This is a genomic window from Pseudoclavibacter sp. RFBI5 (assembly GCF_002931395.1).
GTDB lineage: Bacteria > Actinomycetota > Actinomycetes > Actinomycetales > Microbacteriaceae > Pseudoclavibacter.
Genome location: NZ_PSYA01000010.1, coordinates 1,247,377 through 1,473,060 on the forward strand (window position 1 = coordinate 1,247,377; position 225,684 = coordinate 1,473,060).

Annotated in this window: 212 protein-coding genes, 2 tRNA genes, 1 pseudogene and 1 riboswitch (2 of these 216 cut by a window edge); of the genes and pseudogenes, 77 read left to right on the plus strand and 138 right to left on the minus strand. The window is 67.8% G+C overall.

Annotated elements, in window-relative coordinates:
• A protein-coding gene (locus C5E06_RS12705; RefSeq protein ID WP_104307065.1) for an MFS transporter crosses the window boundary here: on the plus strand, positions 1–1,058 show its 3' portion. It extends 175 nt beyond the left edge of the window; the window shows 1,058 of its 1,233 coding nt (coding positions 176–1,233); its start codon lies off the left edge, out of view; the stop codon is at positions 1,056–1,058.
• Here the strand turns inward: C5E06_RS12705 and C5E06_RS12710 are convergent.
• The 9 genes from C5E06_RS12710 to C5E06_RS12750 form a co-directional block, all read right to left on the minus strand.
• A complete protein-coding gene (locus C5E06_RS12710; RefSeq protein ID WP_104307066.1) occupies positions 1,049–2,962 on the minus strand; it encodes an FAD/NAD(P)-binding protein in 1,914 nt (637 codons plus the stop codon). The genes C5E06_RS12705 and C5E06_RS12710 overlap by 10 nt on opposite strands.
• Entirely contained in the window at positions 2,962–3,747 is a 786-nt protein-coding gene (locus C5E06_RS12715) for an ABC transporter ATP-binding protein (RefSeq protein WP_104241856.1), read from the minus strand. The genes C5E06_RS12710 and C5E06_RS12715 overlap by 1 nt, the downstream gene beginning before the upstream one ends.
• Positions 3,744–4,844: an iron ABC transporter permease gene (locus C5E06_RS12720; RefSeq protein WP_104307067.1), complete on the minus strand. Its 1,101-nt coding sequence runs from the start codon at positions 4,842–4,844 to the stop codon at positions 3,744–3,746. Before C5E06_RS12720 ends, C5E06_RS12715 begins: the two co-directional genes overlap by 4 nt.
• Positions 4,844–5,917, minus strand: coding sequence for an ABC transporter substrate-binding protein (locus C5E06_RS12725; protein WP_104241860.1), 1,074 nt, complete (start codon positions 5,915–5,917; stop codon positions 4,844–4,846). Before C5E06_RS12725 ends, C5E06_RS12720 begins: the two co-directional genes overlap by 1 nt.
• Before the next feature lie 62 nt (positions 5,918–5,979).
• Positions 5,980–7,125 (minus strand): peroxidase-related enzyme, encoded by a 1,146-nt coding sequence (locus tag C5E06_RS19635; RefSeq protein ID WP_258067601.1) that lies wholly within the window; start codon positions 7,123–7,125, stop codon positions 5,980–5,982.
• A 150-nt stretch (positions 7,126–7,275) separates the two neighbouring features.
• On the minus strand, positions 7,276–7,866 hold the full coding sequence (locus C5E06_RS12735; RefSeq protein WP_104241864.1) for a GNAT family N-acetyltransferase: 591 nt from the start codon (positions 7,864–7,866) through the stop codon (positions 7,276–7,278).
• A 395-nt stretch (positions 7,867–8,261) separates the two neighbouring features.
• Entirely contained in the window at positions 8,262–8,717 is a 456-nt protein-coding gene (locus tag C5E06_RS12740; protein ID WP_104307069.1) for a hypothetical protein, read from the minus strand.
• A 6-nt stretch (positions 8,718–8,723) separates the two neighbouring features.
• Positions 8,724–9,308, minus strand: coding sequence for an HdeD family acid-resistance protein (locus C5E06_RS12745; protein WP_104307070.1), 585 nt, complete (start codon positions 9,306–9,308; stop codon positions 8,724–8,726).
• A gap of 72 nt (positions 9,309–9,380) precedes the next feature.
• The gene (locus tag C5E06_RS12750) at positions 9,381–10,100 is read right to left on the minus strand and encodes a metal ABC transporter ATP-binding protein (RefSeq protein WP_181062972.1); all 720 of its coding nucleotides are present in this window, start codon (positions 10,098–10,100) and stop codon (positions 9,381–9,383) included.
• 37 nt (positions 10,101–10,137) lie between these two features.
• On the opposite strand from C5E06_RS12750, the gene aztB reads away from it, so the two are divergent.
• From aztB to C5E06_RS12775, 5 genes are all read left to right on the plus strand, one after another.
• Complete coding sequence (aztB, locus tag C5E06_RS12755) at positions 10,138–11,031, plus strand: zinc ABC transporter permease AztB (RefSeq protein ID WP_104307072.1); 894 nt, start codon at positions 10,138–10,140, stop codon at positions 11,029–11,031.
• A complete protein-coding gene (locus C5E06_RS12760) occupies positions 11,013–12,326 on the plus strand; it encodes a hypothetical protein (protein ID WP_104307073.1) in 1,314 nt (437 codons plus the stop codon). The genes aztB and C5E06_RS12760 overlap by 19 nt, the downstream gene beginning before the upstream one ends.
• A gap of 2 nt (positions 12,327–12,328) precedes the next feature.
• A complete protein-coding gene (gene aztC / locus C5E06_RS12765) occupies positions 12,329–13,270 on the plus strand; it encodes a zinc ABC transporter substrate-binding protein AztC (RefSeq protein ID WP_104307074.1) in 942 nt (313 codons plus the stop codon).
• Positions 13,271–13,330: 60 nt separating this feature from the next.
• Positions 13,331–14,512 (plus strand): zinc metallochaperone AztD, encoded by a 1,182-nt coding sequence (gene aztD, locus C5E06_RS12770; protein WP_104307075.1) that lies wholly within the window; start codon positions 13,331–13,333, stop codon positions 14,510–14,512.
• Positions 14,513–14,697: 185 nt separating this feature from the next.
• Positions 14,698–15,366 carry an AIM24 family protein gene (locus C5E06_RS12775; protein WP_104241881.1) on the plus strand — a complete coding sequence of 223 codons (669 nt, stop codon included), beginning with the start codon at positions 14,698–14,700 and terminating at the stop codon, positions 15,364–15,366.
• A gap of 163 nt (positions 15,367–15,529) precedes the next feature.
• Here the strand turns inward: C5E06_RS12775 and C5E06_RS12780 are convergent, their stop codons facing one another.
• On the minus strand, positions 15,530–17,356 hold the full coding sequence (locus tag C5E06_RS12780) for a helicase HerA-like domain-containing protein (RefSeq protein WP_104307076.1): 1,827 nt from the start codon (positions 17,354–17,356) through the stop codon (positions 15,530–15,532).
• Positions 17,357–17,389: 33 nt separating this feature from the next.
• Between C5E06_RS12780 and C5E06_RS12785 the strand changes: the two genes are divergently transcribed.
• Complete coding sequence (locus C5E06_RS12785) at positions 17,390–17,866, plus strand: type II toxin-antitoxin system RatA family toxin (protein WP_104241885.1); 477 nt, start codon at positions 17,390–17,392, stop codon at positions 17,864–17,866.
• Here the strand turns inward: C5E06_RS12785 and C5E06_RS12790 are convergent.
• The 5 genes from C5E06_RS12790 to C5E06_RS12810 form a co-directional block, all read right to left on the minus strand.
• On the minus strand, positions 17,863–18,357 hold the full coding sequence (locus C5E06_RS12790; RefSeq protein WP_104241887.1) for an HNH endonuclease: 495 nt from the start codon (positions 18,355–18,357) through the stop codon (positions 17,863–17,865). The genes C5E06_RS12785 and C5E06_RS12790 overlap by 4 nt on opposite strands.
• Positions 18,358–18,692: 335 nt before the next feature.
• Positions 18,693–19,730, minus strand: a complete 1,038-nt coding sequence (locus tag C5E06_RS12795) for a C40 family peptidase (RefSeq protein WP_104241889.1) — start codon at positions 19,728–19,730, stop codon at positions 18,693–18,695.
• A 196-nt stretch (positions 19,731–19,926) separates the two neighbouring features.
• Positions 19,927–21,093, minus strand: coding sequence for an NlpC/P60 family protein (locus C5E06_RS12800; RefSeq protein WP_104241891.1), 1,167 nt, complete (start codon positions 21,091–21,093; stop codon positions 19,927–19,929).
• A 180-nt stretch (positions 21,094–21,273) separates the two neighbouring features.
• On the minus strand, positions 21,274–22,386 hold the full coding sequence (locus C5E06_RS19640; RefSeq protein ID WP_258063157.1) for a C40 family peptidase: 1,113 nt from the start codon (positions 22,384–22,386) through the stop codon (positions 21,274–21,276).
• A 276-nt stretch (positions 22,387–22,662) separates the two neighbouring features.
• Complete coding sequence (locus C5E06_RS12810; RefSeq protein WP_104241893.1) at positions 22,663–23,400, minus strand: metal-dependent transcriptional regulator; 738 nt, start codon at positions 23,398–23,400, stop codon at positions 22,663–22,665.
• 76 nt (positions 23,401–23,476) lie between these two features.
• Between C5E06_RS12810 and serC the strand changes: the two genes are divergently transcribed.
• Positions 23,477–24,592, plus strand: coding sequence for a phosphoserine transaminase (gene serC, locus C5E06_RS12815; RefSeq protein ID WP_104307077.1), 1,116 nt, complete (start codon positions 23,477–23,479; stop codon positions 24,590–24,592).
• Positions 24,593–24,815: 223 nt separating this feature from the next.
• Here serC and C5E06_RS12820 read toward each other — a convergent pair whose 3' ends face one another.
• Entirely contained in the window at positions 24,816–26,066 is a 1,251-nt protein-coding gene (locus C5E06_RS12820) for a DUF3027 domain-containing protein (RefSeq protein WP_104307078.1), read from the minus strand.
• Positions 26,066–26,449 carry a cold-shock protein gene (locus C5E06_RS12825; RefSeq protein WP_104241897.1) on the minus strand — a complete coding sequence of 128 codons (384 nt, stop codon included), beginning with the start codon at positions 26,447–26,449 and terminating at the stop codon, positions 26,066–26,068. Before C5E06_RS12825 ends, C5E06_RS12820 begins: the two co-directional genes overlap by 1 nt.
• Positions 26,450–26,591: 142 nt before the next feature.
• On the opposite strand from C5E06_RS12825, the gene C5E06_RS12830 reads away from it, so the two are divergent.
• From C5E06_RS12830 to C5E06_RS12850, 5 genes are all read left to right on the plus strand, one after another.
• The gene (locus tag C5E06_RS12830; protein WP_104241898.1) at positions 26,592–26,861 is read left to right on the plus strand and encodes a hypothetical protein; all 270 of its coding nucleotides are present in this window, start codon (positions 26,592–26,594) and stop codon (positions 26,859–26,861) included.
• A gap of 95 nt (positions 26,862–26,956) precedes the next feature.
• On the plus strand, positions 26,957–28,546 hold the full coding sequence (locus C5E06_RS12835; protein WP_104307079.1) for a helicase-associated domain-containing protein: 1,590 nt from the start codon (positions 26,957–26,959) through the stop codon (positions 28,544–28,546).
• 60 nt (positions 28,547–28,606) lie between these two features.
• On the plus strand, positions 28,607–30,253 hold the full coding sequence (locus C5E06_RS12840) for a DNA repair helicase XPB (RefSeq protein WP_104241902.1): 1,647 nt from the start codon (positions 28,607–28,609) through the stop codon (positions 30,251–30,253).
• A 61-nt stretch (positions 30,254–30,314) separates the two neighbouring features.
• The gene (locus C5E06_RS12845; RefSeq protein WP_181062973.1) at positions 30,315–30,791 is read left to right on the plus strand and encodes a hypothetical protein; all 477 of its coding nucleotides are present in this window, start codon (positions 30,315–30,317) and stop codon (positions 30,789–30,791) included.
• On the plus strand, positions 30,778–31,221 hold the full coding sequence (locus C5E06_RS12850; RefSeq protein ID WP_104241904.1) for a MerR family transcriptional regulator: 444 nt from the start codon (positions 30,778–30,780) through the stop codon (positions 31,219–31,221). The genes C5E06_RS12845 and C5E06_RS12850 overlap by 14 nt, the downstream gene beginning before the upstream one ends.
• On the opposite strand, the gene C5E06_RS12855 is transcribed toward C5E06_RS12850, so the two are convergent.
• The gene (locus C5E06_RS12855) at positions 31,187–32,002 is read right to left on the minus strand and encodes a methyltransferase domain-containing protein (RefSeq protein WP_104241906.1); all 816 of its coding nucleotides are present in this window, start codon (positions 32,000–32,002) and stop codon (positions 31,187–31,189) included. The genes C5E06_RS12850 and C5E06_RS12855 overlap by 35 nt on opposite strands.
• A gap of 126 nt (positions 32,003–32,128) precedes the next feature.
• Here C5E06_RS12855 and C5E06_RS12860 point away from each other — a divergent pair, with 126 nt between their 5' ends.
• From C5E06_RS12860 to C5E06_RS12870, 3 genes are all read left to right on the plus strand, one after another.
• The gene (locus C5E06_RS12860) at positions 32,129–32,827 is read left to right on the plus strand and encodes a response regulator transcription factor (RefSeq protein ID WP_068479813.1); all 699 of its coding nucleotides are present in this window, start codon (positions 32,129–32,131) and stop codon (positions 32,825–32,827) included.
• A gap of 38 nt (positions 32,828–32,865) precedes the next feature.
• Entirely contained in the window at positions 32,866–34,602 is a 1,737-nt protein-coding gene (locus C5E06_RS12865; RefSeq protein WP_104307080.1) for a cell wall metabolism sensor histidine kinase WalK, read from the plus strand.
• Positions 34,603–34,686: 84 nt separating this feature from the next.
• Positions 34,687–34,977, plus strand: a complete 291-nt coding sequence (locus C5E06_RS12870; RefSeq protein WP_104307081.1) for a WXG100 family type VII secretion target — start codon at positions 34,687–34,689, stop codon at positions 34,975–34,977.
• A gap of 125 nt (positions 34,978–35,102) precedes the next feature.
• On the opposite strand, the gene groL is transcribed toward C5E06_RS12870, so the two are convergent.
• The 4 genes from groL to C5E06_RS12890 all read right to left on the minus strand — a co-directional run bounded on the left by groL (position 35,103) and on the right by C5E06_RS12890 (position 38,234).
• Entirely contained in the window at positions 35,103–36,722 is a 1,620-nt protein-coding gene (groL, locus tag C5E06_RS12875) for a chaperonin GroEL (protein WP_068479821.1), read from the minus strand.
• A 213-nt stretch (positions 36,723–36,935) separates the two neighbouring features.
• Positions 36,936–37,151, minus strand: a complete 216-nt coding sequence (locus tag C5E06_RS12880) for a cold-shock protein (RefSeq protein ID WP_068479823.1) — start codon at positions 37,149–37,151, stop codon at positions 36,936–36,938.
• 233 nt (positions 37,152–37,384) lie between these two features.
• The gene (locus C5E06_RS12885; RefSeq protein WP_104307082.1) at positions 37,385–37,936 is read right to left on the minus strand and encodes a LytR C-terminal domain-containing protein; all 552 of its coding nucleotides are present in this window, start codon (positions 37,934–37,936) and stop codon (positions 37,385–37,387) included.
• A 4-nt stretch (positions 37,937–37,940) separates the two neighbouring features.
• Positions 37,941–38,234 carry a DUF3263 domain-containing protein gene (locus tag C5E06_RS12890; RefSeq protein WP_104241914.1) on the minus strand — a complete coding sequence of 98 codons (294 nt, stop codon included), beginning with the start codon at positions 38,232–38,234 and terminating at the stop codon, positions 37,941–37,943.
• Between the two features lie 105 nt (positions 38,235–38,339).
• Between C5E06_RS12890 and msrB the strand changes: the two genes are divergently transcribed.
• From msrB to C5E06_RS12915, 5 genes are all read left to right on the plus strand, one after another.
• On the plus strand, positions 38,340–38,756 hold the full coding sequence (msrB, locus tag C5E06_RS12895) for a peptide-methionine (R)-S-oxide reductase MsrB (RefSeq protein WP_104241916.1): 417 nt from the start codon (positions 38,340–38,342) through the stop codon (positions 38,754–38,756).
• A gap of 80 nt (positions 38,757–38,836) precedes the next feature.
• Positions 38,837–38,912, plus strand: a tRNA-Thr gene (locus tag C5E06_RS12900).
• A 73-nt stretch (positions 38,913–38,985) separates the two neighbouring features.
• Positions 38,986–40,038 carry a permease gene (locus tag C5E06_RS12905; protein WP_104241918.1) on the plus strand — a complete coding sequence of 351 codons (1,053 nt, stop codon included), beginning with the start codon at positions 38,986–38,988 and terminating at the stop codon, positions 40,036–40,038.
• Positions 40,031–40,864 carry a TIGR03943 family putative permease subunit gene (locus C5E06_RS12910; RefSeq protein WP_104299346.1) on the plus strand — a complete coding sequence of 278 codons (834 nt, stop codon included), beginning with the start codon at positions 40,031–40,033 and terminating at the stop codon, positions 40,862–40,864. Before C5E06_RS12905 ends, C5E06_RS12910 begins: the two co-directional genes overlap by 8 nt.
• The gene (locus C5E06_RS12915; protein ID WP_104307083.1) at positions 40,854–42,260 is read left to right on the plus strand and encodes a hypothetical protein; all 1,407 of its coding nucleotides are present in this window, start codon (positions 40,854–40,856) and stop codon (positions 42,258–42,260) included. The genes C5E06_RS12910 and C5E06_RS12915 overlap by 11 nt, the downstream gene beginning before the upstream one ends.
• A 79-nt stretch (positions 42,261–42,339) precedes the next feature.
• Here C5E06_RS12915 and rlmB read toward each other — a convergent pair whose 3' ends face one another.
• The 3 genes from rlmB to C5E06_RS12930 form a co-directional block, all read right to left on the minus strand.
• Positions 42,340–43,335, minus strand: a complete 996-nt coding sequence (rlmB, locus tag C5E06_RS12920) for a 23S rRNA (guanosine(2251)-2'-O)-methyltransferase RlmB (protein WP_104241924.1) — start codon at positions 43,333–43,335, stop codon at positions 42,340–42,342.
• Positions 43,332–44,756, minus strand: coding sequence for a cysteine--tRNA ligase (cysS, locus tag C5E06_RS12925; RefSeq protein WP_104307084.1), 1,425 nt, complete (start codon positions 44,754–44,756; stop codon positions 43,332–43,334). Before cysS ends, rlmB begins: the two co-directional genes overlap by 4 nt.
• Positions 44,757–44,875: 119 nt before the next feature.
• A complete protein-coding gene (locus tag C5E06_RS12930; protein WP_104241928.1) occupies positions 44,876–45,358 on the minus strand; it encodes a CarD family transcriptional regulator in 483 nt (160 codons plus the stop codon).
• A gap of 177 nt (positions 45,359–45,535) precedes the next feature.
• On the opposite strand from C5E06_RS12930, the gene C5E06_RS12935 reads away from it, so the two are divergent.
• Entirely contained in the window at positions 45,536–46,135 is a 600-nt protein-coding gene (locus tag C5E06_RS12935; RefSeq protein ID WP_104241930.1) for a DNA modification methylase, read from the plus strand.
• 80 nt (positions 46,136–46,215) lie between these two features.
• Here the strand turns inward: C5E06_RS12935 and C5E06_RS12940 are convergent, their stop codons facing one another.
• Together C5E06_RS12940 and C5E06_RS12945 are read right to left on the minus strand one after the other, a co-directional pair.
• Positions 46,216–46,899: a response regulator transcription factor gene (locus C5E06_RS12940; protein ID WP_068479999.1), complete on the minus strand. Its 684-nt coding sequence runs from the start codon at positions 46,897–46,899 to the stop codon at positions 46,216–46,218.
• A gap of 97 nt (positions 46,900–46,996) precedes the next feature.
• Positions 46,997–48,169 carry a cell wall metabolism sensor histidine kinase WalK gene (locus C5E06_RS12945; RefSeq protein WP_104241932.1) on the minus strand — a complete coding sequence of 391 codons (1,173 nt, stop codon included), beginning with the start codon at positions 48,167–48,169 and terminating at the stop codon, positions 46,997–46,999.
• Positions 48,170–48,342: 173 nt separating this feature from the next.
• Here C5E06_RS12945 and phoU point away from each other — a divergent pair, with 173 nt between their 5' ends.
• A complete protein-coding gene (phoU, locus tag C5E06_RS12950) occupies positions 48,343–49,044 on the plus strand; it encodes a phosphate signaling complex protein PhoU (protein WP_104241934.1) in 702 nt (233 codons plus the stop codon).
• A gap of 137 nt (positions 49,045–49,181) precedes the next feature.
• Here phoU and C5E06_RS12955 read toward each other — a convergent pair whose 3' ends face one another.
• The gene (locus C5E06_RS12955; protein ID WP_104307085.1) at positions 49,182–49,931 is read right to left on the minus strand and encodes a phosphoglyceromutase; all 750 of its coding nucleotides are present in this window, start codon (positions 49,929–49,931) and stop codon (positions 49,182–49,184) included.
• A 72-nt stretch (positions 49,932–50,003) separates the two neighbouring features.
• Here C5E06_RS12955 and C5E06_RS12960 point away from each other — a divergent pair, with 72 nt between their 5' ends.
• Positions 50,004–50,816 (plus strand): bifunctional 2-polyprenyl-6-hydroxyphenol methylase/3-demethylubiquinol 3-O-methyltransferase UbiG, encoded by an 813-nt coding sequence (locus C5E06_RS12960; protein WP_104307086.1) that lies wholly within the window; start codon positions 50,004–50,006, stop codon positions 50,814–50,816.
• Positions 50,817–50,845: 29 nt separating this feature from the next.
• Here C5E06_RS12960 and C5E06_RS12965 read toward each other — a convergent pair whose 3' ends face one another.
• From C5E06_RS12965 to C5E06_RS19645, 4 genes are all read right to left on the minus strand, one after another.
• On the minus strand, positions 50,846–51,916 hold the full coding sequence (locus tag C5E06_RS12965; protein ID WP_104241939.1) for an FUSC family protein: 1,071 nt from the start codon (positions 51,914–51,916) through the stop codon (positions 50,846–50,848).
• 2 nt (positions 51,917–51,918) lie between these two features.
• Positions 51,919–53,124, minus strand: coding sequence for a folate-binding protein YgfZ (locus C5E06_RS12970; protein ID WP_104307087.1), 1,206 nt, complete (start codon positions 53,122–53,124; stop codon positions 51,919–51,921).
• Entirely contained in the window at positions 53,117–53,728 is a 612-nt protein-coding gene (locus C5E06_RS12975; RefSeq protein WP_104307299.1) for an FABP family protein, read from the minus strand. Before C5E06_RS12975 ends, C5E06_RS12970 begins: the two co-directional genes overlap by 8 nt.
• Positions 53,729–53,942: 214 nt before the next feature.
• Positions 53,943–54,233, minus strand: coding sequence for a hypothetical protein (locus tag C5E06_RS19645; RefSeq protein WP_228496617.1), 291 nt, complete (start codon positions 54,231–54,233; stop codon positions 53,943–53,945).
• 81 nt (positions 54,234–54,314) lie between these two features.
• On the opposite strand from C5E06_RS19645, the gene C5E06_RS19650 reads away from it, so the two are divergent.
• The 9 genes from C5E06_RS19650 to pstB all read left to right on the plus strand — a co-directional run bounded on the left by C5E06_RS19650 (position 54,315) and on the right by pstB (position 64,662).
• On the plus strand, positions 54,315–55,034 hold the full coding sequence (locus tag C5E06_RS19650; RefSeq protein WP_228496618.1) for a winged helix family transcriptional regulator: 720 nt from the start codon (positions 54,315–54,317) through the stop codon (positions 55,032–55,034).
• Positions 55,035–55,042: 8 nt separating this feature from the next.
• Positions 55,043–55,912 (plus strand): mycothiol synthase, encoded by an 870-nt coding sequence (mshD, locus tag C5E06_RS12985; RefSeq protein ID WP_104307088.1) that lies wholly within the window; start codon positions 55,043–55,045, stop codon positions 55,910–55,912.
• A gap of 127 nt (positions 55,913–56,039) precedes the next feature.
• The gene (locus C5E06_RS12990; RefSeq protein ID WP_228496619.1) at positions 56,040–58,169 is read left to right on the plus strand and encodes an RNA degradosome polyphosphate kinase; all 2,130 of its coding nucleotides are present in this window, start codon (positions 56,040–56,042) and stop codon (positions 58,167–58,169) included.
• 4 nt (positions 58,170–58,173) lie between these two features.
• Complete coding sequence (locus C5E06_RS12995; protein WP_104241947.1) at positions 58,174–59,133, plus strand: NUDIX hydrolase; 960 nt, start codon at positions 58,174–58,176, stop codon at positions 59,131–59,133.
• 146 nt (positions 59,134–59,279) lie between these two features.
• A complete protein-coding gene (locus C5E06_RS13000; RefSeq protein WP_104307089.1) occupies positions 59,280–60,362 on the plus strand; it encodes a phosphate ABC transporter substrate-binding protein PstS in 1,083 nt (360 codons plus the stop codon).
• A gap of 149 nt (positions 60,363–60,511) precedes the next feature.
• On the plus strand, positions 60,512–61,609 hold the full coding sequence (locus tag C5E06_RS13005; RefSeq protein ID WP_104241951.1) for a phosphate ABC transporter substrate-binding protein PstS: 1,098 nt from the start codon (positions 60,512–60,514) through the stop codon (positions 61,607–61,609).
• 124 nt (positions 61,610–61,733) lie between these two features.
• Positions 61,734–62,723, plus strand: a complete 990-nt coding sequence (gene pstC / locus C5E06_RS13010) for a phosphate ABC transporter permease subunit PstC (RefSeq protein ID WP_104241953.1) — start codon at positions 61,734–61,736, stop codon at positions 62,721–62,723.
• A complete protein-coding gene (gene pstA, locus C5E06_RS13015) occupies positions 62,723–63,835 on the plus strand; it encodes a phosphate ABC transporter permease PstA (RefSeq protein WP_104241955.1) in 1,113 nt (370 codons plus the stop codon). Before pstC ends, pstA begins: the two co-directional genes overlap by 1 nt.
• Before the next feature lie 47 nt (positions 63,836–63,882).
• Positions 63,883–64,662 (plus strand): phosphate ABC transporter ATP-binding protein PstB, encoded by a 780-nt coding sequence (pstB, locus tag C5E06_RS13020; protein ID WP_104241957.1) that lies wholly within the window; start codon positions 63,883–63,885, stop codon positions 64,660–64,662.
• Here pstB and C5E06_RS19355 read toward each other — a convergent pair.
• The 4 genes from C5E06_RS19355 to C5E06_RS13035 form a co-directional block, all read right to left on the minus strand.
• Positions 64,659–64,829, minus strand: a complete 171-nt coding sequence (locus C5E06_RS19355) for a hypothetical protein (protein WP_181062974.1) — start codon at positions 64,827–64,829, stop codon at positions 64,659–64,661. The genes pstB and C5E06_RS19355 overlap by 4 nt on opposite strands.
• Before the next feature lie 1,052 nt (positions 64,830–65,881).
• Positions 65,882–66,898 carry a zinc-binding dehydrogenase gene (locus C5E06_RS13025; RefSeq protein WP_104307090.1) on the minus strand — a complete coding sequence of 339 codons (1,017 nt, stop codon included), beginning with the start codon at positions 66,896–66,898 and terminating at the stop codon, positions 65,882–65,884.
• A gap of 46 nt (positions 66,899–66,944) precedes the next feature.
• Entirely contained in the window at positions 66,945–67,709 is a 765-nt protein-coding gene (locus tag C5E06_RS13030; RefSeq protein WP_104307091.1) for an SDR family oxidoreductase, read from the minus strand.
• A gap of 54 nt (positions 67,710–67,763) precedes the next feature.
• On the minus strand, positions 67,764–69,155 hold the full coding sequence (locus C5E06_RS13035) for a GntP family permease (protein ID WP_104307092.1): 1,392 nt from the start codon (positions 69,153–69,155) through the stop codon (positions 67,764–67,766).
• 199 nt (positions 69,156–69,354) lie between these two features.
• Between C5E06_RS13035 and C5E06_RS13040 the strand changes: the two genes are divergently transcribed.
• Positions 69,355–70,104: a FadR/GntR family transcriptional regulator gene (locus C5E06_RS13040; RefSeq protein ID WP_104307093.1), complete on the plus strand. Its 750-nt coding sequence runs from the start codon at positions 69,355–69,357 to the stop codon at positions 70,102–70,104.
• Here C5E06_RS13040 and C5E06_RS13045 read toward each other — a convergent pair.
• Both C5E06_RS13045 and C5E06_RS13050 read right to left on the minus strand, forming a co-directional pair.
• Entirely contained in the window at positions 70,101–71,048 is a 948-nt protein-coding gene (locus C5E06_RS13045) for a phosphoglycerate dehydrogenase (protein WP_104307094.1), read from the minus strand. The genes C5E06_RS13040 and C5E06_RS13045 overlap by 4 nt on opposite strands.
• Positions 71,048–72,511 carry a gluconokinase gene (locus tag C5E06_RS13050; protein WP_104307095.1) on the minus strand — a complete coding sequence of 488 codons (1,464 nt, stop codon included), beginning with the start codon at positions 72,509–72,511 and terminating at the stop codon, positions 71,048–71,050. The genes C5E06_RS13045 and C5E06_RS13050 overlap by 1 nt, the downstream gene beginning before the upstream one ends.
• A 127-nt stretch (positions 72,512–72,638) precedes the next feature.
• Here C5E06_RS13050 and eda point away from each other — a divergent pair, with 127 nt between their 5' ends.
• A complete protein-coding gene (gene eda / locus C5E06_RS13055) occupies positions 72,639–73,319 on the plus strand; it encodes a bifunctional 4-hydroxy-2-oxoglutarate aldolase/2-dehydro-3-deoxy-phosphogluconate aldolase (RefSeq protein ID WP_104242330.1) in 681 nt (226 codons plus the stop codon).
• 27 nt (positions 73,320–73,346) lie between these two features.
• On the opposite strand, the gene C5E06_RS13060 is transcribed toward eda, so the two are convergent.
• Entirely contained in the window at positions 73,347–73,976 is a 630-nt protein-coding gene (locus C5E06_RS13060; protein ID WP_068495464.1) for a DNA-directed RNA polymerase subunit beta, read from the minus strand.
• A gap of 100 nt (positions 73,977–74,076) precedes the next feature.
• Between C5E06_RS13060 and C5E06_RS13065 the strand changes: the two genes are divergently transcribed.
• From C5E06_RS13065 to C5E06_RS13085, 5 genes are all read left to right on the plus strand, one after another.
• Entirely contained in the window at positions 74,077–74,793 is a 717-nt protein-coding gene (locus C5E06_RS13065; RefSeq protein WP_104242332.1) for a hypothetical protein, read from the plus strand.
• A complete protein-coding gene (locus tag C5E06_RS13070; protein ID WP_181059389.1) occupies positions 74,790–75,191 on the plus strand; it encodes a GntR family transcriptional regulator in 402 nt (133 codons plus the stop codon). Before C5E06_RS13065 ends, C5E06_RS13070 begins: the two co-directional genes overlap by 4 nt.
• A 50-nt stretch (positions 75,192–75,241) precedes the next feature.
• A complete protein-coding gene (locus tag C5E06_RS13075) occupies positions 75,242–75,445 on the plus strand; it encodes a CsbD family protein (RefSeq protein ID WP_104242336.1) in 204 nt (67 codons plus the stop codon).
• A 204-nt stretch (positions 75,446–75,649) separates the two neighbouring features.
• Entirely contained in the window at positions 75,650–77,341 is a 1,692-nt protein-coding gene (locus C5E06_RS13080) for an MDR family MFS transporter (protein ID WP_104242782.1), read from the plus strand.
• 10 nt (positions 77,342–77,351) lie between these two features.
• Entirely contained in the window at positions 77,352–77,825 is a 474-nt protein-coding gene (locus C5E06_RS13085; RefSeq protein ID WP_181057920.1) for a MarR family winged helix-turn-helix transcriptional regulator, read from the plus strand.
• A gap of 80 nt (positions 77,826–77,905) precedes the next feature.
• Here C5E06_RS13085 and C5E06_RS13090 read toward each other — a convergent pair whose 3' ends face one another.
• A complete protein-coding gene (locus tag C5E06_RS13090) occupies positions 77,906–78,352 on the minus strand; it encodes a DUF805 domain-containing protein (RefSeq protein WP_104242340.1) in 447 nt (148 codons plus the stop codon).
• Between the two features lie 197 nt (positions 78,353–78,549).
• On the opposite strand from C5E06_RS13090, the gene C5E06_RS13095 reads away from it, so the two are divergent.
• The 8 genes from C5E06_RS13095 to C5E06_RS13130 all read left to right on the plus strand — a co-directional run bounded on the left by C5E06_RS13095 (position 78,550) and on the right by C5E06_RS13130 (position 83,996).
• A complete protein-coding gene (locus C5E06_RS13095) occupies positions 78,550–78,909 on the plus strand; it encodes a hypothetical protein (protein WP_104242342.1) in 360 nt (119 codons plus the stop codon).
• Positions 78,910–78,996: 87 nt separating this feature from the next.
• Positions 78,997–79,305 (plus strand): ATP-dependent DNA ligase, encoded by a 309-nt coding sequence (locus C5E06_RS13100; protein ID WP_104242344.1) that lies wholly within the window; start codon positions 78,997–78,999, stop codon positions 79,303–79,305.
• Positions 79,306–79,307: 2 nt separating this feature from the next.
• Complete coding sequence (locus tag C5E06_RS13105; protein WP_104242346.1) at positions 79,308–79,529, plus strand: hypothetical protein; 222 nt, start codon at positions 79,308–79,310, stop codon at positions 79,527–79,529.
• Between the two features lie 93 nt (positions 79,530–79,622).
• The gene (locus C5E06_RS13110) at positions 79,623–80,765 is read left to right on the plus strand and encodes a glycosyltransferase (RefSeq protein WP_104307096.1); all 1,143 of its coding nucleotides are present in this window, start codon (positions 79,623–79,625) and stop codon (positions 80,763–80,765) included.
• Positions 80,762–81,832, plus strand: a complete 1,071-nt coding sequence (locus tag C5E06_RS13115; protein WP_104307097.1) for a glycosyltransferase — start codon at positions 80,762–80,764, stop codon at positions 81,830–81,832. The genes C5E06_RS13110 and C5E06_RS13115 overlap by 4 nt, the downstream gene beginning before the upstream one ends.
• Complete coding sequence (locus C5E06_RS13120) at positions 81,829–82,848, plus strand: glycosyltransferase (RefSeq protein WP_104307098.1); 1,020 nt, start codon at positions 81,829–81,831, stop codon at positions 82,846–82,848. The genes C5E06_RS13115 and C5E06_RS13120 overlap by 4 nt, the downstream gene beginning before the upstream one ends.
• Positions 82,845–83,681 (plus strand): glycosyltransferase family 2 protein, encoded by an 837-nt coding sequence (locus C5E06_RS13125; RefSeq protein ID WP_104242354.1) that lies wholly within the window; start codon positions 82,845–82,847, stop codon positions 83,679–83,681. Before C5E06_RS13120 ends, C5E06_RS13125 begins: the two co-directional genes overlap by 4 nt.
• Before the next feature lie 42 nt (positions 83,682–83,723).
• Positions 83,724–83,996 carry a GlsB/YeaQ/YmgE family stress response membrane protein gene (locus C5E06_RS13130; protein ID WP_104242356.1) on the plus strand — a complete coding sequence of 91 codons (273 nt, stop codon included), beginning with the start codon at positions 83,724–83,726 and terminating at the stop codon, positions 83,994–83,996.
• A gap of 78 nt (positions 83,997–84,074) precedes the next feature.
• On the opposite strand, the gene C5E06_RS13135 is transcribed toward C5E06_RS13130, so the two are convergent.
• Together C5E06_RS13135 and C5E06_RS13140 are read right to left on the minus strand one after the other, a co-directional pair.
• Entirely contained in the window at positions 84,075–85,271 is a 1,197-nt protein-coding gene (locus tag C5E06_RS13135; RefSeq protein ID WP_104307099.1) for a benzoate/H(+) symporter BenE family transporter, read from the minus strand.
• Between the two features lie 95 nt (positions 85,272–85,366).
• Complete coding sequence (locus C5E06_RS13140) at positions 85,367–86,404, minus strand: DNA polymerase IV (protein ID WP_104307100.1); 1,038 nt, start codon at positions 86,402–86,404, stop codon at positions 85,367–85,369.
• Between the two features lie 130 nt (positions 86,405–86,534).
• Between C5E06_RS13140 and C5E06_RS13145 the strand changes: the two genes are divergently transcribed.
• The 7 genes from C5E06_RS13145 to C5E06_RS13175 all read left to right on the plus strand — a co-directional run bounded on the left by C5E06_RS13145 (position 86,535) and on the right by C5E06_RS13175 (position 93,159).
• Positions 86,535–87,548, plus strand: coding sequence for a proline racemase family protein (locus C5E06_RS13145; RefSeq protein WP_104307101.1), 1,014 nt, complete (start codon positions 86,535–86,537; stop codon positions 87,546–87,548).
• Positions 87,545–88,495, plus strand: a complete 951-nt coding sequence (locus C5E06_RS13150) for an ornithine cyclodeaminase family protein (protein ID WP_104307102.1) — start codon at positions 87,545–87,547, stop codon at positions 88,493–88,495. The genes C5E06_RS13145 and C5E06_RS13150 overlap by 4 nt, the downstream gene beginning before the upstream one ends.
• Positions 88,492–89,166, plus strand: a complete 675-nt coding sequence (locus tag C5E06_RS13155; RefSeq protein ID WP_104307103.1) for a GntR family transcriptional regulator — start codon at positions 88,492–88,494, stop codon at positions 89,164–89,166. The genes C5E06_RS13150 and C5E06_RS13155 overlap by 4 nt, the downstream gene beginning before the upstream one ends.
• A gap of 138 nt (positions 89,167–89,304) precedes the next feature.
• Positions 89,305–90,117, plus strand: coding sequence for an alpha/beta fold hydrolase (locus C5E06_RS13160; protein ID WP_104307104.1), 813 nt, complete (start codon positions 89,305–89,307; stop codon positions 90,115–90,117).
• Positions 90,114–90,641 (plus strand): CGNR zinc finger domain-containing protein, encoded by a 528-nt coding sequence (locus C5E06_RS13165; protein WP_104307105.1) that lies wholly within the window; start codon positions 90,114–90,116, stop codon positions 90,639–90,641. The genes C5E06_RS13160 and C5E06_RS13165 overlap by 4 nt, the downstream gene beginning before the upstream one ends.
• An 83-nt stretch (positions 90,642–90,724) precedes the next feature.
• Complete coding sequence (locus C5E06_RS13170; RefSeq protein WP_104242373.1) at positions 90,725–91,087, plus strand: helix-turn-helix transcriptional regulator; 363 nt, start codon at positions 90,725–90,727, stop codon at positions 91,085–91,087.
• A gap of 281 nt (positions 91,088–91,368) precedes the next feature.
• Complete coding sequence (locus C5E06_RS13175; protein WP_374953237.1) at positions 91,369–93,159, plus strand: heavy metal translocating P-type ATPase; 1,791 nt, start codon at positions 91,369–91,371, stop codon at positions 93,157–93,159.
• 26 nt (positions 93,160–93,185) lie between these two features.
• Here C5E06_RS13175 and C5E06_RS13180 read toward each other — a convergent pair whose 3' ends face one another.
• The 5 genes from C5E06_RS13180 to acnA are packed head-to-tail and all read right to left on the minus strand — an operon-like array spanning position 93,186 to position 99,543.
• The gene (locus C5E06_RS13180; protein ID WP_104242375.1) at positions 93,186–94,748 is read right to left on the minus strand and encodes a tripartite tricarboxylate transporter permease; all 1,563 of its coding nucleotides are present in this window, start codon (positions 94,746–94,748) and stop codon (positions 93,186–93,188) included.
• Between the two features lies 1 nt (position 94,749).
• A complete protein-coding gene (locus C5E06_RS13185; RefSeq protein ID WP_104307106.1) occupies positions 94,750–95,328 on the minus strand; it encodes a tripartite tricarboxylate transporter TctB family protein in 579 nt (192 codons plus the stop codon).
• Positions 95,325–96,329 (minus strand): tripartite tricarboxylate transporter substrate binding protein, encoded by a 1,005-nt coding sequence (locus tag C5E06_RS13190; protein WP_104307107.1) that lies wholly within the window; start codon positions 96,327–96,329, stop codon positions 95,325–95,327. Before C5E06_RS13190 ends, C5E06_RS13185 begins: the two co-directional genes overlap by 4 nt.
• A 41-nt stretch (positions 96,330–96,370) precedes the next feature.
• Entirely contained in the window at positions 96,371–96,862 is a 492-nt protein-coding gene (rraA, locus tag C5E06_RS13195) for a ribonuclease E activity regulator RraA (RefSeq protein WP_104242381.1), read from the minus strand.
• A 2-nt stretch (positions 96,863–96,864) separates the two neighbouring features.
• Positions 96,865–99,543 carry an aconitate hydratase AcnA gene (gene acnA / locus C5E06_RS13200; RefSeq protein ID WP_104307108.1) on the minus strand — a complete coding sequence of 893 codons (2,679 nt, stop codon included), beginning with the start codon at positions 99,541–99,543 and terminating at the stop codon, positions 96,865–96,867.
• A 78-nt stretch (positions 99,544–99,621) separates the two neighbouring features.
• Between acnA and C5E06_RS13205 the strand changes: the two genes are divergently transcribed.
• Together C5E06_RS13205 and C5E06_RS13210 are read left to right on the plus strand one after the other, a co-directional pair.
• On the plus strand, positions 99,622–100,332 hold the full coding sequence (locus C5E06_RS13205) for a GntR family transcriptional regulator (RefSeq protein WP_104307109.1): 711 nt from the start codon (positions 99,622–99,624) through the stop codon (positions 100,330–100,332).
• Between the two features lie 23 nt (positions 100,333–100,355).
• Positions 100,356–101,525 (plus strand): MFS transporter, encoded by a 1,170-nt coding sequence (locus tag C5E06_RS13210; protein ID WP_104307110.1) that lies wholly within the window; start codon positions 100,356–100,358, stop codon positions 101,523–101,525.
• Positions 101,526–101,694: 169 nt separating this feature from the next.
• Here C5E06_RS13210 and C5E06_RS13215 read toward each other — a convergent pair whose 3' ends face one another.
• The 11 genes from C5E06_RS13215 to C5E06_RS13260 form a co-directional block, all read right to left on the minus strand.
• Positions 101,695–102,885, minus strand: coding sequence for an ABC transporter ATP-binding protein (locus tag C5E06_RS13215; protein WP_258064774.1), 1,191 nt, complete (start codon positions 102,883–102,885; stop codon positions 101,695–101,697).
• Positions 102,863–104,632 carry an iron ABC transporter permease gene (locus C5E06_RS13220; protein WP_104242389.1) on the minus strand — a complete coding sequence of 590 codons (1,770 nt, stop codon included), beginning with the start codon at positions 104,630–104,632 and terminating at the stop codon, positions 102,863–102,865. Before C5E06_RS13220 ends, C5E06_RS13215 begins: the two co-directional genes overlap by 23 nt.
• Positions 104,633–104,647: 15 nt before the next feature.
• Positions 104,648–105,697 carry an ABC transporter substrate-binding protein gene (locus C5E06_RS13225; RefSeq protein WP_104242391.1) on the minus strand — a complete coding sequence of 350 codons (1,050 nt, stop codon included), beginning with the start codon at positions 105,695–105,697 and terminating at the stop codon, positions 104,648–104,650.
• A 166-nt stretch (positions 105,698–105,863) separates the two neighbouring features.
• Entirely contained in the window at positions 105,864–106,562 is a 699-nt protein-coding gene (locus C5E06_RS13230; protein WP_104242393.1) for a response regulator transcription factor, read from the minus strand.
• Positions 106,559–107,458, minus strand: coding sequence for a sensor histidine kinase KdpD (locus C5E06_RS13235; protein ID WP_104307111.1), 900 nt, complete (start codon positions 107,456–107,458; stop codon positions 106,559–106,561). The genes C5E06_RS13230 and C5E06_RS13235 overlap by 4 nt, the downstream gene beginning before the upstream one ends.
• Positions 107,459–107,555: 97 nt before the next feature.
• The gene (kduI, locus tag C5E06_RS13240; protein WP_104242397.1) at positions 107,556–108,389 is read right to left on the minus strand and encodes a 5-dehydro-4-deoxy-D-glucuronate isomerase; all 834 of its coding nucleotides are present in this window, start codon (positions 108,387–108,389) and stop codon (positions 107,556–107,558) included.
• The gene (locus tag C5E06_RS13245; RefSeq protein WP_181062975.1) at positions 108,386–109,504 is read right to left on the minus strand and encodes a glycoside hydrolase family 88 protein; all 1,119 of its coding nucleotides are present in this window, start codon (positions 109,502–109,504) and stop codon (positions 108,386–108,388) included. Before C5E06_RS13245 ends, kduI begins: the two co-directional genes overlap by 4 nt.
• Positions 109,494–112,235 (minus strand): hypothetical protein, encoded by a 2,742-nt coding sequence (locus C5E06_RS19360; protein WP_181062976.1) that lies wholly within the window; start codon positions 112,233–112,235, stop codon positions 109,494–109,496. Before C5E06_RS19360 ends, C5E06_RS13245 begins: the two co-directional genes overlap by 11 nt.
• A gap of 43 nt (positions 112,236–112,278) precedes the next feature.
• On the minus strand, positions 112,279–113,169 hold the full coding sequence (locus tag C5E06_RS13250) for a carbohydrate ABC transporter permease (protein WP_104242401.1): 891 nt from the start codon (positions 113,167–113,169) through the stop codon (positions 112,279–112,281).
• Positions 113,166–114,089 carry a carbohydrate ABC transporter permease gene (locus tag C5E06_RS13255; protein WP_104242403.1) on the minus strand — a complete coding sequence of 308 codons (924 nt, stop codon included), beginning with the start codon at positions 114,087–114,089 and terminating at the stop codon, positions 113,166–113,168. Before C5E06_RS13255 ends, C5E06_RS13250 begins: the two co-directional genes overlap by 4 nt.
• Entirely contained in the window at positions 114,086–115,414 is a 1,329-nt protein-coding gene (locus tag C5E06_RS13260; RefSeq protein WP_104242405.1) for an ABC transporter substrate-binding protein, read from the minus strand. Before C5E06_RS13260 ends, C5E06_RS13255 begins: the two co-directional genes overlap by 4 nt.
• A gap of 235 nt (positions 115,415–115,649) precedes the next feature.
• On the opposite strand from C5E06_RS13260, the gene C5E06_RS13265 reads away from it, so the two are divergent.
• Complete coding sequence (locus C5E06_RS13265; protein ID WP_104307113.1) at positions 115,650–116,408, plus strand: IclR family transcriptional regulator; 759 nt, start codon at positions 115,650–115,652, stop codon at positions 116,406–116,408.
• 44 nt (positions 116,409–116,452) lie between these two features.
• On the opposite strand, the gene C5E06_RS13270 is transcribed toward C5E06_RS13265, so the two are convergent.
• Positions 116,453–117,358 (minus strand): helix-turn-helix domain-containing protein, encoded by a 906-nt coding sequence (locus C5E06_RS13270; RefSeq protein ID WP_219820203.1) that lies wholly within the window; start codon positions 117,356–117,358, stop codon positions 116,453–116,455.
• A 925-nt stretch (positions 117,359–118,283) separates the two neighbouring features.
• Here C5E06_RS13270 and C5E06_RS19765 point away from each other — a divergent pair.
• Positions 118,284–119,270, plus strand: coding sequence for a hypothetical protein (locus tag C5E06_RS19765; protein WP_104307115.1), 987 nt, complete (start codon positions 118,284–118,286; stop codon positions 119,268–119,270).
• A 70-nt stretch (positions 119,271–119,340) separates the two neighbouring features.
• Here C5E06_RS19765 and C5E06_RS13280 read toward each other — a convergent pair whose 3' ends face one another.
• Both C5E06_RS13280 and C5E06_RS19040 read right to left on the minus strand, forming a co-directional pair.
• The gene (locus C5E06_RS13280; protein WP_104242412.1) at positions 119,341–120,342 is read right to left on the minus strand and encodes a helix-turn-helix domain-containing protein; all 1,002 of its coding nucleotides are present in this window, start codon (positions 120,340–120,342) and stop codon (positions 119,341–119,343) included.
• Between the two features lie 1,009 nt (positions 120,343–121,351).
• Positions 121,352–122,104 (minus strand): hypothetical protein, encoded by a 753-nt coding sequence (locus C5E06_RS19040; protein WP_104242414.1) that lies wholly within the window; start codon positions 122,102–122,104, stop codon positions 121,352–121,354.
• 685 nt (positions 122,105–122,789) lie between these two features.
• On the opposite strand from C5E06_RS19040, the gene C5E06_RS13290 reads away from it, so the two are divergent.
• Positions 122,790–124,487, plus strand: a complete 1,698-nt coding sequence (locus C5E06_RS13290; protein ID WP_104307117.1) for a ribonuclease J — start codon at positions 122,790–122,792, stop codon at positions 124,485–124,487.
• Positions 124,488–124,645: 158 nt separating this feature from the next.
• Positions 124,646–125,329 carry a HEAT repeat domain-containing protein gene (locus C5E06_RS19820; RefSeq protein ID WP_104307118.1) on the plus strand — a complete coding sequence of 228 codons (684 nt, stop codon included), beginning with the start codon at positions 124,646–124,648 and terminating at the stop codon, positions 125,327–125,329.
• Positions 125,330–125,379: 50 nt separating this feature from the next.
• Here C5E06_RS19820 and C5E06_RS13300 read toward each other — a convergent pair whose 3' ends face one another.
• The 9 genes and pseudogenes from C5E06_RS13300 to C5E06_RS13330 form a co-directional block, all read right to left on the minus strand.
• Entirely contained in the window at positions 125,380–126,273 is an 894-nt protein-coding gene (locus C5E06_RS13300; protein WP_104307119.1) for an AraC family transcriptional regulator, read from the minus strand.
• A 233-nt stretch (positions 126,274–126,506) separates the two neighbouring features.
• Positions 126,507–126,680, minus strand: coding sequence for a hypothetical protein (locus C5E06_RS19365; RefSeq protein ID WP_181059396.1), 174 nt, complete (start codon positions 126,678–126,680; stop codon positions 126,507–126,509).
• A gap of 203 nt (positions 126,681–126,883) precedes the next feature.
• Positions 126,884–127,459 carry a hypothetical protein gene (locus tag C5E06_RS13305; RefSeq protein ID WP_104307120.1) on the minus strand — a complete coding sequence of 192 codons (576 nt, stop codon included), beginning with the start codon at positions 127,457–127,459 and terminating at the stop codon, positions 126,884–126,886.
• 296 nt (positions 127,460–127,755) lie between these two features.
• The gene (locus tag C5E06_RS13310) at positions 127,756–128,466 is read right to left on the minus strand and encodes a hypothetical protein (protein WP_104307121.1); all 711 of its coding nucleotides are present in this window, start codon (positions 128,464–128,466) and stop codon (positions 127,756–127,758) included.
• Positions 128,467–128,863: 397 nt separating this feature from the next.
• Positions 128,864–129,847: a PIN domain-containing protein gene (locus C5E06_RS13315; RefSeq protein ID WP_258067637.1), complete on the minus strand. Its 984-nt coding sequence runs from the start codon at positions 129,845–129,847 to the stop codon at positions 128,864–128,866.
• 179 nt (positions 129,848–130,026) lie between these two features.
• Positions 130,027–130,650 (minus strand): hypothetical protein, encoded by a 624-nt coding sequence (locus C5E06_RS19665; protein ID WP_258067606.1) that lies wholly within the window; start codon positions 130,648–130,650, stop codon positions 130,027–130,029.
• 93 nt (positions 130,651–130,743) lie between these two features.
• Positions 130,744–131,715: pseudogene (locus C5E06_RS19825) on the minus strand (Eco57I restriction-modification methylase domain-containing protein); the annotation flags it as partial.
• A 178-nt stretch (positions 131,716–131,893) separates the two neighbouring features.
• Complete coding sequence (locus C5E06_RS13325; RefSeq protein ID WP_104307124.1) at positions 131,894–132,886, minus strand: hypothetical protein; 993 nt, start codon at positions 132,884–132,886, stop codon at positions 131,894–131,896.
• Positions 132,883–133,938 carry a DUF262 domain-containing protein gene (locus tag C5E06_RS13330; protein WP_104307125.1) on the minus strand — a complete coding sequence of 352 codons (1,056 nt, stop codon included), beginning with the start codon at positions 133,936–133,938 and terminating at the stop codon, positions 132,883–132,885. The genes C5E06_RS13325 and C5E06_RS13330 overlap by 4 nt, the downstream gene beginning before the upstream one ends.
• A 1,124-nt stretch (positions 133,939–135,062) precedes the next feature.
• Between C5E06_RS13330 and C5E06_RS13335 the strand changes: the two genes are divergently transcribed.
• Positions 135,063–138,236 carry an AAA family ATPase gene (locus C5E06_RS13335; RefSeq protein WP_104307126.1) on the plus strand — a complete coding sequence of 1,058 codons (3,174 nt, stop codon included), beginning with the start codon at positions 135,063–135,065 and terminating at the stop codon, positions 138,234–138,236.
• 404 nt (positions 138,237–138,640) lie between these two features.
• Here the strand turns inward: C5E06_RS13335 and C5E06_RS19045 are convergent, their stop codons facing one another.
• The 9 genes from C5E06_RS19045 to C5E06_RS13365 form a co-directional block, all read right to left on the minus strand.
• Positions 138,641–139,381 carry a hypothetical protein gene (locus C5E06_RS19045; RefSeq protein WP_146081384.1) on the minus strand — a complete coding sequence of 247 codons (741 nt, stop codon included), beginning with the start codon at positions 139,379–139,381 and terminating at the stop codon, positions 138,641–138,643.
• 310 nt (positions 139,382–139,691) lie between these two features.
• Positions 139,692–140,279 carry a GNAT family N-acetyltransferase gene (locus C5E06_RS13340; RefSeq protein WP_104307127.1) on the minus strand — a complete coding sequence of 196 codons (588 nt, stop codon included), beginning with the start codon at positions 140,277–140,279 and terminating at the stop codon, positions 139,692–139,694.
• Positions 140,280–140,474: 195 nt separating this feature from the next.
• Positions 140,475–141,116, minus strand: a complete 642-nt coding sequence (locus C5E06_RS13345; RefSeq protein WP_104307128.1) for a nucleotidyl transferase AbiEii/AbiGii toxin family protein — start codon at positions 141,114–141,116, stop codon at positions 140,475–140,477.
• 743 nt (positions 141,117–141,859) lie between these two features.
• Positions 141,860–144,256, minus strand: a complete 2,397-nt coding sequence (locus tag C5E06_RS19050; protein WP_146081385.1) for a hypothetical protein — start codon at positions 144,254–144,256, stop codon at positions 141,860–141,862.
• Positions 144,253–144,780, minus strand: a complete 528-nt coding sequence (locus C5E06_RS19055) for a hypothetical protein (protein ID WP_146081386.1) — start codon at positions 144,778–144,780, stop codon at positions 144,253–144,255. The genes C5E06_RS19050 and C5E06_RS19055 overlap by 4 nt, the downstream gene beginning before the upstream one ends.
• A gap of 2 nt (positions 144,781–144,782) precedes the next feature.
• Positions 144,783–145,487 (minus strand): hypothetical protein, encoded by a 705-nt coding sequence (locus C5E06_RS19060; RefSeq protein ID WP_146081387.1) that lies wholly within the window; start codon positions 145,485–145,487, stop codon positions 144,783–144,785.
• Between the two features lie 93 nt (positions 145,488–145,580).
• Complete coding sequence (locus C5E06_RS13355) at positions 145,581–146,132, minus strand: hypothetical protein (RefSeq protein WP_104307130.1); 552 nt, start codon at positions 146,130–146,132, stop codon at positions 145,581–145,583.
• On the minus strand, positions 146,129–146,521 hold the full coding sequence (locus C5E06_RS13360; protein WP_104307131.1) for a hypothetical protein: 393 nt from the start codon (positions 146,519–146,521) through the stop codon (positions 146,129–146,131). The genes C5E06_RS13355 and C5E06_RS13360 overlap by 4 nt, the downstream gene beginning before the upstream one ends.
• Positions 146,522–146,523: 2 nt before the next feature.
• The gene (locus C5E06_RS13365) at positions 146,524–147,027 is read right to left on the minus strand and encodes a TraM recognition domain-containing protein (RefSeq protein WP_104307132.1); all 504 of its coding nucleotides are present in this window, start codon (positions 147,025–147,027) and stop codon (positions 146,524–146,526) included.
• A 208-nt stretch (positions 147,028–147,235) separates the two neighbouring features.
• Here C5E06_RS13365 and C5E06_RS19830 point away from each other — a divergent pair, with 208 nt between their 5' ends.
• Positions 147,236–147,487 (plus strand): helix-turn-helix domain-containing protein, encoded by a 252-nt coding sequence (locus C5E06_RS19830; protein WP_374953242.1) that lies wholly within the window; start codon positions 147,236–147,238, stop codon positions 147,485–147,487.
• Here the strand turns inward: C5E06_RS19830 and C5E06_RS13370 are convergent.
• Positions 147,449–147,521 (minus strand) — tRNA-Lys (locus tag C5E06_RS13370). The two genes, C5E06_RS19830 and C5E06_RS13370, sit on opposite strands and share 39 nt — an antisense overlap.
• Positions 147,522–147,628: 107 nt before the next feature.
• On the opposite strand from C5E06_RS13370, the gene C5E06_RS13375 reads away from it, so the two are divergent.
• The gene (locus C5E06_RS13375) at positions 147,629–148,060 is read left to right on the plus strand and encodes a DUF1801 domain-containing protein (protein WP_104307133.1); all 432 of its coding nucleotides are present in this window, start codon (positions 147,629–147,631) and stop codon (positions 148,058–148,060) included.
• On the opposite strand, the gene C5E06_RS13380 is transcribed toward C5E06_RS13375, so the two are convergent.
• On the minus strand, positions 147,975–149,117 hold the full coding sequence (locus C5E06_RS13380; protein WP_104307134.1) for an acyltransferase family protein: 1,143 nt from the start codon (positions 149,115–149,117) through the stop codon (positions 147,975–147,977). The two genes, C5E06_RS13375 and C5E06_RS13380, sit on opposite strands and share 86 nt — an antisense overlap.
• A 77-nt stretch (positions 149,118–149,194) precedes the next feature.
• Here C5E06_RS13380 and C5E06_RS13385 point away from each other — a divergent pair, with 77 nt between their 5' ends.
• Positions 149,195–150,244, plus strand: a complete 1,050-nt coding sequence (locus C5E06_RS13385; protein ID WP_104307135.1) for a MauE/DoxX family redox-associated membrane protein — start codon at positions 149,195–149,197, stop codon at positions 150,242–150,244.
• Between the two features lie 151 nt (positions 150,245–150,395).
• On the opposite strand, the gene C5E06_RS13390 is transcribed toward C5E06_RS13385, so the two are convergent.
• The 5 genes from C5E06_RS13390 to C5E06_RS13410 form a co-directional block, all read right to left on the minus strand.
• On the minus strand, positions 150,396–151,283 hold the full coding sequence (locus tag C5E06_RS13390; RefSeq protein WP_104242554.1) for a bifunctional methylenetetrahydrofolate dehydrogenase/methenyltetrahydrofolate cyclohydrolase: 888 nt from the start codon (positions 151,281–151,283) through the stop codon (positions 150,396–150,398).
• Positions 151,280–152,575 (minus strand): serine hydroxymethyltransferase, encoded by a 1,296-nt coding sequence (gene glyA / locus C5E06_RS13395; RefSeq protein WP_104307136.1) that lies wholly within the window; start codon positions 152,573–152,575, stop codon positions 151,280–151,282. The genes C5E06_RS13390 and glyA overlap by 4 nt, the downstream gene beginning before the upstream one ends.
• A gap of 49 nt (positions 152,576–152,624) precedes the next feature.
• Positions 152,625–152,709, minus strand: a riboswitch (ZMP/ZTP riboswitch).
• A gap of 3 nt (positions 152,710–152,712) precedes the next feature.
• Entirely contained in the window at positions 152,713–153,342 is a 630-nt protein-coding gene (locus C5E06_RS13400) for a Pr6Pr family membrane protein (protein ID WP_104307137.1), read from the minus strand.
• A gap of 102 nt (positions 153,343–153,444) precedes the next feature.
• Complete coding sequence (locus C5E06_RS13405) at positions 153,445–154,239, minus strand: AraC family transcriptional regulator (RefSeq protein WP_146081055.1); 795 nt, start codon at positions 154,237–154,239, stop codon at positions 153,445–153,447.
• Between the two features lie 314 nt (positions 154,240–154,553).
• On the minus strand, positions 154,554–158,027 hold the full coding sequence (locus C5E06_RS13410; protein ID WP_104307139.1) for a proline dehydrogenase family protein: 3,474 nt from the start codon (positions 158,025–158,027) through the stop codon (positions 154,554–154,556).
• Between the two features lie 83 nt (positions 158,028–158,110).
• On the opposite strand from C5E06_RS13410, the gene C5E06_RS13415 reads away from it, so the two are divergent.
• Positions 158,111–159,091, plus strand: a complete 981-nt coding sequence (locus C5E06_RS13415; protein ID WP_104307303.1) for a LysR family transcriptional regulator — start codon at positions 158,111–158,113, stop codon at positions 159,089–159,091.
• On the opposite strand, the gene C5E06_RS13420 is transcribed toward C5E06_RS13415, so the two are convergent.
• Positions 159,006–160,265, minus strand: a complete 1,260-nt coding sequence (locus C5E06_RS13420) for an MFS transporter (protein ID WP_104307140.1) — start codon at positions 160,263–160,265, stop codon at positions 159,006–159,008. The genes C5E06_RS13415 and C5E06_RS13420 overlap by 86 nt on opposite strands.
• Before the next feature lie 146 nt (positions 160,266–160,411).
• Between C5E06_RS13420 and purU the strand changes: the two genes are divergently transcribed.
• A complete protein-coding gene (gene purU / locus C5E06_RS13425; RefSeq protein WP_374953203.1) occupies positions 160,412–161,269 on the plus strand; it encodes a formyltetrahydrofolate deformylase in 858 nt (285 codons plus the stop codon).
• Positions 161,270–161,674: 405 nt separating this feature from the next.
• Complete coding sequence (locus tag C5E06_RS13430) at positions 161,675–162,421, plus strand: endonuclease domain-containing protein (RefSeq protein ID WP_181062978.1); 747 nt, start codon at positions 161,675–161,677, stop codon at positions 162,419–162,421.
• Positions 162,422–162,480: 59 nt separating this feature from the next.
• Here the strand turns inward: C5E06_RS13430 and C5E06_RS13435 are convergent, their stop codons facing one another.
• Positions 162,481–163,083 (minus strand): TetR/AcrR family transcriptional regulator, encoded by a 603-nt coding sequence (locus tag C5E06_RS13435; protein WP_181062979.1) that lies wholly within the window; start codon positions 163,081–163,083, stop codon positions 162,481–162,483.
• Between the two features lie 87 nt (positions 163,084–163,170).
• On the opposite strand from C5E06_RS13435, the gene C5E06_RS13440 reads away from it, so the two are divergent.
• Positions 163,171–163,437 carry a hypothetical protein gene (locus C5E06_RS13440; RefSeq protein WP_104307143.1) on the plus strand — a complete coding sequence of 89 codons (267 nt, stop codon included), beginning with the start codon at positions 163,171–163,173 and terminating at the stop codon, positions 163,435–163,437.
• Positions 163,434–164,360 (plus strand): NAD-dependent epimerase/dehydratase family protein, encoded by a 927-nt coding sequence (locus C5E06_RS13445; RefSeq protein ID WP_104307144.1) that lies wholly within the window; start codon positions 163,434–163,436, stop codon positions 164,358–164,360. The genes C5E06_RS13440 and C5E06_RS13445 overlap by 4 nt, the downstream gene beginning before the upstream one ends.
• Positions 164,361–164,809: 449 nt before the next feature.
• On the opposite strand, the gene C5E06_RS13450 is transcribed toward C5E06_RS13445, so the two are convergent.
• From C5E06_RS13450 to C5E06_RS13465, 4 genes are all read right to left on the minus strand, one after another.
• Positions 164,810–166,960 (minus strand): anthranilate synthase component I, encoded by a 2,151-nt coding sequence (locus tag C5E06_RS13450; protein WP_258067610.1) that lies wholly within the window; start codon positions 166,958–166,960, stop codon positions 164,810–164,812.
• A 24-nt stretch (positions 166,961–166,984) separates the two neighbouring features.
• Positions 166,985–168,763 (minus strand): chromosome partitioning protein, encoded by a 1,779-nt coding sequence (locus tag C5E06_RS13455; RefSeq protein WP_104307145.1) that lies wholly within the window; start codon positions 168,761–168,763, stop codon positions 166,985–166,987.
• A 16-nt stretch (positions 168,764–168,779) separates the two neighbouring features.
• On the minus strand, positions 168,780–169,778 hold the full coding sequence (locus C5E06_RS13460) for a malate dehydrogenase (protein WP_104307146.1): 999 nt from the start codon (positions 169,776–169,778) through the stop codon (positions 168,780–168,782).
• Positions 169,779–169,875: 97 nt separating this feature from the next.
• The gene (locus tag C5E06_RS13465) at positions 169,876–171,093 is read right to left on the minus strand and encodes an NADP-dependent isocitrate dehydrogenase (RefSeq protein WP_104242572.1); all 1,218 of its coding nucleotides are present in this window, start codon (positions 171,091–171,093) and stop codon (positions 169,876–169,878) included.
• Positions 171,094–171,179: 86 nt separating this feature from the next.
• On the opposite strand from C5E06_RS13465, the gene C5E06_RS13470 reads away from it, so the two are divergent.
• Positions 171,180–171,656: a GNAT family N-acetyltransferase gene (locus C5E06_RS13470; RefSeq protein WP_104242574.1), complete on the plus strand. Its 477-nt coding sequence runs from the start codon at positions 171,180–171,182 to the stop codon at positions 171,654–171,656.
• A gap of 118 nt (positions 171,657–171,774) precedes the next feature.
• Here the strand turns inward: C5E06_RS13470 and C5E06_RS19670 are convergent, their stop codons facing one another.
• The 4 genes from C5E06_RS19670 to C5E06_RS13490 form a co-directional block, all read right to left on the minus strand.
• On the minus strand, positions 171,775–173,076 hold the full coding sequence (locus C5E06_RS19670; RefSeq protein ID WP_258067613.1) for a dimethylarginine dimethylaminohydrolase family protein: 1,302 nt from the start codon (positions 173,074–173,076) through the stop codon (positions 171,775–171,777).
• 67 nt (positions 173,077–173,143) lie between these two features.
• Entirely contained in the window at positions 173,144–174,790 is a 1,647-nt protein-coding gene (gene purH, locus C5E06_RS13480) for a bifunctional phosphoribosylaminoimidazolecarboxamide formyltransferase/IMP cyclohydrolase (protein ID WP_104307147.1), read from the minus strand.
• Positions 174,787–175,395: a phosphoribosylglycinamide formyltransferase gene (gene purN / locus C5E06_RS13485; RefSeq protein ID WP_104299407.1), complete on the minus strand. Its 609-nt coding sequence runs from the start codon at positions 175,393–175,395 to the stop codon at positions 174,787–174,789. Before purN ends, purH begins: the two co-directional genes overlap by 4 nt.
• A 50-nt stretch (positions 175,396–175,445) precedes the next feature.
• Positions 175,446–177,062 carry a DUF6350 family protein gene (locus C5E06_RS13490; protein WP_104307148.1) on the minus strand — a complete coding sequence of 539 codons (1,617 nt, stop codon included), beginning with the start codon at positions 177,060–177,062 and terminating at the stop codon, positions 175,446–175,448.
• 32 nt (positions 177,063–177,094) lie between these two features.
• Here C5E06_RS13490 and C5E06_RS13495 point away from each other — a divergent pair, with 32 nt between their 5' ends.
• Positions 177,095–177,427, plus strand: a complete 333-nt coding sequence (locus C5E06_RS13495) for a chorismate mutase (protein ID WP_104307149.1) — start codon at positions 177,095–177,097, stop codon at positions 177,425–177,427.
• 79 nt (positions 177,428–177,506) lie between these two features.
• On the opposite strand, the gene C5E06_RS13500 is transcribed toward C5E06_RS13495, so the two are convergent.
• From C5E06_RS13500 to C5E06_RS13520, 5 genes are all read right to left on the minus strand, one after another.
• The gene (locus C5E06_RS13500; RefSeq protein WP_104307150.1) at positions 177,507–179,327 is read right to left on the minus strand and encodes an ABC transporter ATP-binding protein; all 1,821 of its coding nucleotides are present in this window, start codon (positions 179,325–179,327) and stop codon (positions 177,507–177,509) included.
• Complete coding sequence (locus tag C5E06_RS13505) at positions 179,324–181,177, minus strand: ABC transporter ATP-binding protein (RefSeq protein ID WP_181062980.1); 1,854 nt, start codon at positions 181,175–181,177, stop codon at positions 179,324–179,326. Before C5E06_RS13505 ends, C5E06_RS13500 begins: the two co-directional genes overlap by 4 nt.
• Positions 181,178–181,347: 170 nt before the next feature.
• Positions 181,348–182,232, minus strand: a complete 885-nt coding sequence (gene sucD / locus C5E06_RS13510; protein WP_068479974.1) for a succinate--CoA ligase subunit alpha — start codon at positions 182,230–182,232, stop codon at positions 181,348–181,350.
• 32 nt (positions 182,233–182,264) lie between these two features.
• Entirely contained in the window at positions 182,265–183,434 is a 1,170-nt protein-coding gene (gene sucC, locus C5E06_RS13515) for an ADP-forming succinate--CoA ligase subunit beta (RefSeq protein WP_104242588.1), read from the minus strand.
• Between the two features lie 165 nt (positions 183,435–183,599).
• The gene (locus C5E06_RS13520) at positions 183,600–186,059 is read right to left on the minus strand and encodes an ATP-dependent helicase (protein WP_104242799.1); all 2,460 of its coding nucleotides are present in this window, start codon (positions 186,057–186,059) and stop codon (positions 183,600–183,602) included.
• 58 nt (positions 186,060–186,117) lie between these two features.
• Between C5E06_RS13520 and C5E06_RS13525 the strand changes: the two genes are divergently transcribed.
• Entirely contained in the window at positions 186,118–187,074 is a 957-nt protein-coding gene (locus tag C5E06_RS13525; protein WP_104299413.1) for an aldo/keto reductase, read from the plus strand.
• A 138-nt stretch (positions 187,075–187,212) separates the two neighbouring features.
• Here C5E06_RS13525 and C5E06_RS13530 read toward each other — a convergent pair whose 3' ends face one another.
• Positions 187,213–188,238 carry a glycerophosphodiester phosphodiesterase family protein gene (locus C5E06_RS13530; RefSeq protein WP_104307152.1) on the minus strand — a complete coding sequence of 342 codons (1,026 nt, stop codon included), beginning with the start codon at positions 188,236–188,238 and terminating at the stop codon, positions 187,213–187,215.
• 38 nt (positions 188,239–188,276) lie between these two features.
• On the opposite strand from C5E06_RS13530, the gene C5E06_RS13535 reads away from it, so the two are divergent.
• Together C5E06_RS13535 and C5E06_RS13540 are read left to right on the plus strand one after the other, a co-directional pair.
• Entirely contained in the window at positions 188,277–188,696 is a 420-nt protein-coding gene (locus C5E06_RS13535; protein WP_104307153.1) for a DUF3054 domain-containing protein, read from the plus strand.
• A gap of 108 nt (positions 188,697–188,804) precedes the next feature.
• Positions 188,805–189,683, plus strand: coding sequence for a Bax inhibitor-1/YccA family protein (locus C5E06_RS13540; protein WP_104307154.1), 879 nt, complete (start codon positions 188,805–188,807; stop codon positions 189,681–189,683).
• Positions 189,684–189,757: 74 nt separating this feature from the next.
• On the opposite strand, the gene C5E06_RS13545 is transcribed toward C5E06_RS13540, so the two are convergent.
• The 9 genes from C5E06_RS13545 to groES form a co-directional block, all read right to left on the minus strand.
• On the minus strand, positions 189,758–190,648 hold the full coding sequence (locus tag C5E06_RS13545) for a hypothetical protein (protein ID WP_258067614.1): 891 nt from the start codon (positions 190,646–190,648) through the stop codon (positions 189,758–189,760).
• A gap of 394 nt (positions 190,649–191,042) precedes the next feature.
• Complete coding sequence (gene guaA, locus C5E06_RS13550) at positions 191,043–192,632, minus strand: glutamine-hydrolyzing GMP synthase (RefSeq protein WP_104242598.1); 1,590 nt, start codon at positions 192,630–192,632, stop codon at positions 191,043–191,045.
• A 55-nt stretch (positions 192,633–192,687) separates the two neighbouring features.
• The gene (locus C5E06_RS13555) at positions 192,688–193,227 is read right to left on the minus strand and encodes a DUF3817 domain-containing protein (protein ID WP_104307155.1); all 540 of its coding nucleotides are present in this window, start codon (positions 193,225–193,227) and stop codon (positions 192,688–192,690) included.
• Between the two features lie 5 nt (positions 193,228–193,232).
• Positions 193,233–194,183, minus strand: a complete 951-nt coding sequence (locus C5E06_RS13560) for an SURF1 family protein (protein WP_104307156.1) — start codon at positions 194,181–194,183, stop codon at positions 193,233–193,235.
• Complete coding sequence (locus tag C5E06_RS13565; RefSeq protein ID WP_104242604.1) at positions 194,183–196,027, minus strand: glycerol-3-phosphate dehydrogenase/oxidase; 1,845 nt, start codon at positions 196,025–196,027, stop codon at positions 194,183–194,185. Before C5E06_RS13565 ends, C5E06_RS13560 begins: the two co-directional genes overlap by 1 nt.
• An 89-nt stretch (positions 196,028–196,116) precedes the next feature.
• On the minus strand, positions 196,117–197,241 hold the full coding sequence (locus tag C5E06_RS13570; protein ID WP_104299419.1) for a GuaB3 family IMP dehydrogenase-related protein: 1,125 nt from the start codon (positions 197,239–197,241) through the stop codon (positions 196,117–196,119).
• A gap of 81 nt (positions 197,242–197,322) precedes the next feature.
• Positions 197,323–198,828, minus strand: a complete 1,506-nt coding sequence (gene guaB, locus C5E06_RS13575) for an IMP dehydrogenase (RefSeq protein ID WP_104242608.1) — start codon at positions 198,826–198,828, stop codon at positions 197,323–197,325.
• A gap of 117 nt (positions 198,829–198,945) precedes the next feature.
• Positions 198,946–199,884 carry an EamA family transporter RarD gene (rarD, locus tag C5E06_RS13580; RefSeq protein WP_258063883.1) on the minus strand — a complete coding sequence of 313 codons (939 nt, stop codon included), beginning with the start codon at positions 199,882–199,884 and terminating at the stop codon, positions 198,946–198,948.
• 133 nt (positions 199,885–200,017) lie between these two features.
• Positions 200,018–200,311 carry a co-chaperone GroES gene (gene groES, locus C5E06_RS13585; protein WP_068479200.1) on the minus strand — a complete coding sequence of 98 codons (294 nt, stop codon included), beginning with the start codon at positions 200,309–200,311 and terminating at the stop codon, positions 200,018–200,020.
• A 138-nt stretch (positions 200,312–200,449) separates the two neighbouring features.
• Here groES and C5E06_RS13590 point away from each other — a divergent pair, with 138 nt between their 5' ends.
• Positions 200,450–201,640: a class I SAM-dependent methyltransferase gene (locus C5E06_RS13590; RefSeq protein WP_104307306.1), complete on the plus strand. Its 1,191-nt coding sequence runs from the start codon at positions 200,450–200,452 to the stop codon at positions 201,638–201,640.
• 30 nt (positions 201,641–201,670) lie between these two features.
• Here C5E06_RS13590 and C5E06_RS13595 read toward each other — a convergent pair whose 3' ends face one another.
• The 10 genes from C5E06_RS13595 to glmS all read right to left on the minus strand — a co-directional run bounded on the left by C5E06_RS13595 (position 201,671) and on the right by glmS (position 211,668).
• Positions 201,671–202,402 (minus strand): hypothetical protein, encoded by a 732-nt coding sequence (locus C5E06_RS13595; RefSeq protein WP_104307157.1) that lies wholly within the window; start codon positions 202,400–202,402, stop codon positions 201,671–201,673.
• 101 nt (positions 202,403–202,503) lie between these two features.
• A complete protein-coding gene (locus tag C5E06_RS13600; RefSeq protein WP_104307159.1) occupies positions 202,504–203,322 on the minus strand; it encodes a DUF4190 domain-containing protein in 819 nt (272 codons plus the stop codon).
• Between the two features lie 156 nt (positions 203,323–203,478).
• On the minus strand, positions 203,479–204,102 hold the full coding sequence (locus C5E06_RS19370) for a DUF4190 domain-containing protein (protein ID WP_104242614.1): 624 nt from the start codon (positions 204,100–204,102) through the stop codon (positions 203,479–203,481).
• Between the two features lie 142 nt (positions 204,103–204,244).
• On the minus strand, positions 204,245–204,781 hold the full coding sequence (locus C5E06_RS13610; RefSeq protein WP_104307160.1) for a hypothetical protein: 537 nt from the start codon (positions 204,779–204,781) through the stop codon (positions 204,245–204,247).
• Positions 204,778–206,358 carry a tRNA (adenosine(37)-N6)-threonylcarbamoyltransferase complex transferase subunit TsaD gene (gene tsaD, locus C5E06_RS13615; RefSeq protein WP_181062981.1) on the minus strand — a complete coding sequence of 527 codons (1,581 nt, stop codon included), beginning with the start codon at positions 206,356–206,358 and terminating at the stop codon, positions 204,778–204,780. Before tsaD ends, C5E06_RS13610 begins: the two co-directional genes overlap by 4 nt.
• Positions 206,358–206,966 carry a tRNA (adenosine(37)-N6)-threonylcarbamoyltransferase complex dimerization subunit type 1 TsaB gene (tsaB, locus tag C5E06_RS13620; RefSeq protein WP_104307162.1) on the minus strand — a complete coding sequence of 203 codons (609 nt, stop codon included), beginning with the start codon at positions 206,964–206,966 and terminating at the stop codon, positions 206,358–206,360. The genes tsaD and tsaB overlap by 1 nt, the downstream gene beginning before the upstream one ends.
• A 10-nt stretch (positions 206,967–206,976) precedes the next feature.
• Positions 206,977–207,561 (minus strand): tRNA (adenosine(37)-N6)-threonylcarbamoyltransferase complex ATPase subunit type 1 TsaE, encoded by a 585-nt coding sequence (gene tsaE, locus C5E06_RS13625; RefSeq protein WP_104307164.1) that lies wholly within the window; start codon positions 207,559–207,561, stop codon positions 206,977–206,979.
• A complete protein-coding gene (locus C5E06_RS13630; protein WP_104307166.1) occupies positions 207,545–209,440 on the minus strand; it encodes an alanine racemase in 1,896 nt (631 codons plus the stop codon). The genes tsaE and C5E06_RS13630 overlap by 17 nt, the downstream gene beginning before the upstream one ends.
• Entirely contained in the window at positions 209,437–209,811 is a 375-nt protein-coding gene (locus C5E06_RS13635; RefSeq protein WP_104307168.1) for a holo-ACP synthase, read from the minus strand. Before C5E06_RS13635 ends, C5E06_RS13630 begins: the two co-directional genes overlap by 4 nt.
• 6 nt (positions 209,812–209,817) lie before the next feature.
• A complete protein-coding gene (gene glmS, locus C5E06_RS13640) occupies positions 209,818–211,668 on the minus strand; it encodes a glutamine--fructose-6-phosphate transaminase (isomerizing) (RefSeq protein WP_104242626.1) in 1,851 nt (616 codons plus the stop codon).
• A gap of 60 nt (positions 211,669–211,728) precedes the next feature.
• Here glmS and coaA point away from each other — a divergent pair, with 60 nt between their 5' ends.
• Positions 211,729–212,679 carry a type I pantothenate kinase gene (gene coaA, locus C5E06_RS13645; protein ID WP_104242628.1) on the plus strand — a complete coding sequence of 317 codons (951 nt, stop codon included), beginning with the start codon at positions 211,729–211,731 and terminating at the stop codon, positions 212,677–212,679.
• 159 nt (positions 212,680–212,838) lie between these two features.
• On the opposite strand, the gene C5E06_RS13650 is transcribed toward coaA, so the two are convergent.
• From C5E06_RS13650 to C5E06_RS13725, 17 genes are all read right to left on the minus strand, one after another.
• Positions 212,839–213,978 carry a mannitol-1-phosphate 5-dehydrogenase gene (locus C5E06_RS13650; RefSeq protein WP_104307170.1) on the minus strand — a complete coding sequence of 380 codons (1,140 nt, stop codon included), beginning with the start codon at positions 213,976–213,978 and terminating at the stop codon, positions 212,839–212,841.
• Positions 213,975–214,412, minus strand: coding sequence for a PTS sugar transporter subunit IIA (locus tag C5E06_RS19375; protein WP_181057937.1), 438 nt, complete (start codon positions 214,410–214,412; stop codon positions 213,975–213,977). The genes C5E06_RS13650 and C5E06_RS19375 overlap by 4 nt, the downstream gene beginning before the upstream one ends.
• A gap of 75 nt (positions 214,413–214,487) precedes the next feature.
• Positions 214,488–216,035 carry a PTS mannitol transporter subunit IICB gene (locus tag C5E06_RS13655; protein WP_181062982.1) on the minus strand — a complete coding sequence of 516 codons (1,548 nt, stop codon included), beginning with the start codon at positions 216,033–216,035 and terminating at the stop codon, positions 214,488–214,490.
• Between the two features lie 106 nt (positions 216,036–216,141).
• Positions 216,142–216,399 (minus strand): HPr family phosphocarrier protein, encoded by a 258-nt coding sequence (locus C5E06_RS13660; RefSeq protein ID WP_104242633.1) that lies wholly within the window; start codon positions 216,397–216,399, stop codon positions 216,142–216,144.
• 293 nt (positions 216,400–216,692) lie between these two features.
• The gene (gene glmM, locus C5E06_RS13665) at positions 216,693–218,057 is read right to left on the minus strand and encodes a phosphoglucosamine mutase (RefSeq protein ID WP_104242635.1); all 1,365 of its coding nucleotides are present in this window, start codon (positions 218,055–218,057) and stop codon (positions 216,693–216,695) included.
• A gap of 15 nt (positions 218,058–218,072) precedes the next feature.
• The gene (rpsI, locus tag C5E06_RS13670; protein WP_104242637.1) at positions 218,073–218,558 is read right to left on the minus strand and encodes a 30S ribosomal protein S9; all 486 of its coding nucleotides are present in this window, start codon (positions 218,556–218,558) and stop codon (positions 218,073–218,075) included.
• A gap of 26 nt (positions 218,559–218,584) precedes the next feature.
• Positions 218,585–219,028 (minus strand): 50S ribosomal protein L13, encoded by a 444-nt coding sequence (rplM, locus tag C5E06_RS13675; RefSeq protein WP_104242639.1) that lies wholly within the window; start codon positions 219,026–219,028, stop codon positions 218,585–218,587.
• A gap of 193 nt (positions 219,029–219,221) precedes the next feature.
• A complete protein-coding gene (locus C5E06_RS13680; RefSeq protein WP_104242641.1) occupies positions 219,222–219,551 on the minus strand; it encodes a hypothetical protein in 330 nt (109 codons plus the stop codon).
• A gap of 35 nt (positions 219,552–219,586) precedes the next feature.
• Positions 219,587–220,510, minus strand: a complete 924-nt coding sequence (locus C5E06_RS13685) for a tRNA pseudouridine(38-40) synthase TruA (RefSeq protein WP_104307172.1) — start codon at positions 220,508–220,510, stop codon at positions 219,587–219,589.
• 98 nt (positions 220,511–220,608) lie between these two features.
• Positions 220,609–221,172, minus strand: a complete 564-nt coding sequence (rplQ, locus tag C5E06_RS13690) for a 50S ribosomal protein L17 (protein WP_104307174.1) — start codon at positions 221,170–221,172, stop codon at positions 220,609–220,611.
• A 45-nt stretch (positions 221,173–221,217) separates the two neighbouring features.
• Positions 221,218–222,213: a DNA-directed RNA polymerase subunit alpha gene (locus C5E06_RS13695; protein ID WP_104242647.1), complete on the minus strand. Its 996-nt coding sequence runs from the start codon at positions 222,211–222,213 to the stop codon at positions 221,218–221,220.
• Between the two features lie 149 nt (positions 222,214–222,362).
• Complete coding sequence (gene rpsK / locus C5E06_RS13700) at positions 222,363–222,761, minus strand: 30S ribosomal protein S11 (protein WP_068479244.1); 399 nt, start codon at positions 222,759–222,761, stop codon at positions 222,363–222,365.
• A 42-nt stretch (positions 222,762–222,803) separates the two neighbouring features.
• Entirely contained in the window at positions 222,804–223,178 is a 375-nt protein-coding gene (gene rpsM, locus C5E06_RS13705; RefSeq protein ID WP_068479246.1) for a 30S ribosomal protein S13, read from the minus strand.
• 191 nt (positions 223,179–223,369) lie between these two features.
• Positions 223,370–223,483, minus strand: a complete 114-nt coding sequence (rpmJ, locus tag C5E06_RS13710) for a 50S ribosomal protein L36 (RefSeq protein WP_008361054.1) — start codon at positions 223,481–223,483, stop codon at positions 223,370–223,372.
• A 69-nt stretch (positions 223,484–223,552) separates the two neighbouring features.
• A complete protein-coding gene (gene infA, locus C5E06_RS13715) occupies positions 223,553–223,774 on the minus strand; it encodes a translation initiation factor IF-1 (RefSeq protein WP_066056559.1) in 222 nt (73 codons plus the stop codon).
• Between the two features lie 150 nt (positions 223,775–223,924).
• Complete coding sequence (gene map, locus C5E06_RS13720) at positions 223,925–224,764, minus strand: type I methionyl aminopeptidase (protein ID WP_104307176.1); 840 nt, start codon at positions 224,762–224,764, stop codon at positions 223,925–223,927.
• Between the two features lie 44 nt (positions 224,765–224,808).
• Positions 224,809–225,684: the 3' portion of a hypothetical protein gene (locus C5E06_RS13725; protein WP_146081388.1), read on the minus strand. It continues 27 nt past the right edge of the window; only the last 876 of its 903 coding nucleotides appear in the window; its start codon lies beyond the right edge, outside the window — the gene reads right to left on this strand; its stop codon occupies positions 224,809–224,811.

The window sequence follows — 225,684 nt, forward strand, 5'->3', positions numbered from 1 at the left end:
TCGTGGTGTCGCCCGTCATGGCGGCGGTCACGAGCCGGTGGTCACGACGCCGTGTCCTCATCTCTGCTGACCTCATCCGCGCCCTCATCGCACTCGGCCTCCCCTTCGTCGGCGAGGTCTGGCAGGTCTACGTGCTCGTCTTCGTCCTGCAGGCAGCGTCCGCGACCTTCACGCCCACCTTCCAGGCCGTCATCCCCGACGTGCTCCCGGATGAGCGCCTCTACACGCGGGCGCTCTCGCTCTCGCGCCTCGCCTACGACCTCGAGGCACTCGTGAGCCCGCTGCTCGCAGCCCTGCTGCTCACCGTCGTCAGCTCCAACTCGCTGTTCGTCGGGACCGTCCTCGGCTTCGTCATCTCGGCGACGCTCGTCGGCACGACGACGTTCCCCACCCGCACGCTCGCAGCCCCGAGCCCCTTCATTTCCCGGCTGACCTCCGGGCTGCGGGTCTTCTTGCGCACCCGCGACCTCAGGGCCCTCCTGGCGCTGAACCTGGCGGTCGCGGCGGGCACAGCCATGGTGATCGTGAACTCGGTCGTCTTCGTGCAGGCGCAGCTCGGGCGGGCGCAGTCGGACCTCGCGATCCTGCTCGCCTCCTACGGAGCCGGCTCCCTGCTCGTGGCGCTCGCGCTGCCGCGGGTGCTCGATCGCGTCTCCGACCGCCGGGTCATGCTGGCCGGCGCTGCCCTCATCCCGATCGGCCTCCTCGCGATGGCGGGCGTGCTCTCGACCGATGCAGCGTGGGCCTGGCCACTCGCCCTCCCCGTGTGGGGATTACTCGGCGCCGCGACCTCGCTGATCCTGACGCCTTCCTCGCGGCTCCTCCGGAGGGCGGCATCTGGCGAGCAGCGACCCGCGGTCTTCGCGGCCCAGTTCTCGCTCTCACACGCCTGCTTCATGCTCTGCTACCCGATCGCGGGCCTCGCGGGCGCACAGCTCGGTCTCGCGCCGGCGGGCCTGATCCTCGGCGTCGTGGCCCTCCTCGCCGTCCTCGCGGCAGGCCTCACGTGGGTGCCTCGGGGCGCTCGCGAGCCAGCCCCGCACCGCGTTCAGCTCTGACGCTGCTGGCTCGCGAGCCGGACGATCTGCCTCGCGGCGACGTCGGCACCGGCGAGCAGCGGTGAGGGCTTGCGCGGCGTCGCCCCGATCGCGCTGCCCGGCTGCGTGCTGAGGGCCGGGATGCCGAGCACAACGACTCGATCGTCGACGGAGCCGTCGCGCCGCACGAGATTGAGGCCGGGCTCCCCCTCCTCCAGGCTCGCGCCCGTCGCCTCCATGCTGTCCGTCTCGACGGCCGCTCCGTCTCGCGCTCGTCGCGCGTGCACTCGAGCGCGTCCAGAGTCCAGGAGCGCGCGCAGCAGCGGGTCGTCGGTCGCCGGCACCTTCCCCTTCGACATGCGGGGTTCGATGAGCGCGCGGGCGCGCACCTCGATGCCCGTGATCGCGGAGCGGGCGACGAACTCGCCAGCCTCGACATCGAGCGATACCGAGGTCTCGGGGCCGGTCAGCCGGAGCAAGCCGGCGTCGATGAGCGCGAGCACCTCACGAGTCCGCCCGGACGGTGGGCCGGATGCGAGGAACAGCCCGTCCGCGTTGAACCAGCCTTCGAAGTCGGTGACAGCCGAGCGGCCCTCGAGCACGCCGCTCACGGCGAGCCGTGCCGCCTGGCCCCGCAGAGCCCCCATCGCGCGGTTGACCGCGGCGCGAGGATGCTCGTCTGGCGAGGACATCGACCCGAGCTCGCTCTCGACGAGCTGCTCGACCTGACGCCGCCACCGCTCGGGGCTCACCTGCTGACCCCGCGTCGGGCGTCGCAGCGAGTCGATCGTGAACGCGTGGGCACCGTCGTCGGCACGCTGGTCGATGGACGCCGTGAGGACGTCGTCGATGGCGCTGACGCTCTCGGCATCGTCGAGGGCGGCGAGGGCCTCCGGGAGCGAGACAGTGAGGGCGTGAGGCGCCCAGCCCGAGAGCGCGGCGAGGTACGCAACAGCGAACTCGCGCGCGATGGATGGCCAGACGTCGCCTCGGAAGTCCAACGACTCCGGCTCTGCCGCGGCGAGCGCCCTGAACCACTCCGGGTTCGCGGTGCGCGCCACGAACGGCGACGCCTCCGCCCAGCCGTCCGCCTTCGCGCGGTACGGCACGCCCCGGCGCGAACCTGCGTGGAGGATGGGCTCGTCTCCCGACGGCAGGTAGCGAAGTCGCCCTCGTACATCGCCGGCGACGGGCTCGAACCGTCCGCCGCGCCCCGCCGTGAGCACGGCGACGACGTCGAAGAAGTTCGCGCCGAGGCCGCGGACGATGACGTCCTCGCCCGCTGGCACCTTGCCCCAGTCCTGCTCGGCCGGCATTCCAGGGGCGATGTAGACGAGGCCGAGCTCTCGCGCTGCCCGCTCGAAGCGCTGCGTCTCCTCGCTCGGCAGCGTCTGCACCATGCCCTGGGCGAGCACGACGATCGGCGCCCGCAGCTCGGTGCCGTCGGCGAGCACGACGGTGCGTGCGTCGGGGCCGTCGTCGCGCACGTCCACTGCGGTTCCCCGGATTCGGGCGAGCTCCACGTGCCCGCTCGCTTCGGCCGCTGCGAGCTGCTCGCGGAAGTAGACCCCCTGCAGCCGCCGGGAGGGGAAGCTGCCGGGGCGCACCGCGCGCGCCTCCTCGAGCACCCACGGCGTGGGGTGCTCGCCGCGGTCGACGATCGCGGCCGCCCAGTCGACGAGGTCCGGGCCCGGCACGATCGGCCCGGTCATCCTGGTCGACTCGTCGGCGTGGATGGTCGTCGAGCCGGAGGTCGTGTTGTTGAGGAACTCGGCTGGCTGGTCGATGCGCCAGGTCGCTCCGGCCCCCACGTCGATCGCGTCGACGATGGCTACGCGGATGCACGCGTCTGGTCGGCGCGCCACCACCCTGAGGACCGTGGCGACGGCGCGCGGACCGCCCCCGACGATGACGGCGTCGAACATCAGATGCGGTACTCCAGGTCGTCCTCGACGACTGGCCGAACCTCGACGAAGCCTTCGCGCTCCTCGACGGTCACGCGCAGCCCGTAGACCTGCTTGAGGGTGTCCTCCTGCAGCGCCTCAGCCGGTGTTCCGCTCTTGATGATCGTGCCCTGGTCGAGCATGACGATCTGGTCGCAGAAGCGGCCGGCGTGGTTGAGGTCGTGGATCGCGATGAGGGCCGTGATGCCCTTCGTGCGGGTGATGCGACGCACGATCTGCAGCGTCTCGATCTGGTAGCGCAGGTCGAGCGCGCTCGTCGGCTCGTCGAGCAGGAGCACCTTCGGGTCCTGCGCGAGGGCCCTGGCCACGAGCACACGCTGCGCCTGGCCCCCGGAGAGCTCGGACATGTTCCTGTCCACGAGAGAGTCGAGGTTCAGGAGCGTGATCGCGTCCTGGACGTGCCGCCAGTCCTCGGCGCCTGGCGCCATCCCATAGTGGGGCGTGCGACCGAGCAGCACCGCCTCGCGCACCGTGAGGTCGAAGGGAGCCTCTCCGGACTGCGGCACGTAGGCCACCGTTCGCGCGTGCTCGCGCCTGCCGAGGCCGAGCACGTCGGTGCCGTCGAACGTGACGGTCCCCACGCTCGGCTTGTGCACGCGGGCGATGATCTTCGTGAGCGTCGACTTGCCGGAGCCGTTCGGTCCGAGCAGCGCGCAGAAGGTGCCGTCCTGCACTTCGAGGCTCACGCCCTTCAGCACCTTGTGCTTGCCGTAGGCGAACTCGATGCCGTCGATCGTCAGGCTCATTTGAGGGCCGTCTTCCTCGTGAGGATGAGCTGGATGAAGATGGGCGCGCCGATGAAGGCGACCACGATGCCGACGGGGATGACGGCGGGTGCCAGGATCGTGCGCCCGACGGTGTCCGCGACGAGCAGCAGCAGCCCTCCCGTGAGCACCGAGAACGGGATGAGGTAGCGGTGGTCTGCGCCGATGATGAGGCGCGCGATGTGCGGGCCGACGAGTCCTACGAAGCCGATCACGCCGCAGAAGCTGACGATGACGGCGGCGAGTACAACCGCGACGACGATGAGCCCGACGCGGAGCGCCTGCACGTTGACGCCGAGGCTCTTGGCCGCGTCGTCGCCCGCGAAGGCGACGGCGTTGAGGTCCTTGGCGAACCACAGCACGAACGGGATCGTCGCGAGGACGAGGATGCCGACCGTCTGCACGTCGCCCCACGTCGCGTCGTTCACGGAGCCGAAGGTCCAGCGCACGATGGCCTGCAGCGTGTTCTCGTTGGCCGTGAACTGGAGTGCGGCGGTGAGCGCCTCGAACAGCTGCGTGATGGCGATGCCGAGGAGCAGGAGCGTGGCGATTGCCATGCCCTTGGCGGAGGCGAGCCCGAGTACGAGCGCCGAGACGGCGAGCGAGACGACCAGCGCGCTCGCGATGATCGCCCACGAGGGCAGCGTCGTGCCACCCGCGATGGTGATCGCGAGGGCAGCGCCGAACGCTGCCGCCGGCGAGACGCCGAGCGTGAAGGGGCTCACGAGCGGGTTCCTGAGGAGCCCCTGCATGAGGACACCCGACAGCGAGAGTCCTGCGCCGGCGGCGAAGGCCAGCAGCACGCGTGGGAGGCGCAGCTCGGTGACGATGGAGAACTTCTGCGCGAAGTCGTTCTCGAGCGTCCCGCCGAAGATCGACAGGGTGACGGCCTTCCAGACGTCGCCGAAGGTCACTCCGGCCGTGCCGATGGTGACGGCGGCGACGACGGCGAGGGTGCTCACGACCACGCCGCCGATGATGGCGAGCCGCTTGACGTTCGCGCGCTTGCGCTCGCTCGAGGCGACCGCGTTCTGCTCGCCCGGGGTATCCGTGCCGGTCTTCGGCGTCGTGATGGCCACTACGCGGCCGCCTGGTACTGCTGGATGTACTCGCTCGCGCCGGGGAAGTCGGTCTGCTGGAAGTCGACGACCCAGCGCTCGAGGAACTCATCTGGGTTCACGTCGGCGAACTCCTCCGGGTGCAGCCACTTGGCGAGGTAGAGGGCTCCGATGGACTTCGCGACGGCGCTGGTCGCCCAGCCGTTGGCGAGGTAGACCTCGCCGTCCTGGATGGCGGTGATGTTCGACCAGCCCGGTCGGGACGTGATCTCTGCGCCGAGCGTGTCGAAGCGCTCCTGGCCGGTCGGCGTCGCGCTCGGCTCGAACTCGTGGACGATGACGGCCGGGTTGCGGGTGACGACCTCGGCGGGGTCGACCGTGATCTCCTCCTGCTCGTCGCCGCCGCCTGCGGCGTTCTCGAAGACGTTCGTGCCGCCTGCCGCCTCGATGATGGCGTGGAAGCCGGATCCGGGCAGCACCGTCAGGTACGGGTCGACCGTCTCCCAGTAGACGGGCACGGGCTCGACGCCCTCGGTGCGCTCGGCGACGACGTCGAGGATCTCGTTCGAGAAGTCGGTGACGGCGCTTGCGCCCTCTTCCTTCTGGAAGACCTGGCCGAGGAGGGTGACGGTCTCGTCGAACACCGCGTAGTCCCAGGCGGTCGCGACGACGACGGGGATGCCGAACGATTCGAGCTGCTCGGCGGCCTCCTGCCAGACGGCGTTGCGGGGCATGATGACGACGTCGGGGTCGAGCTCCGCGACCGCCTCGTAGTTGATCTGGTCGAGGCCTTCGGCGATGACGTCACTCTCGTCGACCGGCAGGTACGGGAGGCGGTTGATGGATGCGCGGTCGACGCCCACGACCGTGTCGCCGGCTCCGATCGCCCGCACGAACTCGTTGCCGTAGCTGTTGAGCACCACGGCCCGTTCGACGGGTCCGTTGATCGTGACCTCGCGGTCCTGATCGTCGACGACGGTGATGGTCTCGGCGTCGGCTCCGCCCTCAGGGGTCACGGTGCCGCAGCCGGCGAGGAGCAGGGTGCTGGCGACGAGGGCCGCGATCGCGGCGGGCAGTCGGCGTGAGATGGGCATATCGGTACCTCTCGGTGGCAGGTCGTGCAGAACGTTCAGGGGCGGCGCAGTGGCGCGGATGCTCAGCTGCTGGCGGCTGCGGCGGGCCAGTTCGGCTCGCCGAGGCTCAGCATGAGGCGGTTCGCCCAGGCGAAGAAAGCCGTCGACCCAACGAGGTCGAACAGTTCGGCGTCGTCGAGGCCGAGCGCGCGCAGCTCGTCGATCTGCGCGGGCGTGGCGCTCGGGCGCAGCGTCGACAGGCTCGCGGCGAAGCGGATGATGGCGCTCCAGCGTTCGTCCTGACCGTCGCTGAGCGCGTCGAGCGAGGTCGGCTGCCAGTCGGCGTCGCGAGCGAGGCCCGCGTCCAGCACCCGCTGCACGTCGTCGTGGCGCTTCGACTGGAAGGTCGCCTTCCTGGAGTGCACCGAGGCGCAGTAGATGCAGTCGTTGACCTTGCTGGCGACGGCCGCGGCGAGCTCCCGCTCGGCGCGAGGCAGCCCGCCCTTGCCGAGGAACACGGCGTTGTCGATGGCGCTGCGGGCCTTCAGCACCGCAGGAACCCTGGACAGGAGCCGGAAGTAGACGCTGTTGGTGGTCGCCTTCGCGGCGAACGAGTCGACCTGCTCGGCCGTCAGCTCCGCCTCGTCGGGGGCGGCCACCCACGGCGACCACTCGAGCTGCTCCTGCGTGTACTCGGTCGGCTTCGACAGTCCGGCGATGGTGCGACCCGAGAGGTCCTTCGACCGACCGGCGGCAACCGTGGCGCGGGCGGGCGCATCCACTCGCTCCGGCGCGGTTCCGGCGAGCAGCGCGTCGCCGTCCAGCATGCGTGCCAGGTAGCTCTCGAAGGCCACGAGCTGGCTCAGCAGCACGATCTCGTCCGGGGTGACCCCGGCGACCGGCAGCACGTGCTGGTCTTCGTGGGTGGCCAGCGCAGGCGACACCGTGATGAGGTCCACGTGCTCCACGAGCGCGCGCAGCTTCGCATCTGCGGGCAGCTCGTCGCCGAGCAGACGAGCATCGGCGCCCTGCGCCAGATGCCAGTCGGCGAGCTGCGCGTTGCCCTGCCAGCGCGCGACCGTCCTGGCGAAGCCGTGGAGCAGGCCGCGCTCGATCACCTGCGGGCTCTCGTAGAGCGCCGTGTAGGCGGCGAGCGTCTGCTCGACCACCTCGGGCTTCGCGGCCCTCAGTGAGGCGATCGACTCGGGAACGGTCTGGGAGATGCGCACGTGGGAGTCCTCAGCAGTCGAGATCGGGGAAATCAGATACCAACCTGCCATCCCGTGCGACGCCCCGCGGAATCGCGTTACCCCGCGTGAACTCCCCCGCCGAGGCGCATCCTCACCTAGTAGGTCCCGACCTCGGCCACCCGCCTGGCCTCAGGCGAGGCCGAGGTCCGGCCGCGTGAGGTCCGGCTGCCGCGGCCCCGCCAGGGAGGCAGTGCGCGGGATGAGCTCGATGTCGGGGACCGGGTCGAGCGTCAGTCGCGCGTGCGTCTCGACGTCGAACCGCTGCTTCCCGTACCGGAGCTTCTGCCGCTCGATGCCCTCGGGCCTGAACCCGGCACGACTCGCGACACGGCAGGACGCCGCGTTCCCGGTCCGGTGGCCGAGCTCGAGGCGGAAGAGGCCGAGCTCCGTGAACGCCAGGTCCGCGATCGTCGCGAGGCCACGCGTCGCGAGGCCCCTGCCGCGAGCACCCTTCGCCAGCCAGTAGTAGGCCCACCCGGTCTGGTGCACGTGCTCGATGTTGCTCAGCCCGACGTTTCCGACCGCGATGCCGTCGACGATGATCGCCAGGTCGTGTTTCGCGGTGCCGGAGACCAGATGCTGCGCCATGTAGGAGACGAAGTCGAGCTCTGTCGAGGGCACACCTCCCGGGAACTGCGCGGCGAGGTCGGGCGACGTTCGCATGGCATTCGCAAGTGCAGGGGCATCGTCGGCCACCCATGGTCGGAGGTGTGCATCCACCCCTGCAGTGTCGCACTCGCAGATGTATCGGGACCGGGGCGACGCGCAGAAGCGTCGAGTGCGACGGAACATGTACACGCTTCTGAGCCGGTGGGGGAACATCAGCGTCGGTCTGCGAGACCTCCGGAGCACACTCACTTTCGCCAGATCGGACATACTCGTGACCTCAGAGACGCACCAGCCCGCGTCGAGAAGGCTGCCCCCTCGGCCCACCCGGTCTGACGCCACACATCCGACCCATCCCCTCAACAGGTTTCCGGATGGGTTCCGCGCTTCCCGATGGGTTGCAACCCATCGGGAAGCGCGGAACCCATCCCGAGATGGCCAGAGGGTGAGGCGGTGCGAGGGCAGGAGCGTCCGCACATCCAGGAGCGCCCGCACTTCGAGAAACGCCGCTACTTCACGCGGCGGCGCCAGGCTCCGGTGGAGTAGAGCGACCAGGCGATGAGCACCGGCTGGAAGAAGAGGCGCAGGAAGCGCTTCCTGTCGGTGTCGAGCCCGAACGCGTCGCGGCGACGCGCGAACTGCGCGAGGTTGCCCGGGAAGACGGCCGTGAAGAATCCGGCTGCGATCCAGCCCACGGTCGGACGGGCCGAGCGGCGCGCGAACAGGAGCGACAGGCCGAGCGCGATCTCGGCGACGCCGGAGGCGAGCACGACCTGATCGGTCGAAAGCGGCGTGTGCTTGGTCACCGACTTCGGCACCTGCGCCGTGAACTCCTCGCGGGCGACCGTGAGGTGCGTGACCCCGGCAAAGACGAGGAAGCCGCCGAGCAGGATGCGCGTGAAGGTGCGCGGCCGCGAGGAGGGTGCGTCGTCGACGAGACGGATCTTGGAGGTGATGGTTGCCATGTCGGGTCAGGCCTTCTTCGCGTGCTTGCCGAAGCGGTACGCCATGACGAGCTGCGTGATCCCGCCGATGACGAGGATGATCGCCACGATCCACAGGGCGACGACGACGACGCCGGCAGGCCAGAGGAGGATGAGGAGGCCGGCGACGATGCTGAGCACGCCGGAGAGGATCGCGAAGCCGCGGGACTGGCCGGGAGATCCATCCGCGAGCGCCGCGATGCCCTCGATGATCCAGGTGATCGCGATGAGGATGCCGAGCGCGTCGATGAGGGCAACGGGCTGGACGAGGGCGATGACGCCACCCGCGATGAGCAGCAGCCCGACGACGCCGTTGAAGACCCGCCAGCCGGTGGGGATGCCCTTGGAGACAACGGCGCGGATGAGGCGCAGGGCGCCCGAGAAGATGAAGAACAGCCCGAAGATCCAGGCGATGGCGGTGAGGGCCTTGATCGGGAAGGCGAGCGCGACGATGCCGAGGATGATCGCCACGGCTCCGCCGATGCCGAAGATCCAGCGCAGCGTGCTCACCTGCCTCTGGCTGAGGAGACTCGGGTCGAGGTTGAAACGAACGATCGGGGTTGACTGGCTCATTGCGGGCTCCTTCGACGGGGATGCGCCGTGCACGGCGCCGACGCTCCTCGTCCGTGGAGCGAGGGGTAGTCGTCATCCTAGTGATGCAGCGCTTCGCGCAGTCATCCGCGATTCCCCGGGGATCACGTGTCCGTCGCGCAGCGCGACGACGGCGTCCGCCGCTGCGATCTCTCCGGCGTCGTGGCTGGCGACGACGACGGTCCTGCCCCGTTCGGCGAGCGAGGCGAGGCACGCCGCGATTCGAGCACTGGATTCCGCGTCGACCCCTGCGGTCGGCTCGTCGAAGAGCAGCGCCTCCGTGTCCTGCGCGATGCCCTGGGCGACGAGGGCTCGCTGCCGCTGTCCGCCGGAGAGCTCGCTGAGGAGTCGCCCGCGAAGCTCGCCGAGGCCGAGCTGCTCGATGGCGGCGTCGACGAGTTCAGCGTCCTGGGTGCGGGCCTGCGCGCCTCGCCCCCAGCGCCAGCTCGAGGCGCTCGGCCGGTTTCCCGCTCTGCCCCAGCGGCCCATCGCGACGGCGGCACCGACCGTCAGGGGGAAGGCCTCGGGCAGCCGGGTGTGCTGGGGCACGTAGGCGATGCTGCCGGGCCTGGCGTCGAAATCGTGCCAGTCGAGGGTCCCCGAGGTGAGCGGGGTGGTCCCGGCGAGCACGCCGAGGAGCGTGCTCTTGCCTGAGCCGTTGTGCCCGACGATGACGGTGATCGCGGAGCGTCGCACTTCAAGCGAGACGTCGGACAGCGCGGCGTGTGCGTCGTAGCGGACAGTGGCGTTCGCGAGCGTGATGAGGGCAGCCATGCGCGCCACCCTATCGGTAATGAGAAGCGTTTTCATTATGCTACGGTCCTTCCTCGTGCCCTTCCTCACCGATCCCCTCGAGGCGAGCTTCTTCGCCAGAGCCCTCCTCGGCGGCTCCCTCGCCGCCGTGCTGTGCGCCTGCGTCGGCACCTGGGTGGTCCTGCGTGGCATGGCCTTCCTCGGCGAGGCGCTCGCCCACGGCATCCTCCCCGGCGTCGCCGTCTCAGTCCTCCTCGGCCTCCCGCCGGTCGCCGGCGCATCCGTCTCGGCGGCCGTCATGGCCGTCGGCGTGCGCACCCTCACGAAGCGGACACGACTCTCCAACGACACGGCCATCGGCATCCTCTTCGTCGGGATGCTCGCGCTCGGCATCGCGATCGTGTCCAGGTCGGGGAGCTTCGCCGTCGACGTCACGGCGATGCTGTTCGGCGACGTGCTCGCGATCGGGCCAGGCGAGCTCTGGCTCATCGGCGCAGCGCTCGCGCTCGCCGCCGTCGGACTCGCCCTCTGCCACCGGCCCTTCACCGCGCTCGCCTTCGACGAGCGCAAGGCGTTCACGCTCGGACTGCGGCCGGAGCGCGCGAGCCTCGCCCTCATCGCCCTCGTGGCGATCGCGGTCATCGCCTCGTACCAGACCATCGGAACGCTCCTCGTGACCGCGCTCCTTCTCGCTCCCCCGGCCGCCGCATCCCTCAGCAGGAAGAGCGTCGTCGGCATCATGGCGCTCGGCAGCGCGATCGGCATCGCCTCCGTCGTCGTCGGCCTCTACGCCTCGTGGCATCTCGCCATCGCGGCTGGTCCTGCCATCGCGCTGACCGCCGTCATCTCCGTCGGCGTCGCCTCGGTGCTGCGTGCACCGCGCTCCAGCCGTCCCATCCCCCGAACCACCGCTCCAGCAGAAAGCGACCAGTCTTGCCCCGCACACGCCTGATCTCCCCGCTCGCCCGAGTCCCCGCCCGAGGACTCGCACCTCGCGCATCCCTCGCCCTCGTCGGCATGCTCGCCCTCGCCGGATGCACGTCGCCGGGCTCCGAGACCGCACCGACCGCGAGCGCGCCGACCACCGAAGAGCAGGCGCACGGCTTCGTGGCGGGGGCCGAGGAGCTCGCCGAAGCCCAGACGAGCATCGGCAGCATCGGCGCGGACGGCTCCGTGAGCGTCCTCAACCTGCTCACCGGCGAGAGCACCGCACTCGATGCCGTGGCGCCCGCGTCGTGGGCCGTCAGCGACGGCCGGTTCATCTTCTCGGGCTCCGACGCCGCCGATGGGAAGACGGAGATCATCGACACCGGGGTGTGGACGGTGCCCCACGGGGATCACGTGCACTACTACCGTGCGACTCCTGGCCTCGTCGGCGAGCTCACCGAGACGGGAGCTGCGCGGGTCTCCTCGAACGAGGGCATCGCCGCCCTGAGCTTCGAGACGTCCGGCACGACGGTGGTGCTGGACCGGCACGCCCTCGGCCAGGGCGAGACCGTCGAGCTCACCCGCATCGAGTCGGCGGCCCACTCCGCCGCGGCCGCGCCGGTGGGCGACGCCGTGGTCGCGAGCAGCGTCGCGTCGGCGGGCGCCTCCCCCGTCCTCACCGCCTACTCGTCTGACGGCACGAAGCTCGGCGAGGGAGTCGACTGCCCTGGGCTGAGCGATGTGCAGCAGACGAGCCTCGGCGCGACGTTCGCCTGCGCGGATGGGCTCGTGTTCGCCGCGGCCGCCGAGGGCGAGGACACGGCCGCCGCACCGTCGATCACGAAGGTCGCCTACCCGGACGCCGCGTCCGCAGACGCGGCCGGAACTACCGCACCCGGCCAGGCGACCTCGCTCGACAGCCGACCCCACCGCCCGGCCGTGGCCGGTCCCGCTGGAGACTCCGGCATCTGGCTCGCCTCCTCCCGCTCACAGGAGGTCACCCTCCTGCCGACGGCACGCCCCATCCTGACGGCCGTGGCCGTCGGCGACGACAGCGACCGTGTCGTCGCCGTGGACGACGAGGGAACCCTGCTGGTCATCGACGGTGAGAGCGGCGAGGTGACCGGGTCGCAGGCTGGGCTGATCGGCACTCCGGAGTCCGCCTCGAGCATCCACCTCTCCGTCGACACGAGCCGCGCCTACCTGAGCACGCCGGCCTCCGCCGAGCTGCACGAGATCGACTACAAGGACGGCGCGCGCGTCGCCCGCAACCTCGAGCTGCCGACCGCCCCGGCCTTCGCCTTCGAGACGGGAAACTGAGCATGCGCGCATCGACGACCTCACGGTTCACCCGCAACGGACTCGGCATCGTCGCCTCGCTCGCGATCGCGGCAGGCCTCGTGTCCTGCAGCGCGACCGCAGCAGATGACCGTCCCGAGATCGTCGTCACCACCAACATCCTCGGCGACGTGGTCACCGAGCTCGTCGGCGACCAGGCGAGCGTCGTGACCCTCATGAAGCCCGGCGCCGATCCGCACTCCTTCAGCCTCACGGCCCAGGAGGCCGCCTCGATCGAGAACGCGGACTTCGTCGTCTCAAACGGACTCGGGCTGGAAGAGGGCGTCGCGCAGCATCTCGAGCAGGTCGATGCGGCCGGCATCCCGCACTTCGTGGCAAGCGACGCCTTCGAGCCCCTCTCCTACACGGAAGGCGACGCGGAAGGCATGGACGATCCGCACTTCTGGACCGACCCCGCCCGAATGTCCGCGGTCGTCGACGCGCTCGGCACCCGACTCGCGACCGACCTCGACGGGCTCGACGCGGCGGCCCTCGACGCCTCCGTCGCCGCCTACGAGAGCGAGCTCGACGAACTCGACGAGTGGATGCAGGGCGAGTTCGACACCATCCCGAGCGAGTCGAAGAGCCTCGTCACCAACCACCACGTGTTCGGCTACCTCGCCGAGCGCTTCGGCTTCACGGTCGTCGGCACCGTGATCCCTGGCGGGACCACGCTCGCAGCACCCAGCGCCGCCGACTTCGCCGAGCTCAGCGCCGACATCACCGCCGCCCGCGTGCCCACGATCTTCGCCGACTCCTCCAGCCCCGACGACCTCGCCCGCGCCCTCGCGGAGGAGGCCGGCATCGACGTCCGCGTCGAGCAGCTCTTCACCGAGTCGCTCACCCCCGCGGGCGGCGGCGCAGCGACCTACCTCGAGATGATGCGCGCCAACACGGAGCGCATCACCACCGGCCTCACCTCGTAGCCCGCTCGACCGCGAGCGCCAATACCCCAAGTAGCAAGCCCGAACACAGAAAGAGTCTCCATGACCCTCGCCTCCCCCACCAGGACCCGCGGCGCCATCGCCGTGACGGCCCTCGGCATCCTCGCCCTCACCGGCTGCACCCAGACCGCTCCCGCCGCGACGGGAGAAGCTGCGGCGACCCCCGGCGCAGCGGCCACCGCCGAACGCGTGACGCTCACGTACGACGGCGGACTCGTCGTCCTCGACGCGACGACCCTCGAGGTCGTCGGCGACGTCCCCATCGACGGGTTCACCCGCGTCAACCCCGTCGGCGATGGCCGCAACGTGCTCGTCACGACCGACGCCGGCTTCCAGGTGCTCGACACTCAGGAGCCGGCGCTCACGGGCGTCACGTTCGAAGGCTCGAAGGCGGGCCACGCGGTCGCGCACGCCGGCAAGACGGTGCTGTTCTTCGACGGCAGCGGCGACTCCGTGATCTTCGACACGGATGCGCTCCTCGACGACGGCACGAAGCTGCCCGAGACCGAGACGGTTGCGAGCGACGCCGCCCACCACGGCGTCTCGATCGAGCTCTCGGACGGCACCTTCGTCACGACGCTGAGCGACCGCACCGGCATCGTCGCGACCGACGCCGACGGCACCGAGCTCGCCCGCTCCACCGACTGCCCCGGCGTGCACGGCGAAGGCACGGTGAAGGACGAGGTCGTGGTCGTCGGCTGCGAGAACGGCGCGCTCGCCTACTCGGACGGCACGATCACGAAGCTCTCCTCCCCGGACGAGTTCGGGCGCATCGGCAACATGCTCACGACCGAGGACTCGGCCATCGCCCTCGGCGACTACAAGACCGACCCGGATGCCGAGGGCTACCTCCTGCAGGCCTTCGCGCTCGTCGACACGGCGAGCGGCAAGATCTCGGTCACCGAGCTGCCCGACGGCGTCGGCTACACGTTCCGCGACCTCGCACGCGGCTCCGACAACGAGGCGATCATCCTCGGCTCCGACGGCTCGCTGCACCTCTTCTCAGAGGAAGACGGCTCGCCCATCACCTCGATCCCCGTGATCGACGCGTGGGAGGGCCCCGCCGAATGGCAGGACGCGCACCCCGCGCTCAAGGTGCAGGACGGCGTCGCCTACGTCACCGACCCGGCGACGAGCACGGTCCACGCCGTCAACCTGGAGACCGAGGAGATCACGAGCTCCGCGACGCTCCCCGGCGTTCCCAACGAGATCGCGCTGAGCTAGCCGGCCGAGCACGCCGGGAGGCCCCCGGCAATACAGCACGAGCCTGAACGGCTCCAGTGGCGCATGGGGAGCACTCCCCATGCGCCACGCCAGCGAACGGCAATAGGATGCCGAACAGCGGGGCCACGGGCCCTGCGAATACAGCCATCGGACGTCCGAGAAACCACAGATGAGGGAGACTCAGCATGCGCAGCGAGCTATTCGCGGAAGCGAACCGGGAGAGCCAGAGCACCGAGCGTTGGGTGCTGCAATCGAAGAAGATGCTTCGCGTCGGATTCGGACCTGAGGTGCTGGCAGCCAAGGGCGCGATGGTCGCCTACCAGGGCCAGTTCGAGTTCAAGCACGAGGGCTCAGGCGGCCTCGGCAAGTTCATGAAGAAGATGGTCTCCGGCGAGGGCGGCTCGCTCATGCGCGTCGGGGGTCAGGGTGAGGTGTTCTTCGCCCGCCAGGCTGCTGACGTCTTCACGCTGGTCCTCGAGGGCGAGGGCATCACCATCAACACCGCCAACCTGCTCGCCTTCGACGCGAACCTGCAGTGGGACATCAAGATGCTCGCGAACGCGGGCATGATGACGGGCGGCCTCTTCAACCTCGAGGTCGGTGGCCACGGCACCGTCGCCGTCTCGAGCGACGGCCCGCCCATGGTCCTCGACTGCTCCGTGCAGCCGACCTTCGTCGACCCCCAGGCTGCGATCTGCTGGTCGCAGAACCTGCAGCCCACCATCAAGAACGACTTCAAGATGGGCTCGCTCATCGGCCGCGGGTCCGGCGAGTCGTTCCAGCTCGCGTTCCACGGGCCAGGCTTCGTCGTCGTGCAGCCGAGCGAGGGTGTCCCCATCGTCACCACGGCCTGAGGGCGTCGCGCCGGTTCCGCGCTCAAGGGCGGCACCGAGTTCGCTGTGGATGTCGGCTCGAGTGCGCTCAGCTAGCGACCAGACCACAGCCTGAGGCGGGTGGCGGATCGAAGAGATCCGTCACCCGCCTTCTCCGTGCTGCGCCGGGGTCTCGCGCGCCGAGCTAGCGGCGCTTCTTGAAGAGCGTGCCGAACACGCCGCGCACCACCTCGCGGACGATCGTCTGGCCGGTCCGGGACCCGAGCATGTCGCTCACGACGTTGCCGCCGCCCGCATCCGGCCGTGACCTGGTGGTCGTGCGCGTCTGCGTGCGCGAGCGGGCCGCCTTCTCCGCCCGCTCCCGCTCCTTCGCGTCCTTCGCCGCCTGCTTCTCCGCTTCGATCGCCGCGGCCTCGGCCCGTTCGCGCTCCGCCGCTGCGTTCATCTTGGCCGTCAGCACCTCGTGCGCCGACTGCGGGTCGAGCACCTGCGAATAGCGCGGGTACAGCGACGACGAGGCGACGAGCTGGCGGAGGCCGTCCTCGGGCGTCGGCGACATCGAGGCCTGCGGGGCGCGGAGGCGAGTCCACGCAACCGGCGACGGGGCGCCCTTCTCGTTCATGACGGTGACGATCGCCTCGCCCGTCGCGAGCTGCGTGAGCACTTCCTCGAGGTCGTACCCGCTCTTCGGGTAGGTGCGCACGGTCTGGCGCAGCGCGGTCGCGTCGTCGGGGGTATGCGCACGCAGCTGGTGCTGGATGCGCGAGCCGAGCTGCGCGAGCACATCGTCCGGGACATCCTTCGGGGTCTGCGTGACGAAGAAGATCCCGACGCCCTTGGAGCGGATGAGCCGCACCGTCTGCGTGATCTGCTCGACGAACGCCTTGGAGGCGCCAGAGAACAGGAGGTGCGCCTCGTCGAAGAAGAAGACGAGCTTCGGCTTGTCGAGGTCCCCGACCTCGGGCAGCTCGTTGAACAGGTCGGCGAGCAGCCACATGAGGAACGTCGAGAAGAGCGCGGGGTTGCTGGCGACGCCGGGCAGCTCGAGGAGGCTGACGACGCCGCGCCCCTCGTTCGTGACCCGCAGGAACTCACGGGTGTCGATCTCGGTCTCCCCGAAGAAGATGTCGGCACCCTGCTCGGAGAAGTTCACGAGCTCGCGAAGGATGACGCCTGCCGTCTGCTTCGAGAGCCCGCCGATCCCCTCGAGCTCGAGCTTGCCCTCGGTGCTCGTGAGGTACTGCAGCACGGTCCGCAGGTCGGAGAGGTCGACGAGCGCAAGCCCCTGCTCGTCTGCGAAATGGAAGACGAGGCCGAGGCTCGACTCCTGCGTCTTGTTGAGCTCAAGCACCTTCGAGAGCATGAGCGGCCCAAAGCTCGAGACGGTCGCTCGGATGGGGACGCCGATGCCTCGCCCGCCGAGCGAGAACACCTCGGTGGGTGCGGCCGCCGGGGCCCAGTCCTGCCCGATGCCCTTCGTGCGCGCCAGGAGCTTGTCGCTCGGCTCGCCCGGCGTCGCGATCCCGGAGAGGTCGCCCTTGATATCGGCCGCGAACACGGGCACGCCGGCGGCGGAGAGCTGCTCGGCGAGCACCTGCAGGGTTTTCGTCTTGCCAGTGCCCGTTGCGCCGGCGACGAGACCGTGACGGTTGGTCATGGCGAGCGGGATGCGCACGGGAACGCCTGCGACCGCCTCGCCGTTGACGATCGCTCCGATCTCGAGCGCGGCACCCTCGAACGCGTAGCCGGCGCGAACCGCCTCGAGCTGCTGCGCATCCAACGGGCCGGAGGGCGCCGTGGGAGCCGCAGGAGCCGCAGGTGCAGCAGGTGCCGCAGGCGCTGGCGGCTCGGCCTGCGCCGCCGGTGCTGCCGGCTCGGGCACCACGCCCGGGCCCGCCTGAGCGGCAGTCTCGCTCTCGGTCTTCGCCTCGGCCTCGGCGGCCGCGAGCGCAGCGGTGGCCTCCTCGAGGGCTCTGCGTGCGGCTTCGATACGGGCGTCGGCATCAGTCATGGCACCAGGCTAGTCACTCCTAGACTTGGTGCCATGCCTCAGTTGGAAGCGTCCGTCGTCGTGCCCCTCTCCGTCGAAGCGGCCTTCGCGCTCGCGCACACCGTCGGCGAGGCCCGGAGCTGGGATCCGGGCGTCATCCGCAGCGAGTTCATCCGCGGGGCCACGGCGCCCGTCTCCGGAGCGCACTTCTTCACGAAGACTCCGGGAGGGCGGCGCATGATCCTCGAGCTTCGAGTCGTGCACGCCCCGCTCGTGAGCTCCGCCGAGATGGTGAAGGGGCCGGCCTGGCTGACCTCGTTCGGCGAGGGCTGGCGATTCGAGGCCGTCGAGGGCGGCACGAAGGCGACGTGGAAGTTCACGTACAAGCTCGCCTCGCCTGTCTTCGCGTCCACGCTCGGGGCGGCGACCAAGCCAGCGTTCGACCGCGAGCTGCACCAGCGCGCGGCCGCGTTCAAGGAGAGGGCAGTGGCGCTCTCGGAAGCCGGCGAGACGCTGTCAGCAACGAGCTAGGCGGCGGGGAGGTACGCCGCCCACTCGGGCAGCTCTCGTTCGACGCTTCGCGGCGACCAGCCGGTGGCCCGCGGGGGTCTCGGTGTGAGGCGAAGCCGCCACCCCATCTCCCCCGGCGTCTTGTCACCCTTGACGTTGTTGCACCTGAGGCAGCAGGCGACGAGGTTCTCCCAGCTGTCGCGCCCGCCCCTCGACCGCGGCAGGATGTGGTCGATCGTGTTCGCGAAGCCATCGCAGTAGCCGCATCGGTTCGCGTCCCTCCGCAGCACGCCCTTGCGACTCACCGGCTGCATGCGGGCCATGGGAACGCGCACGTACCTGGTCAGCAGGATGACGCGCGGCCGCTCCCAGACGCCGCTTGAGGCCAGCACCGGGTGGTCCTCATCGACGTCGATGACGCTGGCCTTGCCGTGCAGCACGAGCACGAGTGCCCGCCTGTCGGAGACCACCCCGAGCGGTTCGTAGCCTGCGTTCAGAACGAGGGTTCGCATGCTGGACCTGCTTTCGCATCCGTACGAAAAAAGGGCACCGCCCGGATCGGCGGCACCCTTGAATCGAGTAGGTAGATGGACGGACGAGACTCGTCGGCCTGTATTCGAACGGTCTGACAGGCTTCACCGCTCTGGTAGACGTCGAGGGCTGAGTACGCGCGCGCATCCTTGGCGTGGATGCCGCTGCGTGCCCTCATTGACGCTCCCGAGTGTCGTCGATCTGGCAACAGCGTAGACCACGGATGCAGAATGCGGGAGGGGCAGCTTTCCCTGTTCACCGGCCGGAAAGACCGAAGAAAGGGAGCTGCCCCTCCCGCATGTGGGAGACGCGTCGCTCAGAGGCGGACGAAGTAGTAGCTTCCGCCCGCGTCGAGGCCACCGAGCTCGACCATGCGGCCCTCGGTGGGAGCGTCGATCATCTGGCCGTTGCCGGCGTAGATGCCGACGTGGAAGTTCGGGAAGATGACGAGGTCGCCCGGCTGCGGGTCGGAGACGCGTGTGCCCGCCGCCGCCTGCGCGCTGACGCCGTGTGCCACGTCGATGCCGTGGAGGCCGAACACGTACTTCACGAGCCCCGAGCAGTCGAAGCCGTCCGGGGTTGCCCCGCCGAAGACGTACGGCGAGACGCCGATGAACTGCGACGCGGTCTCGACGACGCTTGAGCCGGCGACGCTCTGGCCTGCGGAGCTGCTGCCCGCGCCGCTCGTATCTGCGGCGGCGGCGTCTGCGGTGGCGTCGGCGGTGGGCTCTGGGGTCGCGACTGCGGCGACCTGGTCAGCGCTCATGCTCACGACCGCGGTCTCCGTGCGATCGGTCACGGTCTCCGGTGCTGCGACGGCGGGGGTGGCATCGGCGACGGCGTCGGCGATGGCCGCTTCGACGCTCGCCTGCTCGGTCTGCGCGTCCGCGTTGGTGTCATCTGATGTGGCTACCGCGTTCGAGAGGCTGGCTTCGCTGGCGGGCGCGGGCGCTGCCATGGTGCTCGGCACGACGGCTCCGACCGCGGTGACCGCGGCGAGAGACGCGGCGGCGGCCAGGGTTCCGGCGACGCGGCGGCGGACGACGAGCTGCCTGGGGCGTGGAGCGCGAACCGTCATGGCACGCTCGCCGGCGAAGGCCGCGGGCACGCTGGGCGCCTCGGCTTCGGTCGCCGCGGTTGCGACGCGGTCTGCGGGGACGACCGAGAGGAGCGAGGTCATCGCGTTGCGCTCGATGCGGCCCGTCTCTTCGGGCTGCAGGGCGACGGGTGCTCGGGTGCCGGCGACGGAGGCGAGCGCGGCGGCGCTCAACGACTGCGTGGCGTCCGCGACTGGGCGCACACCGGTCTGGCGTTCGATGGCGCGGGCCTCGCGACGAGTCAGCGTGGTGCTCATGGATTTCCTTCGGGTGGAGCTGAGCACCCGTTGGTGCCCTGGACTTCCACGAGCGTAACCGTTTATAACGAAAATGTCACGCTCAGGTCACAGTCAGGTCGCAAATCATCACATTTTGATCACGACGACAGAACGCCGCGCGCAGCAGAAGCTGCGCGCGGCGTTGCCCACCGGAGTGAGCCGAAGCTCGAGATGTCTAATTGAAGGTGTAGTACACCGGGTTGCCCCACCAGATGGAGCGGTACTGGACGACCTTGCCGCCGTACCCGGGAGAGTCGATGACCATGCCGTCACCGGCGTAGATGCCGATGTGCGCGCCTGGCTGCACGACGAGGTCACCCGGCTGCGGGTTCGACGTCTGGCGTGCGCCCGAGATCTGGTTGCTGACGGACCCCGAAAGCGAGATGCCCTGCGTCGCGTAGACGGCCTTGGTCAGGTCGGTGCAGGCCGGGAAGTAGGAGCCGACGTAGCTGTGCGCCGCCGCGATGAGGCTCGAGGTGTCGACGTTGCCGGACCCACCACTCGGCGCGGCGGACCCCGAGGACGAGGACGTCTGGTTGCTCGAGCTGCCACCCGAGGACGTGTTTCCCGAGGTCGACGAGCTCGACTCTGCAGGAGCCTCGGTTTCCTCTGGCGTCGGAGTCGGTGTCGGCGTCTCAGCGACGGCAGCGAGATCGTCGCTGGAGATCGAGACGACCGTGGAGTCCGTGCGGTCGACGGCAACCTCTGGCGCAGCGACGAGGGCGACCTCCTCCACGGCGGCTTCCTCGGCAGCTGGGACTGGGTCCGATGTGGGTGCCGTCGCGGCTGCGTCTGGCGACGTGGCCGCAACCAGGTTGGCCTGGGACTGCACCTCGCTCTGCCCGTCTGCGACGGCGGCTGGGACGACCATCCCGGCAGTGGCTGCAGCTGCGACGGTTGCGGCGGCGGCGAAGCTGGCGGCGGTGCGCCGGCGGGTCCGTGCGACGAGGGCGGCCGGCTTCGCGGCGCGGATGCTCACGGAGCGCCCGGTGAAGGCCTCGGAGATGTCGGTGACGGGGGCGGGTTCCGAGTGCTCGATGAGGCCCTGGGATTCCGAGGTCGCATCTGCGGCGAGCTGCGAGAACGGCAGGACGGAAACGAGGGCACCTTGGCCGTTGCGCTCGATGCGAGCCGTGTCGTGCACCGAGGGCGCAGAGGCGACGGCAGGAGTGGAGGCGGCGGAGGCGATCTCGGCGACGGAGGCCTCGATGACGGGGGCAGAGACCCCGGCCACGGCCGACGTGACGACGGGACGGACTCCGGTCTGCCGCTCGATCGCGCGGGCTTCGCGGCGGGTCAGCACGGTGGTGCTGTCCGTGCGCGGCGTGCTCGATGTGCTCAAGACTTCTCCTCGGTGCTTTCGAACACCGTTGGAACCGGCATCCTCGACGCGTCCGAGCCTACACAAAGGTCACGGAATTGTCACGGTCAGATCACAAATGGATGCATGAGCGGTCACGCGGGAGTAACGACGAAACGCGCCCAGCCGAAGCTGAGCGCGTTTGCCAAGGTGGTTCGTTCCTTAGCGGAGCGTCACGTAGTAGGGGCTGCCCCACGAGATCGAGCGGTGCTGCACGGAGCGTCCGCCGTAGCCGGGGTCGTCGATGACCATGCCGTTGCCGGCGTAGATGCCGATGTGCTCGCCAGGCCAGACGACGAGGTCGCCGGGCTGCGGGTTGGAGGTGGGCGTGCCCATTGCCGCCTGAGCGGAGACGCCACGCGGCAGCGAGATGCCGACTGCTGCGTAGGCGGCCTGGGTGAGCAGGTCGCACGAGCCGAAGTAGCCGCCGACGTAGCTCATGGCCGCAGCGGAGACGCTCGACGAGTCGACGCTCTGTCCGCCGGTCGATGCGGTGTTGGTCTTGCCCGAGGTGCTGCCGCCCGTCGACGTCGTGCCGCCCGTGGAGGCGCTCGAGTCTGCCGTTGCGGTGGGCTCAGGCGTTGCGACGACCTCGGCGACCTGGTCGCTCGAGAGGGTCACGACGCTGGTCTCGGTGCGGTCGACCGCAACCTCTGGAGCGGCGACGAGGTCGACGGAGGCCTGCTCGACAACTTCTTCTGCCGGAGCCTCAGCGGTTGCGTCGGCCTCAGCCGTCGGTGCCTCGGTCTCGACCGTGGTGGCGGCGAGGAGGTTGGCCTGCGCCTGGCTGGCGTTGTTGCCATCGGCGACTGCCGCCGGCACGACGACGCCTGCCGTGGCGATGGCCGCGACGGTTGCTGCAGCGGCGAAGCCACCAGCCGTGCGGCGACGCTGACGAGCGACGAGCGACGCCGGCTTCGCAGCGCGGATGCTCACGGAGCGGCCCGTGAACGCCTCGGGGATGTCGATGACCTCTGCGAGCTGCTCGACGGCTTCGTCGCCGGCGACCTGCGGGAGCGCAGTGGTCGTGGGGAGCACCGACACGAGTGCGCCGAGCTCGTTGCGCTGGATGTGCGCAGTGTCGTGCACGAAGGATGCTGAAGCAGAGGGCGTCGGCACGGATGCCGAGTTGATCTCTGCGACCGAAGCCTCGATCACCGGCGCGGACACACCCGCGACACCGACAGTCGCCACTGGGCGCTGGCCCGTGCGGCGCTCGATCTCACGAGCCTGGCGTCGCGTCAGCGGTGCCGTGGCGTTCGTCAAGTTTTCCAAGTCGTTCCTCCAGCGCCTGACTCCTGGGAGCCGATCCCGCTCTTGCCTGTTACCAGGGGGAGCTAGGTCGAGGAGCGGGATACGGCGCCTCGGCCTGCCAGCTATGCAGACTGCATAGCTCATGACTCGGACAACACTAGTGGAAAAGCTGTGAATTGTCACGCTTCGGTGTCAGAACCCTAACGCCGAGGTAACGAACCCTGAGTTTCCGGGGATGTCAGGCACGTGAAGGCCCGCAGAACGCGGAGGAGATCTTCAGCTGGCCGTGACCAGATCTCAGCCTAGCGCACCTTCGGGGCTCAGGATCGCATCCACGTACACGTGCTCGGCGGTTTCGAGCGAGACCTCGACGCCGATGCCGCCAGAAGCAGGCAGCAGGCCGATCCACGCACCACGGCGCTGCAGGGTGACCTCGGTGCCGGGAAGCACGCCAGCCTCGCGCAGAAGCGTGAGCGTCTGGAGGTCGGACTGGACGGGCTCGCCGAGGCGACGCACCTTCGCGAGCACGGGCTCCGTGGAGGTGGCTCCGCGCGCAGACTCCTCGAGGAGCGCCGAGACGCTCACGACGCCGGCGAGGAACTCCTCGGCAGGCTCGGCACCGAACTCGACGAGTCCCGGAATCGGGGTGCCGTACGGCGATTCGCTGGGGCGGCCGAGCATCTCGAAGATCCGCTGCTCGGCCTCGTCGCTCATGACGTGCTCCCAGCGGCAGGCCTCTTCGTGCACCTGGGCGAGGTCGAGTCCGATGACGTTGGCGAGGAGGCCCTCGGCGATGCGGTGCTTGCGCAGCACGCGCGTCGCCTTGGCACGCCCGTCGGTCGTCAGCACGAGCCTGCGGTCACCGGCGACCGAGACGAGCCCGTCGCGCTCCATGCGCGCGATCGTCTGCGACACCGTGGGACCCGAGTGCCCGAGCCGCTCGGAGATGCGAGCCCGAAGCGGGGTGATGCCCTCTTCCTCGAGGTCGAGAATGGTGCGGAGATACATCTCCGTGGTGTCCACCAGATTGGTCACGCCCCGCCACCCTCCGTTGCATTGGTCCGCCAAGCCTAGCGGCGAGCGAGCCCGCTTGCGCGCATAGGCTTGCAGCATGCCTGACATTCGCATCCCGACAGAGTTCATTCCGCTCGACGGCCGATTCGGCTGCGGCCCGTCGGTTGTCCGGCCCGCGCAGATCGATCATCTCGTCGCAGGGGCCACCAGCATCCTCGGCACCTCCCACCGCCAAGCACCCGTCAAGGACCTCGTGGGCCGCGTGCGCGCAGGCCTCTCCTCGCTCTACCGTCTCCCCGACGGCTACGAGGTACTGCTCGGCAACGGCGGGTCCACCGCATTCTGGGATTCCGCGGCCTTCGGCCTCATCTCCGAGCGCGCGCAGAACCTGACCTTCGGCGAGTTCGGCGGGAAGTTCGCCAAGGCTGCAGCCGCCCCGTGGCTCACGGCCCCGGACGTGCGCTCCGCCGAGCCGGGCACGATCGCCTCGCCGGAGGCAGTCGCCGGCGTCGATGTCTACGCGTGGCCGCACAACGAGACCTCGACGGGAGCAATGGCCCCCATCCGTCGCGTCCACGGCGACGACGGCGCCCTGACGGTCATCGACGCGACCAGCGCCGCGGGCGGCGTCGACATCGACATCAGCGAGACCGACGTGTACTACTTCGCGCCGCAGAAGAACTTCGGTGCCGACGGTGGCCTCTGGCTCGCGATCGCGTCCCCGGCTGCGATCGAGCGCATCGAGCGCATCGCCGCCTCCGAGCGGTACATCCCCGACTTCCTGAAGCTCAGCCACGTCGTCGAGAACTCGCGCAAGAACCAGACGCTCAACACGCCGGCCATCTCGACGCTGCTCCTCCTCGAGGCCCAGCTCGACTGGATCAACGGCAACGGCGGAATCGCCTGGGCCGACAACCGCACCCGTACCTCCTCCGGCATCATCTACGACTGGGCGGAGGCCTCCGAGTACGCGACTCCGTTCGTCGCGAACCCTGCAGAGCGCTCGCAGGTGGTCACGACGATCGACTTCGACGAGCGGGTGGATGCGGCTGCCGTCGCGGCGGCGCTCCGCGCCAACGCCATCGTCGACACCGAGCCGTACCGGAAGCTCGGCCGCAACCAGCTGCGGGTCGCGACGTTCACGTCGGTCGACCCAGATGACGTGCGCCGTCTCACGGGCGCAATCGACTACGTCGTCGAGCACCTGGGCTGATTCCGGCGGGTCCAACCCCGATCGAAGCGCAGACGAGAGGAGCGTCACCAGCAGCTGCTGGTGACGCTCCTCTCGTCTGTCCTGCGTGTCTTGTCTGTCCTGCGTGTCTTGCTCCGCGATCCAGCGTGGCGCGTTTCCGCGCGAGCCGGGAGCTGACTTGTGGTCGCTTCGGGTGAGTTATGACGACCACAACTCGGCCCTCGGCCACCGAGCATCCGCCGGGCTAGCTCTTGGCGTCGCCTTCGGGCGCTGACACCTCGGAGTCGGGCTCGAAGTCGACCCCGTCGAAGACGTCGTCCATGTCGTCGGCGAACTCCCGGATATCGGCGGCCTCACCGAACTCGGCGGCCTCCTGCGCTGGCAGCTCGTCCTCGCTGCGAGGGACCACGACGACCCGACGGCGCTTGCCGCGTGAGCTGCTCTTCTCGGGCTGCACGTCATCTGTGACCGCGGCAGGCGCCTTGGCGGCCCGCTTCGTCTTCGGCACGCTCGGCTCCTGAGCAACGTCGTCGCTCTCGATCGCGCCTGCCTTGGGCTCCTGGCCCGAGGTGTCGTCGGCACCGGACTCGCCGTCGACGGCCTTGCTCGCCTTCTTGCGCTTCCGACGCTCAGGCTTCTTCTGGGCCGCCTCGCCATCGGCGTCGCCGTGTGCTTCCGGAGTCGTCTCCTCCGCGGCGGCGTCAGGCGTCGCCTGGTCGACGCGCTTGCGACGCGACCGCTTGGGCTTCTCGGCGGGCGGCGTCTCCGCATCGGTCACCTCGACAGCAGCCTCACCGGCAGCCGTGTCGCTCGGAGTGCCGTCGGTGTCGACGTCCGACTTCGGCTTCTTGGCCGACTTCTCCTTCTTGCGCTTCTTCTTCTTGGGCTTCTCGGCTTCTGCAGATTCGCCAGCGGCAGGCACTGAGCCAGCACCGGCTGCGACATCCTCACTCGCAGGCTCCTGGGCCGACTCGTCGTCCGCAGAACCGTCTGCGGTCGACTCGGCCTCGGCCGCACCGTCTGCACCGATGCGACGTCGTGTCCGCGTGCGCCGGATGCGCTTGCTCGACTTGGGCGCAGCCTCCGCGCCCGCGGCCTCTGCGTTCTCGCCGTCGACGTCAACGACCTCGCCGACCTCGAGCAGCTGCGCCGCTTCGTAGTCGGCGAGCCGATCGGACCATGGCACCCACGAAGGTGCCAGCAGGGCCCCGTCGCCGGGCAGCAGCTCGGCCTCGAGGACCGTCGGCTCGGCCTGGTCGACAAGGCGAACGAGGGAGACGTTCCATCGCCAGTCCGGGTAGCCGGGCAGGCGCGTCGTGTACTGGAGCGTGTAGACGCCCTCGTCCTCCTCGGGGACGACGGCGACGAGCTCGCCGAGCTCGGAGGCCGGCGTCACGTCCAGCAGAGCCGACCAGGCGAGCCTTCGCGAAGACTCGAGCTCGACGGCGTCAAGGGCGACCCCGAGCGGGGCTGCAAGCACGGCCTCGTTCGTCATCAGGCGTCCAGGTCGTCCGCGACGCGACGGAGCATCGCCGCGATCTTCGCGCCCTGCGGCTTCTCGGGGTAGCGACCGCGACGCATCGCGCCGCCGACGGAGTCGAGCAGCTTCACGAGGTCCTCGATGATGACTGCCATGTCATCAGGCGACTTGCGCTGGATGCGCGCGACGCTCGGCGGGGCCTCGAGGACGCGGACGGACAGCGCCTGTGCACCGCGTCGTCCGTCGGCGATGCCGAACTCGAGCTTCGTTCCCGGGCGCACCGACGAGGTTCCTGCTGGCAGCGCTGTCGCGTGCAGGAAGATCTCCTGACCGTCGTCGGCCGCAATGAAGCCGAATCCCTTGTCCTCGTCGTAGAACTTCACCTTGCCGGTGGGCATGGCCATCTCCTTGTTCGGCGCACGAAGCACCAGATCGAACTTTCACAGGCGGGGCGGCGAACTTCGCTTCCCCTGGTCGGCCGCGGCGTGCGGCTGATCCGAACCAGTCTACGGTGGCGCGCATGTCGATTAGTCTGGTTCGGTGACCTCTTCCAACGGCGCCCCCATCGCGAAGGGCGAACGCATCCTCGCTTTCATGTCCCTCGGCATCGCGGCGATCTCCTTCATCGCGCTGCTCGTACTGCTCGCGACGCCACTCCTCGGCATCGAGGTCGACGCGAGCAACCCGATCTGGCCGACGCTGCTGTTCGTCACCTACATCGGCTTCCCCGTCGCGTTCCTTCTCATCCTGTCGCTCATCATCTGGCGCGTCGTCGCGAACCGACGCTCGCGGGGCAGGTCCGAGAGCTGATAGACGCCTCCCCGAGCGCGCTGCGGATCCTCCAACTCCTTCGCAGCCTGGATCGCACCGACCTCGCCAGCCTCGCCGCCTGGCGCAGGCTGTCGATGCGCGGCTCGAGCGGTGCAATGGACATCGCCGAGGCACTCGCAGAAGAGACCGCCCTGAACGAAGCCGTCGCGCGGCTGGGCTGGCGAGACGCCTCGCGACTCGCCTCAGGCGAACCGGAGGCGCTGCAGACGGCTCGACTGCGCGGCCTCGCTGTCGGAACGCCGGAGGCACCCGAGCTCCTCTCGACCACCGCCTCCGCATTGTCCGAGCTCCTCGCGGCATCACCCGACGCCGCCGAGTTCGATGCGTCGAACCTCGCGCCACTCCCCCAGGCCACCGAGCGCGCCCACAGTGCCGCGCAGCTCGCGGCAGACGCGATCGCCTCCCTCGACCTCGCGCCGCGCGCCTACCGCGACGGACGAGGCGGACTCCAGCTGGGCGCGACGACGGTCCGTCGCATCGCAGCAGAGCTGCACACCGAACAGGCCGTGCTGTCCCCCCTCTTCGAATGGATGCTGGACCTCGGCCTCTGCAGCCCGGTCTCCGACGCCATGCGCCCCACCTCGCTCGGGCGCGTGTTCCGCCTCAGCGCCCCGCTGTCGCGGTGGCGCCAGCTCGCCGACTGCTGGCTGGCAGAGCTCCGCGTCGCAGACAGGACGGGCCTGCTCGTCGACGCGGAGTCGCACGCGACGCCGCAGACAGAGCTCCTCGGCATCACCGTCGAGGGCCAGCTCAGCCAGCTCGGCGTCCTGCTCGCACAGGACGACCTCGACGGCGCGGCCGACCTCCTCGAAGCCTCCCTGCCGGACGAGGTTCCCGGCGTCTACCTGCAGCCGGATCTCTCGATCATCGCGCCTGGCCCGCTCGCCCCCGCCGACGAGCAGGAGCTGCAGTCCGTCGCATCCCTCGAACGACGCGGCCTGGCCTCGAGCTACCGGCTCTCCGAGGCTTCGGTCACGCACGCGCTCGGCACCGGGCTCTCGATCGGCGAGATCAAGGCCACGCTCACTCGGCTCTCGCTCACCGGCATCCCCCAGCCCGTCGAGTACCTGCTCCGCGAGGCCTCGAACCGGCACGGCCGGGTGCGAGTTCGCGAGCACCCCGTCCGCCCCGGCACCATCGTGACGAGTCAGGACCCGGCACTCATGGATGCGCTGAGGGTCGACGCGGCCGTCGCGCCGCTCGGTCTCCGCCAGTCCGGAGAGGGCGCGCTCGTCTCCTCGGCATCCCGCGACACGGTCGTGCTCATGCTGCTCGACGCCCGCTACCCGGCAAGTGCCGAGAACGCCACGGGCCAGCTCGTGCCGCTCCGCCCCCGGGAGACCGCCCCCGCGCGAGAACGGCGTCCGAGCGAGGCCGCGCTGAGGTTCGCGGACGCCCTCCACGACGAGGCGACACGCCTGGACGCGGGAGACGATGCGCAGACGTGGGTGCAGCGTCAGCTCGAGGTGGCGCGACGAGCGAAGAGCGAGGTCACGGTGCGGGTCGACCTGGGAGGCGGCAAGGAGACCACCCTGCGCCTCGTGCCGATGAGCGTCGCGGCAGGCCGCCTCCGGGCGAGGGACCTCGCGGCCGACGTCGAGCGGACCCTCCCGATCCGCGCGATCCTCGAGGTGCAGCTCTCCGAGGTGCCCGAAGACCAGTAGCGCTGCGAGAAGTCGCCGACACCGCTGACGCGCAGGACCCGGCGGGTATGATTGACCGCTATGGCACTTGGACCGTTGATCGTACAGAGCGACAGAACTGTCCTGCTCGAAGTGGCGCATCCCGACGCCGAAGCCGCCCGCCACGCGTTGGCGGTCTTCGCCGAACTCGAGCGAGCGCCTGAGCACATCCACACGTATCGCATCACGCGGCTCGGTCTCTGGAATGCCCGCGCGGCCGGCCACGAGGCCGACGAGATGCTCGACGTCCTCGAGCGTTTCGCGAAGTTCCCCGTCCCAGCGTCCGTCTCGGGCGAGATCCGCGAGACCGTGGCCCGCTACGGGAAGCTCGTCATCTCCCGCGACGAGGAGGGCGAGCTGGTCGTCTCGAGCGACGACCCTGCCGTGCTCCTCCAGATCTCCAGGGCCAAGCACGTCGCACCGCTGCTCGAGGGACCGACCGGCGAGTCCGGATTCCGCGTGCAGGCCTGGGCAAGAGGTGAGCTCAAGCAGCAGCTCGTGAAGCTCGGCTGGCCCGCGGAGGACCTTGCGGGCTACACGCCTGGCACGCCGCACGCCATCGCGCTCGACGAGTCCGAATGGCAGCTGCGCGACTACCAGCGGTCGGCCGTCGACCACTTCTTCGAGGGCGGGTCCGGGGTCGTCGTGCTCCCCTGCGGCGCTGGCAAGACGCTCGTGGGCGCCGGTGCCATGGCGACCGCATCGACGAGCACGCTCATCCTCGTCACCAACACCGTCTCCGCACGGCAGTGGCGCGACGAGCTGCTCCGCCGCACCACGCTCACGGAAGACGAGATCGGCGAGTACTCGGGCGAGGTCAAGGAGATCAAGCCCGTCACGATCGCGACCTACCAGATCCTCACCGCGCGCCGGAAGGGCGTCTACACGCACCTCTCCCTGCTCGACGCCCTCGACTGGGGCCTCATCGTCTACGACGAGGTGCACCTGCTGCCGGCCCCCGTCTTCAAGCTGACGGCCGAGCTGCAGGCGCGACGGCGGCTGGGCCTCACGGCGACCCTCGTGCGAGAAGATGGCCGCGAGGGCGACGTCTTCAGCCTCATCGGCCCCAAGCGCTTCGACGCTCCCTGGAAGGACATCGAAGCCCAGGGGTACATCTCGCCTGCCAAGTGCTACGAGGTCCGAGTGGACCTGCCGTACGAGACGCGCATGGAGTACGCGGCCGCGAGCGACGACGAGCGCTACCGCATCGCCGCGACGGCGCCCGCGAAGCACGAGCTCGTCAAGGCCCTCATCCGCAAGCATCGAGGCGAGAACATCCTCGTCATCGCCCAGTACCTCGATCAGATCGACAGCATCGCCGAGGAGCTCGGAGTGCCGAAGCTCACGGGCCAGACGCCCGTCGCGGAGCGCGAGGAGCTCTTCCAGGCCTTCAGGGAGGGACGGGAGAAGGTGCTCGTCGTCTCGAAGGTCGCCAACTTCTCGGTCGATCTGCCGGATGCGTCCGTCGCCGTGCAGATCTCCGGCTCGTACGGTTCGCGGCAGGAAGAGGCGCAGCGCCTCGGCCGGCTGCTTCGCCCGAGCTCGAGCGGCGTGACCGCGTCGTTCTACACACTCGTCTCGCGCGAGACCGTCGACCAGGACTTCGCGCAGAACCGGCAGCGCTTCCTCGCGGAGCAGGGGTACTCGTACGAGATCCTCGACGCCGACGCCATCCTCGAACCGGCCTAGCTCGACTCCGGCAATTCTCCGGCTTGACTCTGCACCACGGTGCAGGGTCCACGCTGGCGTCATGCCACACATGAAGCACAGCCGACTCGCCAAGGCGCACGGCCTGATCCGCCTGTCCGCCATCTATGACCTCGTCGTCACCCTCGGGTTCGCCTTCCTGCCGACCGCGTCCCTGATCTTCATCGGGCTGCAGGCCCTGCACGCCGAGCTCGGACTCAGCGGCGAACTCCCCGACGCGAGCTCTCCTTCGACCATGATGTTCGTGAACCTGATGGGCAGCGTCGTGACGGCGTGGGCGCTCTTCCGGATCTTCCGTCCGTCCCTCGCGGCGGGAGCTGCGGACACGCTCGCACGAGCGCTGTTCTCGCTCGCGATGATCACGGCGCTGACCCAAGGCGCGAGCCCGCTGATCGTGGTCATGCTGGCTCTCGAAGTCGCGTGGGGGGTCGCACAGGCGGCCGTGCTCGTCCGAGTGCGACGACCCCGGGCTCCGGCAGATGCGGCCCAGGCCGTAGTCTCCTCAGATGCGCATCGCTGAGCTCGCCGAGCGGGCAGACGTCAAGGTCTCCACCGTCCGCTTCTACGAGCGGCGCGGGGTGCTCGACAGCCCGCCCCGCACGACGGGCGGCTACCGCGACTACGACGATCGGGCGCTCACTCGTCTGCGCTTCCTCCGTCGTGGCCAGGAGCTCGGGTTCACGCTGCGGGAGCTCACCGACTTCGTGGAGCTCTCGGCGGATGCGCGGGCGGGAGCTGCCCAGCCCGAGGCCGTGCAGCGGGCCGCGAACGACAAGCTCCTCGAGATCGACGACCGCATCCGCGACCTTGACCGGACGCGGGCCGCCATCCTCGGGCTCCTCGCCGCCCCGTGCCTCGATCCGACGGCCGAATGCCCGATCGTGGACGCGCTCGGCCGCGAAGCGCGACCGGAGGTCACACGCGGGCGAGGAGCTCCACGTGCGTCATGACGAACTCGGCGTCCTCGTCGTCCGCCCACTCCGACCAGGCATCGGCGATGCGCTGAAGGTCGCCTGACGACGCGATCCCCCGCGCCCTCGCGTCCTCGGCGAACCGCGACCTGGTGGCGCGCTCCGCCCACGTCGACCCCCACCAGGCGCGCTCCTCCGGTGTCGTGAAGATCCAAGCGCTCGCCGAGAGACGCACATCCTCCAGTCCCGCAGAGTGTGCCCATCGCCGCAGGACCCTGCCGGCGTTCGGCTCCCCGTCGTTCGAGCGCGCGACCTTGTCGTACACGGCAAGCCAATGGTCGAGTTCCGGAAGCTGCGGCGACCACACGCACGTTCCGTAGTCGACATCTCGCACCGCGACCAGTCCCCCAGGCTTCGTCACTCGGCGCATCTCCCGCAGCGCCGCGACCGGGTCGGAGAGGTGCTGCAGCACCTGATGTGCGTGCACCACGTCGAACTCGCCGTCGGCGAAGTCGAGCGAGTAGACATCGCCGAGCAGGAACTCCGTCTGCGTGTCCCCGGCTTCGAGTGCGGCGGCACGCGACGCCTCGAGGGGCTCATCCACGACCTCGATGCCGACGACACGGCCGGCGGTGCCGACCCGCCGCGCGAGATCCAGGGTGATCGAGCCCGGCCCGCAGCCGACGTCGAGCACGTGCATGCCCTCTCGCAGCTCCGGGAGGAGGTAGCCGGCGGAGTTCTCGGCCGTACGCCGCCCATGCGAGCGGAGCACGCTCGCGTGGTGGCCATGGGTGTACCTCGGGGCTGCGGAGTCGTCCATGTCGGCACAGTAGCGCACCGCGCGCCCGGACCCTCGTGAGCACGACCCAGAAGATTAGCGCATCCGCACTGCCGCGACACCGCGCGCCGTCAGACTTCACTCAGACGGCGTCAAGATACTTAGTCCATGACTGATGGCCCCAAGATTCTCGTTGTTGACGACGAGCCAAACATCCGCGAACTCCTGTCGACCAGCCTGCGCTTCGCAGGGTTCATGGTGCGTGCCGTCGGCAACGGCGCCGCCGCGATCTCCGCTGTCATCGAGGAGGAGCCCGACCTCATCGTCCTGGACGTCATGCTCCCCGACATGAACGGCTTCGGCGTCACGAAGCGCCTGCGCGCGTCTGGCTACACGAGCCCCATCCTGTTCCTGACCGCCAAGGACGACACCGACGACAAGATCGAGGGCCTCAACGCGGGTGGCGACGACTACGTCACCAAGCCGTTCAGCCTCGACGAGATCGTCGCCCGCATCAAGGCCATCCTCCGCCGCACCATGCAGGCCGAGGAAGAGGCGGTCATCCGCACTGGCGAGCTCACGATGGACCAGGACACCCACGAGGTGTTCATCGGCGACGAGCCGATCGAGCTCTCCCCCACCGAGTTCAAGCTCCTTCGCTACCTCATGCTCAACCCGAACCGCGTGCTCTCGAAGGCGCAGATCCTCGACCACGTCTGGGAGTACGACTTCAACGGTGACGCCGGCATCGTCGAGTCCTATATCTCCTACCTGCGCCGCAAGCTCGACCAGTTCACCGAGGAGCCGCTCATCCAGACCAAGCGTGGCTTCGGCTACATGCTGAAGGTCTCCGGGGCCAAGGCATAGCAGAGGTGACCAAGCCCGACCACGAGGGGAAGTAGGCGGTGCCGTTCAAGGCATGGCGCTGGGATCGGCTCTCACTCCGCAACAAGCTGACGATCGTCAACATCACGCTGCTGACGTTCGGTATCGTCGTCGCCGGAATCGGCACGACGCTGCTGCTGCGGCCGACGCTCGTCTCGCAGACCGACTCACAGCTGAGCGTGTACGCGAGTGACCCCACCCAGTTCCTCGCCGCCGACCCCTCGTCGAGGCTCATCACCTACGACGCCATCCGCATCGCCCCGTCCACGATCTACGTGGCCGTCCTCGATGCTGACGGCCAGGTCGTCGTCGACAACTGGGGACAGTGGCAGCGGCCGCAGGCGATCGCGCCCGAGGTGCCAGCAGACGCCGCGGTCCGCGGCAGCCAGAGCCTCTTCGACATGGAGGACCCGCTCGGGGCGACCTGGCGGACCATCACCGTGCCGGAGGGAGAGTACGCCGCCGATCAGGTGCGCGGCACGCTGCTCATCGCGGCCCCGCTGACGAGCGTCAACGCGACGATGGTGAACTTCCTGGCCATCTTCTTCGGCTTCGGGCTGACGGTCGTGATCTTCGGCGCGGCCCTCACGAGAGTCCTCGTCTCCGCGACGCTGCTCCCCCTGAGGCAGGTCGAGGCCACGGCCATGCAGTTCGCCTCTGGCGACTACTCCCAGCGCCTTCCCGCCGGCACCCCGAACACTGAGGTCGGGCGCCTCTCCCGGTCGCTCAACACCATGCTCGTCCGCATCGATCACGCCTTCGACGAGCGCACGCGCACCATCGCGCAGATGCGTCGTTTCGTCGGCGACGCGAGCCACGAGCTGCGCACGCCGCTCGTCACGGTCCGCGGATACGCCGAGCTCTACCGCATGGGTGCCCTCAACGACCCCGAGAAGGTCGGCCAGGCGATGGAGCGGATCGAGAAGGAGGCGCTCCGCATGGGGGGCCTCGTCGAGGACCTCCTGCAGCTCGCTCGACTCGACGAGACGCGCGAGCTCGTCAAGGACGTCATCGACCTCGAGCCGATTGCGGAGGACGCGGCGATGGATGCGCACGCGACCGCCAAGGATCGCGTCGTGCGGGCTCTCCCCGTGAACATCATCCAGGAGACCCGCGACGAGGCGGAGCCCCTCGGGTCCGAGACGACCGGCGAGCTGCCTGCTGCCGTCGAGGCGGACATCGTCCCGGCCGAAGAGTCCGCCAGCGCTCCGGAAGGTGCGGCCGCGAAGCGCGCGCTGTGGCGACGGCGTTCGCTGCCGCGCCCGGCGCTGCGAGGCTTCCCCATCAGGCGCAAGGGGGCCGAACCGAGTGGGATCGAGACCGCCGACTCCGACGAGGACCTCGGAGATGTGCCCGCCATGGTGCACGCGAACGAGGACAAGGTCCGGCAGGCCATCTCGAACCTGCTCGGCAACGCCATGCGGTACACGCCGGAGGGGTCACCCCTCGAGGTGGGCGTGACGGTGGATCTGCAGAACCAGCTCGCCATCGTCGACATCATCGACCACGGTGAGGGCATCCCCCCGCAGATCAGGCAGAAGATCTTCGAGCGGTTCTGGCGCGCAGACACCTCCCGCGCACGCGAGACCGGCGGTTCCGGGCTCGGCCTCTCGATCGTCTCGGCGATCATGAAGGCGCACGATGGCGAGGTCGACGTGCTCGAGACCCCCGGAGGCGGGGCGACGTTCCGCCTCAAGTTCCCGCTGCTCATGTCCGCGCCTGTGGACAGCGCTCTCTCCACAGCCCCGAACAGCTGATCCCCGCTCCCCCGCAGCTGCTCCTAGCCTTCTCACGAGGTGCCGCCGGAACCACCCGGTGGCCGAAGAAGGGGGAACACTCATATGGCCGTCTACATGGTCGACAGCGAGCAGCTGCAGCTCGCCGTCACGAACACGCAGTCGTCGATCGGGCGAGTGCAGGCAGAGGTCGCCGCACTGCTCGGCAACCTGACCGCACTCGAGGGGTCGTGGAGCGGGGAGGCGGCGGCAGCCTTCCAGGGCCTGGTGCAGCAGTGGCGCTCGACCCAGGCTCAGGTGGAGTCGAGCATCTCCGCCATCAATAGCGCTCTGGGCAGCGCGAGCGCCAGCTACGGCACCGTGGAAGGCGATATTCGGCGGCTCTTCAGCGTCTGACCGGCTCTGCACTCGCCGGCTTGGCCTGGCCGGCACCTCGACCCATCGCGTCGAGCCGCGAGGCGGGAACGACGAAGCGGGCGGCTCCGTGAGGAGCCGCCCGCCTGTTGTCGTGCGCGTGGTGCTTAGAAGTCCATTCCAGCGCCCGGGTCCATCGCCGGTGCGCCAGCCTTCTCGGGCTTGTCAGCGACGACGACCTCGGTCGTGAGGAAGAGACCAGCGATCGAAGCTGCGTTGAGCAGCGCGGAGCGCGTGACCTTCACCGGGTCGAGCACTCCAGCCTCGATGAGGTTGACGTACTCGCCGGTTGCGGCGTTGAGGCCCCAGCCGTCTTCGAGTCCGGCGACCTTCTCGGCCACGACGCCAGGCTCGAGGCCAGCGTTCGTCGCGATCTGCTTGAGCGGTGCGAGGATGCCGACCTTGACGATGTTGACGCCGGTCGCTTCGTCACCCTTGAGCTCGAGCTTGTCGAGAACGCGTGCGCCAGCCTGGATGAGGGCGACGCCACCACCGGCGACGATGCCCTCTTCGACGGCAGCCTTCGCGTTGCGGACTGCGTCCTCGATGCGGTGCTTGCGCTCCTTGAGCTCGACCTCGGTCGCTGCTCCGGCCTTGATGACGGCAACGCCACCGGCGAGCTTCGCGAGGCGCTCCTGGAGCTTCTCGCGGTCGTAGTCGCTGTCGCTGTTCTCGATCTCGGCGCGGATCTGGGCGACGCGGCCGGCGATCTGCTCGGGCGAGCCAGCGCCCTCGACGATCGTCGTCTCGTCCTTCGTCACGACGACCTTGCGGGCCGTGCCGAGGAGGTCGAGCGTCGTGTTCTCGAGCTTGAGGCCGACTTCCTCGCTGATGACCTGTCCACCCGTGAGGATGGCGATGTCCTGCAGCTGGGCCTTGCGGCGGTCGCCGAAGCCGGGAGCCTTGACGGCAACCGACTTGAAGATGCCGCGGACCTTGTTGACGATGAGCGTCGCGAGAGCTTCGCCCTCGACGTCCTCGGCGATGATGAGGAGCTGCTTGCCAGCCTGGATGACCTTGTCGACAACCGGAAGGAGGTCCTTGATGTTGGAGATCTTGCCGTTGACGATCAGGATGTAGGCGTCTTCGAAGACGGCTTCCTGGCGCTCGGGGTCGGTGACGAAGTACTGCGAGAGGTAGCCCTTGTCGAAGCGCATGCCCTCGGTCAGCTCGAGCGTGGTGCCGAACGTGTTCGACTCCTCGACGGTGACGACGCCTTCCTTGCCGACCTTGTCGATCGCCTCGGCGATGATCTCGCCGATCTGCGCGTCAGCAGCCGAGATCGATGCGGTGGCAGCGATCTGCTCCTTGGTCTCGACCTCCTTGGCGGATGCGAGCAGCTCGGCGACGACGGCCTCGACGGCCTTCTCGATGCCGCGCTTGAGCGAGATCGGGTCTGCGCCTGCTGCGACGTTGCGGAGGCCCTCGCGGACGAGCGCCTGAGCGAGGACGGTAGCCGTCGTCGTGCCGTCACCGGCGACGTCGTCGGTCTTCTTCGCGACCTCCTTGACGAGCTCGGCACCGATCTTCTCGAACGGGTCGTCCAGCTCGATCTCCTTGGCGATGGACACGCCGTCGTTCGTGATCGTGGGCGCGCCCCACTTCTTCTCGAGCACGACATTGCGGCCGCGTGGGCCGAGCGTGACCTTCACCGCGTCGGCGAGCGTGTTCAGTCCACGCTCAAGCCCGCGACGGGCCTCTTCGTCAAAAGCAATGATCTTCGACATATGTGTACTGCGTCCTTTCCGGACGTGGTTCGTGAGGTTCGTGGTTGGCACTCGAACGAGGCGAGTGCAAGTCCATATTGGCACTCGACCCTGTCGAGTGCAAGCCGCCCCGACGCCTTCTCGCTGCGGGCGAACGAGGACGGGAGATCCCGCGCCCTGCACCGAAAACGGCGCCGACCCCCACAGAGGGTCGACGCCGCTTGTCGTCGGGGATCAGAGTGCGCGGACGGACTCCGCCTGGGGGCCCTTGTCGCCGGCCCCGATCTCGAATTCGACCTTCTGTCCCTCTTCGAGAACGCGGTAGCCCTGCATCTCGATGGCCTTGTAGTGCACGAACACATCCTGTGCAGCAGCGCCGTCGAGCGCATCCACAGTGATGAAGCCGTAGCCCTTGTCAGCGTTGAACCACTTCACGGTTCCGTTCGCCATGTTTGTCTCCATTGCTCAGTAGTACTCGCCAGCGCCAGCCGGCGGAGCCCTGCATGCGTGCGAGGGGGACGAACGATGGTGCCCAGGACTCGAGCAAGATACTAGGTCGCGACCTGTTGAGCGTGGAAGCCGAAAACCGCGATCACGTCACCTGGCGACGTTTTGTCTCCAGATGTTCACATTCGTGGAACACAAGGCGCGCATTCCCCGGTGAACCCCCGGGGCTTTCGCCCCTATCCGGCGAGGTCGAGGCCGACGATGACGACGATCGTCCCAGCGGCAGCGACGTTCGGATCCAGCACCGCGGTGCCCCCGCCGAGCGACTGCACGAGCGCCAGGGCAGCAGCCTCCTGAGCGGGGTCGTTGTAGGAGACGGTGGTCGTCGCGTAGTCGGAGGTCGGCGCATCCGCCGTCTCCGTCACGTTCCAGCCGGCGTCAGCGAGCTCGGTGGTCGTTCCACCGGCGACGCCAGCCAGCTCGGTGCCGTTGAGCACGCGGACGGCGACGTTCGGGTCGAGCTGCGGCACGACCTCGGCAGGCGCCTCCTCGACAGGGGCGGCCTCGGCCGGCGTCTCGCTGGTCTCGGGCTCGGCGGACGGGCTGAACGAGACGGCGCCGTTGATGATCTGCATGGCAACCGCCGCGACGGCGACGATGACGACGACGGCCAGCAGGCCCCAGAGCCACGAGGCGAGCTTGGCGAGACGGGTTCGGGGCGCGCGATGCGCGCCGCGCCTGTCGAGGCCGGGTGGGATGTCGTCGAAGCGATCCTTGGGGTAGTCCACGTTTTTACCGAATCCGTCCTGAGGTGGGAGAGGCGCTGGACATGCGCTGCTCGCGCCGCAGCTGGCGCTCATCCGCCCGCCGCTCGCGCGCACGCCGTAGGCGGCCGACGAGCATCGGCTGGTGAGCGAGCGCAGCTGGTGTCTCGATGAGCGTAGCGAGATTTCGGTAGTACTGCGTCGTCGACCAGCCGAAGCGATCCCTGATCGCTGCCGTCTTCGCTGCGTTCTGCCGCGGATTCAGGTCTTCGAAATCCAGCAGGGCGCGCTCGAGGTCGCTGAGCTCCACGTCCCGTTCCATGCAGGAAGTGTACGAGCACGGCTCACGGACTGGACTCACGCAACGCGCGTATGCTCGTTCCTCCCTGACCGCTCCCAGCGGTCTCGTCGATCTCCAGGAGGCACGGTGTCCTACGCCGTCAACAAGCCCGATTCCGAGTGGCGCGCTGAGCTCACGCCGCAGGAGTACCACGTGCTGCGCGAGGCAGGCACTGAGCGGGCCTACACGGGAGAGCTCCTCGAAGAGGGGCGCGCCGGACTGTACACCTGCCGCGCATGCGGCTCCGAGCTCTTCAAGGCCGGAACGAAGTTCGACTCCGGATGCGGGTGGCCGAGCTTCTACGAGTCGGTCCGCCCCGACGCAGTCCAGCTGCTCGAGGACCGCTCGCTCGGCATGGTGCGCACCGAGGTGCGCTGCGCGAACTGCGGGTCCCACCTCGGGCACGTGTTCCCCGACGGCTTCGGCACCCCGACGGGCGACCGCTACTGCATGAACTCGCTCTCGCTCTCCTTCACCCCGGACGACGAGACGCCCTCCGAGTAAGGAGCGCAGCACCCGAGTGGCCATGCGGTGCGCGCCTCGCGCACCGCATGGCTATGATGGTGCCGCTGCGATTGCAGCAGGCCGACTTAGCTCAGCTGGTAGAGCACCGCTCTTGTAAAGCGGATGTCGCGAGTTCGAACCTCGCAGTCGGCTCCAGAATCCTCACCGCCCCGCGCGAGTCCCTCGTTGCCTCCGTGTTCCGAAAGCGGCCCGAACTATACTCGGCTGGATGCACGAGCACACGACTGCGCAGCGCGCACCGCGCCCTCAGCGCACGACCGCAAGTCGCGGTGTGCTCGGACTGACCATCGGCGCGGGCCTGATCCTCACGCTCATCGCGATCAGGACGTTCACGGCTTCGCTCGACGACGCACCGGCCCTCGGCCCGATCAGCGACTTCGTGACGCTCTCCTTGAGCGTCGTCATCGAGTCCATGCCGTTCATCGTGCTCGGCATCCTGCTCTCGATCGTCGTCCAGCATTGGCTCCCGCCGGGCTTCCTGATGCGCATCCTGCCGCAGAGCCCCTGGCTCCGACGCGCCGTGATCTCCCTGTTCGGCATCGCCCTGCCCGTCTGCGAGTGCGGCAACGTGCCCCTCGCCCGCGGCCTCGTGCTCCGCGGCTTCACGCCGGCCGAGTCGATCACGTTCCTGCTCGCAGCGCCCATCCTGAACCCCATCACGATCGTCACGACGTACCAGGCGTTCGGCTGGGACCACGGGATCCTGGCCGCCCGCATCATCGGCGGCTTCGTCATCGCCAACGTCATCGGCTTCCTGTTCAGCCGCCACCCGAGACCACAGGAGCTGCTCACGCCGAGCTTCGCCGCAACCTGCGAGCTGGAGGCGAAGCACGGACACGGGGGCCGCTCCGGCGTCCGCGACCGCTTGCGAGCGAGCGCGTCGATGTTCGGCGCCGAGACCTCCACGATGCTCCCCGCGCTCTTCATCGGGTCAGCCATCGCGGGGGCCATCCAGGTCGGCGTCTCACGCGATCTCCTCACGACGCTCGGCGAGCATCCCGTGCTCTCGGTGCTCGTGCTCATGACGCTCGGCTTCGTCATCTCGATCTGCGCGAACGTCGACGCGTTCTTCGCCCTGTCCTTCGTCGGCACGTTCATGCCCGGCGGGATCGTTGCCTTCCTCGTGATGGGGCCGATGATCGACGTCAAGATGCTCGCGCTCATGCGCACGACCTACACGAGCGCGGTCCTCGCGCGCATCACCCTCATCGTCGCGCTGTCGGCCTTCACCCTCGGACTCGGAGTGAACCTCATTGCTTGAACGACTGCTCTCCAGATGGCGCGGGGTCGCGCTCACGCTCTTCACCGTCGTCGCCACGGTGTGGCTCTCCATGACGGGCGGGCTCTCGCTCTACATCCACCCCCGCTACTTCGTGTTCACCTCGATCATGGCGGTCATCGGCGGCGTCCTCGCGATCGCGGCCATCGCCGTCACCCCGGGTCGCGACGACCACGACCACGGACATGACCACGACCACTCGCACGAGTCGGATGCGCTCGGCACATCGACCACACGGCGGAGCAACCGCCGCCCGCGGCTCGGCGCACGTCAGCGCATCGCCGTGATCGCCTCGACGACCGTCACGCTCGTCGTCGTCGCCACGGCGTTCGTGGCGCTCATCATCGCGCCGCCGGTGACGCTCAGCTCCGCGGCGGTGGAGAACCGCTCCCTCAACGCCAACGCGCAGACCGTGGACTCCCCGATCTCGGAGGGCGAGACGCTCCGTGGCCGCGACACCAGCTCCTTCACCGTCAAGGACTGGGCCGCGATGCTCCGCCAGGGCGACGGGGAGCAGCAGGTGCTCGGCGAACGCGCGAAGCTCGTCGGGTTCGTGACCGAGGACCCGGACTCGCCGGACGCCTTCATCCTGGCGCGCTTCGTCGTGAACTGCTGCGCGATCGACGCCGCCCCGGTCGGCGTCGCCGTGCACCAGCCCGGTTGGCAGGGCAGCTACCCCGTCGATTCCTGGGTCGAGGTCGACGGCGCGTTCGTCACGAACCCGAGCGCCTCCAGCGCCGAGCGCGTCGCACTCATGCCGACGACCATCACCGCGATCGACCAGCCGAACGACCCCTATGTCTACTGATCTCGCCTCGGGCGGACGCCGCTTCCGGAGGACGTTCATCCTGTCGGTCATCGTGCTCGCATTGCTCGCCGCGGGGCTCGCCGTCGGCAACATCCTGCAGGGCCCGCGAGTCGCGTCGACGGCGGTCAACGCCATCGGCACGGTCGAGCAGCAGGGCACGCGCCTCGTGCTGACACCGAACCAGCGCCTCCGCGAGATCGACCCTGCGCAGGTCGTCCTCGAGCCAGCCGCCGACTACAGCCTCACGGAGGAGAACGGCACGATCACGGTGACGTTCCAGCAGCTGCTCGCCTACGACACGAGCTACACCCTCACAGTGACGGACGCCGTGAGCTCCTCGACGGGCGTCTCATCGACCCTCGAGACCGAGTTCACGACTCCGCCCCTCGAGGTGTCGACACTCGTCCGCGGGGCGATCTCGACCGGCGGGACGCTCGAGGACCGGGTCATCGAGACGAACGTCTCCGGCGGGGGTGAGCCGAGCATCCTGTTCACCGCCCCGCGCATCCAGGAGTATGCCCTCACGGACGCGTTCGTCGCCGTCATCGAACAGGACTCCGCAGGCCTCGGCACGGTCGGCGTCGCGCCCCGCGCTGAGCCCGGACCGGCTGTCCCGCTGAACGTGGACGCGACCGGGAGCTTCTCGAGCCTCGCCGCCGACGCGGCGAGCGGCCTCATCGGCTTCGTCGTCGACGGCGTGCACGCCGACGGGCAGACCGAGCTGGTGCGCTCGCTGTTCGTCTTCGACACGAGCGACACGTCGTTCCGCCCCAAGCAGGTGGCAGGCCCCGACGGCACACCGCTCATGGTCTCGACGTGGGCGTTCGCGCCCCGCACAGGGGCGCTCATCGCGCAGACCCTCGACGAGCAGCTGTACCTCGTGAACGTGCTCGCCGGCACCCCCGCCGAGCCGATCGGCCAAGCGCAGCACTTCCATGGCTTCGTTCCCGGCACGGCCACCGCCGTGACCTCCGGTGTCGGCGGCTACACCCTCTTCGATCTGAGCTCGGGGACCGCGGAGCAGCTCACCCCGGCTCCGATGACGCTCAGCGAGACGCAGTACCTCACCCAGACGAGCGTGCTCGACCCGGAGGGAACCCAGATCTCCGCGGTCGCGGATGCGGCGGCCGGGCTCGCCGACGTCACGGTGGAGTTCGCCGACGCCGACGGCCAGCGCACGCTCTTCGACCCGGGCGACAGCGGCGAGTGGCTGCGCGACATCTGCGTCTCCCCCAACGGCCAGTACCTCGCCGTCGAGACGGGCCTCGGCGCGCAGGGGCCGGACGGCTACGCCGTCCTTCCCGGTATGAAGCAGTCGACGACCACCGTCATCGACATCGCCACGGGCGCGGAGCTCCGCCGCCTCACCGGCTTCCTGACCTCGTGGTGCCACTGACCCGTCTCCACGACATGGGACCAGATACGACGATGGGCCCCACCCGCAGGTGAGGCCCATCTGATCGCAGTTGCTGCGCCTACTTGGCGGCGCGCTTGGCGGCCCGCAGCTTCGAGACCTCGTACATCGTGATGCTCGTCGCGATGCCCGCGTTGAGGGATTCCGTCGCCCCGTCGATCGGGATGGAGACGATCGCGTCGCAGTGCTCGGTGACGAGCCTCGAGAGGCCCTTGCCCTCGCTGCCGACGACGACGAGGAGCGGAGAGGTCGCGAGCTCGAGCGACGGCAGCGAGACGTCGCCGTCGCCGTCGAGGCCGATGACGAAGACGCCGGCCTTCTTGTACGCCTTGATGGTGGCCGTGAGGTTCGAGGCCATGGAGACGGGCAGACGCGCTGCGGCGCCGGCAGAGGTCTTCCACGCGGAGGCCGTCATGCCGACCGAGCGTCGCTGCGGCACGATGATGCCATCGCCGCCGAACGCCGCCACGGAACGCACGATGGCGCCGAGGTTGCGAGGGTCCGTGATGCCGTCGAGCGCGACGAACAGCGGGTTCCGGCGACGCTGGATGGCGCGGTCGAGCTCCTCCATCGGGTCGGCGTACGTGTACGCCGGCACCTTGATGATGACGCCCTGGTGGACTGCGTCGCGGCCCGCCATGCGGTCGAGCTCGGGACGCATGACCTCGAGGATCGGGATCTTGCGCTCGGTGGCGATCTTGAAGATCTCCTTGACGCGCTCATCCATCTCACCGCGCGCGGCGACATAGAGCGTCGTGGCGGGGATGCCGGCGCGCAGCGCTTCGACCACCGAGTTGCGGCCCGTCACGAGCTCCGTGCTGTCGTCGGTCCGCGCGCGGCGCGGGGCGCCGCCCTCACGCTGCGCCGGACGCGGCTTGGAGCCACCGCGAGCGGCTTCCAGGCGTTCCTTCGCGGCCTTGCGCTTGCCAGCCACGTGCCAGGAACGGTCCTCGGCGCGCGGCGTGTTGCCCCGACCTTCGAGGGACTTGCGGCCGTTGCCGCCGGTGCCCTTCGTGGGGCCCTTCTTGCTGCGGTTGCCGCGCGAATTCGTGCTCATGCCTTCTCCAACGTCCAGAAGCTGCCGTTCGGCGAGTCTTCAATCTGCACGCCGGCTGCTGCCAGCGTGTCTCGAATCTGATCTGCGCGGGCGAAGTCCTTCGCACCGCGGGCCTGCTTGCGCTCCGCGAGCAGCGAGTCGACGAGCGCCGCGAGGGCCGTGTCGCCGGCCGCATCCGCTCCCCCGCTCCACTGCTCAGCGCGTGGGTTGATGCCGAGGATGTCGAGCATCGAGGTGACCTCGCGTGCTGCTCGGGCCGCCGCATCCGCCGCGCCCGTGTCGAACGCCTGGTTGCCGGCGGTCACCGTCTCGTGCAGCGACGCTATGGCCTGGGGGACCGCGAAATCGTCGTTCATCGCGGCGACGAACGCAGCGGGGAGGCCGTCGAGTCGCACCGTGCCCGCCGGCTCGGCTGGAACCGGGAGGCCGGCCCGCTCCGCGCGCTCGAGGAACGACTCGATGCGCGCGAACGACGCGGCTGCCTCCTCGAGCGAGGTGTCGCCGATCTCGATGGTCGAGCGGTAGTGCGCCGACCCGAGGAAGTAGCGGACCACGACGGGGCGAGCGGAGGACAGGAGGTCGAGCGCCGAGACCGTGTTGCCGATCGACTTCGACATCTTCTGCCCTGCCACCGAGACGAGGCCGTTGTGCACCCACGTGCGAGCGAACTCGAGGCCCGCGGCGCGCGACTGCGCCAGCTCGTTCTCATGGTGGGGGAAGCGGAGGTCACGCCCACCGCCGTGGATGTCGAAGGTCGGCCCGAGGTACTTGGTCGACATCGCCGAGCACTCGATGTGCCAGCCCGGCCGGCCTGAGCCCCAGGGCGACGCCCAGGCGGCCGACTCCGGCTCGCCGGGCTTGCGCCCCTTCCAGAGCGCGAAGTCGGCGGCGCTGCGCTTGCCGCGGCTCGGCGCCTCGCCCTCTGCCATGTCCTCGGGGCGCTGGTGCGTGAGCTCTCCGTAGCTCGGCCAGCTGCCGGTGTCGAACCACACGTCGCCGCTCTCGTCGGCGGCCGGATACGCGTGGCCGCGCTCGATGAGCAGCGAGATGAGCTCCTGCATCTCCGGGATGGACCCCGTCGCGCGAGGCTCGTACGTGGGTGGGCGGATGCCGAGCGCCGCGTAGGCGGCGTTGAACTCGCGTTCCACGCGGTACGCGAGTGCCCACCATGGTTCGCCATCGGTGGCTCCGGCAAGAGTCTTGTCGTCGATGTCGGTGACGTTGCGCACGAGCGTCACCCGGAGGCCGCTCGCCTCGAACCATGACCGGAACTGGTCGTAGACGAGCGCCGAACGGAGGTGACCAGCGTGGGGCGCTGACTGCACCGTCGGCCCGCAGACGTACATCGAGACCTCGCCTGGCACCATCGGCGTGAAGTCGCCGAGTGCTTGCGTCTGCGTGTCGTAGATGCGCTGATTCACTGCACCAGCATACGCGTCAGGGCCGCGCGGACGAATGGACGTCCGCGCAGCCCTGACGGCAAAGCGCATGGTGTGCGTTGAACGACCCTCACGAGCCGCAGAACCACCCGGAGTGCTGACTAGGAAGCGAGGACCTTGTCGAGGACGTCGCCGGCCTTCTCCTCGTCGGTCTTCTCGGCGAGCGCGAGCTCCGAGACGAGGATCTGCCTGGCCTTCGCGAGCATTCGCTTCTCACCCGCAGAGAGGCCCCGATCCTGATCGCGTCGCCAGAGGTCGCGCACGACCTCCGACACCTTGATGACATCGCCGGAGGCGAGCTTCTCAAGATTCGACTTGTACCTGCGGGACCAGTTCGTCGGCTCCTCGGTGATGGGGGCGCGCAGCACCTCGAACACACGGTCGAGACCGTCCTGTCCGATGACGTCGCGTACTCCTACCAGGTCGACGTTGTCAGCAGGAACCTCGATGACGAGGTCTCCCTGTGCAACGTTCAACTTGAGGAACATCTTCTCTTCGCCCTTGATGACTCGGATCTTCACCTCTGAAATGGTGGCCGCGCCGTGATGGGGATAGACGACTGTCTCCCCGACCTCAAACTGCATAAATACAAGCCCCTTTCGGCACCTAAGAGTACCATGTCAAAACGGCTCATTCGAGGACTGGGGTGGTAGAGTCCGCCGCCGCTTCGTCCAGGAGGGGCACCTGGATCAGATAGGCTTCCTGCATCCTGTGAATTCGTGCGGCGACAGCCGCACGGTCCGAACCTGGAGGCTCCAGACGTGAAGATCCGCGCCGTCGCGTCCGTCACCCTTGCCGCCGCAGTCGCGGTTGGGCTTGCCGGCTGCAACTACATCTCCCCCCAGCGAACCACGACGCAGTACTCGGCGAGCGACGGCACGAACGCCAACGTCGGCGACCTCGAGGTCCGCAACGCCATCCTCATCACCGACACGCTGGTCGGCACCGACGTGACCGACCGAGCGAACCTCATCTTCTCGGTCGTCAACCACACGGGCAGCGCCGGCTCGCTCGACATCACGTACACGGGACTCATCAACGGCGTCGAGCAGGAGGTCGTCGTGACCGTTCCCGTCGACGCATCCGCAGGCGTCACGCAGGTGGGCTTCGGCGAGGGCGCGACCGTGCTCCTCGAAGGCATGGACTTCACCCCGGGCTCCACCCACGACGTCGACTTCACGGCGACCCTCGACGGCGTCCAGACCATGCAGGCAGTGACCGTCCCCGTGCTCGACGGCACGCTGCCGGAGTACTCGACGCTCGTTCCCGGCCCTGCCCAGACCGAGCCGCCCGCGGCACCGCCGAGCATCGCCCCCACGCCGGCACCCACCGAGGTACCGGAAGAAGGCGGCACGGCCTAGCCGACGCACGCAGACTGCCGAGAAGGGCGCATCCACGTGAGTGGATGCGCCCTTCTCGTGTTGCGCCGTCTGCGAGTCGCTCAGCCCTCGTAGCGGTAGCCGAGCCCGCGCACCGTCACGAGGCGCACGGGGGTCGACGGCTTCTCCTCGATGCGGCTGCGGATGCGCTTGATGTGCACGTCGAGCGTCTTGGTGTCGCCGTAGTAGTCCGGCCCCCAGACACGGTCGATGAGCTGCCCACGCGTGAGCACGCGCCCCGAGTTCCGCATCAGGTACTCGAGCAGCTCGTACTCCTTCAACGGCATGGGGGTCACCTTGCCCGAGACCTGCAGAGTGTGCCGGTCGAGGTCCATGCGAACCTCGCCGACCTCGATGATGCTGTCATCCTCGCCCTCGTCCTCCTGCTCGTTGCGGCGGAGCACGGCGCGCACGCGGGCCAGCAGCTCGCGCGTGGAGTACGGCTTCGTGACGTAGTCGTCGGCACCCAGCTCGAGACCGACGACGATGTCGACCTCGCTGTCCTTGGCCGTGAGCATGATGATGGGCACCTTCGACGTGAGGCGGATCTGCTTGCACACCTCGGTCCCGGGGACGCCAGGGAGCATGAGGTCGAGGAGCACCAGGTCGGCACCATCACGGTCGAACAGGTCGAGGGCGTCGAGGCCCGTCTCGGCGACAGCGACCTCGTACCCCTCCCGTCCGAGGAGGAAGGAGAGCGGCTCATGCAGTGCGGATTCGTCTTCGACGAGAAGGATGCGGGTCACGGAGGCCATTGTGCATATCTTTCGTGAACATTGAGTGACGTGCCAAGGGCCGCGCCCGTTCGACGGCGTGCCGTCGGTCGGGGCCGCCCGACGCGTCTCAGGCTGAGCGGCGCTCGGTGAAGCGCTGCAGGTCGATCTCCGCGACGACGGAATCGGCGGAGGGGAGGCGAACCGTGAACGTCGATCCCTTCCCGGGCTGCGACCAGACGCGCACGTCGCCGCCGTGGTTCTCGGCCACGTGCCGCACGATGCTCAGGCCGAGGCCCGTGCCGCCGGTGCGTCGGGAACGGGCCTGGTCGACGCGGAAGAAGCGCTCGAAGATGCGCCCCTGATCCTCCGGGGCGATGCCGATGCCCTGGTCCGAGATGGCGACCTCGACGGTGTCGTCGACGAGTCGCGTGCCGATCCCCACGCGCGAGTTCGGCGACGAGTACTGGACCGCGTTGGACACGAGGTTCGTGAAGCACATGAGGAGGTGAGCCCGCTCGCCGTAGACGAACGCATCCACGTCGTCGCCGAGCACGATGTCGACGCCGGCCACCTCGGCGGGCACGCGCGACTGGTCGACGGCGAGCGAGAGGATCTCGTGGATCGAGAGGAGCTCCGGGTCTGCGAGGGAGTCGCTCGACTGCAGCCTGGACAGCTCGATGAGCTCGTTGGTGATCGAGGCGAGGCGCAGGCTCTCCTTGCTGAGCCGCCCCGTGAAGTACTTGACCTGCTCCACGTCACCCGCAGACTCTGCGATAGCCTCCGCGAGCAGGGTGACCGCGCCGATGGGGGTCTTGAGCTCGTGACTGACGTTGGCCACGAAGTCCCGGCGCACGCTCTCGACGCGAAGCGCCTCCGTGCGATCCTCCGCGAGCACCAGGAAGAACCGCGTCGAGAGGGGCGCCGCACGCACCCTCACGTGGATCTCCGAGCGCCCGAAGGGGCCACGGGCGATCTCGAGGTCCTTGGTGACCGCCTCGCCCTGACGCCTCGCCTCATCCACGACGGCCCCGACACGCTCGTCGAGGCGCCCGCCGGCACGGACGAGCCCCTTCGACGTAGCCCCCGGGGAGGACTGGTAGACATTCCTGGACGGGTCGGTGACGATCACGATCGAGTCGAGGGCGCCGAGCAGATGCTCGATGCCCTCGGGGAGGCGGGGGGAGAATGCAGCTCTTGCCTTTGCCTGACGTACCGAGGCGACGTGGAGCAGCCAGACAAAACCTGCACCCAAGAGGAAGCCGAGTACGATCGCAAGGACCACTGCGACGGACGAGTCCATGTGCCCAGCATATGGGCCAGCGGACTCGACACCCGTCGTACACGAGTCGGTTACCTTGGCTCCGTAGAATCGCCCGTGAGAGCAGAGTCACTCCCAGAGGGACTGGGCGACCGGTCTGCCTAGAAACGCGGGCAGCGGCACATCGCCCGTTGCCACGAAACAAGAGGATAAACATGCGCGAAGTTTTCCAGCAGGAACTCGCTGAGGTCAGCAACGGCCTCGTGGAGATCGCCCGCCACGTCGAGTCCGCCATGCAGCGCGCCGCCGTTGCGTTCACCACCTCCGATGTCGCCCTCGCCGAGCAGGTCATCTCCGACGATGCCCGCATCGACGAGCTCGCCATCGCCCTCGATGAGCACACCATCGAGATCATCGCCCGCCAGTCACCCGTCGCGCGCGACCTGCGCCTCGTCGTGAGCGCGCTGCGCATCAGCTCCTCGCTCGAGCGCATGGGCGACCTCGCGGCGCACATCGCGGCGCTCGCTCGCTACCGCTTCCCCGGCGGTGTCGGCCCGAACACGCTTCGTCCCGTGTTCGCCGAGATGAGCCGCCTCGACGTGGCCGTCGCCCGTCAGCTCGTCGCCCTGCTCGACGCGGGCAACGACGAGGAGACGAACCGCATCGCCGACGAGATCAAGGCGAGCGACACGCAGATCGACGACCTGCACCGCAGCACGTTCGACGCGCTCCTGTCCGACGACATCCAGGCGCAGAGCGTCGAGGTCGTCGACGCGACGCTCGCGAGCCGCTACTTCGAGCGCTTCGCCGACCACGCGGTCTCGATCGCACAGAAGGTGCAGTACCTGACCAGCGGCGAGTGGATGCAGGAGAAGGAGCCCTCCACTCCGGTCGCCCCGGTCACCCCCGGCGCCTAGGCGTCTCGGGTCCTCAGGGCCGGGCGTGACAGCCCGAGGGTGAAAAACGGCCCGGCTCTGAGCAGCAGCAGAACGGCGGATGCTCCAGGAGATTCTCCTGGAGCATCCGCCGTTCTGCTGTTCAGCGAGGCCCGGTGCTACTTGCCCTGCGACGCGACCGCGGCAGCTCCTGCGGCTGCTGCCTCCGGGTCGAGGTACTCGCCCTTGCCGAGGACTTCGTGCGTCTCGGGGTCGAAATGGTAGACCAGGGGCATGCCGGTCGGGATGTTCACGGCGGCGATGTCGTCGTCGCTGATGCCCTCGAGGTGCTTCACGAGCGCACGCAGGCTGTTGCCGTGGGCGGCCACCATGACGGTGCCGCGCTTCACGAGCGTCGGCAGCACCTCCTCTTCCCAGTACGGGAGGAAGCGAACGAGGACGTCCTTCAGGCACTCCGTGCGGGGCAGCTCATCGCCGAGGTCCGCGTAGCGCTCGTCGTGCGCCTGCGAGAACTCGCTGCTGTCGTCGAGGGCGGGCGGCGGCGTGTCGTACGAGCGGCGCCACTCCATGAACTGCTCCTCGCCGTACTGGTCGCGGACCTGGGCCTTGTCCTTGCCCTGCAGGTCGCCGTAGTGGCGCTCGTTGAGGCGCCACGTGCGCTCGACGTCGATCCAGCCGCGGCCGGCTTCCTTCAGCGCGAGGTTCGCGGTGTCGATCGCGCGCGTGAGCAGCGACGTGTAGAGCACGTTGGGCTTGAGGCCGGACTCGCGGATGAGGCGGCCCGCGCGGGCACCCTCTTCGCGGCCCTGCTCGGTGAGCTCAACATCCACCCAGCCGGTAAAGAGGTTCTTCTCGTTCCATTCGCTCTGTCCGTGACGGACCAGGATGAGGGTCAGCGCTTCAGTCATGGTCCAAGCGTACCGAGTGGGGGTGACCCGCGTGCGACGGCGAGGAGACCGAAGCTGAAATAGTCTCGTCGCATGCCATTGGGTCGACTCACACGCGGAACGACGGGAACGAACCGCCTGCGGAGAGTCGACCGCTGGATCGCGGAGCACCCCGCGCTGCAGTCCGCCCCGCGCCCGCTTGTCGTCGACCTGGGCTACGGGGCGAGCGGCGCGACGGCATTCGAGCTGGCGGATCGCCTCCGACGGGCCTCTCCCGAGGTGCGAGTGCACGGCCTCGAGATCGACCCGGGGCGCGTGGCGCTCGCCAGAGCGCAGCTCGCCGATCGGCCAGAGCTCGCGGGCCGAGTGAGCTTCGCCGTCGGTGGCTTCGAGGTGCCGACTCCCGGCGGCGAGCAGCCGAGTGTCATCCGAGCCATGAACGTGCTGCGGCAGTACGACGAGTCGGAAGTCGCCGAGGCCTGGGCCCGGATGACCGGTCGACTCGCGCCAGGCGGCCTGCTCGTCGAGGGAACATGCAACGAGGTCGGCCGCGTATCGTCCTGGATCGGCGTCGACGCGGCCGGACCTCGGACGTTCACGGTCTCGCTGCACACCGCCAGTCTCGAGTCTCCGCTCGTGGTTGCCGAACGGCTGCCGAAGGCCCTCATCCACCGCAACGTGCCTGGCGAAGGCGTGCACGAGTACCTGAAGGCGCTCGACGACGCCTGGCAGCGGGAGGCCCCACGACAGACGTTCGGCGCGAGGCAGCGCTTCATCGCCGTGTGCGAGCGGATGCGCGCGGCCGGCTGGCCGCTCGCCGACTCGCGGAAGCGCTGGCGCCTCGGCGAGATCACGGTCTCGTGGGACGCCGTTGCCCCCGCCTCCGGCGCGCTCGCACCCTCGTAGTCCGCGCGTCGGGGGCCACGGCGCGGCGACTAGTGGACCTCGGGGAGGGCCGTGCGAGCGGCCTCCGCCTCCATGCCGCTCGCGATGAGCAGGTCGACGACGAGGGGCCTGCACTGCATGAGCAGCACCGAGTCGCCGAGCTGCGCTCCGTGCAGGTGCTCCGGCTCCAGCCTGGCCGCCGCGATGAGCAGCGTCTGGCGCGACTGGTGGAGCATCGCGTCGTCGTCGAGACCGAGCTGGAGCTCGAGCATCCCCGACTGGATGTCGCCGAGGAGATCGGCGAGCTCCTCGCGGTGGCGACCATCCCACGACAGCGACCAGGCACGCCGCGCGACCACCCGGAGATTGCGCGTGGCGAGGTCGATGCTCGTTCGCAGTTCCGCCATCCGCTCGACCCTCCCGCGATGGTGGCGCATGAACGGCGAGATCCGGGCGATGGATGCGGCGCTCTCGAGCTCGGTCGACCAGGCGTCGAGCGTGGCCTGCGTCATGCGCAGCTCCTCGAGCGCAGCGAGGCCTGCGTCGCTGTCTCCCCTGCGCAGGGCCTGCGAGATATCGCCGAGCGCCTGGGCGAGCGCGCCGATGAGCCCCTTGGCCTCGTTCTTCGCGAGCGCCGACGCGTTGCGCGGGATGAGCGCGGTCGCCGCGATGGCCACCGCTCCCCCGATGACCGCGTCGAGGAGGCGCGAGTACTCGCCGACGCCCTGGACGGGGATGAGCTGCACCAGCGACGCCTGCACGGCGGCGCCGATCGCGAACCCGGGGCTCGGGTGCACGAGCCGCGCGAGCAGGAGCACGACCGCGAGGACGACGGTCACCTGCCACACGCCGCGCCCGAAGAGCAGGAGCGAGAGGTTGGAGAGCAGTACCCCGAAGGTGATGCCGAGCGCCGTGTCGAAGACCCGACGCGGGCGGGCGTCGCGCTGCAGGCCGAGGCTCGTGATCGCGACCGTCACGGCGAGGAACGGGATGGGATGCCCGAGCCCCCAGTGCGCGATCGCGTATGCGGCGAAGGCCGCCGCCGTGATCTGCAGCACCGCCGGAAGCGAGGCCCGCAGACGGGCGAACGCGGCCCCGACGCCAGCCGCCGGAGCCGACATGTCTACTGCCCGCGACGCTCGAGGCGCGGCAGGCGGGGCACGTCCGCCGCGCGGCCAGCCGTCGGCGACACGATCGTCGTCGCGCTCGCCGAGACCTGCTGCCCGTCGGCGAGCTCCACGACAAGCGAGGCGTCTTCCGCGAGCGAGCGCTTCACGAGCGCCAACGCGATGGGGCCGTCCTCGTGATGGATCGCGACCGAGCTGATGCGTCCGACCGTCTGCGCCTTGGCGTCGCCCTCGACCGAAAGCGTGCTGCCGGCCACGGGAAGCTCGCCGAGCGAGCCGTCCAGGTCGAGGAGGACGATCCTGCGCGGCGGACGACCGAGGAAGTGGACCTTCGCGACCGTCTCCTGCCCGCGGTAGCAGCCCTTCTCGAGGTGGACAGCGCTGCGGAGCCAGTCGAACTCGTGCGGGATCGCCCTCGAGTCGACCTCAGCCCCGAGGCGGGGACGGAGCGCCGCGATGCGGAGCGCCTCGAACGCGTGCATGCCTGCGACGGGCAGCTCGCCCGCCAGTGCGCGGTCGACGAGCTCCTGCAGGCTCGCGCGCTCGAGGACATGCAGCTTCACCGGGAAGTCGGCTCCGGGGTGCGCGTCGACCGCGCCGTCGGCGGGGATGACCGGGAACTGCGAGTAGCTCCAGCCGTGTGCGGGAGGAGTGGCCCACGGGTCGTTCCAGACGAGCGGCGTGCCGTTGGGGGCCGCCGCACCGAGGTCGAGCTGGCCGAGCGTCGCGACGACTGCGAACTGGTCCGTGACCTCGGCGACCTGCACGTCGAGGAGGAACCGCATCCGGTTCAGCCAGGCCGCGAACACGGGAGCCGACTCGCGCTCGGTGATGAGCCAGGTCGCCGTACCGTCGTCGAGCACGGCAGCGCCGTGCTCGATGTGCCCCTGGATGTCGAGGAGCAGCGTCTCAGCACTCTGCCCGGGCTCGAGGGTCGTGAGCCGCTGCGAGGTGAGCGAGTCGAGCCAGGTGAGCCGGTCGGCACCCGTGAGGCGGATGACACCGAGGTGCGAGGCATCCACGATGGAGCGGCCCGCTGCGAGCTCACGCTGGTCGGCCGTCACCTGCCCGTAGTGCCAGGCGACACCCGCGTCGATGCCGACGCCCTCCACCGCGCCGGGGAGCGCGAGGAAGGGCGAACGGTACGGCTGAGGCTCGTCGGCGACAGACGAGGGCTCGTTCGAGACGGGGTACTCAGTCAAGCTTGGCCAGCTTCGCCGACGCGTGGGTCGCGAGCTCCTGGCCGAGGGCGGCGATGTCCCAGGCCCACAGCAGCTCCCCCGCCACGTAGCCGTACATGCGGGTGGACGCGGTGAACTCCTTCGCGCCGGGCGCGAGCAGGACTTCCTCGGTCTTCAAGTCGATTCGCGGCCCGCGCGCGCTGCCGCTGTAGCGCTCGAGGAGTCCGGTCGGGTGCACGACGGAGACCTCGAGCGGGAACGCCTGCTCGTCGTCGCGGAGCCCCTCGACGCCGTCCGCATCGGTGATGGTGGCGGGGGCCGTCGGGGGAAGGTAGCCGGGACCGACATCGCCGTCGTCCCTCGTGCGCGCCAGCCGCCAGAATCCGGTCTCGCCCGTGAGCGGCACCTGCACGGGCTCGTCGCCCGTGCCCTCCTCGAGCCACAGCTGCGCGGAGTAGTTGAGGTAGGGAAGGCCGTCGTGGCTGAAGCTCACACGTTGGCGGAAGGCCTGCTCGCGCACTTCCTCGCCCACCTTGTACTCGACGTGGCCAGTGCCCTCCCACACGCCGAGCAGCCAGGAGAGCGGCACGATCTCGGGAGGGAGGTCAGTTGGGATGTCGTACACCATCGGGGGTTTCCTCTCGATCCAGCAGCTGCGGCGCCCTACGGGGGCTGGCTAGTTCTGACCCTTGAAGAGGTTCTTCAGCACAACCACGGAGACGAAGCTGATGGCGATGAGCGCGAGCACCAACAAGCCGGTGAAGATGATTTCGATAACAAGCACGGTGTCCATGCCGTCCATCCTAGCCATTGCGGCCGCGCGCGAAGGGCGGCGCGGTTCAGCTGTGACTCGGTGTTCCGACGACCGCGTCGCCGCCGAGCATCGCGAAGCCGAGCGAGGCGACGCCAAGCACGACCAGGGCTCCGACCAGGCTGAGACTCATCCGCATGATGAACCCGTCGCTCTCCTGCAGGCGCAGCTGCAGGAGGCAGGTCAGGCAGATGAGCGTGAGCATGAGGATGCTCACCCAGACCAGGTGCCGCGAGGGATCCGCGAGGATCGCAACGCCGAACACTCCGACCACTGCAGCCAGCCAGACGATGCCGATGCTCACTCGTTCGCGGGTCATTGCCCCATTGTGCACGCTGGAGCTGTCCCGAGGGTGCGTAGACTAGCCAGCGAGTCCGACCAAACATCGAGGAGGCCACATTTGGCAGACGTCCTCTTGTTCAGCGCCGGCGGCGTCGAGCACGCTCTCCCTTCCCTCACACTTCTGGCGCACCGCGTCCGGGTGCTCCCACCGACCGCGTCAGCCCTCGCATCCGCTCCCCAGGCGGACGCGAACATCATCGATGGCACGAGCGACCTCCCGAGCGCGAAGCGCCTGTGCGGCGTGCTCAACACGATCGAGTCGTCCGTTCCTGTGCTGCTCGCCATCACGGAAGGCGGCCTCCCCGCCATCTCCTCCGACTGGGGCATCGGCGACGTCATCCTGCGAACGGCCGGGCCGGCCGAGGTGGATGCGCGCATCCGTCTCCTCCGCCCCCAGGCGGCGGTCGAGGAGCCGAGCGGCACGATCGCCATCGGTCCGTTGACGATCGACGAGCACAGCTACACGGCCAGGTATCGAGGGCGCACCCTCGACCTGACGTTCAAGGAGTTCGAGCTGCTGCGGTATCTCGCCTCGCACCCCGACCACGTGTTCACGCGTGAGCGGCTGCTGAGCGAGGTGTGGGGCTACGACTACTTCGGCGGCACGCGCACGGTCGACGTGCACGTGCGACGCCTGCGCGCCAAGCTCGGCGATCAGGAGAGCGTCATCGGCACGGTGCGCAACGTCGGCTACCGGCTCCTGCGCAACGGCGAAGCGGCCCGGGACGAGCCGGTGCCCACCGGCGGCTCATCGCTCGACGACGCCACCACCCCCTAGGAGCACCGATGCCCGATCTCTCCACTGCCGCGTCGGCTGCGCCTCGAAGTGCGGAGGTCCGCGAACTCGCAGACGCCGCAACTGCGGCTGACGGTGTCGCCCCGTTCAACGAGGACACGCTCCTGTCGCTCGGCGAGCGGCGACTGACGGCCATCGACGATGCCGGCAGGCTCATCGCCGCGGCCCTCACGCGGGACCTCGACGACGGAACCGTCGAGGGAGAGCTCGTCGTGCATCCGGAGCACCGGCGGCGAGGCCTTGGCGGCGAGCTCTTCGACGCCGTCGCCGCTGAGGGCGAGGCCGCGCCGGTCTTCTGGGCCCACGGCAACCTGGTGGGCGCCTCCGCGCTCGCCTCCTCCCGTGGCCTCGACGCCGTGCGCACGCTCCTGAAGCTCGGTCGCCCCCTCACCGCGGCGGACGCCGAGGCGGCGCCATCCCCCGAGGGATACTCGATCTCGCCCTTCACCCCCGCCGACGCCGACGACTTCCTGGCCCTGAACGCCATCGTCTTCCGCAGCCACCCAGAGCAGGGCGCACTCGACGCCCCCGGCCTCCAAGCGCGGCAGTCGACCGACTGGTTCGACGCCGACGACTTCCTCCTGCTGCGCGACGCCGACGGCACGCTGCTCGGCTACAACTGGCTCAAGCGCGAAGGCGATGAGGTCGAGATCTACGTCGTCGGCGTCGCCCCCCAGGCCGCCGGCCGCGGGCTCGGCCGAGCGCTCATGCAGGCAGGCCTCGAGCGAATGCACGCGACGGGTGCCGAGCGCACCTCCCTCTACGTCGAAGGCGACAACGACGCCGCACGCTCGCTCTACCGCTCTCTCGGCTACGAGCAGCTCTCGATCGACGTGCAGTACCGACGCACCCGTTCATGATCCGTTCGCGTGACTCTGCTGATCTTCACCGGCAGGAACCCCCGATTCCTGCAGGACAGGGACGAACTCCCGCGAGACTCGGACGACAAGACGCCGTTCCTCTCCGCACACCTGGAAGGATGACCGCATGACTATCGAACTCCGCGCCCCCGAGGCCGGTGCAGACTCGCAGGAGATGCCGCGCAGCCGCTTCGTCGACCGCGAGCTGAGCTGGCTCGCGTTCAACCAGCGTGTGCTCGAACTCGGCGAGGACCCCTCGACGCCCCTCCTCGAGCGTGCGAACTTCCTCGCCATCTTCTCGTCGAACCTCGACGAGTTCTTCATGGTGCGAGTCGCAGGCCTCAAGCGCCGCATCGCGACCGGCCTCGCCGTCCCGACCCCCGCTGGAGTTCCGCCGCAGGAGGCGCTCGACACGATCCGCTCGAAGGCCTACGAGCTGCAGAAGCGGCACGCCGCGATCTTCAACGGCAGCGTGCGCCCGGAGCTCGCCGACCAGGGCATCCACATCGTCAGCTGGGACGAGCTCTCCGACGCCGAGCGCGTCGAGCTCGGCGACCTCTTCGACGAGCAGATCTTCCCCGTGCTGATGCCGCTCGCCGTCGACCCCGTGCATCCGTTCCCCTACATCTCGGGCCTCTCCCTCAACATCTCCGTGCGGGTCTACAACCCCCGCAGCGAGAAGGAGGAGTTCGCCCGCCTCAAGGTGCCCCCCGTGCTGCCGCGCTTCTACCCGCTGCAGTCCGACCACGGCAAGGCCCGCTTCATCCTCCTCGAGGACCTCATCGCCCAGCACCTCGGGCACGTCTTCCCCGGCATGAAGATCCTCGACCACCACGCGTTCCGCCTCACCCGCAACGAGGACATGACGATCGAGGAGGACGAGACCGAGAACCTCCTGCAGGCCCTAGAGAAGGAGCTCCTGCGCCGCCGCTTCGGCCCGCCCATCCGCCTCGAGGTCTCCAACGACATGGACGACGAGACCCTCGAGCTGCTCATGACGGAGCTCGACATCACCCACAACGAGGTGTACGTCCTCCCCGGCCCCCTCGACCTCGGCGGCCTCTTCGCGCTCGGGGCGATCAACCGGCCCGACCTCAAGTACCGGACGCACGTGCCCGTCACTGCAGCCGCCTTCCGGACGTCCGAGAGCGACGAGAAGGCCGACATGTTCGGCGCCATCGCCCGCCGCGATGTGCTCGTGCAGCATCCATACGAGGCGTTCTCGACGAGCGTGCAGGCCTTCCTCGAGGTCGCCGCAGCCGACCCGAACGTGCTCGCCATCAAGCAGACCCTGTACCGCACCTCCGGCGACAGCCCCATCGTCAACGCCCTCATCAAGGCCGCGGAATCGGGCAAGCAGGTGCTGGTCCTCGTCGAGATCAAGGCACGCTTCGACGAGCAGAACAACATCGTCTGGGCTCGCAAGCTCGAGAAGGCCGGCGTGCACGTCGTCTACGGCACCGTCGGGCTCAAGACCCACTGCAAGCTGCTGCAGGTCATCCGCAAGGAAGACAACGAGCTCAAGATGTACAACCACATCGGCACGGGCAACTACAACCCGAAGACGAGCCGCATCTACGAGGACCTCGGGCTCTTCACGTGCAACGAGAAGATCTCCCGCGACATCACGCGCCTCTTCAACCAGCTCTCCGGCTACGCCATCGAGCGCAAGTTCACGCGCCTCCTCGTCGCCCCCATGCACCTCCGCCCCGGCCTCCTCAACCTCATCGACAAGGAGCGCAAGAACGCGCTCGACGGCAAGCCGAGCCGCATCCGCATCAAGGTCAACTCCATGGTCGACGAGGAGATCATCGACGCGCTCTACCGCGCCAGCCAGGCTGGCGTTCCCGTCGACATCTGGGTGCGCGGCATCTGCGGCCTCCGCCCCGGCGTCCCCGGCCTCAGCGAGACCATCCGAGTGCGCTCCGTCGTCGGGCGCTACCTCGAGCACTCCCGCATCTTCTGCTTCGCGAACGACGGCGACGAGCGCGTGTTCATCGGCTCAGCCGACATGATGCACCGCAACCTCGACCGCCGCATCGAGGCGCTCGTGCGCATCACCGACGAGAACCACGCGGCGGACATCGGCGGCATGTTCGACCTCGCGATGGCCGACACCACCGCGACCTGGCACCTCGGCTCCGACGCCGAGTGGATCCGCCACGCCAGGGACGAGAACGGCGACCGGCTCACCGACCTGCACGACGAGATGATGCGACGCATCAGCAAGCGTCGCAGGCCGACGACGCTGGCCTAGCCGCATGACGATCGACATCCCTGCCGCCTCGCGCACCGTCTACGCGGCAGGCGCTGTGCTGTGGCACGAAGACATCGCCGACGACAAGCTCAAGGTGCTCATCATCCACCGCGGGCGGCACGGCGACTACTCCCTCCCCAAGGGCAAGGTCGACCCCGGAGAGACGCTCCCGGAGACGGCCGCCCGAGAGGTGGAAGAGGAGACCGGCTACCGGGCGACCCTCGGCGCACCCCTCGGGTACGTCGAGTACGTCATGCCGAATGGCAGGCCCAAGGAGGTGCACTACTGGACCGCCGAGGTCGACGACGCCGCGTACGAGGGGCATGTCTTCGAGCCGAACGACGAGGTCGACGGCATCGACTGGGTATCGCTCAAGAAGGCCAAGAAGCTCCTCAGCTACGACCGAGACCGCGAAGTGCTCGAGATCTTCGCCGACCGGTACCGGCGCGGGCTGCACCGCACCTTCGCGATCCTCGTGCTCCGCCACGCGACGGCCGTGCCCCCGCAGTCGTGGCCGGGCGACGACGACTCGCGCCCCATCACGGCCCGAGGACTCGAGCAGGCAGAGACGGTCGTGCCCATCCTCCGCTCGTTCGGCCCGGAAGCGGTCATCACCTCGAATGCCGTCCGCTGCCGCTCGACCGTGGCCCCCATCAGCTCACTGCTCGACCTGACCCCCCAGGTCGAGCGCAGCATCGCCCAGGGCTCGTACACGAAGGACGAGGAAGAGCTCGACGAGGTGGTGCGCAAGCTCATCTCGAGACGGCGCAGCACGGTCATCTGCAGCCACTCCCCCGTCATGCCCGCCATCATCCGCTCCATCGCCCTGCACACGGCGACGCGCCCGAGCTCCCTCGCGCGCCACGCCATGCTGTCGACCGGAGAGTGCTCCGTCATCCACGTCCCCGTCAACCACCCGCGAGCGGGCGTCGTCGCGGCGGAGACGCACGGGCCGATCACCTGATCCGCGGCGGCGGATGCGAGCTCTCGCACCCGCCTCCGTTCACCTGCGCGTCACGTCGCGTCCACTTCTCGTCCATACTGATTCAGGCCCTAGTTCGATCCCGGTCGACCCGGGCTCGCCTGACCCCTGATGGCAGAAGGATCTCGATGCACCACTCCCGAGCACTCGCCGCCCTGGCGCTCCTCGCAACCACCGCCCTCGTGACCAGCGGATGCGCGCGCAACGAGATCTCGGTCAGCAAGGATCCGCGGTCGCAGCACCTCGACGGCGTGTTGAGCGCATCCGGTGCGTCATCGCAGGGCGTCGCGCAGACGGCCTGGATCGCAGGCTTCTATCCCATCGAGCCGGATGTGCGCGTCAACTACGCGGGCGGCGGCTCCGGCGCGGGCCGCTCCGACTTCCAGAACGGCACCTCCGCCTTCATCGGCTCGGACCGCGCGTTCGACATCGACGAGATCGAGGAAGGCCCGTTCCGCGCCTGCGCAGACGGCAGCGACCTCGTCGAGATCCCCGCCTACATCTCGCCCATCGCCGTCGCGTTCGCGCTCGAGGGAGTCGACGAGCTGCGACTCGACGCAGCCGCCATCGCCGGCATCTTCTCCGGCGACATCGACTCGTGGGATGCGCCGGAGATCGCGGCCCTCAACCCGGACACGGCCCTCCCCGCGCTCGCCATCACGCCAGTGCACCGTTCCGACAAGTCGGGCACGACCGGCAACTTCACGGCGTACCTCGACGAGGCAGCTGGCGACGCCTGGAGCTACGGCGAGGTCGACGAGTGGCCCGTGAACAGCGGCGAGGCCGCTCAGGAGAGCGCAGGCATGCAGCAGGCCCTGCGCGCCAACGGCACGATCGGCTACATGGATGCGTCCGCCGCCGACGGCCTCACGACCGCCTCCGTCGAGACGGGCGGCGAGTTCGTGCCGTTCTCGCCAGAAGCGGCCGCCGCGGTCGTCGACAACTCCACCATCGAAACGGGACGCGCTCCGACCGACCTCGCGTTCGAGCTGAACCGAACGACGCCTGGCGTCTACCCGATCGTGCTCGTCTCCTACCTCATCGGCTGCGCCGAGTACGCCGACAGCTCAGTCGGCACCAACGCCAAGGCCTACTTCAGCTTCGTCGTGAGCGAGGAAGGCCAGTCAGCCTCGGCAGAGGCCGCCGGCTCCGCTCCCATCTCGGATGCGCTCCGGACGCAGATCGAGCCCGTCCTGGAGCAGATGAAGTAAGCGGGAGCGGCAAGAAATCTGCGCGCATTCCCAGCCCGTTCACCCCCCGTTCACTTTCCCCGCCCCTCCTCGTCACCCTTCGCGCATAGCGTCACCGACGGATCGCAACTGATCCCAAGGAATGTCACCTGTCCCCGAAGGGAAACTCCATGAAGTTCACGCGAGTAGGCGCATCGGTCGCCATGGCCGCAATCGCCGCACTCACGCTTGCGGCTTGCGCCAGCAACGAGCCAACCGCAGCAGAGCCGGGAACCGCAGTTGAAGGTGAAGCGCAGCTCACGGGCACCCTCGCCGCGTCCGGCGCATCGTCGCAGGGCACCGCACAGACCTCCTGGATCGCCGGCTTCGCCGCCGTCCAGCCGAACATCCAGATCAACTACGCCGGCGGCGGCTCCGGCGCCGGCCGCACCGACTTCACGAACGGCACCTCGGCCTTCATCGGCTCCGACCGCGCCTTCAAGATGGAAGAGATCGAGGCAGGCGGCTTCGGCAATTGCGTCGACGGCACCGACCTCGTCGAGATCCCCGCCTACATCTCCCCCATCGCCGTCGCGTTCAACGTCGAGGGCGTCGACTCGCTCAACCTCGACCCCGCGACCCTCGCCAAGATCTTCAAGGGCGAGATCACCAACTGGAACGCCCCCGAGATCGCCGCGCTCAACGCCGGCGTCACGTTCCCCGACCTCGCCATCACGCCGGTCCACCGCTCCGACACGTCCGGCACGACGGGCAACTTCACGTCGTACCTCGTCGAAGCTGCCCCCGACGTGTGGACCTTCGAGGACAGCGACGACTGGCCCATCTCGGGCGGTGAAGGCGCCCAGGAGACCCCCGGTGTCCAGCAGGCACTGACCTCCGGCAACGGCACCATCGGCTACCTCGACGCATCCGCCGCCGGTGACCTCAGCACGGCAGCGATCCAGACGGGCTCCGAGTTCGTCGAGCTCTCCCCCGAGGCGGCAGCCGCCGTCGTCGACAACTCCACGCTCGAGGAAGGCCGCGCCGCGACCGACCTCTCGTTCGAGCTCGACCGCTCCGCCGAAGGCGTCTACCCGATCGTCCTCGTCTCGTACCTCATCGGCTGCGCCGAGTACACCGACCCCACCGTCGGCGCCAACGTCAAGGCCTACTTCGACTACGTGATCAGCCCTGAGGCACAGGATGCGGCCGCCGAGAACGCGGGCTCCGCGCCCATCTCGGACGACCTCCGCACCCAGGCCCAGGCCGCGGTCGACGCCATCAAGTAGTCCGCGAGCACCGAAGATCCGTTTCAGCCCGGTGCCGTGCTGTGAAAGCATGGCACCGGGCGATTCGGCTCTCATCCGCCGCTCGCCTCGTTCCACCCAATTGACTTAGGGAAACCCTCAGCAGATGACTGCAGAACTCGCCCCAGACGCGGGCACATCGGTGAAGGCGAAGTCGCGCCCGGGCGACCGCGTCTTCAGCTTCCTCTCGACGTTCTCCGGATCGCTCATCCTCGCGATCCTCGCCGCCGTGTTCTTCTTCCTGCTCTTCCAGGGGCTCCCAGCTTTCTTCCCTGATGCGGCCGAGAACAGCCACTTCGTCGCCGGAGCGACCAACCTCGCCGAGCCGGAAGCCGAAGGCAACTTCTTCTGGTACGTGCTGCCGCTCATCTTCGGAACGCTCTGGGCCTCGCTGCTCGCGCTTCTCATGGCCGTGCCCGTCGCCATCGGCGTCGCGCTCTTCATCACGCACTACGCGTCGCGCAAGCTCGCCGCCCCCCTCGGCTACGTCATCGACCTCCTCGCCGCCGTCCCCTCGGTCGTCTTCGGCCTCTGGGGTGCAACCGTGCTTGGCCCGTTCGTGCAGCCGTTCTACGTGTGGCTCAACGAGAACCTCTCCTGGCTCCCCTTCTTCCAGGGCCAGGTGTCGGCCACGGGCCGCACCATCCTGACGGCCGCCATCGTGCTCGCCGTCATGGTGCTCCCCATCGTCACCGCCCTCACCCGCGAGGTCTTCCTCCAGACGCCGCGACTCCACGAAGAGGCATCGCTCGCCCTCGGCGCAACGCGCTGGGAGATGGTCAAGATGGCCGTCCTGCCCTTCGCACGCGGCGGAATGGTCTCCTCCATCATGCTCGGCCTCGGCCGCGCCCTCGGCGAGACGATGGCCGTCGCCATGGTCCTCTCCGCGACCGGCGTGATCACCTTCCAGCTGACGTCGAACACCAACCCGTCGACGATCGCCGCCAACATCGCCCTCTCCTTCCCGGAAGCGTCGAACCTCGACATCAACGTGCTCATCGCATCCGGTCTCGTGCTCTTCGCCATCACCCTCCTCGTGAACTCCCTCGCACGATGGATCGTGAGCCGCCGCAAGGAATTCTCAGGAGCCAACTGATGACGTCAACATTGCAGAAACCAGCCCAGAACCAGACGTCTCCCGAGATGATCAACCCGCTCACGCACGGCCGCCTCCCCAAATGGGGCCCGTACGCGATCCTCGTCGGCGGCTTCGCGCTCTCCGCAGTGATCACCCTGCTCCTCGCGGCAGGCGGCGGCGAGTTCAACTGGACCGGCTTCGCCGTCCTCGGCGCGATCTTCTACATCGCCGGCCAGTGGATCATCGCCCGCATCATCGAGGGCCCCCGCCAGGCCACGAACCGCTTCGTCACCTCGCTCGTCACCGCCGCGTTCGTGCTCGCCCTCGTGCCGCTGCTCTCCCTGCTCTTCACCCTCGTCGCGAACGGGCTCGCCCGCTTCGACATGACCTTCTTCACCTCCTCGATGGTCGGTGTCGTGACGGAAGGCGGCGGCGGCATCCACGCCATCGTCGGAACCCTCCTCATCACCCTCGTCGCGACCCTCATCTCCGTGCCGATCGGGCTCTTCACCTCGATCTACCTCGTCGAATACGGCAAGGGCCGCCTCTCCAAGGCCATCAACTTCTTCGTGGATGTCATGACCGGCGTCCCGTCGATCGTCGCCGGCCTGTTCGCCTACACGATGATCATGCTCATCCTGCAGACGCTCGGCATCCCGCTCACCAACGTGCGCACCGGACTCGCGGGCTCCATCGCCCTCACCGTGCTCATGATCCCCACCGTCGTGCGTTCCTCGGAAGAGATGATCCGCCTCGTCCCGAACGAGCTCCGCGAAGCCTCATACGCGCTCGGCGTGCCGAAGTGGCTCACGATCTCCAAGGTCGTGCTCCCCACCGCACTCGCCGGCATCACGACAGGCGTCATGCTCGCCATCTCCCGCGTCATCGGAGAGAGCGCGCCGCTGCTCATCGCCGCCGGCTTCAACATCTACATGAACTACAACATGACGCAGGGCGCCATGATGAGCCTCCCCGTCTTCGTCTACCGCTCCTACACGCAGCAGGTCGGAGCCGGTGCCGAGAACATGCTCAACCTCGCCTGGACAGGCGCACTCGTCCTCCTCATCATCGTCATGCTGCTCAACCTCGTCGCACGCATGATCACCAAGCTCTTCGCCCCCAAGGGCTAACCGGTCAGACTGACCAGGCCGACCAGCCAGGAAGTTAGGGAAACACAGTGTCCAAGCGCATCGAAGTCAACGACCTCAACGTCTACTACGACAAGTTCAAGGCCGTCGAAGACGTCTCCATGGTCATCGAGCCCCGCAGCGTCACCGCCTTCATCGGCCCATCCGGCTGCGGCAAGTCGACGTTCCTCCGCACGCTCAACCGCATGCACGAGGTCATCCCGAAGGCGTGGGTCGACGGTGAGGTCCTCATCGACGGCAACAACCTCTACGGCCCCGGCGTCGACCCCGTCCTCGTTCGTCGCCAGGTCGGCATGGTCTTCCAGCGCCCGAACCCGTTCCCGACGATGTCGATCCGCGAGAACGTGCTCGCCGGCGTGAAGCTCAACAACACGAAGATCTCCAAGAGCGACGCCGACGCCCTCGTCGAGAAGTCGCTGCAGGGAGCCAACCTGTGGAAGGAGGTCAAGGACCGCCTCGACCTCCCCGGCTCCGGCCTCTCCGGCGGACAGCAGCAGCGTCTCTGCATCGCCCGCGCCATCGCCGTCTCCCCCGACGTGCTGCTCATGGACGAGCCCTGCTCGGCCCTCGACCCGATCTCGACGCTCGCGATCGAGGACCTCATCGAGGACCTCAAGACCGAGTACACGATCGTCATCGTGACCCACAACATGCAGCAGGCATCGCGTGTCTCCGACAAGACGGCGTTCTTCAACATCGCCGGCACCGGCATGCCGGGAAAGCTCATCGAGTACGACACGACGAAGACGATCTTCGAGAACCCGTCCGTCCAGGCGACGGAGGACTACGTGTCGGGCCGCTTCGGCTAGACCCGCACTCCCCGATCCACGACTGCGGCCCCGGCGTTCATCGCCGGGGCCGCTGTCGTGCTCGGCATCCGCGCGGGCGCGCGGGCGCGGCGCGCGAGCAGCTGCGCCTGCGCCTGCACCTGCACCGGCACCGGCACCGGCACCGGCACCGGCATCGGCATCGGCATCGGCGTGCATCCTTCGGGCTCGACGCACCCTCGTCGCGCGTCTCTCGCCACGTCTCGAGATGGCTTTCGCGCATCCGGATGGGTTGCTTCCCTTCCCGAAGCGTGAAAGCCATCCCGAGACCGCCGACGCGTGCGCGCACGTGCGCGAGCGCGAGCGCCACCCGGGCGCAGGCACGAAAGAGCGCGCGAGTGCAGGTGCGTCACCTCGGCGATCGCCTCTGCCTGCCGCCTCGTGGAGCGTCACCGGCGGCGCTTCGGGATGGCTTCGCCGCTCCGGGATGGGTCCCGTCCCATCCAGAAGCGCTTCGGGATGGCTCTCGCGCTTCCGGATGGGTTGCTTCCCATCCCGAAGCGTGAAAGCCATCCCGAGACCGCCGACGCGTGCGCGCACGTGCGCGGGCACGAAGAGCGCGCGAGCGCAGATGTGTCGCCTCGGCGATCAACCCTGCCTGCCGTCTCGTGGAGCATCACCGGCAGCGCTTCGGGATGGCTTTCGCGCATCCGGATGGGTTGCTTCCCATCCCGGAGCGTGAAAGCCATCCCGAGACCGCCGACGCGTGCGCGCACGTGCGCGAGCCACCCGGCCGCGGGCACGAAAGAGCGCGCGAGCGCAGATGCGTCACCTCGGCGATCGCCCCTGCCTGCCGTCTCGTGGAGCATCACCGGCAGCGCTTCGGGATGGCTTTCGCGCTTCCGGATGGGTTGCTTCCCATCCCGAAGCGTGAAAGCCATCCCGAGACCGCCGACGCGAGGGCGCGAGGGTGCGGGGGCGCGGGGCGCGGGCCAGAGCGAGGCGAGGCCGAGCGAGGGCCGGGCGAGGGCGGCCGGGCGAGGCCGGGCGAGGCCGGGCGAGGCCGGGCGAGGCCGCCGGCCTGCGCCGGGGCGCGGAGGCAGAAGAAAAGCCAGGCCGCAGGAACGCCTCTCGGCGGAAGGCCGCTCGCAGCGGCGAATATTGGAGCCCGGGGTTACTGCGGCCCGGCGTCGTCGAGTTTACTGGGATCGACGGCCGCTGTGCACCGTGTTGGCTGACGGCGAACAGGCGGCGTGGCGGCTCAGCCCTCTGGCCAGACTGCGACGATGACCTTGCCGGACTCCTCCGAGTTCCGAGCGAGGCCGAAGGCTGTGACGGTGTCGTCGGCGTGCACCTCGTGCGTGATGACCTGCTCGATCTCGGGATGCGCGTCGAGGATGACGATCGCCTCGTCGATCTCGTCCTTGAAGCGGAACGTGCCGAAGACGCGCAGCTCCTTGGAGATGAACGGAGCGAGGTTGATGGGTCGTGGCTCGTTCGGGACCATGCCCACCTGCACGACGGTTCCCGCGGGCTTGGCGGCCGCGAACGCGCTCGACACGGAGACGGCGACGCCCGAGCATTCGAAGACCACGTCGAAGCTGTCGGCGGGCACCTGCTCGCGGCTCACGTCGATCACCTCGGCGGCTCCCATGGCGGAGGCGCGAGCGAGCGGGCCGGCGAGCACGTCGGTCGCGCTGATGTGCGCTGCGCCCTTGACGCGGGCTGCGGCGATGGTGAGGAGGCCGATAGGGCCGGCCCCCGTGACGAGCACTCGCTTGCCGGTCAGGTCTCCCGCCTTGGTGAGGGCGTGGAGGGCGACGGCGAGGGGCTCGGCGAGCACGGCGCGTCGGACCGGCAGTGTGGCTGGGAGCCTGCGGAGCATGCCGCGGTCGACGAGCAGGTACTCGCTCAGCGCGCCCTGCGTGTGCGGGGTCGTGGATGCGCTGCCCAGGTAGGCGCCGCCTGGCCAGAGGTGCGGCGAGTCCTCGAGTCCGCGGCTCGGGGTGCCGAACGTGGCGGGATGCACGGTGACGGGGGCACCGGTCGCGAACTCGTCGAGGGGATCGAGGTCGACCCTGCCGGAGAGCTCGTGACCTGGGACCAGCGGCTCCAGCACCACGAACGCGCCGTTGGCGCCTTCGAAGTAGTAGTGGAGGTCGGAGCCGCAGATGCCGACGTAGTCGACGCGGATCCGGACCTGCCCCTCCCCGGGCTCCGGGGTATCGACCTCGGCGAGGTCGAGTGCTTCCTTGCTTTCGATGAACGCTGCGCGCATGGTGTCTCCTGCGTGTCCTGGTGCGAGGTGGTCGGCGGTGACCGGGTCAGACGACCGCGGTCATGCCGCCGTCGACGAAGATGTTCTGCCCCGACACGAAGCTCGAGGCGTCGGAGCTGAGGTAGATCAGGGTGCCAGCGAGCTCCTCGAACGCGCCCCAGCGCTGCGCCGGGGTGCGGTTGATGAGCCAGCTGTTGAACTGCTCGTCCTCGACGAGGGCTCGGTTCATCTCGGTCGCGAAGTAGCCGGGCGAGATGGCATTGACCTGCACGTTGTGTCTGGCGAGGTCGGCCGCCATGCCCTTCGTCAGCTGGGCGACGCCGCCCTTCGTGGCCGAGTACGGGGCGATCGTCTGCCTGGCGAGGAGCGACTGCACCGAGCCGATGTTGATGATCTTGCCGGAGCCGCGCTCGATCATGGCGGGGGCCAGGAACCTGGAGACGTAGAACACGCCGCTCAGGTTCGCGGCGACGAGCGCATCCCAATCCTCGACCTTGAACTCCGCGAACGGCGCTCGCCGCTGGAGCCCGGCGTTGTTGACGAGGATGTCCGGCACCCCGTGCTCGGCGATGAGGGCCGCGATTCCGGCCTCGACGGAAGCCGCGTCCGTGACATCGAAGGAGACGATGTGCGCGGGGCGTCCCGTGCGCTCCTCGAGCTCTGCGGCAGCGGTCGCGAGCGCCTCGGCGTCCCGACCGTGGAGGATGATCGTGCTGCCAGCGTCGGCGAGCGCCGTGGCAAGCGAGCGGCCGAGGCCGCGTGACGACCCGGTGATGAGGGCGAGCTTGCCCGTAAGGGTGAAGAGATCCATGCTGTTCCTGCTCTGTGAGGTGGTGTCACGCAGACGGGGCGTTCCGGGTCAGGGTCAGAAGAGCGACGCGACCAGGTAGACGACGAGCACGAACGCGAACGCCGTGACCGACTCGATGGTCTGCTGCACCGTCCAGGTCTTGAGCGTCGTCTTCACATCCATGCCCATGAGGCGCCCGACGAGCCAGAAGCCGGAGTCGTTGACGTGGCCGGCGAAGACCGAGCCCGCGGCGGTCGCGAGCACGATCGTGGCGACCTGGAAGTCGTTGAGGTCGGCCGCGACGACTGCGGGGGCGATGAGGCCCGCCGCGGTGACGAGGGCGACGGTCGCCGAGCCCTGGGCGACGCGGATGACGACGGCGATGACGTAGGCCGCGACGATGAGGGGCAGACCGAGGTCGCTGAGCGTGTCGGCGAGGGCGTCGCCGATGCCTGAGGCGCGCAGGACGCCGCCGAACATCCCACCGGCGCCGGTGATGAGGATCACGGAGCAGATCGGCCCGAGAGAGGAGTCGAGGATCTTCTCGAGCGCGGTGCCGTTCTCGCCGCGGCGCGTGCCGAGGACGATGCTGGCGGTGACGACGGCGATGAGGAGCGCGATGGGTGAGTTGCCGAGGAGCACTGCGGCCTGCGCCCAGAGGGCGTCCCCGTCGACGACTCCGGCGCTGGCGAGGGCCGAGATGCCGGTGTTGAGGAAGATGAGGACCATCGGCAGCAGGAGCAGCAGGATGATCGTGGAGACCTTCGGCGGGTTCTTCGGCTGGTCCTCGTCGAGGTCGCCGAAGAGGGCGGGGACGGGGAGCTGGATGCGCTTGGCGACGAACTTGCCCCACAGGTAACCGGAGACGTACCAGAGCGGGAACACGATGATGAGGCCGAGCAGGAGCACGACGCCGAGGTTGGCTTCGTAGAGCTCGGTGGCGGCGACGGGGCCGGGGTGTGGCGGGAGGAACACGTGCATGACCGAGAAGGCGGCCGCTGCGGGGATGCCGAAGAGGAGGACGTTGTTGCCCGAGACTCGGCGCGCGACGGCGAAGACGATGGGCAGCATCATGATGAGGCCGGCGTCGAAGAACATCGGGAAGCCGAGGATGAGCGAGGCGATGCCGAGCGCGAAGGGGGCTCGCTTCTCGCCGAAGACGTCGACGAGCTTGTCAGCGAGGGCTTTGGCGCCTCCGGAGTGCTCGATGAGGCGGCCGAGCATCGCGCCGAAGCCGATGAGGAGCGCGACGGTCGCGAGGGTGCTGCCGAAGCCGCCGGTGAGGGTGCTCGCGACGGCCGAGACGGGGACGCCCGCGACGAGCGCCGTGAGGAGCGAGACGATCACCAGGGTCAGGAACGCGTGGAGCCTGAAGCGGATGATGAGGATCAGGATGAGCGCGATGGCTCCTGCTGCGATGCCGAGCAGCGGTGCGGTCCCCAGTGTCTGGGTCCATTCTTCTTCCATGGTGATCTCCGTCGATTTCTGGAATTCGGACCGTGCGACCGTGCAGCGGTGCCGTGAGGGTGAGGCCGTTCGCGATCTGCGATGATTCGGAACGCGGGTTCTGGCGACACTCAGTGTGGTTCGAGCCTCGCACAATGATCATACTTATTTCAAGTTGTGATCATATCTATATCGTTGCGGTGAGCGAGGAGAGGTGCGCATGGCGCAGGCAGTGCACGGGTCGGTGCTCGACGACCTCGGCGTCCGCATCGCGGGAGGCGAGCTCGAGGCTGGCCAGGTCCTCACCCTCGCGGCCCTCGAGGAGCACTACGCGGTGTCCCGCACCGTCGTGCGCGAGGCCGTCCGCGTGCTGGAGTCCATGGGATTGCTCGTCTCGCGGAGACGAGTCGGCATCACCGTCCAGCCCACCCGCGAGTGGAACGCGCTCGACACGACGCTCATCCGCTGGCGGCTTCGAGGGAACAGCCGCAGCCAGCAGCTCGTCGCGCTCACCGAGCTCCGATCGGCGATCGAGCCGGTCGCCGCGAAACTCGCCGCCTCGCGGGCCTCGCAGCGCGAGCGGACTCGCCTGCTCGAGCTCGCCGCGCAGCTGCAGGCCCTCGGTGCCAGCGAGCGCGGCGACTCCCCCGAGTACCTGCAGGCAGACATCGAGTTCCACGACCTGATCCTGGATGCGAGCGGCAACGCGCTGCTCGCGGCCGTCAAGGAGCCGATCTCCCAGGTGCTCGCCGGCCGCGCGAACCTGGGCCTCACGCCGGCGAGGCCGCTGCACGACGCCCTGCACAACCACGTGCTCACCGCGCAGGCGATCGCGGACGGCGACCCCCTCGCCGCCGAGAGGCACTCGAAGGGCTACCTCGACACGATCCTGGGCGAGGTGCTCATCATCCACGACGCAGCCATCGGCGAGGCCCCCGAGCTCGAATCGGAGACGCCCGACACACCCTAGACGCGATGCACGCTGGGCCGTCCGGAGAGCTCCTCGACGAGGTTCTGGATGGCCCCGCTCGCCATTCTGGCGACCGCCTCGGCCGTGTGCGCCCCGCTGTGCGGCGTCGCGACGACCCTCGGGTGGCCGAGCAGCGGCGAGTCCTGCGGCGGCTCCGTCTCGTAGGCGTCGAGGCCGACCCCGAAGAGGTGCCCGGCATCGAGCGCCTCGCGGGCAGCCACCTCGTCGATGAGGCCACCGCGCGAGGTGTTGAGCAGGATGGCCCCTGGTTTCATGGCCGCGATGCGTGCGGCGTCGGCGACGTGGCGGGTGCTCTCGAGGAGCGGCACGTGCAGGCTGACGACGTCGGCTGCTCGGAAGAGCTCGTCGAGGCTGGCTGGCGCAGCTCCGGTCTCTGCGATTGCGGCTGCGGGCACGAAGGGGTCGTAGGCGAGCACGTGCATCCCGATGCCGCGGGCTCGTTCGGCGACGATCCTGCCGATCGCGCCGAAGCCGACGACCCCGAACGTGCGCCCGCCGAGCTCGATGCCGCTGCCTCGCGGCCAGCCGCCATCTGCGACCTCCGCGTGCAGCCTGGGGATCTCCCTGGCGACGGCGAAGGCGAGGCCGATCGCGAGCTCGGCGACCGCGGAGGCATTCGCCCCAGGGGTCCTGGTGACGTGGATGCCCTGCCCCGCTGCGGCCTCCAGGTCGACGTTGTTGACGCCGACCCCGTACCTGGAGATCACCCGGAGGCGGTCAGCGCCCGCGAGCGCCGCCGCGTCGTAGGCGTCGAGGCCGGCGATGACGCCGTCGATCCCGGGCAGGGCTTCAGCGAGCTCGGCGGAGGTGAGCGGGCGCCCGAGCGTGTTGAAGATCAGCTCGTCGGCCATCTCCCGCAGCGGGGCGAGCACGTCGGCGTCCGGAGTTCGGCTCAGCGAGGTGGGGGTGATCAGGATGCGCATCAGGCGTTGCCTCCAGTGAGGGACTCAGCACGCGCATCCGGTGCGGTGCTCGTGCGGTCGTAGGCGTCGAGGTACTTGGCGAAGGCGCGGTCGTAGTAGTCCCGCATGGCGGGGTTCGGGAGGACTCGCTGCGTCTCCGTGTTCCGGAACGCCGGCTGGTCCTCGCTGAGTCCGGCGGCGCGGAGCCCGAGGCGAACGGCGCCGACCACCGAGCTGTGCTGCAGCGACGACACCTCCATCTCGACCCCGAAGGCGTCTGCCGTCATCTGGGTCCAGAACGGCGAGGAGAGGACTCCGCCGGAGAGGAGGACGCGGGTCGGCATGCCGTTGATCGCGGTGAGCTCGCGGAAGCAGTGGTAGAGCGAGAGCACAACTCCCTGCAGCACGGCCTGGTACATGTCGACGCGCCCGTGCCGGGGCTCGAGGCCGACGAACCCGCCGAGCCGCTGGTCCTGCCAGCCTGGGCACCGTTCGCCGTAGAGGAAGGGCAGGAAGGTCGGCAGCTCGTCCCGTCCCTGGACGAGCTGGGGTTCGATCTCGGAGAACTGGGCGTCCGAGCCGAAGAACCTGTCCTTCGCCCAGTCGACGCAGTTCGTGCATCCGCTCGTGGCGGCGCCGCTGAGCCAGCCGAGCGGGGAGCGGTAGGCCCAGGTGCTGAGCCGCGGGGAGAGGGACGGCTCGAGGGTCGCGAACCGCATGGCGCCGCTGGTTCCCATGGAGAACGTCATGTCGCCGGGGAGCCCGGCGAGGTCGCCGACCTGGCTGAGGCCGCCATCCGGTCCGGGGACGAGGACGGGGATTCCGGGGCGGATGCCGAGGTAGGTCGCGACGTCGGCGAGCAGCGGGGCGGATTCCTCGCTGTCGTGCAGTTCGGGGAAGTCGACGCCGGCGACGCCGAGGGTCTCGAGGATCTCGAGGTCCCAGTCGGAGGTGCGGACGTTGAGCAGGCCGGTTCCCGAGGCGAGAGAGTAGCTCGTCCACGGGAGGCCGGTGAGCCTCAGGAAGTTGAAGCTCCCCTGGTCCATGACCTTGCGCCCGGCGATCTCCACGCCCTGGCGGGCCAGGTAGGCGAGCTTGAAGGCGGGGTAGCTGGCGTTCACCATGCACCCCGTGCGCTCGTAGAACCAGGTGGTGAGCTCGGCATCGCCGCGCAGTTCGGCGCAGAGCCCCTGGGCTCCCGTGAAGGGCCACTCGTAGACGGGCGTGGCCGCTTGGAGGTCCTGGGTCACGAGCCCGAGGCCGTGGTACGTGTTCGACAGCACCAGGGCGTCGACGTCGTGCCCGCGGACGGATTCACGGGCGAGGGCGATGAGCTGGGTGAAGATGCCCTCCGCGTCGCGGACGGCAGGGTCGGGCCCGGCGACTTCGAATCGCCGAGTCCGCACCTGCACCTCCTGGGTGTCGGAGTCGAAGATCAGCGTCTTCGCTGACGTGGTGCTGGACTCGAGGGCGAGGATCTTCATGGTTCTGCTCCACTCGTGGGCGTCGTTGCCGATCGGGGCCGTGCGCGGTGGCGACTCTCGGTAGGATCTCCAATAATATGATCATTGGGTTCCACTTGGGAACACAAGGCAGCCAACGGAGGTTCTCTTGCACGAAATCCTTGCTCGTCTCGCCGAGCACTCGATCGTTCCCGTGGTCTCCGCGAAGACCACCGCCGAGGGCCTCGGCATCGCGGAGGCACTCGCCGACGGTGGGCTCCCGGTCGCCGAGGTGACCTTCCGGACGAGCGCCGCCGCCTCGACGATCGCCGCTCTCGCCGCCCGCGGCGGAGTGCTCGTCGGCGCCGGAACGGTGCTCACCCCAGCACAGGTCGACATCGCCGTGGATGCGGGAGCCTCGTTCATCGTCTCCCCCGGCCTGAGCCGTGCCGTCGTCGAGCGGTGCAGGGCCCACGACATCCCGGTCCTCCCTGGCGCAACCTCCGCGACCGAGGTGCAGGCCGCCCTGGAGCTGGGCATCGAGACGGTGAAGTTCTTCCCCGCAGAGACGAATGGGGGCGCCAAGGCGATCGCCGCCCTCTCCGCGCCGTTCGGCGACGTGAGATTCGTGCCCACCGGCGGAGTGAACGCCGCGAACCTCGGCGACTACCTCGCCATCCCGGCGGTGCTCGCCGTGGGCGGCTCGTGGATGCTCCCACCGTCTGCCGTCGACCAGCAGGACTGGGCCGAGGTGACGAGACTCACCGCTGCCGCCGTCGAGCTCGCGCGCGGACTCCGCTCGGGCAACCGCGCAGAACGTCAGGCGGTCACGCTGAGCCGAGAGTCCTAGCCGCGACGAGGCGCCTCGGCCGATCGTTCAGTCGAGCGCGTCGATGCGCCAGAGACCCGCGGAGGCGTGCAGGTCGTCACCCATCTCCAGGTACCGGATGGCACGTCGCGTCGACTGGCGCGCCCTGGCTGGCACGACGCTCTCCTCGTCCTTCGCGAGGCTCGTCGCCCCCTGCGACATGACGCGGCAGAACGCGGCGGCTCGCTCGAGGGCGATGGCGAAGTCACCGGAGAAAGCGCCATGCAGGATGACGTCGGCGAGGGCGACGACCTCCTCCGGCCCGGTGGGGGTCGCGGCACCTGCGACGACGGAGCTGATGGAGCGGTCGACCTCGTAGCCTCGGCGGAAGAGGTAGCTCGCTTCGGCCGGATTGGCGCGCACGGCCTGCCGCAGCAGGTAGAGGCGCCAGAGCGCGCCTGGCAGGGAACGCGAGGTGGCACCGGCCCAGAGCTCGGCGATCTCGTCGATGCCGTTCTCGTCGGCGTAGGCCACGAGGCGCGCGACGACCGCCTGGTCGCCCTCGCCACGGGCTCGCTGCAGGAGCGCCCGGGCCGTGTCGTGCGCGACGCGGCTCACCGCTGCTGGGTCGTCGGCGCCGACGAGCGCCTCGAATGCCTGCGATGGCACGCGGACGGGCCTGTGGTGTCGTTGCGTCATGCTGCCCCTCTCGCCGACTGCGCCTTGCTGGCCCGTGCGGACCGCATCCAGTCTGCGCGTTCGGAGCCACGATTGCGAACCTGCCTCGTAGGCTGGGGGCATGGCTACTGCGCACGAGGACGATTCGCTGGTCGAGGACACGGCGGCGATGTCGTCGTACCCGGCCTACCGCCCGAAGCAGATCGCCTTCGGCGTACTGGCGGTCCTGCTGGTCGTGACGATGTTCTTCCCCTGGTGGAACTCCGAGATCCCCCTCAACCGCATCGCGCCGACCCTGAACGGCTGGCAGCTCCTGGTCGCCGGCACGGGACTGAGCCAGATGGATGAGGCGCTCGGCTACAACTGGTTCGGCACGTTCCTCTTCGGCCTCGTGCCGACGCTGCCGCTGATCGGGCTCGTCGTCGTCCTGATCCTCCGCATCTCCGGGGTCGCGGTCATCTCCGCGAAGATCCTCCAGCTCTACGCCGCCTTCGCGACACTCGGGATCCTGTTCCTCTTCGCCTTCGCGACCCTCCGCGTGGATGCTGCGAACGGCCAGTACCCGATCGCCTACGGCGCGTGGCTTGCGCTCCTGCCGAGCGTCGCGACGCTGGTGCTCGCGACGCTGTGGTGGCGGCGCGAGAAGCTCCACTACCCGACACGCAAGTGGCTCGGATTCGGACCCCAGCGCGAGAAGAAGCACGACCTGGCGGCGAACGCCGCAAGTGCTGCGATGTTCGACGACCTCGTCGACCCGGACGACGACGAAGAGATCTCGCTCGGCTCCGACACCGCCGTCGACGAGAACACGAGCCCAGGCAAGCGGCCGCGCCAGTGAGCGCCGCTGATTTCTTCGCCTCCCTGACCCTCGGGGGCGACACATCGAGCCCTCCAGGACGGCAGCTGCGGGAGGCCATCATCGACGCCGTCGAGCGAGGCGACCTGCTCGCCGGCGAGCGGCTGCCGCCGGTGCGTGCACTGGCGGAGACGCTCGGCGTCGCGCCTGGAACCGTGGCGAAGTGCTACACGGCCCTCGAGGAGCAGGGCGTCGTCGTCGGCCGCGGCCGCGCTGGCACGTTCGTGACCGCGGACGGCAGGAACGGCGATGTGCGACTGACGGCGGCCGCGAGGGCCTTCGCCGTCGAGGCGCGTGAGCTGGGGGTGAGCGACGACGAGGCGGTCGCCGCCGTGTTCGAGGCCCTGTCGATCACCGCGGATCGGCACGCGCAGCCTTGAGCCCCACTCCGCCACAGGCGGCGTCCAAGTTCGCCTGAGAGCATCCCCTCATGGGAATCGACGATCGTATTCAGAACAAGTCAGAAGACCTCGGCGGACGCGCGAAGGAGGCCGCTGGCGCGGTCACCGGAGACGAGTCGCTGAAGGCTGAGGGCCGCTCCGACCAGACAAAGGCGGGCTTCAAGGAGAAGATCGAGGACGTCAAGGACGCCGCCAAGGAGGGCCTCGACAACCTCAAGCGCAAGATCGACTAGCAGTACCCCTCGAGACGCCACGTTCCGGCCTCTCGAGCACGCAGCAAAGGGCCCCGTTCGCGGGGCCCTTTCTGGTAGTTGACGACGGTCAACCATCTGAGTATGGTTGACCGTTGTCAACTACCAGGAGGCCCCGCGTCGATGTCGTCCAGCAAGAACCCCAGATCCAGCTCCAAGCCAGCCGCTGAGCTCACCGAATCCGGAATGAGCCACCGTCAGGTACTGCAGGCCCTCTCCGGCCTCATGCTCGGCATGTTCGTGTCGATGCTCGCGTCGACCGTCGTGAGCACCTCGCTGCCGCTCATCATCAGCGACCTCAAGGGCGACCAGAGCGCGTTCACCTGGGTCGTCACGGCAACCCTGCTCGCGACCACCGTCTCCACCCCGATCTGGGGCAAGCTCGCCGACCTCACGAACCGCAAGCTCCTCCTGCAGATCGCGCTCGTCATCTTCGTCGTCAGCTCGGCGATCGCCGGCTTCGCGCAGGATCCCGCGATGCTCATCACCATGCGCGTCTTCCAGGGCCTCGGCGCCGGCGGACTCGGCGCGCTCAGCCAGATCGTCATGGCGGATATCCTCAGCCCGCGCGAGCGCGGCCGCTACGCCGGCTTCTTCGGCGCCGTCATGGCGCTGGCCACCGTCGGCGGCCCCCTCCTCGGCGGCGTCATCACCGACGCCTTCGGGTGGCGCTGGAACTTCTTCGTCGGCCTCCCCTTCGCAGTGATCGCGCTCATCCTGCTGCAGGTCACCCTGCACCTGCCGAAGCCGAAGAAGCGCAAGGTGAGCATCGACTACTACGGCATCGTGCTCATCTCGAGCGGTGTGTCCCTGCTCCTCATCTGGGTGACCCTCGCGGGCACGCAGTTCGAGTGGAACTCCCTGCCCTCGTACCTCATGGTCGGCGGCGGCGTCCTCCTCCTGGTCATCGCGATCCTCGTCGAGCTCCGCGTCAAGGAGCCGCTCATCCCGCTCACGCTCTTCCGCGACCGCACGTTCACGCTCGCCGTCATCGCGAGCGTCTCCGTCGGCGTCGCCATGTTCGGCACGAGCGTCTTCCTGAGCCAGTACATGCAGCTCGCTCGCGGTGCGACCCCGACCGAGTCCGGCATCCTCACGATCCCGATGATGGCGGGTCTCCTCGTCGCGTCCACCATCGTGGGCAACCTCATCAGCCGCCGCGGCAAGTGGAAGGCGTTCGTCGTCACGGGCAGCGCGCTCATGGTCGTCGGGCTCTTCCTGCTCAGCCGCCTCCACTACGACACGCCATACCTGTACGTGGGCGTCTCGATGTTCGCGCTCGGCGCCGGCGTCGGCATGGTCATGCAGAACCTGGTCCTCGTCGTCCAGAACAAGGCAGAGGTCAAGAACATGGGCGTCGCGACGAGCGCCGTCACCTTCTTCCGCAGCCTGGGCGGCACGATCGGCGTCTCCGTCATGGGCTCGATCCTGGGAACCGTCGTGGCAGACACGATCTCCACGAGCGTCCGTGCTCTGCCGCCGGAGCAGCAGGCCGCAGCAGCGCAGTCGCTCGCGGGTGGCAGCATCCCGCAGCTCGCGACGCTGCCCGACTGGCTGCGGGTCCTCGTCGAGGACGCCTACGGGACCTCGGTCGGCGCGATCTTCCTGGCAGCCCTGCCGCTCGCGATCGTCACGCTCATCGCCGTCTCCTTCCTGCCGAACGCCCAGCTCGGCACGCAGAACGCCGTGCAGCGAGCCAAGGGCGAGGAGACCTCCCCTTCCGGCAGCGAGGCGGACGCGTCGCCGCAGACCCGCGAGAAGGCCGCGGAGTCGACCTCCGAGGATCTCGTCGAGGTCGCTGAGGCGATGGTCGGCATCCCGCGCACCGGCGCCATCCCGATCCTCGGGGACTCGGGACGGCAGGCAGACCGCACCTAGGATGGCCATCATGCCTGAGTCACCCGACGACGCCGACTTCGCCGAGGCGATCGCCTCGGTGGAGTCGGAGCTCGGCACGTTCTACCGGCGCGTTCGCACCACGTGGAGCGAGTCCGCGGTCGCCGTGCATCCTTCGCTGCAGCCCATCGGCTACAAGATCCTCTCGGCGCTCGTGCAGCACGAGACCGCGCACGTCGGCACCCTCGGCGAGCAGCTCGCGATCGACAAGAGCGTCATGAGCCGCCAGGTTCGGATGCTCGAGGAGTTCGAGCTGCTCACCGTCGGGGCGGACCCGAACGACGGGCGCGCGCGCATCCTCACCCCAACCGCCTTCGCGGTCGAGCGGGTCACCGAGGTGCGGGCCCGCAACCGGCACCGGCTGCACGCCGTGCTGCGCGACTGGACGCCGGACGAGCTGCGCGTGTTCTCCGGGCTTCTTGGCCGGTTCGGCGCCGTGGCCGAGGCCGTGAACCCCGAACGCTGATCTGACGCTTCCCGCCTCGAACGACGAAACCGCCGCCCTCGAACGAGGGCGGCGGTTTCGTGTCTCTGCGGAGCGGGAGGCTACTGGGTGTCGAACCGTGCGCCCTCTGGACGCGAGTCGCCGATCAGGAACACGAGCATGATGATCGGACCGGCCAGCGGCACGAGCAGGATCAGCCACCACCAGCCGGAGCGGTTCGTGTCGTGCAGGCGGCGGAAGAGCAGGGCGAGGCCAGGGATGAGGATCGCGAGACCCCAGATCGACTGGATGACCGTGACAACGGGGTTGCCGAGGGTCGCCGCCGAGAATCCCTCTGTGGTGTCGACCGAGGTCGTGCCGGTGAGCGAGCCGATGAGGAAGAACACGGCGTTGACGATGACGCCGAAGAGCCACCACCACCAGTACTCGCTGCGGCTCGCGCGGCCGGAGAAGACGGCGTACTTCTTGAAGAAGCGCTTCACCGCCTGCCCGAAGCTGGCTCCGTAGAGCGGTGGGTAGAGCGGGGCGTCGAGCTGAGGGGTAGACATCACGGACTCCAATCAGGCACTGCCGATACATAGGAACTTCACTGAGCGTAGCGGCGGAGCGATGAACGCCAGGTTTCGATTTGGCAAAGCCCGGAATCAGCTTCATACAACGAATCAGAATGCAATACTCCGAGCACACCCAAGTGGGGCTGGGAGACTCAGAAAATTACGCACGCCCGCGACCGTCTGGGGGAACGATGGATCAGCTTCACTACGCAGGTGGTGTCTACTTCACGAGCACGAAGATCGCGCGAGAGCTCGTGGGATACGCGGCGGCTCTCGCCGAGGTGCACCAGGCCGGCATCGTCGAGATCCCCGTGCGGCACGCGGACGGCACCTCGAACATGCTCTCCGTGCTCGTCGGTCCGTCGAGCCAGATCGCCACCGAGACGGTCGACACCGAGGTCCCGGAGTTCGACGACAGCCAGGCCCTCGCCACCTTCACGAAGCTGCGCGCCGAGCTCGAGAACAAGAGCTACGCGCCAGAGGGGCTCGTCGAGGAAGGCTCCTCGAACGACCCGCGCGTGCCCCATCCGGATTGGCTCGACGAACTCTGATCGGGCGCCCTGGCCACAGGTCGGCGCTCTGCGAGTGATAATGGACGGCGCACACCATGTGCCAGTGACAAGAAAGCAGGATCCAGCGTGGGGAAGTTCATCTACAACTCCGAGGTCACCGTCGACTTCGAGGACCGCCTGCTGGCACACCTCCAGCTCGCGATCGGCACGAAGCTGCGCCGCGGAGAGTCGTTCTTCTTCAGCTGGAAGGACAACAACGCCGGCGGGGACGGGCGGAGCACCGTATGGATGCACCCGGCCGTGCCCATCCGCTTCAAGTTCCTCGGCAGCAGGCAGGTGCACATCAACCGCTCGTGGGTCGAGGCGCTCGTGCAGGGCGCCAACTCGCAGGCGGGCCTCGCCGTCATCGCCGAACCCGCAGAGAGGACCTCATGAACATGAGCACGTCAACCAGGATCGAGCTGCTCTACCAGGGTGAGACGTTCTCGAAGCTCGTCGCCGACGTCGACGCCTTCCGCGAGGACATCCTCGCCCGAGTGGCCGCCGGCGAATGGTTCTGGGTGCGCGGCGACCGCGGCGAGGGACGCCTCGAGCCCGCGAACCTGCTGGTCGGCCCCGGGGTCGGCATCGTGGTCGTGGAGCCGTACCCGGGCGACTGACCCGTCAGCGGCACGAAGCCGCCGACGCATGCACGGAGGCCGAGGACTGTCAAGAGTCGCACGCTCCTCCGCTTGTCCTGGTTATGTGGATAAGTGGCATCCCTCAGCACTTCAGAACCCCTCGGCGACACGAGCCGAACCATCCGGGTTGCGAGCGTCCCCTCGGGACACGTCTACGTCAGGCACATCGCTCCCGTCTCCTCCGCGCCCTCCTCACATCGGGTGGTCCGCCTTGCAGACCCGCACCCTGATGGGTCCGGCCGAGCCGCCACGGATCGCTGGTGGCCACCGGTCATGCTCGACTCGAACTGGATCGACGAGCACGCCGCGGAGTTCGACGTGTTCCACGTGCACTTCGGCTTCGACGCCCTCTCCCCCGCCTCCCTCCGGTCGATCGTGGAGGCCCTGCTCAGGCACGGCAAGCCGCTCGTCTACACGGTGCACGACCTCACGAACCCGCACCACGACACCCCGGACGCGCACACCGCCCACCTGGACATCCTGATCCCGGCCGCGGATGGGCTCATCACGCTCACGGCAGGCGCCGCCGATGAGATCGAGCGCCGCTGGGGGCGCCGCCCGGTCGTCGTGCCGCACCCGCACATCGTGGAGCCGGACGAAGCGAAGGCCGCCATCGACGGGCGCGCCGCATCCGCCGGACGGTTCCGCGTCGGCGTGCACGCGAAGAGCCTGCGCGCGAGCCTGGATCCGCTGCCCGTCATCGAGGCGCTCGTCGACCTCAGCGCGCGGGAGGAGACCCTCGACGTGCTCGTCAACGGGCACCGCGAGCTCCTCGACCCCACCGGCGCGAAGTTCGAGCCCGAGCTCTCGGCCCGGCTCCGCGAGCTCGCCGACGCTGGGCGCATCGAGCTGCGCATCCACGACTACCTGAGCGACACAGAGCTGTGGCACTACCTGGCGTCGCTCGACGCCTCGGTGCTCCCCTATCGCTTCGGCACGCATTCCGGCTGGATGGAGGCATGCCGAGACCTCGGCACGGCCGTCATCGCGCCCGACGTGGGCTACTTCGCCGACCAGGGGCCCGTCTTCGAGTACCACCGAGACCCCACCGGGGCCCTCGACGTCGGCTCGCTACAGGCCGCGGTGCTCGCAGCAGCCCGCGCGCAGACTCGACGCCCCGACCCCGAGGCGCGTGCCGCCGAACGCAGCCGGATCGCGGCCGCGCACCACGACGTGTACACGTCCGTCCTGAGCCTGGAGCGTGTAGCGAGTTGAGAATCTGTGTCATCGGCCCCTCCCGCTTCCCCATCAGCGAGCCCTTCGCCGGCGGGCTCGAGTCGCACACCCATGCCCTGATCCTGGCGCTCAAGCGTCGCGGCCACCAGGTGACGCTCTTCGCGGCCCCCGGCTCGGACCCCGCCCTGGGCGTCGAGCACCTCGCCGTCGAGAGCTTCACGATGAGCGAGACGGCACGCCAGGACGTGGGCGCGATGCCCGTGGAGTGGATGCACGAGCACCACGCCTACCTGGCGCTCATGCTCGACCTCGCCCAGACCGCGACGGCGCGCTTCGACGCGGTGCTCAACGTCAGCATCCACCACCTTCCCGTCGCCATGTCCGGTCTGCTCGGGGTGCCCTTCTTCACGACGCTGCACACACCGCCCGTCGGGTGGATCGAGTCGGCCGTCCGCATCAGCGGGTCCACCGGGACCTTCATCGCCGTCAGCTCGCACATGCGGGACGCCTGGGCCGGGAGCGTCGAGAGCACCGTGATCCTCAACGGCGTCGACACCGACCATCTCCTGCCTGGGCCGGGCGGCGGCGCCGCGTTCTGGTCCGGTCGCATCGTGCCGGAGAAGGGACTGGATCTGGCGATCGCGGCCGCCGAGCTCGCGCAGGTCGACCTCGACATCGCCGGGCCGATCTTCGACCCCGAGTACTTCGAGCGCAGCATCCGCCCCCGACTCGGTGGGCGCATCCGGTACCTCGGGCACCTCGAGCAGGCCACCCTCTTCGAGCATCTCGGGCGGGCGAGCGTGACGCTCGTGACGCCGAGGTGGGACGAGCCGTACGGCCTCGTCGCGGCCGAGTCGCTCGCCGCCGGCACGCCCGTCGCCGCCTTCGATCGGGGCGCGCTGCCGCAGATCATCGACGAGCGAAGCGGCAGGCTCGCGGCCCGCGACGACGTGCCGGCTCTCGCCGCCGCGCTGCTCGAGGCCGCGAGGCTGCCCCGCGAGGGTGCGCGGGAGCGCGCGGTCGCCTTCTGCTCCCTCGAGCGGATGGTCGACGAGTACGAGGCGCTGCTCGGCGGCGCACAGAGTGAGAGGCAGGAAGCGGCATGAGCGACACAGGCTCGTCCGAGACGGGAAGCATCGGCTACTACGTGCACCACCGAGGCGGCGGGCACGCGCGGCGTGCGCTCGCCATCGCACGCGAGTGCACGACCCCGGTGACGGGGCTCTCGACGCTGCCGAAACCCGAGGCCTGGCTCGGCCCCTGGATCCGGCTCGAGCGCGACGATCTCGCTGTCTCGCCGCTCGAGCCCACGGCGAACGGCGCACTGCACTGGGCCCCCGTCGATGACGAGGGCATGCGGCGGCGCATGGCTCGCATCTCCGCCTGGATCGCCGACGCCGCGCCCACCCTCTTCGTCTCCGACGTGTCGGTGGAGGTCGCGGCACTCGCCCGCCTGCACGGCGTCCCCGTGGTCTCGGTGGCGCTGCCAGGCGTGCGCACCGACGCGCCGCACACCCTCGGATTCGGGCTGTCGGATGCCGTCCTCGCCGCCTGGCCCGCGAGCGCGGAGGGCATGCTGCCCGGCGCATCCGCTCGGGTGCTGGCTCGCCTGTACGCGGTCGGCGCGATCTCCGCAGCCGAGCGCTCGACGGGCCGCGGGCCCGGCCCCATCACGCGAGTCCTGGTGCTCGCGGGAAGCGGCGGCGGCGGCATGAGCTCCGCGCAGATCCGTGAGGCCAAGCGGCAGACGCCCGGCGTCGAATGGGACGAGATCGGCACGACTCCCGGGAACCGGGTCGCCGACCCCGGCCCGCGCATCCGCGAAGCCTCGCTTGTCCTCACGCACGCGGGGCAGGGCGCGATCGCCGACGTCGCCGCCGCCCAGGTTCCCGCCGTCGTCGTCCCGCAGGATCGACCGCACGACGAGCAGGGGGCCGCAGCCAGGGTCCTCGCTGCCACCCCCGGCCTGCCCGTCATCGTCACGAACAGCTTCGAGCGCGACGACTGGGCCGCACTGCTCGACGAGGCGGCACGTCTCGACGGACGCAACTGGGCGAGCTGGAACGACGGGGCCGGCGCGCTGCGCGCCGCGGCCCTGCTCGACCGGATGGCGAGCAGATGAGAACCGCGGTGATCACGATCGCGCACGGGAGGCACTCGCACCTCAGGGCGCTGCGGGCCGGCCTGCTCCGCCAGTCCCACCCCGCGGACGACACGGTCGTGGTGGCCATGGACGATCCCGAGCTGGGACGGCTCGCCGCCGCCGATCGCCTCGCCGGCATCGTCGTGGATGTCGCCGCTGACACGAGCGCCCTCCCGCTCGCCGCCGCCCGCAACGAGGGCGCTCGAGTCGCCCTGGCGCGCGGCGCCGAGCTGCTGATCTTCCTCGACGTCGACTGCATCCCCGGCCGTGGTCTCGTCGCCTCGTATCACGCTGCTGCGGCTGATGCGCGCTGGTCTGGGGCACTGCTGAGCGGGCCGGTCACCTACCTCGAGCAGCCGGGACCTGTCGGCTACGACGGCGAGCGCATCGAGCTGCTCGATGCCCCGCACCCGGCCCGGCCCGCCCCGTCTCCAGGAGCGGTGGTCGGTGGCGAGGACAGGAACCTGTTCTGGTCGCTGTCGTTCGCAACGACCGCAGCGACCTGGCAGCGGATCGGCGGGTTCTTCGAGGGGTACGACGGGTACGGCGGGGAGGACACCGACTTCGCGCGACTGGCGGAAGACGCCGGGGTTGGGCTCGCCTGGGTGGGTGGCGCCCGCGCCTACCACCAGTGGCATCCGACGTCCTCGCCTCCCGTGCAGCACGTCGCCGACATCGCGCGCAACGCGAACGTGTTCCGCGAGCGCTGGGGCGAGTGGCCCATGGTCGGCTGGCTGCAGGCGTTCCGCGAGCGCGGCCTCATCGTGGGCGGCGTCGGCGATGAGGTCTGCGCGGTGGCCGCGGGCTCTTAGGCTGGAAGCCTCGTCCTCTCCCCCGAAACCTCTGGAGCACGCGTGAGCTACTTCGCCTTCCTCGCCATCGGCCTTCTCCTGGGGGTGCTGGCCAAGCGCTTCCTGCCCACCCGCAGGCGCGACGACTGGATCGCGCCGCTCTTCGTGGGCGCGCTCGGCGCGCTCTTCGGCGGCTGGCTCAGCAGCGTCCTGTTCTGGAGCAGCACCAGCGACCCGTTCTCGCTGCCGAACTGGACCTCGGCGATCGTGGGCGCCGTCGTCTCCCTCGCGGTCTACCTCGTGATCGTTCGGATCACGGCGCCCCGCAACGATTGAGCGCGGGCCGCGCATCGGGCCGCGCATCCCTCGAGAGCTGAGTTGTGGTCGTCATTCGTCGCCGGAAACGACCACAACTCAGCTCTCGGTGGATGGGCGACGCGGTCGGACGACGAAGCGCACGACGAGGCCCGCGAGCAGTGCCCAGAAGGCGGCGCTGACCCCGCCGATCGCGATGCCGGATGCGGCGGTCGCGAAGGTCACGACGGCTGGCACGAGCTCGCCCGTCTCGGCGAGCGCCGCCTTGAGCGAGCCGGCGAGCGTGCCGATGAGCGCGAGCCCCGCCACTGCGGCGATGACGCCGGCCGGGGCGAGCAGCACCAGCGTTCCGAACGCGGCCGATGCCACGCCGAGGACGATGACGACGACCCCGTTGGTGACGCTCGCGACCCAGCGCCGTGAACGGTCCTCGCCCGCTTCCGGCCCCGCGGCGAGGGCCGCGCTGATCGCGGCGAGGTTGATGGCGTGGCCTCCGGCGGGGGCGCCGACGACGGTGCCGATGCCGGTCGCGATGAGCGACCGCCGCCACGGCACCTCGAAGCCGAGGCCCTTCATGACGGCCACCCCCGGCACGTTCTGAGATGCCATGGTGACGAGGTAGAGGGGCAGTGCGATGCCGATCATGCCGGCGATCGAGAACTCCGGAGCGGTGAACTCCAGGCGCGGGGCGAGGTCGGCGGCCTGGATCGAGGCGCCGGAGGCGACGATGTGCACGCCGATGACGATCGCCGCGACGAGGAACGCGATCGGCGCGGCCCATCGAGGCAGGAAGCGCAGCGCGAGCAGCCAGGCGATGACGACGGGCGCGACGGCGAGCGGGTTCTCCGCCATGCCGGTGATCGGGCCGAGGCAGAGCTGGAAGAGCACGCCCGCGAGCATGGCCTGGGCGACGGAGACGGGAATGCGAGCGACGAGCGCTCCGAGCTGCGGGATGAGCCCCGTGACGACGATGAGGAGTCCCGTGATGAGGAACGCGCCGACCGCGACCGGCCAGCCGCCATCGATGGTGCCCGTCGCCGCGAGCAGGGCCGCGCCCGGTGTCGACCAGGCGACGGTGATGGGCAGGCGAGTCCATCCCGCCAGCAGGATGCACCCGAGGCCCATGGTGACGCTCACGGCGAGGAGGCCGCTCGACGCCTGATCTGCGCTCGCCCCCACGGCGGTCAGGCCCGTCAGCACGACGATGAACGAGCTCGTGAACGCCACGAGCGCCGAGACCACGCCCGCCGAGATGGGGCGCAGGATGCCCTCGCGCGGCTCGAGAGTGCTGCTCATCGTCGGGGTCCTCGTCTCGTCCGCTCGCGCATCCCGCGATCTGCAGTTCAGCGTAGAGGCAGGGCACCAGCAGACGAAACCACGGGGCGGGATCGTCAGAAGAGCGTCGGCTGCACCATCTCGACCGGAACCAGCCCGGTGAGCGTCACGCTCGCGGACTCGAGCTCCGAGGTGCTCGAGTCGACGAGCAGCTTCTTCGCGACGGGCATCCACACGTCGAAGGACGCGCTCGAGTCGATGCCCTGGTACTTCTCCCTGACCGGGCCGAGCCCGACGGGGCGCAGCTCGAGCTTGATGCCCGTGGCGCTGAGCCCCGCTCGAGTCGCGCGGTGGCAGACGCGTTCGACGCAGCCCTCGACGACCTCCTCAGGCGTGCGGTCGGCCCGCGCGTACCCCGAGGTCGACGATTCCGAGGTGAGGCTCGTGCGGTGCCGGATGGGCGAGATCATCGCATCGTCGGTGCCGGCGCGGATGCGCCACAGCCGCCTGGCCATCCCCGTGCCGCACACCCGCAGCAGCTCGTCGCGCGGGATGACGTCGACATCGCCGATGCGCGCGACGCCGAGCTTGATGAGCCGCGCCTCGGTGCGTGCCCCGATGCCCCACACCTCGCCGATGGGCAGCTCGGTGCGCAGCTCCAGCTCGCGCGCCTCGTCGATGACGTGCACGCCGTCGGGCTTCGCTGCTCTCGAGGCGAGCTTCGCCATGAGCTTCGTGCGGCCGATGCCGACGCTGACGGGGATGCGCAGCTCGGTCGCCGCGCGGCGACGGAGCTCACGGGCGACACTCTGCGCCTCCTCCGGCGTGCGCGCCCCGACGTCGAGGAACGCCTCCTCGATCGAGCCGGGCTCGATGCCCCGCGCGACCGAGTCGAAGAGCGCGTAGAGCGCATCCCCGACCGCTTCGATCTCCTGGCGGTAGGCCTCGACGAGCAGGATGCGTGGGCACAGCTCACGCGCCTCGGTGACGAGCATGCCGGCGTGGATGCCGAACTCCCGAGCCGGGTAGTTGGCGCTGGCGATGAACAGGTGCGCCACGGCGGCGACGGGCTTGGCTGCGAGCTCCGGCCGGTCACGCAGGGCGACCGATGCGAAGAAGGAGTCGGCGTCGGCATGGAGCAGGTACGAGTTCATGACCCCGCCATCGTACCTATGTTCTAGGCAGGGTTCGAGTGGCGCGCGAGTCGCGTGTCTCACCCCCACCCTGTCGGTCGCGCGCGCCGTGCCCTAGTGTGATTGCAATTGCAATCCCTCTGGAGGCTTCATGCGCGAGCGCTACGCGACGATCGACTACCACACGGCCGGCGAGCCGTTCCGCATCGTGCCGGAGCTCGGGATCCCGATCGAGGGCGCAGACGTGGCCAGCAAGCGCGTCTTCGCCATGGCCTCCCCCGCCATCGACCGAGTCCGCCAACTGCTCTGCTTCGAGCCGCGCGGGCACGCCGACATGTACGGCGGCTTCATCGTGGAGCCGAACGACGACGGCGCCCACCTCGGGGTGCTCTTCTGGCACAAGGACGGGTTCTCGACGGCGTGCGGGCACGGCACGATCGCGCTCGGCGTGTGGGCCATCGAGAGCGGCCTCGTCGCCGCCGAGACCAGCGGCACGACGGACGTCATCATCGACGTCCCCTCAGGGCGCGTGACCGCGAGGGTCCACACCGACCCAGATGGCACCGTCACGGGGGCCGACTTCATCAACGTTCCGGGCTACGTGCTCGCGCGGCAGGTCCCCGTCTCGACATCCAGGGGCACGGTGCTCGCCGACCTCACCTTCGCCGGGGCCATCTACGCGCAGGTCGACGCGAGCACCATCGGGCTGTCGATCGAGCCGGAGGACGTGAGCGAGATCATCGCGTTCGGGCGGGAGGTGAAGTGGCTCCTGAACGATTCGCCGCACGCCCAGCATCCGAACGACGAACGACTGAGCGGGGTCTACGGCACGATCCTCTTCTCCGACCACAGCGCCGACGGCGTCGTCCGCCAGCGCAACGCCACGGTGTTCGCCGACGGTGAGCTCGACCGCTCCCCCTGCGGGTCCGGCACGTGCGCCCGGGTCGCGACGCTGACCGAGCAGGGCGCGCTGCCCGTCGGGTCCGAGCTCGTGCACGACTCCATCGTCGGCTCCCGCTTCCTCGCCCGCGTCGTCGCGGAGGGCGTCGAGGCCGGGCGCCGCGCGACGACGACGCAGGTCTCGGGCATGGCATACAAAACCGGCGAGCACGTCTTCGAGGTCGACCCTCGTGACGAGATGACGCCCGGGTTCGTGCTGCGATGAGCGCGCGCATCCCCTACCTCGGCGCCGATGACGTCGCGGCGCTCCTCTGCCCGACGGCGGCTGTCGATGCGCTCCGGCGCGCCCTCGCCGACGGGTTCCGTCCCGAGACCGACCACGCGCGCATCTTCGAGTCGCTCGAGCACGGCGAGTTCCTCCTCATGCCGGCCGAGACCGCGGACAGCGCCGGCATCAAACTGCTGACGATCGCACCGGACAACCCGGCGCGGGGACTCGCCCGCATCCAGGGCCTCTACGTGCTGTTCGACGCGGACACGCTCACGCCTGGGGCTCTCATCGACGGGCCGGCCCTCACCGATCTTCGTACCTCGGCTGTCTCCGTGGCGGCGGTCAAGGATGCGCTCGAGCGAGACTCCGGCCCGCTGGAGGTCGTCGCCTATGGCGCCGGCCCGCAGGCGAGAGCACACGTGCGCACGGTCAGGGCCGTGCTCGAGGGCACACGGCAGATCGGCCGAGTCACGTCGGTGGTCCGCTCCCCCGAGCGCGTCCCCGCGAGCGAGGATTTCGACGCCGTGGTCGCGGCGGGCAGCCATGAGGCCGAGGCTGCAACCCGCGCGGCTGGGCTCATCCTGTGCACGACGACAGCCTCGGCCCCGCTGTTCCCCGAAGAGCTCGTGCGCGACGACGCCGTGGTCGTGGCGGTCGGCTCGCATTCGCCGGATGCACGCGAGCTGCCGGGTGCGCTGCTCGGCCGAGCCGACGTGATCGTCGAGGACGTCGCGGCGGCGCTTCGCGAGTGCGGCGACGTCATCATGGCGATCGACGAGGACGCCCTCGACGCGCGGGACCTGATCCCGATGGCCGATCTCGTGCAGGGCACCCGCCGGCCGCTCGGCAGGCGCCCCGTGGTGTTCAAGAGCGCCGGAATGTCGTGGGAGGACCTCGTGCTGGCCCGGGCGATCGCCGACGCAGACGAGCGTCGCCGATGAGCACCCCCGCCGGCGCGCGGCCCAGCCCGGGCCGTCGCGACTCCGTGCGCCAGCGCGTGGCCGCGGAACTGCGAGCCGCGCTCATCGGCGGCGAGCTCACCCCTGGGCAGGTCTACTCGGCGCCTGCGCTCGCCACCCGCTTCGCCTCCTCGGCGACCCCGGTCCGGGAGGCGATGCTCGAGCTGTCGCGTGATGGGATGGTCGAGGTGCTGCCGAACACGGGGTTCCGCGTGACGGAGGTCACGCGCGCCGAGCTCGACAACCTCGCCGAAGTGCGCCGGCTGCTCGAGGTACCCGTCATGGGCGACATCGCCGAGCGGCACAGCGACGAGGACGCGGCGCGCATCCGCTCGCTGAGCCCCGTCGTCGAGGCGATGCAGCGAGCTGAGGAGGCGAACGACATGGTCGCCTACCTGACGGCCGACACCGAGTTCCACACCTCGTTCCTGTCTCTCCACGGCAACCCGGAGCTCGTCCAGATCGTGCGGCGTGCCCGCGAGCGCAGCCGCCTCCACAACCTGCTGCCGCTCGCCGAAGCCGGCCAGCTCACCGCGTCCACGCTCGAGCACGGCCAGATGATCGAGGCGGCGCTCGATCGCGATCGAGCGCGGATGCAGGAGCTGGTGGCACAGCACATCGGCCACGTGCGCGGCGAGTGGGCCGGTCGCTGACTGCTGCTGGCGCTGAGGCTGTCGACCTCGGACGTTCAGGCTCGTGGCGGGGAGGTCGACGGTGGCGCCAACCGCACCATGCCGCGTCACCCCTGTTACCGTCTAATCAGACTAGACAGTAACAACAAAGGGAGACAAATGAGCGATTGGGCGCTTCCCGAGCGGTTCGAGGTCGGCGACGGCACGGTGCGATGGGGTTCGTTCGGCGACGGGCCCCCGCTCGTCCTGCTGCACGGCACGCCATTCTCGTCATTCATCTGGCGCGACGTCGTTCCGGTGCTGGCTCGTGATCACCGGGTCCACGTCTGGGACATGCTCGGATTCGGGCAGTCGACCCGCACCGCACCCGACGTGAGCCTTCGGCAGCAAGCGGTGATCTTCGTCGACCTTCTCGAACACTGGGGCGTCTCCACACCTCAGGTTGTGGCACACGATGTCGGCGGCGCGGTCGCGCTGCGCGCCGCACTCCTCCACAACGTGACCTTCGAGTCACTCACGCTCATCGATGCCGCCACGGTGAGCGGCTGGGGCTCCGGGGGATTCTTCCAGACCATCCACCAGCACCCCGCGGCCTTCGAGGCGCTTCCAGCCTGGGCCAGTGCTGCCCTCATCGACGCCAAGATCCGGTCCGGCAGCCACACGGGTCTCCGCGCGGAGGCGCTGGCTTCGTACACGGACCAGTGGGCAGGGACAGAAGGTGCACGGGCGTTCTACCAGCAGTACGCGCAGGGTGGCGAGGACAACACCGACGAGCTCCAGGGGCTACTCCACCTGCTGGACATCCCGGTCCACGTGATCTGGGGCGCGGACGACTCGTGGCTCGGTGTCGACTACGCCCAGCGACTCATGACGGCACTTCCGGATCACGCGCGGTTCTCTCTCATCGACGGAGCCGGACACATGGTCCCGGAGGACCAGCCGGGCGAACTCCTCAGACTGTTGAGCACGTGAGCACCGTGCAGTCAGTCGTGCCTGAGGAGCTGCGCGTCGTTGAAGAGTTCTGCAACAGCGCGACGCTGCTGCACGGCACAGATGCCCTGGCGACCCTGCGTGGCGGGCGGGAGTGGATGGTCCAGCACGGATGGGACGGGGACTGCACGCTCGAGCACCTCGCCTCATTGCGCGGCGCGCGCGAGGTCATCCGCGCTTTCCTCGCCGACCGGAGCGACGCGTCAGCGCGATCGGCCTTGAACCGGCTCGCTCAGGAGCACTGGGCAAGCCCTCACGTCGACGATGACGGTCGACTTTCGCTGACCCCGTCGAGCGCACGGACGACGTCGCCAGCAGGCGCGGCGGTCCGAGCACTGCTGCTCTCCGGCTTGACCGGCTCGGGGCTGCGGCTCAGGACTTGCGCGTCGGACACGTGCCGGTGGGTGTTCTTCGACAGTTCCCGATCCAGGACGCGCACCTGGTGCGACATGAACACGTGCGGTGCGCGGAGCAAGATGCGCCAGTACCGCGGTCGGCTCGCCTGAACCTCCAGGGCGCCGGCTCGATACTCGTGGACCTGGCGTTCGGGACATGTGAAACAGGTCACTCTTCGCTGTATAGTCACTCCATGCTGACTCTTGCTTCGAGGCTCGACGTGATGAACAGGCTCGGTCGGGCGATGGCGGATCCCACCCGATCGAGGATCCTGCTTGCGCTCCTCTCCGGCCCCGGGTACCCCGCGCGTCTCTCCGAGTCGCTGGGGCTCACTCGCACGAACGTCTCGAACCACCTCGCCTGCCTGCGGGGGTGCGGCATCGTCGTCGCGAGCCCCGAGGGCAGGCAGACGCGGTACGAGATCGCCGACTCGCACATCACCCGCGCGCTCGGCATGCTGATCGAGACCGTCCTGGCCGTCGACGAGGGCGTCCCGTGCGGGTCCGACTGCGACAGCTGCGCGGCGTGCGCCTCGGAAGCGGCTGGTCCCGCGTGAGCGAAGAATGCTGCGGCCCGGCCGAACCCCCGCGAGGAGGCGCCCCGCGTCGGCCGCTGCTGCTCCGCTCGGGGCCGTCACCCGCCTCCGACAACCTTCCTCCGTCGCCGGTCGTCGCTGCGGGATGCGGAGACGACGACGGAGATGCCTGCTGCGGACCTCGGCTGGCGTCGGCGGCCACACTGGCTTCGGCGACCTCACCGGCCTCCGCAGCCGAGCCGACGGGCGAACTGCCCGTCGCCGCGCCCTGGTGCCGGGATCGGGCGCTCCTGCCGTCCGCGGTGTCGGGCGTCGCCCTGATCGTCGGCTACGGATTCGAATGGGGCGGGACGCCCGCCGCCGCGGTCGCCTTCCATGCCGTCGCACTGCTTGCCGGGGCATCGACCTTCGTCCCCGACACGCTCCGTCGCCTCGCGCGGGGCCGCCTCGGGGTCGGGCTGCTCATGACGATCGCCGCGATCGGTGCCGTGCTCCTCGGGCACGTGGGCGAGGCCGCAGCACTGGCGTTCCTCTTCTCCCTCGCGGAGACGCTCGAGGGCCGCGCGATGTCGCGGGCCAAGGATGGACTGCGCGCGCTCCTCGCGCTGCTCCCGGAGACGGCGATCGTGGTTCGCGCCGGCGGCACCGCGACCGTTCCGGCCAGCGAGGTGCGTCGCGGAGATGTGCTGCAGCTCGGCGCCGGTGACCGCGCCGCCACGGATGGCATCGTGCGGGAGGGCCGATCGAACGTCGACACGTCGGCGGTCACGGGCGAGTCCATCCCCGTGCAGCTCGAACCGGGAGACGCGATCGCGGCCGGGACCATCGCCATCTCCGGCGCTCTGCGCATCGAGGCCACGGCCGACGGTCGGGACAACTCGCTGACCCAGATCGTCGAGCTGGTCCGGCAAGCCCACGCCAAGAAGGGGAACCGCGCGCGGTTGGCGGACCGCATCGCCCGCCCGCTCGTGCCGACGGTGCTCGTGCTGGCGCTGCTCATCGTGGCGTTCGGGTTCCTCGTCGGAGATCCGGCGCTCTGGACCGAGCGTGCCCTGGTCGTGCTCGTCGCCGCCTCTCCCTGCGCCCTCGCGATCGCCGTCCCGGTGACCGTGATCAGCGCGATCGGCTCCGCCTCGAAGCTCGGTGTGGTCATCACATCCGGTGCTGCGTTCGAGCAGTTCGGAACGATCCGAACCATCGCGTTCGACAAGACGGGCACGCTGACCATGAACGACCCGCGCGTCGTCGAGGTCGTTCCGGGGGCCGCTTGGACCGGGCAGGGTGTCGTCGACCTCGCGGCTGCCCTCGAGGCCGTCAGCGGGCATCCGCTCGCCAGCGCGATCACTGCGGCGGGTGAGGCCCCCTTGACCGCCACCGACGTCGAGGAGCTCGCAGGACTCGGCATAGCCGGCCAGGTGGATGGCGCGGCCGTGCGAGTGGGCAACACGAGGTGGCTCCCGCCGCTCGGCATGGAGGTCGCGGCCGAGACGCTGGCGGGCAATGGCATGACGGTCGTCGTGGTCGAGGTCGATGGCAGCATCGCAGGCCTGATCGGCGTCCGCGACGAGCTGCGCCCGGATGCTGCGGACGCCATCGATCAGCTCTCCCGGCTCGGCATCCGCTCCCTCATGCTGACCGGCGACAACACGCAGACCGCGCAGGCACTCGCATCGCAGGCGGGGATCGCCGAGGTGCACGCCGAGCAGCTTCCGGCGGACAAGGCCCGCGTCATCGAACGGCTGGCGTCCAAGACGCCGACCGCGATGGTCGGCGACGGCATCAACGACGCCCCGGCGCTCGCCACGGCAACCGTCGGGATCGCCATGGGGACCCATGGGTCCGCCGCGGCGATCGAGTCCGCGGACATCGCCTTCACGGGAAGCGACCTCAGGCTGCTTCCGAGCGCGTTCGCGCACGCCAGACGCGGACGTCGCATCATGACCGTCAACATCGCGCTTGCGCTCGCCATCATTGTGGTCCTGTTCCCGCTCGCGCTGTTCGGCGTGCTTGGCCTCGCCGGGGTCGTGCTCGTGCACGAAGCCGCGGAGCTGCTCGTCATCCTGAACGGCGTCCGAGCCGCGCGCCGACGCTGACCGGCGGCGCCCCGGGCCGACGAGACCTAGTCGCGGCGCTTCTTGCCCGACACCTCGAAGTTCGTCTCGCGCGTGGTCTGGAACTCGACGTTCTTCGGTCGGTACGAGCGCACCCGTCCGACGATGGTGAAGGCGACGACCCCGGCCAGCACGACGTAGAGCGCCACGGCGATCGGGCTCGCGAAGAACACCGAGTAGTCACCGCCCGAGCTCAGCAGGGCGTCACGGACGTTGGTCTCCATGAGGGGCCCGAGCACCATGCCGATCATGAGCGGAGCGAGCGGGATCCCGAAACGGCGCATGGCGAACCCGAGCAGGGCGAGGAGCAGCAGCATCCACAGGTCGAAGATCGAGGCGGACGTCGCGAAGATGCCCATCGCGCAGAACACGGCGATGCCCGGGTAGAGGTACTGCTTCGGGATGTCTGCGAGCTTCGCCCAGAGCGGGGCGAGCGGCAGGTTGAGCAGCAGCAGCACGACCATGGCGATGAAGAAGCTCGCGAGCAGGCCCCAGACGAGGTCGGGCGCACGCTCGAAGAGCAGCGGCCCAGGCTGGATGCCGTACTGCTGGAAGGCGGCGAGCATGATCGCGGCAGTCGAGGACACCGGGAGCCCGAGAGCGAGCAGCGATGCCATGGCGGTGCCCGTCGTCGCGTTGCCCGCCGCTTCCGGCGCGGCGAGACCGCGGATGGCGCCCTTGCCGAACTCCGGATCCTTGCGGCGCCCGTCGATCTTCTTCTCCAGGCTGTACGCCATGAACGTCGGCACCTCAGAGCCGCCGACGGGGATGACACCGAAGGGCAGGCCGATGCCCGTGCCTCGGATCCACGCGGGGAGTGCGTTGAAGAACTCGACGCGAGACAGGCGAGGCGTGCGGCTCGACATCATCGAGACGCTCGCCGGCTCGCGGCGGGCCCGGGACGCCACACGGAAGACCTCGCCGAGCGCGAGCACGGCGACGGTCACCGTGACCAGCGAGATGCCGTCGAACAGCTCGGGCACGCCAGCTGTGAAGCGCTCCGTGCCCGTCACCGAGTCGATGCCGATGACCGAGATGCCGAGGCCAAGCGTGAGGCTCGCGAGTCCGGCCACCACCGAGTCGGCGACGATCGACGAGGTCGCGATAAAGGCGAAGAGCGCAAGCGCCACGTACTCGGCGGGCCCGAAGTTCGACGAGAGCTCCGCGAGCGCCGGCGCGAGGAAGACGACCGCGATGGAGGACACGAACCCGCCGATGAACGCGCCGATGGCCGCCGTCGCGAGCGCCTGCGGCGCGCGTCCGGCCTTCGCCATCGCATGCCCCTCGAAGGTCGAGGCGATCGCCGACGACGAGCCCGGCGTGTTCATGAGGATGGCCATCGTCGAGTCGCCGAAGAGGCCGCCGAAGTAGACGCCGGCGAACAGGATGAACGCCCCGGTCGGGTCGAGTGCGAACGTCATCGGCAGCAGCAGCGCGACTGCCATCGATGAGCCGAGACCGGGAAGCACGCCGACAGCGGTGCCGAGAAGGCAGCCGATGAACACCCACATGAGGTTGATCGGGGTCAGTGCCCCTTCGAAGCCGCCGAGAAGGCTGTTGATGATGTCCATGTCAGATCCCTCCGCCGAAGATCGCTCCGGCTGGCAGGTTCACCGAGAGGAGCCCGGCGAACAGCAGGTACAGCACTGATGAGAAGGTGAGCGAGACGAGGATGTCCCGCACGGGGCTGGGCGACGCGAACGCACGCGCCATGGTCCAGAACAGCAGGCCGGCCGCGAGGATCCAGCCGAGCGGCTGGAGCAACAAGATGAAGGCGACGAACCCGCCGACCGCCCACGCGACGCGAGACCAGTCGCTGTACCAGCGCGGACCGCCCTGGCCGAGCACGCTGATCTCGGCCGTGCGCAGATCGCTGTGCACGTCCTCCGGCAGCTGCGGCTTGCGGATGATGCCGATGGCCAGCAGCACCGCGAACAGGTAGAGGAGCGCGATGATCACACCGGGGAAGAACCCTGGTCCGGGGGGATCCGTGTCCGGGGCGACGTCCATCGTGACCTGGCCGTAGAGCAGGTAGCTCGCGAAGGCCACCAGGATGGCGGGGAAGATGAGCCCGGATCGTCCGGTCCACCAGCTCGGCTGGGCTTCCCCGGTGTCGAAGTCGTCGAGATGCGTCTCGGTGTGTGCGGTCACAGTCCCAGCTCCTCAAGTAGTGCCTCGGTGCGGGCCATGTCCTCGACGAGGAACGCGTCGAGCTCCGGTCCCGTCAGCCAGGAGTCCTCCCAGCTCAGACGAGTCAGCACTTCCTGCCACTCGTCGCTCTCCCGGAGCTCGCTGAAGATCTCGAGCTGCTGCTGGAAGGCCTCGTCGCTCACCCCGGGGGCTGCGAGGAGTCCGCGCCAGTTGGCGACCTCGACGTCGTAGCCCTGCGACATGATCGTCGGGATGTCGACGCCTTCCAGCTCTTCAGCCCCGCTCACCGCGAGGGCGCGGACTCTGCCAGCTTCGATCTGGTCGGAGACGTCGTTGTAGCCGGTCGCGACCGCATCCACCGTGCCGTTCAGGAGCGCCTGGATCGCCTCGCCGCCGCCCGACTTCGGGATGTAGGTCAGCTCGGCTGGCGGGATGCCTGCGGCCTGCGCGAGCTCGGCGATGAGCAGGTGGTCGATGGTGCCTGCGGAGCCGCCCGACCATGGGATGGACTTCGGGTCGGCGGCCCACGCATCCACGAGCTCCTGGAGGGTCGTGTGCGGGGAGTCGGCTGGCACGATGATGACGTCGTAGTCTTCCGCGAACTTCGCAACGGGTCGCACGTCGTCGAAGCCGACCGGTGAGTCGTTGAGCGCGATTCCGCCGGTCATGCCCGACCCGGTCACGAGGAGGGTGTCGCTGCGACCCGTCATGGTCGTGAAGGTGCCGAGTCCGATGGTTCCGGCGGCGCCCGGGATGTTGACGACCTGCACGTTGCCGACGAGGCCCGTCGCGCGCAGCGCCTGCTGCTGCTCGCGGGCGAACCCGTCCCAGCCGCCGCCGGGGCCAGCGGGAGCGATGAGCGTGAGGTTCGCGCTCACGTCCTCGGCCGCCGATGAGCGGCTGATGGACAGCGCCGTTGCCGAGGCGACGATCGCCACTGCGCAGACTCCGACGACGACGTTCACGACGCGTCGGAGCATTGATCTGGGTGTCTTTGACATGAAACTCCGTTGTTTCCTGTGAGGGAGGTTGCGTGGGCGGTTCAGCCCGTTGAGGTGGCGAGGACGACGACGCCGTCCTCGTCGGCGGCGAGGAACTCGCCCGGACGGAAGACGACCGAGCCGAACTCGACAGCGACATCGCGCTCACCGAGGCCGTCCTTCGTCGACCGCCGCGGGTTGGTGCCGATCGCCTTGACGCCGATGGGCAGCGCGGCGAGCTCCTCGGCGTCTCGGACGACGCCGTTGACGACGAGCCCCGCCCAGCCGTTGGCCGCGGCCCTCGCGACCATGTTCCCGCCGGCCATGGCCGCGTGCAGCGAGCCGCCGGCGTCGACGACCAGGACGCGGCCGTCGCCAGGCTCCTCGACGATGGCCTTGAGCTGGAGGTTGTCGACGGGAGAGCGGAAGGTCGCGATGCGCCCGGAGAATCGGAGGAACCCGCCGAGGTCGCGGAGCTGGAGGTCGCACGACTGGATGCTGTCCTCGTACTGGTCGACGAGATCGGTTGTGCTCACGTGGGTGCTGCCTGCCATCTTCATTCGCCTTTCTCGGAGGTTGTCGGCTTCTGCTGGTGTCTCGCAGCGGCGCGGTCGAGCGCGTACGGCAGCACGCCGCCCGAACGGAGGTAGCGCTGCTCGAGCGAGGTGTCGACGCGTGCGCGCACGACGAACGAAGTGGTGCTGCCGGTCTCGGGATGCACCGCGACCACCTCGAGGCGGTCGGGCACGTCGGTGTCGGCCGCGAGGCCGCGGATGCTGAAGCTCTCGGTGCCGTCGAGCCCGAGCGTGTCGGCGTTCGCCCCGTCCTCGAACTGCAGCGGGAGCACGCCCATGCCGACCAGGTTGGAGCGGTGGATGCGCTCGAAGGACTGCGCGATCACGGCCCGGACTCCCAGCAGGCGGGTGACCTTCGCGGCCCAGTCCCGGGACGACCCGGTTCCGTACTCACGCCCTGCGAGCACGATGAGCGGTACCCCCGCGTCGGCCGCGGCGTCTGCGACGGCGTGGATCTCGCGGATGGGCGCCATCACCGCGGGCTCCCCCGCGAGGAAGTCGCGGGTGCTCCCGCCGTTGCCCGCTGGCACCAGGCGGTTGACGAGGCGGGTGTTCGTGAACCCGCCGAGCTTCATGACCCGCCAGTTGCCGCGCCGCGAGGCGTAGCTGCTCAGGTCGCGGGCACCGACCCCGAGCTCGGTCAGGTGCCTGCCCGCCGCGCTGGCGGCCGGGATGCGGCCGGCGGGGCAGATGTGGTCGGTCGTCACCGAGTCCTCGAGGAACATGAGCACTCTCGCGCCCTCGACGTCGGCACTGCCTGCCGCGGCGTCGAGCTCGAGGAAGGGCGGCCGCTGCAGGTAGGTCGAGGCCGCCTCCCAGGCGAAGCCGTCGCCGCCGGGAGCATCCAGCCCCTGCCAGTTCTCGTCGCCGTCGAAGATGGTCGAGTAGGCGTCGGTGTACATCTCGGGGTCGATGGAACTCGAGACGGCCTGCTGGATCTCCTGGTCGCTCGGCCAGATGTCGGCGAGGTGGACCGGGGCACCCGCCGCGTCGTGCCCGACTGGGTCGCGGGTCAGGTCGACGTGCATCGTGCCGGCGAGCGCATAGGCGACGACGAGCGGGGGCGAGGTCAGGAAGTTCATGCCGACGTCGTTGTTGATGCGGCCGTCGAAGTTGCGGTTGCCCGACAGCACGGAGGCGACGACGATGCCATCCTGCTCGATGCCGGCGAGCACCTCGGGGAGGAGGTCGCCCGAGTTGCCGATGCAGGTCATGCACCCGAACCCGACGAGCCCGAAGCCGAGCTCCTCGAGCGGCGACATGAGCCCGGCCTTCGCGAGGTAGTCGGTGACGACTCGAGACCCGGGGGCGAGGCTCGTCTTCACCCACGACTTGGACCGCAGGCCGCGCGCCCTGGCGTTTCGCGCGAGCAGCCCGGCCGCCATCATGACCGCGGGGTTCGACGTGTTGGTGCAGGAGGTGATGGACGCGATCGCGACGGCGCCATCGGGAACGGCACGCTCCCCCTCGCCGGAGGCGAGCGGCGCGACCTGGTGCGCCTCCGCGAGGGCTCGCGCGCTCGCGGCGGGCGCATCCGCCAGTTCGATGCGGTCCTGTGGCCGCCGCGGGCCGGCCAGGCTCGGCGTGATGCCGTCGAGGTCGACGACGACCCGACGGTCGTACTCGGCCGGGTTGCCTGGGTCGCTCCAGAGCCCCTGGGCTCGCGCGTAGGTCTCCACGAGGCTCGCCTGCTGCTCGCTTCGCCCCGTCATGAGCAGGAACTCGATCGTCGCCTCGTCGATCGGGAAGATCGCGGATGTCGAGCCGAACTCGGGGCTCATGTTGGCGATCGTGCATCGTGTCGCGAGCGAGATCTCGGCGACTCCTGGACCGTGGAACTCGACGATGTTGCCGACGACACCGAGGGCCCGCATCCGCTCGGTGAGAGTCAGCACCAGGTCCGTCGCCGTCACGCCTGGTCGGAGGCGTCCGATGAGCTCGACACCCACGACGGGCGGAATCAGCATCGTGACGGGTTCGCCGAGCATGGCGGCCTCCGCCTCGATGCCGCCCACGCCCCATGCCAGGACGGAGAGGCCGTTGACCATCGTGGTGTGCGAGTCGGTGCCGGCGACGGTGTCGGGGAACGCGCAGCCGTCGCGCACCGTCACGACGTCGGCGAGGTACTCGACGTTGACCTGGTGCATGATCCCGGCACCGGGCGGCACGACCTCAAGCCCGGAGAACGCTTCACGCCCCCACTTGATGAACCGGTACCGCTCGGCGTTGCGCTCGTACTCGCGGCGGACGTTGAGGGCGGGGGCGTCCGGCCTCGCGAAGAAGTCCGTGACCACCGAGTGGTCGACGGTGAGCTGAGCGGGAACTTCAGTATCGAGGAGCGCTGGATCGATGCCGCGTGCAGCGAAGGCATCGCGCATGGCCGCGAGATCGGTGAGCACGGGCACGCCGTTCGTGTCGTGCAGGAAGACGCGAGCGGGATGGAACGCGATGTCGTGTGTGCCAGCACCCCCGGAGACGAGCGCGTCGATGTCTCTCCGGGTGACGACCTCACCGTCGTGATGTCTCAACAGGTTCTCGAGGATGATGCGGTGCGCGAACGGCAGCCGTTCCGCCCCGGGGACGGCTCCGATGGGCCAGATCTCGAGGTCGCCGTAGGCGGTGGCGAGAACCCTCGTCGTCGCTTCGGTGTCCGTCAGCATGCTTCCTCCGTCTCCTACTGCTCTGTAGGTTATAGGCTCGATGCTACACGATGCCGGGACGCTTGCTACGATCAGTGCATGCCAGCCCCTGCCTCCCCAGCGCGGCCGCTCTTCAGAAGCAAGAGCGAGCTCGCCTACGAGGAACTCCGCCGCCGCATCCTGACCGGCATCTACGCACCAGGTGACGTCATCGGCCAGACGAAGCTCGCCGCAGAGCTCGGCCTGAGTACCACACCACTTCGAGAAGCACTCAAGCGCCTCTCGACCGAGGGGCTCGTCGACCTCGGCGCGCACCGGGACGCTCGAGTCATCCCGCTCTCCCAGGCGGAGGCCCAGAACCTCTACGAGGTCCGCGCCGCCGCCGACCCCCTCGCCTGCGCCCTGGCGGCCGAACGTCGCGACGACTCCGACCTCACCCGCATCGAGGCAGCGCTCGGCGAGCTGGAGCCGCTCACCGGCGTTGCCTCCGCAGAAGCGCTCGACGCCCATCGTCGCTTCCACCGCTCGATCTACCGGGCAGCAGCGAACCCCACGCTCCTCGGCATCCTCGATGGACTCTGGGACAAGACCGACCTCTACCGCCAACGGGCCCTTCGAGCTTGGACTCCCACACCTGAGGACCGCGCCAGGGTGCACCGCCAGCACAGCGCACTCCGAGATGCGATCGTGGCGGGCGACGCCGAGCGAGCCCGCGAGCTCTCCCACGCCCACATCACGCACAGCCTCGCGCGCCGCGCGATCGGTGCCCTCGAGACGAGCACAGCGCCACGCAGCGGAACCGCGGAGTGACCCACCTGGCGGGGCTCGGCTGAATGGCCGGCGCGAACGGTTCGAAGTGGCCGTGGATCATCATCCACGCCGTGCTCATCCAGGTCCTGACGTACGCAGTCCGGCCCGGGCTCTCGTTCGCGGTCCTCGAAGCGGGCGGGCAGGAAGCGGTCATCGGCCTGCTCGCGACCTCGTTCGCGCTCCCGGCGCTCTTCCTCGCCCTCCCCGCAGGCAGGCTCACCGACGGACGCGGCGAGCGAACCATCGCACTGCTGGGCAGTGTCCTCCTGATCGCCGCGATCGGCATCGCCCTTGTCTCCGTGCAGAGTGTCAGCGGGCTCATGATCGCGGCGCTCGTGCTCGGCGTCGGCCACCTGCTGAGCATCATCAGCGAGCAGACCGCAGTCGCGAATCGCTCGAAGAGCGGCTCAAGAGAGTCGGCGTTCGGCCTCTACACGCTCTCCGCGTCCATCGGCCAGACCCTCGGCCCGCTGCTCCTCGCCGTCCCGAGCCCCTCTGGTCCTGGCCCGAATCTCCCCCTCGTCTTCGGGTCGGCGATGGTGGCGGCCGTCCTGCTCGGCATCGCCAGCGTCTTCCTGGGGAGCAGCTCACGCGGAGAGACGACGTCCAAGCGGCCGGGATCGCTCGACTCGAGCCGACGCATCCTGCAGGAGCCCGGTGCCTTCCGCGCCGTCGTCGCGGGTGGCATCGCCATCGCATCCGTCGATGTGACGCTCGCCTTCTGGCCTGCGCTGAGCACGCAGTCAGGCGTCTCGGCCGCCCTCGTGAGTCTCATGCTGACGAGCCGCGCGCTCGCCACGCTTGCATCGCGAGCGGCCCTCCCCGCACTCAGCCGACGGCTGTCGCGACGGTTGCTCCTCCTCATCTCGCTGGGGGTCGCCGCCGTCACGCTCGCGCTCACCGGGCTCCCTATCGGTCCCGTCTGGCTCGTGATCTCGGCCGTGCTGTACGGCTTCGCCATCGGCGTCACCCAGCCCATCACGATGGCCTGGCTCACGGATGTCGCGCCGGTCGACCAGCGCGGCCTCGCTCTCTCACTCCGGCTCGTCGGCAACAGGCTCGCACAGTCCGTCATTCCCGCCGGGGCCGGGCTCCTCACTCCGATCACAGGAGGCGGCGGTGTGCTCGTCGCTATCGGCGGCTCCCTCGCTGCCGCAGCCGCCGTCGCCTACTCGCAACGGAAGCGAGAATAGGCGCCTCGAGACGCTGGCAGGCTCGTGCTTCGAGGATTCCGGATGTCGCTGGCAGCCCGATCACGAGGGCCATCGACCTAGGCCGACGGCGTCGGAGTTCTTCCCCGCCGCACGATTCGGGCCACCGCCTTCGGGGAGGAAGTGGCCCGGGACCGCACCGCGCAGGCGCCTAGTGAGCCGCCGTATCGTCGCCTTCGTCGCCCGTCTTGGGCAGCAGCCATCCGCGTTCCGGGGCGATGCCAACGCGAACGCAGTCCATGGGGCGCAGGATGTCCTCGACGGATGGGTCCGAGACCTGCGCCACGATCGTCCCCGTATCGGTCTCGATCTCGTACTCGACGCTGTCGCCGTGGAAGATGGTCGTGAGGACCCGTCCGACGTCTCCGTGGACCTCCGCGGCCTCCACCCGACCGGAGAGTCGCACCGACTCCGGCCTGATCATGAGGAGCACCTCCGTGTCGATCGTGACGCCGTCCTGGCAGTCCGTCTCGAACTCCCGGCCGAGTGCCACGACTCGGGCCCGCCCATTCGCAGGCTCGGCGAGGAGGGTGGCGTCGAGGAACGTCGCGCGGCCGATGAAGTCGGCGACGAACACCGACTCCGGGCGCCGGTACACGGTGTCCGGGACATCGACCTGCTCGATCCGGCCGCGGTTCATGACGACGATGCGGTCGGAGAGCGTCATCGCCTCGTCCTGGTCGTGGGTGACGAAGATGCTCGTGATGCCGAGTCGACGCTGCAGGCGGCGGATCTCGTTGCGCATCAGGACACGCAGCTTCGCGTCGAGGTTCGAGAGGGGCTCGTCGAAGAGCAGCACCTTCGGTCGCATGACCAGCGCACGGGCGAGGGCGACGCGCTGCTGCTGACCGCCGGACAGCTGGTGGGGCGCCCGGTCGGCGAAGTTCATGAGGTTCATGATCGTCAGGACCGTGTCGACCTCCTCGCGCATCCGCGCCGCCGGCATCTTCTTGAGCTTCAGCCCGTACGAGACGTTCTCGCGCACCGACAGGTGCGGGAAGAGCGCGTACGACTGGAAGACCATCGACATGGGCCGCTGGTTCGGGGCGACGCGGATCATGTCGGCCCCGTCGAGTTCGAGCTCCCCCGAGGTCGGCTCCTCGAACCCGGCGATCATCCGCAGCGTCGAGGTCTTGCCGCAGCCGGAGGGGCCAAGGAGGGTGATGAACTCGCCAGGTTCGATCTCGAGATCGACGGAGTCGACGGCCAGCGGGTCGTCGGCCTTGCCTCCGTATCGCTTCGTCAGCTTGCGGAGGGTGATGCGGCCGAGTGCGGCCTCAGGGTCGATGCCGACAGCCTCGGCGAGGCCATCGACGGAGTCAACGACGGTGTGTGCGACCACGGAAGATCACCTTTCGGACGAGGAAGTTGATGATGAGGATGAGCGTCAGCACGATGAGGATGAGCACCGTGCAGTACGCGAACGCGTTCCCGAAGCGCCCCGAGTCGACCTCGGCGAGGATCTGCGAGGTCATGATCTTGATGCCTGGGGTGGTGAGGAACACGATGGGCGACAGCGTCGTCATGGACCTGGCGAACGCGAAGGTCAGGCCGGTGAGGAGGGCCGACTGGATGAGCGGCAGCGTCACCTTGCGGAACGTCGTCCCCGACCCGGCGCCGAGCGACGTGGAGGCTTCCTCGATGGCGGGATGGATCTGGTTGAGCGCCGCGATGCCCGAGCGCTGGCCGGATGGCAGCGAGCGGGTGATGTAGACCATCACGATCGCGATGCCGCCGGAGAACGCCGCGCTTCCACCGGCGAGGGCCGGCAGGATCTGCACGCCGAAGATCGTGGTCGGCGTGATGTAGCTGAGCGCGTAGCCGATTCCGAGGACGGTGCCGGGTACGGCCAGCCCCAGCATGCCGACGAAGTCGAGCAGCCCGGAGGTGCGACGCAGCTTCCGAACGACGAGCCAGGCGATGAGCATCCCGAGCACGCCGGCGATCGGGGCCGCGATGAGGGCCAGGGTGGCCGTGTCGATCATGGCCTTCGAGCCGATGCCCGTGAGGACGAAGGTGAAGTGGTCGAGCGTGAACTCGTTGTTGACCCCTGGCACCTTCATGAAGCCACCGGTCAGGACGGTCACGTAGATCGTGACGATGAGCGCGCTGATCGAGCCGACGAGCAGTAGGATGGGCACCCGGATGCTCGGTGCGGTGATCTGCTCGGATCGCCCCGTCGGCTTGCCCGTCACGGTCACGACGCTGCGCTTCGAGACCCAGTAGCGCTGCACGAGGAACACGAGGAGGGCGGGCACGAGGATCGTGAGCGAGTAGGCAGCGCCCGCGCTCGTGTTGTAGTCGCCGGTGACGGCGAGGTAGGCCCGGCTCGCGAGGACCGTGTAGTCGCCGCCGAGCACCAGCGGGTTCGCGAGGTCGGCGATGGACTCCACGAACAGCAGGAGGAAGGACCCGGCGAAGCCGGGGACGAGCATGGGGATGGTGACGGAGAAGAACACCTTGAGCTTGCTCGCCCCGAGGCCAGCTGCGGCCTCGTCGAGGCTCGGGTCGAGCGACTCGAGCATGCCCTTGAAGTTCATGTAGGCGACGGGGAAGAAGGACAGGGCGAGGACGAGCACCAGGCCGGAGAGCCCGTAGATGTCGCCCTTGATGCCGAAGATGCCGTTGCTGATGGCGCCGTTGCGGCCGAAGAGCGTGATGACGGCGGTGGCGACCGCGAACGGGGGCGCCACGATCGGGACCATCGCGAGCAGGTGCAGCGCTCGTTTGCCGCGGAACGCGATGCGGACCTGGGCGAAGGCGAACAGGAAGCCGATGATGGTGCCCAGGACCCCGACGATGAGCCCGAGGACCAGTGTGTTGAGCACGATCCGATGATTGACGGGGTCGGTCACGATGCTCGCGAGCACCGCGAGCCCATCCGGGGCGAACGCTGCGGAGAGGAGGCTCATCACCGGGTAGCCGATGAGGAGCAGGAGGATGACGGCGACGGCCGTGCCGAGGATCACGACGCTGCGGTCGGCGCGGGCTCGTGACCGCGGCGCCGAGCGCGAACCGCGTCCTCGTACGGGGGCGGGGGCCGCTGGCGGCGTGGCGCCGCCAGCGACTGCTTCGAGTGTTGAGGTCATTGTTCGTCCGCGCTTCTACTCCTTGGGAGCAGGCGCCACCTCCGAGTCGAACCGTCCGGTGAGCTCGTTGCGCGCCTGCCCCGCGGCGTCGATGTCGGCGTGCACGAGCTTCACGGTGTCGAAGTCGACCATGTCCTCCGTGACGACCGCGTCCGGGTTCGTCGGCACGCTGTAGCTGCCGACGGTCGCGGCGAGATCCTGCGCCTCTGCCGTGAGGGTCCAGTCGATGAACGCCTTGGCGCCCTCTGGGTTCTTCGCGTTCTTGATGAGCGAGACGGCCCCGACCTCGTAGCCGGTTCCCTCGGAGGGGAAGGTCGTCTCGAGGTTCGTGAAGCCCTCGTTCACGAACTTCTGGCAGTCCTGGGCGAAGATCACGCCGGTGGCGACCTCACCGCGGCCTGCCATCTGGCCCGGCGCGCTGCCGCTCTTCGAGTACTGGAGGATGTTGGAGTGCAGCTTGCCGAAGAAGCCGATGGCCGCATCCTGGTCGCCGTCGTTGAGCTCGACCTCGGTCCAGAGCGCCTGGTAGGCCGTGCCGGAGGTGCCGGGGTGCGCCATGGCGATGTTCCCCTTGAACTTCGGGTCGAGCAGGTCCGCCCAGGAGGTCGGCGCCTCGGCGCCGATCTCCTCGAGCACGTCGGTGTTCGAGCAGAAGCTCAGCGCGCCGACGTAGACGCCGGTCCAGCGCCCATCCGCGTCCTTGTATTCCGACGGGATCTGCTCGGCGTTCGGTGAGGTGTACGGCTCGAGGAAGCCGGACTCGTCGGCCGCGAGATGCCCCTCGGCGCCGCCGCCGAACCAGGCGTCGAACTCCGGGGTGTCTCCTGTCGCGCTGAGGCGTGCGACGGCCTCGCCGCCGCTCAGCCGCACGTAGTTCGCCGGGATGCCGGAGGCCGCCGTGAACTCGGCGGCGATGACCTGGCACCAGTCCTCCTGCGGGGTGCAGATGAACGTGACCGGTTCGCTCGAGGCGCCCGCCTCGGTGCCCGCACCCGCCGAGCAGCCGGCGAGGAGAGCGGTGGCGGCTGTTGCCGCGACCGCGAAGGGAAGCAGTGTGCGTTGCATGCGGGAGAACTCCTTTGTCCTGGTCTTCGAACTGCCGAGCATCAGTGAGCTGTGCTCGACGTTGCCAACGCTACGAGCGGGATGCGGGCACGCCCGTGACAGCTCGGTGATGCTCGGTGACAGCTCTGTCACCGAGTTGGGCGGGAACCCTGGTGACGGACGAGGCTCAGGTGCGGTCGGCGCGGAGCAGGTAGCCGGTGCCCCGCACGCTCTCGATCGCCGCCGCGCTTCCCGTGACGGCCGCCTCGAGCTTGTGGCGCATCCGGTAGACCGCGGCCTTGATCATCTCCCGATCCCCGTGGCGGTCGTACTCGCCCCAGCACATGAGGAGGAGCTGCGAGAAGTCGAGCGGTGAGTTCGGGTGCGCCATCAGGGCGGCGAGGAGCTTGTACTCGGTGTTGGTGAGCGAGACCCGCTCCGCGGCGACGATCACATCGTGGCTCGCGGGGTCGAGCTCGAGTCGGACCCCCGAGGTCACGACGGCACGCGACGACTCCGGCCGCCGCACGAGCCGCTGCGCCCTGAGTGCCAGCTCGCGCGGGTGGAACGGCTTCGCGACGTAGTCGTCGGCCTCCGCCTCCAGCCCCGCGATCCGGTCGGAGACCTCGCCCTTCGCGGTCACGAGGATCACCGGCAGGTCCCAGCGGGACTTGATGCGCTGGCACAGCGAGATGCCCGAGATGCCCGGCAGCATGATGTCGAGCACCACGAGGTCCGGGCGTGAGCGTTCGAGGGCCGTCCACGCGGTCTCCGCCGAGCGGAACGACTCCGTCGTGAACCCCTGCGTCTCCAGCGCGAACGTGACGATGTCGAGCATCGCCGGTTCGTCGTCGACGACGAACGCGAGACTGTGGGGCGCCGTCATCGTCGACGCCTCCCGACGGCTGGGTCGGCAAGCGGCAGCGTGAACATCATCGTCGTCCCTTTCCCCGAGATCGTGTCGACGTGGATGCGGCCACCCTGCAGCTCCACGAACTGCTGCGAGATGAAGAGCCCGATGCCGGTGCCGTTGCCGAGCGGGCGGCCGCTCGAGAACCGGCTGAACAGGCGTTCCCGCTGCGTCTCCGTCATCCCCGTCCCTCCGTCGCTGACCGAGATCATGACCTCGTCGTCCCCAGGAACGATACGCACTTCCACGCGACCGCCCGCCGACTCGCTCCTCGCCGCGTTGTTCACGAGGTTCGTGATGACCTGCCTCGTGAGCTGCGGGTCGACGAACGCGCTGACCGGGGCGCCAGGGGCATCCAGCACGACCGTGACATCGGAGATCTCCGACAGCTCCTCGACGACGCCCCGGAACAGCACTCTGAGGTCGACCCGAGAGCGCTCGATCGACACGAGGCCGGCCTCGAGGCGGGCCCTCGTGAGCAGTTGCTCCGAGAAGTTGTGCATCCGCACGGCGTTGTCGACGATGCGATGCACGAACACGGCCTGCTTCTCGGTGAGCGGGCCGGCCTTCTCCTCCGCGAGGAGCTCCCCGGCTCCCTGGATGACCGCGAGCGGCGTGCGGAGCTCGTGGCTCAGCACCGATGCCTGGTCCGCCCGCCTCGTGCTGAGCTCGGTGACCTCCTCGAGCCGCGCACGGTCGCGCGCATGCTCGCGCAGCACCAGCCAGATCGAGGCCCATGCGGCCGCGAGCGCGATGAGCGCTGCGAGCCCAGTCGCCCAGTCGGACCGCATGGCGGCGAACACTGCCGCGAGGATCCCCGCGAGAACCGACACGAGGAGCACACTCGCTGCCCACCTCGACATCATCATCATCCGGATAAACCTAGACGATCAGGCGAGAGGGACACGTCGATCCTGTCTCACCAGGGCAGCGAGCCCTGCCGTCATCCGACGGCAGGGCTCGCTCTGCTCACCGCACCAGCGTGGTGTCGACGGGGTCCATGTCGTTGTAGGTGGTGTTCTCGCCCGCGGTCGCCCACACGAACGTGTACGGGCCGGTACCCGCACCGAAGTGCACCGACCAGCTCGGCGAGACCACGAGCTGACGGTTCGACACGACGAGGTGCCTGGTCTCCTGCGGCTCCCCCATGACGTGGAAGACCCGGTGCTCCGGCGCGAGATCGAAGTACAGGTAGCACTCCGTTCGTCGGTCGTGCGTGTGCGCTGGGAGGGTGTTCCAGGCGCTGCCCGAGTGAACCTGCGTGAACCCGAACGCGATCTGCGAGCTGCGGGTCCCGCCCTCGTAGATGCACTGGTTCAGTGTGCGGCGGTTGGCGTTCTCGGGGTCGCCGAGCTCGACGACGTTGGTCATGTCCGGCGTGATCTTGGTCGTCGGGAGGTCCTGGTGCGAGGTCGCGGTGAACACGTAGAACGCGGCCGGGTTCGCTGGGTCGGCCGAGGAGAACCGCACTTCGCGTTCCCCGCGTCCGAGATACATCGTGCCGACGTGCGCGAGCTCGTGGGCCTCGCCGCCGACGTGCACGGTGCCCGGTCCGCCGACGTTGATGACACCGGCCTCGCGGCGCTGCAGGACGAACTCGGCACGCACCTGGTCGGGCGTGGGCAGCTCGAGCGGTTCGTCGAGCGGCACGACGCCGAACGCGAGGATCCGATCGTGGTGCAGGTAGACGCTTCGCGCCTCACCCGCGGCGAACAGCTCCTCCATGAGGAACGAGGAACGCAGCTCGTCGGTCTTCATCGCCGCGACGGCGTTGGGGCTGTGGGCGTACTTGGTGATGGTCATGAGTGCTCCTCTGGTTCGGGGGCTGATGATGATGGTGCTGTCGTCTCGTTCCAGGCGGCGATCGCTTCCAGGGCGAGGCCCTGTCCCCACGGCTGGACGCGGTCGTCTCGGATCACGGAGTAGCCGAAGGGGATGAGCTGGAGCACGGTTCCAGCGCTCACTCGGGTGAGTCGACCGTCGTCGACGTACGCCAGCGAACCGAGGACAGCGCGCTCACCGGCTCGCCGCAGGGGCCGGTCGGCGACTGGCAGCTGTTGCTCGAGGAGCGCGCTTCCACGGAGCAGCGCGGCCCCGATCCCGGCTGCCGCGGACGTCTCGAGGATTCCTCTGGTCTCGATGGGGCCGTCCACGAGGACGTCCCAGACGCCGTGGTCCGGTTGGAGCGCAGCGAGGGTCTGGAGCTGCACGGCGAGTCGTTCCCGGACCTCGCCGATGGCCGGATCGTCGCCCGCGAGGTGCAGCAGGTCCGCACCCGCGAGCGCGATCCACGCGTTGGCGCGCCCCCAGAAGCAGTCGATCCGTGTTCCCTGGTTGGTGCCGTGGGCGAAGAGGCCCGTGCTCGTGTCCTGCAGCTGCTCGGCATGGGCGAGCCACTGCTGAACCGCCTCCCGCGTGAGCTCGGGGCGTTCGAGCGCGCGCCCGGCCCGCAGGAGGAACTCGCCAGCCATGTACACGGTGTCAGCCCAGACTCCGCCCGGCCAGTGCTCGAGCGCGCCGTTCGAGGCCCTGGTCGCTTCCGGTGCGTCCTGGTACCAGGCCAGGCAGGCATCGACGAGGCGTCGAGCACCTGGATCACCGGATGCGCGCAGCAGTTCGGCTGCCGTGGCGGCCGGTGCCATGTTGTTGACGTGCTCGAGCACGGGGAGACGCGTCGCGTGGCGTCCCATGTAGTCGAGCACGAGCTGCGGGGGTGTCGCCCCGCGAGCTTCGGCGGCGCGCCACGTCGCAAGGAGGCAGACCCCCTCGCCCCAGAACCATCTGTCGACGCCCATGGCGAGGGTGCCGCGCAGGAGATCGCCCTCGAGCTCGGCGAATCCGGTTCCGGCCGCGGCCTTCGCCAATGGCGGCAGCGGCGGCGGAGCGAGGTCCGCCGAGGAGGTGTCCTCACCGGCCATGTGCGTCACCGCCGATCTGCGCGAGTCCCTGACGGACGCGCTCGACGGGCAGCTGGAGCCGCTCGCCGTCCCATTCTGCGATGATCTCGGCGTCACCGAACGCGCTGCTCGTCGCCGGGTTCTGGAGGTGCTGTTCCTCGTCGATGGTGCCATCGCTGAAGCCCTCTGGCACGTCGTCGACGAGCAGCGCGCTCGAGAAGGTCACGTCCAGTTTCGGTCCGGATCCCAGCTGGAACCGGACGCCGGGGTCGTCGGCGCCGCTCGGGTTCCAGTCGAGGGTCGCGGATCGCAGGCCGGCGGCCCACGTCTGGAAGTCGCCGTCCGACTCCTTCCGTCCGGCGACGGCGACCCAGACCGCGCCGTGTTCGGCCGGTATCCACTCCTGCTGAGCGGTTTCACCGGTCGCGATGGGGCGCACGCCGCCGGGAGTCGCGATGGCGACGTAACCGTCCCCGCGCCGGACGGCGATCCACTCGCCGCCGACGACGAGCTCGTCCGCCTGCTCGGACGGCAGCCAGAGGTGCGTTCTCGTGATGGGGTCGCTGCTCGTGAATCGCTGGAGATGGACGACCACGTTCCGGTGCTGATGCACGCGCGGGAGGACTCGGTGGCCGGCCCACGCGTTGGGCCTCGCCGACGACCCCGTATCCGCGTTCGCGGGATGCGTGACGAAGATCTGGAACTCGCGGGCGAGCGTGGCTCCCCAGATGTGCTCCTGGAGGCCGGGCAGCCCGGCTCGGTAGTCCTGCACGCTCGAGAGCATCACGTCCGGGGTCTTCCAGGCGCGGAGGTCTGAGCGGTACGGCCTGCTGAGGAGGTCCCGTTCGAACGCCAGCTTCCCGCGGTAGACCTGGGTGCCCCACCATTCGCGGGGCGGCTCCCCGGCGAGCTTGCGAATGATGGCCGGCACGGCGTACTTCCGCGAGATCGCGAGCGTGGTCACCGGCAGCACGGCGTCGTTGAGGCTGCCGACTCCGGCGAGCAGGCGCAGAATGGGCGAGGTCTCCTCGAAGCGCGAGCTGCGCAGCGTGTGCACGTACGAGCGCCCGTGCGCCGCTCCGTGCGTGCCGCGCCACGAGTTGCAGGCGAGCGTGAAGAGCACCTTGTCGAGGAGCACACGCGAGGCCTCGGTGAGGCGGTCGTCGACCCCGAGCTCGATCAGCATGCAGAGCGCGTAGCTGTCGATGGCGAGGTACGCGTTCGAGTCGAACTCGCTGAACCCGCCGGACAGCTTGCGGTCGAGCCATCCGGCGGCGCGGATGCGCGCCTCATCTGCATGCTCGGCACCCGTTCGCCCGTCGACGGGGAAGACCTCGTCCGGGAAGGTCTCCCCGGCGAGCAGTTCCGCGACGTGCCAGACGAACTGGTGGTTCTCCGTGAAGTAGCACATGGCGTCGAGGCCGGGTTGGGTGATCCAGTACTTCATGCCCGTCACGGCGCCCTGCACTCGGTCGCGCAGCCCGACGGACCAGGCATCGCTCGGCACCCGGTGCCAGGCGAGCAGCATCGAGAGCACCTCGAAGTCGGCGCAGTCGCCGCGCGTCTCGACCCGGTGCAGCGCAGACGCGAGGTCAGAAGGCTCGACGCGCACGTCGCCGAGCAGCTCGTGGCGAGCGAGGAGACCGGCGAGCCCGGCCTCGGTGGGGGTGTCGTCCTCGAGGCCAGCCACGAAGCGGAGCACCTCGTCGCGCCACAGCGCAGGATCGCCGTGGGGCTGTTCCCTGCTGTCCGGCGGAACGACGGCGACTCGGATGCGACGAAGCTGCGGGCAGCGCGGGTCATCGAGCCCGATCTGCACGATGCTCTCCCCCGTGCTCAGCATGGAGGCGCCTGCTGAGGCTGCGTCGCCTTCCGCGAAGGCGTCTTCCTCGGCGACCCCGCCGACGCGGAAGCGGACCTTGCCCTGCTCGTCCGCTTCCACCAGCTGCCAGTCCTCGTGGTCGCTCGTTCGGACGCGGAACCGCACACCGCGCGGTGCGGAGAAGGCGGCGACCGGTCCCTCCAGTGCCCAGCTCGTGGACGCGACCCGATTCAGCACCTGCTCTGCGAGACGGCCGGCGTGCTCGTCGGCACCGGGCGAGGGGATGACCACGCGAACCGGCAGCCCCTCGACCCGGACGCGCACGATGTGCCTGCACTCCCGGAATGCGACCTGCCAGGTCGCCAGGTGCAGCGGCGTGACCCCCGATGGCAGACGCACCCGTACCGAGGAGGTGAGCGGCTCCATGTAGGAGACCTGATCGCCCCGCAGGACGACTTCGCCTCCCACCCAGAGGACGAACGGGCCCGTCGTGTGCACCTCGATCGTCCGCCACTCGCTCTGGTCGACCTCCACCGCCGTGGCCGCGAGGGACGCCCGGTACTCCGGGGTGAAGCAGAACGCCGACCAGTCGACGAAGCCGTCGGCCGGGGTGTGCACGCGCGCCCACTCGGCGCTCGAGCTCTGCCCGTTGGCGGCCCAGCTGACCGGGCCGCCCTCGATGACCTCCGGGAGGTCCTGTGCATCGTCGAGCTGGTGCGCGGCGTACAGCCGCTGCTTCAGCTCGCCGACGTCTGGTCCGTTCGTCAGCACCCATCTGCCGTCTCCCCACGGTTCCCCGTCTTCGGAGAGAAACGCGTCGAGGTCGTCGCAGCTGCTTGCCCAGGCCGGTGAGACCAGCCAATCCCTGATCGTGCCGTCTGCGTCGGCGAGGTGAACGGTCCGGTTGGTGACTGTGAGTGAAGAACTCATGCTCCGTGTGTTTCCTTGTCCAAGATCGATGGTGAGTGACGGGCTACTTGAGGCCCGTGTTCGCGATACCCGTCGTGACCTGCTTCTGGAAGAACAGGAAGAGAATGATGACGGGGACGATGCTGACCACGCTCATCGCGATGATGAGGTTGAACGGGACCGTCTCCTCTGCCGTGAATCGGGCGAGTGCCACCGGCAGCGTGTAGACCGATTCGCTCTGCGCCACGACGAGCGGCCACAGGAAGTCGTTCCACCTCCACATGACCGACAGGATCGCGACGACCGCGAGCGCGGGCCGGCACATCGGCAGCACGATGGTGGCGAAGATGCGGAACTCGCCCGCGCCGTCCATCCGCGCCGCCTCGATGAGCTCGTCGGGGATCGACAGCATGTACTGGCGGAGGATGAACACCCCCGTCGGCGTCGCTGCTGCCGGGATGATGAGGCCCCAGAGCGTGTTCACGAGCCCCATGGATGCGACGACCTGGTAGACGGGGATCAGGATCACCTGCAGCGGGATCATGATGGTCGCCAGGGTGAGGATGAACAGGAAGTTCTTCCCCCGGAAGTTGTACTTCGCGAGTGCGTACGCCGCCATCGAGTTGACGGAAAGCGTGAGCACGGTCGCCCCGATCGTGACCACGACGCTGTTCAGGAAGTACCCGGCGAAGTTGAACCGCGAGAGGGCTTCCGTGTAGTTGCCGAACCCCCAGGTCTCTGGCAGCAGCGCGGGTGGCCGCATCGCCAGTTCGGCGGGCGACTTGAACGAGCCGAGGACGAGCCAGACGATCGGGATGAGCGCCACGAGCGTCGCCGTGACCAGGATGACGACGCGCAGTGCGTCCGTCGAGGTGACTTTCTTCGACCCAGTGGAGGTCCAGCTCCGGCGCGGTTCCTGCGTGGCGATGAAATTGCTTGCCGTCTCGGTGGTCATACCGCGTCCCGCTTTCGTCCGATCAGGTAATTCACGATGGTGATCGTGAAGATGACGATGAAGAGCAGCACGCTCCCCGCAGAGGCGAGCCCGTAGCGGATCGGCGACACGAAGCCGTTCTCGTAGATGTACTGGACGATGAGGGTGGTCGCGCCGACCGGTCCACCGCCCGTGAGGGTGTAGATGAAGTCGAACGCCTGGAAGCCGTGGATCGTGGCGAGCACGACGACGACCAGGATGCTCGGCTGCAGCAGGGGCAGCGTGACGTTCGTGAACTGCTTCCATCTGGAGGCGCCATCGAGCTGCGCCGCCTCGTAGAGCGACGGGTCGATGCTCTGGAGGCCTGCAAGCAGGATGAGCATGTAGAAGCCCACCTGCATCCAGGTCCCCACGACGATCACCGAGAGCATGGCAAGCGGGCCCTCGACGAGCCACGGCACCGGGGCGACGCCGAAGAGGCCGAGGAACGCGTTGACGATTCCCCCCTGACGCTCCAGCATCCAGTTCCACACGAGGCCCGCGACCACGGGTGAGATGAGGACCGGGATGAAGAAGACCGCCCGGAAGAAGGAGCGGCCCCTCCGCTGCTGCTCGACGAGGACGGCGAGCAGCGTGCCGAGGACGACGGAGAGGAGCACGAAGGCCACCGCGTAGACCACGGTCTGCCAGACGATCCCCCAGAACTCCGTGTCGGAGAGGATCGTCTGGTAGTTGCCGAGCCCCTCCCACGCGAAGGTGCGTCCGTTCGACGACGAGTACATCGAGATGTTGAAGCCGTTGATGGCGGGCCAGATCGTGAACAGCCCGAAGATCGCCATGTTGGGCAGGAGGAACAGGTACGGCGCCGAGCGGAGGCTGAAGGGCTTCCGAGACTTGCCCCCGATCACCTTCCGCCGAGCGACCGTGCGCTCTGACGTCATTTGTGCAGCTCCTCCACGAGCGACTGCGCGTTGGACTTGACGTCTGCGACCGCGGTCTTGAGGTCCTTCTCGCCGGCGACGACTCGGGAGAGCTGGTCGACGAGCTCGAGGGCGCTGCCGTTGAAGGCGACGTCGCCGTTCGCGGCGTAGCCGAGGTCCGGAGTGCGGGCGAGGTCAGCCTGGAACGTATCCATGTCGGCCTGACGGTCCGGGTAGGTGACGCCCTGCTCCGTGAGGTCCGCGCGGGTGGGGAGGAACCCGCCTGCTGCAACGAACTTCTCCTGCGACTCCGCGGTGTTCATGTACTGGACGAAGAACGCGGCGAGCGCCGGGTTGGGGCCTTCCTTCAGCGCAGCCATGTACTTGCCGCCGGGGAATCCGCCGCACTCTTCAGCGCAGGGATTGGGGGCTGCTGCCCAGTTGAAGTCCGCGTTGGCGGCGAACTGGCCGACCTGCCAGTTGCCGGACAGGTAGACGGGGGTGTCCTGCGCGAGGAAGATCTCGTTCGCACCCTCGTATCGAGTGCCTGAGCCGAGCCAGAAGTCGCGGGGCATGCGGCCGTCGGCCATCATGTCGACGAGCGGCTGCAAGGCGGCTTCGGCCTTCGCCTCGTCGAGGACGACCTCGCCGTCGCCGACGAGTGCGGTGCCGTACTGGCTGAGCACAGTGGAGAGTCGGTGCCCCGACTTGTCCATGGCGAACGCGTACTCGGTGCCTGTCGCCGTCTGGACCTTCGTGGCCGCGTCGATCATCTCGTCCCAGGTCCATGGATCGTTCGAATCGGGGAGCGGGACGCCGGCCTGCTCGAAGAGGTCGGTGTTGATGAACGGACCGTTGAGGGTGAGGTCGGATGGGACCGCGATGAGCTGCCCGTCGTCGGTCGTGGCACCGGAGACCGGGCCGTCGACGAACTCGGACGCGTAGTCCTCGCCGAGGTACGTGCGCAGATCGAGGAGGTCGTTCTGGAAGTCGCCGAGGCCCGTGAGGCGCACGACGTCGGGCGCGTTGCCTCCCGAGAGCCGCGCCTGCACGGACGTGACGAGGTCCGCGTACGGGAGGATCTCGAGGTTCACGGTGACGTCGTATTCTTCCTCGAACGATGCGATGAGGTCGCGTGTTGCCGCCTCGTCGGGACCGTCGGTGAAGTAGACGTAGCTCAGCGACTCGCCGGCGAAGTCTGCCGGGTTGATCTCCTGGACTTCCAACGGCCCGCTTGCACCGCCGTCGCCGCTGACGACCTCTCCGGGGGCGCACCCCGTGAGGCCAACGGTGACGCCGACGGCCAGCGCGAGCGCCACCTTTGCGTTGTGCCTTCTCGTAGTCATTACATCCTCCTTGATGTCAATCCCCCGACCCGGGGAGCCGACGCCTCTCTGCGTCGATGGTGGCGATACTACAAGTTTTCGGCTCTATGGAAAGCACTTTCTGTAGAGCGGAAACTAGGCTAGGGTGCGAACTACTGACCTGACTCAAGGAAGAGTCGAATCGACAGCGCGTCCCGGCCGCCGTCGCCCACTCGATGGAGTGCGGAATCTCAAGCGGCCGCGATTGGATGAGGACATGACACCATCGCCCGAGAACTCGGAGCCCCCGCTCTCTGCCCTGATGAAGGGCCTCACGCTCATGGAGGCCGTCTCCGAGCACCATCGCATCTCCGACCTCGCGACCGCGACAGGTCTCTCCGTCAGCACCGTGCACCGAGTGCTCAGCGACCTCGTCGAGCATGACTGGATCGAGCACGGCGCAGACCGCACCTACCGCCCGGGAGCCCGCACGCACCTCTTCGCTGCGAGCGTGCAGCGCGACGAACGCGCGACGCAGAAAGCCCTCCCGCTGCTCCAGCGACTTCGCGACGAGGTGGGCTGCACGGTGCACATGGCGCGGTTCCGGCAGACGACGCTCATGTACGTCGCCAAGATCGACGGACCGGCTGCTTACCAGATGCGCTCACGCGTCGGAGACACCATCCCGCTGTGGTCCACAGCCATCGGCAAATCGATCCTCGCCGCCCTCTCCCCCGAGCTGAGTTCCGAACTGCTGATGTCAGCTGAGCTCACGAGACGGACGGTCCACTCCATCGTGTCGAAGCGGGAGCTCCAGGCGCAGCTTCGCGTCGTCTCCGAGCGCGGATGGGCGATCGACGACCAGGAGAACGAGCTCGGGATCCGATGCGTCGGCGCAGCCCTCCGATCCGCGGATGGCTCCGTCATCGGAGGCGTCAGCACCTCGGGCCTCGAGCACGAGATGACGCCGGAGAAGATCCAGGACATCGTGCCGCATCTGCTGCGGACGGTCACCGAGATCAGGAAGCTGGTCTGAGCAACCGACGTCGGGCCTTTGGCCCGTCGTCCGCCTTTCTGGAATCAGGCGTCACCAGACGAGCGCTCCGCATCTTCCTCTCTCAGGAGTCGACGCATGGTTCGCACGGATCGGAATCCACTTTCCTGTGCGATTCCGAGAAGTTCGGATTTCGAGTTCGCACTCATACCGAGAAGAGTGCGGGCCCGATGCACCCGCCTGGCTCGAAGAGTTGCCCCTGCCGTTTTCCCCTCGGCCGCGAATATGCGGTGCAACTGCGAGATGGAGATATTCAGAGCGCGCGCGAGCTCTTGGGTCGAGAAGCCCGCATCCCGGTAGTTTTCCTCGATCAGCAGGTGAGCACGCGCGAGATGCTGGTCTCGCGGTGAACTGACTTTCACATCCTCATGAACTCTCGTCTCGGTGAGCGCAGCGAGCAGCAGCTCTTCGACTCCACGCCTCCAGTAGCTGAAGCCATGCTGCTGCTCTTGAATCTTCGAGTCCAGCGAAGCGTTTGCCGCCGCGATGAAGACTCTCCGGAAAGCATTTTCCGTCACGAACGGGCCTGGCGCCTGACTCTCGACCCATGGAAGTTCCGCGAGGCGCTCCCTGGGAATCGCGATGAACAGGCACGAATGAGGCTCCGTCGACGAGACGCTCGCCGGCCGACGTGCTGAATGCGTGTAGAAGTGCGGTGCAGCGACCTTCCTCATCGGCCCGCCAGCGCTCTGAACCATGAGATGACCCGTCAGGACGAAATTCACATAAACAAGATCCGGATTGTAGGAGCCAGATCCCGGGTCAACTCCCGTCGCGGTTTGCCAGATGCGTCCCAGAGTGAAGGCTGGGGTCCCGATGATGTCCGCGTGGACACGGACCTTCGTGCCGACAACTCGAACTTCCCACCCCTGCTCTTGCAGCCACTGCAGTGCCTCATCGTTCTCGAGACCCACAACATGTGCGGAATCCAATGCTGCTCCGATCGTTCGAGTCGGGCCAATCGGCCGAATCCGCTAAGAGAAATCAGACGCCAGTGAGCACCGTGGGCTGCCGCTCCTCCGATGGAATGGGCGCGTGACCGGGATACGGAGCGTCGCGAAAACTACTCGTGACGCGCAGTCATCTCGACCGCGGGTTTGACGCGCGCACCTCGGTGGCAGATATCCCCGGGGGCTCAATGGGGCTGAAGACGGGCAAGTGTACCCACACTCCGCGACGGATGACGAGTTGATCTTGGTGGTGACCATCATGACCGACTGGACCAAGCGGCCCGACGAGGATCCGTGGAGTCTCCGGCACCCCAGTACCTTCACGTCTCGAAATGCGACAGTTTCGCTCTAGATTCCGTCAGGGCCTTCGGTCGGCGAATTGTGCTCTTACAGTGAGCGATGTGGGTGCTGATGACTGAGCTATCGGGGGATGGCGTGCACGGCACCCCACCGTGCGGCGCGGTGATCTGGGGTCACCGCGCCGCACATTTCCGAAGCGGGCTCTCATTCCTGCTGGCGTCCCTCGCGCTCCATCCCTCGGTCGGCTCAGTTGCGATGCTCTTCCATCTCGGAACGCGCTCTGCTGCTCCGAAAAAATGATCGATGTCCGACCTTGAGCCATATCACGACAATGCTGTTCCATGTGGCGACAGCCAGGGCGTGATTACTGGGCAGGACCTAGCTTGATGTCGACATGCGACGACTGGTGACCCCTTTTCAGCAGACGACGCATGACGCCGAAACCACGCGTTCCGGAACCGCGCGACGTGAACTCGCGCTCTTTGACCCCGACAAACCAGATGACCCCCGAAAAGCCAGAAGTTTCTGGTCACGACCTTGTGATCGCCCTCGAGTGATTCGTCACGGAATCTAACGATCATCAGCGCACCCCTGGAGGATTGAAGAAATGGACAACGAGAAGGATGCGGAGAAAGCGGGGCTTGATCGCCGCGGGCTCCTGGCAGGGGCCGCATGGTCGGCACCCGTGATCCTGGGCGCAGTCGCTGCCCCAATCAGCGCAGCGTCCGGAAACCCTGGAACGGCGACTGTCAACGCAACGGCAGCGTCTGCAGGCCGCCTCACGGTCAACATTCCTGCGGGTGCCCGCAACGTCACGTACACCATTCGAGGCGGCGCTGGCGGGCCTACCTCGAAGTCCGGCGGTGGAGGCGCAGTCATCACCGGGACACTGAACCTCGGTGGTGTCGCCACAACGCTCACCCTTGTCGCCGGAGGCGGGGGCGCAGGGCGGGGCACCCTCAGGGGCAACCGGACTGACGGCTGGAGCGTCGGATCCTACGGCGGAGCCCGCACAGGAGACCCGAACAACGATGGCGGAAACGGTGGCGGGAGCTCGGCGATCGTGCTGAGTGGGCGCCCCGTGGTCGTCGCCGGCGGTGGTGGTGGAGCCGGCTCCGAAATAGCCTCGGGTGCGCAGACGGCAGTTGCTGGCGCTGGCGGCAGTGGCGGAAATCCACCTGCAGCCGGCACACGCGGAACGCGTGGAGGCGGGGCCGCGGCGGAAGGCGGCGGTGCGGGCACTGCCACCGCCGGTGGCGCGGGAGGGACACCCTCTGGCGGAAGCCCCACCCGATTCGGCACAGGGAACCCCGGCAACGGCTCCGCTGGCGGCGACGCCTACGGCACCGGAGACGGGGCCTCCGGCGGAGGGGGTGGTGGCGGTTACTTCGGCGGCGGCGGCGGCGGAGCCATCTATTACGGCTCCAGTTCCCCGCAGGGGCCGGCCGGAACCGGCGGCGGCGGCGGCGCAGGCTCGAACTACGTTGGCGGCACCACTGGCGCGGCCGTGCTCACCTCGACCATCAGTTCCGGATCAGCAACCGCAAGCGGCGGTTACGGCCTCCCGGGTGTCGTCACGATCAGCTGGGAGTAGCCTCTTCCGCCGGCTCCCTGCTCCGTCACCACGCGGAGCAGGGAGCCGGCGGCCTCACGCCGCCCCGCGGTCAGAGCACGAAGTCAGCAGGCGGGTCCGAAGGCGGATCAGCTGAAGGTGCGCTGACATCAGGCGCTCGCACATCCTTCGGAGTCATCCCGTGGGTGCTGAGCAGGGCACGACGCATCGATCCGACGGAGTTGAACCCGCTCATCTTGCTGACCACATCGAGGTTGAGTTGCGGTCGAGTGAGGAGCAGATGCCGAGCCCGGTCTGCTCGCGCTGACCTCAGCATCTTGGCGACGCTCGCTCCGTGCCTTTCCGCGGCTCGCTGAAGCGACCTCGTCGAGACGCCAAGCTCCCTCGCGATTTCCGGGGGTCCGAAGTCGAGGTTGGAGGACCGAGAGCTGACCAGCTCCTTGACGCGCTCGAAGAGATCATCCGGTTCCTCGATGTTCTCTCGGGTCGACTCCACAACAAGTGCGCGGGCGAAGGAGCGAAGCAGCTCGCGAATGGAGTTCGCTGTCATCTGGTCGGCGTCGGGAGACTGGCTGAGGAGCCTGCTCAGGAAGTGATAGGTCGCCGTGAAGAGTGGTGAACTGGAAACGTCCGTCACATTGGGAACCCGATTCGCCTGCAACGGCGAGATCTCGTCCTGGTCGAACGTGAAGAGGATCATCTCCGTGACGCCGACCACCTCAATGGTGAGTGGCTCGTGCCCCGGGAGCGCCATGCCAACACCTGTGGCGCTTGGGGTGCCCTTCAGGCTGTCACCAGCGAACGCGACTTCGCCTTGGTTGACGAGGACGAATGCGAATCGCCGTCTTGCGGGCAGACGTGTGCGAGGCCATTCCAGAACGACGGGACGCGTTCGGAGCCTCGTCACGAGGAAATTGTTGAACCGGAGAAGCTGCACCTCCGAGTGGGCCGGTTCGTAATATTCGCGGACAAAAACTCCGGAAGATTCAAATGCATCTTCGGGCAGTGTTCCCACGAACGTATTCTCGTACCCACGTAGCCCTGGCAAGGCTTGCCAGCCGTGAATCTCTGAAAAATATGAGCGCTCACTCATATCAGCGTCACCCCTATCGCTTCTCCTGCAGATCACGTTCAGCGACGAGAACTGCGGTCATGCCTGAGGGAGCACAGAACCAGCTACCGGGTTCGGTACTCTGACTGCGGCACGACGTGAAATGGCCCGCCCCGCTCATCGACGTGCGAGAGTCGAGCCCTTGTCGTGTGGTTATCCGACCGAGTTGTGCGGCCACGTGAGCATGACGATGAGCCTGCTCAGATCGCTGGGGACCAGTCACGTGCGTGAGCGTTCCGCGCGGGCCGCTCCGAACAACCGTGGGGCACACGAGCGAGAGCTCGACACCACGCTGGTCGCGGCGAGTGGCTTGGCGAGGTACGGGCCTCAGCCAAGAAGTCTCGAGACGCACACCCCTCGTCGCCCGCTGGAACAGAGGCGATCATCGCGTCGGTCCGCCAGCTTCTGCAGTCTTCCTATGCGGCGCCCGGGATGTCGAAGGTGAGTCCCGTTGCGATGCCGCTCGCGGGACTCGCGTGGTCGTCCGCGAGGGCACATGTTCGTCCCGACTCAGCCGAATTGGTCTCATCAGGCGCTCCGAGTGGCCCGTTGCTGGACGCAGACGCACCGTCGACGACTCTCATCGACGCGGCTGAGAGCGGTTCGGCGACGGGTCTGGCAAAGACGGGCGACGTCCTCGCGGCTCCCGTCTGCAAAGTCCTGCGTTCGACTGGCGACATCGGTTTCATGTTCCTTTGGTTCACGTTGCACTTCCCGGGGAAGTTACTGATAGCTCACAAACGTAATGACGGCGCACGGCCCGGACTCAGGGTTGCGACTTTTTGGCCACAGCCTGCTTCGTTCACGTCGCGGTGGGGGTGTGCGAGGCCGGAGAACGAGACAAAGGCGAGCGAGCCTCGAGGAGCATCAGCAATGCTCCTCGAGGCTCGCTCGCCTTCGCAGGTCGTGGTCAGACTGATCTCAACACGAAGACAAGATCACACGATGCCCTCGAGTCGACGGCAACAAACTCCACGGCACTCCGCGGTGCTCAGGCATGCGGGTAGAAGACCCCCCACTTGTCCGAGAGCACTTCCTCGCTGGAGACGTTCACAGGGCTCGACGACCCATCTCGGCAGGTGAAGTAGCTCCCGCCCGCGCCGAAGACCTGACCGTAGTTTGCGCCGATCGCTGGGGGCGAATCCGTCCAGTTGGAGCCGTAATCCTCGCGCTTGGGCCGCGGCGAAGACGGGATCGCCCAGGCTTGGATGCCCGAGGTCGTAGCGCCGGGGGCCAGGGGCTTCTTGTATCGGTACTGCTTGACGTCGAATCGACTGAGGTATCCCCCCATCTCCGATGGGCCGTCACTGATCGTGGTGTCCATGTACTCCCAGTCGTCGCTCACGAAGGGGGAACTCTCGAATCCTGAGAAGGGCGTAGCATCCGCATTCCGAGTCCCCGGGTTTGAGGTAAGCCCCACGAAGACGACAAGTCCACCCGCTGGAACGGCATCGACGCCAGTATTCGAGAAGTTAACCGATGTATACACGGTGCCGTACGTCTGGGAATCGTTGGTCCGCGTGCCCCACGGTGCTCCTGAGAGCGTTTCCGTGAAGAACGGCACTTCGGGCTGCAGCTGCGCCCACGTCGCGGTGAGCGTTGCATCGATCGGATCGCAGGGTGAAGCCACCGCCTGTGGGGCAGTGACCGCGAAGGCCACGACTGGCGCCGCCCACGCCGCCCCCTGCACGACGTTTCGACGGCCGATGAGCCTGTCACCGGTTTTTTGAGACGAGTTCTGCATGTGTATTCTTCCTAACCCCTCCAGCGAAATCTCTACCCCCGTGTCTCGGGAAACCCGCTGTCTTCTCGAGCGAACCTAACGGCGGTGCCAGCGATCGCGGCCAACTGAGATCCCGGATTCGACCTGGGTGACCGAAACGTGCGCAAATGGTCCGAAAACGCAAGAAGTGATCCGAGATTACCGAGTTGAGCAAGCATGAACTGGCGGCCTGAGGTTGGTCGTCGACGTCGATCCGCGCGACCAGGGATTCTCGGGAAACCGATGTTGCGAGCTCTGACGCCGCCTCTCCCCGCTGCCAGGCGCGCTCAGTCGCTTCACCTGTACTGCCGCCGCCAGACAGGCGCACGGCTTTCGGGGCGCAGATCGCTGCGTCCAGGTGCAGCACTCATGACCCGCGGACTCAGCAGGCGCGCCTAGGCTGTAGGGGCGAGCAACGGTTCAGCCGCCCAGCTGTGCCACGGCGATTCCCCGCGGTGAGCACGGAAATCGAACGGCGTTCAAGCCAGCCGCAGAGCTATCTTCGCCAGCAACGAAGCGGCCGGAGTGCCAATGTCCTCCTCCTGGTCGAACGTGCCTGGTGTTGGTCGTAGCTCGCGGCTCGCCGGCAACCGACTTCGCTCGACCCACACCTTGCGTGCGGCCCCACACCGGGTCACCGCCCGCCCAGACTCTGTAGAAAGTACCCATGAAGAACACTTCGAAGCACAACCTCGAACTCTCAGCACCGAAGCGCCTCCCCGGTGATGCGATGCGTATCACTCCACTCGGAGGCCTCGGGGAGATCGGCCGGAACATGACGGTCTTCGAATACCGCGGCAAGCTCCTCATCATCGACTGCGGTGTGCTGTTCCCCGAGGAGAATCAGCCGGGCATCGACGTCATCCTCCCTGACTTCGCCGCGATCCGAGATCGCCTGAGCGATGTTGTGGCGATCGTGCTCACGCACGGCCACGAGGACCACATCGGCGGTGTCCCGTATCTGCTGAAGGAGCGCGCGGATATCCCGATCGTGGGATCGCAGCTCACGTTGGCGCTCATCACCGCAAAGCTGGCCGAGCACGGCATCAAGCCCCCGACGTCCCAGGTCGAGGCCAATGACCGGGTCAAGATGGGGCCATTCGATCTGGAGTTCTTCGCCGTGAACCACTCCATTCCGGATGGTCTCGCCGTCGCGGTCCGCACGGAAGCGGGCCTCGTCCTCCACACTGGTGACTTCAAGATGGACCAGTTCCCGCTCGACAACCGACTCACTGACCTCGGTGGATTCGCCCGCCTCGCTGATGAGGGGGTCGACCTGTTCCTCGTCGACTCCACGAACGCTGACGTTCCGGGCTTCACGACGTCCGAGAGGGACCTCGCGCCCGCCATCGACGAGGTGTTCCGGAACGCACCGAAGCGCATCGTCGTCTCGAGTTTCGCGAGCCACATCCATCGCATTCAGCAGATTCTGGATGCCGCGGAACGGCACGGCCGCAAGGTCGCGTTCGTTGGGCGTTCCATGGTGCGCAACATGGAGATCGCGGGGCGTCTCGGGTACCTCAAGGTGCCGGCGGGCATCATCGTGGACCTCAAGCGCCTGGAGAAGCTGCCCGCCCAGCAAGCCGTCCTCGTGTGCACTGGTTCGCAGGGTGAGCCCATGGCGGCGCTCTCGCGAATGGCGCGCCGCGAGCACATCATCACGGTCGGTGAAGGCGACACGATCCTGCTCGCGAGCTCGCTGATCCCGGGCAACGAGAACGCCATCTACAGCGTCATCAACGCGCTCATCCGGTGGGGCGCGACGGTCGTGCACAAAGGCAATGCGAAGGTGCACGTCTCCGGACACGCCAGCGCCGGCGAGCTCGCCTACTGCTACAACATCCTCTCGCCAACCGCGGTCCTGCCCGTGCACGGCGAGTGGCGTCACCTCACGGCCAACGCTGAGATCGCCGTTCGGACCGGGATCCCGCGGGACCGCGTCCACATCATCGAGGATGGGGTTTCCGTCGATCTCCGACGCGGCGTGACGAGCGTCAGCGGCCGGATCCCGGCACCCCACATCTTCGTCGACGGCACCACTATGGGCGTCGCGACCGACGCCGCTCTCGATGATCGACGGGTACTCGCGGAAGAAGGCGCGCTCACGATTCTCGCGATCTACGACGAGCGCACGCAGGAACTCGTCGAAGAGCTCGAGTTCTTCGCCAAGGGCTTCGTGGAAGAGCCGGGCTGGCAGAGCAACGCCCGGAACACTATCTCTGCAGCGATCACGAAGGCCCGCTCCAACGGTGCTCGCTTGACCCCGGAAGGGCTCGAGAAGCTGATCACGCGGGCGGTCTCCCAGTGGCTCCTGCGCCGCCATCGCCGCGAGCCGATCGTCACGGCCATCGTCGTCGACGCCTGATCCGTTCCCTGGCGGCTGCACCCGACCGCCCCCGAGAAGGGTCGAATCGAGCTTCCCTGCCCCCTGGCCGATGAGATGGGGGTTCCCCATCTCATCGGTCTCTTTTCAGAGCCCTGCTCGCGTGGGGCAATGGCTCTCTCGCCTCGTAGGGTCAGACCATGGCCGCACCGACATGGACCTCCCAGCTTCGCCCACTCGCGCGGGAAGACTGGCCTGCGTTCCTTGAGGAGAACTCCGGGCTTCCGGGGCCTCGGGCCAACCTCTCACTCGCCTCTGCGGTCGCCAGCACGGCTGACGCCCTCACCATCGAGCTCCTGTTGAGGGATAGGAGTGAATACACGGCGATGTGTGCGGCGGCCGCCCTCTCCTACGGCTCCAGCGAACCGGAATTCGAAGCTCGCGCCCGGACACTGGCGACGGACGAACGGTGGAGGGTGAGAGAAGGCGTGGCGATCGGACTCCAACTGCTTGGAGACGAGCATCCGGAAACCCTCGTGCGCATCGTGCAGGACTGGGCCGACGACCCCCACCCACTCAGGCAGCGAGCCGCCATCGCCGCTATCTGCGAGCCCCGCCTCCTCAAGAATCCGCAGGTCGCCGATGCGGCGCTCACGGCCTGCGAACACGTCACCGAGCAGTACGCGGCGTTGTCAGGGGCTCGGAGGAGGAACGCAGACGCGCGAACCTTGCGTCAGGCACTCGGATACTGCTGGAGCATCGCCGTCGCAGCGAGCCCCACCACGGGATTGACGGCGTTCCTCGCACTCGACCCCGCGGATCGAGATATCGCTTGGATCGTCAGTCAGAACCGCCGCAAGAAGCGCCTCTCCGCGCTCCTCTGACCGAGCAGTGGACCGGACCCGAACGGCGCGAACGGGGAGCAAGAGCACTGCTACCGGCCAGCAACGGCATTCTCGTGTGCGTACATACGCCTCGCGTACTGGAGCATGCGCAGGCTTCTGAAGCCAGCCTGAAGTGCGATCGCCTTCAGATCCTGAGGGGTTGCTTGAGCAGTCATGAGGTCGCGAGCAAGGCTGAGGCGCCTTTCGCGGAGGGCCGTCGCCGGAGTCGTGTCGATGGTGCGAAAGACGCGGTGCAGGTGCGAAGTGGAGATTCCCACCCGGCTGGCGAGCTCGGCGACCGAGAAATCGGGTTCGCTCGCGTGGTCCAGAATGAGCTGCTGTGCACGCTGCAGGAGCGCCCCCGATGGGCCGGCAGCTTGCATCGTCGACCGAAGAGCGGCGATAACCAGCGTCTCGATCGCGTTTCGCCAGGCCAGGAAGGGAAGCGTGTCTTCCTCGAGCTGGCCATCGAAGGAAGCTGCAGCGGCGGCGAGAGCAACGCGTCGCAGGCTCGCGTCCGGGATACGCGGGCGGCCGTCGGAGATATCCGCCCCCAGAACAGCCTCGATCTTTGATCGCCGGATACCGAAGACGAACCTGCTCGATTCCTCTTCGGTGCGGATCCCGGCGGGAAGCGCCGTGTCGTGGACGAAGATCGGAGGTGTTCCAGTCTGCGGCGACTCTGCTGCTTCTTCTTCGATGACGCTGAGGGTTCCGCGCATCATGAAGCTCAGATAGACGCGATCAAGGCCGGTCTCGTGCGTCGGGCGGACCCGGACTTCCATGGGCGTGTGCCAGATCCGGGTGACGCTGATGCTGGGACTGGAGATGAGATCCGCGTAGAGCCGAAAGTCCTCGCCGAGTGCTATCGGCTGCACGCCATGAGCTTCCAGCCACTCGCCCGCATGATCGCCAGACAGAGCAATGTCGAGTTCCGCATTCATTCTGAGAAGCCTCCGTGCCCACGACGCCGTGAAGATCCCGCGCCGGTAGTCGGGACTTGCTGGGCCAAACCATATATTTCCGCGGCATGGAAACAGCTCGACGTCCGTACTCACCCCGAATGTGGCCGGTGTGTCATCGCGAAGAACGGCTGTGTCGTCACGGTCTCGGGCGAGCGCCGCCTCGCGTTTGTGGGTGGTTCCTGAGCACTCTTGTTTCGAGCTGCTGCTGGATGTCAGAAGAATGCAGCGATAGCAACGGCGATACCGATGCTCATGGTGATGCCTACTGCACCGAGAGCCAAGAGCTCACGCGGCATCACGCGGCGCTCGTACGACGCCCAGTAGTCCTCAGAAGCAGGAGGGGTCGGTGCCACCGCTGCCGTGCGATCAATCGTCTCCGAAGTCATATAGCTAGTTTAGCTAGCTATATATATCCGCCCAACCCCTTGACAACCACGCGAAACCCAGTCTGCGAGGGCAATGTTCGTGAGGCTGAGGATCAGCCCGAGCGTCCTGAAGGTGGCGGCAACAGTTCCCTACTTCAGGAAGGTCCATTCGATGGGTGAGGTCTCCAGTGCAGCGGTGTCGATCGACTCGTCATTCCGAGTCCTCACGACTCGTCGAATGGCTCTGCAGGTGCGCCATGCCTCTTGCTCCGACGCCTGCCTACCGAGGTGCCTCCGCTTGTCCCGCCGATCCACATCGGGACGTCGCTCGCCCAGCCGGCGACGAAATACAGCGCGCCGCCGACGACCAGCCCGCCGATCCCCGTCGCCTGCCATGCCAGCTCCCGATAGATCAGCGGCCCAACAGCCTGACCGTCGGAGAGCAGATGGAACGAATCGTTCGTGATGTGGATCAGCAGCGCCAGCCACCCAACGCCGAAGATCGTGCCAGGGACCCAACCCCAGGGCGAAATCGCCAGACCCCCGAAAATCGCTGCGGCGGCAACGGGGAGACCGAACGCCGCCACGAGTGCGACCACGCCCCACATCTCGCCGGTGCTCGACCCGGACCCGTCACTTGCCAGGAGGCTCGCGACCGCGGCCAGGAGCAGAAGGACCATCAGCGCCACCAAGGAGCCGGTGATGCCCACCATGCGCCGGGCGCTCATGCGGTAGGTCGGCTGGTCGGCCGGAGCCTGGACCGTGCGCCTCTTGGGCCTGCGCTTGCGCTTCGTCGACATTCACCCATTGTGGTGCGTGACAGCCAGACCCGTTTCCAACGGCGACGTATCGCCGATGCGACATCGGATGTGATCCGGCCCCGCGCTGCAGTCGCCTCCACGCCACAATGGCCACGCACCTGCGACACGCGACAGCGTTGCGGTGACCTCTCGGGCGCTTTGGGGAGTAGGCCCGAGTTCGAGCAGCATCACGTTGGGGCGAGATGATGCTCGACGCTGGTTCGTTCCCGTCCGTTCGCGGGGACGAACCAGCCGCCCCGCGCACCTGCGCCGACCCGAACCCCGCCGTCTTCAGATCACGCGACGACGCTGGCGATCTCCGCATCCTCGAGGGCACCATCGACCAACGCAGGAGCCACCTCGGCCTGCGAGAGACGCATCTGTCGCGTCCCGGAGTAGGGCGCCGTGGCGAGCACGTCACCGTTGCCGCCAACCTGGCGACGGAAGGACTGCGCAGTGCCATCGATGGTGACGAACCGGTCGATGTAGGGACGGGCTCCACTCCAGGCCACGTTCCTGGTGGATCGGAAGGAGAAGTCGTTGGGGATGAGCGTTCGGCCGGGCGAGAGCGGGAGCTTCGCGGTGTAGTCGGAGCGGTAGCTGTTGTATCGGACGCCGTCGATGGCGATCGTCCCGACCTTCACGAGCGGCGACCAGGCCGAGGTTCCTTCCTCCGCGAACGACAGGTCGCCGGCGGCGCTCGGGAAGTGGAAGGCAAGGTGCATGTCCGTGACCTTCGTCGCCGCGGTGGTGTCGTTGATCCAGAGGCCGCGCTCCGGGTACCGACCGCGGGCGTCCAGCGTGACCCGCGCGGTCCCCCTGCTCGAGGTGGGGTAGCCGAACTGGATCCATCCGTTGATGCCCGGGACGGGAGCGAGCGTCGACGCTGCACGAGCTGGGGCGGCGACCGCGAGGGCGATGACGGGAACGCTCCAGGCGGCGGCGCTGAGGACGGTGCGGCGGCTTGTCGAAGCGGAAGACGTGGGCTCGGGGGTGCGGGATGACATGGGTGCTCCGGATTCAGGCTGCGGTGACGGCCACAGGGCGCTGCAGCAGGGTTCTGGAGTGGGTGCTCTACGACGTGGCAGAGACAGAATCCGCACTCACCCGCGCTGCGCAGGGTGGGGGTCTATGACCTGTTGAAGCTACAACCGCGTTGAATGCGTATGCATGCACTTCACATCGCAGGTCGCATCGCTCGGAGCCCAGCCCTGGTCGTATGAGCCCGAGACCTGGTGGCACGTACACCGAGGAGGCCCTCAGCGCCGAGACCAGCGCTTGAAGGTTCACAGCTTTTGACTCGAATGTTGGGAGCCCACCCAGACTCCTGAACGCGCCCCACCCTGCGCGGTCCAGTGAGCCGCGGTCAGGTCAGTGCAGCGAGTCCTGCCGTTTAGGCATGTCTTAGTGCTCGATCACACCAAGTACGTCAGCTTCTCCCACATCATCACCACTAAATTTATGCCGGGCAAGATCGAACTCAGCCCTCCACTCCACATCAAGATTCCAGTTAGCACTCAGCCGAGAGTAATCGACCTCCTCACCGTGAACGTCATGAATAATGATAATCTCGACCTCAACATCTACGAGTGCTCTCATTACAACTTCGAAAACGTCTAGGCCGTAGCGCTTTTTTACAAGCTCGCCTCCTTCGATGAAGTGAACTTCACGAACCTTACCCACAGTCGCATGGTCTATCCCCACCGGAGACCATCGCGACACATCTCGCGCGTCGAGGACTTCCCTTATCCTGTCTGCAACCTCGCTTCGCGAGAGTCCGAGTGCGACTAGGTTGAGACCCTCTTCCTCGAATTCGCCAGGGAAGTCCACATGATCGATGGCGCTGGCGACCGTAAGCGAGGCCCCCGTCTGTTGCCTTAGCTCCTCAGCAAGCTCGACAGTGTGCTTTGAGAAGATGCTATCTTCGGAAACTAGGATGAGGTCATCAAACGGGGCATCCTGAACCTGGTCCAGCGCAGTCAACCAAACCAACGTGTCTCGGTAGCCACCTCCACTCTCATTAAACGGAGCGAGCCTGCTAATCGCACGCTTAGTTACTTCGAGATGAGTGACCTCGGGCGGCGACCTCACTTCGAAGCCGATCTCAACCAGGCGGGCATTTAAGGCATCTTCATACACGTTCATCTCGTCCGAATACACACTTAGAAGCCCACTAGCAGCCTCTCTGGCCGACCTGGTTGATTTTCGAATCACCTTACGAATCTGGGCAATATTACTTTCACGACTGCGTTGGTATCCGCCCACCGCCTCAAGCCGAGCAACCTCAGGCAGCACGAGACGCAAGCGTTCTGCAGACACTGCCTCTTGCGCGGTCGACCACTTTCGACTGCGAAGGAGCGCGTCCTTCACTACAATGTTGGCGTCCACAACGATAAGCAAGATTCCTCCGATGACCGCTCGCCTACGGCACGTAATACCGTGGCCTGTAATCTAAGTTGGATTCGAATCACGACGACTTACTGAGCCGAGGATACATACCTGAGAATGATCTGACACCTCAGAAGAGAAGGCACTGATAGATGTTGATGACGGACAACGGGCGCCCCTCATTTTACATAGGCCGTCAAAACCGCTTCTTCAAGCTCCTCCGCCAGTAGATGCTCCCAGGCTTCGAGCTCTTCGATCGACGGCAACGGGAGAGCCTCAAGCTCGTAGGCGCTCACTGCTACCGAACCGGATATGCAGCGCAGCAACCTGTCGAACGTGCGCGTGGCTAGCAAGCGCGCGAGAAGCGACCGAGAGAGCATGGGATGTTCGACCGTCGGCAGCAGCACATTCAGATGATTCTCGACAACTACGCGATTGCCGAGACGGTTGAGAGTACGTCGGTCCAATTCAACCGCTACAAGCCGCCGACACTGCTCAGGAGAAGTTGTCCGCTGAACCAGAATTGCAGGCTCACTCAGCGTGAGTGTTAGCTCATCCGCGGAGTCGCGAAGCGCTACGTAACGATGCAAGTCACGCCTGGGGTCTCTGTGCAAGCGCCCCCCGTCAATGTCTGCCGCCCAGACGACGTGCGCACGAGTCTTTGACGACCCGGCGTGCAGGTTTTCTTTGCGCCGATTCCAGACGAGCGGCCCAGTCGAAGCCTTCCAGCCCGCCATCCCAAGGTTCAATTGCATCTGGGTGGCTCCGGCAGCGATCGCGGCGTCGATGGAATCACGAGGCATGACCCAAGGGTGCGAAGTGCGTGGAGAGGGAACTATAGCGACAAACTCTGCCTCGGGACTGAGGCGCGTGACTTCTACGCATTCCGAGCGCTTGGGCGTGAAAACTGCGAGGCAGGTTTCCTGGAGAACGCCCGCAAATACTCCAGATCTTCTCTTCATGAAGGTGATCGAACGCAATGGAGCTGACTCCGCAAGCTGTCCCCGCAACTTACGAAAAGAGGAACCGGAAGCGAAGCTCGTGGGCACTAGGACAGCCACCGCTCCGTCTTCCCCCAGGCCGCTCAAAGCGCATGCGATAAACAATGCGTAAAGATTCGCCTGCCCGTACAAGCTGCCTGAGTAGCGGTTGCGCATCTTTGGAGACAGCTTCTGCCTCCCGTACGGAGGATTCATGATCCACAGAAGAGCCGGCGCCAATTCTTCCTCTAATGAGTTGCAGACTCTTGCTAACGACGGAAGGGGACGCCGCCGCGACTCTGGAACGCGCGCGAGTGTCGGGAGCATCTCGGACGCCAGGACAACATTGGCCAAGTAGACGGCCCTAGGGTCAGTGTCGAGACCCTCTACAAACTGAGGCAGCGACGCAAGCACAAACTCTGGGTCTATCTCAGAACTGGCTTCAAGGTGTTCGCGGACCACAGGAACCAGCAGGGAACCTGCACCGACAGCGGGGTCTCGCACCAAGCCATGCAAGCGACGCGGAACCTCTCCGAATCCCAGAGCATTGCGTCCCATCCGCCAGAGCCGGTCAGCCAGATCTCGAGGCGTGTAGTGCTTCCCGTAGTCGGCGCGTTCAGCCGTGGGAAGCCTGTTGACGTATAGAGAACCCAACGCGTAGGAGTCGTGTGGTAGCCCGCTCGAGACGGGGCCAAAATCGAGCTCCTGGGGTGCAACTGCGTCGACGGCCGTAGCGAGATTCTTCCATTCGCTGCCAAGTCCCGCAAGATCGACCCGCCGGGACCACCAAACCTCGAGTTCAGCGAGGGCCGTCGTTACGGTCGCAGGAGCCTCCGGAAGTGCATCTACAGTTGCTGCGCTCAGCACTTGCGGCCTGGAAACGGTCATGCTCACAGGGTAGTTGTTCTAGGCGCCGACCGCCGACGTTTTCGTCACGGATCCCGCATGATCGAACCCCAGAGTGAGGTGACGAGGAACCAGCACTACGTGTTGGCGACAGGCTCGGAAAGACGAGGAGCCCAGCCGAGAGCGACACTTACAAGCCTGAACCCGTCGCAACATCGGCCTACGGTTGACTGGAGGATTGGTCCCGCAAAAACCTCGCGTTGGAAAGTTTCATATCGGCAAAGGCAGCCGGCAGGGAGACTTCCTGCGGTACGAAGATTTTAGATCCGTCCCGCCGCGTGAGCGCCCGGCGAAGCTTGCTCGCGTGCTGCTCCCCGAGGTACTGGATGATGACTCCGTAGGGCGACAAGTCGAGCGGGTGACTGCCACCGTGCCGGCTCTTGCCTTTCGATAAGATGTCGCCGAGTCTGGCGTGTTCGATATTGCATGAAGCTAGAGTCTGTCGCACGGTAGTCACAAGCCTCTTTAGATCCTCAGGAAGGTGAACCTCCTGGAAGGACTGTTGGAGGGTCGTAACGATCTCCTGAAGCGCGGTCGTTTCCGCATCCTGACGCGTCAGGAGCGGATTTCCAGTCTTGGCTAGTTTCTCAGCTTCGAAAATCGCCACTTCGGCCGCCTCGAGGGAGGCCTTGACTTGCGCAGCGACTCTCTCCTTTCCCCAGCTGAGTTCGCTCGTTTTGTAGGTTAGATCGTGCGTTGATATTGACCATGCATGCTGAAGGTAAGTCTTGATCTGAATTTCAAACCTCGGGCGATGCACGGGTGATTCCTCGAGACCAGGGGGAACCTTGAGCCGAGCAATCACGCGAACGTGGTCAAAACTAAAATCCAGCGGCCTGGACACTGCAACTTTGTTAGTCTCCGGCTTTCGGTAGCTGAAGTTGAAGAATTCCATAACTAGCCGCTCAGCCGTTTGAACATGGTCGAGAGTCGGAACCACGATCGTGCACGCGAAAAAGTCCTCGAGATCGTGGGGTTCGAACTTTCCCGTCTCAATTTTCAGCGCGTAGCTCTCGATGCCTTTCAGTCGACCTTCATAGTGCCACGTACGCTCAATCTTTGGTTTGAGTATTGCCTCTACCTGACGTTGAACCCTCTCTAAGAGATCGCGGTTCTCATCATAGGAGGCACGGATGGAAGCTTGAATTTTCATTTCAAGAAGTGGGCAATGGCCACGGAAAGTGAAATGGAGCGTTCTTCACGCTGGCGCAGATCAGTAGACGCACCCCTGGAGTTCGCGACGTACCTCTCGATTGGTTCGCGGAGAGACTCAAGATCTGCAGCTATTTCAGCGGTCTCACTGAACGCTGTTGCGGCCGTCATGAACTTCACGTACGCCTCAGCGAAGGAGCTGGGTTCCGTATCTCCAGACTCCAAGATAACCCAGGACCAGAGCGTGTAAATGTTGGCGAACGTGCGAGCGTGTGTTGAGACCACCTGTCGCTCTTGCTCCGCCTCTTGGATGTAGTCGAGCCCGGCTTCGAAGGCTGACACGAAGTCACTGAGAACGAACGTGTCGTCCGCGGGATCTTCGAACTCGGCATATAGAGCGTCAAGCGCGTCCTGATCAAAGCCCTGGAGAGACTGTCGAAGAACTACAGCCATGAGCTCCGAGATGAACTGAACGTCTTGCATACGCCGCGCCCGCGCGGTAGTTGACACTTTAAGCGCCGACCAGATTGGCCGACTTGCCTGTTCTTCGGCGAACGTGACGAACCAGCCGTCGAACCTAGAGTGACGAATCTCCTGCGGAGTGAGTTTACGAGAATTCTTGTTGAGTCGCCCAAAAACATCGTTCACAACAGCTGGCTCGATGGTGTCGAGCATCTCGACGGTGAACTCATAGTCCCAGAGGCGCCGCTTCAGGTCAGCGTCATCTTTGAGGTCTTTCCAGCGTTTGTTCGCTAGGCGATTGTCACTGATCGTCTCTGGTATAGCTAGTTTGTTCTGCACAAAGAGGAGGATCGTCTCCAGCCTCTGCTTGCCATCGACGACATGGTACGTCGTGCTTCCGTTGAGGTCGGTGTCTTTGTGTAGAAAGATGGCCGGACTTGGGTAGTTGTTGAAAATAGTGTCCAAGAAATACTCTCGGTCGCCTCGAGTCCAGACACTCTTTCGCTGGTAGGACGGTTCCAGGTCCAGCCGACCCGCGCCGTTGACATCAAGGAACCACGTTACATCTTGGGTCGTGAGACGACGCTTCATTTCGCACCCTTCGTGAGCACCGGGGCTCGTTGAGTAGACAAGGAGACCGACTTTGCTTCGCTACAAAATCCTCCGTCCCGCTGATTCTATAGCTCCCGCGATCAACTTCAAAGGCAACTGCACTGGGACAAAGGCCTAGATGCATCGCTCAGCCGCCCGTCTCGTACGGAACCAGGAATCGGGGCCGACAGAATCTCGGATCCAGACGGTTCCGCGCACCGAGCAGGGGTCACCTACACACCGGCCAGTGGCACTCCTTTCGATTCCCAATCCTGCGGGGAACGCCTCGGTTTCGAAGCCCAGACTCGGCGCCACCAAGAGTTGACCAATCGGCACTTCGGGCGGTCTCCGAACTCCGCTCGTGGCATCCTCCGGGGATTCGCCACGGGCTCTCGTGGATCTCGATCAAGTCCCGGGAGCAGGTCGCTGCCGTGTCGAGCTCCGCCTCGTCGCGCGGCCGCTCGGCAGGACGGACGGGAAGGCCTGCCACTTGTTTGGCCACTTCATTATGCTTCCCCGGTAGTCCTAAGCTCCAGTGGAGTCCGCACTTGTGGCCGCCGCCGCCAGCTTCTCGCGTTCGGACAGCTGCTCCCCCTCGATCTCCGGGTGAAGCATGAACACGTCCAACAGCCCACGCCGTCTTTCTACTCGGGTAACGGCCTGCTTCTTCCGATCATCGCTCAGTCTCGTCCCTTCGGCTTTTCGACATGTCGTTGTCTTCGATAGACGGCAGCTTCGCTGCTTTGCGTGCTTCCGGAGAGTCAAGTTGCCTTCCGGGGAGCGACCGCTAACACACGACACAACGCATCTGTGTGCCAAGACTCCGTCGCACGCTCATAGACCCCGCGATCTTGAAGATGAGCGTCACCTCCGCAGGGAGTCGACACCAAAATGCGAGGAGGGACAGGGAGGCGTAGACGAACGAGGGACCGGAACTAGACCAAAGGCGGAGACGAGACTGGATGTGCAATGAGCACTGACAGACAACGGGACTGTCGGGAGGCACAGCGGGAAGAAGATCAGGGCAGAGAATGACGTAGAAGGCACGCATGCACTTACAGTGTGAGCTACGCTCAGTGCTGTGCGCGGCGGAGTAGCGAGATGGAAGCGGGGCGTCGCAGACCATGGCCCTGCGGGCCGCGGTCCACTACGCCTTCGATGGCGTCTGTGACGGCGCTCGAGCCGATCGGCTCGCGTCGGTCGACGCGGCGATCGGGTACACGCACGCGGGATCGACCGTGACTCGCTTCACTGCCACCGAGGCGGGCATCGCCGCCGATGAGCTGGGCGTGGAGCAGCTGAAAGCGTGGGTCGCGGGCAGCGACCCTGCCACGGGCGTGCACCGCGGCTACCAAGTGCAGGGGCCCGACGCGGATCTCCTGTTCGACGCGACCGTGAACGCACCGAAAACGCTGTCGCTCGCGGCGATGCTCGACCCGGAGATCGCGGCCGCGTTCGACGCGCTGCAGGAGCGGATCCGCGATCGCACGATCGACATGTGGCGCACCGAGCTGAACGCGCGCCGCGGCGCACAAGGGCGCATCAGCATGGACCTCGCGCAGATCGAGGTGGTCGAGCTGAAGCACGCCCGCTCCCGCTCCCTCGATCCGCACGCCCACACCCACATGTGGCTGAACGCCCGTGTCCTCGGCCAGGATGGCCGCTGGGCGAACCTCGACTCCCGGACAATGCTGCGCTTCCAGACGTTGGTCAACGCGGAAGGACAGTTGGCCGCGGTCACGGACACGGAATGGGTGGCCACCCTCGCGGCCAAGGGGTTCACCATCGACCCTGCCAAGGGGGAAGTCGAGCAACTGCAGCATCTTGTCCGGGCGTTCTCGAAGCGGTCGAACCAGATCGAGGCGGCCAAGGCCCGCTTCCTGGCCGAGTGGCAGGCGGACCACCCCGGACGGGAGCCTACGATCAATGACCAGATGGCCATTGACCGGCGCGCGTGGGCGGTCGGACGTCCCGAGAAGCCGGGCATAGTGTCCGAAGAGGACTGGGCGGACAGCGTCCGCCGCGAGCTCACCGACCTCGACCCAGCCCTGCTCAAGCGGCGCAAGCCGGTCACTGACCTGGCTGTCCGCGTATCCGCGTCTGACATTGACCGCGTGGCCAGGCTGGCCATCTTGGACGCCGACTCCCGATCGACCTCCTCCAGCGGCCGGTTCTCGGACTTCACGCTGCGCGCCGGCGCGGTCCGCGCGGTCGCTCGTGTCGTGGCTACCGGCGACCGCGACGTCCTCGCGTCCACCGTGGACGCTGCCCTCGACCGGGCGCGCGGCCACTACTTGATCGACTTGGCCGCGGACAGCATCGACGTGCCGGGTGGGGTTGGCCGGTACATGCTGGCCGAAACCGCCACCCTGAAGCGCGACCTCGACGAAGGAATGCGGGCGCAGGCCAAGCGCGGGAAGAACGTGGCCACGCACCTCATCGACCACCTCGCCAGCAACCCGAAGATCGGCGGCGAGCACGGCCTCGACGAACAACAGACCGCGGCAGCGTGCGCGATCGCTGGTTCGTCGCGTCTGGTCACGGTCATTGGTCCCGCGGGTGCGCGCAAGACGACCATGCTGAAAGTGGCCAGGGCCTCCTTGTCCGGTCAGGGCCGGAAGGTGCTCATCGTCGCGCCGACGAAGAAGGCGTCGTCCGTGGCCGGACGTGAAACGGGAGCTGACGCGACCAGCCTGCACGCGCTGATCTACCAGTACGGGTTCCGATGGAGCACGGACAAGGACACGGGACGGCCAGTCTGGCGGCGGCTGGCCATCGGCCAGAAAGACCCGACTTCCAAGGACGGCCACGTGTACCGGGGGCCGAGGGACAGCGCCGTCGTTGACCGGAAAACGCGCATCGTCGTGGACGAGGCGGGCATGGTCGACCTCCACACCATGCACGCGCTCCTGCAGGTGACCGCTGAGACGGGCGCAGGACTCGCGCTCGTCGGTGACCCCGCCCAGGTCAACCCCGTCGGCCACACCGGCGCGATGGCACTCGGCCAGCGCTACGCCGACACACACGTCGACCTCGAATCCGTGCACCGCTTCCGCACCAATGACGGCGAGACGGACACGGCCTACGCGAACCTCACCCTTCGCATGCGCGCGGGCGATGCCTCAGACGAGGTGGCGCACGAACTCGTGACCACCGGTCACGTCCGGACCGCGGCCAATATGACCGAGCTGCACGCGGCCATGCGTGACCGGTACCTTGAGCTGGCCGGACACAAAGACCGCGCCGCGCTCTGCGTGGCCACGAACGAGGAAGCGGTCACCGTCAACGACCTCATCCAGCAAGAGCGCATCGACCGCGGCCAGATCACCGGTCGACCGGTGGCCATCACCGCCGACGGGTCGGTCATCTACGCGGGCGACGTCGTGCAAACTCGGCAGAACGACAGCGACCAGAACGTGGAGAACAACCAGGTGTGGACAGTCCGGAAGAAGACACTGACCTGGAAGCTACTCCTCGAATCCGTCGACCAGAAGGGGCTCACGACCACGGTCGACGCGGACTACGCGACTGACAAGCTCGCGCTCGCCTACGCGTCGACGATCCACGGCATCCAAGGCGAAACTGTGCACGGCTCCATCGTCGGCCCCGGCGTCGACGCCGCCGGCCTCTACGTTGGACTCACCCGCGGGAAACGCGTCAACGAAGCGTTCCTCGTCGCGAGCGACGATGCCACCGCGGAGCGGCAGCTCGTGGAATCGCTGCGCCGCGGCGACCTCGAAGCCAGCCTGCAGGACAACTACCGGGCGCTGCACCGCGAGCTCGGGATCTCCGCTCGCGAAGGCGTGTTCGCGCCCGCGCCTTGGCAGCAGCGCCCCGCAGGGCACCTCCTCGACCTCGCCGCCGCGGAAGCTCAGATCAACCCCAAGCACACGCACAACGAACTGCAAGCCATCAAAGACACTGCCGACCGCCTCGAAGCTGAGCTGCGTCAGCTCCGCCGAGCCCGCAACGACGCGAACGCGGACCCGCGCCGGGGCGAGGGGCCAGAAGTTGCGGACATCGACGCGCTCCAGGCCCAGGTGAACGAAGCACGCGCGCGCGAACGCGAAGCAACGAAGGCTTCCATGCCGGATCTGCGCAAGCTCGACGCGCTCCACGCCGAACGCATCACCCGCGAGCACCTGCTTGACACGGACACCTCCAGCAGAGAGCACCAAGAACGCGTATCGGTGGCGAGACGCGCCCAAGGCCCGAGACCGGTCGATGTGCATGTGAGTCCAGTCGCCCAGGGCAGCGGGCGAGGAACCGAGCGACGCTCTCCAGGCCCGTCGCTCTGAGACGCACGCGATTCGCTCGCGCCCGCTGGTGTCTCGACCAGTGCAACATTTCGAGCCCCGTCCGCGTGGGCGCTCCGAGCACTGTGGCTCCTCCCGATGATGGGATGCAATAAGCGGCCTGAAAGTTATTGCGCACGAAACGAGCGAATCACCCGCTCGGTGCTAAATAACGCACAGTGAGTGATACTCAACCTCCGACTGATACAGGAAAGCAACGGGACCGAGGGGGTCGATGTCAAAATAGTCGATCTTGTTGAAGGAGTTTCACGACTGGGCGATCACATGATTACGCAAGCCACTAGATGATCTTCATAGAAGCAAGTCTAATATTCTCTGTGATTTCCGCAATCCATCCCGGCTGTACTATCCGTGGAGCGACTTACTCCTTGAACGGCGCACTATGATTACTCGTTCCCGCCGTAATCAGCGCACCGACTTTCCAGGGTTGCAGTGAGCCCCGTGGGGAGAACGGCCCGCTCACCGTCAGCCGCAGTAAAGGAGGCCGTGAGGTCAGATTCCTTCGTCTCCCCGAAGCACCCAGATGTATTAGGGATCTGGAAGGTGAAAACCTTCATTTCTCCGGGTTCCACCAGGATCGGAAAATCACATTTCTGTAGTTCTAGACCCGTTCGATCCCGCCCGCAGAATAGGGCATCCGCAGGAAGCCACTCATCTTCATACTGAACCGCAGCACTCGTCACCGATCCAGTCGTTTGGCCCGTATTCACCACTTCCACTCGAATCTGTGTGTTGGAGTCTGCGTACTCGCCTGGTTTGAGCACCCGTTCAATTCTGGAACCGTCAGGCTCCCACAATTGAGCTCCAGGGAAGTCTAGGACCACCTTGGCAACACCGGTCAAAACCGGGCCCTGCATCCTCGCAGCTTCACGTTGAGCATCTAACTGGTCAACGAGAATATTGTTCTGAGTAGCTGTGATGATGAGGCCAAATAAGGCGATACCTGCGCCAGCTGCTCCCGCCCACGCCGCGATGCGGTCCAATCGAGATTTCTTTTCCTTCTTGCGTTCATCTTCTACTCGATTCTTCTCCTCGAGTGCTTTTTGTGCACGGATTTGTATTTTCTTCTTCGCTAGCTTGCGAAGCTCGGCGTATCGAGCCGATTTCCGTGCTTTACACCCGAACATGTAACAACCTCCAGTCGACAACAGCTGCCCAGTGGGTAGAATACAGGATTCAATCTTCCAAGTGAGACGCTTCGTAGCGCCGCTGACTGGTTGGGTCGGTCCGTCACGATGGCTCGAGTCCGAGTGAACTGGATCCGTTTGTTGGGCTGGGTGCGGTTAAATGTGACCAGTTGCAGACTGAAATGCGGACGACGCTCCACGTAGTCAACCTCGCTGAAGGCGCGCTCTGACGCTCGGATCTTGAGGCGCGTAGATTGAGTCCGCCGCCGTACGCCTCCTGTACTGAATCGCGTGCGGAGCTGTGCCTTGTTTATCCTGGCCGCTGGATCCGCCAGGACCGATAGCCCTGCCCTCTTCGAATAGCGAGATCTGCGTCTGCGTATGTGCCGAGCGTAACTCTCTTGATCTCGGAGTTTAGGGCTTCTGCGAACCGTTCGTTCAGCGTTCGTGCGGGCACGTTGGTGTCCTGAGTCGCCATGGCGATGTCCCGCTCCGGTGCGCGCCCTGCCACAGCCAAGAGGAGTTCGAGCCCGACCCCTCTCTGTTGCGCCTGCGGAGCAACGGCTACTGCCTGGATGAAAATCGGAGCCGACGATACTTCCTTGATAAACGCGATACAAAAGCCCACGTGGACATCATCAACTTCTGCGATGAGCACCAACTTGCTTGTGATCGCGGACAAGTTCTCAGACGAGACCTGCGGAACGAGGGGGACGCATGCGGCCTGCAGGTCCCACATACGGCGAGCATCAGCATCTGTTGGCGCTGCCTCCCGAACAGTGGCTCTCTTGGTGGGCAGAGAATCCAACTGTGAAACCCAGTCTTTGTAGTGGGCATCCGGTCCAAAAAAAGGCGGCCCGGGAGAGCCCTGGTCGGGGTTGCTCGTCTGTACAGCCATGTCGCGAGATTAGCGCCATCGAGCGCCCGTCACTCGCACATTCGTCGAACACTGCCGCTCCGATTGATTGAGAGAGCTGTCTAACAGGGCCACGAGAAATACGCCCACGGTCAACACGACTCACACCTCCGGCCTCGTCGTCACCCACGGTCGCTTCACTGTTCCCTCGAAGAGCGACGGGAGACAGACAAACGGTCAGGTGAGTTGAGGACCGAGAGGACCCCGGTCTTGCATGTTCGGCGACGCAGCTCCGCTGTCGTGAATGTCCCGCGGGCGCTGGGCGAGCGTTGTCGCCCAGGCCACGAGTCGCGCTTGCGTGGCCCGGAACTCGTCAACGTCGACCTGGTGCCGGTCCCGTATCCGCTCGGGCGCGATGCGGGTGATGCTGGCCAGGCGTTTCGCGAACCAGTCGACAGTGAAGCCACCGTCTCTGGCCGCAGCGAGCTTCAAGAGCTGGCCGTCCGCGAAATGGCCCGTGCGGCGTATGGCGTCGACGTCCAGGAAGTCGCGTGGCTCGCCCCGGCTGAACAGCGCCGCGACCTTGTTCCCAACCGCGTCCTCAAGCGCAAGGACTGGCCCAACTTCAAGCGTGACCGGTGCCAGCACTCGGTAGTCGCAGCCCAGGTCGACGTCCACGACGTCGCCGTCCGCTTCAGTCACGCGAAGACGCAGAAAACCTGGGAGGTCGGTCACTCGTTCCGACGAGAACCGGGCATCTTGGAGCAGGAACCTCGTGTACGACTGCCCACCGCCCGTCTTCAGCTGCGGGGTCGACGTGAAGTTCCCCTCAAACGCCAGGTCAGTCTCGAATGCGGGCATCAACAGCCCCTCTCGCATCTCGGGGCACGCTCGTCGTGACACCCTCTGATACGCATTGCGGAGATCCACTCCGAAACCGCGCGAGAAGCGCACGAATCAGGAATTCCCGAGGCAATCCCCACACGACGAAAAACGCGCCCCCCCACGATGTGAGAGTGCGCAGCTACCCCAGGAGAAACCGGCGCGTTCGCCCCTCCGCGAAGCCGTCTCTCCCGTGACTGTGCGCCTCGCCGCCCAGGCGGACCCCAACACCACGCTTCCCTGCACCGTCCGAGCCGCAGCACCCCCCTGCAGGCAGCTCGTACACCGCACTCGGGAAGCTCGGGATCCGCCTGGGCGACTCCGAGCAACAAGTCCCTGTCGACTCGACGGAAGCCCTGGAACTCTACATTGCTCTTCGTGGTCGAAGTCCAGCGCCAGGCTTAATGCACATAGCGTGCGGTGAGGACGCCACACTCATCATGGTTCCTTTCACCCGACCACATCTGGCCTAACTCTGCCATCACTTCATAGACCGACAAGACGTCAGCAAGCCGTGCTTGGCAGTCCGCGACACCTCCCGTCGAGAGACCATAGATCGGTGAGCCCGACCTTCCGTAGTGAGACGTGCAGTAGTTCGCACCCGCCCGCCGATCAGTAAGCGGTAGCTCAGCACCACTCGCGCGACGCTACCGTTCCCAGTCAGGTTCCAGGTGCGAAAACCAGAGTGCCGCCAATATAGTCAAACGTTTAGTCTCGATTCAGCTCAATAGCCGATCAAACTAATTAGTACCCCAGATCGCGTCAATGAACTCTGTAGCGATCACGCGCAGCACTCTCGCCCGAGAGTCCAGCGCTATGCGCCGGACGGCTTCCTCCGCGAAGGCGACTCTCTCAGCATCTACTTCGCCAGCACGGCGCAACCCATGCATCGTGCCGGCCGGGATCTGAAGCCCGTCAGATTCCAGGAGTGAGAGTATTCGCTCGCGTACAACCTCATCGAGTTCGGACTCGCGGCCGAGAGTTTCGGCCAATCCTCCAGCTGCAGCTGATTTAACTCGAGGATTCGAATCTCGCGACAGCTGAAGAAGTAGCCCTTGCCCCCAGATGACCGGCACCACGCTCAGTACGGCAGGCACACTCAAGGCCGCCTCACGTTTGGCCCGATCCTCGCCTGCAGCGAGGTCCATGATTGCTTCCATGGCCGCGCGACCGTCCAAGGCACCCGACACACCCAACAACCGAAGAGCGGGAGGGAACTCTCCCGTCACCTGAGGGTCGATTGACATCGCCCGCCGGGGTGAGTGCAGGATCTGAGTCGCCTTGTCACGAATCTTAAGAACAACCTCATGTGGTATGTCAGTGAAGCGCCTCGCCAAACGGTCAAGCGCGTCGCTCTTGCTTGCCGTGTCAACATTCGGATCACTCAGAAATATAACAAGTTGATCCCAGACCTCAGAATCATTGGTCGCAAGCGCGAAAGCGGCGGCCACGTTTCCTGGCTCATAACCGCCAACGGTTCGCATACCATGCTGAGCCTGATCTGCAACGCCCTCAAGCCTTGCCACCAGATACTGACCAACTTCATCCAATTGTTCAGGTGTTGCGCGCCCTCCATCCGCAATAACCGCAGCACTCTGCATCAAGTCTTGCGAAGACTCCTCGGTGGGTCGTCCGAACTCATGCACAAGAATTGTGTCGCGCAACTCAACAGTCTCCTCAGCTCCTTGACCGCTTCGGGCCCATTCAGTCCAAGGCGTGCGAATTTCTTCACTGGTGGACGACCATTCAATTTGATCAAAGACCCCTGCCAACGTACTCGTCAGCGGGCGAGAGAGGGACCCTGAGTCGTCCAAGTACTCCGATGCACGCTCAAGAATCCAGGCGTCTGAATTGGCGCCACCCATCAACTGTCTGACAGCTCGCCAGACACGATCGTGAGCCGACCAACGGACTCCAGTCCCGTTGCGGGGGGCGGTCGCCAGATGCTCGAAAGACAACTTGATGGCCGCTTGACGCTCAGATCGAGTCATGAAATCCGCAGCGAACCCAAGAATCAGGAGATCACACTCTGTCATTCTCGATTCCTGGCTCTCTCGCTCCAGCACTGTCCGCGCCTCGGCGAGCAGTGCGCTCACTGGCCCCTGGTCACGAAGCCACTGCGCCGAGCTCTTGAGTAATCTAGGGGCCCGCGCGAACCTAAACAAGCGCAGCGCCTCGCGAGCCGAATGCTCGGACAGCTGCTGAGACACCATCAAAATCTTTCCGAGACTCTCTCGATCGAGTTCAGACTGATCAACAGACCCGGAAATCTCACTCGTGAGCAGGGCGGCGTAGCCTTGATCGATTGGCCTCGTCCTTAGATAATGCCTAACGTTGAGAGTCGACTCGATGCGCGCTTCGAAGTAGTCGCGAAGAACGAATGAGTCGCGGTCAGCTCGAGTGTAGGAAGAACGAACGTCGAGCCAGGGTCGCTTCGCGCGCACAACATCAACCCATGAATCAGAATCGATGTCGTCTAGCAAAGTCATGGCTCGCAGTGCGCGCTGACGAGTTGCGTCCAGAACGTCACGATGGACCTGTTCAACACCCCACGATATGCCTTCACTGAGCTCAACAAGCTCGCATTCACTCGAGCCCGTATCAATCAACGCCAGGACTGACTTGACCTGATCGAGCGCCGCGTCAAACTGTTGGGAGTCCGACAATCGGAGCACCCGTTGCATCTTGAGCGTGACAAGAACAACTAAGGAACTCATTGAGAGCGTACTCAAGGAGCTCCGGCGGAGAACAGTCTCTAGTGTGGCGAGACGGTGGGCCGCTTCAACAGGCCTGTCCATCTCGGCGAGCCCCACACTGCCGTAGATCGCCGCGGCAACTCGTGCACCATCCGACAGCCCACTGGTGCCCGCCAGCTCCCACAAATCAGCAACGGCTTGCGATTGAGAATCCGCGACCAAAGAGCGTTCGACCGCGTCAACTAGGGCCACTTCCCATTCAGAAGATGTGCTCACAAGACTCTCGTAACGCCGAGACTCTCGCTCCCACCGCCGCTCGGTGACCAGAGCTAATCGCGCGGACGCCGAGATTTCTCCCTGCGAAAAATTGGGATGTGGCGATATCGCCCAAGGATTGACTAACGCCAACACCCATTCCACTCCCACCACGGTTTGGGTCACAGCGTTTCCTCTCCAAGCCACAGTTCATCAACAGAAAACAAGTCTTCATGTTCGATGTCGAACCCTCTGACAGAATTGTCAATATCGACAACATGCTCCCTAAGGGCCGCGCCGGAGGATACACGAGCTAGCTTCTCACCCAGAAGGCCGGATAGAGCGGCCGGAGTATCGACCCTACGAGGATCTGCTTGAAATTCACTCCCCTGATTCAGAGCTAATTGCTTTACGTCAGCGTCGGTCACCGGCGGTCTACGTCGACCACACCCGACGAGTAGTATTCGGTCGACCGTATCGCCTCGCCCCTCAAGTTTCTTGCGGAGAGCTCCCTGCTTGGTGATATGGTCGTGATCCTGTGCCTCATACAGAAGTATTAGCATATCTATTGAAGTGTAATCTTTGGGCGCGAGACGGACAGAGACCTCCGAGGAAGAAGCAGCGGCCACCGCATCAAGGACTGCATCTTCCCATTCTCCACCTAACTCGGTCAGCACATATCCATACTCGACAACTGCGAGAACAGGCAAAACTAGTCCACCTGCTCGATCAACGTCACCTTAGATTTGTCTAAGTAAAGAGTTCGCTCGACACCATCCGAGCATGTATCCGTCTTTAGAGTCATGTAAGCACTCCCGACCGGTCCATCGAGAGAAGCACGATCCACCCAGCCGGCGACCTTGCCAGCCTCGGCAATCTCAGCGCAGCCCGTGGGCGACACCTCGTCACTCACATGGACAATGACCGAAACCTGGTGCGGCCACACAAGCAACACAAGGCACGTGACCAAACAGCTGAGCCCAGCGAGCGCTGCCCAAGTTGCGATACGAATGTTCGTTGCGATCCTCGCACTCAGAAGTTTCGCACTCAGCTTGAATGATTCTGAAGAGGGCGAATCGGGCAACTGACCCGGGAGAAGGCGGACCTCCCAGCTGGACAGAACAGCACGAGCACGCTTCCCGCCTTCAGTCTTGACGAGAGGTTCTTTGCGCATGTTGACCAGAGAGGCGCTAACGAACATTGCCGTTGCCACTACGAAGAGAATGACAGCCGCTGTACCGAAGAATCTAGCAATCTGCGGCTGCAGAGGCGTGGGGCTTAAGACGATTCCAGCGGCCAAGGCCGCCGCCACCGCAGCGATAATCGTGGCTACTGAACGCGCTCGGGATCGCAGGCGCTCTAGCGTTTCACCGGAGGCATCCAGTTGCCGGCGGTCTCGGTCCTGTTGGTCGGTCACGATTCCAGGCTAGTTCACTGGCTGCCGGAGTCGCAGCCTGCCTAGCGCGCCGGCCTGCTGAGGAACCGCATGGCTGTCCTCCCAACCCTCGTCTTAGCTGTGGGCGCTGAGATCAGAGCTCGCCGCGTGTTCGATGAGATCGCGCCACCCGCCGTCCGTCCACGTCGCCCACTCGTCGGCCCCGAGCTCAGCCCACGTCTTGCGGCTGGGTTCGTGGCCGTCGCGGCAATCACCGCGGTACCACTCCTTGATTCGCCCTTGCGCGAGGTGGAACCGTTCGTGCCAGCCGATCGGGCCGATGCCCGAGGCAGCTGCGTCGAACGACGAGTCGTGCGCTGACTTCAACGCGGACAGTTCCTCCACGAGTGCGCCGTGGAGGTGCCAGCACTCGGGGATGATGTCGAGCTCGTACCGGACGACGATCCATCGCACGAACAACGCCAGCTCATCCCATTCCCCGTCGACGTCCGCGTTCTCGATCGCGAACCGTCGCCAGGCGAGGACCGTTGGATACATGCCCGGGACCACCGCTTGCCGATTGCCCGGGTCCACGTCGGTTGGGAACAGGCTCTCATCGAACTCGAAATCGGGATCCTCGAAGTCCGGATCCGCGTTGTCGTCGCTGGTGTTGGTGGTGTCGGTCATCGTGCTCCAATCAGGCTGCGTAGGCGAGCGCGGACTTTCGCGATTGCCTGCAGCGTTGCTTCTTTGCGGCTGCGCATGTAGCGAAGCGCGCCATCGTTGTCCATGAGCTCGTGCACCAGCCGGTGGCAGAGCGGGTGCATGGGCAGCAGATCCTCGTCGCGTTCGTTGGCGAGCCATCCGCCGTTCAGGAGCTGCGTCACACCGCGGTAGTCGATGTGGTGCAGCTCGAGGCGGCGTTTGGCCTGCGGCTCCATCCGCTTGCACACGCAGCACTGGTGCTGGGTCGGGTTCTGGTCGAACCACCGAGCACGTCTGGCGTGCCACTGCTTCGACTTCAAGTACTGGACGCGGTACGCGCGTGACGCGATGCCCGCTCGACCGTTCGACATGGCTACGACACCTCCAGTTGCAGTGGCTGCGGCATCAACCGGCCTTGCCGGCGGAACTCGTCCGCCTGCTCCGCTTCGGTCTGCTTCTTCCCCGCCGAGATGTCATCGGCGTCCGCTCGCTTCGTCCACCCGGGCATCTCCAGCAGCACGCCGCGCTTGTTCTTGTGCGCGAGCACGCCGTACCCGGTCGGGATGCGGTGCAGCTCGTCGACGCTGAGCACGGGCAAGCGCTCGATGCCGAGCTGCGTGGAATTGCCCTGCATCGACACCGACCGCGACTTCGTCCGCACCTCCCGCGTGCCGAGGATCGACTCGAGCCCCTTCAGGGGCGATTCGTCGCTGCCACCGCCGCAGAGGATTTTCGCGATTGCGGACGTCCAGATCGTTTCGGCCTCGTACGCGCTCCAGGCTGTGCGCGCCTGGGAGAACCCCTGCAGGACAACGAGCGTCCAGATTCCGGTGCCCCACATCACCGTCGGCAGCGCCTCGAGGCGAGCTTGCTCCACGACGTTGTCCAGCAGGGCGCCGAGGAACCCGCCAGCGGCTCCAGCGCCTGACCGGGTAGCGATCAGGTAGAGCGCCCTCTGCCCGGATAGGAACGCCTGCCCATCGAACTCGTCGTCTCACGTCGGCGCATCGCGGCGGCAACGCTCGGAAGCTGCAGAGCCTCAGCTAGACGAACGTGACCTGACGTCCGAGCGAATCGTGGCGCTAATGTGGCGAAAGCGGATGCGACAGATCGATCTGTCGGCCGCGATCGGAGTCGCCCAGCCCAACTTGAGTGCCAAACTGCGCGGCGCACGCCGCTGGTATCTCTTTGAAATCGTTGGCATCGCGCAAGCGCTCGGCACGTCCGTTGCGTATCTCATCGGTGAGACGGATGACGACGCGCCACTGCATCTGACTGCTGACCAGCAGGGAGAAGGGTGGGCCCGGTGGGGCTCGAACCCACGACCCGCGGATTAAAAGTCCGATGCTCTGCCAACTGAGCTACAGGCCCCACAGTCGCCTGGCGTGCGGCGACCGTGGGGAATCCTATCGCGAATCGAGACCTCGCCTCTGCTCAGGCGGCCCCCATTTGTCGGCGGCCGGGGTCATACTCTCGTCATGGCAGATACGAAGACGAAGCCGTCCGACGTCTCACCCGATCTCCTCATCGATCAGGCAGAGCCCGCGGGGCGACGCGAGGACGCGCGCATCCTGAAGGAGATCATGGATCGGGTCACGGGCGAGGAAGCCGTCGTGTGGGGTCCCACGATGATCGGCTACGGCCGCTATCGCTACACGTACGAGAGCGGCCATTCCGGCGAGGCGATGATCCTCGGATTCGCCCCACGCAAAGCCTCGATGTCGATCTACGGACTCCAGATGTGGGCCCCAGAGGGACTCCTCGAGCAGCTCGGCAAGGCGAAGCTCGGCAAGGACTGCATCTGGGTGGGGCGGTTCTCGTCGCTCAATCTTGAGGTGCTCGAAGAGCTGGTTCGACTCGCCTGGTCGCGGCGGGAGGACCTGCAAGCAATGTTCCCGGGGGATGCCTGAGCGAGAGCACTCCGATGGCCCGCTCGAGCGGGCCGACTCCGAGGTACCGGCGCCAGAGGGTCGCGAACAGCGGGCACACGACCATGATGGCGACCATCGTGAGCAGGCCCTGCGGCTGCCGGTAGACGAGGCCGGGGCCCGCGAGCCAGTTCTCTTCCCCGAGGAGCAGCTGCGACCAGATCGCCGTGAGGATGAGCACGTGCAGGCAGTAGACGGTGAACGCCATGGTGCCCATGTCGGCCAGCGGCCTTGTCAGGCGGGCGAACCAGGTGCGCATCCGCTCGCCAGAGAAGTCCCCGAGCAGCTGGATGCCCGCGTACGCGAGCAGCGCGAGCCCGAGATCCCGCGCCTCGTCGCCGTAGGACCCCGACTGGGTGACACCGGTCGCCATCTCCTCCCACCGCCGCGCGAACAGCGACACCCCGAGGAGCACCGCTCCCGCGCCGAACGCCCACGCCGTTCGGCTCCGGTTGCCGAGCTGCCAGCGGGCCAGGAGGAACCCGATCAGCAGCATCGGCAGCAGGTTCGTCAGGCGGTACGCGGATCCGAGGACCGTCCAGTCGAGCAGGAGGGCGGTTGGGTCGAACATCGACGACGGCGAGAACGCGGACGTCAGCGCCCAGGCCCGGGCTGCCTCGTTCACGATGGGCGCCAGCGCGAGGAAGAGCAGCGCCGCCCCGGCCGACCAGGCCGCCGGCAGGAAAAGGAACGGCGTGGCCATGAGCATCATGATGCCCAGGAAATCCAAGACGATGAGCACGCCAGAGAAGTTGATGCTCAGCAGCAGTCCCACGAAGATGAGCACGATCGCCTTGATGACCCACGAGAGCGCGAAGAAGCTCTTCCGTCGGGAATCCCACCGCGCCGCATCCCGCAGCTGATAGCCGGCCGTCACGCCGATGACCAGCGCGAACAGGGGTGACGCGGCGTCGTTCAGGAACTGGAAGAGCACCTGCAGCGCGCGCGGTTCGCGGTCGTTCAGGAACACGACCGTGTGGGCGATGATCATGGCGAAGATCGCGAAGCCGCGCACCACATCGAGGGAATTCAGGCGCATGCGTCGATCTTCGACGGCCCCGCGCCACCGGTCAAGCTCAGCGAGACGACGCGCCGCCCAAGGGCGATAATGAACGAGTGCTTCCCACCTTCGTGATCTTTCCCGCGCTGATCGCCTGCGTCCTCATCGCCAGCGGCGCGCTGAAGCTCCCCCAGCGCTCCCGCACCCTGCAGTCGTTGGCCGCGTTCGGCGTCCCCGCCCCGCTCCGGAAGCCGTGGGCCGCAGTCGCACTGCCGGTGGGCGAGATCATCCTGGGAGCCGCGCTGCTGCTCCTGAGCGGACCGGCCTACCTGATCGCGGCCACCCTCGCCGCCGCCCTCATGGCGACCTACCTGGTCGTGGTGGCACGCAGCGTCTCCAAGCGACAGGCCGTCGACTGCAACTGCTTCGGGGCGCTCAGCACCGAGCCGGTCAGCCAGATCACGATCTGGCGGAACGCGGGCCTCACGCTCGCAGCGCTCCTCGCGATATTCCTCCCGGGCATGGCGCTCGGAGTCCCGACCCAGCTTGCGCTCTTCTCGGTCGACGACTGGCTGTGGCTCGCCGCGACCACGACCGTCGCACTCGTCGGCATCGTCGCCGGCATCGTGAAGCCTCCCGTCTCCGCGCCGACGACGACTCGCGACGCGACGGCTGGTCAGGACTTCGAACTCGTCGAGGGTCCCGACCTCATCTCCGACCCAGCCGCTCGGGATGCCATCCCCCACACCCTTGAACTCGTCTCCGGGGACGGGGCGCCGGAACTGCTCTACAACCTCGTCGTCGTTCCCCAGAAGACGACGATCCTCATCTTCGCCCGCGTCGGCTGCGGTTCCTGCGGACCCGTGCTCAGCCAAGTCGGCGACTGGTCGCGGCGGCTGGGCGACGACGCGCAGATCATCGTCGCCACCTCGTCGAGCCGCGCATCCGTCGAGAAGAGCTACCCGAGCGCGCTGCCCCACACCTACTTCGGCGCGAAGGCCGCCACGGAGTTCTTCGAAGCTCACGCGACCCCCGCGGCGATCCTGCTCGCGGCCGACGGCACCATCGCATCGCCCCCCGAGTTCGGTGGCGACATCATTGCGGATCGCGTCGAGCAGCTGGTCGCCTCGTTCGCTGCGCAGCGCCAGTCTCAGCCGCACGGCTGAGCCTCAGGTCGCGACTGACTTGGTCCAGTTGGCGCACACGCTCGCCTGCTGGTGGCTCGTGGCGGCGGACTGCGGGTTGCGGAGAAGCTGATACGCAAAAGGGTGCGGGCAGTTCGATGAACTGCCCGCACCCTTGGCACGAACCCGGTTGTTAGACCGCCGGGTTCAGGCGCTCGGCCTGCTCGACGACGTTCTCGAGGAGCAGCGCCCGCGTCATGGGGCCGACACCGCCGGGGTTCGGCGATACCCAGGCGGCCACGTCCCAGACTCCCGGGTCGACGTCGCCCGCGACTCTGGACTTGCCCGTCTCCGGGTCTTCGATGCGGCTGACGCCGACGTCGAGGACAGCGGCGCCCGGCTTGACCCACTCGGGGCGTACGATGCCGGCGACACCGGCAGCCGACACGATGACGTCAGCCTCACGTGCCAGCACGCCGATGTCGGGCGTGCCCGTGTGGGTGAGCGTGACCGTCGCGTTGTTCTCGCGTCGTGTGAGGAGCGGACCGATCGAGCGGCCGACCGTCACGCCACGGCCGATGACGAGCACGTGCTTGCCGTTGAGCGAGATGTCGTTGCGGCGGAGCAGCTCGATCACGCCGCGGGGCGTGCAGGGCAGCGGCGTCGTGATCGGGTCGTTGGCGTTCAGCACCAGACGTCCCAGGTTGGTGGGATGCAGCCCGTCCGCGTCCTTCGACGGGTCGATGCGCTCGATCACACGGTCCTGGTCGATGTGCTTCGGCAGCGGCAGCTGCACGATGTAGCCCGTGCACGCGGGATCGGCGTTGAGGCGGTCGATCTCCGCTTCGAGCTCCTCCTGCGTGGTCTCGGTCGGGAGGTCGACGCGAATCGACTCGATGCCGACCTCAGCGCAGTCGCGGTGCTTGCCCGCGACGTACCACTTCGACCCGGGGTCTTCTCCGACGAGGATCGTGCCGAGTCCGGGGACGACGCCTCGCCCCGCGAGCGCGGCTACGCGCTCCCGCAGCTCGGCCTTGATCTCGGCCGCGGCCTTCTTGCCGTCAAGTGAGGCAGCCGTCATGCTTCGCCGAGGCCCGGGTAGAGCGGGAATGCGTCGGCGAGCGCCTTGGTGCGGGCACGCAGAGCCGGCACGTCGGCGTCGGGGAGGAGCGCCAGCGAGATGACGTCGGCGACCTCGGTGAACTCTGCGTCGCCGAAGCCGCGCGTCGCGAGAGCGGGCGTGCCGATCCGCAGACCCGAGGTGACCAGCGGCGGGCGCGGGTCGTTGGGGACCGCGTTGCGGTTGACGGTGACGCCGACCTCGTGCAGGAGGTCCTCGGCCTGCTTGCCATCGATCTCAGCGTTGCGGAGGTCGACGAGGATGAGGTGCACGTCGGTTCCACCCGAGCGGACCGAGATGCCGGCCTCAGCCACGTCTGCCTGCTGGAGGCGGTCGGCGACGATCTTCGCGCCGCGCAGCGTGCGCTCCTGGCGGTCCTTGAAGTCGTCGCTCGCGGCGAGCTTGAACGCGGTCGCCTTGCCGGCGATGACGTGCATGAGCGGGCCACCCTGCTGGCCGGGGAAGACGGCGGTGTTGATCTTCTTGGCCAGGTCGGCGTCGTTCGTCAGGATGAAGCCGGAGCGCGGCCCGCCGATGGTCTTGTGCACCGTGCTGGACGTGACGTGCGCGTGGGGCACCGGGTTCGGGTGCAGGCCAGCGGCGACGAGTCCGGCGAAGTGCGCCATGTCGACCCACAGGTAGGCGCCGACCTCGTCGGCGATCGCGCGGAACTTCGCGAAGTCGAGCTGACGGGGGTACGCCGACCAACCGGCGACGATGACCTTGGGCTTGTGCTCGAGTGCGAGCTCGCGCACCTGCTCCATGTCGATCTGCGAGGTCTCTGCGTCGACGCCGTACGCGACGATGTTGTAGAGGCGGCCGGAGAAGTTGATCTTCATGCCGTGCGTGAGGTGTCCGCCGTGGTCGAGCGACAGGCCGAGCAGCGTGTCGCCGGGACGGGCGAGGGCGTGCATGACGGCGGCGTTGGCCGTCGCGCCGGAGTGCGGCTGCACGTTCGCGAAAGCCGCGCCGAACAGCGACTTCGCGCGCTCGATGGCGAGGTTCTCAGCCACGTCGACGACTTCGCAGCCGCCGTAGTAGCGACGTCCGGGGTAGCCCTCGGCGTACTTGTTGGTGAGAACGCTGCCCGTTGCCTCGAGGACGGCGCGCGGAACGAAGTTCTCGCTGGCGATCATCTCGAGCGTGGAGCGCTGGCGGTCGAGCTCCTGCTCGAGAACCGCAGCGATCTCAGGGTCTACTTCACTCAGCGGCGCGTTGAATGCATCAAGAGGGGCGTTGAACGTATCGGTCACGAAGACTCCTTCAGGAAACCGGATGGCACGGCGAACATGTGGTCGTGAACCGGCGAGCCCAGGCGAACGGCTCGAGAACCCGAAGAGCCGCTCCCTGGTGGTGACCCACCTGAACGCCAGTCGCGGCCGCGATAAGTCTACCGCGACTTGGCTGGCCTCCGCGAGAGCAGTGTCACGAGCCAGGTCAACGCCAGGCCGAGTGCGACGAGGCCGATGATGGTCAGCACGACGGGCGCGTAGCCCTGGTTCGTCGGGTTCAGGAACGGGTAGGGGTACCAGCCGGTGAGGTTGCCGCGGATGAGGGAGAACGCCGCGTATCCGGCGGGGAAGATGAGCCAGATGAGCGCGGGCGCGAAGCGGATGCGCTTGGTCGGCCGGTCGATGAGGAGATCGATCAGCATGACGACGGGCATGACGTAATGCAGCACGGTGTTGTTCCACGGCACGGCCGTGAAGTCGACGTCGCTCAGGCCGGAGAGCAGCAGGGAGAACCCGATGCCGACGATGAGGATGTAGACCGCCACTGCCGCACGGAAGGCGTTGATCCGCGCGCCCTGCGCATTCGCGGCGGTCGCGACTCCGCTGATCAGCAGCGAGAGGACAACGAGGATGTTCGTCTCGATCGTGAAGTACGCGAAGAACTGATCCGGCACCCAGGTTCCGCGTTCCATGATCGTTGCTATCTCCGACACGATGGAGGAGAAGGCGAGCAGACCGAGCCCGATCTTGGCGGTGACCAGCGCGGGGCGGTGAATCGACGAAGCCACGAGGCGTCCTTTGATCGGCGGCGGGGAATCCTTGATCGCGGTTCTCCGCATTCGACGGAGAGCCGCCGTGCGTGCGGGAGTCGCAGGGATGAGGCTACGCGGTCAGACGTTCTCTCTGCGGTAGTCGGCGGGTGTCACGCCGAGTTTGGAGAGAAAATGCCGCCGCATCGTTGTCGCGTCCCCGAATCCCGCCGCAGCCGACACCTCGCTGAGTGGCATGGCCGGCTGCTCGAGGAGGATCGCGGCGGCAGATCTCACTCTGCGCGCGGCGATGAGCCCGGCGACACCCTCGCCGTGCTCCGCGAGGTCGCGGTACAGCTTGCGGCGGCTGATGTGCAGCGCTCGCGCGATGCTGTCCGCATCGAAGCCCTGCAGCACGTGGTACTTCTCGATGAGGTCGTGCACGGCGACCTGCAGGCGCAGCGACTGCTGGGCCGGAGTCATCGTCGCCGGCACGACCTGCAAGAGGGCGGAGCGGAGCAGGTCGTAGAGCACCGGCTCGGCGAGCCCCGACGACACCTGCCCGCTGCCCTCCGCGGTGGCGTCCTCGACGAGGTAGCGACCGACGAACGCCAGGAAGGCGGACGTGAGCGCACTCTCGGGCAGACGCACCGGCCACTGGCCGCCCGTGACCCGCGAGTCCTTCGAGATGTCGTCGATGGGGACTGCCATGCCGAGCGTCTCGACCACGCCGATGCTCGCGGTGACGAGCGGATGCGTCGAGTTCACGACAAGCACGTCCCCCGGCCCCAGCACGCCCGTGTGCTTCCCATTCCGGTACTTCAGCGAACCCCGCAGCATGCCGATCGCGATGAGCTTCTCGTGCGCATCCCGAGTGAAGTCCTCCCCGCCGCGCTCGACGCCGGAGCTCGTGCGCAGCGTTCCGTAGAGATGCACCGAACCGACGAAGGCTTCGAGAGTGTATGCGTGGAACGCCGCGGTAGCGGACGAATTCACCGGCTTGGAGAGACCGAAGAATTCGGCAATCCCGGATTCCCCGTGGAATTCTCGGAATGCGCCGGAAACGAGATCATCCGTCGAGAAATGCGCGAACGGCTCCCCCGTGTGCGCGATCCTCGCGATCCAAGCACTGAGATCCTGCCTCGAACTCTCAAGCACCGAATACCCCCGAAAACAACCGCCCGAACTTCACGCAAGGATACCGAGAATTACCCGACGGTCGAAATGGAGGCGAATGCAGCGACGTCAGTTCAGCGCGAGAGAAGCCCCTCCGTGAGCCCATTCGGCGTTCCGAAACGGTGCGCGGTAATCGAGACAGCCTGCTCTCGCAGGAACGGCAGCAGCTCCACGCGGCCGGCCTCGGTCACCTCTCCCGAATAGATGGCGAGGTCGACACGGCCATCCACGGCTCGTGCAAGCGCCACGGGATCGCCGCCGATCATGCGCATGCGCCCGGCATGCAGCGAGCCAGCCGAGCCGAGGAACTCTGCATCGCTCTCGGTTCGCATCGGCACGCCGGCGCCGGCGAGGGCAGCCTTCGCCGAGGACGGCAGGGCAACACCCGTCGACACGCGCAGACGAGCACTCGCGACGAGACCCGCCGAGATCACCCGAAGGAGATCCGCGACCCGGGCATCCTCGGAGAGCCGCACGACGATCTCGCCGGGGAACGTCAGGTAGCGGAACACGTTTCGCTCCGCATACAGCGCCTGCACGTCGCGGTCACGTCCGAACTCCTCAGCCCAGGCGCGGGCGTCGCTGCCGAGCGCACGCTCGAGCATCACCGTGTCGGCGTCGGAGAGCGCAGAAGGGTTCGCCTTCGCGACCGCCTTCGCCGCGTCGAGCAGCGACTGCGCGCCGGCATCGACGATGGGAGCCGAGAGGGCGGAGGCCGACCGCTGCCACGTGCCGAGACCGACGAGGTAGTTCGGCCCGCCCGCCTTGGTCGTGCATCCCACGACCGACTTCTTCCAGCCGCCGAACGGCTGACGCTGCACGATGGCGCCCGTGATGCCGCGGTTGACGTAGAGGTTGCCCGCCTGGATGGTGTCGAGCCACTGCGAGACCTCGCCGCGGTCGAGCGAGTGGATGCCCGAGGTCAGTCCGTAGTCGACCTCGTTGACGATCTCGATGGCCTCCTCGAGCGTGTCGGCCGTCATGATGCCGAGGATCGGGCCGAAGTACTCGACGAGGTGGAACTCGGAACCGCGCTCCACGCCCACCCGCACTCCAGGACTCCAGAGCTTGCCGCTGTCGTCGAGCTGCTTCGGCTCCACTGCCCACCGTTCCCCCGCCCCGAGATTCGTGAGTCCGTCGAGCAGCTTCCCGGAGGCTGGCGTGATGATCGGCCCCATCTGCGATGCGGCATCCCACGGATAGCCGACCGTGAGGGAGCGCACCGCGTCGAGGAGCTGCTCGCGGAAGCGGCGCGAACGCTGCGCCTGCCCGACGAGCACCACGAGCGACGATGCGGAGCACTTCTGGCCGGCGTGACCGAATGCCGAGGCGACGACGTCCTTCGCAGCCAGGTCGTAATCGGCGCTCGGCGTGACGATGATGGCGTTCTTGCCACTCGTCTCCGCGAGCAGCGGCAGCTCGGGGCGGAACGAACGGAACAGCGCAGCGGTCTCGATGCCGCCCGTCAGGATGACGCGATCGACCGAGGGGTTCTTGATGAGCTCACTGCCGAGCTCACGGTCCGAGAACTGCACGTACTGCAGCACCTCACGCGGCACCCCCGCCTCCCAGAGCGCCTCGACCATGACGGCGCCGCAGCGCGCAGCTGGCCGCGCGGGCTTGATGATGACGGACGCGCCGGCCGCGAGCGCGGCGAGCGTCGACCCCGCTGGAATCGCGATGGGGAAGTTCCAGGGCGGCGTCACGACGATGACCTTCGACGGCACGAACGACGCACCGTCGACGGCGTCGAGACCGCGCGCGAGTTCCGCGTAGTAATGGGCGAAGTCGATCGCCTCCGAGATCTCGGGGTCCGACTGGTCGAGCGTCTTCCCGGCCTCCGACGCAGCCACCTCCATGAGGTCCGCGCGTCGACGCTCCAGCGCGTCACCAGCCCGGTGCAGCACCTCCGCGCGTTCCGCGCCGGACAGCGCACCCCACGACTGGCTGCCCGCGACGGCACGCGTGACCCGTGCATCCAGTTCGCCGAGCGTGCCGACCGTGTTGGCGTCGATCGTCTCCGCGCCGAGGGTCGAAGCCCGCGCACGCTCGCGGATGCCGCGCGCCCAGGCCTGGTTCGCGGGGAGCGACGGATCCGTGTCCGGCGTCTCCTCGAAGCGGTCGGCTGGCAGCGCCACCGGCTCGGCAGTGCGGTCCTGCACTCGGTTGCTGGGAGGGACGACGCGGTCGAGCGCATCGAGGGAGGCGACGAACCGCTGCGACTCGCGCTCGAACAGCTCCTCGTTGTCGGCCAGCTCGAACACCGCCGACATGAAGTTGTCCTGGCTCGCCCCCTCCTCGAGACGACGGATGAGATACGCGATGGCCACGTCGAACTCCTGCGGGTGCACGACCGGCACGTAGAGGAGGAGCCCGCCGACCTCGCGCTTGACGACCTCAGCCTGGCTCTGCGCCATGCCGAGGAGCATCTCGTACTCGATGCCGTCCGTCGCTCCCCGGCGCTTCGCGAGCAACCAGGAGAAGGCGACGTCGAAGAGGTTGTGGCCCGCGACGCCGACGCGCACGTTCTTCACCCGCTCCGGGGTGAGGGCGTAGTCGATCACGCGCTTGTAGCTCGTGTCGGAGTCCTGCTTCGTCCCCCAGGTCGCGAGGGGCCAGCCGTGCAGGGACGCCTCGACACGCTCCATCGGCAGGTTCGCGCCCTTCACGAGGCGCACCTTGATGGGGGCGCCGCCGCGGGCGACGCGCTCCGCCGACCATTCCTGCAGGCGCATCATCGCCGACAGCGCGTCTGGCAGGTAGGCCTGCAGCACGATGCCGGCCTCGAGGCTCAGGAACTCGGGGGCGTCCAGGATGCGCGTGAAGACCGCCATGGTCATCTCGAGATCCTTGTACTCCTCCATGTCGAGGTTGATGAACTTGCGGTTCGGGCTCTCGACCGCGAGGCGGTACAGGGGCGTGAGCTCCTCGACGACGTCGGTGACGGCTTCCTCGAACGCCCACGGCTGGTGCGGTGCCGTCGTCGAGGAGACCTTGATCGAGACGTAGTCGACGTCGTCGCGCGCGAGGAGCTTCGTGGTGCCCTCGAGGCGGCGGGCCGCCTCCTTCTTGCCCAGCACGGCCTCGCCGAGCAGGTTCAGGTTGAGCCGCACGCCCTTGCCCCGGATCTGCTCGATGGCCGGCCCCAGCTTCGCGTCCGTCGCGTCGATGATGAGGTGGCCGACCATGTCGCGGAGCACCTTGCGGGCCACCGGCACGACGACCCCGGGAAGGATCGGGGCCACGGCGCCTCCGACGCGCACGGCGCTCTTCATGTACCAGGGCAGGAATCCGGGCACCTCGTCGGCGATCGAGCCGAGCTTGCGTGCCGCGACCTTGAGGTCCTCGGGGCGCACGACGCCGTCGACGAAGCCGACCGTGAAGTCGAGCCCCCGCGGGTCCTTGAGCACTCCGGCGAGCTGAGCGGCGGATGCATCCACCGGGATCTCGGCGGCCTCCGTGAGCCAGCGACGCACGAGTGCGACTGCCTCCGGCGCGAGGTCGGTGAGGGAATCTGCGGGGAAGACAGGCGTCACGGTGGCGGTCATGTGACCCAGTATCAGCACCGGACTTCCGTTAGGTAAAGTGAAGGAAATTGACGCGTTTTCATCAGCACGTGTGATGATTGATCATGCTCGACGTACGCAAGCTCCGACTCCTCCGCGAAGTGCAGCTGCGCGGCACCCTGGCCGAAGTCGCCAAGGCCCTCAACTTCTCTCCGTCGGCCGTCTCCCAGCAGCTCTCAGCACTCGAGGCCGAGCTCGGCGTCGAACTCCTCCGCAAGCACGGACGCCGTGTGCAGCTCACCCAGCAGGCCGAGATCCTCGCCGGACACACCGCTGAGATCCTCGAACGCCTCGAGATCGCCGAGCAGGAAGTGCTCGCCTCCTTCACCAGCGCCGTCGGCACCGTCCGCCTCGCCGTCTTCCAATCCGCGGCGCTCACCCTCATCCCACCGCTGCTTCGCGTGCTCGCCGAAGAGCACCCAGGGCTCCGCATCGAGATGGTGCAGCACGAACCGGAGTCGGCGCTGTTCGACACCTTCGCCGGCGACTTCGACGTCGTCGTCGCGGAGCAGTACCCGGGCCACGCCGCCCCGCACCACCCCGGCCTCGACAAGCGCCTCCTCACCGACGACGCCCTCCGTCTCGCCGTGCCCGTCGACTCCCCCGTGACCACGCTCGCCGACACCAGAGACCTCGCCTGGGTCATGGAACCGCAGGGCTCCGCGTCGCGCCACTGGGGCGAGCAGCAGTGCCGCGTCGCCGGCTTCGAGCCGGACGTCCGCTACGAGACCGCCGACCTGCAGGCGCAGATGCGCTTCATCGAGACCGGGCACGCAGTTGGCATCCTCAACGACCTCACCTGGGCGCACGCCGCCCCCAACGTGCGCTTCCTGCCGCTGACGGGCGTCCCACGACGCGAGATCTTCACGTCCATCCGCACCGCGAGCGCCGCATCGCCGACCATCGCCGCCGTCCGCGACGGACTGCAGAGGGTCGCCGACGACCTCAGCTCGACCGAGCTCAGCTCGACTGCTGGAGCGGGCGCCGAGCCAGCACCGCGTCGAGCACCAGGGCGCTCACAAGCCCCAAGCCGACCATCGCGATGAAGAACACGGGCAGCGCCACGAGCCCCGCCGCATCCAGCAGCAGACCGCCGACCAGCGCACCCGAGCCGATGCCGAAGTTGAAGCCAGACGTGTACAGGGCGCTCGACAGGTCGCGGTGGCGAGACGGGGCCGCGTTCAGGATGCGGGACTGCAGCAGCGGCGGCAGCACGCCCATCCCGAGACCCCAGATGACCAGCGCGATGAGCGCGACCGTCGTGTCGTGCGCGAAGAGCAACAGGGTCACCGCGATGAGCATCAAGAGGTAGCCCGTCGCCAGCCCCACCCGCGGCCGCGCCGTGAACACCACGCCGGCCAGCGCAGTGCCACCCGCAGACGCGATGCCGTACGCGAAGAGCACGAGGCTCAGCGTCTCGACCGGGAAGCCGATCACGTCGAGCGAGTACGGCGAGATGTACGAGTAGAACGCGTACTGGGCGGTCATCGTGATCAGCGTGATGACGCACAGCAGGATCACCGTCAGCAGGGAACGCTGCGCGAAGCGGATGCGCTTCACCGGCACCGCAGGCCCGTCGGAGTCATCCGGAAGCGCGATGGGCCGCGTGGAGAACGAGTCGTCGAGGTGATTCACCCGAGGCAGCAGGAACCAGAGGAGCACCGCGACGAGCAGCGTGATGACCGCAAGCGAGCCGAACGCGAAGCGCCAGCCGAACGCCTGACCCAGCGCCGTGCCGATCGGAACGCCGAGGACGTAGGCAATCGCCCCGCCGCCCAGCGTGATCGAGACAGCGCGCGTGAGCAGCTCCCTCGGGGCGATGAGCGAGATGTACGAGGCGACGACCGCCCAGAACACGCCGTGCGCGAGGCCCGTGATGACACGCGTCACGACGAGCCACGCATACGTGGGCGCGAACGCCGACGCGATCGAGCCGATCGCGAACACCGCGAGCACGACGACCAGCAGGGCATGACGCGGAACACGCTTCGTGAGTGCCGTCAGCGGCGTGCTCGTCAACACGACCGTGAACGCGAAGATCGTCATCAGCCAGCCGATCTCCGCGCGAGTCGCGCCCAGATCGACCGTCATGAGCTCGAGCAGCCCGGTCGGGAGCATCTCGATCGTGACGCTGATGAACGTCGAGAACGCGAGCGCGATGAGAGGGACGAGCGGCAGCTTGGGGGCAGACGTCAGCGGAGAAGAAGTGAGAGAAGTCATTCGCAGGATCCGAACGGCGCACTCCGGACGAGCGGGAAACCTCGTCAGGGAGTCGACTGCGTGCATACCGGCACGCCGGGGGCCGAGCGATCCGCTCGACCACGTCCGATTCTATACGGTGGCGTCAAGACGGCTACCCTGAACTCGTGATTCCAGAAGCGACTCGATGGGTGCTCACCCTCAACTGCCCAGACCAGCCAGGCATCGTCCACGCCGTCACGGGAGCCATCGTCGACTCCGCCGGCAACATCGAGGAGCTCCAGCAGTTCTCGTCGATCGACACTGGTCGCTTCTTCATGCGCGTGGACGTGCGCACCGACGCCAGCCGCGAGGAGCTCCTCGCGCGACTCGAGCCCGTCGCCGAGCGGTTCAGCGCGGAGGTCTCCCTCGACAACGCCGGCCGCCCCGTCCGCACCCTGGTCCTCGCGACCAAGGCCGGACACTGCGTCAACGACCTCCTCTTCCGCCAGCGCTCCGGCCACCTGCAGATCGACGTGCCGCTTGTGCTCGCCAACAACGAAGCCCTCAAGGGCCTCGCCGAGTTCTACGAGGTGCCGTTCGAGTACCTGCCCGTCACCGGACCCGACGAGAAGGCGGCATTCGAAGCGCGCATCCTCCAGGTCGTGGAGGAGCAGCAGATCGAGCTGGTCGTGCTCGCTCGCTACATGCAGATCCTCTCCCCCGAGCTGTGCGCGGAGCTCGCCGGCCGAGCCATCAACATCCACCACTCGTTCCTCCCCGGCTTCAAGGGCGCGAACCCCTACCGGCAGGCGCACGCGCGCGGCGTGAAGCTCATCGGAGCCACCGCCCACTTCGTGACCAGCGACCTCGACGAGGGCCCGATCATCGAGCAGAACGTCGTGCGCGTCGACCACACGCGGGCGCCCCAGGAGCTCATGGCCATCGGCCAGGACGAGGAATCTCGCACCCTCACGCAGGCCGTGAAGTGGTTCTCGGAGCACCGCGTTCTCCTCGACGGGCAGCGCACGATCATCTTCCACTGATCGGAGCGGATCGCTCCGGTCACGCCGAATCGCGCGCTGCGGGCGGCCCGCGCCTCCACCTCCGCCACTGCCGCTCCCGCTGGCCAACTTCCGTGATGATTCACCCCCGGCGGGCGCGGAGGCGGCTCTCCGCCCACGCTGATCCCGGAAGCTGACCGCGCACTTCGGAGCACCGAAGCTGTGGATAGGGCGATCCCCACAGCGAGCAGGCTGCTGGTCTCCTCGCCAGGCGAACTGCGTTGTGATGGGCGCATGCCTGCCCGGAAAGCCACCCGATCGCCAACGCCGCCCAGCGGTGGAGTCTTCTCGCGGACTGAGTGGGACGCGGCTGGCGGAACACGCCGCGAGCTCGACGCATCGCTCAGAAGTGAGTCCTTCAGGAGAATTTCGCCGGGGTGGTACGCCATGCCCGATGCGTCATCCGCCGTCGTGGAAGCCGTGCTGGGGCACACGCGAGCAACCTGCCTCACGGCGCTGAAGATCCTCGGGGCTTGGACCCCGCCCCACGCCGCGGCCCACGTCCGGCTCGCCGCGAGCGCGCCGGGCCGAACTCGCGCGACCTCACCGAGCTTGCACTCCGGGACCCTCGTCACACACCGCGCGTCTGTCCTCGAGGCCCGCCCGATACAGAAGCACGCGGTCGACGACATCGACCTCGCCCTGGAATGTGCGCTCCCGTGCCTCTCCACGCGCGATCTTGTCATCGTGGCCGACTCTGCGTTGCAGCTGCGCCTCACCACTCGAGATGCACTCACGAAAGTCGCCTCCCGTGTTCCGCTCTCAGCTCAGGCCAAGCTGAGGTTCGTGGATGCCCGGAGCCAATCTGGCACCGAGAGCATCGTCCGACTCTGGTTCCAGCTCCGCGGCATCGCCGTCCATCCGCAGTTCACGGTGGCTGGCGTCGGCAATGTGGACCTCCTGGTCGGCGATCGACTCATCATCGAGTGCGACTCCAAGGAGTTTCATGCGACCGAGTGGGACTCGCGCAACGATCGACGGAGAGACCTGGTGCTGAACAGGCTCGGCTTTCGAGTCCTCCGCTTGACCTACGAGCAGATCATGTTCGAGTGGCCGCGCGTCGAGGCCACGCTGCTCGCTCTCCTCGCCGACGGCAGCCACGTCCGCCGCTCGAGACGCCACAACAGGATGTGACCTACTCCCGGGACGAAGAGACGTGAACGCACTTTGAAACGCCGGGCCACACGCATGCATCACGCAAGTTGGCCCGGCTGAGGCACTGAGGACGTGGCGGGCGTCGCGAGCGCGGCAATTTGCGCGGCGAGGATGGACCGGCGGTCGGCGTGCTCCGACGTCGCGTCCAGCATGATGCCGCGGAGCTGTCCGAGCGTCCACCAACCATTGACCAGCGTGACGACGCTCAGGAGGACGTGCCGAGACTCCGCTTCGCTCAGCCACGGGCACGCTGAGCGAATGGCCTCGGCCTTGTCCGCGCAGCGCGCGACGCGTTCCCCCAGCGCGAGCCCCCCTTCGGTCTCGAGACCCTCCCAGGCCAGGAGCCTCGGCAGCTCGGGATGCTCGTCGTACCGGTCGAAGAGCGCTGCCGCGTACGCGCCGACGGATTCGGGTCCGGCACCGGTGAGTTCGGCCCCGTCGAAGATGCGCAGCAGGGCATGCTGCAGGACACTCGTGAAGAGCGCCTGCTTGTCACCGAAGTACTGGTAGATGCGCTCCTTGTTGACACCCGCATCCTTCGCGATTGCGTCGACCCTGGATCCCGCGAAGCCTCGCTCGCTGAAGTGCCTCGTCGCCGACTCCAGGAGCAGCTGCTTCGTTCGTTCCGTGTCCCAGGCCATGGGCAATGGTACCAACTCCAACCGCATAGTTGCTTTTCAACTGTTCCCAGCCTAGGCTCCATCTCCAACCGAACGTTTAGAGTACGCATGCCCCCGATCTCAATCCACGAGCGCGCCTTCATCACCTGGCTCGCGATCTTCCCGCTCGTATCGCTCGTCGGCGCGCTGCTGGCCTCATTCACCGGCACCTGGCCAGGCCTGCTCGCGACCGCGCTTCTCACCGCCATCGTTGTCGTGCTCGCCGTCTACCTGGTGGTCCCCCAGCTCACGAAGCTCTACCTCCGCGTCCTCCGCCGTAGACAAAAGCCCGACGCTGGGGTTCGCGCCAGGCCGCAGGTTGAGCCCACCGCATGAGAGCGCTTGTCATAGGGGCGAGCGGTGCGGTCGGCACCAGCATCGCGGAGCTCCTCGAGATCGCCGGGCACGAGGTGACTCGGGCAGCCCGGCGGCGACACCCTGACGCCGTGACCGTCGACCTCCGCGGAAACGTGCGCGGTTTCGCGCAGCTCGCTCCGCACCACCACGTCGTCATCAATGCCTCAGGCGTCGAGAATCCCGACATGGTCATGCACCTCGGCGGTGCCACGCTCGTCGACATCTCAGCGACCGGTTCCTACCTCGCAGCACTCCGGCGCGCGGCAGACTCCACCGGCGCGTCAGTTGTCCTCGGGGCCGGCCTCGCGCCCGGTCTCAGCACGGCGCTCGTCGGAGAACTGGAGGCGAAGCCCGGCGACGAGATCGACGTCGCGATCATGCTCGGTTCCGGCGAGAAGCACGGCGCAGCGGCAGTCGCCTGGACGAAGTCGCTCGCAGGTTCGGAGATCGCCTCAAGACCAGAGACCAAGACGATCAGCAACTTCCGCGAGCGACGAACCCTGCCCGGCGGCGACGGCAAGCAACGAAGGTACCTGAGGGCCGATTTCCCCGACCACACCCTGCTCGGCGCAGCCGGCGGGTACGCGGTCCGGAGCTACCTGGCGCTGAGCTCGCGGCCGCTGACCCGAGCGCTGGCCGTCGTTGGCGCCATCCCCCAGCTCTCGAGTGTCATCAGCGCAGCGCCAGCCCTCGGCGACGACTCGTGGGCCCTCGCGGCGATCAACCGGCGCACGGGTGAGCGGCGGACAGCCTCCGGTCGCAACCAATCTCGAGCGACGGCTGAGCTCACGGCGCTCCTCGCTGAGCGATCGGCCGTCGTCGGGATGCACGGGTGGTGCGTGACGGCGCACGATCTCGCGACATCTGGGGAGCTCACGGCGGCGCTTAGCACCCGCAGCTGACTCCCCCGCCCGGCCAGCTTCCGGGACAAGAGCCCTCAGATAGCTTCGAGCGCGACCAACCCCGCCCATCCATCACGAGAGTTGGCGGGCGCGTGCACGTACGGAAGGGCTCGGCGCTCGTCCTCACTCGTTGCCGACCTGCCGCGCAGCAGAGAAGCGCTCGCAGCGTCGCATGGGGAACCAGGCATGTCGCCAGCGCATGACACAGCGCACACCACGTCCACCGGGGCCAACTCCCGGGATGAGAAACCCCGGAACGCATCCTCTGCGGGCAGACACGTCGATACCTCACGGAAGCTGGCCAGAGGGGGGACGGGGAGCGCTACGCGATCCAGAAAAGTGCTCCACAGATGCGCGACACCCAGGGGCGTCACGGACGAGCAACGCCAACGGCCGCAGCGCCGGTGGCGGCGGCGAGACGGGAGGTCGCCACCGCCCCCGAATCCGCCTCAGGCGGCGGGGACTCGGGCCGGGATGCGTTCCATGACGGCTTCGATGATGCGCTTCCCGGCAGAATCGCGCAGGGTCATGAGCGATTCCGGGTGGAACTGCACGGCGAAGATCGGCAGCTCACGGTGCTGGATGGCCATTGGGATGCCGTCGTCGTCGGAGGCGACGAGCACGAGGCTCTCGGGCATCGTCGCGGGGTCGATGTGCAGCGAGTGGTACCGGCCCGTGACGAACCGTTCGGGGAGTGCGTCCAGGAAGCCCGGGTTGGTGACGACGACCTCGCGTTCCTGGCCGTGCAGCGGGTACCCGAGCTGCCCGAGGGACGCGCCGAAGTACTCCCCGATGGCCTGCTGTCCGAGGCACACGCCGAAGACCGGCAGCGAGCGGTCGACGATCTCGTCGAGCAGCTCGGCGGACCTGAAGTCGCTCGGAGCGCCGGGCCCTGGCGACATGACGACCAGCGACGGCTGCTGCTCGTCGAGGATGCGCGCCATCTCCGCGCGCTCGATGCCCCCCTTCGGGATGCGGACCGTGCGCACCTCCGCGCCCGTCTCGCGCATGTACCCGGCGAGCATCTGCACGAACGAGTCCTCGTGGTCGAGGAAGAGGATGCGGTGCCCGACTCCGGAGCGCACTGCCTCGACCTCTGCGACGGGCTCGGGGGCGGCGCTCTCGGCGGAGGCGTCGAGCGCCTCGAGGAGCGCGGACGCCTTCATCTCCGTCTCGAGCTCTTCGGCTGCCGGGGTGGAGTCCATGAGGAGGGTGCCTCCCGCGCGAACCTCGGCGATGCCGTCGCGGATCATCGCGGTGCGGATCGTGAGGCCCGTGTTGACGTCGCCGTTGGCGAGGAGCACGCCGATGGCGCCGCCGTACCAGGTGCGGGGGCTGCGTTCGTGCTCGTCGATGAAGCGCATGGCCCAGATCTTCGGGGCCCCGGTGACGGTGACCGCCCACATGTGCGTGGCGAACGCGTCCAGTCCGTCGAACTCGGGCCGCAGCCTGCCCTCGACGTGGTCGACCGTGTGGATGACCTTCGAGTACAGCTCGACCTGCCGCCTGCCGATGATCTTGATCGATCCTGGCTCGCAGACGCGCGACTTGTCGTTGCGGTCGACGTCGGTGCACATCGTGAGTTCGGAGCGGTCCTTGTCGCTGTTGAGCAGTTCGAGGATGCGGTCGGCGTCTTCGATCGCGTCGGCCCCGCGGGCGATGGTGCCCGAGATCGGCACGGTCTCGACGCGGCTGCCGGCGACCCGGACGAACATCTCTGGGCTGGCGCTCACGAGGAACTCCTGGCCGCCGAGGTTCATGAGGGCTCCGTAGGGGGCCGGGTTGTTGCGCTTCAGGTAGGCGAAGACATCGGCGGGACTTGTGCGCACGGGACGGCGGAAGGCCTGCCCTGGCACGACCTCGAAGAGATCGCCGCGTGCGAACGAGGCCTTGGCAGATTCGACGAGGGCCGCGTACTCCCCCGGCTCGTGGTCGCGAGACGACTGGGCGGATGCTGCTGGCGAGACGAAGGGGCTGAGCACCTCGGTGCGGGGCATCCCCTCGGTCGAGGTCGTGCCGTCGGAGAACTCGAAGTCGTGCCTGGTGGCGTCGCCGCGCTGCCGGTCGACGGCGAGCACGGAGTCGGGCAGGAAGACGACGAGGTCGCGCTGGTCTCCGCCGTTCGGCGCCTCGAGGGCCTCGATCTGCCGGACGAGGTCGTAGCCGAACGAGCCGTAGAGCCCGAGGTGCGGGATGTCGTCCGGCATGGTCTCGATGATGGCGCGCAGCACGCTGAAGCTCGACCGCCTGCGGGTGCGCTGCTCCTCAGGGATGATCTCGTCACGCTGCGAGGTGACGTCGATCTCGACGTCGCCGTCGGCGAGCACTCGCACGGTGACTCCGTCGAGGCGCTCGAAGGCGGCGGTGAATGCGCGCAACGGGATGTTCCCGCGCTCGTTCAGCGTGCGCATGCGCAGCGCGAACCCGCGCCCCTCGATCATGAGCGGCGGATCGATGAAGCCGATGTCCCATCGCGTGTACCTGCCCGGGTACTCGACGCCGGACGAGAGGACGACGCCGTAGCGGTCGTTGAGACCGGTCTGGATGTCATCCATCTCTTCCGGGCTGGCAGCACGGGAGGTGTGGGAGATCGTGAGCACTGGGTTCCTAGGTCTGGAGTTCGGTCAGAGGCGTTCCGCGATGGCGGCGGTCGCGGTGCGCCACGCATCTCGCGTGGCTGGCTTGAGGCTCGAGACGCTGAGCTCGCCGCCGCCGACGAAGGCGTGGTCGTACGGTACCTCAACGACGGCCCGCGTGAGGCGCTCGAAGTGGTGGTGCAGGCGCTCCTTGAGCGCCTGGTCTTCCTTCGCGGAGGGGCTGGAGAGGATCGTGACGGCGTTCTCGAGCTTCTCCCCGAAGCCTCGCTCGCGGAGCCCGTCCGCGAGCCAGGCTGCGGACGCGGCGGTGTCCTCTCTGGCCGTGGAGACGATGACGAGCTGGTCGGCGACGTCGAGGGCCGCTTCCCAGTTGCTGGCGCGCATGTTGTTGCCGGTGTCGACGACGAGGACTCGGTAGAAGCGGCTCAGAGTGCGGTGCATGCGCGAGAAGGCCTCTGCGTCGATGATCGCCGCGGAGGCCGCGTCGTCATCGGATGCGAGCACGTCGAACTGCGCGTCACCCTGCGGTCGCACGAATCGGTCGACATCGGCGATGGTCGCGCCTCCCGACACCTCGAACCTCGGCAGCTGCCGCAGGAAGTCGACCGCCGTGTTGCGGTGGCTGCCGGCGTGCGAGCGCCACCCGAGGGTGCCGCGGGTCTCGTTGTTGTCCCAGGCGAGCGTGTAGCCGCCGCGGATCTCACCGAACGTGGCGGCGATCATGAGGGTCGCGGTGGTCTTGTGCGCGCCGCCCTTCGGGTTCATGACAACCACGGTGCGCGAGCCGTCGAACTGCCGCTGCACTCGTCGGATCTCGTCGCGCTTGACTCGCTCTGCCTCGCCTGGGCCGAGCTTGATGAGTCCGCCCGTTCCGAGGCGCAGGGCGCTACGCCATCCCTGCTGCGCCGGTGCCTCCGGTGCCGCCTGCTTGTCGGCGAGCAGGTCGGCGAGCGTCGGGGCGGAGGTGTCGCTCTTCCGGCGTTCCGGGGCGGTCGCGGATGCTGCCCTGGCGACCGCTCCTGCGGTGGCGGATGCTGCGACCGGGGCCGGGTTCGCCGGCTCTGGCGCCGTGCTCGGACGAGCCAGCTCACGCGCTGCCGACTCGGCGCGTTCGAGCTCCTCGAGTTCGCGCATCTGACGCGCATCCCGCGGGAATCTCGGCTGCCACGGCTGCGTGTCCTCGAGGCCGTCCTCGTCGATCCGGTCCTCGAACCAGACTGGGGGTGTCTCCGCGTTGGTCAGGGAGCCTGCCTCGTCCTCATGCTGGTCGGGGCTCTCGGGCGCTCGTCCGATCTCGGGAAGCCCCGCTTCGAGCACTGGCGCTGGCTGCGCGACCTCCGCTTCCTGGTCGAGGGCGTGGTGCATCATCTCGACCCTCGGGATGCGCACGGTCTCGTGCACGTTGCCCTGCGGAAGGAACCCGTCGCTGTTCCCTGCGGACGTCTCGTCGTGGCGGTCCTGGGTGGCGGGGTCGCCCGAAGGCTCGGGCGCTGTCGCGCCAGGGGCGAGTCGGTCGGTGAGCTCGTCCTCGCCGGGCGCCAGCTCTGCGACGTCCCCCGTTTCGACGAGGCCCCCGTCCGGGGAGACGCGGAGCGGGAAGACACCGTCGATGTCGATCGTGCGCAAGTCGATCACGATCTCGTCGCGCGTCGCACGGTCGACGACGCGCGTCATGATCGCCGAGCGGAGCTCATCCGCGTCGGCCGCGATGATGCGCTCGACCGAGTCGCCTTCCCGAATCTCGCCGACGCCGTCGCGGCGGATCAGCACCTCGAGCGCGAGGATGTCCGGTTCGGCATTGGTCATTGCAGCTCTTCTCACTTCAGGACGTCGACGGAACGAATCCGAGACTGACAACGGTATCGCGTTCGGCTTCGAGGTCTTCGACCGTCGCCGCGAGGCGCGTTCGCGTCAGCTCGCCGAGCTCGAGCCCCTGGACGACCTGCCAGTCGCCGCCGCTGGACGTGACCGGGACACCCGCGACGAGCCCTTCGGGAATGCCGTAATCGCCCTTCGAGGGGAGCGCGGCCGTCGTCCAGTCGCCTTCGGGGGTCCCGAGCACCCAGTCACGGACGTGGTCGACCGCGGCGGATGCAGCCGAGGCGGCAGAGGAAGCACCTCGCGCCGCGATGATCGCGGCTCCCCGCGTGGCAACCGTCGTGACGAACTCGCCATCGACCCAGGCGTCCTCGGCGATGCGCTCACGGATCGGGACACCTGCGATCGTGCCGTGATCGACGTCGGGGACCTGCGTGTTCGAGTGGTTTCCCCAGACGTGGATCCGAGAGACCTCGCCGGCGCCGACGCCGGCCTTCGCGGCGAGCTGAGCGATCGCGCGGTTGTGGTCGAGGCGCATCATGGCCGTGAAGCGCTCGCCCGGGACGTCCGGCGCTGCGGCTCGCGCGATCGCGGCGTTCGTGTTCGCGGGGTTGCCGACGACGAGCACGCGGACGTCATCGGCGGCGTGCTTCCCGATCGCGCGGCCCTGGGGCGCGAAGATGCCGCCGTTCGCTTCGAGCAGGTCGGCGCGGTCCATGCCCTCGCGCCTCGGCATCGACCCGACGAGGAGGGCGATGTTCGTCCCTTCGAAAGCCGCGTCCGCATCGTCGAAGACATCCACTGATCGGAGCAGCGGGAAGGCGCCGTCGGCGAGCTCAAGAGCCGTTCCCTCCGCCGCCTTGACCGCCTGCGGGATCTCCAGGAGCCGGAGCTCGACCGGAGTATCGCCGAGCATGGCGCCCGATGCGATACGGAAGAGGAGCGAGTAGCCGATGTTCCCGGCTGCTCCCGTGACGGTGATGCGGACTGGCGTGGTGCTCATGCCTCCACCCTATTCGGACAACGCAGAAGCCCCGCATGCTGCCGAGGCAGGATGCGGGGCTTCCGAGGCAAGAGCCTCGCGTGCGGTCGGGTGTCGCTTACGCGGACACTCGTGCTGCGAGGTTCTCGGCGATCGAGTTCATGAAGTCGTCGGTCGTCTGGAAGGGCGTGCCCTCGCCGACGAGCGCGGCGAGGTCCTTCGTCATCTTGCCCGACTCGACGGTCTCGATGACAACCTCTTCGAGGGCCTGCGTGAAGTCGATGAGCTCCTGGTTGCCGTCGAGCTTGCCGCGGTGCGCGAGGCCGCGCGTCCAGGCGTAGATCGAGGCGATCGGGTTCGTCGACGTGGGCTTGCCCTGCTGGTGCTGGCGGTAGTGGCGCGTGACCGTGCCGTGCGCCGCCTCGGCCTCGACGACCTTGCCGTCTGGAGTCGTGAGGACGCTCGTCATGAGGCCGAGCGAGCCGAAGCCCTGCGCGACGGTGTCGGACTGGACGTCGCCGTCGTAGTTCTTGCAGGCCCAGACGTAGCCGCCCTCCCACTTGAGCGAGGCCGCGACCATGTCGTCGATGAGGCGGTGCTCGTAGGTGATGCCTGCTGCGTCGAACTTCTCCTTGAACTCGGCCTCGAAGATCTCCTGGAAGATGTCCTTGAAGCGACCGTCGTACTTCTTGAGGATGGTGTTCTTCGTCGACAGGTACACGGGGTAGCCGCGCGTGAGGCCGTAGTTGAGCGAGGCGCGGGCGAAGTCGGTGATGGATGCGTCGAGGTTGTACTGCACCTGCGCGATTCCATCTCCCGGGGAGTGGAACACCTCGAACTTCTGCGGCTCGGAGCCGTCGTCCGGCGTGAACTCGACCGTGAGCTTGCCCTCTCCCGCGAAGCGGAAGTCGGTGGCACGGTACTGGTCGCCGAACGCGTGGCGGCCGACGATGATCGGCTTGTTCCAGCCCGGCACGAGGCGCGGGATGTTCGAGATGATGATGGGCTCGCGGAAGATGACGCCGCCCAGGATGTTGCGGATCGTGCCGTTCGGGGAGCGCCACATCTGCTTGAGGCCGAACTCCTCGACGCGTGCCTCGTCAGGGGTGATCGTCGCGCACTTGATGCCGACGCCGTGCTTCTGGATCGCGTGCGCCGCGTCGACCGTGATCTGGTCGTCCGTCTCGTCGCGCTTCTCGATGCCCAGGTCGTAGTACTCGAGGTTCACGTCGAGGTACGGGTGGATGAGCGTGTCCTTGATCTTCTGCCAGATGATGCGGGTCATCTCGTCGCCGTCGAGCTCGACAACCGTTCCTTCGACCTTGATCTTCGCCATAGAGTTCTCCTTCTGAGCGCGGTTTGCCTCCAGCTTACCGGGGCCGCATTCGGAGGATTACTCAGACGGAGCGCTACTCTGCATCCATGAGCGAGCTGTATATCGAAGAGCTGTCCGCCGACAACATCGTCGCCGCCAACACGCTCACACTGAAACCAGGCCAGGAGGCGTTCGTCGCGCCTGTCTCGCACTCCATCTCGGAGGCCTACGTCAGCCAGTCGACGTCGTGGCCGAGGGTCGTCGTGCTCGATGGTCGAGTCGTGGGCTTCATCATGGCCAACTTCGACGAGGACGCTCCCGACGAGCTGTTCCGGGCAACGATCATGCGCATGAACGTCGATGCCGATTACCAGCGCCGTGGGGTCGGGTCGTTCGCGGTGACGGCGATCCTCGATGAGGCTGCACGCCGCGGTTTCGACAAGGTGACCACCATCTGGGAAGAGGGCGACCTCGGGCCGGGCGACTTCTTCCGAAGCCTCGGGTTCGTCGTCACCGGCGAGACCCAGTACGGGGAGACGATCGGCGAGCGGGAGCTCAGCCAGCACGGAACCGGCTCGCTGTAAAGCAGTTCGATAGAGCCGTTCGACCGAAATCGCTGCCCGGCGTCTCACCCTCTTGCGGGACCGCGAGAGGGTGAAACGCCGGGCAGCGATCGTGGTGTGGTCGGGGATGCGGTCGCGTCTAGTAGGCGCGAGCCGACAGGCAGGTGACCCCGCCCTCGAGCTTCTCGAACTCCGAGATGTCGAGGGTGACGACGTTGTAGCCGAGGCGCTTCACGAGCTTCGCGGTCGCCGGCGCGGCAGCGGAGACGAGCACGGTGTCCGCATCCAGCGGCAGGATGCTCGCACCGAGCAGCTCGGGTGCCTCGATGTAGCCGCCGAACAGCGAGGGCTGCTCGAGCGCGGGAGTCCAGGCGAGGACGGTCCCATCGGGCAGGGCGGTCGCGACCGTCTTCAGGTGCAGCGCCCCGGTGATGGGCACCGCGACGACGCGGTAGCCGAGATCGAGCGCGATCTCGCGCAGCGCGCGGATGCCCTCGGCGTTCGTGCGGGTGGACGCGCCGACGTAGACGGTGTCGCCCGCGAGGAGCACGTCGCCCCCGTCGAGGGTTGCCGGGGCCTCGATCTCCATCGTGACGAACTCGGTCTCGGCGAGCGCCGCCCGGATGCCAGGCAGCTCGGCGCGACGGGACGCCGCCCCGCTGCGAGCCAGGATCGCGACCTGGCCGAGCACGATGACCTGGTCCTCGGTGAAGACCGAGTCCGGCATGGTCTCAGCCGCTGGCACCTCGCGGGTCTCCCACCCGTGCTCGTCCAGCAGCGCGACGTAGGACTCCCACTGCTCGTTGGCGCGATCGCGGTCGACCGCCGCGCGCTCCTGGAAGGTGACCTGGGCATCCTGCGGGTTCGCGGCGGGGATGCGCACGAGCGCCAGTTTGCTGTTCGACTCCGCGAACCGGCGGAGCTCCCCCGCGTGCGCGACGCGAGAGGACACCTCCCGGAGCATCTCGGCGACCTGCCGGCGGAACAGCGTCGGCCCGATGAGCGCTGTGAACACGGTGCCGGAGACGAGGAACACGAAGTTGAGCCCGAAGAACTCCGTGAAGATCGCGGACCACGTCTCGCTGGTGAACTCAGCGCCACCCGTCGCGAGCCGGACGACGTAGCCGACCGTGCCCGCGATGAGCGCGAGCACGAATCCGGCGATCGCGGCGATCCACCAGTTGCGGAGCCACCCGAGCCAGCCGACGAGCGTGACGAGGATCAGCAGGAGGAGCACCGGCAGCGAGTAGAAGTCGAACGTGTCGGTGAGCGTCGTGAGCGGCGAGATGACCCCGGTGAGGTCTCGCTCGTTCATGACGACGAGCGAGGTGAGGAGTGTCGCCAACGCGACGCCCATCGCCGCGACGAGTGCCGCGTTGAAGCGCGTTCCGCCGTCGAGCTCGCTGACGCGGGTGACGGGTTGGGAGTTCTTGGTGCTCAATTGCTGCTCTCGTGGGTCTCGATTGCGGACACGCTCAGATCGCGCGAGTCGCGCGGATCAGCGCGGATCAGTGGAAGAAGTGGCGCTCGCCCGTGAAGTACATCGTCACGCCCGCCTTCTCGGCGGCCGCGATGACCTCCTCGTCGCGGATGGATCCGCCCGGCTGCACGACGGCGCTCACGCCGGCCTCGAGCAGCACTTCGAGGCCGTCCGCGAACGGGAAGAACGCGTCGGACGCGGCGACGGACCCTGCGGCCCGCTCCCCCGCCCGCGAGACGGCGAGGTGGCAGGAGTCGACGCGGTTGACCTGCCCCATGCCGACTCCGACGGAGGCTCCGTCTGCGGCGAGGAGAATCGCGTTGGACTTCACGGCGCGGCAGGCTCGCCACGCGAACTCGAGGTCCTCGACGGTCTGCCCAGCGGCGGGGGCCCCGGCTACGAGCGTCCAGCTCTCGATGAGCGACACGCTCGGCTCGAAGCGGTCTGCGCTCTGGACGAGGAAGCCGCCGGAGATCTGACGCACCTCACGCTCCTCTGGAGCCGGGTCCGCGGGAAGCTGGAGGAGGCGGATGTTCTTCTTCGCGCGCAGCGCCTCGAGCGCCTCTGGCGCAAAGCTCGGCGCGATGACGACCTCGGTGAAGATCTTGGCGAGCGTCTGCGCCATCTCGAGCGAGACCTCGCGGTTGGCGGCGACGACGCCGCCGTAGGCGCTGACCGGGTCGCAGGCGTGCGCACGACGGTGGGCCTCGGTGATGGCCTCGGCCGGCGCGAGGCCTTCAGGCGCGATCGCGATGCCGCACGGGTTGGCGTGCTTGATGATGGCGACAGCCGGCGAGGTGTGGTCGAACGCCGCGCGGAGGGCCGCGTCGGCGTCGACGTAGTTGTTGTACGACATCTCCTTGCCGTGGAGCTGCTCGGCCTGGGCGATGCCCCGGCCGTCGGCGCGCCCGTACACGGCCGCGACCTGGTGCGAGTTCTCGCCGTAGCGGAGGACGGCGAGCTGGTCGCCCTCGATCGTGAAGGAGCTCGGGAGCGCGTCGGACGCCGAGCCGGCGGCGGGCTCCGCGGCTCCAGCGGCCTCGACCTCCAGGATGTGCGACGCGAACCACGCGCCGACGGCCTGGTCGTAGCTCGACGTGTGCTGGAACGCGGCGGCGGCGAGCGCGCGACGCGTCGACAGCGTCACACCTCCGCCAGAGATCTCGTCGAGAACCCTGGCGTAGTCGCTCGGTGACGTGACGATCGTGGCGTTCGCGAAGTTCTTTGCGGAGGCGCGCACGAGGGCGGGGCCGCCGATGTCGATTTGCTCGATGATCGCCGGAGCATCCGCCCCGGAGGCGACCGTCTCGACGAAGGGGTAGAGGTTCACGACGATGAGCTCGAACGGCTCGATGCCGAGCTCCTCGAGCTGGCGGAGGTGGTCGGCGATCCGCCGGTCGGCGAGGATCCCGGCGTGCACGCCGGGGTGCAGCGTCTTGACGCGACCGTCAAGCGACTCGGGGAACCCGGTCACCTGCTGCACGTCGGTGACGTCGAAGCCCGCCTCGCGGATGGTCTTCGCGGTCGAGCCGGTGGAGACGATCTCGACCCCGGCTGCCTGCAGTCCTGAGGCCAGCTCGAGCAGGCCGCTCTTGTCGCTCACGGACACGAGCGCGCGCTTGGGCTCGATCCGCTCGAGGGTGGTCAGCGATTCGTGTGAAGCGGGGCTGCTCATGCGTTGGCTCTTTCCTCGAGTGCGATTTCGCCGGAGGCCACGCCTCTGACGGTGTCTTCCAGCAGACGGCGCTCCGCGACCTTGATGCGGCCGTGGAGCAGCTCCTCGGTGTCACCGGGGAGTACGGGGATGCGGACGCGATCGACGATCGGACCGGTGTCGACGCCGTTGTCGACGATGATGATGGAGGCGCCCGTCTCGGCCACGCCGGCTTCGAGCGCGTCGCGCACGGCGTGGGCGCCAGGGAACTCGGGCAGGTACGCGGGGTGGGTGTTCAGGAGACGCGGGGCCAGCGCATCCACCATGGCGGGTGGCACGAGCCGCATGAATCCGGAGAGCAGCGTGAGGTCTGGCTCGAAGCTCTGGATCTGCGCGAGCAGCTCCGCTCCCCAGGCCTCACGGTCGGCGAAGTCCTTCGGCCGCACCACGAACGACGGGATGCCGAATTCCTGCGCGAGGGCGAGGCCTGCGGCAGGCCGATCGGCGCCGATCGCCACGATCTCGGCGCCCATGGGCGACGCGGAATCGGCGGAGGTCCGGAGTGTCTCGAGCAGCGCCTGCAGGTTCGAACCCGCGCCGGAGATGAGGACGACTACCTTGAGCACCGGGTCAGTCTAATCGCTGCGCACGGTCGGGGCTCCCGGGTCAGACCCGCTCAGTCGTCGAGGTCGATGTCGGCGTAGATGTCCGGCTCGTCGTCGTAGCGCGGGTTCTCGACCTTGAGGCGCTTCGCCCGGCGGATCTCGGACGTCTGCCGCTCGGCCGGCTGATCGTCGGTGCGCACCTCGAGTGCGGTGCCGGGCTTCTTCTCGACCTCACCCGGGTCCTCGAAGCGCTTCGAGACGGCGTCGGCGACCCAGGTGCGTTCGTCGGTGCCATCCCGTCGTGAGCGTCGCTTGGAGGAAGCAGCACTTGCGCGTGCCGGTGACGTGCTCTCCTTCTCGCGTGGCTGCGGTCTGCTCGCCTGGTCACGTCCCGTCGGCGTCGAAGTCGGCGTGCCGGCGGATGTGCGGCTGTGCTTCTTTCGTCCGTCACGGTCGCCCCTGCCGGCTTCCTCGGCGTCGTCTTCGTCGGTCTCGTCGTCGTTCTCGAGCTGCTCGGAAGAGAGCGGCACCAGCGCCCCGACGAGGGCGCCGAGGAGAAGCGTGCCGAACGCGCTCGCGCCGGTGAGCAGGGGGAAGGGGCCGATCTCCGCGAGGCGACCAGGGCCGGCCGAGCCGCCAGCTGCTAGGGCGAGGATCCCGATCGCGATGGCTGCGAGCGCCGCCGCCATCACCGCGACGGAGACGCGAGCCCACACGCCACGGGCTGCACCAGCCGGGGCGTGCATCCGCACCCCCACCATCGCGGCAAGCCCGACCAGGACAGGAACGGCGATGATCGAGACCGCGAGCACCGGCGGCGAGGCCGGGATGGCGCCGAGAAGCGGAAGAACGGGCATGGGACCGACCAGCGTCTCCACGGGCGTGACCTGCGAACCGGTGCCGATCGCGAATCCCGAGCCGAGCATCCACGCCGCAGACCAGACGATGCCGTTCACGGCGATCACGAGCTGGCTGAGACCCACCACGATCGCGCTCGTCACATCGAGCGGGAGCGACTGGAAGAGCGCCAGGATGCTCGCGAGCCCCAGAAGGACCGCGATGAGCAGCAGTACCGCCCCAGCACCGAGGATGCCGGTGACCATGAGGCCGGCCGCCCGCAGTCCCTGAGACACGGACGCCCGTGTGCGCTCCTCGAGGTTCGAGAGGATCGAGCCGAACGGTGCGACCTGCCATCCGCGCGCCCCGACGAACGCGGCGCCAAGGAAGACGACCGCACCCACGATGGCGGTCTGCCAGACGCCGACGTCCAGGCCACGGGCGCTCGCCGCGATCGAGACCCCGGCGGCGGCGGCGCCGAACACCGCTGCGGTGAGGAGGAGGCCGGGCCAGATGAGATCGGAGGCCGCACGCACGCGGACCCCGGTCACGTGTGCCAGCCACACCGTGATGAGCGTGAGGCCCAGCGGCATGACCCGCAGCGTGAAGCTCACCGCCTCGCTCCCGGCAGGCAGGAGACCCGAGCTCGGGTCGAGCACCGCCCCCACGGAACCCCCGAGCGAGAGAGCCCAGATGGCCGCCGCATACTCGAAGCCAGCGGCGAAGTCGCTGCCGAAGCCCGTCGTCGCCAGCTGCACCGCGACGACCGCGATCAGCGGGACGCCGAGGCCGACCGCAGCCGCGACGAGCGCGTCGACGGCCGAGTACAGGTACGTGATCGGGCGAGGCATAGCACCCCGACGATAGCCGCTAACCTGCCGGAATGACTGAATCAACAGGCCCGCACGAGATGACGGACATCCGACGCGCCATCGATGCGCTCGATGCCCGAATCGTGGAGCTCATCGGCGAGCGGCAGCGCTGGGTGGAGCGCGCGGCGGTCGCCAAGCGCGGTCAGGACACTGGCGCGGTGCGTGCTCCAGCGCGCGTCGAGCAGGTCATCGCGAAGGTGCGGGCGCTGGCGGAACAGGGTGGGAGCTCCCCTGCGGTCGTCGAAGCGAGCTATCGCGCCATGATCGGCGCGTTCATCGAGCTCGAGCTGCGGCAGCACGGCGACAACGACACGGGTCGAACGGACACGGGCCGGTCCGACTGACCTCCGAGATCAGACGGCCCGCATCCTCGCGCTGACAGCAGTCAGGTGCTTCCTGCCGCGCGCTTCGGCGGCGCGGAGGTCAGCGCTCGAGGAGCTGCTGGAACGGGCCTCCCGCGGCACGGAGACCGTCGGGCGCCCCCTCCTCCACGACCCGACCTGCGTCGAGCACGATGACCCGATCGGTGTCGTCGAGCGTGTCGAGCCGGTGGCTGATCTCGAGGATGCTGCGCTGCCCTGCCCACTCAGCGAGGCGCGCGCGGACGGTGCGCTCGGTGGCACCGTCGAGCGCGCTCGTCGCCTCGTCGAGAACAAGCACTTCCGGGTTCGCCAGCACGGCGCGTGCGATCGCGACGCGCTGCCGCTGCCCGCCAGACAGTCCGCCACCGCGCTCCCGCACCGGGGTGTCGAGCCCCTTCGGCTGCTCGCGCACCCACTCGTCGAGGGCCGCGACGCGCAGAGCCTTGAGTATCTCGTCGTCACTCGCGTCAGGTCGGGCGAGCGCCACGTTCTCCCCTACCGTGCCGTCGCTCAGGTACGGACGCTGTGGCACGAGTGCGATGCGGGTACGCAGCTCGTCGAGCGGGATGCGCTGCAGGGGTCGCGGAGCACCGTAACGACTGCCGGCCAGCGACACCGACCCGAGATCCGGGTCCCAGAAGCGGAGGGCGAGCGACGCGATCGTGGACTTGCCGCTGCCGGACGGCCCCACCACGGTGAGGTGCTCGCCCGCGCGCAGCTCGAAGGAGACCCGATCGAGCACCGTCCTCGGTGCAGCGGAGGTCGAGCCGCCATTGACCGGGTACGCGAACGTCACGCCCTCGAAGGCGAGCGCCACCGAATTCGGCTGGGGTTCATCGACGTCGGTTCGAGCGGGCTGGACTTTCGACGCATTGTCGGCGAGCGCATCCGTCACCAAGGGCGGCCGCTCGATGACCTCGTAGAGGCGAGCGGCGCTCGCGAACGACGCGTTGAGGTCGGTCACGAAGCTCTCGACGGCGCGGGTCGGCACGAAGAGCCCGACGGCGACCGCGAGCGCGACGAGCAGCTGCTCGTAGCCGAGGCTCCCGGTCACGACGCCAGTGCCCCCGACGAGCAGCACCGCGAGCACTGAGGCCCACTGGAGCAGCACGACGAGTCCACCGCGGAGCGCGGCGACGCGGGAGGCGAACGCGGAGGCGCGAGCCCCCGACTCGCCGCGCGCATCCATGTCCGCGAGGCGAGCCTCGGCGTGCTCGAAGGCGAGCACCTCGCGCACGCCCTGGACGGAGTCGCTGACGTGCTGGGCGACGACGCCCTTCGCGGCGACGGTCTCCTGCGAGGCGCGCCAGCCTGCTCGCCCCCCGATCAGTGGGATGACCAGCACGACCAGGGCGACGAACGGCGCGACGGCGAGGGCCAGCGCCGCGCCCTGAGTGGTGCCGAGCCAGATGAGCGCGGTGACGGGGACAACCACGGCCGAGATCGCCGGCGGTGCCGTGTGCGCGAAGAACACCTCGACTCGGTCGATATCGCGCGTGCCGCGTTCGCTCAGCTCGCCGCTACCCGCGCCCTCGGTCGCGGCGGGAGCCTGCGGCGCGAGCCTGGCGTAGAACAGGTTCCGGAGACGCGCGAGGGCGGCGAAGGCCACGAAGTGGCCGCTGAACTGCTCGAGGTAGCGCAGGACGGCCTTGCCGAGCGCGAGCGCGACCATCGTCCAGATCGTGCCGGCAAGCGACAGCACCCCCGAGACTCCGAGCATCGCGACGACCAGGATGGCGATGCCAGCGAGCTGGCCGACGATCCGCAGCACGGTGGCGAGGGCCAGCGGCCAGAGCAGCGGCGCCGTCTGGCGCAGCAGCCAGGTGACGAGCTGGGGCCTGGTGGGCTGGCGAGAGTCGAGCGCAGTGGATGCGGCGGTCATCGTCGCGCTCCCCTTCCGTGTGGGTGGCCAGGGTGCTGCGGTGGCCCCGAGGGGGAACCGTCGGCGGCCGCAGAATGACTCGATGCTGTCGCTGTCGCCTCGAGAGTGACGACCTTGTCGGCTGCCAGGATGCTGGTCGGCCGGTGCGAGACCATGACCACCGTTCGCCCCTCGGCCAGCTTCGCGAGCGCACGCGTGATGAGGCGCTCCGAGCGCAGGTCGACCTGGGCGGTCGGCTCATCGAGGAGCAGCACGCTCGCATCGCGCAGGAACGCCCGGGCGATGGCGACGCGCTGCGCCTGCCCGCCCGAGATCGAGAGACCGCTCTCGCCGACCTGCGTCGCGAGGCCGTCCGGGGACTGCTCGAGGTCTTCGCCGAGTTCCGCCGCGGCGAGGGCAGCCCACAGCTCGTCGTCGCTGGCATCGGGCTTCGCGACTCGGAGGTTGTCGGCGACGGTGCCGGTGAAGAGGAACGTGGTCTGCTCGACGACGGCGAGCGCGGCCCGCGCCGGTGAGCTGCCTGCTGGCTCTCCCCCGACGAGCACGATGCCCTCGCGAGGTGCGAGGAGCCCTTGGGCCAGGGTCAGGAGCGTCGACTTGCCCGAACCGCTCGGGCCGGTGACGACGACGCGCTCCCCGGGCTCGATGCGCAGCGAGTACTCCGAGAGCACCGTCTGCCCTCGCTCGTAGCCTGCGGTGACGCCGCGCAGCTCGAGCGCGGCCGCCCCGCCTGATCCGGCGGGAGCCGGTGCCGCGCTGTCGGACACGGGCCGAGCGGCGACCGCGGCGCTCAGCTCCCGCTCGGCGTTGCGACCCGTCATGCCGATGTAGAAGAACTGGCCGACGATGTCGACGGGCCCCGTCAGCAGGGTCGAGAGCAGCACCAGGGCCGCGGCCTGACCCGGCGTGATGGCGCCGTCCCCGAGTCGCCAGACGGCAAGACCCGCCGCGCCCGTGATCATGGCGAGCGAGAAGACGGCGTCGACCGCCAGGATGAGCACCTGGTTGCCGGCGAGCAGCCGCATGACCCGGCGCCTGTTCTGCTCACCTCGCTCGCGCAGGTCCTCACCCGTCCGCGCGGCGGCTCGGTTGAGGGTCAGGGTCGTGAGGCCTTGGATGGCGCTGAGGAAAGCCGCCGAGAGCTGACCCGCGCTGCGCCGGTACGCGCCAGTCGATGAACGGAACGCGCGCTGGACCCCGATGATGATGAGCGGGATGAGCGGCACGAGCAGCAGCAGGAGGCCAGCGGTGAGCGGGTCGATGGCGACGGCGATGACCGCCAGCACGAGGAGCGGCGTCGTGAGCGACGCGATGATCGGCCCGAGGAATCCAGCCCGGTAGGCGGATGCCCGGTCGATCGAGGCGGTGGCCGTGCTGACGAGGGAGCCAGTGCGTTCCCGGCCGAGGGCCAGCGGCCCGACGGCGAAGAGCTGGCCGACAAGAAGCCGGCGCAGGGCACGTTCGGTCGAGTTCTTGCTGCGCTGGACCAGGACCGTCGAGACCGCGGCGGCAGCGGCGGTCGCCACGACCAGAGCGCCCATGAGGATGACGCTGCTCGCGTTCGGCACCTCCCCCGCGAGGATGCCGTCGAGTGCTCCTCCGACGAGCAGCAGGACTCCGGCCAGGGCCAGGGCCTGCAGCCAGCCGAGTGCCAGGGGCACTGCGATCCTCGCCCTCGGGGTCGCACCGACGACGCGCGCGTCGAGCGGAACCGCGGCAGCCGGATGGCCGCCAGGGCGGCCGCCCGGGTGTCCACCGGAGTGGGCCGCGGGACGCCCTCCGGGCTTCGAGCCCGGCTGCGCGCCGGGGTGACCGTTCTGTCGTTCTGGGGCCGACTCGGGTCGAGTCACGGGCATCCTGTCTCAGATCTCGGTACGGCGACCGCTCGGCGGTGCCAGGTTCACGTGCCCGCCGCGAGAGGGGGATCATCGCGTCGGTGAGACGAATGGGCTGCAGCCCGTGTCTCCACGGGGCTGCAGCCCACTTCGTCGTGTGCAGAGCCGTGCTCTGCGGCTGCTCGCTAGAGCGCTGCGTAGACCTCGCGGAGGAGGTTGGCGGTCTCGGTGGGCGTCGTGCCGACGCGGACGCCTGCAGCCTCGAGGGCCTCCTTCTTGGCCTGCGCGGTACCAGCGGACCCGGTGACGATCGCGCCCGCGTGTCCCATGGTCTTGCCCTCAGGGGCGGTGAAGCCGGCGACGTAGCCCACGACGGGCTTCGTCACGTGCGCCTTGATGTACTCGGCGGCACGCTCTTCGGCGTCTCCGCCGATCTCGCCGATCATGACGATCGCCTTCGTGTCGGGGTCGGCCTCGAACGCCTCGAGGGCGTCGATGTGCGTCGTGCCGATGACGGGGTCGCCGCCGATGCCGATCGCGGTCGAGATGCCGAGGTCGCGGAGCTCGTACATCATCTGGTACGTGAGCGTGCCCGACTTGGAGACGAGGCCGATGGGGCCGGCGCCCGTGATGTTCGCGGGCGTGATGCCGGCGAGCGACTTCTCCGGGGAGATGATGCCTGGGCAGTTCGGGCCGATGAGGCGCGTCTTGCCGACGCTCTGCGCGTGCGACCAGGCTTCGGAGGAGTCCTTGACCGGGATGCCCTCGGTGATCGCGACGGCAAGCGGGATCTCGGCGTCGATGGCTTCGATGATGGCGTCCTTGGCGAAGGCCGGCGGCACGAAGATGACGGTGACGTTCGCGCCGGTGGCCTCGATGGCCTCCTTCACGGTGCCGAAGATCGGGAGTTCCTTGCCCGCGAGCTCGAGCGTCTGCCCGGCCTTGCGGGGGTTGGTGCCTCCGACGATGTTGGAGCCGGCCTCGAGCATGCGCGTGGCGTGCTTCGAGCCCTCAGAGCCGGTGATGCCCTGAACGATGATCTTGGAGTTCTCGTCGAGGAAGATCGACATTGTTGTTCCTTCTCTGCTTTTCTTCGGGCGACTCAGGCGCGGGCGGCGAGTTCGGCGGCCTTGTCGGCTGCCTCGTCCATGGTGGCGACGACGGTCACGAGGGGGTGGTTCGCCTCGGCGAGGATGCGACGACCCTCTTCGACGTTGTTGCCGTCGATGCGGACGACGATCTGCTTCGTGGCCGAGTCGCCGAGCGTGTTGAGCGCGCCCACGATGCCGTTGGCGACGGCGTCGCAAGAGGTGATGCCGCCGAAGACGTTCACGAAGACCGACTTGACCTGCTCGTCGCCGAGGATGACGTCGAGACCAGCGGCCATGACCTCGGCGGATGCTCCGCCTCCGATGTCGAGGAAGTTGGCGGGCTTCTGTCCGCCGTGCTTCTCGCCTGCGCCGGCGACGACGTCGAGCGTCGACATGACGAGGCCAGCGCCGTTTCCGATGATGCCGACGGAGCCGTCGAGCTTCACGTAGTTGAGGTCGTGGGCCTTCGCCTTGACCTCGAGCGGGTCGAGTCCGCCTGCTGCCTCGGCGAGCGCGACGTGGTCGGCGTGACGGAACTCGGCGTTCTCGTCGATCGTGACCTTGCCGTCGAGAGCGACGATGTCGCCGCCCTTGGTGAGGACAAGCGGGTTGACCTCGACGAGCGTCGCGTCTTCCTGGTTGTACACCTCGTAGAGTTTGACGAAGACGTCAGCGACCTTGGCGACGAGCTCTTCCGGGAAGTTCGCGGCGCGCGCGATCTCCTCGGCCTTGGCTGCGTCGATGCCGCGGATCGGGTCGACGGCCACGCGAGCGAGCGCCTCTGGCTTCTCGACGGCGAGCTGCTCGATCTCCATGCCACCCTCGACGCTCGCCATGGCGAGGTACGAGCGGTTGGCGCGGTCGAGGAGCACGGAGAAGTAGAACTCCTGGTCGATGTCCGCGCCCTGCGCGATCATGACCTTCTCGACGATGTGGCCCTTGATGTCGAGGCCCAGGATGGCCTCGGCTGCGGTGAACGCCTCGTCGGGGGTCTTAGCGAGCTTGACGCCGCCAGCCTTGCCGCGGCCTCCGACCTTGACCTGTGCCTTGACGACGGTGACGCCGCCGATCTTCTCGGCTGCGGCCTTCGCCTCCTCGGGCGTGTAGGCCACGAGTCCCTGGAGAACTGGAACACCGTGGGCGTCGAATACATCTCGCGCCTGGTACTCAAAGAGATCCACGTTTCATCCCATCCGCGACGCGTCGTCGCGTTCGTTCGCCCGAGCCTTCGGATTCTCGCGCTCGAGCCTTCAGAATTTGCAGAGCGGACCGCATCGCCGGCAGGCAGTGTGTGCCCGCCGCCCGGCAAAACACGTCCGTCGTCCAGCCTAGTGCCAGCGGGGGCCTCAGTTGCCCAGCTTCTCGATCGGAGCGAGTTTCACGAGCAGCTTCTTGCGGCCGGCGCTGTCGAAGTCGACTTCAGCGATTCGCTTCGCCTCGCTGCCGAGGATCGCGCGCACGGTGCCCTCACCGAAGTCGACGTGCGTGATGCGGTCGCCGGCGACGAGCTCCATGCCGCTGTTGTCGCGCATCTGTCCGGTGACCTCGTTGATCCACTTCTGCTTCGGCTTGGCCTTCGGGGCGGTCTCGCGACCCGCGTCGGAGTCGCGGAAGCGCACGGCGCTGGAGAAGCCCGCACTGCCGGCGTCGGCGGCGCTGCGCCCGTAGCCGCCCGCGGTCCCGTACCCCTCGCTGCCGAGCGGCTTGCGAGCGGAGGCCACCGATCGCTGCTCGAAGCCGCCCCTGCCTGCGGCGGATCCCGGCGAGACCCTCCATTCGATGAGCTCGGACGGGATCTCCTGGAGGTAGCGGCTCGGCAGCGCGGCTGCCGTCTCACCGAACTGCGAGCGCATCATGGCGAGGGAGAGGTGCAGGCGCTTGCGCGCACGCGTGATGCCGACGTAGAAGAGGCGTCGCTCCTCAGCCGGACCGCCTGGCTCGTCTGCGGCGATGCGGTGGGGCAGCAGCTCCTCCTCGACTCCCGTGATGAAGACCGAGTCGTACTCGAGCCCCTTCGCGGTGTGGAGCGTCATGAGCACGACGGCCCCGGACTCGTCGATGAGGTCGTCGGCGGCTGCGACGAGGGCGACGTCGGTGAGGAAGTCGATGACGGAGCCGCCCGCGTTGTTCTTGTCGAACTCGGCGGCCACCGAGATGAGCTCCTCGACGTTCTCGGCGCGGGCCTCGTCTTGGGGGTTGCCGGTCTGCAGGAGCTTCTCGAGGTAGCCGGTGCCCTTGACGATGGTCTTCAGCGTCTGGCTCACCGTCTTGCGTCCGGTCGGCGCGTCGATGTCGAGGCCGGCGGTCGCGTCGTCGAGCAGCTTGGCGAGCTGCGCGATGGCACCCGTGACCTTCGGCCCGAGCCCGAGCTCGCCCGCGCGGCGCATGGCGTCGCGGAACGTGATGTCGTACCGGTTCGCGAAGTCCCAGATCGCGGTCTCCGTCGCCGGTCCGATCGACCGCTTCGGGGAGTTCAGGATGCGCCTCGTCGACATCTCGTCGGCCGGGTTGACGAGGGCCGTGAGGTACGCGATGAGGTCCTTGATCTCGGCGCGCTCGTAGAACTTCGTGCCGCCGACGAGGCGGTAGGGCACGGCGGAGCGGATGAAGATCTCCTCGAGCGCGCGCGTCTGCGCGTTGGTGCGGTAGAAGACGGCCATGTCGTTGTAGCTCTGGCCGGCGTCGCGGAGCTTGTGGATCTCATCCGCGACGAACTGCGCCTCGTCGTGGGCGGAGAAGCCAGTGAAGCCGACGATCTTCGCCCCCTCGCCTCCGTCGGACCACAGCTTCTTGTCGACGCGGTCGAAGTTGTTGCGGATGACCGCGTTGGCGGCCGAGAGGATGTTCTGCGTGGAGCGGTAGTTCTGCTCGAGGAGCACCACCTTCGCGTCGGAGAAGTCGCGCTCGAACTCGCTGATGTTGCGGATGTCCGCGCCGCGGAAGGCGTAGATCGACTGGTCGGAGTCGCCGACGACCGTGAGCGAGGCCCCAGGGATGCCGCCGTTCGCGTCGAGTTCCATGCGGGTGTCGTGCGGCACGTGCTGCGGCTCCACCGAGCGCGTGAGCTCACGGATGAGCGAGTACTGGGCGTGGTTCGTGTCCTGGTACTCGTCGACCAGCACGTGGCGGAACCGGCGCTGGTACTGGGCCGCGACGTCGGGGAAGGCGCGGAGCATCCACACCGTCTGCGAGATGAGGTCGTCGAAGTCGAAGGCGTTGGCGCGACGCAGCGACTGGGTGTACTGCCGGTAGATGTCGAGGAACATCGCGTCGCGTGGGTCGCTCATGTTGGCTTGGCGGGCGAAGCCGTCGACATCGGTGAGCTCGTTCTTCAGCTTCGAGATGCGCGACTGCACGCTCGACACGGTGAAGCCGAGCACGTCGGCCTCGAGGGCCTTCACGATGCGCTTGATGAGGGCCTTCGAGTCGGCCGAGTCGTAGATCGTGAAGCTCGTCGTGAAGCCGAACTTGTCGGCCTCCCGGCGCAGGATGCGCACGCAGGCCGAGTGGAACGTGGAGATCCACATGCCATCCGCTGCACCTCCCACGATGTGCTGGATGCGCTCGCGCATCTCGGCGGCGGCCTTGTTGGTGAAGGTGATCGCGAGGATCTGGCTCGGCCAGGCCTCACGGGAGGCGATGAGACCGGCGATGCGGTGGGTGAGCACCCGCGTCTTGCCGGAGCCCGCGCCCGCCACGATGAGCAGCGCGGGGCCGCGATAGGTGACGGCTTCCTTCTGTTGCGGATTGAGTCCGTCGAGGAGGTCGTTTTCAGAGGGATCGAAGACAGGTGGCAGTAGCGTCATGACTCGTTGATTGTAGGTGCGGCCACCGACATCGCGGAGGCCGCGGAAGGGAATCACCTTGACCACGCAGCTCTCCCCCGCCCGTCGCGCGCTCGGCGGGACGCTCTCCGTCTCTCCCGTCGCCCTCGGCGGCAACGTCTTCGGCTGGACGGCCGACCGCGACGAGTCGTTCGCGATCCTGGACGCCTACGTCGAGGCCGGCGGCAACTTCATCGATACCGCCGACGTCTACTCTGCCTGGGTTCCTGGCAACTCAGGCGCGGAATCCGAGACCATCATCGGCGAGTGGCTCCGCTCGCGCGGTCGCCCGGAGGATCTTGTCATCGCGACCAAGGTCGCGCAGTTCGCGAAGCGGCCGGGTCTCAGCGCCGACAACGTTCGCGCTGCCGTGGACGACAGCCTCGAGCGCCTCGGTGTCGAGCGGATCGACCTCTACTACGCGCACCGCGACGACCCGGAGACGCCCATCGCCGAGACCGCCGCCGTGTTCTCCGAGCTTGTCGACGCCGGCAAGATCACGGCCATCGGCGTCTCGAACTACTCGCCGCCTCGGCTGCGCGAGTGGCTCGCGGCGGTCGAGAACGGTCGCCTGCACCAGCCGACGGCCCTGCAGCCCGAGTACAACCTCCTCGAGCGCGACATCGAAGGCGAGCTGCTGCCGCTGGCCCGCGAGGCCGGCATCGGCGTCGTCCCGTACTTCGCGCTGGCGCACGGCTTCCTGACCGGCAAGTACCGCAGGGACGTCGAGGTCGAGTCGGCCCGCGCGAGCTCCGTCGAGCAGTACCGGAACGACCACGGCTACGCGATCGCGGATGCGGTCGCCACCATCGCGAAGAGCCACGACACCCAGCCGGGCACCGTGGCGCTCGCGTGGCTCGCCGCTCAGCCCGGCGTCGTGGCGCCGATCGCAAGCGCGCGCACGGCCGCGCAGCTGCCGCTCATCACGGACGCCTTCACGCTCAAGCTCAGCGACGACGAGCTGAAGACGCTCGACAGGGTCTCCGCGAAGGCCTGACTCCCGACCCGAGCGCCAGAGAGGTGCGAGAGATGCAGGCTCCCCGCACCGGGAGCCTGCATCTCTCGCACCTCTGTCGTCTGGCACCTCTGTCGTCTGGCACCTCTGTCGCCTGGCGCTTCTCTCGTCTGGGCTGCCTCACCGAGTCGGGTGGAGTTCGTCGATCAGCGCCCGGACACGACCGGGCGCATCCGCGAAGACCCCGTCGACGCCGGTCCGCAGGATGCCGCGCCAGTAGGCCTCCGGTCTGCCCGCGAGCGCGGGAGGCAGGAAGTGGTCTTCTGGCCGCAGCGTCCACGTGAACACCCGCAGGTCCCTCGCGTGGGCGCGGCCGACCAGGCTCAGCCCCGCCTCCGGATGCACCGCGCCTGCCTCATCCGCGATCCCGAGCAGGAGGTGGCTTGGGCTGATGCCGTCCGCCCACTCCGCGACCGCATCCAGCCCCCGGTCGGTGAGATCGCTCGCGTAGTCGAGAGCCACAGCGCCGTCTCGGACCCGCCGGTCGTCGGGAACCCCCTCGCTGTCGATGAGATAGACGAGGGATGCGCCCTCGGCCACGCCGCGTCGCCGCACCTCGCGCAGCACCTCCCCTTCGAAGCTCTCGAGCACGAGGGCGTCGAGCACGGGCGAGCCCCAGAGACCGGCGAGCTCCCTGTCGAGGAGCTCGACGAGGTCGAAGCCGAGCGCACGGAACCAGCTCGCGTGCTTGAGCTCGATCACGAGGCGAGGCCGCTGGCCCGCGTTCGTCCGCCGCTCGGCGAGGAGCTCGACGAGCTCGCGGAGCCGGAGCATCGGCAGCTGCCCGTCGAACGCGGTGTTCGCAGGGCGGAGGCCCGGGATTCGCTCCACAGCGTGCAGCGTGCGCAGCTGCTCCCACGTGTAGTCGTGGGCGAACCAGTCGGTGACCGTGCCGTCCGGCGTCCACGCTCGCCGAGCGGGGCCGAACTCGGCGGCTCTCGCCCCGATGTCGGTGCTCTCGCCGAGCAGGGGCTCATGCCGCACGAGGAGCACCCCGTCGCGGGTCGGGACCACATCCGGCTCCAGCGCGTCGGCCCCCTGCCGCAGGGCCAGGAGGTAGCCGTCGATGGTGTGCTCAGGGAGATGGGCTGGAGCCCCTCTGTGGCCGATGAGGAGAGGCGAGGTCTGGTGAATGGGCGCGTTCACGCGCGCAGTATGTCGTACCCCGGCGTACCGTTGGTGTCATGCGGCGTACACGTTCGATCTATCGCGCTGGCGGCGGCTACGCGCTCCCACTCATCGTGGATCTCCTGCTCGTCGTGGTCTTCGCGGTCATAGGGCGCATGAGTCACTCCGAGGGGCTGTCCCTGGCCGGCATCGTGACCACGGGCTGGCCGTTTGTGCTCGCGCTCCTGGTCGGCTGGGTGCTCGTGACGCTGTTCAGGTGGAGGCCGTGGCGTCCGCTCCCGTCTGGAGCGTTCATCTGGGTCGTCACCGTCGGTGGCGGCATGCTGCTTCGCCTCCTCGTCGGAGACACGGCGGAGACGGCGTTCGTCGTGGTCGCATCGATCGTGCTCGGCGCGTTCCTGCTGCTCCCGCGCATCCTCCTCGGCACGGGTCGGGATGCAGGTGCGAGCGCACCTCGCTCGCCGAGTGTCCGCTGACGGCGCACAGCTCCAGGCTGGATTCACGAACTCTTTCGCTAGAATCCCGGCAACCCCGTCTACGGCGGGCATCTTGACCTTCGAGACAGAACGGACTCACGGACAGCCATGGCGAATTCCGCGCTAGAACGCAACCCTTACTTCAACGGGGAGGCACGCAGGCAGCACGGCCAACAGTTCGGCCAGGCGCCCACCGCTCCCCAATTCGGGAGGGCGCAGTCCGCGCCGACACACGGTCAGCAGCCTCCCGCGCCCCTCACGGCCGAGCAGCTGAACGCGCAGTTCCAGGCACCCCCTGCGAGCCCCGACCAGATGGACCGGATGTCCTACGAGGACACCATCGCCAAGACCGCGGGCCTCTTCGGCATCGTGCTCGTCGCGGCAGCGGTCGCGTGGTTCGTCCCCCTGCTGATGATCATCGGCGCCATCGGCGCCCTGGTGCTCTCGCTGGTGCTGGCGTTCCAGCGCGAGCCGAAGACCGGCCTCATCTTCGCCTTCGCGGCGGCTGAGGGCCTCCTGGTCGGCGGACTCTCCTCGATCCTCGAGCAGCTGTACCCGGGCATCGCCATGCAGGCCGTCCTCGCGACGTTCTCCGTGGTCGCCGTGACGCTCGTGCTGTTCCGCTTCGGCAAGGTCCGCACCTCGCCCCGTATGACGAAGATCGTGCTCGTCGCCATGCTCGGCTACGCGCTCTTCTCGCTCATCAACTTCGGCATGATGATGTTCGGCTTCCAGAGCGCTGCCGGCCCCTGGGGCATGCGCTCCATGGAGGTCTTCGGCATCCCGCTCGGCGTCATCCTCGGCATCTTCGCCGTCCTCATGGGCGCGTACATGCTGGTCATGGACTTCGAGCTCATCAAGAACGGCGTCGAAGGCGGAGCTCCCCGCAAGTACGGCTGGATCGGGGCCTACAGCCTCGTCTCGACCGTCGTCTTCATCTACGTCGAGATCATCCGCGTCCTCGCGATCCTGCGCGGCAACAACTAGCGCAGCACGTCGTCGACACGCAGAATGGCCGCTCCTTCCGGAGCGGCCATTCTGTCGTTCGGGCGGGCTTGCGGCTACCGCCGCGCGGGCAGCGTCCGGTCGTCGATCCCCGCTTCCGGGTCGATGTCGAGGAGGTAGAGCTCGTCCTCGGAGACGAGACGATTGCGCACGGCGTAGTCGACGAGGCGAGCGCGCCGGTTGGTCGCGTACGAGCGTGCCCCTCCCCGGAGCCCCTCGACGCCGACGCGGTCGAGCTTCTCGCAGACATTGTCGAGCTTGCGGTTGAAGGCGGTGACGGTCCAGCCGAGCCGCTCAGCCGCTCGGGCGCTCGTGGGGATGTCGCCGAGACCCTTCTCACCTCGAAGCAGCACCGATTCGCAGAGGGCGAGGAGCAGGAGCCGCTGCGCGGGCGTCAGCGCGATGTGGCTGGCCTCGCGTCCTGGAGCCTCCACCGTGGAGCCGGAGCCTGCGGGAAGGTCCATGTAGACAGGTGAGACCGCGTGGATCTTCACCTCGTAGTGGCGCTCGCCTGCCGAGAAGTGGATGCTCGTGCGCTCGAAGACGACCGGGATCCGCCCGCCAGGGAGGAGCCTGGCCTGCACTCGCCCAGAGCCGTCGACGACGCTGAGCGTCATCCTCGTGCCGATGTTGGCCACGAACCAGAGCCCGTCCTTCGCGGCGATGCGCAGGAGCTTGCGGTGCAGGAACGGGTTGGCGTCGAGCCGGATGTCGGCGTCGCGACCGATCTCGATGTGCTCCCCGGGCATGACGGAGACCCACTGACCCTGGTACTCGACGGAGACACCGTGATCGGGATTCACCTCTGCGAGCTGATTCGCGGCGTCCTGGAGGAGCGCGTGGTCCACGAGGTGGCCGGACGGCAGCTCCTCTCGTGGCAGGGACGGGAGCACGCCCGTCTCTGCCGGTACCTGGGGGTGCGAATCGGTGGGGAATCGTGGCGCCATGTCGCGAACTCTCTGAACTGAAGGGGAACTTGCCAGTCGTGAATTACCCCAACCATGCCACTACCCAACGACCTTGGCCAGCAACATCTTTCGCCGTGGAGTGTGCCTTTTCACGAGCGTGGAGCCGAAAAATCCCGATTCGAAAATCCGGAATCGACCACCGAAAAACCGAAAACCTTTCGTCTACTCCGTTTTTGACCTCTACTACCAGGCATTTATGTCCGGGCACAATTGCCCGGAGGTTTTTCACCCCGCGTATCGCCCTCGGAGGGTCACCGTCGTGGGCTCGACGAACGCCGCCACAAAAGTGCGCAGATCTCTCACCAGATGGCACGAAATGAACGAACGGGGATGCACATGGTGCATCCCCGTCCGCCTCAGCCCTCGTCGAGAGCTACTCCCACTCGATGGTCCCCGGCGGCTTCGACGTCACGTCGAGCACAACCCGGTTCACGTCGTCGACCTCGTTCGTGATGCGGTTCGAGATGCGGGCCAGCAGGTCGTACGGCAGGCGGGTCCAGTCGGCCGTCATGGCGTCCTCGCTCGACACGGGACGCAGCACGATCGGGTGGCCGTAGGTGCGCCCATCACCCTGCACGCCCACCGAGCGGACATCGGCGAGCAGGACGACCGGGCACTGCCAGATCTCCGTGTCGAGGCCCGCGGCCGTCAGCTCCTGACGCACGATCGCGTCGGCTTCGCGGAGCAGGTCGAGCCGCTCCTGGGTGACCTCGCCGATGATCCTGATGCCGAGGCCAGGGCCGGGGAATGGCTGACGTGCGACGATCGGCTCGGGAACACCGAGCTCGCGGCCGACCGCACGCACCTCGTCCTTGAACAACGTGCGCAGCGGCTCGACGAGCTCGAACTGCATGTCCTCGGGGAGGCCGCCGACGTTGTGGTGGCTCTTGATGTTCGCGGTTCCGGTGCCGCCGCCCGACTCGACCACGTCGGGGTACAGGGTTCCCTGGACGAGGAAGCGGATGCGCTCCCCCGATTCCTGGGCCTCCTTGATGAGGTCGACCTCTGCCTGCTCGAAGCTACGGATGAACTCACGCCCGATGGCCTTGCGCTTCGCCTCGGGATCCGTGATGCCCGCGAGCGCCGTGAGGAACTGCTCTCGCGCATCCACGGTCACGAGGCGCACGCCGATCGCATCGACGAAGTCCTCCTCGACCTGACGGCGCTCGTCCTGACGGAGAAGGCCGTGGTCGACGAAGACGCACGTGAGCTGGCTGCCGACGGCCTTGTACACGAGGGCGGCTGCGACTGCCGAGTCGACACCGCCGGACAGTCCGCAGATGACCTTGGCGTCGCCGACCTGCTCGCGGATGCGCGCGACCTGCTCGTCGATGACCGAGGCGGGCGTCCAGTCGCTCGGGATGCCAGCCGCACGGTGCAGGAATCCCTCGATGAGTGCCTGGCCGTGCTCAGAGTGCAGCACCTCGGGGTGCCACTGCACGCCGTAGAGCCCTCGCTCGGTGTTCTGGAAGGCCGCGACAGGCGTGTCCTCGGTTGTCGCGAGCACCGTGAAGCCCTCGGGGGCGCGCGCCACCGAGTCACCGTGGCTCATCCAGACGGTCTGGTCGCCCGGCTGGCCGTCGAGGAGCGTCGAAGCTCCGGCCTCGAGCTTGACCGCCGTCGAGCCGTACTCGCGACGGCCAGTCTTCGCGACCTCGCCGCCGAGCTGCGTCGCCATGACCTGGAATCCGTAGCAGATGCCCAGCGTCGGAACGCCGAGCTCGAGGATGCCGGAGTCGAGGGAGGGTGCCTCCTCCGCGTACACGCTGGAGGGGCCGCCGGAGAGGATGATGCCGACGGGGTTCTTCTCGGCGACCTCTTCTGCCGAGATCGTGTGCGGCACGATCTCCGAGTAGACGCTCGCCTCGCGGACGCGCCGCGCGATGAGCTGCGCGTACTGCGCGCCGAAATCGACGACGAGCACTGGGCGCTGGTCTGTGGCCTGCTGGTCGGTGGTTGCCATGGACACCTTTCGGGTGGTGCGGAGAGAACTCGGTGCGACTGCGGTGGTGTGGGGGCTACTTCGTGCGGCGCTGGTGCTCGGAGAGCGACTGCTGCACATCGGCGTCGAGCTGTTCGCGTTCTGCCTCGCTCAGGCTGGCCTCGAACGCACGCAGCTGCTGCTCCTCGCCGGCTTCGGCGAGTCGCTGCTCTTCGCGGAGCACGAGGTCGCGCTTCGCCCGGCGCGACATGAACCACTCCGTGATGAACGACAGGAACGGGACGATGCCGCCGGCAGCCATGGCGATCAGCCACACGATGGGCCAGCGCATCTGCTGCCACAGCACATACGAGGCGATGAGGTACACGACGTAGAACCAGCCGTGGACGATGAGCACCCAGAGGCTCAGGTTGAGCGCCGTCGTCGTGTCCTCCTGGACCAGCGCGATGACCCCGAACGGGCCGAACGCCTCGACCTCGAGGTGCAAGACGTACTTGAGGAACATCTCGACGCACAGCAGCAGGAGGAGGATGCCGGTCACGTAGGCCGTCACCTGATAGAAGCGGAGCGCCCGTCGGAAACCGGGGTTGGCAGTCAGGAGGGCGTCGTGAGGCATGACCTCTAGTCTAGGCGAACGGCCTCGCGCTTCGTTCGCTCGTCCAGCATGGCCTTCAGCCGGTCGCGCTTGAGCTGCTCGGCCAGCACACTGGGAGCCTCCGCGGCCTCACGTCGCTCCTTCTCGTATTCGTCCCGAGCGAGGCGCCACCACATGAAGATCGCGAACCCCGCGAAGAGCACCCACTCGATGGCGTAGAAGATGTTCAGCCAGTTCAGCTGCGGGGCCTCGAGCGCCTGCGGCGTGATCGCGTCGAGCGGGGCGGCACTCGCGGACTTCCCGAGGACAGCCTGCATCGACGCCTCGTCGAGGCTCACGTAGATGCCGTAGTTCTGGGCCGCCGGTTCCACCCAGCGGTTGATGAGGTGCGTCGGGGCCATGGAGATGAGCGCCTGCGCGTCTTCGCCGCGATTCACCTGCGGCGCCTGGCCGTACTCGAGTCTGCCGGAGAGCGGAAGCTCTGCGCCTCGCCCCGAGCCCTGCAGCGCCGTGACGAGCTCCCGAGCGGAGGCCTCGTCCTCGGTCCACCCGAGCGCGACGGCGAGACCCGGTGCGACAGCGGCATCCGAGGATGCGCCGGCCTCGTCGTCGGTGACGGCGACGTGCCCGATTACCCAGTAGCCGAGCAGTTCGCCCTGGAGACGATCGGCGACGACATCGAAGTCGCGCGCGTCCACAGTGCCCTCGAACGTCACCTGACGCCCGACGGCGGCATCGGCCACCCGCTCCTGGGGCTGAGCCAGCTCACCGAGGCCGACGGGAGGCTGCGTGGCCTCCTCGGCGACGGTGCGACCGTGCTCCAGCGACAGGAACGCGGACTCCAGCTGCCAGCGCCCGAGCCACGCGAAGATCGACGCGACGACGAGGGCGAGCGCAAGGACACCCAGCCACTTGGGGCGTACAAGCACTCGACCCATCGACGGCGGCGCGGCCTGGGCGCGGACAGCTGCGGACATTACGACTTCTGAGCGTCCTTCGACTCCGCCTTGACGGTTGCCGCCTCGACGTCGACGGTCTCGTCGACCTCGATCATCGGCAGCGACGGGGCCGTGCCGAACGGCGTGTTGTCGCCGGCGTGACCCAGCACGGAGTCGATGTCAGGCGCCTCGAGGCGGATGCGGTCCGCCGACTCGTCGTCGGGCTGCTCCTGGCTCGCGAGCTCCGCTGCGACGCGCTCGACGTAGGTGTCGATCTCGCGCTGCGTGCGCTCCTCGTCCCAGCCGAGAGCTTCCGCCATGAGCCGCGCGGCGACGGGCGCGGCCGAGATGCCGCGGTCCCACGCCTCGATCGAGATGCGCGTGCGTCGCGCGAGCACGTCGTCGAGGTGCAGGGCACCCTCGTGCGTCGCGGCGTACGTGATCTCCGCCTGCAGGTAGTCGTCGGCGCCCGGCATCGGCTCGGCCAGCTGCGGGTTCTGGCGGATGAGGTCGAGGATCTCGTCCGTCAGCGTTCCGTAGCGGTTGAGGAGGTGCTCGATGCGCACGCGGTGGAGACCGAAGGCGCGGGCGATCTTGCCGCGGCGGTTCCAGGCGGCCTTGTAGCCGACGGCGCCGAGCAGCGGGATGTCCTTCGTCGTGGAAGCGGGGATCTTGCCGTCGAGGGCATCGGCCGCGGCGTCGATGGCGTCCTGCGCCATGATGCGGTAGGTCGTGTACTTGCCGCCGGCGATGAGCACGAGGCCCGGCACCGAGTGCGCCACCATGTGCTCACGCGAGAGCTTCGACGTCTCCTCCGACTCGCCGGAGAGCAGCGGGCGGAGCCCGGCGTACACGCCCTCGACGTCGGCACGCGTGAGCTTCACCGCGAGCACCTCGTTGACGTGCTCGAGGATGTAGTCGATATCGGCGGCCGTCGCTGCCGGGTGCGCCTTGTCGAGCTTCCAGTCGGTGTCGGTCGTGCCGATGATCCAGTGACGGCCGTTCGGGATGACGAAGAGCACGCTCTTCTCCGTGCGCAGCAGGAGGCCTGACGCGGACTGGAACCGGTCGCGTGGGACGACGAGGTGCACGCCCTTGGACGCGCGGACGCGGAACGACGCGCGCTCGCCGACCATCTTGTTCGTGTCATCGGTCCACACGCCGGTCGCGTTGACGACCTGCTTGGCGCGGATCTCGAACCGCTCGCCGGTCTCGAGGTCGACGACCTGCGCGCCGACGACGCGCTGTCCGACCTTCAGGAAGCCCTCGACGCGCACTCGCGGAGCGACGTGCGCCCCGTAGAACGATGCGGTGCGGGCGAGAACGGCGACGAAGCGAGCGTCGTCGACGCCGGCGTCGTAGTACGTGAGACCGCCGGAAAAGGCGTTCTTGGAGAGCCCAGGCGACATCTTCGCGACCTGGCCGCGGGTGTAGTGGCGGTGCATCGGCACACCGGGACGCACCTCGCCGGTCTTCGCGAAGAGGTCGTACATGAGCATCCCGGCCCCGATGTAGAACCGCTCGAGCGGGTTCTTCAGCGGGTAGAGGAAGCGGATGGGCTTGACCAGGTGCGGCGCGAGGCGCTGCAGCAGCAGCCCGCGCTCGAGGAGCGCCTCGCGCACGAGCCCGAAGTCCATCTGCTCGAGGTAGCGGATGCCACCGTGGATGAGCTTCGACGAGCGGCTGGACGTGCCGGACGCGAAGTCCCGCGCCTCGACCATGCCGACGCTCAGGCCGCGCGTGACGGCGTCGAGCGCCGCACCTGCGCCGACCACGCCGCCACCGACGACGAGCACGTCGAGGTTCTTGGTCTTGAGGGACTCGATAGCCGCCGCGCGTTCCTGGGGGCCGAGCTTGTCGCTTCGAGAGACGCTGTTCGCCATAACCTGCTCCTCGTTCTCAGTTGCTGCTTGTGGGGGAAGTCTGGACGCTCAACCTTCGGCCAAGCCGTCAGGCGGCTCAGTCGTCCTGATCAGGCGGTCGGCGTGTAGGGCGCGACGACCATCTCGGCCCGCTGGAACTCCTTGAGCCCGGAGTAGCCGGTCGTCGCCATCGAGTGGCGGAGCGCGCCCGTGAGGTTCGAGATGCCGTCGGCGCTCTCGGCGGGGCCGGCGACGATCTCCGCCATGGGCGCGACCTGGCCGACCTGCACGCGGTTGCCGCGCGGGAGCTTCTCATGGCGTGCCTCGGCACCCCAGTGCCAGCCGCGACCCGGGGCGTCGGTGGCACGCGCGAGCGCGGCACCGATCATGACGGCGTCCGCGCCGGACGCGATGGCCTTCACGAGGTCGCCGGAGGTGCCGATGCCGCCGTCGGCGATGACGTGCACGTAGCGTCCGCCGGACTCGTCGAGGTAGTCGCGCCGCGCGCCAGCGACGTCGGCGATGGCCGTCGCCATGGGTGCGTGGATGCCGAGCACCCGACGGGTGGTCGAGGCCGCTCCCCCGCCGAAGCCGACGAGCACTCCAGCGGCACCGGTGCGCATGAGGTGCAGCGCTGCCGTGTAGGTCGCCGCACCGCCGACGATGACGGGAACGTCGAGCTCGTAGATGAACTGCTTGAGGTTGAGCGGCTCCTGGTTGCGAGACACGTGCTCTGCGGACACGGTCGTGCCGCGGATGACGAACAGGTCGGTGCCGGCCTCGAGCACATCGTCCATGAACTGCTGCGTGCGCTGCGGGGAGAGTGCGCCGGCGGCCGGTACTCCGGCCTCGCGGATCTGCTGCAGGCGCTCCTTGATGAGCGTGCCCTTGACCGGCTCCCGGTAGATCTCCTGCAGCTTGGCCGTCGCCTGCTTCGCCGGCAGATCAGCGATCTGCGCGAGCAGCGGGGCCGGGTCGTCGTAGCGAGTCCACAGGCCCTCGAGGTCGAGCACGCCGAGGCCGCCGAGCTTGCCGAAGCCGATCGCGGTCTCGGGCGACATCACCGAGTCCATAGGGGCTGCGATGAGCGGGATATCGAACGTGAATGCGTCGATCTTCCACGTGATGGACACGTCCTCCGGGTCACGGGTTCGCCGCGATGGCACGATGGCCACATCGTCGAAGGAGTACACGCGGCGGGCTCGCTTTGCGCGGCCGATCTCGATCTCAGTCACCTGCCTAGCCTAGCCCTCCGCGGTGCTCGCTGCTGCGGCGCGGCGGCGGGGAGACCCCGACCCGCCGCGCCGATCAGGCTGCTAGCGACGGTAGTTGGGGGCTTCCGAGACCATCTGCACATCGTGCGGGTGGGACTCCTTCAGCCCTGCCGGAGTGATCCGCACGAAGCGGCCCTTCTCCTTGAGCTCCGCGACGGTGCGAGCGCCGACGTAGAACATCGACTGGCGCAGGCCGCCCGTGAGCTGGAACACCGACTGGCGGATCGAGCCGCGGTACGCGACCTTGCCCTCGATCCCCTCGGCGATGAGCTCGTCATCGCTCGGCACGTCCGCCTGGAAGTAGCGGTCCTTCGAGTACGAGGTGCGCTCGCCGCGCGACTGCAGGGCGCCGAGCGATCCCATGCCGCGGTAGCTCTTGAACTGCTTGCCGTTGACGAAGATGAGGTCGCCCGGCGACTCGTCGGTGCCCGCGAGCAGCGATCCGACCATGACTGCGGATGCGCCGGCGACAAGCGCCTTCGCGATCTCGCCCGAGTACTGCAGGCCGCCGTCCGCGATGACCGGCACGCCAGCCGGGGTCGCGGCGAGCGACGCCTCGTAGACGGCCGTGATCTGGGGGACGCCGACTCCCGCGACGATGCGCGTCGTGCAGATGGAGCCAGGACCGACGCCGACCTTGACAGCGTCAGCACCCGCATCCACGAGCGCCTGGGCGCCCTCGCGGGTCGCGACGTTGCCGCCGACGACCTGCACGTGGCCCATGACCGGGTCGCTCTTGAGGCGGCGGATCATGTCGAGCACGCCGGCCGACTGGCCGTTCGCCGTGTCGACGACGAGTACGTCGACACCGGCAGCCACGAGGCGCTCCGCGCGCTCCCAGCCGTCGCCGAAGAAGCCGATCGCCGCGCCGACGCGCAGGCGCCCGGCGTCGTCTTTCGTCGCGTTCGGGTACTTGTCGCTCTTGTCGAAGTCCTTCACCGTGATGAGGCCGGCGAGCTTGCCCTCGTCGTCGATGAGCGGCAGCTTCTCGATGCGGTGCTTGCCGAGGAGCTTGTAGGCGTCGTCACCGGAGATCCCGACGGGACCGGTCACGAGGCCCTCGCCCGTCATGACCTCGTGCACGCGGGTCGTGCGCTTCTCCGACTCGGGAACGAAGCGCATGTCCCGGTTGGAGATGATGCCGACGAGCTTGCCCGTCTCCTCGTCGACGACCGGCAGGCCGGAGACGCGGTACTGCCCGCAGATCTCATCGACCTCCGCGACCGTCGCGTTGGGAGTCGTCGTCACCGGATTCGTCACCATGCCGGACTCGGAGCGCTTCACGCGATCGACCATCTCGACCTGGTCGTCGATCGACAGGTTGCGGTGCAGGATGCCCATGCCACCCTGGCGCGCCATGGCGATCGCCATGCGGGCCTCCGTGACCGTGTCCATCGCCGCCGAGACGAGCGGGACGCGCAGGGTGATACCGCGCGTCAGCCGTGTCGTCGTGTCGACCTCAGACGGGATGACGTCGGTGTGCCCGGGAAGCAGCAGCACATCGTCGTAGGTCAATCCGGTGAAGCCAAAGGGGTCCGACTCGGTCATTACGCTCCAGGAGGTATCTGGGATGCGCCGTTCGGCGGCATCCTCGTGCATCGGGAAACAGCTCAGTGGTGATGGAACAGCGAGGACCCCGGACGCATTCCCGGGACCCTCAGCTCATCAGCCTCGTGTCGGTGGACCGAGTTCGTCCGCGACCGAGGGAATCTTGGCGCCAAGTCTAGCCGTGCGCACGAGGTCGATCGTGAAGAGGATGAGGGCGACCCAGACGATCGCGAACCCGATCCAGCGCTCGAGCGGCATGGGCTCCGAGAAGACCGCCACGGCGAGCACGAACTGCAGGATCGGCGCGATGTACTGCATGAGTCCGAGCTCGATGAGGCGCAGCCTCCTGGCGGCCGCCGCGAACAGCAGAAGCGGCACGCTCGTGACGACGCCCGCGAAGAGCAGGACGCCCGTGTTGACCGCCGACACGGAGCCGAAGGTGATGCCGCCGCCGAAGAGCACCGTCCAGAGCAGGCAGATCGCGCCGATGGGCATGATGAGCGTCGTCTCGACCGCCAGTCCGGAGAGCGCATCCGCCTGGACCCCCACCCGCTTCTTCACGAGCCCATACAGCCCGAAGGTCATGGCGACGCCCAGGCCGAGCCACGGGATGCGGCCGTAGCCGAGGGAGATGACGAGCACGGCGAGGAGAGAGAGCCCGACGGCGACCCACTGCAGGGGCCTGAGCTTCTCGCGGAGGAAGACCAGCCCGAGCGCGACGGACACGATCGGGTTGAGGAAGTAGCCGAGCGCGGCGTCGAGGGTGTGGCCTGTCGCGACCGCCTGCACGTAGAACAGCCAGTTCGCCGACACCAGGACCCCGGCGATGCCGAGGCCGAGCACGACCCGCTTCTTCGAGATGAGCTCCCGGAACGGACGCCAGGCCCGCATGACGAGCACGCCGAGCAGGCAGAACACGACGCTCAGGATGATGCGCCACGCGATGAGCTCCACGGGCGTCGTGGGAGCGGTCGCCACGACGTAGAGGGGCATGAAGCCCCAGAGCGCGTACGCGCTGAACGCCAGCCAGAGGCCGGACCGAGGAGATTCCGTCACCTCGAGATCGTACGCCCGACGTCGGGCCCCTGGAACACGAATGGCGCCCGACCCCGAGGGGTGGGCGCCATGCGCGATGCTGCTCCTGCAGATGAGACCGCCCGAACCGGCTCGGCCTCAGAAGGTCAGGAGACTAGACGATCTTCGCGAGGATGTCGCGAGCGGAGAGCACAAGGAGCTCCTCGCCGCCGTACTTGACCTCGGTTCCGCCGTACTTGGAGTAGATGACCTTGTCGCCGACCACGAGGTCGAGCGGCACGCGGTTTCCGTTGTCATCGATGCGGCCGGGGCCGACTGCGACGACTTCGCCCTCCTGGGGCTTCTCCTTGGCGGTGTCCGGAATCACAAGACCCGAAGCCGTGGTCTGCTCGGCTTCGACCTGCTTGATGACGATGCGATCCTCGAGCGGCTGAATGTTCACCGACACGGTTGACCTCTTTCTCAGCGATAGGAAGTTCAGAATTAGCACCCTCCCCATGAGAGTGCTAACTCAGAGTGTAGGGGCCAGGCGGCGACGACTGCAACGCGGCGACGTCTCGTGGCGTACGCCGGTAGCGTAGTGCTGGTGCAACGCGACGAACTCCTGGCCCTCCTCACACCGGAGGCGATGACCCTGCTCGACGACGCGCCGCCCGTCGAGTCGGCGGGAGACGCGCTCGCCCTCGTGACGAGGCTGCGCGCGGCAGGAGGGTCCGCGGACGTCGTCGCCGCCGTCGTCACGCAGGCGAAGCTCCGGCGGCGAGCATCCGCCAAGTTCGGCCCGTTCGCCGAGCGGATGCTCTTCACCGACGCTGGCCTGCAGCAGGCGACGCGTCTGCAAGTCGCGGCGCACCACGCGAACCGGTTCAGGCAGGCCGGCGCCGTGAGCGTGGCCGACCTCGGCTGCGGGATCGGCGCGGACTCCATGGCTTTCGCATCGCTCGGGCTCGAGGTCACCGCGTTCGACGTCGACGAGGTCACGGCTGCTATCGCGGCCCACAATCTGGCCCCGTTTCCGAACGCGCAGGTCAGGCACGACCGCGCCGAGGAGGTGGACCTGGATGCCTTCGATGCGCTCTGGTTCGATCCGGCCCGAAGGACCACAAGCGGCGGGAGCACGGCACGCCACTTCGATCCGGCGGATTGGAGCCCATCCCTCGACTTCGTCTTCGCCGCAGGCCGCGAGCGCCCGACGGGTATCAAGCTGGGACCGGGGATCGACCACGCGTACCTCCCGGAGGACGCGGAGACGCAGTGGGTGTCCTCCAACGGCGACCTCGTCGAGGCGACGGTGTGGATGCACGGCACGGCGAGGGCGGGCATCCGCCGCTCGGCCCTCGTGATCAGCAGGCATGGCACCGCCGAACTGACGACCGGCGAGGACGTCCGGGACGCGGACGTCGCTGCGCTGGGTGCCGTGCTCTACGAGCCGGACGCGGCGATCATCCGCGCCCGCCTCATCGGAGACCTCGCACGGTCGCTCGAAGCGTCAATGATCTCAGAGAGCATCGCGTGGATGACCGCCGAGCACTTCACGCCGACGCCGTTCGCGAGCGCGTTCTCGGTCCGAGAGGTGCTGCCCCTGCATGCATCGTCGCTCAAGGGCGAGCTGCGGAAGCGAGGCATCGGCGTGCTCGAGATCAAGAAACGGGGGGTCGACATCGACCCTGCGGAGTTCAGGCGGAAGCTCTCGCTCAAGGGAGACGCGTCCGCGGTGCTCATCCTCACGAGGATCGGCGACAAGCGCGTCGCCATCCTCGCCGATCGGCTCAGCTGAGGCCAGCCGAGCCGTCGGCGCGTCTCGTGCCTAGACGACCAGCACCACGACCAGCGTCACGATGGCAAGCAGGACCGCGAGGCCACCCGCCACGAGGCCCACGACGGCAAGGGTGCGTCCGAGGCCCCTCGGGGCGCGAAGCCCGGCGATTCCGAGCCCGACGGCGCCGAGACCGAGCACCAGGGCCACGATGTACGCCCACCCGGGAAGCAGGAGGAGAAGCAGCGAGAGCGCGCCGAGCGCCACGCCGATGATCCCGAGCACCGGCGCAGGAGCCTTCGGCTGCTGGCCGTATCCCTGCACGCCGAACTGCTGGCCGGGCTGCTGCCCGAACTGCCCCTGCTGCGGAGCACCGTGCTGCGGCTGCCCGAACTGCCCCTGCTGCGAGGCGCCGTACTGGGGCTGCCCGAACTGATCCTGTTGCGGGGCGCCGTACTGCGGCTGCCCGTACTGGTTCTGCTGCGGCTGGCCATAGCCCTGCTGCGCCGGAGCCTGCTGCTGACCGGACGGCTGCTGAGCGCCATAGCCAGAGTACCCAGGCTGCTGCTGGCCGTAACCGCCGTCAGCCGGGCCATACCCGGGCTGCTGCTGGCCGTACTGCTGATCGTTCTGCTGCCCGTACTGCGGCTGAGACTGCCCGTACGACCCCTGGCCGTACTGGCCCTGGCCGGGCTGCTGCGCGCCGAAAGGGGGCTGGCCGGTCTGCGACTGGCCGTTCTGGTGGGGCTGCTGCGGGTACTGGGGGCCGTTCGGGTCAGACATGGTGTCCTTCTCAGTCGTCGACAAGGCTGCAGGTGCTGAACAAGCTTAGAGTGCGGGCGGGTGCATCCACCCGCACTCCTGCCAGTTCTTGCAGCGGGTGGTCAGTATCCGTAGGACGACATGTCGCCGATGAACATGGCGGCGACGACGATGCCGATGATCGCCACGATCACCGACAGCACGATGGCTGCGATCGAGACCCAGAGGCCCCAGACGCGCAGCGGGCCGGCCTGCGGCTCCCGCGACTTGGCCATGATGGCGCAGACCAGACCTGCGATACCGAGGGGAAGCCCGAGGAACGCCGTGACGAAGGTGAGCAGGATACCCGCACCGCCGAGGGAAAGCGCGACGATGCTGAGCGTGCGCTTGGGAGCAGCGGACTGCGCCGGGTAGCCGGGCGTCGCGTATCCCTGCGGCGCCCCATAGCCCTGCGGCTGCCCCTGCGACTGCGGAGCGCCATATGCCGGAGCTGCGCCGGCGGGAGCCTGGCTCGCGGATGGAGCCTGACCGTAGGGAGCTGCGCCCGGTGCCGCGGCTGGCTCGCTCGGCGGCGTGTAGCTCACCGAACCGGATGCTGCGGGCGGCGTGGAGCCACTGCCGGATGACGAGGGAGCCGAGTAGTCGGTGCCGGATGCCGAAGGCGCCGAATAGTCGGAGCCAGAGCCAGGCGCGGCCGGCGGCGTGTACCCGCTGCCCGACGCTGAGGGTGCGGAGGAGTCGGAGTACGGCGCGGCCGGGGTCGAATCGTCGGTGCCCGAGACGGAGGGCGGCGTGTAGTCGGTGCCGGTGGCTGCCGGGGCGGAGTAGTCGACCGACTCAGCAGGCGGCGTGTAGGCGGCCGGTGCCTCGTACTGGGGAGGTGTGCTGTCGTCCTCCGGGAGCCGTGGCTTGTCACCTGGGGTTGCGTTGCTGTCGCTCATTGCGGAGCTCCTTCCGGTTCAGCCGATTTCGCGGCGGTTGAGGCTGGTGTTCACGTGCGTGGAGCAAGCGGCGACGCCTTCAGTGGCGCACGCCCATGTCCTAGGTTCCCAGGGTTTGACTGGGAACCGTCACACAAGGTTCAGGAAAGACCACGCTCAGTAAGAGCTGAGGCCTCCGAGCAGTCCGATTCCCCCGAAGAAGAGGAGGGCGAGGACAAGCAGGAGCAGGAGCCCGAAGACCGAGATGAAGCCGAGCACGATGGCGGTGATGGCGAGCGCCCGTCCGCGCGGCTCGCGACGCAGCGCGATGAAGCCGCACACGATGCCAGCGATCCCGACCATCCACCAGACGAACTGGAGGATCGGGATCAGCGAGACGAAGAACGACCCTCCGCTCAGACACAGGGCCACGACGCTCAAGGTCAGCGTCCCGGCACCGGCCGGTCGAGGTGCCGTGTACGGCGCCTGGACGTAGGGCGTCACCGGATAGGCGAGGTGCTGCGAGGGGGCCGCCTGCGCCGCGTTGCCGCCAGGGCCCCAGCTGTCGCTCGGCGCGGTGTGGCCGTAGCCGGCGTCCTGGCCGTAGCCCGAATCCTGGCCGTAGCCGAAACCCTGCCCGTAGCCCGGATCCTGCCGGTAGCCCGAGTCGTGCCCGGAGCCGTTCCCGTTGCCGGCCCCGGGGGTGTCGCCTCGCGCTTCCCACGGCTCGCCGACGGGCTGCGCGGCGACGTTCGGGGCCGGTATCCGCTCGACGGGGCCATCTGGTGTCGACCAGGTCATGTCCGCTCCTTTCGAGAGGTGATGAGATGCTCCAACGTTACGGCGACCTGCTCAACGGCACGTCATCCCCATGGCCTCGGCCTCGTCATCCCGCAGGATGACTTCCAACCTCGCGGGGCACGGCGGTTGCTGGAGCGCGGACTCAGGCGACGACGAAGGCGAAGCCAATACAGCCCGCGACCGCCGCCACAGCGAGCACGAGCGCGAGCACCCAACCGCGGTGGCGCCGCCCCAGCACCGCGAGCAGGAGTGCGACCGCGCCGAGACTCGCCCCGAGGTACAGGGGCCAGAGCGGCGAGGGGGTCACGGATGCGGAGAGCGCGAGCGCCAGGACTGCCGCGGCAAGCGAGAGCAGCACGGAGACGATGACCGCGAGGCGACTGAGCCCGAGCGCAGGAGGCGCCGGTGCCGTCGCGGCGCGAGCGGACGCAGGAGCCATCGCGGTCTCCTGCACGTGCGCGACGGCCGGGTCGATGTCCCGGTCATTCTCCGGACTCCGAGGCTCCTCGGACCGGGGCGCAGAGCTCTCCACGGCCGGAGCCGACTTCTCCTCACCCCGCGAGCGCGGGGTGAGAGCCGAGTAGGCGGCGTTGCTGGTGTCATCGACCGGGGTGCGGTCGATCGGGGGAAGCTCCACGGGCTTGCGCGGCGGCAGCTTCGGCTGATCGGGTGCTGTCATCGGTGCTCCCCCAGAGCTGGTCTCTCCTGCGGCGCAGGCTGCGTGGCCACCGGAAGCGTCGAGTCCGCCGCGAAGCCGAGCGGGGACGGAGGCTTGCCGGCAGCGACGAGCATCGCGCCGACGGCTGCGATCATCGCCCCGTTGTCGGTGCAGAGCCGAAGCGGGGGGATGCGCAACTCGATGCCGGCGGCAGCGCACCGCTCCTCCGCGAGCTCACGCACGCGCGCGTTCGCGGCCACTCCCCCGCCGAGCACGAGCCGAGGCACGCCGAGGGCCGTGCAGGCCGCCACCGCCTTCGCCGTCAGCACGTCGGCGACGGCCTCGCGGAAGCTCGCCGCGACATCGGCAACCGGTACCGGCTCCCCCGCGTCCTCCTTCGCCTCGACCCAGCGGGCGACGGCGGTCTTGAGCCCCGAGAAGGAGAAGTCGTAGCGGTGCCGCTCGAGGTCCTTCGGCTTCGTGAGCCCGCGCGGGAACCGGATCGCCTTCGGATCCCCTCCGGCAGCGGCCTTGTCGATCTCGGGTCCACCCGGGTAGGGCAGGCGCAGCAGTCGCGCCACCTTGTCGAACGCCTCTCCAGCCGCATCGTCGATCGTCTCGCCGAGCTGCTCCACGTCGTCGACGAGGTCGCGAACGTGCAGGAGGGACGTGTGCCCACCCGAGACGAGCAGCGCCACCGCTGGCAGCTCGAGCTGACCCACGTCGTCGCGCAGGACGTCAGCGGCGACGTGACCCACGAGATGGTTCACGGTGTAGAGCGGGATGCCGGTGGCGACGTGCAGGGCCTTCGCCGCAGCCGTTCCGACCATGAGCGCACCAGCGAGGCCAGGGCCCTGGGTGACGGCGATCGCGTCGAGGTCCTCGAGCGAGACTCCGGCCGTCTCGAGCGCCGCCGAGATGGTCGGCACTATTGCGTCGGCGTGGGCACGTGCGGCGATCTCGGGAACGACGCCACCGAAGATGGCGTGCTCGTCCATCGAGGAGGCGACCTCGTTGGCGAGCAGCACCCGACCGCGGACGATGCCGACACCCGTCTCGTCACACGACGATTCGATGCCGAGCACAAGCGGCTCTCTGCGAGCACCGGCCGCGACACGAGCCTCGGCGGACACCCGCACGCTCGGCAGCTGTCCGCGCATCACGATCGCATCCACGCCCTCTCTCGGGTAGTACTTGGGTCGGCGCCCGATCTCCTCGAAGCCGAGCCGCGAATAGAGGGCACGAGCCGCCTCGCCGTTCTCGCGCACCTCGAGGAACACCTGCTTCGCGCCTCGCCCTTCGGCCCACGCGAAGAGCTCGGCCAGCATCCGGGTGGCCCATCCGCCGCGCCGCAGCCGCTCATCGACGGCGATGGTCTGCACATCAGCCTCACCACCACCCTGGAGAGCCATGACGCCAGCAGCCGCCAGGATCTCGCCGCTCGCGGCGTCCTCGACGACCACATATCGCGTGTGCTCGCTCTTGACCTCGCCAGCGAGCATCGAGGGCGACCACGGGTCGAGCGGGAAGGCGGCCTCGTCGAGACGCACCATCGAGGGGATGTCCTCGTGCGAGGCATCGCGCAGCACGGCGCGCATCAGCCGGTCACCCGCTTCGGGCCGTTGGACGGCACCGCGTCGGCACCCCGCAGGTACAGAATCGTATTGGCCTCGGCTTCGAGCCCCTGCACCTCGCGGTCGAGCCAGGCGAGCGCGAGGTGAGCGGCCGAGATGGTCCTCGTATCGAAGCGGTGGTCGGCAGCGGGGACGGCATCAGGCCGGTGCAGCTCTGAGCTGCTCGCAACGAGCAGCCCCTGCTCGTACCGCGAGCAGGCGAGCTCCCCCCGGCGGGCATCCGTCGTGACCAGCAGATCGCCGGCAGCCTCCGGATGCTCCGCGCGCCACTCGTGGGCCGCGGCATCATGGCTGGGCATCGGGATGAAACGCGCGCCGCGCGCGAACGCGAACGTGCGCGCGGCGGCCACGCCGACACGCAGCCCCGTGAAGGGGCCGGGGCCCATGCCGCCGACGACCTGCGTGACGTGCTGCGGAGAGAGCCCGGCGTCTGCGAGCGCCTCCGCGATCGCCACGCCGACGACCTCAGCATGATGTCGGGTGTCGGCGGTGCGCCGTTCTGCGAGCACCCGGCCGTGCGGGGTGACGATCGCGACATCCGTGCCCGCTGACGTATCGATCGCTAAGAGCATGCGAGTGATTCTACGCGGGAGCTGCACCGAACTCGGTCCGCAGCGCGTCCACGAGAGCGGCGGCTCTCGGACGATCCCACGTGCCCGCGACCGTGAGCGTGACGCGGCGCGGGTCCAACGGCTCTTCGTCGCTCCAGTCGACACCACCGGGCCCCTCGACGACCTCGGGCTCGAGCGGCGGGGATGCCGCGGAACGGTCGATCGTGATCTCCAGCCAGCGGTCGGTGATCAGCGGAACCGCTTCGCGCCCCCACTCGACGACGGTGACGCTGGCTGCCAGATCGAGGCCGAGATCATCGAGCTCGGCCGGATCGCCGAGACGGTACGCATCCACGTGGATGAGCTCGGGCCCCGCTCCGAGGGAAGGATGCGTGCGCGCCAGCACGAACGTCGGACTCGTGACCGGACCCCGCACGTCGAGCGCACTCCCGAGACCCCGCGCGAACGTCGTCTTGCCCGCACCCAACGGCCCCGTCAGCACGAGCACATCGCCCGCGAGCAGGAGCCCGCCGATGAGCTCTCCCGCGCGGACCATGTCCTCCGCGGTCGCGAGCTCCACCGTGATGCTCGGAGTCAGGTCAGTGCCCACACCCATCCGCCCTTTCCTCATCGCGTCGTTCCCGACGCACGACGCGCGGCCCGAGCGCAGCCACGAACGCCTGCGGTGACACTGCTGACCAGGATGCCCACTCCTGCAGGTGGATATCGCCGGGTTCGGGCCCGAACACCGAGACCGGCATGCCGATCCACGCCTCCTGGTCCTGCAGGTCGATGACCACCTGATCCATCGCGACCCGGCCGACGATCGGCCGACGCTGGCCGCCGACGACAACCTCACCCCGCCCCGCGACCCTGCGCGGGATGGCGTCGGCGTAGCCGAGGGGCACGAGCCCGAGCGTCGTGGATTCCTCGGCCACCCAGTCGTAGCCGTAGGAGACGCCGTGGCCGGCCGTCACCCGTTTCACGTGCACGAGCTCCGTCGTGAGGGCGACGGGAAGCGGCGCACTCGGCTCATCGAAGCCGTAGATTCCGCGGCTGCCGGGATCCCTGGTCCGCTCGTGGTCGACGAGCGTGCTCGATCGGGCCGCCTGACCGACGTGCGCGAGGTCCGCGTTCGCCGCGACGAGTGGCAGCAGGCCGTGCTCGAGCGCCAGACCGGCGACGAGAGCACCACCGAGTCCGTACGCGTCGGCGGAGACGTCGACGCTGAAGAGCCTGGCCGCGTGCCGCGCACCCATGCCGTTCCCCAGCGCCGCCGCGAGGTCGCGTGCCCGTTCGCCCATACGGGCCTGCAGCAGGTCCACGTCGACCCAGAGCTCGCGGCGGGGCGCGAGCGCGAGCGCCGCCGACTCCTCCGGGGCGACCGCAGCCACCCGGTGAGGCTCGACGGGAGAGCTCGCGCCCGAGGAGCGGCGCGGGATGCGGGAGCTCAGCCGAGTGACGACCTCGTAGTTGATGGTCCCGGCGGCCGAGGCCCAGGCGTCCGCACTCGCCGAGCGTGCGGCGTCGATGACCAGCAGCCGAGGCGGCTCGTCGCTGCGGTCCAGGCGTGCGGACGCCGACACGGTTCCCTCGAGCGGTTCGACTCGCAGCTCGAGGGTGTCGAGGGCGACGACATTCCAGCGAGCACCGGTGTCGTCCGCGAGCTCCAGCGAGCCAGGCTCGATCGGCGGCAGACCCGCAGCGTGCCCGAGGTCGACCCTGAAGCCGCGCTGATCCTCGAAGATCGGGGCGCTCAGCGACAGGGCGGGCCTCAGCGCGACCGGGCAGTCCGTGTCAGCGGAGAACGGCGAGAGTCCGTAAAGGGAGACTCCGAGGCGCACGAGATCGAAGCGCGCCTCCGGCAGCGACATCGAACCGGCCGTCGCGGCGAGGTGACGCACCGACGGGGTCAGTCCACGCCGAGCCGCGAGCTCGAGCGCGCGCTCGAACGAAGCCAGCTGCGCACGATCGGCGTCAGGACCCGCACCAGCCAGATGGCTGAACAATCCATCGAGGCGGATGAGCCCCCGCCCCTCGAGCTCCGCGGCCTTCGTGAACGCCGACTCCCACTCCGCCGGGCTGATCCCATTGCGCCCGAGGCCCGTGTCGAGCTTGAGGTGCACGACCACGCAGCGCTCGGAGTGCTCGAGACGACCCAGACCGATATCGACGAGCTCGAGCTGCGCGAGCGAGGAGACGCCGAGCTCGATCTCCGCATCCAGCGCGGCGAGCCAGTCGGTGCGAGCCCCGTGCATCCACGCGAGGATCGGCGCGGTGATGCCCGCCTCCCGGAGCGCGAGGGCCTCCCGGAGGTCGACGACGCCGAGGCGCACGGCACCTCCCTCGAGCGCGGCACGAGCTACGTCGGACGCCCCGTGACCGTACGCATTCGCCTTCACGACCGCGAGGAGTGGCGTGCGCGTGAGATCGGCGATCGCCCGGACGTTGGCCCGGACCGCGTCGAGGTCGACATCGACGCGAGCACCGCTCACGAGCCTGCCCCAGCCGTTGCCGCACGCTCGGCGATCACAAACGCCGTCGCGGTCGTGCGCTCGTGTGTCAGCGAGAGGTGCAGGTGATCGACCCCCACCAGCTCGAGGTGCGCCCGCAGCGCGGGCGTCACGGCGAACTCCGGACGCCCAGCTGGCCCGCTCTCGACCTCGAAGTCGAGGAAGCTGAGCGCGCCGATGCCGCCGAGCGCCTTCACCGCGGCCTCCCGAGCGGCGAACCGAGCGCCGAGCGACGCCAGCGACCTGTCGCGCTCCGCCGGCGCGAAGAGACGCTCGCGGAGGCGCGGGGCACGCTGCAGAGCCCGCGCGAACCGCGCGAGCTCCACCGTGTCGACACCGATACCGACGATCACGCTCAGCTACTCGACGGTGACGGACTTCGCCAGGTTGCGAGGCTGATCCACGTCGAGCCCCTTCGCCGTGGCGAGCTCGATCGCGAAGATCTGGAGCGGCACGACCGCGAGCAGCGGCTCGAAGAAGGGCTCCGTCGGCGGAACCGCGATGACCTCGTCCGCATACGGCAGCACGGCCGCGTCGCCGACCTCGCAGATCGCGAGCACACGGGCGCCGCGCGCGCGGATCTCCTGGATGTTCGACACGATCTTCGGGTGCAGCGTGTCGTCGTGGCGAGGGCTCGGCACGATCACGAACACCGGCTGGCCGGGCTCGATGAGCGCGATCGGGCCGTGCTTGAGCTCGCCGGCGGCGAAGCCCTCCGCATGGATGTACGCGATCTCCTTGAGCTTGAGCGCACCCTCGAGCGCGATCGGGTAGCCCACGTTGCGACCCAGGTACAGCACAGAGCGGGTGTCCGCCATCCAGTTCGCGAGCTCGTGGATGCGCTCCCGGACGCCGAGGACCGTGCGGACCTTCTCCGGGATCGTCTGGAACTCGGTCAGGAGCTCCTCGCGCCGCTCAGCCGCCATGGTGCCGCGCATCGTCGCCGTGTAGATGCCAAGCAGGTAGAGGGCCGTGATCTGGGCGAGGAACGCCTTCGTCGACGCGACAGCGACCTCCGGCCCGGCGTGCGTGTAGACGACCGCATCGGACTCGCGCGGGATGGTCGCTCCCTGCGTGTTGCAGATGGAGAGGGTCTTCGCGCCGCGAGACATCGCGTAGCGGACCGCCATGAGCGTGTCCATCGTCTCGCCGGACTGGCTCATCGACACGATCAGCGTGCGGGAGTCGAGCACCGGATCGCGGTAGCGGAACTCGTGCGCGAGCTCGACCTGGACGGGCACGCGTGCCCACTTCTCCATGGCGTACGCACCGACCTGGGCCGAGTAGGCGGCAGTGCCGCACGCGACGATGATGATGCGGTGGATGTCGTTGAAGAAGTCCTCCCCGAGCGCGTCGAGGTCGGGAAGGTGCACGCGACCCTCGACGATCCGGCCGCGAAGCGTGTTCGCCACGGCCTCGGGATCCTCGTCGATCTCCTTGGCCATGAAGCTCGGCCAGCCGCCCTTCTCGGCAGCTGACGCGTCCCACGAGACCTCGAAGGCCTCTGCGGTAGCGGGCTCTCCGTCGAACGTCGTGATGGTCACGGAGTCAGGGCGCACGAGCACGATCTGCTCCTGGCCGACGGCCAGCGCGCGGGGCGTGTACTCGACGAACGCGGCCACGTCCGAGCCGAGGAAGTTCTCTCCGTCGCCGAGACCGATGACAAGCGGCGAGTTCAGACGCGCACCGACGATCAGGCCCGGTTCATCGGCGTGCACTGCGAGGAGCGTGAAGGCTCCATCGAGACGGCGGACCACTGCGCGGAACGCCTGCTCGAGGCTCCCCACCTCGCGGTAGACGTGGCCGATCATGACGGCCGCGACCTCGGTGTCGGTCTCCGACTCGAAGGTGTAGCCGAGCTCCACGAGCTCGGTCTTCAGCTCAGCGAAGTTCTCGATGATGCCGTTGTGGATGACGGCGAGCTTGCCGTCATCTGCGAGGTGCGGATGCGCATTCGCGTCCGTCGGACCGCCATGCGTCGCCCACCTGGTGTGGCCGATGCCCGTGTGACCGTCCGGCAGCGCGTTGCGCTCCAGGTCTTCGCGCAGCACCTTCAGCTTGCCCGCACGCTTGCGGGTCTCGATCCGTCCCTCGTCGTCGATGACCGCGACACCTGCGGAGTCGTACCCCCGGTACTCGAGTCTTGCGAGGCCGCCCATCAGGATGTCAAGGCTCTCTCGTGGACCAACGTAACCAACAATTCCGCACATACGGGCCATCTTAGGGGCACCGCTCTTGCGGGGTCGGACACCGCACTAGACTCGCCTTCTATGTCCGCAACTGGTCAGATTCCGCGCAGCGGAGGAGACTCGCCCTTCGTCGAGATCCTCCGCCAGGACTGGGCCGACCTCGCACCGTCGACGCCGATGGCGCTCGACGAATCGGACCTCATCAGGCTGCGCGGCCTCGGCGACCACCTCGACCTCGACGAGGTGCGCGACGTGTACGTGCCGCTCTCCCGCCTCATCAACCTGTACGTCTCGAACGCTCGCTCGCTGCACCGTGCGACGAGCGGCTTCCTCGGCGAGCGCAGCGCCTCCACCCCCTTCGTCATCGGCGTCGCCGGCTCGGTCGCCGTCGGCAAGTCGACCGTGTCGAGGCTGCTTCGCGAGCTCCTCCGACGCTGGGAGGACACACCCCGGGTCGAGCTCGTCACCACGGACGGCTTCCTCTACCCGAACGCCGAGCTCGAGCGACGCGGGCTCATGGAGCGCAAGGGCTTCCCCGAGTCGTACGACCAGCGTGCACTCCTGCGATTCATCACGAAGGTCAAGAGCGGCGCGGCGGAGGCTCGAGCGCCGTTCTACTCGCACCTGAGCTACGACATCGTGCCGGATGCTGAGATCGTCGTCAACCGCCCGGACGTCCTCATCGTCGAGGGCCTCAACGTGCTCCAGCCGCCCCGCGCTCACTCGCTGGCGGTGAGCGACATGTTCGATTTCTCCATCTACGTCGACGCCCGATCAGAGGACATCGCGCGCTGGTACGAGCAGCGCTTCCTGTCGCTGCAGCGCGGAGCGTTCACCAACCCGCGCTCGTACTTCCGTCGCTTCGCCGATCTGAGCACGGACGAGGCCATCGAGCACGCCCGCAGCATCTGGTCGCGCATCAACGGCCCGAACCTGCGCGAGAACGTCATGCCGACTCGGTCACGGGCTCAGCTCGTGCTGCGGAAGTCGAGCGACCACACGGTCCGCAGCGTCCTGCTCCGCAAGGTCTGAGCGGCCGGGGGCCCGTGCACCCCTCCCCCGCCACAGCTGGCGCCGCGCCGTGCTCTCAGCTGCCACCCGTCAGTCCCGGCAATGCCGAGAAAACCTGAAGAAGCCTCTCCCGGGTGAACCCGGGAGAGGCTTCGTCACGACAGGCGAGCTGTCAGAGCATCACGCTGCCACGCGTTCGGCCTGCGCCTGCGCGACCTCGGCGACGACCGCCGCGAAGAGCGCGCCGCCCTCGAGGCCGGTGACCTCCCGCGTGAACGTCTCCGCGTCGAGCGTCGAGAGCTTCTGCTGCAGCTCGACGCTCTCCTGATCGGCCGGGAAGTCGAAGCGGAGGGCCGCACCGATCGCTCGCACGAGCGCGTCGTACGGGAGTCCCGCGGCCTCGGCCTCCGAAGCGGGCCGCACGAAGCGCTCCTTCGCGGAGAGCTTGCGCAACGGCTGACGGCCCACGCGCGCGGGCTGGTCCGGCAGGTCGCGGTTGGCGAAGCGCGAGAGCGTCGTGGCGACGTACTCGGCGTGGTCCTCTTCCGAGAACCCAAACTGCGACACGAGCACGCGACTCGTCTCACCGAGCACGGCCTCGACCTCGGACGCGACCGCCGAGATGGCGAGCGCGTCCTGCATGTTCGTCGCGCCCGCCACGAAGCCGTGGTACGCGATCGTCGCGTGGCCCGTGTTCACCGTGAAGAGCTTGCGCTCGATGAACGGCTTCAGGTCGTCCACGAAGTGGGCATCCGGGATGCTCGGCTCGGCACCGTTGAACGGTGTCCGGTCGATCGTCCACTCGAAGAAGTCCTCGACGGTGACGTCGACGCCCTCGACCGCCTGCTCTGGGACGATACGGTCGACTGCCGTGTTGGCGAAGACCGCCCGGGCGTCGAGCTCCTCGGCACCCTCGAGGACAAGCCCCTTGAGCGTGTCGGAGGCACCGATCGCGTTCTCGCAGGCCATGACAGCCAGCTTCGGCGCGTCAGCTGCGCGGGCCGCGAGGCCCTTGCGGATGACGGGCGCGATGAAGCGGAGCACGTTCGGACCGACAGCGCAGGTGACGACGTCGGCAGTGGCGATCTCCTGCACGACCTCGTCCTCGTGTGTCGCCGAGTTGATCGCCCTGAAGCGATCGACGACGTGGCTCTTGGCTGCCGGCCCGACCTCGTGCACCGTGTAGGTGTCGACGGCCTGGAGCGCGCCGATGAGGTCGGCGTTGACGTCGGCGTAGACGAGGTCGTACCCGGCTTCATGCAGGACGAGCCCGATGAAGCCGCGACCGATGTTGCCCGCGCCGATGTGGACTGCCTTCATTCCTCGTTCACGTCCCCGAGGAGCTGTGCCAGCTCTTCCGGCGTCTCCGCCTTGAGGAGAGCCTCGACGTTGTCCTCGTCGCTGAACACGATCGCGACGCTCGAGAGGATCTCGAGGTGGCCCCCGTCCTTGCCTGCGATGCCGATGACAAAGCGGGTCTCGTTTCCGCCCCAGTCGATGGGCTCGTCATACCGGACGACGGAGAGCGCGGAGCCGAGGATCGTGTCCTTGGCCTCGTTCGTGCCGTGCGGAATGGCGAGGTAGTTGCCCATGAACGTCGAGACGCTCTGCTCGCGGTCGTGCATCGCCTGGATGTAGTCCTGCGTCACGGCGCCAGCCGCGACGAGCAGCTCGCCCGCTTCCGTGATGGCTTCTTCTCGCGTGCGCGCGGTTCCGCCGAGGCGGATGCTGTCGAGGCTCAGTACTTCTGCCATTTTCTGCGTTCCTTCCGATAGGAGGCCCCGAGCTGGATGATCCAGCTCGGGGCCTGGGTCAGTCGAAGGTGCGACTCACTGGTTGGAGAGCCGTTCCACGACCTCGTCATACCTGGGGCTGTTCATGAAGTTTTCCACGGACACGTGGATGGCGTCTGGAGACTTCTGCTTCGCGCGGTCGGTGAGGTCCTGGTGCGTGACGATCAGGTCGGGGGTCGCGTCGAGGTTCGCGATCGAGACGTTCTTCACGTTGACCCCCTCGATTCCTGCCTTCTTGATCTTGTTGCGCAGGACGGACGCGCCCATCGCGCTCGACCCCATACCGGCATCGCAGGCGAAGACGACGTTGGTGATGACCCTCGTGTCCACGGAGCTGCCAGCGGCCTGCGAGGAGAGACCCGAAAGTGCGTCGGACTTCTTCCCCTTGTTGGCCTCGGTCTTGGCGACAGCATCGGCGAAGCCGTTGCCACCCGCGGCCTCTGCGGCGAGATCCTTCTTGCGTGAGCTGAGCAGGATCGCCGCGGCGATCGCGAACGTGACTGCCGCCGAGAACAGGACCGACAGGATGACACCGAGGTGGCTGCCCTGGGCGGTCATGATCATGATCGCGAAGATCGAGCCGGGAGATGCCGGAGCGACGAGGCCCGAGTCGAAGATGACGTTGGTGAGCACACCCGTCGCGCCACCACCGATGACGGCGAGGATCAGAGCGGGCTTGGCGAGCACGTACGGGAAGTAGATCTCGTGGATGCCGCCGAGGAACTGGATGACGACTGCGCCGGGCGCGCTCGCGCGAGCGACGCCGACGCCGAAGAAGCAGAACGCGAGGAGCAGACCGAGGCCGGGGCCCGGGTTCGCCTCGAGGAGGAACAGGATGCTCTTCCCGGCTTCCTCCGACTGCGCGACACCGAGAGGCGTGAGCACTCCCTGGTTGATCGCGTTGTTGAGGAAGAGGATCTTCGCGGGCTCGATGAGGATGCTCGCGAGGGGCAGGAGCCCTGCGTTGACCAGCGCGTCGACGCCCTCACCGAGACGTTCCGTGAGCCACGTGATGACCGGGGCGATCGCGAAGAACCCGCCGAGGGCGAGCAGCATCGCGAGGATGCCGGCCGAGAAGTTGTTGACGAGCATCTCGAAGCCGGCACGGATCTTGCCGTCCCAGATGCTGTCGACCTTCTTCATGATCCACGCTGCAAGCGGACCCATGATCATGGCGCCGATGAACATCGGGATGCCCGCGCCCACGATGACGCCCATGGTCGCGATGGCACCGACGACGCCACCACGCGTGTCGTAGACCATCTTGCCGCCCTGGTAGGCGATGAGGAGAGGCAGGAGGTACGTGATCATCGGGCTCACGAGCCCCATGAACGGCGTTCCATCCGGGGTCTCGTCGGTGATGGTCGCGGGGTCGATCGCCCAGCCACCGAGGGTGCCCCAGAGCTGGCCGTTGGCGGGGAACAGCTCGTTCAGCCAGCCGGTCTCGATGAAGAGGCTGGTGATGAGGCCCCAGGCGATGAACGCCGGGATATTCGGCATGACCATGCCGGAGAGGAACGCACCGAACTTCTGGACGCCGACGCGGGCACCCTTGCGTTCAGTCGTTGTGGCTTCTGCAGTCATTATTGCTCCAAGCAATCCCCATGCGCGGGGATAGGAGGGGTGGGGTCAGTGCGACCGTTCCCGGATTTCAAGAATTGGCCGAACGGCCATGAGCGCGCGCGGCGGCTCAAGCGTCGTGGTTGGTCTCCAGGAGAGTCACGAGCTGGTCGGCGACAGCTTCGTCGCCGTCGACGGAGAGGGTGATCTCGTCACCCTTGGACACGCCAAGCGAGAGCACGCCGAGGATGCTGGCCGCGTTGACGCTCTTGTCGCCCTTGGCGATCGTCACCGGGACGCCGGCTTCGGTGGCAGCCTGCACGAAGATCGCGGCTGGACGTGCGTGAAGTCCGTGCTCCGAGGCGACGGTGATCTTGCGTTCGATCATGGAGAGCTCCTTAGGTGTGGCGGGATTTCCGCGTGTTGAGCTTATCTACGCGAGAAGCCCCAGATGCGAGATTGTCACCAAAACTTTGCCTCGGCGCTTGTTTCTTTCTCACACTCGGGTGGTAACCCTGACCGAGAGGCTCTCTGAGGTTCGCCGCTTCGAAGCTGGCAGGGCAAGAGGTGTCCCGCAGAACGAGAAAGAGGTCCCGCTCCACCAGATGACGGTGGGGCGGGACCTCGTTCTGAGACTCGGTCCGAGTGGCACGAGATCAGAGACCTCGCGGAGCGCTGACCTTAGAGGGCCAACCGCTCGCGGACGACTGCGGCGAGGGCCTCCGCGTGACGCTGTGCGGTCTCCTGCTCCCCCGCCTCGATCATGACGCGAACGAGCGGCTCCGTTCCGGATGGCCGCAGCAGGACACGTCCGGTCTCACCGAGTTCGAGGGCGACCTGGGCGACGGCAGCCTGGAGCGGCTCGTCGCTCGCGCAATCCTCCTTGCGCACGCCGGGCACATTGATGAGCACCTGCGGGTAGACGCGCATGACGGATGCGAGCTCGGCGAGCGTCTTGCCGGTTCGCCGCATCTCGGCCGCGATGTGCAGACCGGTGAGGATGCCGTCTCCCGTCGTGGCGTAGTCGGTGAGGATGACGTGTCCGGACTGCTCCCCGCCGAGGGCGAGCCCCCGCTCGTTGAGCTCCTCGAGGACGTAGCGGTCACCGACCTTGGTCTCGATCATGCGGATGCCGGCTTCGCGCATCGCGATCTTGAGGCCGAGGTTCGACATGACGGTGGCGACGAGGGTGTCCTCGCGCAGCGCGCCGCGCCGACGCATGGAGACGGCCAGGATGGCCATGATCTGATCGCCGTCGACGACCTTGCCGTCGGCGTCGATGGCAAGACACCTGTCTGCGTCTCCGTCGTGGGCGATGCCCAGGTCCGCCCCGAGCTCCGTGACCGTGCGAGCGAGTTCGCCGAGGTGCGTCGATCCGACACCCTCATTGATGTTGAGTCCGTTCGGCGCGTTGCCGATGACCGTGACTTGAGCGCCTGCGTCGGTGAAGACCTCGGGCGAGACGCCGGCAGCAGCACCATGCGCGCAGTCGAGGACCACGTGGAGTCCACGCAGCGGCGAGGTGCCGTCTTCGCGGAGCGGCAGGCTGCGGAGCAGGTGAAGGGCATAACGGTCTTCGGCATCGGCGAAACGCTCGATGCTCCCGACCCCAGCTCCCGTCGGGGTCAGCTTCTCCCCGCCGAGGAGCGCCTCGATCTGGTTCTCGAGGTCGTCGGCGAGCTTGCGACCGCCGCGAGCGAAGAACTTGATGCCGTTGTCGGGCGCAGGATTGTGGGACGCCGAGATCATGACGCCGAAGTCGGCCCCGATCTCGGCGGTGAGAAACGCCGCGGCCGGCGTCGGGATGACTCCCGCGTCGAGCACGTCGACACCAGAGGAGGCGAGTCCCGCCGCCACGGCAGCAGAGATGAACTCACCTGAAACCCGCGGATCGCGGGCTAAAACAGCACGAGGCCGCCGCCCGTGCTCGCGAGCTGATGTCGCGAGCACGATGGCAGCGGCCTGGGCGAGGCTGAGGGCGAGCTCGACCGTGAGGTGGTCGTTCGCAAGCCCACGAACCCCGTCCGTTCCGAAAAGCCTAGGCATTCGAAATGTCTGGACTTAGCGCTTCGAGTACTGAGGCGCCTTACGGGCCTTCTTGAGTCCAGCCTTCTTGCGCTCCTTGACGCGAGCGTCGCGTGACAGGAAGCCAGCCTTCTTGAGCTCGGGGCGGTTGTTCTCGCGGTCGATCTCGTTGAGAGCGCGTGCGATGCCGAGGCGGAGCGCACCGGCCTGACCGGAAGGTCCGCCACCCGAGATGCGTGCGATGACGTCGTATGCGCCGCCCAGGCTCAGGATCGTGAACGGGTCGTTGATCAGCTGCTGGTGCAGCTTGTTCGGGAAGTAGTCGGCGATGTCACGGTCGTTGACCGTGATGGTGCCGGTTCCCGGGATGAGGCGCACGCGGGCGATTGCCTGCTTGCGACGGCCGACGGCTGCACCGGGAACGGTGAGCGCCGGACGAGGAGCCTGGACGGCCGCCTCTGCCTCGGGGGTTTCGGTCGAGTAGCTCTGCGGCTGCTCGATGGACTCTGCGATGGTTGCCACTGTGTTCTCTTTCCTAGCTCGGGCCGCTACTGGGCAACCTGGTCGAAGACGTACGGCTTCGGCTGCTGGGCTGCGTGCGGGTGCTCTGCACCTGCGTAGACCTTGAGCTTCTTGAGCTGGTTGCGTCCGAGCGTGTTCTTGGGGAGCATGCCGCGGATCGCCTTCTCGACGGCGCGCGTCGGGTGCTTCTCGAGCATCTCCGTGTAGGAGGTCGCCGTCAGTCCACCCGGGTAGCCCGAGTGGCGGTAGGCGAGCTTCTTCTGGAGCTTGGAGCCCGTCAGAGCGACCTTCTCTGCGTTGATGACGACGACGAAGTCGCCCATGTCAACGTGCTGAGCGTAGGTTGCCTTGTGCTTGCCGCGGAGCAGAGCTGCCGCGTGGGTTGCGAGCCGGCCGAGAACGACATCAGTCGCGTCGATGACCACCCAGTCATGGGTGATGTCACCGCCCTTTGGTGTGTACGTGCGCATGGATGTGCACCTTTCGTCGAAATGAGGAGGTCGTGAATCCCACTCGGTCGTGATGGTTGCGGTTGAGCCTCCGGGAAGGGTTCTCCCGGGGAGGCCTCACCACGAACGTCACCGTCGAGGGCTCAACTTCGAAGCCGACACCGGAGTGCAGACAACTTGAGTAGCTTACGTCAGTGGTCGCCTGGGCGCAATCTCAAACCGACGGAGCGGCGAGGCGTCGCGCGCGAACCGTCCTGAACCGGGCGGCCGCACCGAAGACGCCGACCATGAGCATTGTCCCAACTCCCCCAGCGATGAGCGACGCGGAGAAGAAGAAGGAGCCGAGGAAGACGTCGGGGTCGGTTGGGTCCAGTGCCGGCATCAGGATGCTGAGCAGCGCGTACGCCAGAACGAGGACTGCAACCCCGAGAGCCGACCAAGCCGCAGGCACGATGGCTCGGGGCCACAGCCTGCCGACCACGCTCAGCACGGCGAAGACGGCGACAGGCAGGGCCAGCGCCGCGTAGCTGATGAGGTCGACCATGACCCCAGTCTGGACCCTCGGAGGATTCCTGGGAATCAGTCGGGAGATGTAGATCGGTCAGCGATGCCCGCAGGCGAGGTGAGTGGCTCCACCAGACGGAGGGCGGGCCGCTGCGCCCGCGTCACGGCCTGGCGCTCACGGAGATGAGCGTCCGCCGGGTAGCCCACTCCCGTGAGCGTGAGCCCCTTCGCCGCCAGGACGGGGAAGGCGCTGCTTCGCTCCGTCGCCTGGAGCAGCGAAGGCACGTCCGAGAGCCGGATGCGCCCGGCACCGACCTCAGCGCACATGCCGACGAGGGACCTGACCATGGAGTGGCAGAAGGCATCCGCTTCGAGCTTCGCGACGACGACGCCCTGCTCGTCGCGGACCCAGTCGAAGCGCTGCAGGGTCCGGATCGTCGTCGAGTTCGGGCGCGGTCGGCAGAAGCCGGCGAAGTCGTGGAGGCCGATGAGCTTGTCTGCGGCCACCTGCATGAGGCCCGCGTCGAGCTCTCGCGGGACGACGGCCGTGCGGTGCCGCTCGATGGGGTTCGGAGGCGTTCGGCGATCTGCGATGCGGAACTCGTAGCTCCGGGAGATCGCCGAGAACCGAGCGTCGAACCCCTCCGGCGCAGGCGCCACCGCCGCGAGGACGACGTCGGTGTCTCGACCGAGGACCCCGTTCACCCGACGGAGCAGGATGTCGGACACCTCGTCGCTGGACCGACGTCGGACGTTCTCGACCCCGAGGGCGTCGAGGTCGAGGTGCGCGACCTGCGCCGTCGCGTGGACTCCAGCGTCGGTTCGGCCCGCGACCGTGAGCAGCGGACCATCGGGAAGCTCTCGTGCGACGAGCCTGATGGCGTCCTCGAGGGCGCCCTGCACCGTTCGCAGTTCCGGCTGCGCCGCCCACCCGCTGAACGCGGACCCGTCGTAGGCGATGTCCAAACGGAACCGTGTGCTTCCTCGTCCGTGCCCCATGCGCCCATCCTCCCTCAACCGAACCGGTTTATCGACGACACGACGAAGCCCCCGAGCAATCTCGATGATTGCTCGGGGGCCTCGACGATCAGCTTCGACTACTTGGCGTCGTCGGCCTTCGCGTCAGCGTCCGACTCAGCGGCGTCTGCAGCCTCGGAAGGCTGCGTTCCGCCGTCGGCCGTGGGCTCGGAAGCCTCCGTGTCGCCTGCGGCTGCGTCGACCTCGTCGGTCGCGGGCTCGTCGACCTCAGGCTCGGCAGGTGCAGCGGCCGGAGCCGTCTTCACTGCGGAGGCCTTCGGCGTGACGGGCTCGAGGACGAGCTCGATGACTGCCATGGGGGCGTTGTCGCCCTTGCGGTAGCCGGTCTTGATGATGCGGGTGTACCCGCCTTCGCGACCTTCCATCTGCGGTGCGATCTCCGTGAAGAGCTCGTGCACGACGGTCTTGTCGGTGACAATCTGCAGCACGCGACGGCGAGCGTGGATGTCTCCGCGCTTCGCGAAGGTGATCAGGCGCTCAGCGAGCGGACGGAGGCGCTTGGCCTTCGTCTCGGTCGTCTGGATGCGCTTGTGCGTGTACAGCTGCGCCGCGAGCGTAGCGAGCATGAGGCGCTCGTGTGCGGGGCCGCCTCCGAGGCGAGGACCCTTGTTGGGCTTAGGCATTCGTCATTCTCTTTCGTGTGAAGTCGGTCTGGCGGGCAGGTCTGTTTAGACGTACTCGCCGGTGTCGTCGCCGGCACCGTAGAAGTGAGCACCCTCGAACCCGGGAACCGAGTCCTTGAGCGAGAGGCCGAGCTCGGTGAGCTTGTCGCGCACCTCGTCGACCGACTTCTGACCGAAGTTGCGGATGTTCATGAGCTGCGTCTCGCTGAGAGCGACGAGCTCGGAAACCGTGTTGATGCCCTCGCGCTTGAGGCAGTTGTACGAGCGCACGGAGAGGTCGAGATCTTCGATCGGCATCGAGAGCTCGTTGGTGAGGACGGCGTCGACCGGCGCTGGGCCGATCTCGATGCCCTCTGCCTGCTCGTTCAGCTCGCGAGCGAGGCTGAAGAGCTCGACGAGCGTGCGACCGGCAGATGCGATCGCGTCGCGCGGCGAGATGGCCGGCTTCGTCTCCACGTCGACGACGAGGTTGTCGAAGTCGGTGCGCTCACCGGCACGGGTCGCGTCGACGCGGTAGGTGACCTTGAGGACCGGCGAGTAGATCGAGTCGATCGGGACCTGACCGGCCTCGGAGAACTCGTTGCGGTTCTGGGTCGCCGAGACGTAGCCGCGGCCGCGCTCGATCGTCAGCTCGAGCTCGAACTTGGCGTCGTCGTTGAGCGTCGCGATGACGAGCTCCGGGTTGTGCACCTCGACACCGGCAGGTGCTGAGATGTCAGCCGCCGTCACTTCGCCCGCCCCGGTCTTGCGGAGGTAGGCCGTGATCGGCTCATCGTGCTCGCTGGAGACGACCAGCTGCTTGATGTTGAGGATGATCTCGGTGACGTCTTCCTTCACACCAGGGATGGTGGTGAACTTGTGGAGGACACCGTCGAGACGGATGCTCGTGACTGCTGCTCCGGGGATGGAGGACAGCAGGGTGCGACGCAGTGAGTTGCCGAGGGTGTAGCCGAAGCCGGGCTCGAGTGGTCCGATCGTGAACTTCGAGCGGTTCTCGGAGAGGCTTTCCTCGGTGAGCGTTGGACGCTGTGCGATAAGCACTATGGGTTCCTTTCGGCAAAGTGTCCGCTATATGACACTTGGCGATTCAGCCGACGCACGTCGTCGACCGGGTGTGGAGTTCGAGCGGGGACGCCGAACATCCGCCACGAGGCCCTCCCTCGCGGGAGAGCCTCGCGGCGGACGGGAGGCTAGACGCGGCGACGCTTCGGAGGGCGGCAGCCGTTGTGTGCCTGAGGGGTGACGTCGTTGATCGAGCCGACCTCGAGGCCTGCGGCCTGAAGCGAGCGGATCGCGGTCTCGCGACCGGAGCCCGGTCCCTTGACGAAGACGTCGACCTTCTTCATGCCGTGCTCCTGCGCCTGGCGAGCTGCGGCCTCGGCTGCGAGCTGCGCGGCGAAGGGCGTCGACTTGCGCGAGCCCTTGAAGCCGACTCCACCGGAGGAAGCCCAGCTGATGACAGCGCCGGACGGGTCGGTGATCGACACGATCGTGTTGTTGAAGGTCGACTTGATGTGAGCCTGGCCCACTGCGACGTTCTTCTTGTCCTTCTTGCGCGGCTTACGAGCGGCGCTCTTTGGGGTAGCCATTTTTCTCTCCTACGAAATCTGCGGGCGCTGTCGCGGCGGCGACTAGCGTGCCTTCTTCTTGCCGGCGACCGTGCGCTTCGGGCCCTTGCGGGTACGAGCGTTCGTCTTCGTGCGCTGACCGCGCACGGGAAGGCCGCGGCGGTGGCGGAGACCCTCGTAGCTGCCGATCTCGACCTTGCGGCGGATGTCAGCTGCGACCTCACGGCGGAGGTCACCTTCTACCTTGAAGTTGCCTTCGATGTAGTCGCGGAGCTGAACCAGCTGCTCGTCGTCGAGGTTCTTGACGCGGATGTTGCCGTCGATGCCGGTGTCCTCGAGTGCCTTGAGGGCGCTCGTGCGGCCGACGCCGTAGATGTAGGTGAGTGCGATCTCAACGCGCTTTTCGCGTGGGAGATCGACGCCTGCGAGACGTGCCATGGGATTTCTCCTGTGGGTTGAGGTGTGATGCACCGGATGGGCCCCGGCCTCGGTCCGAAGGTGTCCCCGCCTGGGCTGAGCCCGGCGGTTCTTACTGGTGCTGTTTCGTATTCAGTTGTGACGTCGGGCGCGTGTGCACCCATGGGACGTCTCGCGCGCCTGAACTGGCCGGCGAGGTGAGTCCCGAGCGATTAGCCCTGGCGCTGCTTGTGGCGCGGGTTCTCGCAGATGACCATGACGCGACCGTGGCGGCGGATAACCTTGCACTTGTCGCAGATCTTCTTGACGCTGGGGTTGACCTTCATTGAAGTTCCTTCTGTGATCGCTGGCCTCGTGCTGGGCAGACGTCTGCCCAGCCGTTCCTTACAGCGTGCCTACTTGTAGCGGTAGACGATGCGGCCGCGGGTCAAGTCGTACGGGCTCAACTCCACGATCACGCGGTCCTCGGGAAGGATGCGGATGTAGTGCTGACGCATCTTGCCCGAGATGTGAGCAAGAACCTTGTGTCCGTTCGAGAGTTCTACGCGGAACATTGCGTTTGGCAATGCCTCGACAACCGAACCCTCGATCTCGATGACGCCGTCTTTCTTGGCCATAGCCTCACTGTCGTTTGCTATTGAATGCACGCTGGTCGTGCGGATGGACGGTGACGACGCGCGCGAAAACGCAACGCAAAAGACACCAAGCGTCAACTCTAGGTGGTCTCCCCGTGGAGTGCAAGTGCGGGGATGCACCGCCGATGGAGGTCAGGCTCCTGCGCCGGCCGGCAGGGTGGGGACGACTCCGAACGGCTCGAGACCCGCTGCTCCCCCGTCATGGGCGGTGGAGACCCAGATGCCGTCGGCGTGCACCAGGATCGTGTGCTCCCAATGGGCCCCGAGCGAGCCGTCTGCTGAGCGAACGGTCCAGTCGTCGTCATCGATGACGACGTCAGGGCCCCCGAGCGTGATCATGGGCTCGATGCAGATGGCCAGGCCAGGCTTGACCACCGGCCCGCGCCCGAAGACGCGGATGTTGTGCACGGTCGGTTCCTCGTGCATGCTGCGGCCGATGCCGTGCCCCGCGAAGTCCTCGAGGATGCCGTAGTCACCGGACTGTTCGATGGACTCCTCGACGGCAGCTCCGACCTCGGCGAGGTGCCGAGCGGTCGCCAGCTTCGCGATGCCCGCCCAGAGCGAGCGCTCGCAGGCCTCGCTGAGACGCGACCCGTCAGCCACCGCGTTCGTGTCCGCCGCTTCGCCGGGGACGACGAACGTTCGGGCCGAGTCGCCGTTCCAGCCCTCGAACATGGCCCCGGCGTCGATGGAGACGAGCTGGCCCGCCGTGAGCGGCTTGTCGTCCGGGATACCGTGGACAACCGCGTCGTCGACGGAGGCGCAGATCGTGTGTCGGTACCCCGGAACCAACGCGAAGTTCGGCACTGCGCCCCTCTCGCGGACGACACGCTCGGCGATGCCGTCGAGCTCCAGCGTCGTCACCCCCGGACGGATCGCCTCGGCGACGGCATCGAGGGCGAGGGCCGTGATCCGGCCGGCTGGCACCATCGCCGCGAGCTCGGCGGGTGTCTTGTAGATGCTCTTGCGCATCAGGAGAGTCTACGCGCCCGGCTCCTTCTCGCCGCCGAGGGCACTCACTCGAGGGCGCGACAGGCTCCCGAGAGGCTGAGCACGTAGACCCCATCAGTGTCGTAGTAGAGAATCGCGAAGCGCACGTTCGAGGCGGACTCGGACTCCCCGATGATCTCGCTCATCGTGCCCCGCACGACCAGCGGATGCTCAGCCCACAACGCGCGAACCGCCTCACCATCGAAGGCAGTCCCATCGGTCTGGAAGTACGAGGTCACGTTGACGGCGACGCCCGCTTCATCACCAGCACCGCAAGTGGTCGCCGTGACGAGCAGCGGCTCGGTACCCGCGGAGTCCCGCACGTACTCGGCCGTCGGGATCAACGCCATGGTGCTTTCCGCGAGCGCGAGAACTCCCTGCCGTTGCTCCGGCGTCACCCGCGTCAGCGCGTAGGCCGCGTCACCCTCCGCCGTGTCCGCGATCAATGCCCCGTCACCGCCATCCTCGTCGGCGCTGCCCGCATACTCCTCGTCGGCTCCTGACGGCCAGGTCGTCCCGAGCGCCGACAGTCGAGGTCCGAGAAGGGCCGCAGCAGAGGCCGTGATGAACAGGCACGCGACGAGCAGCGTCGCCATGGCAGAGACGCGCGCAACCGCGCGTGCGGTGACCAGCGTGCCGGACAGGAGCTGCGCATCCTGGCTCCGAAGCTTGACGGCAAGATGCTTCGCGAGGCTCGACAGCACAGCAGGGACAGCAGCGGCGGCAACGAGAACGCCGAGCGCACCGAGCATCGTGAGGAAGGACTGCGGTTCGGGAACGGGGAACCAACCGACCCACGATGGCAACCGCGCGACACCGAGCGGCTGCGGCATGGCCCCCGGTGAGAGGAGCACGAGCCAGATGGCGGCGAACAGCGGAATGCAGAGCGTCAACAGCGCGAG

What these genes read in the sequence shown, in the direction of transcription:
- C5E06_RS13205 (WP_104307109.1), top strand. Translation starts at nt 99,622, where the DNA reads ATGCCAGCCCCTGCCTCCCCAGCGCGGCCGCTCTTCAGAAGCAAGAGC.
- pstA (WP_104241955.1), top strand. Translation starts at nt 62,723, where the DNA reads ATGACGTCAACATTGCAGAAACCAGCCCAGAACCAGACGTCTCCCGAG.
- aztD (WP_104307075.1), top strand. Translation starts at nt 13,331, where the DNA reads ATGACCCTCGCCTCCCCCACCAGGACCCGCGGCGCCATCGCCGTGACG.
- C5E06_RS12715 (WP_104241856.1), bottom strand. Translation starts at nt 3,747, where the DNA reads ATGAGCCTGACGATCGACGGCATCGAGTTCGCCTACGGCAAGCACAAG.
- C5E06_RS12785 (WP_104241885.1), top strand. Translation starts at nt 17,390, where the DNA reads ATGCCTCAGTTGGAAGCGTCCGTCGTCGTGCCCCTCTCCGTCGAAGCG.
- C5E06_RS13190 (WP_104307107.1), bottom strand. Translation starts at nt 96,329, where the DNA reads ATGTCAAAGACACCCAGATCAATGCTCCGACGCGTCGTGAACGTCGTC.
- C5E06_RS12890 (WP_104241914.1), bottom strand. Translation starts at nt 38,234, where the DNA reads ATGGAACGGGACGTGGAGCTCAGCGACCTCGAGCGCGCCCTGCTGGAT.
- C5E06_RS12845 (WP_181062973.1), top strand. Translation starts at nt 30,315, where the DNA reads ATGCCACACATGAAGCACAGCCGACTCGCCAAGGCGCACGGCCTGATC.
- C5E06_RS13135 (WP_104307099.1), bottom strand. Translation starts at nt 85,271, where the DNA reads ATGAGCAGCACTCTCGAGCCGCGCGAGGGCATCCTGCGCCCCATCTCG.
- C5E06_RS12915 (WP_104307083.1), top strand. Translation starts at nt 40,854, where the DNA reads ATGTCTACTGATCTCGCCTCGGGCGGACGCCGCTTCCGGAGGACGTTC.
- glmM (WP_104242635.1), bottom strand. Translation starts at nt 218,057, where the DNA reads ATGCCTAGGCTTTTCGGAACGGACGGGGTTCGTGGGCTTGCGAACGAC.
- C5E06_RS19045 (WP_146081384.1), bottom strand. Translation starts at nt 139,381, where the DNA reads ATGTTCGGGTGTAAAGCACGGAAATCGGCTCGATACGCCGAGCTTCGC.
- C5E06_RS13660 (WP_104242633.1), bottom strand. Translation starts at nt 216,399, where the DNA reads ATGATCGAACGCAAGATCACCGTCGCCTCGGAGCACGGACTTCACGCA.
- mshD (WP_104307088.1), top strand. Translation starts at nt 55,043, where the DNA reads ATGCCCGATCTCTCCACTGCCGCGTCGGCTGCGCCTCGAAGTGCGGAG.
- C5E06_RS13305 (WP_104307120.1), bottom strand. Translation starts at nt 127,459, where the DNA reads ATGTCGACGAAGCGCAAGCGCAGGCCCAAGAGGCGCACGGTCCAGGCT.
- C5E06_RS13220 (WP_104242389.1), bottom strand. Translation starts at nt 104,632, where the DNA reads ATGACCTCAACACTCGAAGCAGTCGCTGGCGGCGCCACGCCGCCAGCG.
- pstC (WP_104241953.1), top strand. Translation starts at nt 61,734, where the DNA reads ATGACTGCAGAACTCGCCCCAGACGCGGGCACATCGGTGAAGGCGAAG.
- C5E06_RS13390 (WP_104242554.1), bottom strand. Translation starts at nt 151,283, where the DNA reads ATGACGGCTGCCTCACTTGACGGCAAGAAGGCCGCGGCCGAGATCAAG.
- C5E06_RS13030 (WP_104307091.1), bottom strand. Translation starts at nt 67,709, where the DNA reads ATGGATCTCTTCACCCTTACGGGCAAGCTCGCCCTCATCACCGGGTCG.
- C5E06_RS13090 (WP_104242340.1), bottom strand. Translation starts at nt 78,352, where the DNA reads ATGTCTACCCCTCAGCTCGACGCCCCGCTCTACCCACCGCTCTACGGA.
- C5E06_RS12840 (WP_104241902.1), top strand. Translation starts at nt 28,607, where the DNA reads ATGGCACTTGGACCGTTGATCGTACAGAGCGACAGAACTGTCCTGCTC.
- C5E06_RS13170 (WP_104242373.1), top strand. Translation starts at nt 90,725, where the DNA reads ATGCTGACTCTTGCTTCGAGGCTCGACGTGATGAACAGGCTCGGTCGG.
- C5E06_RS13155 (WP_104307103.1), top strand. Translation starts at nt 88,492, where the DNA reads ATGAGCACCCCCGCCGGCGCGCGGCCCAGCCCGGGCCGTCGCGACTCC.
- C5E06_RS13040 (WP_104307093.1), top strand. Translation starts at nt 69,355, where the DNA reads ATGGCGCAGGCAGTGCACGGGTCGGTGCTCGACGACCTCGGCGTCCGC.
- C5E06_RS12965 (WP_104241939.1), bottom strand. Translation starts at nt 51,916, where the DNA reads ATGTCGGCTCCGGCGGCTGGCGTCGGGGCCGCGTTCGCCCGTCTGCGG.
- C5E06_RS12795 (WP_104241889.1), bottom strand. Translation starts at nt 19,730, where the DNA reads ATGAGCACCACGCTGACTCGTCGCGAGGCCCGCGCCATCGAACGCCAG.
- C5E06_RS13455 (WP_104307145.1), bottom strand. Translation starts at nt 168,763, where the DNA reads ATGACCAATGCCGAACCGGACATCCTCGCGCTCGAGGTGCTGATCCGC.
- C5E06_RS19830 (WP_374953242.1), top strand. Translation starts at nt 147,236, where the DNA reads ATGTGGCGAAAGCGGATGCGACAGATCGATCTGTCGGCCGCGATCGGA.
- C5E06_RS12945 (WP_104241932.1), bottom strand. Translation starts at nt 48,169, where the DNA reads ATGGACTCGTCCGTCGCAGTGGTCCTTGCGATCGTACTCGGCTTCCTC.
- guaA (WP_104242598.1), bottom strand. Translation starts at nt 192,632, where the DNA reads ATGGCAACCACCGACCAGCAGGCCACAGACCAGCGCCCAGTGCTCGTC.
- C5E06_RS19765 (WP_104307115.1), top strand. Translation starts at nt 118,284, where the DNA reads ATGGACAACGAGAAGGATGCGGAGAAAGCGGGGCTTGATCGCCGCGGG.
- C5E06_RS19820 (WP_104307118.1), top strand. Translation starts at nt 124,646, where the DNA reads ATGGCCGCACCGACATGGACCTCCCAGCTTCGCCCACTCGCGCGGGAA.
- rplM (WP_104242639.1), bottom strand. Translation starts at nt 219,028, where the DNA reads ATGCGCACGTACACACCAAAGGGCGGTGACATCACCCATGACTGGGTG.
- C5E06_RS12820 (WP_104307078.1), bottom strand. Translation starts at nt 26,066, where the DNA reads ATGACGAACGAGGCCGTGCTTGCAGCCCCGCTCGGGGTCGCCCTTGAC.
- C5E06_RS13120 (WP_104307098.1), top strand. Translation starts at nt 81,829, where the DNA reads ATGAGCGACACAGGCTCGTCCGAGACGGGAAGCATCGGCTACTACGTG.
- C5E06_RS12905 (WP_104241918.1), top strand. Translation starts at nt 38,986, where the DNA reads ATGCACGAGCACACGACTGCGCAGCGCGCACCGCGCCCTCAGCGCACG.
- C5E06_RS12710 (WP_104307066.1), bottom strand. Translation starts at nt 2,962, where the DNA reads ATGTTCGACGCCGTCATCGTCGGGGGCGGTCCGCGCGCCGTCGCCACG.
- C5E06_RS13095 (WP_104242342.1), top strand. Translation starts at nt 78,550, where the DNA reads ATGGATCAGCTTCACTACGCAGGTGGTGTCTACTTCACGAGCACGAAG.
- C5E06_RS13500 (WP_104307150.1), bottom strand. Translation starts at nt 179,327, where the DNA reads ATGACCGCCGCATCCACTGCGCTCGACTCTCGCCAGCCCACCAGGCCC.
- C5E06_RS13445 (WP_104307144.1), top strand. Translation starts at nt 163,434, where the DNA reads ATGAGAGCGCTTGTCATAGGGGCGAGCGGTGCGGTCGGCACCAGCATC.
- C5E06_RS13420 (WP_104307140.1), bottom strand. Translation starts at nt 160,265, where the DNA reads ATGACTTCTCTCACTTCTTCTCCGCTGACGTCTGCCCCCAAGCTGCCG.
- C5E06_RS12955 (WP_104307085.1), bottom strand. Translation starts at nt 49,931, where the DNA reads ATGACTGAAGCGCTGACCCTCATCCTGGTCCGTCACGGACAGAGCGAA.
- C5E06_RS19360 (WP_181062976.1), bottom strand. Translation starts at nt 112,235, where the DNA reads ATGAGTTCTTCACTCACAGTCACCAACCGGACCGTTCACCTCGCCGAC.
- C5E06_RS13520 (WP_104242799.1), bottom strand. Translation starts at nt 186,059, where the DNA reads ATGACGCTACTGCCACCTGTCTTCGATCCCTCTGAAAACGACCTCCTC.
- C5E06_RS12995 (WP_104241947.1), top strand. Translation starts at nt 58,174, where the DNA reads ATGACGATCGACATCCCTGCCGCCTCGCGCACCGTCTACGCGGCAGGC.
- C5E06_RS12835 (WP_104307079.1), top strand. Translation starts at nt 26,957, where the DNA reads ATGCGCGGCTCGAGCGGTGCAATGGACATCGCCGAGGCACTCGCAGAA.
- C5E06_RS13005 (WP_104241951.1), top strand. Translation starts at nt 60,512, where the DNA reads ATGAAGTTCACGCGAGTAGGCGCATCGGTCGCCATGGCCGCAATCGCC.
- C5E06_RS13080 (WP_104242782.1), top strand. Translation starts at nt 75,650, where the DNA reads ATGAGCCACCGTCAGGTACTGCAGGCCCTCTCCGGCCTCATGCTCGGC.
- C5E06_RS19375 (WP_181057937.1), bottom strand. Translation starts at nt 214,412, where the DNA reads ATGGCAGAAGTACTGAGCCTCGACAGCATCCGCCTCGGCGGAACCGCG.
- C5E06_RS19645 (WP_228496617.1), bottom strand. Translation starts at nt 54,233, where the DNA reads ATGACCCGCGAACGAGTGAGCATCGGCATCGTCTGGCTGGCTGCAGTG.
- serC (WP_104307077.1), top strand. Translation starts at nt 23,477, where the DNA reads ATGCCTGACATTCGCATCCCGACAGAGTTCATTCCGCTCGACGGCCGA.
- guaB (WP_104242608.1), bottom strand. Translation starts at nt 198,828, where the DNA reads ATGACCGAGTCGGACCCCTTTGGCTTCACCGGATTGACCTACGACGAT.
- C5E06_RS19365 (WP_181059396.1), bottom strand. Translation starts at nt 126,680, where the DNA reads ATGACTTCGGAGACGATTGATCGCACGGCAGCGGTGGCACCGACCCCT.
- C5E06_RS13105 (WP_104242346.1), top strand. Translation starts at nt 79,308, where the DNA reads ATGAGCACGTCAACCAGGATCGAGCTGCTCTACCAGGGTGAGACGTTC.
- C5E06_RS13495 (WP_104307149.1), top strand. Translation starts at nt 177,095, where the DNA reads ATGACTGAATCAACAGGCCCGCACGAGATGACGGACATCCGACGCGCC.
- C5E06_RS13440 (WP_104307143.1), top strand. Translation starts at nt 163,171, where the DNA reads ATGCCCCCGATCTCAATCCACGAGCGCGCCTTCATCACCTGGCTCGCG.
- C5E06_RS13545 (WP_258067614.1), bottom strand. Translation starts at nt 190,648, where the DNA reads ATGGCGCCACGATTCCCCACCGATTCGCACCCCCAGGTACCGGCAGAG.
- C5E06_RS13335 (WP_104307126.1), top strand. Translation starts at nt 135,063, where the DNA reads ATGGCCCTGCGGGCCGCGGTCCACTACGCCTTCGATGGCGTCTGTGAC.
- C5E06_RS13685 (WP_104307172.1), bottom strand. Translation starts at nt 220,510, where the DNA reads ATGGGGCACGGACGAGGAAGCACACGGTTCCGTTTGGACATCGCCTAC.
- C5E06_RS13375 (WP_104307133.1), top strand. Translation starts at nt 147,629, where the DNA reads ATGGCAGATACGAAGACGAAGCCGTCCGACGTCTCACCCGATCTCCTC.
- C5E06_RS13490 (WP_104307148.1), bottom strand. Translation starts at nt 177,062, where the DNA reads ATGCCTCGCCCGATCACGTACCTGTACTCGGCCGTCGACGCGCTCGTC.
- C5E06_RS13225 (WP_104242391.1), bottom strand. Translation starts at nt 105,697, where the DNA reads ATGCAACGCACACTGCTTCCCTTCGCGGTCGCGGCAACAGCCGCCACC.
- C5E06_RS13345 (WP_104307128.1), bottom strand. Translation starts at nt 141,116, where the DNA reads ATGCGAGAGGGGCTGTTGATGCCCGCATTCGAGACTGACCTGGCGTTT.
- C5E06_RS12825 (WP_104241897.1), bottom strand. Translation starts at nt 26,449, where the DNA reads ATGCCCACCGGCAAGGTGAAGTTCTACGACGAGGACAAGGGATTCGGC.
- C5E06_RS13330 (WP_104307125.1), bottom strand. Translation starts at nt 133,938, where the DNA reads ATGAAGCGTCGTCTCACGACCCAAGATGTAACGTGGTTCCTTGATGTC.
- C5E06_RS19040 (WP_104242414.1), bottom strand. Translation starts at nt 122,104, where the DNA reads ATGCAGAACTCGTCTCAAAAAACCGGTGACAGGCTCATCGGCCGTCGA.
- C5E06_RS13280 (WP_104242412.1), bottom strand. Translation starts at nt 120,342, where the DNA reads ATGAGTGAGCGCTCATATTTTTCAGAGATTCACGGCTGGCAAGCCTTG.
- C5E06_RS13310 (WP_104307121.1), bottom strand. Translation starts at nt 128,466, where the DNA reads ATGTCATCCCGCACCCCCGAGCCCACGTCTTCCGCTTCGACAAGCCGC.
- C5E06_RS13535 (WP_104307153.1), top strand. Translation starts at nt 188,277, where the DNA reads ATGCGGCGTACACGTTCGATCTATCGCGCTGGCGGCGGCTACGCGCTC.
- C5E06_RS13265 (WP_104307113.1), top strand. Translation starts at nt 115,650, where the DNA reads ATGACACCATCGCCCGAGAACTCGGAGCCCCCGCTCTCTGCCCTGATG.
- C5E06_RS12725 (WP_104241860.1), bottom strand. Translation starts at nt 5,917, where the DNA reads ATGCCCATCTCACGCCGACTGCCCGCCGCGATCGCGGCCCTCGTCGCC.
- C5E06_RS13125 (WP_104242354.1), top strand. Translation starts at nt 82,845, where the DNA reads ATGAGAACCGCGGTGATCACGATCGCGCACGGGAGGCACTCGCACCTC.
- C5E06_RS13250 (WP_104242401.1), bottom strand. Translation starts at nt 113,169, where the DNA reads ATGACCACCGAGACGGCAAGCAATTTCATCGCCACGCAGGAACCGCGC.
- C5E06_RS13230 (WP_104242393.1), bottom strand. Translation starts at nt 106,562, where the DNA reads ATGACGGCGCCCCACAGTCTCGCGTTCGTCGTCGACGACGAACCGGCG.
- C5E06_RS13260 (WP_104242405.1), bottom strand. Translation starts at nt 115,414, where the DNA reads ATGACTACGAGAAGGCACAACGCAAAGGTGGCGCTCGCGCTGGCCGTC.
- C5E06_RS13465 (WP_104242572.1), bottom strand. Translation starts at nt 171,093, where the DNA reads ATGGCGAAGATCAAGGTCGAAGGAACGGTTGTCGAGCTCGACGGCGAC.
- C5E06_RS13600 (WP_104307159.1), bottom strand. Translation starts at nt 203,322, where the DNA reads ATGAGCGACAGCAACGCAACCCCAGGTGACAAGCCACGGCTCCCGGAG.
- C5E06_RS12745 (WP_104307070.1), bottom strand. Translation starts at nt 9,308, where the DNA reads ATGAGCCAGTCAACCCCGATCGTTCGTTTCAACCTCGACCCGAGTCTC.
- glmS (WP_104242626.1), bottom strand. Translation starts at nt 211,668, where the DNA reads ATGTGCGGAATTGTTGGTTACGTTGGTCCACGAGAGAGCCTTGACATC.
- C5E06_RS19370 (WP_104242614.1), bottom strand. Translation starts at nt 204,102, where the DNA reads ATGACCTGGTCGACACCAGATGGCCCCGTCGAGCGGATACCGGCCCCG.
- rplQ (WP_104307174.1), bottom strand. Translation starts at nt 221,172, where the DNA reads ATGCCTAAGCCCAACAAGGGTCCTCGCCTCGGAGGCGGCCCCGCACAC.
- C5E06_RS13180 (WP_104242375.1), bottom strand. Translation starts at nt 94,748, where the DNA reads ATGGACATCATCAACAGCCTTCTCGGCGGCTTCGAAGGGGCACTGACC.
- C5E06_RS13300 (WP_104307119.1), bottom strand. Translation starts at nt 126,273, where the DNA reads ATGAATGCGGAACTCGACATTGCTCTGTCTGGCGATCATGCGGGCGAG.
- C5E06_RS13360 (WP_104307131.1), bottom strand. Translation starts at nt 146,521, where the DNA reads ATGTCGAACGGTCGAGCGGGCATCGCGTCACGCGCGTACCGCGTCCAG.
- kduI (WP_104242397.1), bottom strand. Translation starts at nt 108,389, where the DNA reads ATGACCATCACCAAGTACGCCCACAGCCCCAACGCCGTCGCGGCGATG.
- C5E06_RS13380 (WP_104307134.1), bottom strand. Translation starts at nt 149,117, where the DNA reads ATGCGCCTGAATTCCCTCGATGTGGTGCGCGGCTTCGCGATCTTCGCC.
- C5E06_RS13460 (WP_104307146.1), bottom strand. Translation starts at nt 169,778, where the DNA reads ATGAGCACCACGCCAGTCCGCATCACCGTCACGGGAGCAGCCGGGAAC.
- C5E06_RS12750 (WP_181062972.1), bottom strand. Translation starts at nt 10,100, where the DNA reads ATGGCTGCCCTCATCACGCTCGCGAACGCCACTGTCCGCTACGACGCA.
- rpsM (WP_068479246.1), bottom strand. Translation starts at nt 223,178, where the DNA reads ATGGCACGTCTCGCAGGCGTCGATCTCCCACGCGAAAAGCGCGTTGAG.
- C5E06_RS13595 (WP_104307157.1), bottom strand. Translation starts at nt 202,402, where the DNA reads ATGTCTGACCCGAACGGCCCCCAGTACCCGCAGCAGCCCCACCAGAAC.
- infA (WP_066056559.1), bottom strand. Translation starts at nt 223,774, where the DNA reads ATGGCCAAGAAAGACGGCGTCATCGAGATCGAGGGTTCGGTTGTCGAG.
- C5E06_RS13470 (WP_104242574.1), top strand. Translation starts at nt 171,180, where the DNA reads ATGAGCGAGCTGTATATCGAAGAGCTGTCCGCCGACAACATCGTCGCC.
- C5E06_RS13340 (WP_104307127.1), bottom strand. Translation starts at nt 140,279, where the DNA reads ATGGCTGTACAGACGAGCAACCCCGACCAGGGCTCTCCCGGGCCGCCT.
- C5E06_RS13555 (WP_104307155.1), bottom strand. Translation starts at nt 193,227, where the DNA reads ATGCCTCACGACGCCCTCCTGACTGCCAACCCCGGTTTCCGACGGGCG.
- C5E06_RS13565 (WP_104242604.1), bottom strand. Translation starts at nt 196,027, where the DNA reads ATGGCGAACAGCGTCTCTCGAAGCGACAAGCTCGGCCCCCAGGAACGC.
- purH (WP_104307147.1), bottom strand. Translation starts at nt 174,790, where the DNA reads ATGAGCAGCCCCGCTTCACACGAATCGCTGACCACCCTCGAGCGGATC.
- C5E06_RS13650 (WP_104307170.1), bottom strand. Translation starts at nt 213,978, where the DNA reads ATGAAGGCAGTCCACATCGGCGCGGGCAACATCGGTCGCGGCTTCATC.
- C5E06_RS13410 (WP_104307139.1), bottom strand. Translation starts at nt 158,027, where the DNA reads ATGACCGCCACCGTGACGCCTGTCTTCCCCGCAGATTCCCTCACCGAC.
- aztC (WP_104307074.1), top strand. Translation starts at nt 12,329, where the DNA reads ATGCGCGCATCGACGACCTCACGGTTCACCCGCAACGGACTCGGCATC.
- rlmB (WP_104241924.1), bottom strand. Translation starts at nt 43,335, where the DNA reads ATGAGCACGAATTCGCGCGGCAACCGCAGCAAGAAGGGCCCCACGAAG.
- C5E06_RS13290 (WP_104307117.1), top strand. Translation starts at nt 122,790, where the DNA reads ATGAAGAACACTTCGAAGCACAACCTCGAACTCTCAGCACCGAAGCGC.
- C5E06_RS13140 (WP_104307100.1), bottom strand. Translation starts at nt 86,404, where the DNA reads ATGAACTCGTACCTGCTCCATGCCGACGCCGACTCCTTCTTCGCATCG.
- C5E06_RS13680 (WP_104242641.1), bottom strand. Translation starts at nt 219,551, where the DNA reads ATGGTCGACCTCATCAGCTACGCGGCGCTGGCCCTGCCTGTCGCCGTC.
- acnA (WP_104307108.1), bottom strand. Translation starts at nt 99,543, where the DNA reads ATGCTGACGGACACCGAAGCGACGACGAGGGTTCTCGCCACCGCCTAC.
- C5E06_RS13000 (WP_104307089.1), top strand. Translation starts at nt 59,280, where the DNA reads ATGCACCACTCCCGAGCACTCGCCGCCCTGGCGCTCCTCGCAACCACC.
- C5E06_RS13655 (WP_181062982.1), bottom strand. Translation starts at nt 216,035, where the DNA reads ATGACTGCAGAAGCCACAACGACTGAACGCAAGGGTGCCCGCGTCGGC.
- C5E06_RS13325 (WP_104307124.1), bottom strand. Translation starts at nt 132,886, where the DNA reads ATGAAAATTCAAGCTTCCATCCGTGCCTCCTATGATGAGAACCGCGAT.
- C5E06_RS13245 (WP_181062975.1), bottom strand. Translation starts at nt 109,504, where the DNA reads ATGGCCGGTGAGGACACCTCCTCGGCGGACCTCGCTCCGCCGCCGCTG.
- C5E06_RS12775 (WP_104241881.1), top strand. Translation starts at nt 14,698, where the DNA reads ATGCGCAGCGAGCTATTCGCGGAAGCGAACCGGGAGAGCCAGAGCACC.
- C5E06_RS13050 (WP_104307095.1), bottom strand. Translation starts at nt 72,511, where the DNA reads ATGAAGATCCTCGCCCTCGAGTCCAGCACCACGTCAGCGAAGACGCTG.
- rraA (WP_104242381.1), bottom strand. Translation starts at nt 96,862, where the DNA reads ATGGCAGGCAGCACCCACGTGAGCACAACCGATCTCGTCGACCAGTAC.
- C5E06_RS19355 (WP_181062974.1), bottom strand. Translation starts at nt 64,829, where the DNA reads ATGCCGATGCCGATGCCGGTGCCGGTGCCGGTGCCGGTGCCGGTGCAG.
- C5E06_RS12870 (WP_104307081.1), top strand. Translation starts at nt 34,687, where the DNA reads ATGGCCGTCTACATGGTCGACAGCGAGCAGCTGCAGCTCGCCGTCACG.
- tsaE (WP_104307164.1), bottom strand. Translation starts at nt 207,561, where the DNA reads ATGGGTGTGGGCACTGACCTGACTCCGAGCATCACGGTGGAGCTCGCG.
- sucD (WP_068479974.1), bottom strand. Translation starts at nt 182,232, where the DNA reads ATGTCGATCTTCCTCGACGAGAACTCCAAGATCATCGTTCAGGGCATC.
- C5E06_RS13085 (WP_181057920.1), top strand. Translation starts at nt 77,352, where the DNA reads ATGCCTGAGTCACCCGACGACGCCGACTTCGCCGAGGCGATCGCCTCG.
- C5E06_RS13355 (WP_104307130.1), bottom strand. Translation starts at nt 146,132, where the DNA reads ATGACCGACACCACCAACACCAGCGACGACAACGCGGATCCGGACTTC.
- C5E06_RS13065 (WP_104242332.1), top strand. Translation starts at nt 74,077, where the DNA reads ATGGCTACTGCGCACGAGGACGATTCGCTGGTCGAGGACACGGCGGCG.
- groL (WP_068479821.1), bottom strand. Translation starts at nt 36,722, where the DNA reads ATGTCGAAGATCATTGCTTTTGACGAAGAGGCCCGTCGCGGGCTTGAG.
- C5E06_RS13025 (WP_104307090.1), bottom strand. Translation starts at nt 66,898, where the DNA reads ATGCGCGCAGCGTTCATCGAAAGCAAGGAAGCACTCGACCTCGCCGAG.
- tsaD (WP_181062981.1), bottom strand. Translation starts at nt 206,358, where the DNA reads ATGCGCGCCGTGCTGCGCGATGCCTCGCACGAGGACATCCCCTCGATG.
- C5E06_RS13145 (WP_104307101.1), top strand. Translation starts at nt 86,535, where the DNA reads ATGCGCGAGCGCTACGCGACGATCGACTACCACACGGCCGGCGAGCCG.
- C5E06_RS13035 (WP_104307092.1), bottom strand. Translation starts at nt 69,155, where the DNA reads ATGGAAGAAGAATGGACCCAGACACTGGGGACCGCACCGCTGCTCGGC.
- C5E06_RS13430 (WP_181062978.1), top strand. Translation starts at nt 161,675, where the DNA reads ATGCCCGATGCGTCATCCGCCGTCGTGGAAGCCGTGCTGGGGCACACG.
- C5E06_RS13210 (WP_104307110.1), top strand. Translation starts at nt 100,356, where the DNA reads ATGGCCGGCGCGAACGGTTCGAAGTGGCCGTGGATCATCATCCACGCC.
- C5E06_RS13045 (WP_104307094.1), bottom strand. Translation starts at nt 71,048, where the DNA reads ATGCGCATCCTGATCACCCCCACCTCGCTGAGCCGAACTCCGGACGCC.
- C5E06_RS19665 (WP_258067606.1), bottom strand. Translation starts at nt 130,650, where the DNA reads ATGCCTCGTGATTCCATCGACGCCGCGATCGCTGCCGGAGCCACCCAG.
- tsaB (WP_104307162.1), bottom strand. Translation starts at nt 206,966, where the DNA reads ATGCTCTTAGCGATCGATACGTCAGCGGGCACGGATGTCGCGATCGTC.
- C5E06_RS13610 (WP_104307160.1), bottom strand. Translation starts at nt 204,781, where the DNA reads ATGACAGCACCCGATCAGCCGAAGCTGCCGCCGCGCAAGCCCGTGGAG.
- C5E06_RS13235 (WP_104307111.1), bottom strand. Translation starts at nt 107,458, where the DNA reads ATGATGATGATGTCGAGGTGGGCAGCGAGTGTGCTCCTCGTGTCGGTT.
- phoU (WP_104241934.1), top strand. Translation starts at nt 48,343, where the DNA reads ATGCGCGAAGTTTTCCAGCAGGAACTCGCTGAGGTCAGCAACGGCCTC.
- C5E06_RS12855 (WP_104241906.1), bottom strand. Translation starts at nt 32,002, where the DNA reads ATGGACGACTCCGCAGCCCCGAGGTACACCCATGGCCACCACGCGAGC.
- C5E06_RS13075 (WP_104242336.1), top strand. Translation starts at nt 75,242, where the DNA reads ATGGGAATCGACGATCGTATTCAGAACAAGTCAGAAGACCTCGGCGGA.
- rpsK (WP_068479244.1), bottom strand. Translation starts at nt 222,761, where the DNA reads ATGGCTACCCCAAAGAGCGCCGCTCGTAAGCCGCGCAAGAAGGACAAG.
- C5E06_RS13060 (WP_068495464.1), bottom strand. Translation starts at nt 73,976, where the DNA reads ATGACGCAACGACACCACAGGCCCGTCCGCGTGCCATCGCAGGCATTC.
- C5E06_RS13150 (WP_104307102.1), top strand. Translation starts at nt 87,545, where the DNA reads ATGAGCGCGCGCATCCCCTACCTCGGCGCCGATGACGTCGCGGCGCTC.
- C5E06_RS13435 (WP_181062979.1), bottom strand. Translation starts at nt 163,083, where the DNA reads ATGGCCTGGGACACGGAACGAACGAAGCAGCTGCTCCTGGAGTCGGCG.
- C5E06_RS13255 (WP_104242403.1), bottom strand. Translation starts at nt 114,089, where the DNA reads ATGACGTCAGAGCGCACGGTCGCTCGGCGGAAGGTGATCGGGGGCAAG.
- C5E06_RS13560 (WP_104307156.1), bottom strand. Translation starts at nt 194,183, where the DNA reads ATGTCCGCAGCTGTCCGCGCCCAGGCCGCGCCGCCGTCGATGGGTCGA.
- C5E06_RS12850 (WP_104241904.1), top strand. Translation starts at nt 30,778, where the DNA reads ATGCGCATCGCTGAGCTCGCCGAGCGGGCAGACGTCAAGGTCTCCACC.
- C5E06_RS12790 (WP_104241887.1), bottom strand. Translation starts at nt 18,357, where the DNA reads ATGCGAACCCTCGTTCTGAACGCAGGCTACGAACCGCTCGGGGTGGTC.
- map (WP_104307176.1), bottom strand. Translation starts at nt 224,764, where the DNA reads ATGCGCAAGAGCATCTACAAGACACCCGCCGAGCTCGCGGCGATGGTG.
- aztB (WP_104307072.1), top strand. Translation starts at nt 10,138, where the DNA reads ATGCTACGGTCCTTCCTCGTGCCCTTCCTCACCGATCCCCTCGAGGCG.
- C5E06_RS12930 (WP_104241928.1), bottom strand. Translation starts at nt 45,358, where the DNA reads ATGCAGTTTGAGGTCGGGGAGACAGTCGTCTATCCCCATCACGGCGCG.
- C5E06_RS12860 (WP_068479813.1), top strand. Translation starts at nt 32,129, where the DNA reads ATGACTGATGGCCCCAAGATTCTCGTTGTTGACGACGAGCCAAACATC.
- C5E06_RS12740 (WP_104307069.1), bottom strand. Translation starts at nt 8,717, where the DNA reads ATGGCAACCATCACCTCCAAGATCCGTCTCGTCGACGACGCACCCTCC.
- rpmJ (WP_008361054.1), bottom strand. Translation starts at nt 223,483, where the DNA reads ATGAAGGTCAACCCCAGCGTCAAGAAGATCTGCGACAAGTGCAAGGTT.
- C5E06_RS13540 (WP_104307154.1), top strand. Translation starts at nt 188,805, where the DNA reads ATGGCGAATTCCGCGCTAGAACGCAACCCTTACTTCAACGGGGAGGCA.
- C5E06_RS12960 (WP_104307086.1), top strand. Translation starts at nt 50,004, where the DNA reads ATGCCATTGGGTCGACTCACACGCGGAACGACGGGAACGAACCGCCTG.
- C5E06_RS12780 (WP_104307076.1), bottom strand. Translation starts at nt 17,356, where the DNA reads ATGACTGATGCCGACGCCCGTATCGAAGCCGCACGCAGAGCCCTCGAG.
- C5E06_RS13415 (WP_104307303.1), top strand. Translation starts at nt 158,111, where the DNA reads ATGCTCGACGTACGCAAGCTCCGACTCCTCCGCGAAGTGCAGCTGCGC.
- C5E06_RS13160 (WP_104307104.1), top strand. Translation starts at nt 89,305, where the DNA reads ATGAGCGATTGGGCGCTTCCCGAGCGGTTCGAGGTCGGCGACGGCACG.
- C5E06_RS12880 (WP_068479823.1), bottom strand. Translation starts at nt 37,151, where the DNA reads ATGGCGAACGGAACCGTGAAGTGGTTCAACGCTGACAAGGGCTACGGC.
- coaA (WP_104242628.1), top strand. Translation starts at nt 211,729, where the DNA reads ATGTCCGCAACTGGTCAGATTCCGCGCAGCGGAGGAGACTCGCCCTTC.
- C5E06_RS12990 (WP_228496619.1), top strand. Translation starts at nt 56,040, where the DNA reads ATGACTATCGAACTCCGCGCCCCCGAGGCCGGTGCAGACTCGCAGGAG.